The 229605-nt window shown below is 52.8% G+C and carries 206 protein-coding genes, 7 tRNA genes, 1 other RNA gene and 2 pseudogenes (2 of these 216 running past the window's edge); 124 read left to right on the top strand and 92 right to left on the bottom strand.

Features of this window, described 5'->3' with window-relative positions:
• Window positions 1-147 carry the 5' end (the start) of a TlpA family protein disulfide reductase gene (locus ACT3RU_RS04050; protein WP_192526430.1) on the bottom strand. It extends 942 nt beyond the left edge of the window, so 147 of the gene's 1089 nt are visible here — the first part of the coding sequence; its start codon is at window positions 145-147; its stop codon lies off the left edge, out of view.
• A 163-nt stretch (window positions 148-310) separates the two neighbouring features.
• Between ACT3RU_RS04050 and pdxR the strand changes: the two genes are divergently transcribed.
• The 3 genes from pdxR to map all read left to right on the top strand — a co-directional run bounded on the left by pdxR (window position 311) and on the right by map (window position 2803).
• The gene (pdxR, locus tag ACT3RU_RS04045; RefSeq protein WP_192526431.1) at window positions 311-1714 is read left to right on the top strand and encodes a MocR-like pyridoxine biosynthesis transcription factor PdxR; all 1404 of its coding nucleotides are present in this window, start codon (window positions 311-313) and stop codon (window positions 1712-1714) included.
• Window positions 1715-1830: 116 nt separating this feature from the next.
• Window positions 1831-2037, top strand: a complete 207-nt coding sequence (locus ACT3RU_RS04040; RefSeq protein WP_172116454.1) for a ParD-like family protein — start codon at window positions 1831-1833, stop codon at window positions 2035-2037.
• Window positions 2030-2803, top strand: a complete 774-nt coding sequence (map, locus tag ACT3RU_RS04035; protein WP_172116455.1) for a type I methionyl aminopeptidase — start codon at window positions 2030-2032, stop codon at window positions 2801-2803. Before ACT3RU_RS04040 ends, map begins: the two co-directional genes overlap by 8 nt.
• Window positions 2804-2957: 154 nt before the next feature.
• On the opposite strand, the gene ACT3RU_RS04030 is transcribed toward map, so the two are convergent.
• From ACT3RU_RS04030 to ACT3RU_RS04015, 4 genes are all read right to left on the bottom strand, one after another.
• Window positions 2958-3719 carry an alpha/beta hydrolase gene (locus ACT3RU_RS04030; protein ID WP_192526432.1) on the bottom strand — a complete coding sequence of 254 codons (762 nt, stop codon included), beginning with the start codon at window positions 3717-3719 and terminating at the stop codon, window positions 2958-2960.
• 12 nt (window positions 3720-3731) lie between these two features.
• Window positions 3732-4961, bottom strand: a complete 1230-nt coding sequence (gene kynU / locus ACT3RU_RS04025; RefSeq protein ID WP_483392505.1) for a kynureninase — start codon at window positions 4959-4961, stop codon at window positions 3732-3734.
• Between the two features lie 69 nt (window positions 4962-5030).
• Window positions 5031-5867 carry a tryptophan 2,3-dioxygenase gene (gene kynA, locus ACT3RU_RS04020; RefSeq protein ID WP_192526434.1) on the bottom strand — a complete coding sequence of 279 codons (837 nt, stop codon included), beginning with the start codon at window positions 5865-5867 and terminating at the stop codon, window positions 5031-5033.
• Between the two features lie 3 nt (window positions 5868-5870).
• Window positions 5871-7304: a M20 family metallopeptidase gene (locus tag ACT3RU_RS04015; RefSeq protein ID WP_192526435.1), complete on the bottom strand. Its 1434-nt coding sequence runs from the start codon at window positions 7302-7304 to the stop codon at window positions 5871-5873.
• A 184-nt stretch (window positions 7305-7488) separates the two neighbouring features.
• On the opposite strand from ACT3RU_RS04015, the gene ACT3RU_RS04010 reads away from it, so the two are divergent.
• Window positions 7489-8391, top strand: coding sequence for a LysR family transcriptional regulator (locus tag ACT3RU_RS04010; RefSeq protein ID WP_483392504.1), 903 nt, complete (start codon window positions 7489-7491; stop codon window positions 8389-8391).
• Window positions 8392-8479: 88 nt separating this feature from the next.
• Here the strand turns inward: ACT3RU_RS04010 and ACT3RU_RS04005 are convergent, their stop codons facing one another.
• Window positions 8480-9913, bottom strand: coding sequence for a YfcC family protein (locus tag ACT3RU_RS04005; RefSeq protein WP_225733649.1), 1434 nt, complete (start codon window positions 9911-9913; stop codon window positions 8480-8482).
• A 648-nt stretch (window positions 9914-10561) separates the two neighbouring features.
• On the opposite strand from ACT3RU_RS04005, the gene ACT3RU_RS04000 reads away from it, so the two are divergent.
• From ACT3RU_RS04000 to ACT3RU_RS03950, 11 genes are all read left to right on the top strand, one after another.
• The gene (locus ACT3RU_RS04000; protein WP_172116461.1) at window positions 10562-10984 is read left to right on the top strand and encodes a GFA family protein; all 423 of its coding nucleotides are present in this window, start codon (window positions 10562-10564) and stop codon (window positions 10982-10984) included.
• Window positions 10985-11047: 63 nt separating this feature from the next.
• Window positions 11048-11461 (top strand): DUF2784 domain-containing protein, encoded by a 414-nt coding sequence (locus ACT3RU_RS03995; protein WP_192526437.1) that lies wholly within the window; start codon window positions 11048-11050, stop codon window positions 11459-11461.
• On the top strand, window positions 11454-12773 hold the full coding sequence (locus tag ACT3RU_RS03990; protein ID WP_192526438.1) for a S8 family serine peptidase: 1320 nt from the start codon (window positions 11454-11456) through the stop codon (window positions 12771-12773). Before ACT3RU_RS03995 ends, ACT3RU_RS03990 begins: the two co-directional genes overlap by 8 nt.
• A gap of 13 nt (window positions 12774-12786) precedes the next feature.
• A complete protein-coding gene (locus ACT3RU_RS03985) occupies window positions 12787-13026 on the top strand; it encodes a hypothetical protein (protein WP_192526439.1) in 240 nt (79 codons plus the stop codon).
• 103 nt (window positions 13027-13129) lie between these two features.
• Window positions 13130-13615 carry a VOC family protein gene (locus tag ACT3RU_RS03980; RefSeq protein ID WP_087105648.1) on the top strand — a complete coding sequence of 162 codons (486 nt, stop codon included), beginning with the start codon at window positions 13130-13132 and terminating at the stop codon, window positions 13613-13615.
• Window positions 13616-13665: 50 nt separating this feature from the next.
• Window positions 13666-14184: an MgtC/SapB family protein gene (locus tag ACT3RU_RS03975; RefSeq protein WP_087105647.1), complete on the top strand. Its 519-nt coding sequence runs from the start codon at window positions 13666-13668 to the stop codon at window positions 14182-14184.
• A 180-nt stretch (window positions 14185-14364) separates the two neighbouring features.
• Window positions 14365-15084, top strand: a complete 720-nt coding sequence (locus ACT3RU_RS03970; protein WP_192526440.1) for a ZIP family metal transporter — start codon at window positions 14365-14367, stop codon at window positions 15082-15084.
• A 173-nt stretch (window positions 15085-15257) separates the two neighbouring features.
• Window positions 15258-16568 carry a DUF945 family protein gene (locus ACT3RU_RS03965; protein ID WP_192526441.1) on the top strand — a complete coding sequence of 437 codons (1311 nt, stop codon included), beginning with the start codon at window positions 15258-15260 and terminating at the stop codon, window positions 16566-16568.
• Between the two features lie 376 nt (window positions 16569-16944).
• Window positions 16945-17538, top strand: a complete 594-nt coding sequence (locus ACT3RU_RS03960) for a LemA family protein (protein WP_192526442.1) — start codon at window positions 16945-16947, stop codon at window positions 17536-17538.
• Between the two features lie 31 nt (window positions 17539-17569).
• A complete protein-coding gene (locus tag ACT3RU_RS03955) occupies window positions 17570-19522 on the top strand; it encodes a M48 family metallopeptidase (protein ID WP_192526443.1) in 1953 nt (650 codons plus the stop codon).
• A gap of 439 nt (window positions 19523-19961) precedes the next feature.
• Complete coding sequence (locus ACT3RU_RS03950) at window positions 19962-20282, top strand: DUF1330 domain-containing protein (protein ID WP_087105642.1); 321 nt, start codon at window positions 19962-19964, stop codon at window positions 20280-20282.
• Window positions 20283-20336: 54 nt separating this feature from the next.
• Here ACT3RU_RS03950 and ACT3RU_RS03945 read toward each other — a convergent pair whose 3' ends face one another.
• The gene (locus ACT3RU_RS03945; protein WP_192526444.1) at window positions 20337-21041 is read right to left on the bottom strand and encodes an FMN-dependent NADH-azoreductase; all 705 of its coding nucleotides are present in this window, start codon (window positions 21039-21041) and stop codon (window positions 20337-20339) included.
• 117 nt (window positions 21042-21158) lie between these two features.
• Between ACT3RU_RS03945 and ACT3RU_RS03940 the strand changes: the two genes are divergently transcribed.
• Window positions 21159-22064 carry a LysR substrate-binding domain-containing protein gene (locus tag ACT3RU_RS03940; RefSeq protein WP_192526445.1) on the top strand — a complete coding sequence of 302 codons (906 nt, stop codon included), beginning with the start codon at window positions 21159-21161 and terminating at the stop codon, window positions 22062-22064.
• Window positions 22065-22191: 127 nt separating this feature from the next.
• On the opposite strand, the gene ACT3RU_RS03935 is transcribed toward ACT3RU_RS03940, so the two are convergent.
• Entirely contained in the window at window positions 22192-24108 is a 1917-nt protein-coding gene (locus tag ACT3RU_RS03935; RefSeq protein WP_483392503.1) for a DNA topoisomerase III, read from the bottom strand.
• An 84-nt stretch (window positions 24109-24192) separates the two neighbouring features.
• Between ACT3RU_RS03935 and ACT3RU_RS03930 the strand changes: the two genes are divergently transcribed.
• Window positions 24193-25440: an ABC1 kinase family protein gene (locus tag ACT3RU_RS03930; RefSeq protein WP_192526447.1), complete on the top strand. Its 1248-nt coding sequence runs from the start codon at window positions 24193-24195 to the stop codon at window positions 25438-25440.
• Window positions 25441-25511: 71 nt separating this feature from the next.
• Window positions 25512-27332 (top strand): SEC-C domain-containing protein, encoded by a 1821-nt coding sequence (locus ACT3RU_RS03925; RefSeq protein WP_192526448.1) that lies wholly within the window; start codon window positions 25512-25514, stop codon window positions 27330-27332.
• 41 nt (window positions 27333-27373) lie between these two features.
• Here the strand turns inward: ACT3RU_RS03925 and ACT3RU_RS03920 are convergent, their stop codons facing one another.
• Complete coding sequence (locus tag ACT3RU_RS03920; protein ID WP_192526449.1) at window positions 27374-28735, bottom strand: AmpG family muropeptide MFS transporter; 1362 nt, start codon at window positions 28733-28735, stop codon at window positions 27374-27376.
• Window positions 28736-28831: 96 nt separating this feature from the next.
• Here ACT3RU_RS03920 and ACT3RU_RS03915 point away from each other — a divergent pair, with 96 nt between their 5' ends.
• Window positions 28832-29350 (top strand): FKBP-type peptidyl-prolyl cis-trans isomerase, encoded by a 519-nt coding sequence (locus ACT3RU_RS03915; RefSeq protein WP_192526450.1) that lies wholly within the window; start codon window positions 28832-28834, stop codon window positions 29348-29350.
• A 470-nt stretch (window positions 29351-29820) separates the two neighbouring features.
• On the opposite strand, the gene ACT3RU_RS03910 is transcribed toward ACT3RU_RS03915, so the two are convergent.
• Window positions 29821-31557: a proline--tRNA ligase gene (locus ACT3RU_RS03910; RefSeq protein ID WP_441679339.1), complete on the bottom strand. Its 1737-nt coding sequence runs from the start codon at window positions 31555-31557 to the stop codon at window positions 29821-29823.
• Window positions 31558-31794: 237 nt separating this feature from the next.
• Here ACT3RU_RS03910 and ACT3RU_RS03905 point away from each other — a divergent pair, with 237 nt between their 5' ends.
• Window positions 31795-32229: a hypothetical protein gene (locus tag ACT3RU_RS03905; protein WP_192526452.1), complete on the top strand. Its 435-nt coding sequence runs from the start codon at window positions 31795-31797 to the stop codon at window positions 32227-32229.
• A gap of 114 nt (window positions 32230-32343) precedes the next feature.
• Here the strand turns inward: ACT3RU_RS03905 and ACT3RU_RS03900 are convergent, their stop codons facing one another.
• On the bottom strand, window positions 32344-33555 hold the full coding sequence (locus tag ACT3RU_RS03900; protein WP_192526453.1) for a benzoate/H(+) symporter BenE family transporter: 1212 nt from the start codon (window positions 33553-33555) through the stop codon (window positions 32344-32346).
• Window positions 33556-33875: 320 nt separating this feature from the next.
• Between ACT3RU_RS03900 and ACT3RU_RS03895 the strand changes: the two genes are divergently transcribed.
• Window positions 33876-34463, top strand: a complete 588-nt coding sequence (locus ACT3RU_RS03895; RefSeq protein WP_192526454.1) for a helix-turn-helix domain-containing protein — start codon at window positions 33876-33878, stop codon at window positions 34461-34463.
• Here the strand turns inward: ACT3RU_RS03895 and nfo are convergent.
• Both nfo and ACT3RU_RS03885 read right to left on the bottom strand, forming a co-directional pair.
• Window positions 34433-35293: a deoxyribonuclease IV gene (nfo, locus tag ACT3RU_RS03890; RefSeq protein ID WP_172116487.1), complete on the bottom strand. Its 861-nt coding sequence runs from the start codon at window positions 35291-35293 to the stop codon at window positions 34433-34435. The genes ACT3RU_RS03895 and nfo overlap by 31 nt on opposite strands.
• A gap of 38 nt (window positions 35294-35331) precedes the next feature.
• On the bottom strand, window positions 35332-36096 hold the full coding sequence (locus ACT3RU_RS03885) for a glycerophosphoryl diester phosphodiesterase (RefSeq protein WP_192526455.1): 765 nt from the start codon (window positions 36094-36096) through the stop codon (window positions 35332-35334).
• A 195-nt stretch (window positions 36097-36291) separates the two neighbouring features.
• On the opposite strand from ACT3RU_RS03885, the gene ACT3RU_RS03880 reads away from it, so the two are divergent.
• On the top strand, window positions 36292-37269 hold the full coding sequence (locus ACT3RU_RS03880) for an NADPH:quinone reductase (RefSeq protein ID WP_192526456.1): 978 nt from the start codon (window positions 36292-36294) through the stop codon (window positions 37267-37269).
• An 82-nt stretch (window positions 37270-37351) separates the two neighbouring features.
• Here ACT3RU_RS03880 and ACT3RU_RS03875 read toward each other — a convergent pair whose 3' ends face one another.
• Window positions 37352-37996, bottom strand: a complete 645-nt coding sequence (locus tag ACT3RU_RS03875; protein WP_087105627.1) for a TenA family protein — start codon at window positions 37994-37996, stop codon at window positions 37352-37354.
• Between the two features lie 280 nt (window positions 37997-38276).
• On the opposite strand from ACT3RU_RS03875, the gene ACT3RU_RS03870 reads away from it, so the two are divergent.
• The 4 genes from ACT3RU_RS03870 to ACT3RU_RS03855 all read left to right on the top strand — a co-directional run bounded on the left by ACT3RU_RS03870 (window position 38277) and on the right by ACT3RU_RS03855 (window position 43265).
• On the top strand, window positions 38277-40121 hold the full coding sequence (locus ACT3RU_RS03870; protein WP_192526457.1) for an SLC13 family permease: 1845 nt from the start codon (window positions 38277-38279) through the stop codon (window positions 40119-40121).
• 140 nt (window positions 40122-40261) lie between these two features.
• Window positions 40262-41020 carry a DeoR/GlpR family transcriptional regulator gene (locus ACT3RU_RS03865; RefSeq protein ID WP_087105625.1) on the top strand — a complete coding sequence of 253 codons (759 nt, stop codon included), beginning with the start codon at window positions 40262-40264 and terminating at the stop codon, window positions 41018-41020.
• Between the two features lie 109 nt (window positions 41021-41129).
• Window positions 41130-42617, top strand: a complete 1488-nt coding sequence (glpK, locus tag ACT3RU_RS03860) for a glycerol kinase GlpK (RefSeq protein ID WP_192526458.1) — start codon at window positions 41130-41132, stop codon at window positions 42615-42617.
• Window positions 42618-43040: 423 nt separating this feature from the next.
• On the top strand, window positions 43041-43265 hold the full coding sequence (locus ACT3RU_RS03855; RefSeq protein ID WP_087105623.1) for a hypothetical protein: 225 nt from the start codon (window positions 43041-43043) through the stop codon (window positions 43263-43265).
• A 169-nt stretch (window positions 43266-43434) separates the two neighbouring features.
• Here ACT3RU_RS03855 and ACT3RU_RS03850 read toward each other — a convergent pair whose 3' ends face one another.
• The 5 genes and pseudogenes from ACT3RU_RS03850 to betI form a co-directional block, all read right to left on the bottom strand.
• The gene (locus tag ACT3RU_RS03850; protein ID WP_192526459.1) at window positions 43435-45075 is read right to left on the bottom strand and encodes a glycerol-3-phosphate dehydrogenase/oxidase; all 1641 of its coding nucleotides are present in this window, start codon (window positions 45073-45075) and stop codon (window positions 43435-43437) included.
• 301 nt (window positions 45076-45376) lie between these two features.
• Window positions 45377-47689 (bottom strand): annotated as a pseudogene (locus ACT3RU_RS03845) (acyl-CoA dehydrogenase); the annotation flags it as partial.
• 349 nt (window positions 47690-48038) lie between these two features.
• The gene (gene betA / locus ACT3RU_RS03840; RefSeq protein ID WP_192526461.1) at window positions 48039-49712 is read right to left on the bottom strand and encodes a choline dehydrogenase; all 1674 of its coding nucleotides are present in this window, start codon (window positions 49710-49712) and stop codon (window positions 48039-48041) included.
• Between the two features lie 173 nt (window positions 49713-49885).
• A complete protein-coding gene (betB, locus tag ACT3RU_RS03835) occupies window positions 49886-51355 on the bottom strand; it encodes a betaine-aldehyde dehydrogenase (protein ID WP_192526462.1) in 1470 nt (489 codons plus the stop codon).
• A gap of 19 nt (window positions 51356-51374) precedes the next feature.
• The gene (gene betI, locus ACT3RU_RS03830) at window positions 51375-51989 is read right to left on the bottom strand and encodes a transcriptional regulator BetI (RefSeq protein ID WP_176372153.1); all 615 of its coding nucleotides are present in this window, start codon (window positions 51987-51989) and stop codon (window positions 51375-51377) included.
• A gap of 175 nt (window positions 51990-52164) precedes the next feature.
• Between betI and ACT3RU_RS03825 the strand changes: the two genes are divergently transcribed.
• The 4 genes from ACT3RU_RS03825 to ACT3RU_RS03810 all read left to right on the top strand — a co-directional run bounded on the left by ACT3RU_RS03825 (window position 52165) and on the right by ACT3RU_RS03810 (window position 53821).
• On the top strand, window positions 52165-53097 hold the full coding sequence (locus ACT3RU_RS03825; protein ID WP_192526463.1) for a choline ABC transporter substrate-binding protein: 933 nt from the start codon (window positions 52165-52167) through the stop codon (window positions 53095-53097).
• Between the two features lie 91 nt (window positions 53098-53188).
• A tRNA-Met gene (locus ACT3RU_RS03820) sits at window positions 53189-53265 on the top strand.
• A gap of 50 nt (window positions 53266-53315) precedes the next feature.
• An RNA gene (ffs, locus tag ACT3RU_RS03815) (signal recognition particle sRNA small type) lies at window positions 53316-53412 on the top strand.
• 79 nt (window positions 53413-53491) lie between these two features.
• A complete protein-coding gene (locus tag ACT3RU_RS03810; protein WP_192526464.1) occupies window positions 53492-53821 on the top strand; it encodes a hypothetical protein in 330 nt (109 codons plus the stop codon).
• A gap of 299 nt (window positions 53822-54120) precedes the next feature.
• Here the strand turns inward: ACT3RU_RS03810 and ACT3RU_RS03805 are convergent, their stop codons facing one another.
• From ACT3RU_RS03805 to ACT3RU_RS03795, 3 genes are all read right to left on the bottom strand, one after another.
• On the bottom strand, window positions 54121-55347 hold the full coding sequence (locus ACT3RU_RS03805) for an MFS transporter (protein WP_087105616.1): 1227 nt from the start codon (window positions 55345-55347) through the stop codon (window positions 54121-54123).
• 28 nt (window positions 55348-55375) lie between these two features.
• Complete coding sequence (locus ACT3RU_RS03800; RefSeq protein ID WP_483392502.1) at window positions 55376-57016, bottom strand: thiamine pyrophosphate-binding protein; 1641 nt, start codon at window positions 57014-57016, stop codon at window positions 55376-55378.
• Between the two features lie 62 nt (window positions 57017-57078).
• Window positions 57079-57861 carry an SDR family NAD(P)-dependent oxidoreductase gene (locus ACT3RU_RS03795; protein ID WP_192526466.1) on the bottom strand — a complete coding sequence of 261 codons (783 nt, stop codon included), beginning with the start codon at window positions 57859-57861 and terminating at the stop codon, window positions 57079-57081.
• Between the two features lie 272 nt (window positions 57862-58133).
• Between ACT3RU_RS03795 and ACT3RU_RS03790 the strand changes: the two genes are divergently transcribed.
• The 4 genes from ACT3RU_RS03790 (at window position 58134) to ACT3RU_RS03775 (ending at window position 62827) form a co-directional block, all read left to right on the top strand.
• Window positions 58134-59237, top strand: coding sequence for a tripartite tricarboxylate transporter substrate-binding protein (locus ACT3RU_RS03790; RefSeq protein ID WP_192526467.1), 1104 nt, complete (start codon window positions 58134-58136; stop codon window positions 59235-59237).
• A 174-nt stretch (window positions 59238-59411) separates the two neighbouring features.
• Window positions 59412-60824 carry a tripartite tricarboxylate transporter permease gene (locus ACT3RU_RS03785; RefSeq protein ID WP_225733668.1) on the top strand — a complete coding sequence of 471 codons (1413 nt, stop codon included), beginning with the start codon at window positions 59412-59414 and terminating at the stop codon, window positions 60822-60824.
• The gene (locus ACT3RU_RS03780; RefSeq protein WP_087105611.1) at window positions 60824-61321 is read left to right on the top strand and encodes a hypothetical protein; all 498 of its coding nucleotides are present in this window, start codon (window positions 60824-60826) and stop codon (window positions 61319-61321) included. Before ACT3RU_RS03785 ends, ACT3RU_RS03780 begins: the two co-directional genes overlap by 1 nt.
• Window positions 61322-61348: 27 nt before the next feature.
• Window positions 61349-62827, top strand: coding sequence for an aldehyde dehydrogenase (locus tag ACT3RU_RS03775; RefSeq protein WP_192526468.1), 1479 nt, complete (start codon window positions 61349-61351; stop codon window positions 62825-62827).
• Window position 62828: 1 nt separating this feature from the next.
• Here the strand turns inward: ACT3RU_RS03775 and ACT3RU_RS03770 are convergent, their stop codons facing one another.
• The gene (locus ACT3RU_RS03770; RefSeq protein ID WP_192526469.1) at window positions 62829-63518 is read right to left on the bottom strand and encodes a GntR family transcriptional regulator; all 690 of its coding nucleotides are present in this window, start codon (window positions 63516-63518) and stop codon (window positions 62829-62831) included.
• A gap of 158 nt (window positions 63519-63676) precedes the next feature.
• On the opposite strand from ACT3RU_RS03770, the gene tcuA reads away from it, so the two are divergent.
• The 10 genes from tcuA (at window position 63677) to ACT3RU_RS03720 (ending at window position 76728) form a co-directional block, all read left to right on the top strand.
• Window positions 63677-65101 carry an FAD-dependent tricarballylate dehydrogenase TcuA gene (gene tcuA / locus ACT3RU_RS03765; RefSeq protein WP_192526470.1) on the top strand — a complete coding sequence of 475 codons (1425 nt, stop codon included), beginning with the start codon at window positions 63677-63679 and terminating at the stop codon, window positions 65099-65101.
• On the top strand, window positions 65088-66194 hold the full coding sequence (gene tcuB, locus ACT3RU_RS03760; RefSeq protein ID WP_087105607.1) for a tricarballylate utilization 4Fe-4S protein TcuB: 1107 nt from the start codon (window positions 65088-65090) through the stop codon (window positions 66192-66194). The genes tcuA and tcuB overlap by 14 nt, the downstream gene beginning before the upstream one ends.
• 703 nt (window positions 66195-66897) lie before the next feature.
• A complete protein-coding gene (locus ACT3RU_RS03755) occupies window positions 66898-67551 on the top strand; it encodes a hydrolase (RefSeq protein WP_087105606.1) in 654 nt (217 codons plus the stop codon).
• Between the two features lie 58 nt (window positions 67552-67609).
• Window positions 67610-67801: a MoaF-related domain-containing protein gene (locus ACT3RU_RS03750; RefSeq protein WP_483392501.1), complete on the top strand. Its 192-nt coding sequence runs from the start codon at window positions 67610-67612 to the stop codon at window positions 67799-67801.
• Window positions 67798-69444 (top strand): acetolactate synthase large subunit, encoded by a 1647-nt coding sequence (locus tag ACT3RU_RS03745; protein WP_192526471.1) that lies wholly within the window; start codon window positions 67798-67800, stop codon window positions 69442-69444. Before ACT3RU_RS03750 ends, ACT3RU_RS03745 begins: the two co-directional genes overlap by 4 nt.
• 56 nt (window positions 69445-69500) lie before the next feature.
• Window positions 69501-70934, top strand: coding sequence for an aldehyde dehydrogenase family protein (locus tag ACT3RU_RS03740; RefSeq protein ID WP_192526472.1), 1434 nt, complete (start codon window positions 69501-69503; stop codon window positions 70932-70934).
• Window positions 70935-71443: 509 nt separating this feature from the next.
• Window positions 71444-72220 (top strand): alpha/beta hydrolase, encoded by a 777-nt coding sequence (locus ACT3RU_RS03735; protein ID WP_318779679.1) that lies wholly within the window; start codon window positions 71444-71446, stop codon window positions 72218-72220.
• A gap of 55 nt (window positions 72221-72275) precedes the next feature.
• Window positions 72276-75302, top strand: a complete 3027-nt coding sequence (locus ACT3RU_RS03730) for a sensor histidine kinase (RefSeq protein WP_192526474.1) — start codon at window positions 72276-72278, stop codon at window positions 75300-75302.
• A 4-nt stretch (window positions 75303-75306) separates the two neighbouring features.
• A complete protein-coding gene (locus tag ACT3RU_RS03725) occupies window positions 75307-75945 on the top strand; it encodes a response regulator transcription factor (protein WP_192526475.1) in 639 nt (212 codons plus the stop codon).
• Between the two features lie 141 nt (window positions 75946-76086).
• Window positions 76087-76728, top strand: a complete 642-nt coding sequence (locus tag ACT3RU_RS03720; RefSeq protein ID WP_087105600.1) for a helix-turn-helix domain-containing protein — start codon at window positions 76087-76089, stop codon at window positions 76726-76728.
• On the opposite strand, the gene ACT3RU_RS03715 is transcribed toward ACT3RU_RS03720, so the two are convergent.
• Together ACT3RU_RS03715 and ACT3RU_RS03710 are read right to left on the bottom strand one after the other, a co-directional pair.
• The gene (locus tag ACT3RU_RS03715) at window positions 76678-77262 is read right to left on the bottom strand and encodes an antibiotic biosynthesis monooxygenase (protein WP_087105599.1); all 585 of its coding nucleotides are present in this window, start codon (window positions 77260-77262) and stop codon (window positions 76678-76680) included. The two genes, ACT3RU_RS03720 and ACT3RU_RS03715, sit on opposite strands and share 51 nt — an antisense overlap.
• A gap of 148 nt (window positions 77263-77410) precedes the next feature.
• The gene (locus tag ACT3RU_RS03710) at window positions 77411-78601 is read right to left on the bottom strand and encodes a low temperature requirement protein A (protein WP_087105598.1); all 1191 of its coding nucleotides are present in this window, start codon (window positions 78599-78601) and stop codon (window positions 77411-77413) included.
• Between the two features lie 638 nt (window positions 78602-79239).
• Here ACT3RU_RS03710 and ACT3RU_RS03705 point away from each other — a divergent pair.
• On the top strand, window positions 79240-80127 hold the full coding sequence (locus ACT3RU_RS03705) for a helix-turn-helix domain-containing protein (protein WP_192526476.1): 888 nt from the start codon (window positions 79240-79242) through the stop codon (window positions 80125-80127).
• Window positions 80128-80155: 28 nt separating this feature from the next.
• Here the strand turns inward: ACT3RU_RS03705 and ACT3RU_RS03700 are convergent, their stop codons facing one another.
• Complete coding sequence (locus tag ACT3RU_RS03700; RefSeq protein WP_192526477.1) at window positions 80156-80896, bottom strand: SDR family NAD(P)-dependent oxidoreductase; 741 nt, start codon at window positions 80894-80896, stop codon at window positions 80156-80158.
• Window positions 80897-81015: 119 nt separating this feature from the next.
• The gene (locus tag ACT3RU_RS03695; RefSeq protein ID WP_192526478.1) at window positions 81016-82806 is read right to left on the bottom strand and encodes an amidohydrolase; all 1791 of its coding nucleotides are present in this window, start codon (window positions 82804-82806) and stop codon (window positions 81016-81018) included.
• 722 nt (window positions 82807-83528) lie between these two features.
• Between ACT3RU_RS03695 and ACT3RU_RS03690 the strand changes: the two genes are divergently transcribed.
• From ACT3RU_RS03690 to ACT3RU_RS03675, 4 genes are all read left to right on the top strand, one after another.
• Window positions 83529-84125, top strand: coding sequence for a nuclear transport factor 2 family protein (locus ACT3RU_RS03690; RefSeq protein ID WP_225733650.1), 597 nt, complete (start codon window positions 83529-83531; stop codon window positions 84123-84125).
• 212 nt (window positions 84126-84337) lie between these two features.
• A complete protein-coding gene (locus ACT3RU_RS03685; RefSeq protein WP_192526479.1) occupies window positions 84338-85024 on the top strand; it encodes a hydrolase in 687 nt (228 codons plus the stop codon).
• 298 nt (window positions 85025-85322) lie between these two features.
• Window positions 85323-85625, top strand: a complete 303-nt coding sequence (locus tag ACT3RU_RS03680; protein ID WP_087105594.1) for a GNAT family N-acetyltransferase — start codon at window positions 85323-85325, stop codon at window positions 85623-85625.
• Between the two features lie 44 nt (window positions 85626-85669).
• Entirely contained in the window at window positions 85670-86617 is a 948-nt protein-coding gene (locus tag ACT3RU_RS03675; RefSeq protein WP_087105593.1) for a pirin family protein, read from the top strand.
• A 530-nt stretch (window positions 86618-87147) separates the two neighbouring features.
• Here the strand turns inward: ACT3RU_RS03675 and ACT3RU_RS03670 are convergent.
• Window positions 87148-87878, bottom strand: a pseudogene (locus ACT3RU_RS03670) (Crp/Fnr family transcriptional regulator).
• A 152-nt stretch (window positions 87879-88030) separates the two neighbouring features.
• A complete protein-coding gene (locus ACT3RU_RS03665; RefSeq protein WP_087105591.1) occupies window positions 88031-88477 on the bottom strand; it encodes an Rrf2 family transcriptional regulator in 447 nt (148 codons plus the stop codon).
• A 233-nt stretch (window positions 88478-88710) separates the two neighbouring features.
• Between ACT3RU_RS03665 and ACT3RU_RS03660 the strand changes: the two genes are divergently transcribed.
• Window positions 88711-89142, top strand: a complete 432-nt coding sequence (locus ACT3RU_RS03660) for a DUF488 domain-containing protein (RefSeq protein ID WP_192526481.1) — start codon at window positions 88711-88713, stop codon at window positions 89140-89142.
• A 39-nt stretch (window positions 89143-89181) separates the two neighbouring features.
• Here ACT3RU_RS03660 and mntR read toward each other — a convergent pair whose 3' ends face one another.
• Window positions 89182-89673: a manganese-binding transcriptional regulator MntR gene (gene mntR, locus ACT3RU_RS03655; RefSeq protein WP_192526482.1), complete on the bottom strand. Its 492-nt coding sequence runs from the start codon at window positions 89671-89673 to the stop codon at window positions 89182-89184.
• A 160-nt stretch (window positions 89674-89833) separates the two neighbouring features.
• Between mntR and ACT3RU_RS03650 the strand changes: the two genes are divergently transcribed.
• The 4 genes from ACT3RU_RS03650 to ACT3RU_RS03635 all read left to right on the top strand — a co-directional run bounded on the left by ACT3RU_RS03650 (window position 89834) and on the right by ACT3RU_RS03635 (window position 94166).
• On the top strand, window positions 89834-90751 hold the full coding sequence (locus tag ACT3RU_RS03650; RefSeq protein WP_192526483.1) for a metal ABC transporter solute-binding protein, Zn/Mn family: 918 nt from the start codon (window positions 89834-89836) through the stop codon (window positions 90749-90751).
• A gap of 6 nt (window positions 90752-90757) precedes the next feature.
• The gene (locus tag ACT3RU_RS03645) at window positions 90758-91585 is read left to right on the top strand and encodes a metal ABC transporter ATP-binding protein (protein ID WP_192526484.1); all 828 of its coding nucleotides are present in this window, start codon (window positions 90758-90760) and stop codon (window positions 91583-91585) included.
• A 23-nt stretch (window positions 91586-91608) separates the two neighbouring features.
• Entirely contained in the window at window positions 91609-92526 is a 918-nt protein-coding gene (locus ACT3RU_RS03640) for a metal ABC transporter permease (RefSeq protein WP_192526535.1), read from the top strand.
• A 293-nt stretch (window positions 92527-92819) separates the two neighbouring features.
• Complete coding sequence (locus ACT3RU_RS03635; protein ID WP_192526485.1) at window positions 92820-94166, top strand: Na+/H+ antiporter family protein; 1347 nt, start codon at window positions 92820-92822, stop codon at window positions 94164-94166.
• 81 nt (window positions 94167-94247) lie between these two features.
• Here ACT3RU_RS03635 and ACT3RU_RS03630 read toward each other — a convergent pair whose 3' ends face one another.
• The 4 genes from ACT3RU_RS03630 to ACT3RU_RS03615 form a co-directional block, all read right to left on the bottom strand.
• On the bottom strand, window positions 94248-94985 hold the full coding sequence (locus tag ACT3RU_RS03630; RefSeq protein ID WP_192526486.1) for an RNA methyltransferase: 738 nt from the start codon (window positions 94983-94985) through the stop codon (window positions 94248-94250).
• A 161-nt stretch (window positions 94986-95146) separates the two neighbouring features.
• A complete protein-coding gene (gene groL, locus ACT3RU_RS03625; protein ID WP_192526487.1) occupies window positions 95147-96790 on the bottom strand; it encodes a chaperonin GroEL in 1644 nt (547 codons plus the stop codon).
• A gap of 58 nt (window positions 96791-96848) precedes the next feature.
• Window positions 96849-97142, bottom strand: a complete 294-nt coding sequence (locus ACT3RU_RS03620) for a co-chaperone GroES (RefSeq protein ID WP_087105570.1) — start codon at window positions 97140-97142, stop codon at window positions 96849-96851.
• A gap of 234 nt (window positions 97143-97376) precedes the next feature.
• Window positions 97377-97883, bottom strand: coding sequence for an FxsA family protein (locus tag ACT3RU_RS03615; RefSeq protein ID WP_087105569.1), 507 nt, complete (start codon window positions 97881-97883; stop codon window positions 97377-97379).
• Between the two features lie 281 nt (window positions 97884-98164).
• On the opposite strand from ACT3RU_RS03615, the gene ACT3RU_RS03610 reads away from it, so the two are divergent.
• Window positions 98165-98926 (top strand): SDR family oxidoreductase, encoded by a 762-nt coding sequence (locus tag ACT3RU_RS03610; protein WP_192526488.1) that lies wholly within the window; start codon window positions 98165-98167, stop codon window positions 98924-98926.
• A gap of 38 nt (window positions 98927-98964) precedes the next feature.
• Here ACT3RU_RS03610 and ACT3RU_RS03605 read toward each other — a convergent pair whose 3' ends face one another.
• A complete protein-coding gene (locus ACT3RU_RS03605; RefSeq protein WP_225733651.1) occupies window positions 98965-99675 on the bottom strand; it encodes a ComF family protein in 711 nt (236 codons plus the stop codon).
• 90 nt (window positions 99676-99765) lie between these two features.
• Here ACT3RU_RS03605 and ACT3RU_RS03600 point away from each other — a divergent pair.
• From ACT3RU_RS03600 to ACT3RU_RS03585, 4 genes are all read left to right on the top strand, one after another.
• Window positions 99766-99850: transfer RNA gene (locus ACT3RU_RS03600), tRNA-Leu, on the top strand.
• A gap of 310 nt (window positions 99851-100160) precedes the next feature.
• Window positions 100161-101135: a serine/threonine protein kinase gene (locus tag ACT3RU_RS03595; protein WP_192526489.1), complete on the top strand. Its 975-nt coding sequence runs from the start codon at window positions 100161-100163 to the stop codon at window positions 101133-101135.
• 256 nt (window positions 101136-101391) lie between these two features.
• On the top strand, window positions 101392-101943 hold the full coding sequence (gene folE, locus ACT3RU_RS03590) for a GTP cyclohydrolase I FolE (protein ID WP_087105567.1): 552 nt from the start codon (window positions 101392-101394) through the stop codon (window positions 101941-101943).
• A gap of 122 nt (window positions 101944-102065) precedes the next feature.
• Window positions 102066-103523 carry an NAD-dependent succinate-semialdehyde dehydrogenase gene (locus ACT3RU_RS03585; RefSeq protein ID WP_192526490.1) on the top strand — a complete coding sequence of 486 codons (1458 nt, stop codon included), beginning with the start codon at window positions 102066-102068 and terminating at the stop codon, window positions 103521-103523.
• 91 nt (window positions 103524-103614) lie between these two features.
• On the opposite strand, the gene purH is transcribed toward ACT3RU_RS03585, so the two are convergent.
• From purH to ppa, 8 genes are all read right to left on the bottom strand, one after another.
• Complete coding sequence (gene purH / locus ACT3RU_RS03580) at window positions 103615-105195, bottom strand: bifunctional phosphoribosylaminoimidazolecarboxamide formyltransferase/IMP cyclohydrolase (protein ID WP_192526491.1); 1581 nt, start codon at window positions 105193-105195, stop codon at window positions 103615-103617.
• A 50-nt stretch (window positions 105196-105245) separates the two neighbouring features.
• The gene (gene fis, locus ACT3RU_RS03575) at window positions 105246-105569 is read right to left on the bottom strand and encodes a DNA-binding transcriptional regulator Fis (protein WP_087105564.1); all 324 of its coding nucleotides are present in this window, start codon (window positions 105567-105569) and stop codon (window positions 105246-105248) included.
• Window positions 105566-106606 (bottom strand): tRNA dihydrouridine synthase DusB, encoded by a 1041-nt coding sequence (gene dusB, locus ACT3RU_RS03570; protein WP_192526492.1) that lies wholly within the window; start codon window positions 106604-106606, stop codon window positions 105566-105568. Before dusB ends, fis begins: the two co-directional genes overlap by 4 nt.
• Before the next feature lie 88 nt (window positions 106607-106694).
• Window positions 106695-107606: a 50S ribosomal protein L11 methyltransferase gene (prmA, locus tag ACT3RU_RS03565; protein ID WP_192526493.1), complete on the bottom strand. Its 912-nt coding sequence runs from the start codon at window positions 107604-107606 to the stop codon at window positions 106695-106697.
• 104 nt (window positions 107607-107710) lie between these two features.
• Window positions 107711-109051 carry an acetyl-CoA carboxylase biotin carboxylase subunit gene (gene accC / locus ACT3RU_RS03560; protein WP_192526494.1) on the bottom strand — a complete coding sequence of 447 codons (1341 nt, stop codon included), beginning with the start codon at window positions 109049-109051 and terminating at the stop codon, window positions 107711-107713.
• Between the two features lie 30 nt (window positions 109052-109081).
• Window positions 109082-109543 carry an acetyl-CoA carboxylase biotin carboxyl carrier protein gene (gene accB, locus ACT3RU_RS03555; protein WP_192526495.1) on the bottom strand — a complete coding sequence of 154 codons (462 nt, stop codon included), beginning with the start codon at window positions 109541-109543 and terminating at the stop codon, window positions 109082-109084.
• Window positions 109544-109877: 334 nt separating this feature from the next.
• Window positions 109878-111758: a protein-disulfide reductase DsbD gene (dsbD, locus tag ACT3RU_RS03550; protein ID WP_192526496.1), complete on the bottom strand. Its 1881-nt coding sequence runs from the start codon at window positions 111756-111758 to the stop codon at window positions 109878-109880.
• 186 nt (window positions 111759-111944) lie between these two features.
• Window positions 111945-112475, bottom strand: a complete 531-nt coding sequence (gene ppa, locus ACT3RU_RS03545; protein WP_087105558.1) for an inorganic diphosphatase — start codon at window positions 112473-112475, stop codon at window positions 111945-111947.
• Window positions 112476-112756: 281 nt separating this feature from the next.
• Between ppa and ACT3RU_RS03540 the strand changes: the two genes are divergently transcribed.
• A complete protein-coding gene (locus ACT3RU_RS03540) occupies window positions 112757-114475 on the top strand; it encodes a bifunctional protein-serine/threonine kinase/phosphatase (protein WP_087105556.1) in 1719 nt (572 codons plus the stop codon).
• A gap of 103 nt (window positions 114476-114578) precedes the next feature.
• On the opposite strand, the gene ACT3RU_RS03535 is transcribed toward ACT3RU_RS03540, so the two are convergent.
• Window positions 114579-115838, bottom strand: a complete 1260-nt coding sequence (locus tag ACT3RU_RS03535) for a 6-phosphofructokinase (protein ID WP_087105555.1) — start codon at window positions 115836-115838, stop codon at window positions 114579-114581.
• A gap of 128 nt (window positions 115839-115966) precedes the next feature.
• Complete coding sequence (rnt, locus tag ACT3RU_RS03530) at window positions 115967-116635, bottom strand: ribonuclease T (protein WP_087105554.1); 669 nt, start codon at window positions 116633-116635, stop codon at window positions 115967-115969.
• Window positions 116636-116874: 239 nt separating this feature from the next.
• On the opposite strand from rnt, the gene ACT3RU_RS03525 reads away from it, so the two are divergent.
• Both ACT3RU_RS03525 and ACT3RU_RS03520 read left to right on the top strand, forming a co-directional pair.
• A complete protein-coding gene (locus ACT3RU_RS03525) occupies window positions 116875-118095 on the top strand; it encodes an argininosuccinate synthase (RefSeq protein ID WP_087105553.1) in 1221 nt (406 codons plus the stop codon).
• 58 nt (window positions 118096-118153) lie between these two features.
• On the top strand, window positions 118154-118516 hold the full coding sequence (locus ACT3RU_RS03520; protein WP_087105552.1) for an HlyU family transcriptional regulator: 363 nt from the start codon (window positions 118154-118156) through the stop codon (window positions 118514-118516).
• Here ACT3RU_RS03520 and ACT3RU_RS03515 read toward each other — a convergent pair.
• The 4 genes from ACT3RU_RS03515 to ACT3RU_RS03500 are packed head-to-tail and all read right to left on the bottom strand — an operon-like array spanning window position 118513 to window position 123891.
• Window positions 118513-121260, bottom strand: a complete 2748-nt coding sequence (locus ACT3RU_RS03515) for a sensor histidine kinase (RefSeq protein WP_192526497.1) — start codon at window positions 121258-121260, stop codon at window positions 118513-118515. The genes ACT3RU_RS03520 and ACT3RU_RS03515 overlap by 4 nt on opposite strands.
• 2 nt (window positions 121261-121262) lie before the next feature.
• Window positions 121263-121466: a hypothetical protein gene (locus ACT3RU_RS03510; protein WP_087105550.1), complete on the bottom strand. Its 204-nt coding sequence runs from the start codon at window positions 121464-121466 to the stop codon at window positions 121263-121265.
• The gene (locus ACT3RU_RS03505; RefSeq protein WP_192526498.1) at window positions 121463-123520 is read right to left on the bottom strand and encodes a 3'-5' exonuclease; all 2058 of its coding nucleotides are present in this window, start codon (window positions 123518-123520) and stop codon (window positions 121463-121465) included. The genes ACT3RU_RS03510 and ACT3RU_RS03505 overlap by 4 nt, the downstream gene beginning before the upstream one ends.
• On the bottom strand, window positions 123517-123891 hold the full coding sequence (locus ACT3RU_RS03500; RefSeq protein ID WP_192526499.1) for a response regulator transcription factor: 375 nt from the start codon (window positions 123889-123891) through the stop codon (window positions 123517-123519). The genes ACT3RU_RS03505 and ACT3RU_RS03500 overlap by 4 nt, the downstream gene beginning before the upstream one ends.
• Window positions 123892-124152: 261 nt before the next feature.
• Between ACT3RU_RS03500 and ACT3RU_RS03495 the strand changes: the two genes are divergently transcribed.
• The 4 genes from ACT3RU_RS03495 to ACT3RU_RS03480 are packed head-to-tail and all read left to right on the top strand — an operon-like array spanning window position 124153 to window position 128304.
• Entirely contained in the window at window positions 124153-125829 is a 1677-nt protein-coding gene (locus tag ACT3RU_RS03495; protein ID WP_192526500.1) for a carbon starvation CstA family protein, read from the top strand.
• A 16-nt stretch (window positions 125830-125845) separates the two neighbouring features.
• Window positions 125846-126148 carry a cory-CC-star protein gene (locus tag ACT3RU_RS03490; RefSeq protein WP_192526501.1) on the top strand — a complete coding sequence of 101 codons (303 nt, stop codon included), beginning with the start codon at window positions 125846-125848 and terminating at the stop codon, window positions 126146-126148.
• A 31-nt stretch (window positions 126149-126179) separates the two neighbouring features.
• Window positions 126180-127187 carry an ArsA family ATPase gene (locus ACT3RU_RS03485; protein ID WP_192526502.1) on the top strand — a complete coding sequence of 336 codons (1008 nt, stop codon included), beginning with the start codon at window positions 126180-126182 and terminating at the stop codon, window positions 127185-127187.
• A 43-nt stretch (window positions 127188-127230) separates the two neighbouring features.
• Window positions 127231-128304 carry a tRNA-queuosine alpha-mannosyltransferase domain-containing protein gene (locus ACT3RU_RS03480; RefSeq protein ID WP_192526503.1) on the top strand — a complete coding sequence of 358 codons (1074 nt, stop codon included), beginning with the start codon at window positions 127231-127233 and terminating at the stop codon, window positions 128302-128304.
• Here ACT3RU_RS03480 and ACT3RU_RS03475 read toward each other — a convergent pair.
• The 13 genes from ACT3RU_RS03475 to ACT3RU_RS03415 form a co-directional block, all read right to left on the bottom strand.
• The gene (locus ACT3RU_RS03475; RefSeq protein ID WP_192526504.1) at window positions 128301-129371 is read right to left on the bottom strand and encodes a carboxysome shell carbonic anhydrase; all 1071 of its coding nucleotides are present in this window, start codon (window positions 129369-129371) and stop codon (window positions 128301-128303) included. The genes ACT3RU_RS03480 and ACT3RU_RS03475 overlap by 4 nt on opposite strands.
• A gap of 22 nt (window positions 129372-129393) precedes the next feature.
• Window positions 129394-130032, bottom strand: coding sequence for an endonuclease III (gene nth / locus ACT3RU_RS03470; protein ID WP_192526505.1), 639 nt, complete (start codon window positions 130030-130032; stop codon window positions 129394-129396).
• 15 nt (window positions 130033-130047) lie between these two features.
• A complete protein-coding gene (locus tag ACT3RU_RS03465) occupies window positions 130048-130749 on the bottom strand; it encodes an electron transport complex subunit E (protein ID WP_192526506.1) in 702 nt (233 codons plus the stop codon).
• Window positions 130746-131381 (bottom strand): electron transport complex subunit RsxG, encoded by a 636-nt coding sequence (gene rsxG / locus ACT3RU_RS03460; protein ID WP_192526507.1) that lies wholly within the window; start codon window positions 131379-131381, stop codon window positions 130746-130748. Before rsxG ends, ACT3RU_RS03465 begins: the two co-directional genes overlap by 4 nt.
• On the bottom strand, window positions 131378-132418 hold the full coding sequence (locus tag ACT3RU_RS03455) for an RnfABCDGE type electron transport complex subunit D (RefSeq protein WP_192526508.1): 1041 nt from the start codon (window positions 132416-132418) through the stop codon (window positions 131378-131380). The genes rsxG and ACT3RU_RS03455 overlap by 4 nt, the downstream gene beginning before the upstream one ends.
• Window positions 132415-134088, bottom strand: coding sequence for an electron transport complex subunit RsxC (gene rsxC / locus ACT3RU_RS03450; protein ID WP_192526509.1), 1674 nt, complete (start codon window positions 134086-134088; stop codon window positions 132415-132417). The genes ACT3RU_RS03455 and rsxC overlap by 4 nt, the downstream gene beginning before the upstream one ends.
• Complete coding sequence (rsxB, locus tag ACT3RU_RS03445; protein WP_192526510.1) at window positions 134072-134680, bottom strand: electron transport complex subunit RsxB; 609 nt, start codon at window positions 134678-134680, stop codon at window positions 134072-134074. The genes rsxC and rsxB overlap by 17 nt, the downstream gene beginning before the upstream one ends.
• A gap of 9 nt (window positions 134681-134689) precedes the next feature.
• The gene (rsxA, locus tag ACT3RU_RS03440; protein WP_087105536.1) at window positions 134690-135271 is read right to left on the bottom strand and encodes an electron transport complex subunit RsxA; all 582 of its coding nucleotides are present in this window, start codon (window positions 135269-135271) and stop codon (window positions 134690-134692) included.
• Window positions 135268-135474: a hypothetical protein gene (locus ACT3RU_RS03435; RefSeq protein ID WP_192526511.1), complete on the bottom strand. Its 207-nt coding sequence runs from the start codon at window positions 135472-135474 to the stop codon at window positions 135268-135270. The genes rsxA and ACT3RU_RS03435 overlap by 4 nt, the downstream gene beginning before the upstream one ends.
• A gap of 105 nt (window positions 135475-135579) precedes the next feature.
• Window positions 135580-137616 (bottom strand): methionine--tRNA ligase, encoded by a 2037-nt coding sequence (gene metG / locus ACT3RU_RS03430; protein WP_192526512.1) that lies wholly within the window; start codon window positions 137614-137616, stop codon window positions 135580-135582.
• A gap of 128 nt (window positions 137617-137744) precedes the next feature.
• Window positions 137745-138026 (bottom strand): hypothetical protein, encoded by a 282-nt coding sequence (locus ACT3RU_RS03425; protein ID WP_087105533.1) that lies wholly within the window; start codon window positions 138024-138026, stop codon window positions 137745-137747.
• 121 nt (window positions 138027-138147) lie between these two features.
• On the bottom strand, window positions 138148-139332 hold the full coding sequence (locus tag ACT3RU_RS03420; protein WP_192526513.1) for a 1-acyl-sn-glycerol-3-phosphate acyltransferase: 1185 nt from the start codon (window positions 139330-139332) through the stop codon (window positions 138148-138150).
• A 56-nt stretch (window positions 139333-139388) separates the two neighbouring features.
• Window positions 139389-140327 (bottom strand): recombination-associated protein RdgC, encoded by a 939-nt coding sequence (locus ACT3RU_RS03415; protein ID WP_483392500.1) that lies wholly within the window; start codon window positions 140325-140327, stop codon window positions 139389-139391.
• A gap of 159 nt (window positions 140328-140486) precedes the next feature.
• On the opposite strand from ACT3RU_RS03415, the gene ACT3RU_RS03410 reads away from it, so the two are divergent.
• From ACT3RU_RS03410 to ACT3RU_RS03370, 9 genes are all read left to right on the top strand, one after another.
• Entirely contained in the window at window positions 140487-140921 is a 435-nt protein-coding gene (locus ACT3RU_RS03410; protein WP_087105530.1) for an acyl-CoA thioesterase, read from the top strand.
• A gap of 145 nt (window positions 140922-141066) precedes the next feature.
• Window positions 141067-143772: a DNA gyrase subunit A gene (gene gyrA / locus ACT3RU_RS03405; protein ID WP_087105529.1), complete on the top strand. Its 2706-nt coding sequence runs from the start codon at window positions 141067-141069 to the stop codon at window positions 143770-143772.
• Window positions 143756-144859: a 3-phosphoserine/phosphohydroxythreonine transaminase gene (gene serC / locus ACT3RU_RS03400; protein ID WP_087105528.1), complete on the top strand. Its 1104-nt coding sequence runs from the start codon at window positions 143756-143758 to the stop codon at window positions 144857-144859. The genes gyrA and serC overlap by 17 nt, the downstream gene beginning before the upstream one ends.
• 5 nt (window positions 144860-144864) lie before the next feature.
• The gene (gene pheA / locus ACT3RU_RS03395) at window positions 144865-145956 is read left to right on the top strand and encodes a prephenate dehydratase (protein ID WP_192526515.1); all 1092 of its coding nucleotides are present in this window, start codon (window positions 144865-144867) and stop codon (window positions 145954-145956) included.
• 5 nt (window positions 145957-145961) lie between these two features.
• Window positions 145962-148241: a bifunctional prephenate dehydrogenase/3-phosphoshikimate 1-carboxyvinyltransferase gene (locus tag ACT3RU_RS03390; RefSeq protein ID WP_087105583.1), complete on the top strand. Its 2280-nt coding sequence runs from the start codon at window positions 145962-145964 to the stop codon at window positions 148239-148241.
• Window positions 148234-148923 carry a (d)CMP kinase gene (gene cmk / locus ACT3RU_RS03385; RefSeq protein ID WP_192526516.1) on the top strand — a complete coding sequence of 230 codons (690 nt, stop codon included), beginning with the start codon at window positions 148234-148236 and terminating at the stop codon, window positions 148921-148923. Before ACT3RU_RS03390 ends, cmk begins: the two co-directional genes overlap by 8 nt.
• A gap of 195 nt (window positions 148924-149118) precedes the next feature.
• Complete coding sequence (rpsA, locus tag ACT3RU_RS03380; protein ID WP_087105526.1) at window positions 149119-150795, top strand: 30S ribosomal protein S1; 1677 nt, start codon at window positions 149119-149121, stop codon at window positions 150793-150795.
• A gap of 292 nt (window positions 150796-151087) precedes the next feature.
• Window positions 151088-151465, top strand: a complete 378-nt coding sequence (locus ACT3RU_RS03375) for a histone-like nucleoid-structuring protein, MvaT/MvaU family (RefSeq protein ID WP_087105525.1) — start codon at window positions 151088-151090, stop codon at window positions 151463-151465.
• Window positions 151466-152470: 1005 nt separating this feature from the next.
• The gene (locus tag ACT3RU_RS03370) at window positions 152471-152809 is read left to right on the top strand and encodes a hypothetical protein (RefSeq protein WP_192526517.1); all 339 of its coding nucleotides are present in this window, start codon (window positions 152471-152473) and stop codon (window positions 152807-152809) included.
• Window positions 152810-152817: 8 nt separating this feature from the next.
• On the opposite strand, the gene ACT3RU_RS03365 is transcribed toward ACT3RU_RS03370, so the two are convergent.
• The 6 genes from ACT3RU_RS03365 to pilB all read right to left on the bottom strand — a co-directional run bounded on the left by ACT3RU_RS03365 (window position 152818) and on the right by pilB (window position 158513).
• The gene (locus ACT3RU_RS03365) at window positions 152818-153693 is read right to left on the bottom strand and encodes a DNA replication terminus site-binding protein (protein WP_087105523.1); all 876 of its coding nucleotides are present in this window, start codon (window positions 153691-153693) and stop codon (window positions 152818-152820) included.
• 33 nt (window positions 153694-153726) lie between these two features.
• A complete protein-coding gene (yacG, locus tag ACT3RU_RS03360; protein ID WP_087105522.1) occupies window positions 153727-153960 on the bottom strand; it encodes a DNA gyrase inhibitor YacG in 234 nt (77 codons plus the stop codon).
• Between the two features lie 31 nt (window positions 153961-153991).
• Window positions 153992-154582 carry a dephospho-CoA kinase gene (gene coaE / locus ACT3RU_RS03355; protein WP_192526518.1) on the bottom strand — a complete coding sequence of 197 codons (591 nt, stop codon included), beginning with the start codon at window positions 154580-154582 and terminating at the stop codon, window positions 153992-153994.
• Between the two features lie 131 nt (window positions 154583-154713).
• Window positions 154714-155565, bottom strand: a complete 852-nt coding sequence (locus ACT3RU_RS03350; protein ID WP_192526519.1) for a prepilin peptidase — start codon at window positions 155563-155565, stop codon at window positions 154714-154716.
• A gap of 17 nt (window positions 155566-155582) precedes the next feature.
• Window positions 155583-156815 carry a type II secretion system F family protein gene (locus tag ACT3RU_RS03345; protein ID WP_192526520.1) on the bottom strand — a complete coding sequence of 411 codons (1233 nt, stop codon included), beginning with the start codon at window positions 156813-156815 and terminating at the stop codon, window positions 155583-155585.
• Window positions 156816-156818: 3 nt separating this feature from the next.
• Window positions 156819-158513 (bottom strand): type IV-A pilus assembly ATPase PilB, encoded by a 1695-nt coding sequence (gene pilB / locus ACT3RU_RS03340; protein ID WP_192526521.1) that lies wholly within the window; start codon window positions 158511-158513, stop codon window positions 156819-156821.
• Window positions 158514-158738: 225 nt separating this feature from the next.
• Here pilB and ACT3RU_RS03335 point away from each other — a divergent pair, with 225 nt between their 5' ends.
• The 5 genes from ACT3RU_RS03335 to ACT3RU_RS03315 all read left to right on the top strand — a co-directional run bounded on the left by ACT3RU_RS03335 (window position 158739) and on the right by ACT3RU_RS03315 (window position 161934).
• Window positions 158739-159140, top strand: a complete 402-nt coding sequence (locus tag ACT3RU_RS03335; RefSeq protein ID WP_318779678.1) for a pilin — start codon at window positions 158739-158741, stop codon at window positions 159138-159140.
• Window positions 159141-159264: 124 nt separating this feature from the next.
• Window positions 159265-159717, top strand: a complete 453-nt coding sequence (locus ACT3RU_RS03330) for an anti-virulence regulator CigR family protein (protein ID WP_192526522.1) — start codon at window positions 159265-159267, stop codon at window positions 159715-159717.
• Window positions 159718-159811: 94 nt separating this feature from the next.
• The gene (locus tag ACT3RU_RS03325; protein WP_192526523.1) at window positions 159812-160621 is read left to right on the top strand and encodes an inositol monophosphatase family protein; all 810 of its coding nucleotides are present in this window, start codon (window positions 159812-159814) and stop codon (window positions 160619-160621) included.
• Window positions 160622-160716: 95 nt separating this feature from the next.
• Window positions 160717-160793, top strand: a tRNA-Pro gene (locus tag ACT3RU_RS03320).
• 538 nt (window positions 160794-161331) lie between these two features.
• Window positions 161332-161934 (top strand): hypothetical protein, encoded by a 603-nt coding sequence (locus tag ACT3RU_RS03315; protein WP_192526524.1) that lies wholly within the window; start codon window positions 161332-161334, stop codon window positions 161932-161934.
• A gap of 90 nt (window positions 161935-162024) precedes the next feature.
• Here the strand turns inward: ACT3RU_RS03315 and ACT3RU_RS03310 are convergent, their stop codons facing one another.
• From ACT3RU_RS03310 to ACT3RU_RS03300, 3 genes are all read right to left on the bottom strand, one after another.
• The gene (locus tag ACT3RU_RS03310; protein WP_192526525.1) at window positions 162025-163266 is read right to left on the bottom strand and encodes an ArsB/NhaD family transporter; all 1242 of its coding nucleotides are present in this window, start codon (window positions 163264-163266) and stop codon (window positions 162025-162027) included.
• Between the two features lie 64 nt (window positions 163267-163330).
• Window positions 163331-164683, bottom strand: a complete 1353-nt coding sequence (gene clcA / locus ACT3RU_RS03305; RefSeq protein ID WP_217883826.1) for a H(+)/Cl(-) exchange transporter ClcA — start codon at window positions 164681-164683, stop codon at window positions 163331-163333.
• 164 nt (window positions 164684-164847) lie between these two features.
• Window positions 164848-167112 (bottom strand): FdhF/YdeP family oxidoreductase, encoded by a 2265-nt coding sequence (locus tag ACT3RU_RS03300; protein ID WP_192526526.1) that lies wholly within the window; start codon window positions 167110-167112, stop codon window positions 164848-164850.
• Window positions 167113-167351: 239 nt separating this feature from the next.
• Between ACT3RU_RS03300 and ACT3RU_RS03295 the strand changes: the two genes are divergently transcribed.
• Complete coding sequence (locus ACT3RU_RS03295; protein ID WP_483392499.1) at window positions 167352-167654, top strand: hypothetical protein; 303 nt, start codon at window positions 167352-167354, stop codon at window positions 167652-167654.
• A 64-nt stretch (window positions 167655-167718) separates the two neighbouring features.
• Here ACT3RU_RS03295 and ACT3RU_RS03290 read toward each other — a convergent pair whose 3' ends face one another.
• From ACT3RU_RS03290 to ppnN, 4 genes are all read right to left on the bottom strand, one after another.
• Complete coding sequence (locus ACT3RU_RS03290) at window positions 167719-167922, bottom strand: hypothetical protein (RefSeq protein WP_087105510.1); 204 nt, start codon at window positions 167920-167922, stop codon at window positions 167719-167721.
• Between the two features lie 191 nt (window positions 167923-168113).
• The gene (locus ACT3RU_RS03285) at window positions 168114-168314 is read right to left on the bottom strand and encodes a hypothetical protein (RefSeq protein WP_087105509.1); all 201 of its coding nucleotides are present in this window, start codon (window positions 168312-168314) and stop codon (window positions 168114-168116) included.
• Window positions 168315-168417: 103 nt separating this feature from the next.
• Window positions 168418-169149: a TSUP family transporter gene (locus tag ACT3RU_RS03280; protein ID WP_444627206.1), complete on the bottom strand. Its 732-nt coding sequence runs from the start codon at window positions 169147-169149 to the stop codon at window positions 168418-168420.
• A gap of 87 nt (window positions 169150-169236) precedes the next feature.
• A complete protein-coding gene (gene ppnN, locus ACT3RU_RS03275; protein ID WP_225733734.1) occupies window positions 169237-170619 on the bottom strand; it encodes a nucleotide 5'-monophosphate nucleosidase PpnN in 1383 nt (460 codons plus the stop codon).
• 148 nt (window positions 170620-170767) lie between these two features.
• Here ppnN and ACT3RU_RS03270 point away from each other — a divergent pair, with 148 nt between their 5' ends.
• Entirely contained in the window at window positions 170768-171670 is a 903-nt protein-coding gene (locus tag ACT3RU_RS03270; protein WP_087105506.1) for a LysR family transcriptional regulator, read from the top strand.
• Window positions 171671-171730: 60 nt separating this feature from the next.
• Here the strand turns inward: ACT3RU_RS03270 and gcvP are convergent, their stop codons facing one another.
• Both gcvP and gcvH read right to left on the bottom strand, forming a co-directional pair.
• Window positions 171731-174625 carry an aminomethyl-transferring glycine dehydrogenase gene (gcvP, locus tag ACT3RU_RS03265; RefSeq protein ID WP_192526934.1) on the bottom strand — a complete coding sequence of 965 codons (2895 nt, stop codon included), beginning with the start codon at window positions 174623-174625 and terminating at the stop codon, window positions 171731-171733.
• Between the two features lie 80 nt (window positions 174626-174705).
• Window positions 174706-175095, bottom strand: a complete 390-nt coding sequence (gene gcvH / locus ACT3RU_RS03260) for a glycine cleavage system protein GcvH (protein WP_192526935.1) — start codon at window positions 175093-175095, stop codon at window positions 174706-174708.
• A 432-nt stretch (window positions 175096-175527) separates the two neighbouring features.
• Here gcvH and ACT3RU_RS03255 point away from each other — a divergent pair, with 432 nt between their 5' ends.
• Window positions 175528-176949 carry an alanine/glycine:cation symporter family protein gene (locus ACT3RU_RS03255; protein WP_087105503.1) on the top strand — a complete coding sequence of 474 codons (1422 nt, stop codon included), beginning with the start codon at window positions 175528-175530 and terminating at the stop codon, window positions 176947-176949.
• 83 nt (window positions 176950-177032) lie between these two features.
• Window positions 177033-178145 carry a glycine cleavage system aminomethyltransferase GcvT gene (gene gcvT, locus ACT3RU_RS03250; RefSeq protein ID WP_192526936.1) on the top strand — a complete coding sequence of 371 codons (1113 nt, stop codon included), beginning with the start codon at window positions 177033-177035 and terminating at the stop codon, window positions 178143-178145.
• An 88-nt stretch (window positions 178146-178233) separates the two neighbouring features.
• On the opposite strand, the gene ACT3RU_RS03245 is transcribed toward gcvT, so the two are convergent.
• Both ACT3RU_RS03245 and ACT3RU_RS03240 read right to left on the bottom strand, forming a co-directional pair.
• On the bottom strand, window positions 178234-179031 hold the full coding sequence (locus tag ACT3RU_RS03245) for a LysM peptidoglycan-binding domain-containing protein (protein WP_192527099.1): 798 nt from the start codon (window positions 179029-179031) through the stop codon (window positions 178234-178236).
• Window positions 179032-179153: 122 nt separating this feature from the next.
• Window positions 179154-180035 carry a 1-acylglycerol-3-phosphate O-acyltransferase, YihG family gene (locus tag ACT3RU_RS03240; protein WP_192526937.1) on the bottom strand — a complete coding sequence of 294 codons (882 nt, stop codon included), beginning with the start codon at window positions 180033-180035 and terminating at the stop codon, window positions 179154-179156.
• Window positions 180036-180325: 290 nt separating this feature from the next.
• Here ACT3RU_RS03240 and ACT3RU_RS03235 point away from each other — a divergent pair, with 290 nt between their 5' ends.
• Window positions 180326-181024, top strand: a complete 699-nt coding sequence (locus ACT3RU_RS03235) for a CoA transferase subunit A (RefSeq protein ID WP_192526938.1) — start codon at window positions 180326-180328, stop codon at window positions 181022-181024.
• Between the two features lie 59 nt (window positions 181025-181083).
• Window positions 181084-181749: a CoA transferase subunit B gene (locus tag ACT3RU_RS03230; protein WP_172116579.1), complete on the top strand. Its 666-nt coding sequence runs from the start codon at window positions 181084-181086 to the stop codon at window positions 181747-181749.
• A 48-nt stretch (window positions 181750-181797) separates the two neighbouring features.
• On the opposite strand, the gene ACT3RU_RS03225 is transcribed toward ACT3RU_RS03230, so the two are convergent.
• The 5 genes from ACT3RU_RS03225 to ACT3RU_RS03205 all read right to left on the bottom strand — a co-directional run bounded on the left by ACT3RU_RS03225 (window position 181798) and on the right by ACT3RU_RS03205 (window position 185460).
• On the bottom strand, window positions 181798-182565 hold the full coding sequence (locus ACT3RU_RS03225; protein ID WP_192526939.1) for a VOC family protein: 768 nt from the start codon (window positions 182563-182565) through the stop codon (window positions 181798-181800).
• 107 nt (window positions 182566-182672) lie between these two features.
• Entirely contained in the window at window positions 182673-182954 is a 282-nt protein-coding gene (locus ACT3RU_RS03220) for a GrxA family glutaredoxin (protein ID WP_192526940.1), read from the bottom strand.
• 198 nt (window positions 182955-183152) lie between these two features.
• Window positions 183153-183692 carry a response regulator transcription factor gene (locus ACT3RU_RS03215; RefSeq protein ID WP_192526941.1) on the bottom strand — a complete coding sequence of 180 codons (540 nt, stop codon included), beginning with the start codon at window positions 183690-183692 and terminating at the stop codon, window positions 183153-183155.
• Window positions 183693-183761: 69 nt separating this feature from the next.
• Window positions 183762-185033 (bottom strand): ATP-binding protein, encoded by a 1272-nt coding sequence (locus tag ACT3RU_RS03210; RefSeq protein ID WP_192526942.1) that lies wholly within the window; start codon window positions 185031-185033, stop codon window positions 183762-183764.
• A gap of 10 nt (window positions 185034-185043) precedes the next feature.
• A complete protein-coding gene (locus ACT3RU_RS03205) occupies window positions 185044-185460 on the bottom strand; it encodes a ferric reductase-like transmembrane domain-containing protein (protein ID WP_192526943.1) in 417 nt (138 codons plus the stop codon).
• A 142-nt stretch (window positions 185461-185602) separates the two neighbouring features.
• On the opposite strand from ACT3RU_RS03205, the gene pyrC reads away from it, so the two are divergent.
• Complete coding sequence (gene pyrC / locus ACT3RU_RS03200; RefSeq protein WP_483392498.1) at window positions 185603-186640, top strand: dihydroorotase; 1038 nt, start codon at window positions 185603-185605, stop codon at window positions 186638-186640.
• Window positions 186641-186720: 80 nt separating this feature from the next.
• Here pyrC and mtnN read toward each other — a convergent pair whose 3' ends face one another.
• Together mtnN and folD are read right to left on the bottom strand one after the other, a co-directional pair.
• Entirely contained in the window at window positions 186721-187428 is a 708-nt protein-coding gene (mtnN, locus tag ACT3RU_RS03195) for a 5'-methylthioadenosine/S-adenosylhomocysteine nucleosidase (RefSeq protein ID WP_087105492.1), read from the bottom strand.
• A 47-nt stretch (window positions 187429-187475) separates the two neighbouring features.
• Window positions 187476-188336, bottom strand: coding sequence for a bifunctional methylenetetrahydrofolate dehydrogenase/methenyltetrahydrofolate cyclohydrolase FolD (folD, locus tag ACT3RU_RS03190; protein ID WP_192526945.1), 861 nt, complete (start codon window positions 188334-188336; stop codon window positions 187476-187478).
• 206 nt (window positions 188337-188542) lie between these two features.
• Here folD and ACT3RU_RS03185 point away from each other — a divergent pair.
• From ACT3RU_RS03185 to ACT3RU_RS03145, 9 genes are all read left to right on the top strand, one after another.
• Window positions 188543-188619 (top strand) — tRNA-Pro (locus ACT3RU_RS03185).
• 91 nt (window positions 188620-188710) lie between these two features.
• A tRNA-Arg gene (locus tag ACT3RU_RS03180) sits at window positions 188711-188787 on the top strand.
• A 65-nt stretch (window positions 188788-188852) separates the two neighbouring features.
• Window positions 188853-188927: transfer RNA gene (locus tag ACT3RU_RS03175), tRNA-His, on the top strand.
• Between the two features lie 36 nt (window positions 188928-188963).
• Window positions 188964-189038, top strand: a tRNA-His gene (locus tag ACT3RU_RS03170).
• A gap of 132 nt (window positions 189039-189170) precedes the next feature.
• Window positions 189171-189440, top strand: a complete 270-nt coding sequence (locus ACT3RU_RS03165) for a hypothetical protein (RefSeq protein WP_192526946.1) — start codon at window positions 189171-189173, stop codon at window positions 189438-189440.
• On the top strand, window positions 189437-190678 hold the full coding sequence (locus tag ACT3RU_RS03160) for an NAD(P)/FAD-dependent oxidoreductase (protein WP_192526947.1): 1242 nt from the start codon (window positions 189437-189439) through the stop codon (window positions 190676-190678). The genes ACT3RU_RS03165 and ACT3RU_RS03160 overlap by 4 nt, the downstream gene beginning before the upstream one ends.
• A 75-nt stretch (window positions 190679-190753) precedes the next feature.
• Window positions 190754-190963 carry a putative motility protein gene (locus ACT3RU_RS03155; RefSeq protein ID WP_087105488.1) on the top strand — a complete coding sequence of 70 codons (210 nt, stop codon included), beginning with the start codon at window positions 190754-190756 and terminating at the stop codon, window positions 190961-190963.
• A gap of 287 nt (window positions 190964-191250) precedes the next feature.
• The gene (locus ACT3RU_RS03150; protein WP_087105482.1) at window positions 191251-192840 is read left to right on the top strand and encodes a peptide chain release factor 3; all 1590 of its coding nucleotides are present in this window, start codon (window positions 191251-191253) and stop codon (window positions 192838-192840) included.
• A 79-nt stretch (window positions 192841-192919) separates the two neighbouring features.
• Complete coding sequence (locus ACT3RU_RS03145) at window positions 192920-193699, top strand: TatD family hydrolase (RefSeq protein ID WP_192526948.1); 780 nt, start codon at window positions 192920-192922, stop codon at window positions 193697-193699.
• Window positions 193700-193733: 34 nt separating this feature from the next.
• Here ACT3RU_RS03145 and ygfZ read toward each other — a convergent pair whose 3' ends face one another.
• Window positions 193734-194714, bottom strand: coding sequence for a CAF17-like 4Fe-4S cluster assembly/insertion protein YgfZ (ygfZ, locus tag ACT3RU_RS03140; protein ID WP_192526949.1), 981 nt, complete (start codon window positions 194712-194714; stop codon window positions 193734-193736).
• Between the two features lie 156 nt (window positions 194715-194870).
• Here ygfZ and ACT3RU_RS03135 point away from each other — a divergent pair, with 156 nt between their 5' ends.
• From ACT3RU_RS03135 to ACT3RU_RS03105, 7 genes are all read left to right on the top strand, one after another.
• Window positions 194871-195068, top strand: a complete 198-nt coding sequence (locus ACT3RU_RS03135) for a hypothetical protein (RefSeq protein ID WP_087105479.1) — start codon at window positions 194871-194873, stop codon at window positions 195066-195068.
• Window positions 195068-195475, top strand: coding sequence for an OsmC family protein (locus tag ACT3RU_RS03130; RefSeq protein ID WP_192526950.1), 408 nt, complete (start codon window positions 195068-195070; stop codon window positions 195473-195475). Before ACT3RU_RS03135 ends, ACT3RU_RS03130 begins: the two co-directional genes overlap by 1 nt.
• 20 nt (window positions 195476-195495) lie before the next feature.
• Window positions 195496-197520 carry an excinuclease ABC subunit UvrB gene (gene uvrB, locus ACT3RU_RS03125; RefSeq protein WP_087105477.1) on the top strand — a complete coding sequence of 675 codons (2025 nt, stop codon included), beginning with the start codon at window positions 195496-195498 and terminating at the stop codon, window positions 197518-197520.
• Between the two features lie 4 nt (window positions 197521-197524).
• Entirely contained in the window at window positions 197525-198349 is an 825-nt protein-coding gene (nei, locus tag ACT3RU_RS03120; protein WP_192526951.1) for an endonuclease VIII, read from the top strand.
• A 187-nt stretch (window positions 198350-198536) separates the two neighbouring features.
• Entirely contained in the window at window positions 198537-200042 is a 1506-nt protein-coding gene (locus ACT3RU_RS03115) for a fumarate hydratase (protein ID WP_192526952.1), read from the top strand.
• A gap of 120 nt (window positions 200043-200162) precedes the next feature.
• On the top strand, window positions 200163-201581 hold the full coding sequence (gene cls / locus ACT3RU_RS03110; protein WP_087105474.1) for a cardiolipin synthase: 1419 nt from the start codon (window positions 200163-200165) through the stop codon (window positions 201579-201581).
• Window positions 201582-201605: 24 nt separating this feature from the next.
• Window positions 201606-202523 carry a LysR substrate-binding domain-containing protein gene (locus ACT3RU_RS03105; protein WP_087105473.1) on the top strand — a complete coding sequence of 306 codons (918 nt, stop codon included), beginning with the start codon at window positions 201606-201608 and terminating at the stop codon, window positions 202521-202523.
• A gap of 4 nt (window positions 202524-202527) precedes the next feature.
• On the opposite strand, the gene ACT3RU_RS03100 is transcribed toward ACT3RU_RS03105, so the two are convergent.
• Window positions 202528-203625: a bifunctional nicotinamide-nucleotide adenylyltransferase/Nudix hydroxylase gene (locus tag ACT3RU_RS03100; protein WP_087105472.1), complete on the bottom strand. Its 1098-nt coding sequence runs from the start codon at window positions 203623-203625 to the stop codon at window positions 202528-202530.
• Between the two features lie 155 nt (window positions 203626-203780).
• Between ACT3RU_RS03100 and ACT3RU_RS03095 the strand changes: the two genes are divergently transcribed.
• Both ACT3RU_RS03095 and ACT3RU_RS03090 read left to right on the top strand, forming a co-directional pair.
• Window positions 203781-204719, top strand: coding sequence for a YihY/virulence factor BrkB family protein (locus ACT3RU_RS03095; protein ID WP_192526953.1), 939 nt, complete (start codon window positions 203781-203783; stop codon window positions 204717-204719).
• The gene (locus ACT3RU_RS03090; RefSeq protein ID WP_192526954.1) at window positions 204719-204994 is read left to right on the top strand and encodes an acylphosphatase; all 276 of its coding nucleotides are present in this window, start codon (window positions 204719-204721) and stop codon (window positions 204992-204994) included. Before ACT3RU_RS03095 ends, ACT3RU_RS03090 begins: the two co-directional genes overlap by 1 nt.
• A 19-nt stretch (window positions 204995-205013) precedes the next feature.
• On the opposite strand, the gene ACT3RU_RS03085 is transcribed toward ACT3RU_RS03090, so the two are convergent.
• Window positions 205014-205955, bottom strand: a complete 942-nt coding sequence (locus tag ACT3RU_RS03085; RefSeq protein ID WP_192526955.1) for a D-2-hydroxyacid dehydrogenase — start codon at window positions 205953-205955, stop codon at window positions 205014-205016.
• A gap of 184 nt (window positions 205956-206139) precedes the next feature.
• On the opposite strand from ACT3RU_RS03085, the gene ACT3RU_RS03080 reads away from it, so the two are divergent.
• The 13 genes from ACT3RU_RS03080 to ACT3RU_RS03020 all read left to right on the top strand — a co-directional run bounded on the left by ACT3RU_RS03080 (window position 206140) and on the right by ACT3RU_RS03020 (window position 216934).
• On the top strand, window positions 206140-206418 hold the full coding sequence (locus ACT3RU_RS03080; protein ID WP_087105468.1) for an FmdB family zinc ribbon protein: 279 nt from the start codon (window positions 206140-206142) through the stop codon (window positions 206416-206418).
• 66 nt (window positions 206419-206484) lie between these two features.
• Window positions 206485-208266, top strand: coding sequence for an aspartate--tRNA ligase (gene aspS / locus ACT3RU_RS03075; RefSeq protein WP_192526956.1), 1782 nt, complete (start codon window positions 206485-206487; stop codon window positions 208264-208266).
• A 156-nt stretch (window positions 208267-208422) separates the two neighbouring features.
• Window positions 208423-208947: a crossover junction endodeoxyribonuclease RuvC gene (gene ruvC / locus ACT3RU_RS03070; RefSeq protein ID WP_412767825.1), complete on the top strand. Its 525-nt coding sequence runs from the start codon at window positions 208423-208425 to the stop codon at window positions 208945-208947.
• Between the two features lie 68 nt (window positions 208948-209015).
• A complete protein-coding gene (gene ruvA, locus ACT3RU_RS03065; protein WP_192526958.1) occupies window positions 209016-209621 on the top strand; it encodes a Holliday junction branch migration protein RuvA in 606 nt (201 codons plus the stop codon).
• A gap of 64 nt (window positions 209622-209685) precedes the next feature.
• Window positions 209686-210723 carry a Holliday junction branch migration DNA helicase RuvB gene (gene ruvB, locus ACT3RU_RS03060; RefSeq protein WP_087105464.1) on the top strand — a complete coding sequence of 346 codons (1038 nt, stop codon included), beginning with the start codon at window positions 209686-209688 and terminating at the stop codon, window positions 210721-210723.
• On the top strand, window positions 210720-211130 hold the full coding sequence (gene ybgC, locus ACT3RU_RS03055) for a tol-pal system-associated acyl-CoA thioesterase (protein WP_192526959.1): 411 nt from the start codon (window positions 210720-210722) through the stop codon (window positions 211128-211130). The genes ruvB and ybgC overlap by 4 nt, the downstream gene beginning before the upstream one ends.
• A 102-nt stretch (window positions 211131-211232) precedes the next feature.
• Window positions 211233-211928, top strand: a complete 696-nt coding sequence (gene tolQ, locus ACT3RU_RS03050) for a protein TolQ (RefSeq protein ID WP_087105462.1) — start codon at window positions 211233-211235, stop codon at window positions 211926-211928.
• An 11-nt stretch (window positions 211929-211939) separates the two neighbouring features.
• Window positions 211940-212374: a protein TolR gene (gene tolR / locus ACT3RU_RS03045; RefSeq protein WP_087105461.1), complete on the top strand. Its 435-nt coding sequence runs from the start codon at window positions 211940-211942 to the stop codon at window positions 212372-212374.
• Window positions 212367-213419 carry a cell envelope integrity protein TolA gene (gene tolA / locus ACT3RU_RS03040; RefSeq protein WP_483392497.1) on the top strand — a complete coding sequence of 351 codons (1053 nt, stop codon included), beginning with the start codon at window positions 212367-212369 and terminating at the stop codon, window positions 213417-213419. The genes tolR and tolA overlap by 8 nt, the downstream gene beginning before the upstream one ends.
• Window positions 213419-214711, top strand: a complete 1293-nt coding sequence (gene tolB, locus ACT3RU_RS03035; protein WP_087105459.1) for a Tol-Pal system beta propeller repeat protein TolB — start codon at window positions 213419-213421, stop codon at window positions 214709-214711. The genes tolA and tolB overlap by 1 nt, the downstream gene beginning before the upstream one ends.
• A 40-nt stretch (window positions 214712-214751) precedes the next feature.
• Window positions 214752-215297: a peptidoglycan-associated lipoprotein Pal gene (pal, locus tag ACT3RU_RS03030; protein WP_087105458.1), complete on the top strand. Its 546-nt coding sequence runs from the start codon at window positions 214752-214754 to the stop codon at window positions 215295-215297.
• Between the two features lie 47 nt (window positions 215298-215344).
• The gene (ybgF, locus tag ACT3RU_RS03025; RefSeq protein ID WP_192526961.1) at window positions 215345-216139 is read left to right on the top strand and encodes a tol-pal system protein YbgF; all 795 of its coding nucleotides are present in this window, start codon (window positions 215345-215347) and stop codon (window positions 216137-216139) included.
• Between the two features lie 33 nt (window positions 216140-216172).
• Complete coding sequence (locus ACT3RU_RS03020) at window positions 216173-216934, top strand: YciK family oxidoreductase (RefSeq protein ID WP_192526962.1); 762 nt, start codon at window positions 216173-216175, stop codon at window positions 216932-216934.
• 100 nt (window positions 216935-217034) lie between these two features.
• Here the strand turns inward: ACT3RU_RS03020 and ACT3RU_RS03015 are convergent, their stop codons facing one another.
• Entirely contained in the window at window positions 217035-217709 is a 675-nt protein-coding gene (locus ACT3RU_RS03015) for an HAD-IA family hydrolase (protein WP_192526963.1), read from the bottom strand.
• Window positions 217710-218453 carry a bifunctional 2-polyprenyl-6-hydroxyphenol methylase/3-demethylubiquinol 3-O-methyltransferase UbiG gene (gene ubiG / locus ACT3RU_RS03010; protein ID WP_192526964.1) on the bottom strand — a complete coding sequence of 248 codons (744 nt, stop codon included), beginning with the start codon at window positions 218451-218453 and terminating at the stop codon, window positions 217710-217712.
• Window positions 218454-218657: 204 nt separating this feature from the next.
• On the opposite strand from ubiG, the gene ACT3RU_RS03005 reads away from it, so the two are divergent.
• From ACT3RU_RS03005 to msrA, 5 genes are read left to right on the top strand one after another with little or no spacing between them, the layout of a single operon-like run.
• On the top strand, window positions 218658-219950 hold the full coding sequence (locus ACT3RU_RS03005) for a nucleotide sugar dehydrogenase (protein WP_192526965.1): 1293 nt from the start codon (window positions 218658-218660) through the stop codon (window positions 219948-219950).
• A 9-nt stretch (window positions 219951-219959) separates the two neighbouring features.
• Window positions 219960-220787 carry a hypothetical protein gene (locus tag ACT3RU_RS03000; RefSeq protein ID WP_192526966.1) on the top strand — a complete coding sequence of 276 codons (828 nt, stop codon included), beginning with the start codon at window positions 219960-219962 and terminating at the stop codon, window positions 220785-220787.
• A gap of 53 nt (window positions 220788-220840) precedes the next feature.
• Entirely contained in the window at window positions 220841-222694 is a 1854-nt protein-coding gene (gene tamA / locus ACT3RU_RS02995; protein ID WP_192526967.1) for an autotransporter assembly complex protein TamA, read from the top strand.
• 9 nt (window positions 222695-222703) lie between these two features.
• A complete protein-coding gene (gene tamB / locus ACT3RU_RS02990; RefSeq protein WP_225733736.1) occupies window positions 222704-227032 on the top strand; it encodes an autotransporter assembly complex protein TamB in 4329 nt (1442 codons plus the stop codon).
• A gap of 1 nt (window position 227033) precedes the next feature.
• Window positions 227034-227615 carry a peptide-methionine (S)-S-oxide reductase MsrA gene (gene msrA / locus ACT3RU_RS02985; protein WP_192526968.1) on the top strand — a complete coding sequence of 194 codons (582 nt, stop codon included), beginning with the start codon at window positions 227034-227036 and terminating at the stop codon, window positions 227613-227615.
• Window positions 227616-227673: 58 nt separating this feature from the next.
• Here msrA and can read toward each other — a convergent pair whose 3' ends face one another.
• Window positions 227674-228321 (bottom strand): carbonate dehydratase, encoded by a 648-nt coding sequence (gene can / locus ACT3RU_RS02980; protein WP_087105449.1) that lies wholly within the window; start codon window positions 228319-228321, stop codon window positions 227674-227676.
• A gap of 138 nt (window positions 228322-228459) precedes the next feature.
• Between can and gorA the strand changes: the two genes are divergently transcribed.
• Window positions 228460-229605, top strand: partial view of a glutathione-disulfide reductase gene (gene gorA / locus ACT3RU_RS02975; RefSeq protein WP_192526969.1) — the 5' portion only. 237 nt of this gene lie beyond the right edge of the window; 1146 of the gene's 1383 nt are visible here — the first part of the coding sequence; it begins with the start codon at window positions 228460-228462; its stop codon lies beyond the right edge, outside the window.

Below are 229605 nucleotides of genomic sequence, written 5' to 3'. Positions count from 1 at the left end.
GGCACGCTGTTCACCATCGGCATCTTGATCATAAGCTTGATCGGCGTCTTGTTGCTCAGTGGTCTCGGTGGCGTGTGCCGGACCGAAGCAGCCGACCAACATGGCGAGCAGTATCGCCGCTGAAAGTTTCGTGTTTGCTATACGCATTGATTTCATCCTTTTGGCAAATCGTTCTGAGATAACACAAAGAGCTGACTCAAGAACTAGCACAAAGATTTAGAACAATAAAGTAGGATAGGTAGTGATTGTGAAAGACTCTATGGTCTAAAAAAAGCACCAAGTCTGATAGATTTCTATGTACCATGGAGTGATGAGTAAACTTCGTTTTTCACTTAATCGCCAAGGCGAGCAATCTTTGTCAGAGCAGGTGCGCTCCAGCATTGCTGATGCCATTCGACAAGGGCATTTATATGAGGGCGCACGGCTGCCTTCATGGCGTGATCTTGCCACGCAACTGGGCGTTTCGCGAGGCACTATTAAAACGGCTTATGATCGGCTGAGCGATGATCATTTAGTCATCTCAAAAGGGGCCGCCGGCACCTTTGTTAGCTCCGTGCTACCCGCGGCACCAAAAGTGGTAGCTGAGGCCTCTCGGCTGCCACTGCCTGATCTCTATCAGGATCTGGAAAGCTCGCCCAAGCTTTTTCAAGTGGGGGTGCCTGCGCAAGATGGCTTTCCCTTTAAGCAGTGGTCGCGCATCATGCTGCGCGGTTCACGACAGGCGGTAGCCGAGTCATTGCGTTACCCTGACCCACGCGGAGAGCAGATACTACGCAAGGAAATTGCTGCCTATTTGGCCGTGGCTCGCGGGCTCCTTTGTTCTGCAGACCAGATCATCATCACCAATGGATATGCGGGTGCGCTGGGCTTGGCATTGCACTTGTTGCGCCCGGGTTCACAGCGGGTGTGGGTTGAAGACCCTTGTTATCCACTCAATAGGCACGCTTTGTCTCTGGCAGGCTTTACCTCGGTTCCTGTTCCGGTAGATGACCAGGGGATTTGTGTGGAGCAAGGGATAGCGCTTGCTGCGGATGCCCGGTTGGCGATTGTGACGCCAAGCCAACAAGCACCGTTGGGTATGCAGCTGTCGCTGGCTCGCCGCCAAGCGTTATTAGCATGGGCTCAAGAAAACGATAGCTGGGTCATCGAAGATGATTATTTAAGTGAGCTGCAGTTAAGCGGCCAGGCAGCGCCCGCACTGGCCTCGCTGGACCATGACGAAAGAGTGATTCACGTGGGTACTTTCAGTAAAACCATCAGCCCACGATTGCGGCTCGGTTTCATGGTGGTACCTGCGAGGTTGTCGGAGCGCGCGGGAGATACGGCAGCCGCATTGTCACCCGCGTCTGCACTGCCTAGCCAGCTAGCCGTTGCGGAGTTTTTGCGCGACGGGCATTACTTGCGCCATATTCGGCGTATGAAGCGTTTGTATATACAGCGCCGGAATGCGCTGCTTGCACTCATGGATAGCACGGTTTCAGTCAATCATATGGCGGGCTTGTCGCTGTTGCTCCCCTTGGCTGATGACACTGACGATGTCGGCATTGCCGAAGCAGCGGCGGCCTTTAACCTTGCCCCGGCGCCGCTGTCTCCCTGGTATGCCACGCAAACCAATGCGCGAAAAGGATTGCTCTTGGGCGTCACTAATCTATCGAGCCCTGCGCTTGAAGAAGGCTATCCGCCGTTGGCCGCGCTTGTCGCTCGTCATCGCTAATAGTGTATCTGCAACTGAAAAATCACTCCTATAGAACGTCGGCTTAACCAGGTCGCTTGCTGGGTATTCTTATTCTAATATATGCTTTATATACGTTTCATATATCAAGGCATTCCATGGGTATCGTAAAAATCAACGACCAGCTACACGAAGATATTCGTAAAGCCAGCTCGGTCATGGTGCGTTCGATCAACGCACAGGCGGAGTATTGGATTAAGGTGGGTATGCTGGCAGAGGCTAATCCAGACATGACCTTCACCGACATTATGCGCGAGCAGATGCAACAGGCAGACATTGAAGTAAGGCAGGTGATCGGTGGATAACGTACCGCTGAAAAGTGCAGAAGAGTTGACGCTGATGCGCGAAGCAGGACGCTTGCTGGCTCAGGTGTTTGGTTATCTTGATACGTTAATCGAGCCGGGTGTCACCACCATGCAGATCAACGACTGGGCCGAGCGTTATATCGTAGATGAGCTAAAGGCTCGCCCGGCCAGCAAAGGGCAATACGATTATCAATATGTGCTGAATGCGTCTGTGAACCAGGTGGTGTGTCATGGCGTTCCCTCCGAGACACTCACGCTAAAATCAGGCGATATCGTTAACATTGATATCACGCTTGAGAAGAACGGCTATATTGCCGATTCAAGCAAGATGTACATGTTGGGTGAGGTAAAGCCTATTGCCAAGCGCCTGGTCGATAAAACCTATGAGGCGCTGTGGAAGGGCATCCACGCGGTTAAACCGGGGGCAACACTGGGTGATGTAGGCCATGCGATCCAGCGGCATGCGGAACAGAACGGCTATTCGGTGGTGCGTGAATATTGCGGCCACGGCATCGGCCAGGAAATGCATGAAGAGCCTGAAGTCGTGCACTACGGAAAGCCAGGGCACGGCGTGGTATTGAAAGAGGGCATGGTATTCACCATCGAACCCATGATTAACCAAGGCAAAGCCAAGGTAAAAATCAAAAAAGATGGCTGGACAGTCGTGACCAGCGACAAGTCCTTATCCGCGCAGTGGGAGCATACGGTGGCAGTGACGGCCGAGGGTGTTGAGGTGCTAACGCTGCGCGATGAAGAGCGTGTTTAATCTTTAACCAGTTAGGCGATGCAAGGTGACCTATGACAAGTCATCTGAAAACTAGCCGGGCGGACGTGAAACAGGCTTTTGAGAGACAGTGGTATTAAAATTCCATGCCGTCGCTAGAAAGTAACGGCGTGGTTATTGTGAGCTCGGCTAGCGCTTACAAATACTCCAGCACATCAAAGTGATCGCACCCCGGCAGCTCAATTAGCTCTGCTTGAACGTTGGCTGCGCGTAGCAGCGCTATAAAATTGTGTCCCTGCTGATGAAACGCGGGTGGGTCGTTTTCGGCAATCACAACCTGGCAGGCGGGGAGTGCGGTCAGCTCGCCAAACTGAGGGCTAAGTGCCCGTGCCTGTGCTTTGGTCAGTTTTAGGGGGGCGTTAACGTAGGTTTCTACCAGCGGCGTAAGGTCATAAACACCGCTGACCAGCACCAGCTTATCAATAGGAACCCTGCCGCTAACGGCTACCCAGTAAGCCAGTTGGGCGCCCGCACTATGGCCTCCCAGTGTGATGGACCACACACCGCCGCTTTCTTCCAGCGCGTGGTAGGCCGCTTCTAGCCCCTGAATGCACTGAGTCATCATGTTTTCAATGGTGTGGGTTGGGGCTAAGCCATAGCCAATTGAGGCGAAGGCCATTCCCCGTGCCAGATAGCGCTCGGCCAGAAAATCCGTGGCAGTGTGGTCAAGCTCCTGCCAGTAGCCACCGTGAATGAATACCATCAAAGGCCACGGGCCTTCTCCCTGCGGAATAAACAGGTTAAGGCACGCCGCCGGGTGGTCGCCATAGGCGACCGTTATCGGTGGGTGGCGGCCCCTTAGCGTGCGTCCGGCATCTGCCTGACGTGTAAGAGTGGATTCAAACTCTGACGCAAAATGGCTCGGTGAGTAGGCCAGATCCGGCGTTAGCTCTGTCATGCGTGCTCTCTATCAGGTAACGGCGCTAAGCACGTGAAATTCAGGATTTTGATACTCACCGCTTTCGACCACCTCGCGGAAGTGCTGCGCGGCCTGCCACACATCTTCGTAGCTTAAATAGAGTGGGGTGAAGCCGAAGCGCATTAAGCCCGGCTCCCGATAATCACCAATTACACCACGCGCAATCAGCGCTTGCACAATGGCATAGCCGTTCTGGGCATCTATCAACGATACCTGGCTGCCACGCTGGTCGACTGCCGGAGTAATATCTTCGATGCCGTGGGACTCAAAAATATCTGCCAGGCACTCGCGGAACAGATTGCTCATGGCCAGGCTTTTATCGCGCACGACCTGCATATCGACCTCAGCCCAGATGGCTAAAGACGCTTCAAGGGCTGCGTAAATAATCGCTGAGTGTGTGCCGGTACGAAAACGCGAGATGTCATCGGCGGGTGCGTAGTCGGCCTGAAAGGCGAAAGGTGAGGTATGGCCATGCCAGCCAGAGAGCGGTTGCCACGTGCTGTCCAGGTGGTCGCGGTGCACGTAAAGAAAAGCGGGCGCACCAGGGCCGCCATTCAGGTATTTATAGGTACAACCTACGGCATAGCGTGCGCCCACACCGTTAAGTTCGACAGGCAATGCGCCAGCAGAGTGGGCTAAATCCCAAATGACCTCGGCACCATGTTCATGAACCAGTTGAGTAGTGGCTGCCATGTCGCGCAGTTTGCCCGTGCGATAGTTGACCTGACTAAGCACCACCACGGCCACGCCTTCCAGGTGCGCGGCCAGGTCGTCACCTTCGGGCATAAAGCGATGTTCACAGCCGCTAACCCGGCAGTAGCCTTGGGCAATGTAGCCGTCAGTGGGGAAGTTGCCGCCTTCACTGAGTACCGTGCGGCAATCATCCTGGCGCTTGTCGAGGATATAGCCCAACAGTTTGAAAATATTGAGCGTGATGTTGTCCGTGACCACCACTTCACCGTGCTGAGCACCAATCACCGGGGCGAGCAGGTTTCCCAGGCGTTCGGGCGCATCAAACCAGCCCTGGTTCCAGCCTTTTATCAGCTGGGTACGCCACTGCTCCATAGAGTCATCAACCGCTTGCTTGGCCGCGACCGGTTGCGCACCAAGCGAGTTGCCATCCAGGTAGAGAACACCTTCTGGCAGGGAAAAGTGGCGTTTGAAATCTGCCAGTGGGTCTTGGCGGTCCAGTTCACGAACGGTATCCAGGCTCACGCGCATATCGGTACTCCAGCAAAAAATGTCGTCACACAGGTGAAAAGTGGGGTAAGGCTTATTGGGCGCTTGCCGTTAAATAGATGTCCTTACGCTCCAAAGTTCCGGGAAGAACTGCAGGTCGAGTGCCTTGACCAGGTAGCTCACGCCCGATGAACCTCCGGTGCCACGTCGGTAGCCAATAATGCGCTCCACTGTTTTCATGTGGTTAAAGCGCCAGCGCTGGAAGTTAAACTCGACATCCACCAGCTTTTCGGCCAGTTCGTATAGATCCCAGTACTTTTCGCTGTTGCGATAGATCTCCATCCACACCGCTTCGACGTCGCTACTCGCGGTGTAGGGAATGCTCCAGTCACGATGGGTGATGTTTTCTGGAATATCAAAACCCCGGCGGGCCAGTAGCTGCAGCGAGACATCGTAAAGGCTGGGCGAATTAAGCGCATGCTGGAGTTTTTGGTAGTGCTTGGGCTTTGAGCGGTGTGCTTCAATCAATTTGGCGTTCTTGTTGCCCAGCAAAAACTCAATTTCCCGGTATTGATAGGACTGAAAGCCCGAGCTTTGCCCAAGGCTGTCACGAAAGCTCAAGTAATCGGCTGGCGTCATCGTTACCAGCACTTCCCAGGCGTTGATGAGCTGTTCCTGGATGCGAGAGACGCGTGAGAGCATTTTGAACGCAGGGCTTAGGTTGTCATCGGCAATATGCCTAGCCGCTGAGTGGGCTTCGTGCAAGCAGAGCTTAATCCATAGCTCCGACACCTGATGAATCATGATAAAGAGTAGTTCATCGTGCTCGTCAGAGGCCGGGTTCTGGCAAGCCAGCAAGGGCTCAAGGTCAAGGTATTGGCCGTAGCTGATATCCTGGTCCCAGTGGATGGCTTCGTTATCAACGCTGTTCTTTTTTGGAGTTTCCATCACTTAATATGCCTCTGCCGCGTCATGAGTGGTTAGCGCTTGTGCTTGAGGTTCGCCTAAATCCCAGAAGATCCCGGCGGCTAGTTTTAGCCCTTGCTCGACAATGGTTTCCAGCAAGTGTTCATCGGGGGCGTGCTGATTGCATGACGGATAGGAGTGGGGCAGCCAAACGGTGGGTAGATTAAGCACGTCTGAAAAGCAGTGATTGGGAATCGTGCCGCCCAGGTTGGGTAAAATATAGGTCGCTTCGTCCAGGCTGTTCTCGGTCGACTGAGCAACAAAATTCACCCAAGGGTGATTGGGGTCCAACCGAGTAGCCGCGTAGCCGCCTAGAAACGTCAGTTGGATATCGTTAAAGCCGTGGGTGTCCAGGTGCTGGCGCAGGTTACTCTCCACCGCTTGCCAGTCGGTGCCTTTTACAAAACGCAGCTGTAATACCGCTTCCGCGTGCTCTGGAATCGCGCCTACGGGTTTGTCGGTTCTACCCGCACTCAACCCAAGAATTTCAAACGTGTTGGCCCCGTATAAACGCTCGCCATCCGCTAGGGTTTCTTCGCCCCACGCTGGGTTAATCGTGGGGTCGGAGGCACCGCCGCCTACCGGCAAGTCGCGCACTAACCGGGAGACGTCTTCTGTCATCGTCGGTGCCTTGAGAAAGTCGGCCAGAATTTTGCCGCTCGGGGAAAGTAGCGTGGCGAGCGCATTACACAGCACCACCGCCGGGTTGGTAATAACACCTCCCCAGTTGCCGGAATGGCGGCCACCATTGCCGGTGTTAAGCGACAACTTGAGTTGAACAACGCCGCGAGAGCCCAGGAAAAGGGTGGGCATGTCGTGGCGGATTCTGGGGCCATCAGAGGCCAGAAAAAGGTCGGATTGAAGCGCTTTCTGATAGGCAGTGCAGGTCTCTTCCAATCCCGGTGAGCCTATCTCCTCGCTCATTTCAAACAGCATTTTTACGTTGTAGCCTAACCGACCCTTACGAGCGTTAATCACAGCTTCCAGCGCGGTTAAATTGACGCTGTGCTGGCCCTTGTTGTCGGCGGTGCCGCGGCCATAAACTCGGCCTTCTTTAAAGGTTAGCGCCCAGGGGGCAATACCGTTCGCCCATTGGTCTTCCTGGCCATCGGTAACGTCACCATGGCCATAAAGCAGCAGCGTAGAGTAGGCGGAGTCTTCAATGCGCTCCCCAATCAGCAGGGGAGGAAAGCCGGGTTTCGGGTTCTCGATAATCTGGCAGGTGAAGCCCAGCCTTGAAAGCAGCGGGCCAATCTCTTGTTCAAGGTATGTGTTTAGCGTATCGGCACAGGCGGGGTCCTGGCTGACCGTGCGCATGGCAATACGTCTTGCCAGCGCCTTATAAAAGTTTCCGTTTGAAAGCTCATCACTCGCTAGCTGAATCGCCTGTTCTCGTTTTGAACGCTGCGGTGTTGTCATGGTGTGCCTTTTTATCATTGGGCTTTTAGTGGTCGTTGAGGTGAGCCTAGCCCTTGCTCTTGTTTGCAACAATCATTAAGATTTCAAAGTACCTTTCTAACTATTAGAAATCATCGGTAGATGTTTGAATCGCTGCCGATAGCGCTATTCACCTGCTAACAGGCAGGTCATCAATGAGGCCGTTATGCAGGAACTCCACTTGCGCTACTTTCAAAGCGTTGCGAAAACGGGCTCGCTATCCGCTGCCGCTGAAGAGCTGCACGTCGCTGTTTCAGCGGTTAGCCGCCAAATCACCAACCTTGAGCAGCGCCTGGATATCAAGCTGTTCAACCGCCAGCCGCGAGGTATGCAGTTAACCGAAGCAGGCAAACTGCTGAACGCCTATGCACTGCGTAACCAGTTAGAAGTTAATAGCGTTATCGATGAGATGCAGGATGTAATGACGCGCCAACGCCAAACCATTGTGGTGGCTTGCCCTGATGGCATGGCATGGCACTTTCTTCCCAGCGTTATTTCGCGCTTTATTACTCAGCATCCTGATATTCGGTTTGATCTTCAGATGGTCGATTCAGCGCGTGCTTCTGAGCTGGTAAAAGAAGGAAGTGCCGATATCGCCTTAACCTTTAGCCTCTCGCCGGATATTGGCGTAAAGGTGGTTTCAAGCCATAACGCCGCGATTAGTGCCCTTATGTCGAGTGAGCACCCATTGGCGGTTAATGACGTTTTGTATGTAAAGGATTTATGCGACTACCCGCTTACCATGTCGCTTAACGGCTCGACAATGCGCTATCTGTTTGATGTCGCCTGTAGCTTGTCCGGTGTTAAGGTATTCCCAAGTTTCTCCTGCGATTCACTTGGTGCTACCTATACCATGGTCAGCGAGCATCCCAATATGATCGGGTTGTGTAGTGCCGTGGCGGTAAGCGGTAAAATGCACAAGGATAGGCTGGTTTTAAAGCCGCTACACGAGCCCCAGCTTTCTCAGCGAAGCCTTCAGGTACAGGTGATGGCTGAACGCTACCTGCCTGCTCATATCGAGGCGTTTTTAGTTGTTCTGGAAGAGAAGCTGACGGCCGTTGTCTGTTGAACGCATGCCTGTTAGACGTTAAGCCACCCATTATAGGTGGCTTGGAAGCGAACGTTAAAAAGCTTAAACAATCCTATTAAAACCCTGCTTAAAACGGACCGTAGTTAATCGCGACGGCAACCCCGACAAACGCGCCGCCGATGACAATCCAAATCAATACCAGTGGTAGCACGAATTTGAACCACTCCACGTAAGAAACGCGGGCGATCGCCAGGCACGCCATCAAGGTGCCAGAAAGCGGAGTAATAATATTGGTAACTGCATCGCCCAGCTTGAAGGTGATGAAGGTCGCTTGGCGGGTGACTTCTAGCATATCGCCAATGGGAACCATAATTGGCATCACGATAGCGGCCTGGCCGGTACCCGAAGTAATCAATCCGTTAAATACCAGGTTAAAGACGTATAAAAGCTCCATGGCGACAATTTTTCCATGGCCATCCAAAGAGCTTGCGACGCTATGCACGAGGGTGTCGATGAGCTGTGCTTGTCTAAGCAGTACGATGACAGCAGCGGCTACACCCACCACTAATGCACCGTACATGACTTCGCTAGCGCCATTCATCAGGCGTTTTACAAAATCATTGGGGGACATTCTGCCGATCAGCGCCGTGGCGATTCCCACCATTAAAAACGTGGCAGAGAGTTCAGTGATTCCCCATCCGAAGTTAAAACCGCCGTACAGGAAAAACACAAAAGAAGCGGCAAATATCAGCAGTACCAACTTATGGGCGAAGGTAAATGGCGGCAGGGCGCCTGGCTCGTGTGTGGCTTCGGTGTTATCAAAGGCGTCTGCACCCATCACGCTATGGGCCGGGTTCTGCTTGATACGTTTGGCATAGCGGCAGATGTACGCCGTGGTTACGGCCAAAAAGACAATAAAAATAACGCCCCGGTAAATAAACCCGGAAAACAGCGGTAGCTCGGCAATGGTTTGCCCGGCAACGGTAACGGTAGGGTCAAAAACGCCTGCACCGAAGCCAGCATAGGAGCCTAAAAAGATAATGGCTACGCCTACAATGGGGTCAAGCTTCATTGAGCGGGCAAGAAACAGTCCGATAGGTATAAAGGCAATGGCCAGGTTGGCACCTACCCCAACCGATGCAAGCGTTGAGAACGTAGCGCAAAAGATAAAAATAAGGACGTTTCGACGGCCATTGGCCTTACTGATGAGTTGGTGAATGCCTGCGCTGATGGCCCCTGTTGACTCAATCACCTTAAGCACGCCGCCGACCATCATGATTAAAAAGATCAGCGGAGCCGCCGCCACGAGGCCTTTTTGAATAGCGGTGAACAGGTCCATAACGTTCAGGGGCGCTGCAGTAATGTACTGAAAGCTATCGGTGGCGACCTGCGTCAGGCCATTGTTGGTGGTTCTTTCGTAGCTTCCTGCGGGGATTATATAAGAGGCGAGCAGTACCAGTACCATAAAGCTAAACAGGATGATGAACACATCCGGCATAGGGCGTTTTTTCTTCATTGTTTGTGCCTTTTCTGGCGCGCCTTTACTCAGCTTCGTTGTCATATTCGTCTTCGCGGTCAGAGTGTTATCGTTTTATTGGTGGCGCTGCTCTAGGCAGTATGTGCGACTCAAACGCTCAACGACAAGCGATACGGGTAGTTATCACTGTCGTATTTTTTAAACCGTGTACATGGCCGAGGGGGTAGGTGGGCCGAAGCGGTTTAGTGTGAGGCGTAGCATCAGGTGGTGGTGTTTTTTCTCACCTTGACGCGTGAGCCCTACGTACTTCCAGGTAATGGCTTAGAAGGTCCATAGTGCTTGGCTCGCACGTGGTGAAAGGGCCACCTTTAGTGTTGTTTAAAATCAACCTACCAAGGAAGCCCATGGCTAACAATTGTGAATTTATCAAATGTGTTTTCTATTTTAGGCAAGCACTCTTGGCAGCCAGAAGGAAGTATCCGAGCAACCCAATAAAGCCGCTAAATGGTCGGTTCAAAATGCCCGCTCAACGATGTTTTATACTGCCGTAGATAACAGGTCTGCAGGGCATATCGCGCAATTTTACGCGTTAACAGCGCATTAACAGCGCATAGCCAAGCGGCCTGCTACTGTCTATATAGAACCTGCTACTGTCTATATAGAAAAGGTGGGGTTTAGAGTTCGCTCTATTAAGCATGTATAGACGGCGTTACGCATCTAACGGAGGATCATATGCAATCCAACATTGAGCATCGGGGTAGCTGTCTCTGCGGTGAAGTGCAGCTTTTAACTCATTTAGACAGTCACCATGTAGCGGTTTGCCACTGTAGTCTCTGCAGAAAGTGGGGTGGAGGGCCGCTGTTTGCGGTTGAGTCCAAAAACGAGGTGGATTTCCAGGGGACTGAGCATATTGCTATCTTCAGTTCCTCAGAGTGGGCCGAGCGCGGTTTTTGCAAGCAGTGTGGGACGCATCTGTTTTATCGGTTAAAAGAGGGCGGGCACTATGCTATCCCAGTGGGGCTTCTGGAGGATAACGACCAGTGGCAGCTTGAGGAGCAGATATTTATTGAGCAAAAACCAGCGTTTTACTCGTTTTCTCAAGCTACCAGAGATTTAACCGGCGAGGAGGTTTTTGCTCAGCATACTGGCAATTAAGAGGTTTCGTGGCCACCGCAAACACTGGCTACCTCCTCTGCCTATGCTTCACTTGGGAGAGATATGGCTCCTTCACTACTTCTGCTCATGGCTGATGCGATATTAGTCGCTCATGTGCTGTTTGTTGTCTTTGTCGTCTTCGGGTTGCTGGCTATTTATGCCGGTTATTTTTTAAGGTGGCGATGGGTGCGAAATAAGAGATTTCGTATTTTGCATTTGTCCGCTATTGGGTATGTAGTGGTGCAGTCCTGGTTGGGCGCGGTTTGCCCGCTTACTACGTGGGAAATGGCCTTGAGAGCAGAGGCTGGTACAGCAACCTATACGGGGTCCTTCATTCAGTACTGGTTGCAAAGCCTGCTTTACTACACGGCGCCGGAGTGGGTATTTGTGCTGCTTTATACGGTTTTTGGTAGCCTGGTGTTGTGCAGTTGGTTTTTAGTGCGGCCAAACAAACAGAAAGGAAGCGATGATGGCTAATAAATCTAAAAGCAACGGAAGCGAAAGCAATCCCTCTGGCAAGAGTGAATCATTAGCCACAATTTCGTGCGGGGCTGAACAGCTGCTTGTGGCTGCTCTCGAACGAGGCGTTAATTGTCTTGAAACCGGGCGTTTTCTTATCAGTTATCGTGAAGGGCGAATGGAAGAGGGCATTAAGTCTCTCAAGGCTCAAAAGTTTCGAGTGGCCGACGCGCGTGACTTTGCTGACCAAGCCGTCAGTTTGGAAGACGCTGGCGATGCGGAGGTTGTGGTGTTCCCAGAGCTTGGGGTTGCGCTTGTTGGCAGTGACGCTTTACAGCTACATGGGATGAGCCTCAATGACCCTATTTCAGCCGATAGCCCAATAGAAATTATTGAGCCTGAGTATTTTGCCTTTTCCGAAAATTCAGAGTATCTGCGAGGTTTTTTGCGGGCCGCGAGTACGATTGCTCGCGATCTTGGCGCTGATGTTGATCTGGATGAAGCCCAAGACAAGCTTGAACCAGGCAAGCCAGAAACGACCTGGGGATTGATTCAATGCAACGTTTTGCAAAGCCGGTGGAGTGGGGCTGGCATTAAAGTGGCCGTGCTGGATACCGGGATGGACCTTGGCCATCCTGACTTTGTAGGTAGAGAGTTTATTACCCGCTCATTCGTAGGAGAGCCGGTTCAAGATATCAATGGCCACGGAACGCACTGTATCGGCACGGCCTGCGGCCCCAGGGTGCCTTTCGAGAACGCTCCGCGCTACGGTATTGCATCCGATTCACAGGTGTTCGTTGGAAAGGTGCTCACCAACTCGGGTAGCAGTACAGGGGCGGGAGTGCTTGCGGGCATGAATTGGGCGATCGCTAATCGATGTGACGTCATTTCGATGTCGCTGGGCAGTCAAAGTCCTGTGCAAGCCGCCTACACCCACGCGGGTGCCGCGGCTCTGCGTAAAGGGTGTCTGATTATTGCTGCCGCAGGAAACTCTTCTGCTCATACGGGAGCGCCTGCCAACTCACCTACTATCATGTCGGTTGCATCTATTGATGCCAACTTAAAGCCTTCGAGCTTTTCTAACGCAGGCAAAATCGAAATTGCTGCGCCTGGCGGCGACATTTTTTCGTCCTGGCCCCGGCCGGTACACCATAAAACGATTAGCGGAACCAGTATGGCGACGCCCCACGTTGCAGGCTGCGCCGCCCTTTGGGCTGAGTCAGATGCCTCGCTGCGCGGTATGAAGCTTTGGGAACGCCTGCTGGATTCTGCAAAGCCTTTACCATCCTCCGGTTCCCGTGTTGGGGCCGGGTTGGTACAGGCACCTTAGATGAGGATGGTCGATGCCGACAATAGCGCTTTGGATAATCACGATTTCTGAAGATCAATCGATCAATGAAATAGCTTCGCGCCTTAGTGATGAAGGACTCACGATCAGAGATGTATTTGAGGAGATTGGGTGCATCACCGGGGCGGCAGATGACGTTACCGTTGAGCGGCTTAAAAAGGTCAACGGAGTGGTGGATATTGCCCCTGATATGCAGCTCGATATAGGCCCGCCAGGTGTTGATAAGACTTGGTGATTCCTCAGCAACCACCTTGGAAGGAGCTGTTAAAGGAGACTGGGTGCGCCGCATTAAAATGTCATACCATTATTGGCTGTTTCGTTTTCACTGGAGAAGTGTCATGGCAACACCCGCAAAGAATACGGTTTGTCTTTGGTTCGATGGTAGCGCAGAAGAAGCCGCGCGCTTTTATGCAGATACCTTTCCTGATTCGTTTGTTAGTGCCGTTCACCGTGCGCCGGGAGACTTTCCATCCGGTAAGGAAGGGGATGTGTTGACCGTTGAGTTTACCGTGCTGGGCATTCCATGCCTGGGGCTTAACGTTGGGCCTGAGTTTACGCATAGCGAAGCGTTTTCTTTTCAGGTCTCAACCAGTGATCAGGCCGAAACGGATCGCTATTGGAACGCGATAGTGGGTAATGGCGGGCAAGAAAGCGCATGTGGTTGGTGTAAAGATAAATGGGGCGTGTCTTGGCAGGTAACGCCTGTGGTGCTGATTGAAGCGATCACTGCCTCGGACCCTGCTGCTGCTAAGCGCGCGTTTGCAGCGATGATGCAGATGAAAAAAATCGATATCGCCACCATTGAGGCAGCACGTAACGGTTGAATTAGATAAAAGATGTTTACCCATCGCGCGTTAACGACAGGGCTGAGGCAATGGAGTCAGTTAGCACTATTATTATTTCTGAATTTTCTGATTTTAATGACTTAAGTGAATTTATCATTGTAGTGACTCGATTGCTGATGGCTGCTTTTCTCGGCGGCCTCTTGGGGCTTGAGCGTGAACAGAGCGGTAAGCCAGCTGGAATACGTACCCACATGCTTGTGTGCATGGGGGCGGCGTTATTTATATTAATTCCGCAGCAAGCAGGCATTTCAGATGCAGAGATGAGCCGAGTCATTCAAGGTGTTATTAGCGGCATTGGTTTTTTATGTGCTGGAAGTATTATCACCCGTAAGAATGATCTATTTGCTACCGGGCTTACCACGGCGGCTGGCATTTGGTTTACAGCGGCTATAGGTGTCGCCGTTGGTCTTGGGCGTGAGCAAACGGCCGTTTTGTGTACCGTGCTGGCCTGGACAGTGCTGTATGTGGTGCCTTTCTTCTCACGCGCAAGAACCAAGAAAAAGCCTGTATGCTCAGGATCGAAAGAAGATGACTCTGGTAATAAATAAGCGTGAGACGTTACCCGTTAATTTGCGGCATTCATGGCTTTATGGGCCTTCATAAGCTGAACAAACGCAGGGGGCGAAAAGACACGGCTCGGTCCTCTGAAAACGCTTAGGAGGCAGCGAGAAATGCCGGACAAACCGGTGAACCAACGATGGTTGAAAAAGAGGCTAATCTGACATTTTATGGCTGAAATTATCACTATCCTTCTTTTATCATTAATGGCAGGTGCCGCAATGCCCATCGGGGCATTATTAGCTAAGTTTGACTTGGTTCATCCCTCCCTGTTAGGGGATTCCTGGCGACATTTCATTATTGCTTTTGGCGGTGGAGCGCTAATGTCAGCGGTCGCTCTGGTACTGGTACCTGAAGGTGCTAGTAAGTTACCGCTTGTACCGGCCGCCTTGTGTTTTGCTGCTGGTGGGGTATGTTTTTACTTCCTTGATGCCTACTTAAAAAAACTCAATAGCTCGGTAGGCCAACTGGTGGCAATGTTATCTGATTTTATCCCTGAAGCGATTGCCTTGGGTGCCGCCTTTGCAGTAGGCGAAGGCACAGGGTTGCTGCTTGCACTATTAATGATTTTACAAAATCTGCCCGAGGGGTTTAATGCTTACGAAGAGCTGAGCAGTAATGCTCAACTATCTTCCAAGAAAATCATACTGGCATTTAGCGGTTTGGCATTAGTGGGGCCTATTTCAGCAGCAACCGGCTATTACGTATTGGCACAGTACGATGTGTTAATGGGAGCATTAATGCTATTTGCTAGTGCAGGAATTTTGTATCTTGTTTTTCAGGATATTGCCCCCGGGTCCAAACTCGAACACCAGGGAATGCCGGCGATCGGTGCTGTCGCTGGGTTTCTGCTTGGGTTGATGGGTAACATGGTGCTTCTTGCCTCCTGATGGCAAATAACTGCAAGCAGCGCAATGTTATGACCATGCGGTTTAATGACGAAGAATATGAGTCTACGCCTCGCTTTTTCTTTCTTTAATATCTAGCCATGAACTGAATTAGGAGTGGGTTTTTGTTTTTAAATACAGGATAATTAATAATCATTTTTATTAAGGATAGTGATATGCCCGCAACTTCCAAGACGTTAATTTTGACTGCTGCTGGCGTTGTAGTGCTCGGGGCAGGGGGATATATAGGCGCCCAAGCGGTGGTGGGTAATGAGGTGGAAAAAGCGCTAGCCCAAACCTTTGCGCAGTTGGATGATTCTGTTTCCTGGTACGCAAGCGACGTAACGATTGATAAATCGTTGTTCAATACAACGGCGACGGCAACGATCGGTGTGGAAGGTGTTGAAAACGCCAATGCCCAGGTGAATCTGCTGGTGGATCACGGCATTATCAATAGCCCAATTACCGGCACGATTCATCCCAACGAGCAGTTTCTACGCGGGGATATCGACGTTGATCTGGTTGCTACTCGCAGCGCCGTCACGGGGCAGCTGACGGCCGGTTCGTTAAGCGGCGTTGAGTTTGACGGCACTCTGCACGACCTGGTAGTGGATCTTGACCTGGAAGATGAAGACATTTGGAAGGTAGACGGCCAGGCCCGTGAAATTGTTGTCAATAACGAGAACGACTCGTTTCGGATTGTCTCGCCACGCTTTGAAAATAGCTCCCAGGAAGCGTCTAGCCTGATCCATCAACGCCTGGAAATACCCAAAATTGAGTTTTTGGCGCAGGGCGTCAATGTTTACATGGATGGCATTGAGCTTGAAGCCGAGTCTGAATCCGTGGGTGATAGCCAGATCGTCAATTCAGGCGGCCGTTTTAAGATGGCCGATATCGGCGCCGACGGCACCTCAATGGGCAGCCTGTCACTTGATATGGATGCCAAAAGCTGGGATATGCCAGCATTTCAGGCGCTTCAGGAAGCCTATGCACCGCTGGAAGCCATGCGTGCAGAGTATGAAGAGACCGGCGTAAGCGGTGATGAGCAGGAAGAGCGTGAACTACTGATCCAGTCTATCGAACGTGGCTATGATGTCCTGATTGCGAGCCCCTCGATCGCGTTCCAACCATTGGAAGCACACGTCACGCTGCCCATGCTGGGTATCGATTTTAATCCCCGCATTACGGCGGATATCCGCTTTAACGGTGACGAACTTTCCAAGGAGGCGTTATACAGCGCTTTATGGGATAACCGTTTGCCGTTACCCGAGCAGCTTCAGGCATCGCAAGACAGGATGAGCACACCGGAGGCGCAAGAGTACCTCCAAAACCGCTTGAGCCTGGATATTGGCGTAACGACACCTCCCCAGATGGTACTTTCACTCATTCCCATGCCTTATGCTCTGTTAATCGATCCGGACTTTGAAGAGCAGACGCTGACCTGGCAAGACGGCGTCCTGACGGTTAACGGTGAAGAAGTGATGTAAGCAAGGCTTGTGTTTTAACACTACGCCATAGGGGCTGGCGTAGTGTTAAATCAAGGATGCTAAATCAATGGTATAAAGATCACTGCACTAAACAAATTTGTACCGTATTGAAACTTTCGGTCAATGGAAAACATCCTTATCAGGCGATAACGCAGTGGTTGAATCCCGCTACCATGCAAGTACATGTGTTTAAAAGCCAGAACATCTGGTTTGATCCCTCGCCTTATATTAATACGGATACGATTGCTGTCTTTATCGAGCAGAATGATCCCCAGAAATATCACATGGATATAGAGTTTTTGCCTAAACCCGCCAAGTAAAGCCGTCAGGCCGTGATACGTAATAGTTTTTTTATTAACCACAGGAAGGATCAATTATGGTTTTAACTATCATTATCGTAGCGATAATAGCGGTTATCGCGTTCTACCTTATCGGTGTGTACAACCGACTTGTCTCACTGCGTAATCGTTTTCAAAACGCCTTTGCTCAAATTGAAGTGCAGCTAAAGCGCCGTCACGACTTGATACCTAACCTGGTTGAAACCGCCAAAGGGTATCTCAGCCACGAACGGGAAACGCTTCAGTCGGTGATTGAGGCGCGCAATTCAGCAGCGGCGGGGCTCAAAGCCGCGGCTGCCAACCCAGGGAGTGCCAAAGCGATGGCGGAACTGGGTGGGGCAGAAGGTGCGTTAAGCCAGGCGATGGGCCGGCTTAATGTGGTGATGGAAGCTTACCCGGACCTCAAGGCCTCTGAAAACATGCAGCAGCTCTCTGAGGAGCTTACCAGTACTGAGAACAAGGTCGCTTTCGCCCGCCAAGCGTTCAACGATGCCGTCATGCAATATAACACTTACCGCCAGAGCTTCCCTCCGGTGGCCGTAGCTGGCCTGTTGGGGCATGGCGAGGACGCTTCCTTCCTGGAGTTCGAGGACAGCGCCCAGATTCAGTCAGTGCCTAAAATATCGTTTTGAGGCGTTCTTGAACCCACAAGGATAGGTGTGTATGGATTTCTTTACGGCTCAGGACAACGCCCGGCGTAAAACCGGGCAGCTGGTTGTTTTATTGGTAGCGGCGGTAATAGCCCTGATAGCGGTCACCACTGTCGTGGTCGCAATCGTCGTGCGTTTCATGGGAGATGACCGAGGCAGCGTGACAGCGAATAACCTGTTGGCTGCGCTATCCCCAGAACTGGTAGCCGTGGTTGCGCTTGGCGTGGTGGCGTTAGTGGGGCTCGGCGGGCTTTTCAAGCGCTCTCAGTTGCGTCGCGGCGGCGGTAAAGTAGTGGCCGAGGCGCTGGGCGGACGAGAAATCAGCCCCAGCACCGAAAACGCTAACGAGCGCCGTATTCTCAACGTGGTGGAAGAAATGGCAATTGCCTCGGGCACGCCAGTTCCACCGGTTTACCTGCTTCAGGAAGCGGGTATTAACGCTTTCGCCGCCGGGTATGATACCAGCGATGCCGTGATCGGGATCACCCAAGGGGCGATCGATCACCTCAACCGCGAGGAGCTGCAAGGCGTGGTTGCCCATGAATTTAGCCACATCCTGCATGGCGATATGCGCTTGAATATGCGTTTGATCAGCGTACTTCACGGTGTGCTTTTGATCGGTCTTTTAGGCTATATTCTGCTGCGCAGTACGGCGACGCGTGGTCGAGCTGTGCGGCGCAACAATTCAAATGGCAAAGGCGCTGTCGTCGTACTTGCCCTGGGTGTTGCCCTGGCCGTCATTGGTTATGCGGGCACGTTTTTTGGCAACTGGATCAAGGCGGCAGTGAGCCGTCAGCGAGAATACCTGGCCGACGCCTCCGCCGTTCAATATACGCGTAACCCCAATGGCATCGGTCAAGCGTTAATCAAGATAGGCTCCCTTACGCAGGGGGCCAGAATAGAAGCCTCCCAAGCGAGCGAATATAGCCACCTGTTTTTCGGCCAGGGCATGAAGCTTGGCTTCACTCGCTTATTGGCGACCCACCCGCCGATACGCCAGCGCATCAAACGCGTTATGCCAAGCTGGAACGGTGAATTTAACGCGCCGCTCAGTGCGCCTTTTGACGGTGACATGGAAAAAGCGGGAGGTGGGTCAGTGGTTGGCTTTGCAGACACCCCCTCCGCCCACGCTTACTCCAGCGCAGCAACCATGAACGGCACCTCGGCCCGCATGGCGATTGCCTCAATGGGGCAACCCGGCCCACGCCATTTGGCCCAAGCGCGTACCATGCTCAATGCATTGCCTACGCGGCTCGTCGATGCCGCCCACGATCCTTATGCAGTGCGCGCATTAATGTACGCACTGCTGCTGAGCCAGAATATTGAGGTGCGTAAGCAGCAGCTGGCATCACTTCAGCAGACAGCCTTGCCCGATGTGTATCGTGAAGTCATGAATCATGCCGGGGACGTATTAATGCTTAGAGACCAGCTTCGTCTGCCGCTGATGGAATTGGCGTTGCCTGCATTAAAAAACCTATCGGTGGGTCAGGCGACGCATTTTCGACACTGCATGGTAGAGCTGATCAATGCGGATAGTCAGGTCAACCTGTTTGAATGGACGCTGTATCACTGGCTGGTTCATCACTTGGGCCTGGGCAAGAAAGATAGTGGCCCTGCTGTTCGTAAGCTGAGCGATCTACAGCAGGAGTGCCAGCTACTGCTCAACGTGCTGGCCAGGGCAGGGCAGAGTGATCCTGACAAGGTAAACGCCGCGTTGGATGCTGCTGAAAAAGAGCTGCCGTTTGCACTGAACGTAAAAAGAGAGGCCCCTGATATCAAAGCGCTGGGCCCCGCAGTCAGCCGCTTGGGTCGTTTACGACCGCAACAAAAGCCTGCTGTTCTGCAGGCAATGGCCCGCTGTATTGAGCATAGCGGGCAAATAAAGCCCGCAGAGGCCGAGCTGTTTCGCGTCATCGCCGATATGCTGGAATGCCCTATGCCGCCGCTGTTGATAGAGAGTGATTGAGCGTCGCCATTCTCAAGGCGGGGAGTATCCATAGTATGAATGAGGCAGAGTCCTTGAGCCGAGCGATTAACGAGAAGATAGTACTCTGCTCATACAGTACTGATTGGCCAACTCTGTTTGAAGAGGAACGGGCTCGGCTGCTACATCTTTTCAACTTCCATGGAATATAACGCCTCTACTGATCGATAGGCGTTGGGCGGCGAAATATAGGTTGGATAGAGAAGCGTATACAGCAGCAAAAAGGGACTTTATTTGCGAAACCCTGAATGGTGGCCTCTAACCAATACAGCAATGAAGCGCCATTGGTTTAATCAAAATTAAATTTATGGAGAGTTATTGTCAGTTAAATTGATATAGTGATAAGTGGGTTCGTTATTTAAAGTGTTTGTTCTAGGCTTTCGTTGTTTAGAAAATTATTTCGTCTAATCAAGGGGGGATGATGCCTGCCTACGCTGTTGCTCTCATTCGAGAAACTCGATTCGATCCTGAGGTTAAACAATATTTAGAGCGTATCGACGCAACGCTCGCTCCTTTTTCAGGTAAATACCTTGTTCATGGTGGGCCATACACGCCACTTGAGGGCGCGTGGGCTGGCGATCTGGTCGTCATAGAGTTTCCTACTATGGAACAAGCTCAAGGGTGGTATGACTCCGATGCTTATAAGGCGATTCGCCCATTTCGTACCCAGCATACCGAGGGCGATGTGCTGTTGGTTCAGGGCGTGCCAGAGGGGCACAAAGGTGCGGATATCCTGGGTTAGTGATACCCGCACCTCACGCGCCGACCTTGATAGTAAGAATGCTGCTTCCTGCTTTTAAGCCGGTTCAGATATTTGTGTGTCTCGCCATGTCATCACCTGCAACTCATCAACAAGCCGTTCGACTTTACTTATTGCGTCAGCAACTGACTTCGCCAATACCTCCCCGCCCACTTCCTGCCCCTCAATGGCGATATAGTGAATTTGAGTGATGCCAATAAACGCCAGTGCAGTGGCTAAATTGGGCTCCAGGTGGTTGATGTGCGCCATCTTTCCACCTAAATCAAAGCCTATCCCGCCTCTGGCGGTAAGAACAACCGCATGCCTTGGCCGGTCAGAAAGCTTTGGAACGTAAGGATCAGTCGGGTTACTCTCATCGATATCCACCGTTCGACCGGGGCGTACTACTTGGTCGATCCACGCTTTGAGGGCGGCAGGCATGCCGAAGTTGTAGAACGGCGTGCCGATCACTACGACATCCGCGGCGATTAACTCATCAACCAGCTGGTCGCTTTCTGCTAGTGCATCCTTCATCCAAGGTGCCCGCTGTTCTCCGGGCGTGAAAGCCGACGCGATCCAGTCGTGGTTGAGAAAGGATGGCGGGTGTTGGCCTATATCGCGATAGGTGATCATGTCTTGCGGGCGGCGTAATTGCCATTGTTTGGCAAACTGATCGGTCAGGTGACGGCTGTGAGAGCCATGATTGTCTGTTCCTGCAATCCCCGGGCGAGCGCTGGCGTCTATATGTAGGATATGCGGCATGGATAGCCTCCTTTTGAGTTGAACTCATCTATGCTTAACAACGGCTTCAGCTTAAGGCGACGTATGTAGCGCAACAAACGATCATTTCTTGCATATATAGATGAGTAAAATTCATTCATGAGTTCACGACGATTACCCTCGCTTTCGGCACTTCGCGCTTTTGAAGCCGCTGCTCGCCATGAAAGTGCCAAACAGGCGGCGCTGGAACTTTCAGTTACCGCCACGGCCATTAGTCACCAGATTCGTGGGCTTGAAGAGGCGCTAGGCATTGCGCTGTTTGTACGCAGGCCCAGGCAACTGGAATTGACGCCGCAAGGCCGCGAGCTGCAGCAGGTGCTGGAATCTTCATTCGACAATATCAGCAACACCATTGAGCGCCTGAGTACCATGCCCGAGCGGAGGGGTATTACGCTGACGACTACTCCGGTGGTGGCTGTGCGTTGGTTGTTGCCCTGGGTTTGCATACTTCGCGAATCTCATCCAGACATTGACCTGCGGATCCATGCGTCCCACGAGCCCGTTGCGTTAGATGGGGTAACCGCCGACCTTGCCATTCGGCATGGCGATGGACGCTGGCCAGGGTTAGTAGCCGAGAAGCTGTTTGATACCACGTTGATTCCGGCGTGTAGCCCACAGCTTGTTCAGCATGCAGGGGAGGATCTATCGAAGTATCCGTTGATTCACTTTCGACCCCAGGGAGTAATTATATCGCCCATGGATTGGCCGGGTTACCAGAAAACCGCCCAGATTCCAGGGTTGAATGTCGGCGCCGGGCTGGCTTTTTCTGACGAAAGCCACGCTATTTCAGCGGCTGTGGGTGGCCAAGGTGTCATGCTGATGAGCCGTCAGCTGATTGAAGATGAGTTGGCCGAAGGGCGCCTGGTACAACCTTTTGGCCCTGAACTTGAAGACCGCGCCTTCTTTTTGGCCTACCCCGAAAGCCGCCGAAACGATCCAACGATGTTGGCGCTTCGCGACTGGGTGATGGCAGTGCCTGGCAGGCTATCAACGTCTTCGGCTTGATAACATTCTGTATTTATACCGTTATCTTGATGAGGTTTTTAGAGCGAAGCCACAGCAGTGCCTACTTATACATATCAAGCTAGATAGAAGCGAGCTGGATAGAGTGCCCCCCCTTGCTTATTTTAACTTAGCTTTTTGTTTGCTTTCCGGCGGCACTTTTTCTTTTTGTATAACGCTTTTTTGGCTTACTCGTGCGCTTCGCCGGGCCGCCGGTTGCACCTTGGGCCGTTTGCAAACTCTGCCTGAGCTTTCCCGCATCGCTTTGATGAAGCAGGGCGCGAAGGTCTTCCAGCAGGGCCTGCTGAAAAGCGCCTGCATCATCCTGTTGTTCGGAAATGGCCCGCAAGCGCTGCTCCCAAAGGGCGGTGCGTTCCGGCGTGCTGACGGCGCTGGGTAGGGCGGTGATTAACGCGCTCCCCAGTTTGGTGGCACGTAGGGCTTTTTGTTGGCGCACCAGGTAGCCGCGTTGCACCAAGGTTTCGATGATACCGGCGCGGGTGGCTTCGGTACCCAGGCCATCGGTGTCCCGTAAGGTCTTGCGAACGTTCGGGTCATCCACGTAGCGGCCGATGTTCATCATCGCCTTGATTAGGCTGGCATCGGTAAACGGCTCGGGTGGACGGGTTTCTTTTTCCTCTACGCCTGCACCCAGTGCTTTGCAGTGCTCATTTTGGGTAAGCGGTGGCAGCGGCGGCGCTTCTTCTTTTGTGGTGAAAAGCGGTTTCCAGCCAGGGTCGAGAATGCTTTGACCGCGGGCACGGAACGCCTCGTTTAACAGCGTGAACTCGGCTTTCACTTCAAAGGTGCGCAAAGGGCGATAGAACTGGGCCATGACGTTGCGCACCACCAACCGAAACACGTGGCCTTCGGTGGCCGAGAGCTGACTGAAATCAGCAGGCTTTCCAGTAGGCGCCAAGGCATGGTGGGCACCCACTTGCTTGTCGTTCCACGCCTTTGAGCGCAGCGAGAAATCGGCACCATTCAGCCACTGGCTGAGCGTGTCATCATTTTGGCAGGCGCCGGTTAAGCTGCGCTGGGCAAGGGCCAAGTGCTCTTCGGGAAGATAGCGACAGTCGGAGCGCGGGTAGGTGATCAGCTTGTGCTGCTCGTAAAGGCGCTGGCAAATATCCAGTACCATTTGTGCGGAAAGCCCAAAGCGTCGGGCGGCATCTACCTGAAGTGCGGAAAGCGAGTAGGGCAGCGGCGGTGCTTGGCGTTTTTCCTGCTGGTCGAGCTTGGTGAGCTGGCCGGTAGCACCCGGCAATTGGGCGGCCAGCGCATCGGCAGGCGTGCGGTCAATCAAGCGGCCTTGATCGTCCAGCGGCTGGTTTTCCTGGGGCGCCCACCAGGCGCGTAGCTGGCCTTTTTCAACCTGTAAGTCCACCCAGAGCGGGTAGAACGGGTGCGGCCTGAAATCTCGAATGGCGTTATCGCGGCGCGCAATCAGCCCGAGTACCGGTGTTTGCACACGGCCAACGGAAAGTACACCATCGTGGCCCGCCTGGCGGCCGGTGAGTGTCCAGGCACGGGTCAAGTTGATGCCATACAGCCAGTCAGCGCGTGAACGCGCTTGCGCTGCCTGAAAGAGCGGCTGGAACTCCTGATTGGAGCGCAGTTTGGCGAGGGCGCGACTGACCGCTGGGCGGTTCAAATCGCTGATTAATAGGCGTTGAACCGGGCCACGGTACTTCAGGTGCTCGATCACTTCCTGCACCAGTAGTTGGCCTTCGCGGTCCGGATCGCCAGCATGAACAACATCAGTGGCCTGCTTGATTAACTTGCGAATCACCGCTAGCTGCCCACGCGCTTTATAACGCGGTGCCAACTTCCAGATGCCGGGCACGATGGGCAAACGGTCCAGACGCCACTGTTTATCGGCGGGGTCGTAGGCCTCGGGTGGGGACTGCTCAAGCAGGTGACCCAAACACCAGGTCACGGTGGTATCACCGCACACAATAGCGCCTTCCTGGCGTTTGGGACTTCCCGGCAGCGCTTCAGCAATAGCCCGGGCAAGGCTGGGTTTTTCGGCAATAATCAAGCGCATGCGAAGCGTGGCCTTAACGTCTGTTCGAGAAGCGCCTATGGTAACAGTAGCGGTGACTTATAGGGCAGGGCAGTGGGGATTGATATGCGCGAACGCGGTAGAACACGCAGGCTGATGGGCCTGGGTGCACGCACGGGTGGTGCGCTGCTTAAAACGCGCTTGGGCGGCCAAGCGGATTGGCGTGCGTTAGGTGAGGCGCTGTTCGAAGGGCTTTCCGAGCTTAAAGGCCCGGCAATGAAGCTTGCCCAAATGATGTCGCAGTGGGACGACCTGCTGCCGCCAGATTTAGCCGATGAGCTGGCGCGCTTGCAGCGCCAGGCAGAGCCAATGCCTTGGCCGCGTATCCATGAAGCCTTGGTGCTTCAGTACGGCGATATCCATAAGTATTTTACCGAGATTGAGGAGCGGCCTTTTGCCAGCGCTTCCATGGGTCAGGTGCACAAGGCGGTCACCCTTGAGGGCGAAACGGTGGTGCTGAAAGTGCAGTACCCCGGTTTGGCGGACGTGCTGGAAAGTGATTTAAAACAGGTGCGCCGCATTATCGGGTTGGGGCGTTGGTTCAAGGTGTCTCAGGCGCGCCTGGATGCGCTGTTCGAGGAGCTGGCGGCGGGGCTTCGCGATGAGCTGGATTATCAGGCTGAAGCAAATGCCCTGGCGCGGTACCGAGAGCGTTACCAGAGCGATTCGCGAATCATCATACCCAAGCCGCTGTTTGAGCTTTCGGGCCAGCATGTTCTGGCCATGTCTTACGTGCCAGGTACGCCGCTACGTGAGCTGGAAGGCGCCGATGATACAGTGCGCCAGAAGGTAGCCACCACGCTTGCCGACTGGATTACCCAGGAGCTGTTTACCCACGGTGAACTGCATGCTGACCCGCATGCAGGTAATTTTGCGGCAGATGAGCAAAGTCGGCTGATTATTTACGATTTTGGTGCTGTGATTGCGGTGCCCGAAGCACGTATTGAGGCGATGATGCATTTGCTCAGCGCCACGCTTGATCATGACCCCATGGCCATGGATGACGCACTCGTCAATTTGGGCGGCCGCCAAGGCCAAGGCGCACCGTTGGCGCTTTACCGCGAGACTGCTGAAAGTGTCTCTCCACTGTTTGAGCCGGGTGAGCAGGATTTCAGCGATGTGCGTGTGCACCGCCGCCTGCGTGAACTGTCGCCCAAAGTGTGGGCGGCGATGGACCGTTTGCAGCCCCCTGCGGATACGCTGCTACTCTCCCGAGCGCTGAATGGCCACTACTGGAATCTGGTGCGTTTAAAAGCGCGGCTGGATATGCACGCACGGACCGCGCCGCTGTTTGAGTGCGTAGCCCGACGATAAAGAGTTTACCGCTGCGGCCATGTGCACCTTCATGGTAAGCTATTGCGCTTTTAAACACAGTGGAGACGGCAATGCTAGCGGTATGGGTCGATCAGCTGCTGGGATTTGCCTCCAGGGCACTCTCGGCAATCAGGCAGCAAGAACACTATCCCGATTTTATGACCTGGGCACGCGATGAGGGCGCCAAGTCATTTAACGGTGATGTCGCCACCGCCCAGGCGCTGGCCCCTATTTTATGGTCACAAACGCCGTTGGCCAGGCTGGATTTTGCCAGTGAACCGCTGGCGACGCCAGGGCGTAACGAAGCTTGCTGGTGCGACTCTGGGCGCAAGTATAAGCAGTGCTGTTATCGCGTTGATTTCCCCACCGACATTCCAGAGCAGATGATGTGGATGTTGTCGCTGCGTGAATGGAAGGGCGCCACGCTGAAGTCTGCATTGGAGAGCCGTCAGGCGCCGCCGCAGGCACTGCTGGAAGCCGGGCTGATTGCCGCAGAAAGCGGCCAAACTGGCCGGGCGATGCAGATTCTAGAGTCACTGTTTGATGGCAGTGACTGGTCGCGGCTGCCAGAGCAGGCCGAGCCCGCCTTTGAAATCCTGCTGGATATCTATCAGGAGCGTGGCTTTACCCGCAAACGGGCAGACCTACTAGATGAAGTGATGGAGCGCGGGCCGCTGTTTTTACGCGGTGTTGCCCTTGAGCGGCTCTGTTTAATGCATTTGGATAATGATGATTTGGACAGCGCCCGGGCAGCCTTTGTCAAAGCCCAGCAGGCCCTGCCTGATTCGCCCACGCTTGCTTATATTGAGGCAATGTTGCTGCTTCATGAAGGCCATGAAGAAGAAGCCAAAGAGCGGGCTAATTTCTGGTATCGGCGCCTGGTGCGCCAGGGTGATCTTGACGAAGAGCAGTTAGATTTTCTTGCGGCACTGGCTGATAACCCCGGGGCGACGCTTGCGGATCAGCTGTTAAGCGCTGAAGAGGACCTGGCCACGCCGCTGGTATCCCTGCAAACACTGCTTGCTGTCCTTCCTACAGCGCCCAAGCTTGATATTAACACCGACTCGGAAAGCGGGCATTTGCATTATGTGACCACCGCCCGTGAAGCGACCCTGTTCGCCGCTTGGCATGAGCAGTTCCAGGTAATGGTCGATGAAGATGTGGCGCTGGGCTTTCGCGACGACCCGTGGGGCAATGCAGAGGAGTGGATGTCAGCGCTCTGCGCGCACCCTGAGTGGTTAGACGCGCCTCAGGTCGTTCAGGATGTCACTCTCGCGCTTACCAGCCGTTTTGGAAGCCTTCCGTGGATGGCGCCAAGCCTGCTGGAGCCGCTGGCGGTGCGTCTTTCACGTTGGCTGGAACAAGCCCGAGCCGCAGGTAACGGCAGCCTGTGCTGGGATGATGCTGATAATGCCATGCTGCTGCGTACAGGGTTGGCGCTAGTGGTCGGCATGGAGCGCGGCGCACGCCAGCATTCGCGGGAGCTGGCTGAAGAGTTGTTAGCCATCGACCAGGAAGATAGCCTGGGCCTTAAAGAGTTGGTGCTTGACCAGCTACTGCGCGATGACCGCAACCAGGAAGCGCTGGCACTCACTGAGGAGTCGGAAGACGATGATGGCTCACTGGTGCTTGGGTTACTAATGGGACGCACGTTGGCGCTTTATCGCTTAAACGAGCATGAGGCGGCCGAGGAGGCGCTTGGCGACGTCACCGCTCATAATCGTCACGCGCTTGAGATGATCTGTGCGGAAAAACCGCGCCCAGCGACACCTTATGCCGATGGCCAGGTGGACCCAGGTTCACGTGCTGAGGCGTGGCAGTACCGTACTCTGATGCGTGATCAGTGGCGTACCACGCCAGGTGCGCTTGAGTGGCTGGATAGCCACCGCTAACCCTCTACTTATGTACGAAAGCTTACTCTTCCCACAGCCGCTCAACGCGGCTGTGGGGTGGGCACCAGCTGCTTGTCGCGGCTAATCCAGATAGCCAGCAGAATGGCGGGTAACCCCAGCAGCGTAGCCACTATAAAGAACGTGACATACCCTTGGGCGCTAACCACTAGCCCGCCAAAGCCGCTTAAAAACTTCCCCGGTAGCGTCATCAATGATGAAAACAACGCGTACTGCGTTGCCGTATATGCACGTGACGTGAGCGTGGAGAGAAACGCAATAAACACGGCGCTTGCCAATCCATTGGCCAGGTTATCGCCGATGATGGTGACCACCAGCATGGGGACCTGATTGCCGATCAATGCAAGTACCGAGAACAGCAAATTGGTGAAGGTGGCGGCAACGGCCCCCAGTATCAGCACCGGCCCAATACCGTAACGTGCGACCAATAACCCGCCCAGAAGGCCGCCGCCAATACTCATGGCAATACCGAAGATATTGGTCACATTGGCAATCGTTGCCAGTGAAAAGCCAAGGTCGATATAGAGCGGGTTAGCCATCGATGCCATGGCAAGATCGCTTATTCTAAACACTGCAATGAACACCAGAATGCCCAGCGCTTTTACCCCATAACGACGAAAGAAATCGGTAAAGGGGCATACGATGGCGCCGATAAACCAGGCGCCCATGCGGCGTAGCACTTTAGGTTGGCCACGGCTAGCGCGAATAAACGCACGTACTTTGGGTTCATGAATTAACTGCACCGAGAGCGACGCTCGCTTGGGCTCGGGGCGAATCAGCACGGTGAGGACACCCACGCCGACGAGCGCCGCCATGGTTAAGTAGGCCACGTCCCAGGAAATGGCTGACGCTACATAGAGCGCCCCGGCGCCTGCGGCCAGCAGGCCACCCCGGTAGCCGATAATGTAGGTAGATGCCATGGCAGCCTGGACGTCGTCATCGGCGGACTCAATGCGGTAGGCATCAATCGCAATATCCTGGGTGGCTGAGCCAAACGCCACCAGCAGCGCAAACGCGGCTACCACGCCAAGATTGCCTTGGGGATTAACGCCTGCAATACCCACAAGCCCCGCTGCAATCATTGCTTGAGCCAGCAGCATCCAGCCTCGTCGCTGCCCGAACATGCGTGTGAGGACCGGCAGGGCGAGCCTGTCTACCACGGGCGCCCAGAAAAACTTGATCGAGTAGAGCATTCCTATCCACGCGAAAAAGCCGATGGCGGCGACGTCAATCCCGTCGCTACGTAGCCAGGCAGACAGCGTAGAAAAAACCAGTAAGAACGGTAAGCCAGCGGAAAACCCCAGAAACAGCATGGTAATAACAGGCGCCCTAAAGTAAATCGCCAGCGCGGCTAGCCAGCTACGCCGGGGTAAAGGGGTGGGCATATCGTTCAACTCCAGAAAAGACGTTGGCTTGAGCCAAGTGATAAACTGCATCAATGTTTATGACAATGTTGATAGCTTACCGGAGAGGAGTTTTCCATGTCGATCACGGCACATCAGGTCGTTACGTTGCACTATGTGCTTAGCGATGTTTTAAGCGATAAAAGTGAGCAGGTATTGGATGATTCACGGGCCCGCAATAAGCCCCTTGAGTATCTGCATGGCCACGACAATATCGTGCCTGGGCTTGAGCGCGCATTAGCTGGCCTAAAGGCCGGTGATGAAGTAACGGTGATGCTTTTACCTGAAGAGGCCTATGGCCTGCGCAATGAAGGCCTGGTACAAGAAGTTAGCCGTGGCTCGTTTGGTAACGCCGACTTAACGCCGGGCAGCCGCTTTCAAACCGAAGGTGAGGCCGGGCCGCAAATTGTAACGGTAGTGAGCGTGGCAGGAGACCGAGTTACCGTAGATACCAATCATCCGCTGGCAGGGCGTACGCTGAGCTACCAGGTAAAAATTCTGGAGCAGCGTGAAGCAACGCGGGCGGAACTGGCAAAAGGGCATCCGCTTCCACCGGGAACCGAGCATGCCAAGGTAGAGGATCGTAAAGTGCTTTAAGTTGAGCTGCGTTAAGCGCGTCTCAGCGTGGGTGTTTAAGGGCTGTATTAAAATGATTTAAAAAGGTTCGTGGCACCTTCTTAAAATTTGACCCAGGTCAGAGACTGATATACTGCGGCTCGATAAGATGATGACCAGTTAGCGCACAGAAGCCGCTTTAGGCTGGGGAGTTACAAGCGGTGTGTCAGTGACAAAAATGCGAGTGTTGGCACTCATTTTCTTGGTTAGTAGGCGCGTGGCGACGCCCGTTGTTGATGCAACGTGCCACGAAAGCAAATGCCTGCTAAGCCTTGCGTCAGGGGAGGGGGTTTACTTTAAGAAGTAAACTTCCTTTTTACCGGCCCACTGGGCCGGTTTTTTTTGTCTGCGACATAACGGTGAGTGCGTACAAGCGTTGTTAAGCCTAAGCGGTTGTTAAGTCGCGAGGATCACCGCCGCGTTGAGACACGGCGGTGGGACGAGATGCTGCTTTACTGAGCTGTGGGGTGCGCGCTGGCTTTTTCGAGCAGGAAATCGACAATATCATCTGCTGGAATCATGGTCGCTTCACTGTCACGGCGGCCCTTGTATTCAAGCTCGCCGTTATCCAGGCTACGGTCACCAATTACCAAGCGGTGAGGAACGCCCATCAGTTCCAAATCAGCAAACTTAACGCCTGGGCGTGTATCGCGGTCATCAAGCAGTACGTCCAGGCCTGCGGCTGTTAACGCTTGGTAAAGATGCTCTGACTCTTCGCGAACGCGCTGGGATTTATGCGCATTCATGGGCACCAGCGCGACCTGGAAAGGAGCAATTGCGTTAGGCCAAATAATACCGGACTCGTCGTGGTTTTGTTCAATCGCTGCTGCCACCACACGAGTAATGCCAATGCCGTAGCAGCCCATCCACGGATGGCTGGTTTTGCCGTTGTCGCCCAGCACGCTCGCGTTCATGGCTTCAGAGTATTTTTGACCTAGCTGGAACACGTGGCCGACTTCAATGCCGCGCTTGATCGACAGCGTGCCTTCACCATCCGGTGACGGGTCGCCTTCAACCACTTTACGTAAATCGGCGACCTGGGGCAGGGCAACGTCGCGCTCCCAGTTAATGCCAAAGTAGTGCTTGCCATCAATATTCGCGCCCGCGCCAAAGTCACTCATCAAGGCAACGCTGCGGTCAATGATGACCGGCATTTTAAGGCCGATAGGGCCTAGTGAGCCAGGTCCCGCGCCTACAGCAGCACGAATTTCTTCTTCGTTTGCCATGGTGAGCGGCGTCGCTACCTGAGGAAGGTTTTCTGCCTTGACTTCATTAAGCTCGTGGTCGCCGCGCACCAACAGCGTAATCAATCCGCCTTCAGCAGCATGAACCATCAATGTTTTTACGGTTTTTTCGATAGGGAGCTTAAACTGCTCAACCAGTGCTGCGATGGTTTTGGCGTTTGGCGTCTCTACAACGCGCATTTCTTCACTGGGCGCTGCGCGCTGTACATCGCTACCTAACGGTGCCGGTAAGGCTTCGGCTTTTTCCATGTTGGCGGCGTAGTCAGACGCATTTGAGAACACGATATCGTCTTCGCCGGAGCTTGCTAGTACATGGAATTCGTGAGAGCCGGTGCCGCCGATAGAGCCGTTATCCGCAATCACCGGGCGGAAGTCCAGCCCCAAACGGGTAAAAATTCGCGTGTAGGCGTCGTACATGGCCTGGTATGTCTCTTTCAGCGATGCTTCATCCAAATGGAAGGAGTAGGCATCTTTCATGATGAACTCGCGCGAACGCATCACTCCAAAGCGTGGACGGATCTCATCACGGAATTTGGTTTGGATTTGGTAGAAGTTAACCGGCAGCTGCTTATAGCTTGCTATCTCTTTGCGCACCAGGTCCGTAATGACTTCTTCATGGGTCGGGCCTACGCAGTAGTCACGATCATGGCGGTCTTTTACGCGTAGTAACTCAGGGCCGTACTGCTCCCAGCGACCAGACTCCTGCCATAGTTCTGCCGGCTGAACGGCGGGCATCAGTACTTCCTGACCACCGGCACGGTTCATTTCTTCGCGAACAATCGCTTCTACTTTACGCAGTGTACGCAGACCCAGCGGAAGCCAAGTGTACAGGCCAGAGGTCAGGCGGCGAATCATCCCGGCACGCAACATTAACTGATGGCTAATGACTTCGGCGTCGGCTGGGGTTTCTTTTAACGTAGCGATTAATAATTGGCTGGCGCGCATGGGAGATAACATTCCTTAATAGTATAAAAGCCGCTGGTTTAGCGTTGAATGAGGCTATTGTACGGCTTAGCGGTTAGCGCGGCAAAATAGTGCCGCCAGCATGCCCGTTATCCAGGGGGCTGTTTGTGTTAATATGAACGCGTTTTCACATGTGCTCGCGGGCAGTTTTCCTGTAAAGCTATCTTTTAAAGGTATCTTTTTGCCTGCGCGCTTTTTTGAATTTTTGAGAGAATCTTGATGAAGCAAACTGTACGCCGTTGGTTATCGGGAGCCGTTGTGGGCGCCTCCATTATTGCATTGACTGGTTGCGGTACCCTGTTTCATCCAGAGCGGAAAGGCCAATTAAGCGGCCAAATTGACCCGGTAGTGGCCATTGCCAACGGTGTGGGTCTTCTGTTTTTCATTGTTCCCGGTGTTATTGCTTACGCGGTCGACTTTTCAAATGGCACGATCTATCTGCCCAGCAATAACAGCGCTTCTGTCGATGTTCTACACCTTGATCGTGACTTAAATCTGGCATCACTGGAAAAGTTGTTGTCCGACAAGGCGGGCCAGCCGGTTAGACTGGAAAGCGAGCTGGTGATGATTGAAGAAATGAGCAACCTTGAAGAAGCGCTGGCAATGGTGCGGATGTCGGGTGTGATGGATGAAGAGCGTCTGGCGACGATGTAACGTTTAAAGCCCTGCATCAACAAACCTTCATTGAAAAAACGAGATCCCATGGGCTGTACTGTAAGCCTGCTTGGGGATCTCGTTTTTTATTGGTTGTTGGTTATTAATTATTAGTTATTGGTTGGGTGCTGTCAGCTTTAAGGTGATTAAACCTGCGACTAACCCCCAAAATGGCCCAGCAATACCCAGTAGCGTAATGCCTGAACCGGTCAACAAGAAAGTGACGATGGCGGCATCACGATGTCGGCTATCGGCAAAGGCACTGGCTAGCCCGCCTGCCAGTGTGCCAAGCAGTGCGATACCCGCCAGGGCAATCACCAGTGCGCTGGGTAGGGCGTTAAACACGCCGGTCACCGTCGCGCCAAAAATCCCCATAATGGTATAAAAAATGCCAGCGGCCATGCCTGCCGTGTAGCGGCGACGTGGATCAGCGTGGGCATCAGGGCCTATGCAGACAGCGGCACTGATCGCTGCCATATTGAGCGCAAAGCCACCAAATGGCGCAAGCAGCAAGCTTGTGCCGCCTGTCCAACTGATAAGCGGTGAGCTGTTTGGCTGATAGCCTGCCGCGCGTAATACCGCCACGCCCGGTAGGTTTTGGGTCGCCATGGTAATAATAAAAAGTGGAATACCCACGCCAATCAGGGTCGTTAAGGAGAATGCAGGCGCAGTAAAAACGGGCATGGCCGGGGTGAGTGGAATATCGTTTAAATTGATTTGCCCTTGCACAAATGCAAGCCCCAGCCCGGTGACGAGCACGCCGGGTACCGCAAGGGTGGGCCATAAGCGACGGCCTGCTATCCAGGCGGCCAGCATAACGAGTGGGATTAGCCACTGTGTCTCGATAACGTTAAACAGCCCCAGCCCAAAGCGCAGCAGAATGCCAGCCAACATGGCGGCCGCTATCGCGCCTGGTATATAGCGCATTAAGCGATCAAACAGCCCCGTTACGCCGCATAGCGTAATAAGCAGCGCTGAGAATAGAAAAGCGCCAATGGCTTCATCAAGCGGAATACCCGGCAAGCTAGTGGCCAGAAAGGCGGCGCCTGGCGTCGACCAGGCGGTTAGCATCGGCATGCGGTAACGCAGCGAAAGCCCGAAGGAGGTAACACCCATGCCAATTCCCAGCGCCCAGAGCCAGGAACTGATTTGCGCTGCGGATGCGCCGCTAGCCTCTGCGGCCTGAAAAATAATCGCTGCTGAACTGGTATAGCCAATGACGACGGCAACAAACCCAGCCGTCACCGTTGATAGGCTAACGTCCCGCCAGGCCGAGTAGTGTGGCCTTGGCGAGGTGGCATGCTCTTCGCTGGATGGCGCCTCCATGGTATCTCCTCGCTAACGCTTATTATTGAATGTGCGTTATAGCGCACAGTTGTGTAGGCTACCACCGTGCGCTATAGCGCACAACGCCATTAAGAAGGCCTTACCCTAAAGAGATATGCGCCGTTTAAGGAACTCTTGTTCATGAGCTTGAGCGGCGATACGTGGCTAAAAAAAGCAACAGAACATACCGGCCCGAAGGGCTGGCGAAGTGAAAGTAATTATCAGCACGGACAGACAGTCATCGCGGTGCCGATTAAATGCGTGTGTCGCTTTGACGAGTGAGTCAGTAAACTTCTTTTATGGCGTTAAAGGGGAGCCCCATGGCGAATGAAGTTCACACCATTGCTGAACATATAGCCAGCACGGTTAAGCAGTTACGTAATAAACAGGGCTGGAGCCTGGACCGTACAGCGGCTGAAACAGGTGTAAGCAAAGCCATGTTAGGGCAAATTGAGCGCGGCGAGTCGAGCCCGACCGTATCAACGCTGTGGAAAATCGCCAGTGGCTTTCGAGTGTCATTTTCTACCCTATTCGACAGCCAAAAACCGGTTCAGGGCGAGCTACGCCGGGATAGCGGTGAGTCGGTATGGGGAGATGACAGTGCAGGCATGCAGGCACGGCTGATTTTCCCTTATGATCCATTGTTGGGCTTTGAAATGTTCATGATTGAGCTGGCGCCCGGCGCGATCAGCGAGTCAGCGCCGCATGCTGAGGGCGTGGTAGAACATATTGTGGTGGTTGAAGGGGAGATGGAGCTGCGCATTGATGACCGTTGGCAAACGCTAAAGGTAGGCGAGGGGCTGCGCTTTTTTGCTGACCGCCCCCACGCAATGCGCAATGCCACGGCCGCGCGCTTACGCTTTCACGATGTGATTCACTATTTGCCGGGGGCGGCTTCTTCTGCTTGAGTGCGCAGCCAACTGATCTCTTCAGGCCAGATGTCAGGCTCTACGGTTTCTAAAATCATGGGGATTCCATCAATACGGGCATCCTGCATGATGGTGGTAAAGGCAGGCAGGCCAATATTGCCTTTTCCCAAACTGTGGTGGCGGTCAACCCGGCTGGCAAACGCACTTTTTGCATCGTTTAAATGCATGCCGCGCAAATACTCAAAGCCTACGATGCTGCCAAGCTCATTTAAGGTTGCCTGTGTCGCTTCGGCGGTTCGTAAATCATACCCCGCCGCAAACGCATGGCAGGTGTCGATACATACGCCAACGCGTGACTTGTCATCAACATGGCGAATGATTTCCGCCAAGTGCTCGAAGTGCCAGCCAAGGTTAGTGCCTTGCCCGGCAGTATTCTCGATAACGGCCGTCACGCCTTGGGTATGTACCAGCGCTTCGTTAACCGATTCCGCAATACGTTTTAAGCAATCCGCCTCGCTGATTTTGTTTAGATGGCTGCCGGGGTGAAAGTTAAGTAGCGTCAGGCCTAGTTGTTCGCAGCGCTGCATTTCATCCAAAAAAGCCGCACGGGATTTCTCAAGCCCCTCGGCTTCCGGGTGCCCCAGGTTAATCAGGTAGCTATCGTGGGGAAGAATTTGCTCTGGGCCAAAGCCATGCTGGCGACAGGCGGCTTTAAAGGCCTCTATTGCCTTATCGGTTAACGGCTTGCCTTTCCACTGGCGCTGGTTTTTAGTGAATAGCGCAAAGGCATTAGCGCCTATTTCCACCGCACGTTGCACGGCCTGGTCGGCTCCGCCCGCTGCGCTAACGTGTGCACCTATGTATTTCATGAACCCCCCTTGTATTTCATGACATCCCCCTGATGACTCTATTTTGAATGCTGGTTATCCAAAAAACGTTTAAAAATAGCAGGTTCGTCGGTAATCACGCTAGCAATACCCCATTCCCAGCGGTTATTAAAAGCGCTTGGGTCATTCGCGGTGTAACACAAAAGTTGATAGCCCGCCTGGTGCATGGCATCGGCCTGGTCGCGCTTTAAACGTGGCCAGTGGGGGTGAATGCTGAACGCATCAACCGCCTCGCAGAGGGCGCGCCACTCCCTGGGCGTGTTGCCAAACAAGACTCCCAGCGCGAGTTCTTCTTTTGGTGCCAATGTGCGGCAGTGTTTAAGTGCATCTACATCAAACGAAGATACAATCAGGCGTTCTGGCGATAGAGCATCGAGCATTTCTGGTAGTACGCGATTAACCAGTTCGATTGGGTCGCGGCCTTTATTGACTTTTATTTCCATATTGACGCCCATCTCCAGCTCATTAAGCAGCGCCAGCATAGCCTCCAGGCTTGCCATTTTTTCATCCGCAAAGGAATCGCCAAACCAACTGCCTACATCCAGAACTTTGGCCTGTGGCCAGGTGAGCGTGTTGAGGTTCCCCCGCCCATCAGAGCAACGGTCCACTTCCGCGTCATGCCAAATCACGGGGGTGCCGTCGCCAAGTAATTGAACATCCAGCTCAACCCAGCGGGCACCTGCCTCATGCGCGGCTCGTACGGCGGCTAGCGTGTTTTCAGGGGCGGCGGCGGAATAGCCGCGGTGAGCAATTAGGGTAGGGAGGGTAATAGCAGGGTGGGTCATCGCACATCCATAAGGCGTCACAGATTGGGTAAAATCAGTCTAGCATGTGCAAATGACATCAGCGTGTCAGGTCAATCGCAGCGAATGCAGCTTGCTTGGGACTAACGGCTTGATTTATGACGCCTAAAGCGTTTGGATAGCCGTTAGCTCGTTTACAAAATGTCTGTTTATCAAAATAGAGTACAAGGAGTTTATATGTCTCAGCGTATCGAATTTGCCCGTACCGGCGGTTCCGAGGTGCTTGAATTAGCGACGGTTACTCCGGCAGCGCCGAAGTCGGGTGAAGTGCGAGTTGCCAATAAAGCCGTTGGCCTCAACTTTATTGATATTTATTTTCGTACCGGCCTTTACCCAGCACCGTCGCTACCTGCGGGCTTGGGTACCGAAGGCGCGGGTATTGTCGATGCGGTTGGCGAAGGGGTTACTCATCTAAGTGTTGGGGACCGTGTTGCCTATGCGCAAGGCCCGTTAGGCGCTTATGCGGCGCATCATACGCTGCCGGCTGAAAAAGTCGTTAAACTGCCTGACTTTATCGATTTTGAAACCGCCGCGGCGAGCATGCTTAAAGGCTTAACCGTGCAGTATCTGTTACGTCAAACGCATGAACTCAAAGGCGGCGAGACCATCTTGTTCCATGCCGCGGCGGGTGGTGTAGGCTCGATTGCCTGCCAGTGGGCCAAGGCGTTAGGTGTGAAGTTGATTGGTACGGTTAGCTCTAAAGAGAAATCCGACTTGGCTCTGGCAAATGGCGCATGGGCGACCATTAATTACACCGAAGAAGATGTCGTTGAACGCGTCCGTGAGCTTACTAACGGCGAAATGTGCGATGTGGTTTATGATTCTGTGGGCAAGGACACGTGGGAAATGTCGTTAAACTGCCTGAAGCCTCGCGCGTTAATGGTCAGCTTCGGTAATGCCTCCGGCCCGGTTGATGGCGTTAATATTGGAATTTTGAATCAGAAAGGGTCGCTATTTGTTACCCGCCCCAGCCTGAACGGTTATGCCGACACGCGCGAGCGTCTGGAAATGATGTGCAAAGATTTCTTTAGCATGATCGAGAGTGGCAAAATCAAAATTGATGTTGCCAACCGCTATCCGCTGGCCGATGCGGGTAAAGCCCAGGATGCACTTCAGAACCGTAAAACAACCGGTTCAACCGTACTGCTGCCCTGATCGGTAGTGAGTAACAAAAGCCGCAAATGCGGCTTTTGTTGTTTCAGGCTTTTGACGATTTAATCCTTAAACGTTTTATCGCTTAAACAACGGTCTCAAATGCCATATCAAAAAACCGTTGCTCAATTTGGCTGGCTTCTATAAATGGCTGACTAAGCTCAGCAAAATCGCGCGTGGCGCCCACCCGATTAAGCTCATTGCATAAAAAGCCAACCCAGCGAACAAAGTCGGGCTCGTTGTGTAATACGATCCAGTCGCGATGTTCTGCTCGTGTAGGAAGTGGGTCATAAGCGCGCTGAGCCCATTCAAGATAAAGCCACTCTGCCACGACCAGCACGACCAAAATGTAGGCGTAGTCCTGCGACATGCAGGCTTTTTCCATCAAGCTGATAAACGCCTGTGTCGGTTCAGTCAGCTCCGGGGTTTTCCACTGGTATTCGGGAATGTTTAAGGCATTAAACGAATCAATAAAATAGCGGTATTCGCTTCCCGCCAGTACCGATAGCTGACGTGCGTGGGTCAGGCGTGCTTCCGGGTCGTCGGCGACGCAAACGGCAGCACCCAATAAGCGCACAAAGCTATCGCAGAAGCGAAAATCCTGGACCAGATAGCGGGCGAACACAGCATCCTCGACTTCTCCGGCCAGTAACTGGTCAACAAAGCGATGATTAACCGAGGCGTTCCAGTGAGGCTGGGCAGCTTCGCGTAAGCGATGACATAAATCCATAGGATCTCCAGTAGGTTAAAGCCAAACTTCAAAGAAGCATCTTAGCGACTCGCGCAGCCAAGTTCAGCCTTCGCGTCGCACACAAGTAAGCGGCCAGCGATGAGGTAGCACCTTGTCACGTTAAGGCGTTTGCGTACCCTATACGGTTGTATAGATACCGTCTAATGTAGGAAGGTTACCCGACTGTTTACATGGGTTAAGGTTCGGAGAAACAAGTCGGTAGGTAGGGTAGTGAGTTCCCCTTGCTCTGATCCAAAAGCGTTACAATGAGGTAGGTGGCATGGCGATGGAAGCAATCGGCTTAGCACCCAGTACACTGATATTCATCGTGCTGGGATTAACGTTGGTAGCGTTCGTATGGGGACGTTTCCGCTATGATTTAGTGGCATTAACGGCGCTTTTTGCATCAGTTATGCTAGGGCTTGTTCCGGCTGATTCAGCGTTTGCCGGGTTTGGTCATCCCGCCGTCATTACGGTGGCTGCCGTGCTGGTGTTAAGCCGTGGCTTTGAGCGTTCTGGCGTAGTGGATATTATCTCCAACCAAGTGCTCAAGGTGGGTGACCGGCTGGTACTCCAGCTTTTAGCGCTAGTAGGAACCGTGGTGGTGTTGTCCGGCATTATGAATAATGTGGGGGCGTTAGCGCTATTGCTACCCGTTGCCATGCGGCTTGCCCGCGAACATAACACGTCTCCTTCACTACTTTTAATGCCGCTCGCGTTTGGTTCGTTGCTGGGGGGCTTAACCACCCTGATTGGTACACCGCCCAATATTATTATCTCCAGCTACCGTGGCAGTGTGACCGGAGAAAATTTTGGCATGTTCAGCTTTTCCCCTGTCGGAGTTGCGGTAGCTGTTGTAGGTCTTGCGTTTATCGTGTTAATTGGCTGGCGCTTAACGCCTAAACGCAATGCGAAGTCGTCAGCTGAAGAGATGTTTGATACCGCCAATTATCTGGTAGAGCTTAACGTTACCAAGGACTCTAAAGCCAACGGCTTAACGCTGCCGCAGTTACGCGATGAACTTGAGGAAACCATTCCTGTATTGGCCGTAGTGCGCGATGATAATCGCCGGGCGGGCTACTCCTTTCACGGAATCTTGCAAGAGGGCGATATTTTACTGCTTGAGGCGGGCCCTGATGATCTAAAGCTGCTTGAAGATAAAGTAGGGTTGAGTGCGGTTGCGGAGCCTGAGGAGAAGGATGAAGATGCCTCAAAAGAGGATGAGGGCGAAGCAGAGAGCAGTGAGGGCCGGCAGCCGGTGGATACCGAAGGGCTGCAACTGATCGAAGCGGTCGTGCGTAATGATTCGATGATGAATAATCGCAGTGTCCGACAGCTGCGATTAAATCAACAGTTTGGTCTACATCTGGTGGCGGTTGCTCGTGATGGTAGTCGTTTGAAACAGCGCTTGCGAGATATTCGTTTTCAAACCGGCGATGTACTACTGCTTCAGGGCAGCGAGAACGAAATTAGCGATAGCCTTTCTACCTTAGGCTGTTTGCCGTTGGCTAACCGGGAGCTGCAGTTAGGCCAGCCGCGTAAGTTGGTTATCTCAATCGGGATTTTTGCGCTGGCCATTGTCGCGATGTTGTTGGATCTTCTGCCCGCAGCGGTCGCAATGGGCTGTGCCGCGCTTATTTCGCTATTAATTGGGGTATTACCGCTGCGGGATGGCTATCAGGCCATTGATGGCCCTGTGATTGTACTGTTAGCCGCCATGATACCCGTAGGGGAGGCCTTGGAAACCAGCGGTGGGGCTACGATTGTGGCGAACATCTTGCTGGACTTTGGCGCGCAGTGGCCCATCTTTATTTCCTTAATCGGCCTTTTCGTGCTCACCATGCTACTTTCAAATGTGGTCAATAATGCTGCCGCCGCATTGTTAATGGCGCCGATTTCCGCCAGTTTAGCTCAAGGCTTTAATGTCTCCCTTGATCCGTTTTTAATGGTGGTCGCGGTGAGTGCTTCATGCGCGTTTTTAACCCCCATCGGCCATCAGTCCAATACACTGGTGCTGGGGCCAGGCGGCTATCGGTTTGGTGATTATTGGAAACTAGGCTTGCCGCTTTCGATCGTTGTGCTGGTGGTTGCCCTGCCGGTTATTTTGTGGGTATGGCCGCTGTAAGTAACGACAGCAAAAGATAGTGCTCGGTGGCCCCTCCGTGGGCCACCGAGCTTTGTTGAGCTTCGTCGTGTGGATCAGGGCTATCAGATTTTGTTACCCTATTACGCTTGGCGATAAATAAAAGTGAACAGGCTAAGCCTATGAATCAACAATACCGTCAGGATGCGATTGTCGAGCTGGTTCGTCAGCACGGTTATATGAGCATTGAGCAACTGACTGATCATTTCGCAGTAACGCCTCAAACGATTCGGCGCGATCTCAACACGTTGGCGAATGAGGGCCGAGTGAGGCGGGTGCATGGTGGCGTGGGAATTGAGTCAAGCACCGTTAATACGGCCTACAGCACACGTAAAACACTCCATCTTGAAGAGAAAGAGCGTATTGCTCATTGTCTGGCGCAGCATATTCCTAATCACTCATCGCTGTTTATCAATATTGGTACCAGCAATGAAATCATTGCCCAGGCATTGCTGGAGCATCAAGGGTTGGAAGTGATCACCAACAACCTGAACGTTGCCGCTATTTTGCAGCATAAAGAAGACTTTAACGTCATCATTGCGGGCGGCCAAGTGCGCTCTCGGGATGGCGGCATCATCGGTGAAGCCACCATCGACTTTATTAATCAGTTTAAGGTCGACTACGGCATTATTGGTATCAGCGGTATTGATGAAGATGGCTCTTTGTTGGAGTTCGATTACCAGGAAGTACGTGTGGCCCAAGCGATCATTGCTAATTCGCGACGCGTGTATCTAGCCGCGGATTACTCCAAGTTCCATCGCAACCCTGTGGTACGCCAAGGGAATCTTTCCCAGCTGGATGCGTTGTTCACTGACCGTAAGCCTCCCGAGTCTATCCAGCAGTTGCTAACCCAATATGATGTGGCGCTCTATATCGCCTAAACGGGCCAAGGCTGCTTTGTAGGGGTATTTTCGTACTTGAGCATCAATAAGGCTTAGCGTAGCCTTATTCATAATAAAGCGAAAATATTCACCTCAAAGCGAACATCTAATGTCCCGTTATCTACTTTCTATTGATCAAGGTACCACCAGCTCCCGTGCCATCTTGTTTAACCGACAAGGGGAAATTGCGGCCGTTGCCCAGCAAGAGTTTACCCAGCACTTTCCCCGTGATGGCTGGATTGAGCATGATCCTGAAGATATTTGGGAATCAGTAGTTGCGACCTGCAAAGAAGTGCTGGTGAAGGCCAGTATTTCTGCAGGTGAAGTGGCGGGTGTGGGTATTACCAATCAGCGTGAAACCACGCTGTTGTGGGACCGCACAACAGGTAAGCCACTTTATAACGCGATTGTATGGCAGGATCGGCGAACGTCTGATACCTGCCAAACGCTGCGTGAAGCCGGGCATACCGATAGCGTTCAAGCAAAAACCGGTTTGTTAATTGATCCCTACTTTTCGGCGACGAAACTGGCATGGTTGCTTGAGAACGTGGAGGGTGCCCGTGAACGCGCTGAGCGTGGCGAGCTGGCATTTGGCACCGTAGATAGCTTTCTGATTTGGCGGCTGACAAACGGTAAGCAGCATGTCACCGATGCCACCAATGCCTCACGTACAGCGCTCTTTAACATACACACCCAGCAATGGGATGAGGATTTGCTGGCGCTGTTCAACATACCTGCCAACCTGCTGCCCAGTGTGAAAGACTCCAGCGATGATTTTGGCATGATGGAGGCAGAGTGGTTAGGGGCTGAGCTACCGATTGCTGGTGTGGCGGGCGATCAGCAAGCAGCGCTAGTAGGGCAGGCATGCTTTACGCCGGGTATGGGAAAAAGCACCTACGGCACCGGCTGCTTTATGATTGTAAACACCGGTGACACACCTGCGCTTTCGCGTAATCGCTTGTTGACCACCATCGGCTATCGGCTTAACGGTAAGCCCACCTATGCGCTGGAAGGCAGCATTTTTGTTGCAGGTGCGACCGTACAGTGGCTGCGGGATGGCTTGAACCTGTTTGCGGATGCGGCTGAAACCGAGGCGCTTGCCAAGGAGACCCGACTGGGCCATAGCGTCTATTTGGTACCTGCATTTACGGGGCTTGGGGCGCCGCACTGGGACCCTAAAGCGCGGGGAGCAATCTTTGGCCTGACACGGGACACCGGTATTGCAGAAATCGTTGCGGCAGGCTTGCAGGCAGTCTGTTACCAAACCCGCGATTTACAGCACTGTATGAACGACGATATGGACGCCACACCAAGCAAACTGCGTGTGGATGGCGGCATGGTTAAAAACAGCTGGCTGATGCAGTTTTTGTCCGACATGCTGGATGTTGAGGTGGATCGTCCCACTATTTTAGAAACCACTGCACTGGGAGCAGCGTACCTGGCAGGCTTACGTTTAGGCTGGTATGACTCTTTGGAAGAAATTGAACAGCTCTGGAACTGTGAAAAGAGCTTTATGCCGACCATGGAGGATGCGCCTCGCGAGCAGCTGTACCAAGGCTGGCTGGATGCCGTGTCGCGCGTACGTTCCGGCGAATAAGACCATCACGTTGCCATCGCAAGGTGGCTGCGTGCGCTTTTTGATTCTCTTCTTGTTGTAAGCTTTTAACACGTTTAACCATGGGCGGCAGCCGATGTCGTCAAGCTACAACGGGGCGTGCGTCCAATGATGCATTGTTGGTTAATCGTTCATGAACCATAGTCAGGGCATGGGATGGAGTGATGCCTCGTTACCCCGACACATCGCGCTATGCCTTGCCATATAACCTTTGTGCGTGCATACAGCAGGCGCTAAAGAAGCGAAGATCTTATCTGTTTTTTTGACCGTTCGCAGTCACCGAACCAGGTGCTTATCCGACCTGGCATGAGTAGCAATGTCACCATACGTATAGGGCGGCTGCCTTTATCAGCGAAAGCCCTTTGTGAGACCGGCAGCGGATGACCATACCATGAGGTACTGAATATGAACTGTATTGAACTAAGCCAGCAAGCTGACCAGATTGCCAGTACATTTAGCAAGCAGGACCTGGCTAAGCTGGTACTTGCTCTTAAAGATAGCCCTAGGTCGCTTCAATGTGCCGTGGAAGTGATCGATACGCTCGATAGTCGGTCTGGCTGTACGCTAGATGAAGCTTGGGATGAAGTGTTGGCAGGCGACTCGCAGCTGCAGGTTGCCAACGAGGAGTAAGGCGTTAAACGCTTATATTGACGCACACAAAGCCCTCTTAAACATTTTTTAAGAGGGCTTTTTTATCACGGTGGTCTGGCTATGAACGTAGGCTAACTACGTTTGGATAAGTACTTCTGACTATGTGTTTTTTGATGACGTACTTGTGATTACATGCTTTGAGCAAGCACTAAGCATCTGCCATTGCTTGTTGAATCGCCTCGCCAGAATTATTTTCGAAGTAGGCATTAAATCGTTCATCGGCCTGGTCACCGAAAAGCATCCGGCAAGCCTCTTTAAGCCCTTCCGAGTGGCGTAGCTGATCATGATGCACCACTAGCGATATTTTGGCCCGGCGCCGCAGGAAGTCTTCCAGTTCAGTGATCATTTCATAATCGCGGGCGTGTTCAAGCTCAACGCGAATATATTCGGTACCTTCAATAAGCAAGGCGGCCTGATCATGGTCTGCTTCGATTTTTTCAAGCATCGCAAACGCTTTATCCGCGTAGCGGCGCCACAGGCGTTTTGTCAGTAGCTCTGAAGAGGTGCTGGGCGTCATCGCATCAAGGCCGATACGCTCGGCCTGAGCCATAAATTGCTGCTTAACAGAATCAGCAGGTTCGCCGTACCACTGGAACTTGGGTTTGGTTAACGTCACGCCTAGCTGGGTTACCGCATCCGCAATTTCATCGCCCACGTTTAAACAGTCGGTGAGCTTGCCACCAAAGATACTGATATGTGCCGTATCGTCATGTGTATCAATAATGTGTTTGCGTGAAAGCTGCAGGAAGTCTCGGTCACTGCCCTGGTTGGCCTCAATGGCCAAGGGGCGCACACCACAGCGTGTTGAAATAATATCGCTAGGCGTCAGGGGCTTCTCAAGCGTTAAGCGCTTGTTGATGTTCTCCAGCACGAAGCTTACGTCTTCATCGGTCACCACCGCATTAGGGTGGTCCATGTGGGTATCGGTGGTGCCGATACAGGTACGATTACCCATGGGGATAACAAAGAAAAGCCGTCCATCATCGGCAAAAAACGCCAGTACACGCTTTGATTGTGTTAACTGCGGCACGATTAAATGGATGCCCTTTGAGTAAAGGTGCTGGTGCGATGTCTGCTGGTTGGTCAGTTTGTTGTGATGATCAACCCATGGGCCTGCCGCGTTAATCAATACCTTGGCACGTATCTCAAAGGTGCTGCCATCCATTGTATTGCGGGCTTTCGTTACCCAGACGCCGTCTTTGCGCTCAGCGCCCAGAGACTCCACATAGTTGGCGGCTGTCGCGCCGAAATCGAGTGCGTGGCGGATAAAATTAAACACAAACCGGGCATCATTGTCGTGCAGGTAGGCATCCGAATACTCAAAGCCGCCCACCGATGTATCGACATTAATGATCGACTCTTCTTGCTTGATGTTTTTTGGCGAAAGCAGGCGGGGTTTTTTGGTAAATCCATTACCCATTAACCAATAAAGCCAAGTGCCTGCCCAAAGATAGCGAGGGGAGTGGCGAAAGCCTTTGGTAATCGTGGTGAGAAAGCGTATTTCCTCAACCGTGGAAGGGTAACTCTTGATCAGATGGTTGCGGCTCTTACAGAGTTTACGCACCAAGCCAAAGTCATTGCTTTCCATATATTTGATGCCTCCCCACACCAGGTTGGAGGATTGCATGCTGGTGCTGCCCGCAAAGTCGCCACGGTCAATCAAGGCAACCTTGGCGCCTTTGCCTGCCAGCGCAGCCGCGCTGGCCGCGCCATTAATACCGCCACCAATCACCAGCGCGTCAAAGGTGGTACTTGTCAATTGACTAACGTTTTGTTCACGCAGGGTCATGATAGCCTCATTAATGGGGAATTAGGTTTGATAACCAAAGCAAAGCACAGTTATTTTCATTTATGAAGAATATGTGATCGTTTGCGATCTTTCAAGTTTGAAAACGAACATTGGGCGGCTATAAAAAAACCGACTCCATCGTGGAGCCGGTTTATGGCACTCATGTTTCTATAATGTGTTACTCAACGCGGGCTTCCTCAGGATTAATCGGTGCTGCCTGCGTAGCATTATGGTTAATGAGCGTGTCTTTATCCTTTGCAAACGCATCGTAGGCAAAGTCATCGACCGTTAGCATTTCCAGTACGTTTTTTTCGAATTCGCGCATAAAGACCGTTTCTTCTTCACTAATCAGGCCTTTCTCAAATGCTACCTCCACCCTGGCTTCAGGGTGGAGGGCCGTTTGAGGCAGCTCACCTTTGGCGTAGGCTTTGTTAACCGTGCGATAAATGACTTCAGCACGGTCATAATCAACCAGCAGTGCGTTGTAGCGCGCCAGCGGGTTGGGCTGTTCGCCGTCGTCGGTATCCCAGGTGTTGGAAAGCAGCTTGGTACGCAACGCACTGTGGGTGGAAACCCGTTTAGCAATGTCGCGTGCCAGGTCATCATGGGGCTTATCCCAACGGCGTCCGGTTGGCATCACGACGGCGTTAAGCACGCGGCCTATTGCCCGATTAGGCAAGTTGTCGAAAATCTCCACAAAGGCTTGTTCTGCGCGATGCAACAGGAAGCGGCAGCTGTAATGAAGCAGGGCGTCTTCGCCTTCCACTTTTTCGCCTGCTTGCCACTGTTTGAGTACCATGGATGCGAGATACAGATTAGAGAGTACATCACCCAAACGGGCGGAGAGCATTTCGCGTTTTTTCAGCGCGGAACCCAGGCTTGCCATGGCGGCATCCGCACATAGCCCAAAGCCTGCAGAGAGGCGGGCAATATCTTGCGCATAAGCCGCAGCTGGCCCGTCAAACGGAACGCTCTCTTTACCAACCCCTAATCCCATGGTGAACGCACGTGCGGCATTACCAAAAATCAGGCCTGCATGGCTGAAGAAGGCTTTATCAAACGCATTGATGTCGTTGGCATCTTTAGCGGCTAGCTCTTCCAGTACATAGGGATGACAGCGGATCGCCCCTTGACCAAAGATCATCAGGTTCCGCGTCATGATGTTGGCGCCTTCAACGGTAATCGCTACCGGGTTGGCGCTATAGCCAATGCCTAAATAGTTACGCGGGCCCAATGTGACCGCTTTACCACCATGCACATCCATCGCATCGCTTAAGAGCACGCGTTGGAATTCGGTTAGTTGGCTCTTCAGAATGGCCGAGGGAACCGCTGGTTTCTCACCATGGTCAATCAGGTTAGCCGTTTGATAAACGGTTGCCTGGGAGATGTAAGCCATCGCTGCCATACGTGCCAACGGCTCTTGAACGCCTTCCATTTCGGCCACAGGCACGTTGAACTGACGACGAACACGCGTAAAGCCACCGCTCCAGCCCAGCGCGTAGCGGGCGGTGCCGGTCGCGCCTGAGGGCAGTGTGATACAACGACCAATCGATAGGCACTCAACCAGCATGCGCCAGCCTTGGCCAATCATCTCCTGCCCGCCGATGATGGTATCCAGCGGCACAAAGACATCCACACCTTTAATCGGGCCGTTCATAAACGGGCTGCCGATGGGGTGATGGCGACGGCCAATGTCCATACCTTGCGTGTCGCGCGGTATGAGCGCCAGGGTAATGCCTCGGTCTTCTTCGTCGCCCAACAGCTTTTCAGGGTCGAATAAACGGAAGGCTAAACCCACAACGGTGGCAATGGGTGCCAGCGTGATCCAGCGTTTTTCAAACGTTAGGCGCAGGCCTAGCGTCTCTTTTCCATCAATAATTTCTTTACATACTATGCCGGTATCAGGCAGTGACGTTGCGTCAGAGCCGGCCCGCGGGCCTGTTAAGCCGAAGCAGGGAATTTCGCGACCATCGGCCAAGCGGGGCAGGTAGTGGTCTTTTTGTTCCTCAGTACCATATTTAAGCAGAAGCTCGCCCGGGCCGAGGGAATTGGGTACTCCAACGGTCACCATTAACGTTTCGTTGGCGGAAAGTTTTTGCAATGCCATTGATTGGGCTTTTGCTGAGAAACCCAGGCCACCGTACTCCTTGGGAATAATCATCCCAAAGAAGCCTTCTTTTTTCAGATAGTCCCATAACTGCTGGGGCAGGTCGGCACGCTCTTGAGCAATATCCCAGGCGTTACACATGCCAGCTGCTTTAGCGCACTGATTATCGAGAAAGGCCTGTTCATCTTCGCGCAGGCCTTCATCCTTGTAGGCCAGTAGCTTGTTCCACTGTGGCTTGCCGGAGAAAAGCTCCCCGTCCCAGGAAACGCTACCGGCTTCTAGTGCCGTGCGCTCGGTGGCGGAGACCTTTGGCGCGACCTTTTTGAAAATTTTAAAAATCCGCGGTGTCAGCCACTGTTTGCGCAATGTCTCAAGGCCCGTCACAGCAACAACCGCAGCAGCGATTAGCAGCAATACCCCTATAACGGCGGCGTCAAAGAGTAGGCCAACAAGCCCTAATATACCTAACAGTGTCAGGGCTGCTGGGGCGCCTGCTTCGCGGCGCATAATAATCAGCAGGCCAACCACAGCCAGGATAATCAGTAGTAGGGTGAGCATAGAACGTCTCCATGTATTATTAGGCGCTGTCCGGTTCTGGTCTGCATTGCCCTTGGCTCAGAACGTTGATTTCTGATCAATCAATGCAGCCTTGCTTTCGTGTGTAACGCTTGAAGTGATGATTAGAACGCAAGCCATAGGCATTCGAACAGATGTTTGAATATTGGCAGACGTACGCTATCCCGCGCAAGTCGTTACGTCTTTTTATCCTGCTTATTAATAGTAGCCTAGTAAAAAAAAGCCACGGCAGTTAGCCGTGGCACCTGGATGAACGGGGATTCATATGTGAAGACGTCATTCACCCATGTTGGGCAGGCACGCCGTTGGCTACATAATAGGTAACCTGCGCACGAGGCAGCGGTGCACGTCCACGGATGTGGTCGGCAATCTTTTCGGCCAACATGATGGTTGGCGCATTCAGGTTGCCGGTAGGAATTAGGGGAAACAGTGAGGCGTCAACCACCCTTAAACCGTCTACGCCATGAACGCGGCCCTGGCCATCTGTCACGGCCAGCGTATCGTCTCCCATACGGCAACTGCCACAGGGGTGATATGCCGTTTCCGCGTTTGCCTTAATAAACTGATCCAGCGCTTCATCGCTTTGCACATCAGGGCCCGGAGAAATTTCATGGCTTCGGTACTTATCGAATGCGGGTTGTTCGATAATGTTACGCGTTAAGCGAATTGCATCACGGAACTCTTCCCAGTCTTTCTCATGCGACATGTAGTTGAACAAAATACTGGGTGCCGCGTGCGGGTCTTTTGAGGTTAGCCGAATGCGGCCTCGGCTTTTGGAGCGCATCGAGCCCACGTGAGCTTGGAAGCCATGCGCTTGAACCGCGCTTTTGCCATTATAGCTAATCGCGATGGGTAAAAAGTGATACTGCAGGTTGGGCCACTCTTCCTCATCACGGCTGCGAATAAACGCACACGCTTCAAACTGATTGCTGGCGCCAATGCCCGTACCCTTGAGTAGCCACTCAGCGCCTATCATGGGCTGGTTGTACCATTTCAGGGCGGGGTAGAGCGAGATAGGTTCTTTACATGCGTATTGAATGTACATCTCTAAATGGTCTTGCAGGTTTTCGCCGACACCCGGCAGGGCATGAACGGTCTTGATACCTAGCGGCTCGAGCACTTCAGGATGGCCGATGCCCGAGCGCTGCAAAATTTGTGGTGACGCAATAGCACCACCGCACAGCAGCACTTCCCGCTTGGCGCGGGCGGTCTGCTGTTGCCCTTTGCGCTCGTAGCGCACACCCACGGCGCGCTTGCCGTCAAACTCAATGATGTCGGTAACGGCGTGGGTTTCTATGGTCAGGTTGTTGCGCTGTTTGGCGGTGTCCAGGTAACCCCGGGCGGTAGAGGCGCGTCGCCCCTTGGGCGTAACGAACCGGTCCATGGGGCCAAAGCCTTCCTGCTGATAGCCGTTAACATCGTCTGTTTCGGAGTAACCTGCCTGTTTGCCTGCTTCAATAAAGATGCGATACAGCGGGTTGTTACCGTTTTTAGGAGTAGTGACACTGACCGGGCCGCTGCCACCGTGGTAGTCATTGGCCCCGGTGTCGCGGGTTTCTGACTTTTTAAAGTAGGGCAGGCAGCTTAAGTAATCCCAATCTTCCAGGCCTGGCTGTTGAGCCCAGTTATCGTAATCCAGTGCATTGCCGCGGATATAGCACATGCCGTTAATCAACGAAGAGCCGCCCAACCCTTTCCCGCGCCCGCACTCCATGCGGCGGCCATCCATATGAGGTTCCGGGTCCGTTTCAAATGCCCAGTTGTAACGCTTTCCCTGGAGTGGAAAGGCGAGGGCTGCTGGCATTTGGGTACGAAAATCTAGCCGGTAGTCCGGCCCACCGGCCTCTAACAAGAGAACGCGGACGTCGCTGTCTTCCGTTAAACGCATAGCCAGCACGCTTCCCGCTGAGCCCGCGCCGATAATAATGTAATCAAATTCTCGTGGTTGAGACATGGCAAATTACCGAGCCTGAAAGTGGCATAGGTTGATGGAGAAGGTTGATGGAGTAGAGCGATGAGGTGGTAGCGGGGCGTCACTTTGTGAAAATGGTGTAAACCTTCCCGGTAATGGTAGAAGCACTTGCTTCAGGTACTACAAATGCTCCTACCAAAGGGCGGTTTGTCTTGTTAAAAGACGGATTCAAAAGGTCCCATCTCAATCTGCACCGACTTGGTTTGGGTATAGTGGTTAAGCGTCTCGATACCGTTTTCACGGCCAATGCCGGACTCTTTATAGCCACCAACCGGCATTTCAGAAGGCGATTCACCCCACGTATTAATCCAGCAAATACCCGCTTCCAACTGATGAATAACGCGATGCGCCCGGTTTAAACTTTCGCTAAATACGCCAGCTGCCAAGCCATACCGCGTGTCGTTGGCGCGACGAATGACGTCAACTTCATCATCAAAGGCCAGCACCGACATCACCGGGCCGAAAATTTCTTCCTGCACAATGCGCATGTCGTCTGTGCAATCGGTAAATACGGTAGGCGCTGCCCAAGCGCCGTTGGCCCAGTCGCCGCTTTTCCACTCATCACCACCAATCAGCAGGCGGGCGCCTTGCTGTTTACCCAGCGCAATGTAGGAAAGCACCTTCGCTTGATGCTCAAAACTGACTAACGGGCCGAAGTTCACGCTGGGATCCATTGGATCACCGGCTTTGATGCGCTTAACACGCTCTACCAGCTTGGCTTCAAATGTGTCTTTGACACTGCGTTCGATAAATACTCGTGTACCGTTGGTACAAATTTGGCCGCTAGAGTAGAAATTGGCCATCATGGCCGCATCGGCGGCGCGTTCCAGGTCGGCATCGGCAAAGATGATCAGCGGTGATTTTCCACCCAGTTCCATCGTGACGTCTTTAAGCGATGAGCTAGCGGCTGCGGCCATCACTTTTTTGCCGGTGCCTGCTTCACCGGTAAACGACACTTTGGCGATGCCTGGGTGTTCGGTCAGCATCGCGCCTACGTCGCCATTGCCTTGCACCACGTTGAAAACACCGTCTGGCAGGCCAGCTTCAGTAAAAATCTCAGCCAGTTTAATTGCGCTCAGCGGTGTCACTTCACTGGGTTTAAAGACAACGGCATTACCTGCCGCCAGCGCTGGCGCGGCTTTCCAGCAGGCGATTTGAAGGGGGTAGTTCCACGCGCCGATGGCACCAATAACGCCCAGCGGCTCGCGGCGGGTATACACAAAGGAGTTTTCGCGTAGTGGAATTTGGCTGCCTTCAATAGCGGGGGCCAGGCCTGCGTAGTACTCAATCGCATCAGCGCCGGTCACGATGTCGACACTTGCTGTTTCGCTAATCGGCTTACCGGTGTTGCGGGTCTCAAGCGCTGCCAGCGCGTCATTGCGCTCACGCAGCAACGCAACCGCACGCTGCATAATACGGGAGCGCTCCATGCCGGTCATGGCAGCCCATTCGCGCTGGCCGCGCTGGGCCGCTTTAACGGCTGTGTCAACGTCCTGTTGGCTTGCTTGGCCAATTGTCGCAAGCAGGCTGCCATCAAACGGGTTGGTAACGGTAAAGGTAGTACCTGAAGTGGCAGCGGCCGGGCGACCATCAATATAGAGAGGCTGTACGTCTTGAGCGGCCATGTTGGGCTCCTTTATAAGCTTAATGAGCGGGTGCTGAGTGTTGATATTCGTGATGGGCTAAGAGCTGATCAAGATAGTGGAGCGCTAGATGGCGGGCTTTTTCGGCATCAAGGCCTTCGGGCGTTAATGCACCGCGTAGCCATAAACCGTCAATCATGGCGGCCAGGCCGCGGGCCGCATTGCGTGCCTCAATTTGGGGGAGCACGCGTCGAAACTGATAGCATAAATTGGCGTAAAGGCGTCTATCGTTCACATTCTGTAGGCGCTGAAGCATCGGCTTGTGCATGCTGCTGGCCCAAAAGGCAAGCCATGTTTTAGCAGCGGGGCCGGTTACTTGAGTACGGTCGAAGTTGCCTTCGATAATCGCGCTGATGTGCGCTTTAGGCGAGTCCTCGTTCAACGCCCTGCGTCGCGCCGAAATAGCGTCACTAAGGTCGGTCAATATCTGGCGCATAGTGGCTTCAAGAAGGCCATCTTTCCCGCCAAAGTAGTGACTGATGATACCTGCTGAGACGCCCGCGTGACGGGCAATCCGCATAATGGTTGCTTCTGCCAATCCCACTTCGTCAATGGCCGCCATTGTGGCGTTAATTAACTGCTGGCGGCGTATCGGTTCCATTCCCACCTTCGGCACAGCTATCTCCTGATGACGTTGAATGCCTACCTTGAAACATACGGTTAGTCATGATTACCTGTATATCTTAGTAGTTGTTTATTGAACGTTCAATCAATAAACGTTGGTGCATGTTGCTGCGCTTGGCGTTAAAGGAATAAACATGCCCATTGACGTAAATAGAAGGGGAGTCGTAATGAAACGTGTCCAGGTGGTGGGATTAAGCGCATTTATGTTGGGGGCTGCTATGCCCATGATGGCTCAAGCCGATGAGTGTTCGCGTGTGCGTTTTGCCGAAGTAGGCTGGACCGATATTACCGCGACAACGGCGTTGGCCAGCGAAGTGTTGGAGGCGCTAGGCTATGAGCCAACCGTCGATACGGTATCAGTACCGATTGCCTATGCGGGTATGCGTAACAATGATTTTGATGTTTTTTTAGGTAACTGGATGCCCTCTATGGCGTCCATCAGCGACCCGTACATTGAGAGTGGCGATGTTGAGCGGTTAGTTGTCAATTTGGAAGGTGCCAAATACACGCTGGCCGTACCGCAATACGTGTACGATGCAGGTGTTACCTCTGTGAATGATTTAGCGGCCCACGCTGATCAATTTAACCATCGCGTGCATGGCATCGAGGCGGGTAACGATGGCAATGAGCTTATCCAACAAATGATTGATGATAATGCCTACGACCTGGGCGATTGGCAGGTGGTGGATTCCAGTGAAGCAGGCATGCTGTCAGAGCTTACAACACGCGTCCCCAATGAAGAGTGGATGGTCTTTCTGGGGTGGGAGCCGCACCCCATGAATACCAACTTTGATATGGCCTATTTATCCGATGCGGATGATTACTTTGGCCCTGACTTGGGTGGCGCCACGGTGCATACCAATACACGCGCCGGGTTTGTTGAAGCGTGCCCGAACGTGGGTACGTTACTTGGCAATATGACGTTTACGCTGGAAATGGAAAACCAGTTAATGGGCGCTATTATGAATGATGGTGTCGATCCTCGCGTTGCCGCTAACCGCTATTTAAAAGAACATGGTGATTTATTAGAGACGTGGCTTGAAGGCGTGACTACCCTGGATGGTGAGCCCGCTCTGCCAGCCGTCCAGGCCGCGCTATAAGCGGGTCATCAGCCGATTCAAAAGCAAGCCTGTTTTCGGCTTGCCTTTTGTATCGAGAATAGGCATAATCTGCACCCGCTGATGTCGGAAAGGCTACGTAGCTCAGCTGGTTAGAGCACATCACTCATAATGATGGGGTCCCCTGTTCAAATCAGGGCGTAGCCACCAAAATCAGCGCCGCAGTACATGGATATTCAAGTGTATTGCTATGGTGGCCCCTTAGGTCCTCCCGCAACGCTAAACTGCAAACCCCGCCAGGCCCGGAAGGGAGCAACGGTAGTGGTGGCTGCGTGTGCCGGGATGTGGCTTTTGGGGCCGCCTCCATTTCTGTCGTTTTCATCTAAACTTGGTATAGACTATTTCTTAGTAACATTACTACGAAAATGGTGATGCCATGTATCGCCGCAAGCTCCGTCACTCCCGAGTCAAAAACCTCTACAAATTTGCCAGCGCAAAAAATCATAGCGTACTAACCGTTGAGTCGTCGCTGGAATTTGATGCATGCTTTCAGTTTGAATACTCGGATGATGTTTTATTATATGCAGCTCAGCCCGAAGGCTTTTCTTATTGCTATGAAGCCAAGACTCTTCCTTACACACCTGATTTTCGCTTAGTTAATACGTTGGGTATTGCTACGCTTGTCGAGATTAAACCTGTCAGTATTTTTCAAAAATATGACGCTAAACAACGGCCTATAGCTGTTGGGTCCCTCATGATTAATTAAACGCTGCTCCTGAATAAAGTAAGCAATGAGGTCACGTGCTGCCAACAGAGGATAGCTCCTATGGCTTAATCTATCATCCGGCATTTTACGGCAAAGAGGCTGACAGATAGCTGCCCCGTATTTGCGGCAGTAAAGTGCTCGTAGTGCGTAGTGCGTAGTGCGTAGTGCTGAATGCTTTATTTAAGGCAGTGAAGCTGTGGATGCGTCTTGATTGAGCACAAGCTAACTTAATGGCTTAAAAATTTTTATGCTTATATATCATGGGTTTGTAATGAGTTAGCTGGACTGTTGGCGCTAGTCTAAAAGTGCTGTTGAGCGTTGGCCGCTTCAGCTTGGTCAAAGCGCGGTCTGAGGCGAACCACAATGACGAGCATCGCCAGCAGTAAGGTTCCGGTAAGCAGAAAGGTTAGCGTGAAGCCGGCCAGCTCGGCGATTATGCCCAACAGCAAAGGCGCCAGTACCTGGGCTCCACGGTTGCCCATGAGTCTCATACCAAGTGCGCTGGAGCGTTGGTCGGGATGTACGTGTTCGGCAAGGATAACCATCGACAGTGGCTGAGAAATTCCTGATCCTAGACCCACCATAATGGCAAGCACTGCCAGCGCCAAAACACTGCCGGTCATTCCCGTCCACATTAGCCCCATGGACACCGCCGCCACCGACGCAATCATTGTTCTGGCGCGCCCGCCAAGTGCCTGGATAATCTGTGGCATGACGGGTCTTATTAGCATCGCTGTTAGTGCTCGCAGACTCACCAGTACCCCGATCAATGTGGCTGAGAAAGTTAACTCCTCAAGATAGACCGGTAAGAAAGCACCATGTGCGCCCAATGCAAATAGCACTGCGATAGTGACGGTTAGCGACATCTGCACACCGACATTTTCGCGCAGCAACGAAGCTTGGGCGCGGTAACCAAGTAGTGAACGCGGTGTTGCATGGCCACTACGAGCATTGCCCACAAAGAAGCAGGAGCTCACTAGACCTATCGCCGGGACCACGCTGATGACTACAAAAACCCAGTTTGTCGATAGCGTATCAATCAGATATCCAGCTAACAGTGGGCCAATTAACTGGCCGCCTGAAAGGCACATGGTGTACCAGCCAAAATAACGCTCTAAGGTTCGTCCTCGGCCTAATCCGGCGACCACTGATTGGGCGGCGATGACCATCACCACATGCGTAAGGCCGATGGTTACCTGGGTTGCCAGCAGCCCGAGGAAGGTTGGGGACAAGAGACTTAGCAAGGGACCAAGGATCATGCCAGTGGCGCCAATAAAGAACATTTTCTGTGGACCAATCCGGGAGACCACACCCCCCAGCGGAATCGCGAAAACTAGCGGTAGTAAATAGGGTGCAGAGAGGATAAAGCCCACTAGCGATGGATTGGCACCAAGCTCAAGAGCGCGCAAGGGGACTGAAATCAGCAGCATCGTCTGTGAGACGAATACACTCGTTAGTCCTATACAGACCATTACTAGGTTGCGTATAGCGCTTTTATCGGGAGTTGAGCTTGGGCTGTCGTCCATTACGTTCCTTGGTAGTGGGTGGTGACGCTCAGGCTTTAAAAAGCACCGGAGCGAGATTGAGCTTGTCGATCATTACGTCGACTACCGCGGGGCCATCCGCTGCAAAGGCGCGTTGCATAGCGGCCTCTAGGTCGCCGGGTCGAGTGACCTTCTCCCCGTGAGCGCCGAAGGCACGGGCCAAAACACCGAAGTCGGGGTTCTGATAGTCGACAGCGAAGTGCTTACCATCGTAGTAGGCGTCTTGAAAGGCTCGTTCATTGCCAAGGCCCTGATCGTTGATGACGACAGCCACCAATTTGATCTTCTCGCGCACGGCGGTTTCCAGTTCGCCGATATTGCACATAAACCCCATATCGCCTTGTACTGCCAGTACCGGCACATCAGGTCGGGCTAATGCCGCCCCCAGCGCTGTGGGGAAACCGGCGCCGACGGCCGCCCAGTTATCGATGAATATATAGGTATCGGGGGCATGACTGACAAAGTGCTGGCGGACGTGCTTACCAGCATTGCCAGCGTCGACCACCATTATGCCGCCCTTGGGCAAAGTGCGCCTGAGCACATCGGCGACGAAAGGGGGTTGAATCGGCTCGGCACTGGGGTCGATTAGTGCCTGACGCTCCTCTTCCCAGAGCGCTACCTCGGCAGTCACATCGACCCAGTCCCAGCGTTGTCCGTCAAGGCGGGTCGCCAGTCCGGCTAGGAAGCTCTGCGTGCTTCCCACCGCAGCGACGTCCACCGGAAATACCGTGCCGATCGGATCGACGCTGGCTGCTTGGTGGATAAGGATAACGTCATCGTGAATCAACCCGTGCTTGAAGGTAGTCGAGAACAGATCCATGCGTGCGCCCACGGCGATGACTACATCTGCCTGCTTGACTACCCGGTTGGCACTATTCCACCCATTGCGCCCTAGCGGCCCAAGGGCCAGCTGATGCGAAGTGGGGAAAGCATCGGGGCTGAACTGTAGCGGCGCGACCGGGATATTGTGCTGTTCGGCGAAGGCGATCAGCTCGGCGCTGGCGCGTTCGCGTAATACGCCGCTGCCCGCCAAGATGACCGGGCATTCTGCCTTAGCCAGCAATGCTGCGGCCTGGTCGAGACACTGCCCGGCAACTTCGGGAAGCACGCTGGCGCGATATTGCTGAGGCAACTGTGTCTCTGCCTCAACTTCAGCGCGGTAAATAGCGGTAGAAGCTTCAATGTGAACCGGCCCCGGTGGCTCAGCCAATGCGGTGCGAAACGCCTTGCGCAGCGCCTCCTGAGCTTTATTTGGGCCGGTGATTGAATAGGCCCACTTGGTGATCGGCTTGAAGAAAGTGATTTGATCCATCTCCTGGCTGGCATCCTTCTCGCGCAGCCACTCCTCTTGTAGGCCGTTGATGCCTATCAGCGGTACGTTGCCACGATAGGCAGCACCAAACGGCGTGGCCATGTTGGTCACGCCGGGCCCCTCTGTGGCGGTGACCACCGCCGGACGCTGGCCGGCGCGGGCATAGCCGTAAGCCATGAAGGCTGCCCCCTGCTCGTGACGGGTAAGGATGAAGCGCATCTCCGGGGTCTCGCGAATGACGTCGAGCAGCGCCAGGTTCTGGGTGCCGGGAATGCCGAATACATGGGTGACGCCTTCGCGACGCAGGCCGTCGATTAGGGTCTGGGCAACGCTTGGCATGGCGGGCCTCCTATACAATTGTTATTGGGGTTGGCTGTTGAGTGGTGGCGAATTGCGTTGATTCAGACAGTGGCGCTGCGCCCGCCGTCGACGTTGAGACTGGCGCCGGTCACGTAACCTGCGCGGGATGAGACTAAGAACACAATGGCATTGGCCACGTCTTTAGCATCGCCCAGTCGACCGAGAGGAATGCCTTGGCCCTGGCGCGCCGAGTAGTCCTCCCAGCTGAGCTCAGGTGCTTCACGCTGCCAGCGCCGCTCGACCTGAGCCGAACGGACCCTACCCAGGCAAACGGTATTGACGCGAATACCTTGTGCGCCGAGCTCATTGGCTAGTGATTTGGTCAGAGCAATACCGGCGGCGCGGGTTGCCGAAGTAGGTAAGGTCTTGGCCGGAGGTGCTTTGCCCGACACTGTAGTGACATTGACGATCGCCGCCGCTGACGAGTCTGCAAGGTAAGGTAGAGCGGCACGAATTCCACGTATTGCGCCCATCAGCTTGAGTTCAATATCGGCCTGCCACACGGCGTCATCGGCCTCCAGAAAAGGTCCAGAGGCGCTGCTTCCGGCATTGTTGATCAGGATATCCAGGCCGCCGTAGGCCTCAATAGTACGCTCCACTGCCGCAACGGGGCCGTCGGCACTGGCAATGTCGGCAACGATGGTTATCGGACGCTGGCCGGTCAGTGAGTTGATGCGCTCGGCAGCTAGCTGCAGTGGTTTTTTACGTCGGGCGACCAGTACTACCTTGGCGCCTTCTTCGGCGAGCAGTAGTGCTGTTTCGAAGCCGATACCCTGGCTGGCGCCAGTCACTAACGCCACTTTATCGGTGAGGGCCATGTCCATTCGATTGCTCCTGATTTTAGATACCTTGGACGATATAAGGCATGTCGACGCATTGTATGCAAGAGTCTACATTGTAATACAGGATGACTGTATTTGGTGAATTACTCACTAAGACTAAAGCAATGTAGGCAGTAGAATTTACTTTCCTTATTATTGAATATCGTTGAGTTCATTTGCATACTCAAGTACACAACAACAACTAGCAGCATCGGCGGTACCGTTTTTTTGCCAAGCGTGCACCAGCCGTAAATCCAGAAAGGAGTTCTCAAGAAATGAATAAAACTACACGCAATGCCTCATGTTTTACCCGCCGTGCACTGACACTTGCAGTTGCAGCAGGACTGAGTTCCGGGGTGGTAGCCAATAGCCACGCCGAACTTACCGGTTTTTACGACGGCGAGACGTTAGAGATACTGACACCCTGGACACCTGGCGGAGGGGCAGATACCTGGGGGCGCTATGTATCTGCAACTATCGGCCCTTATTTGGGAGAAGACGCTAGTGTGCAGGTTATCAATCGGCCAGGGGCTGGCGGTGTACAGGGCTCCAACGAGTTCCAGTTGAGAACTGCCAGCGATGGCATGACGGTATTGCTGCAAAGTGCCGGTCAGGTTTTTCCTTTCATGTATGGTTCTGATGCGGTGCGCTATGACTTCCGTGACTACGAACCAATTGTTGCCATGGCTCAAAGCGGCGTGGTCTATGCTAGCGCTGATTTGGGAATAGAAGATCCACTTGAGTTGTGGGAAGTAGACGAGCTGATTTACGGAGAAGTATCGCCCCAGGCAATTGGCTCGATGGCACTAGCTGCCTTCGCACTTCTTGACCTACCGCATGACGCTATTTTCGGCTATCAGAGCCGTGGGCCGACCCGGCTGGCGCTGGAACAAGGTGAAACCAATCTCGATTTCCAGACCACTAGCGCCTACACCTCCAACGTCGAGCCGCTGGTCGAGGAGGGCACTGCGGTTCCGCTATTCAGCTTAGGTGTTATCGACACTGACGGTGAGTTGGTGCGTGATCCGGCCTTCCCTGATATGCCAACTGTCGCTGAGGTATACGAGGAGCGTCACGGCGAAGCGCCGTCCGGGGTTGCCTGGGATGCCTATCGGGCGGTGCTCTCTGCAGGCAGTATCAAGATGCTGTGGGCCAAGGCCGACGCTCCAAAGGATTCAATTAATGATCTGCGCTACGCCTTCGAGCAAGCACGTGAAGATGAAGACTTTATGGCTGACTCTGTAGAAGCCAATGGCCCCTACGAGTGGTTGGTCGGTGATGATGCTTACACTGCTATGAGCGCAACCTTGGATGTTTCTGAGGAGGCTCTCAACTACCTACGCGAGACCTTCAAGGAACGCTACGACGCTGACCTTTGAGATAACTTACAACGCTAGAGAACTACTAGATTCTCACTTGAAGTGCTCGGGTGCGCTGTTGATTTATTAGCAGGGTACCCTCCTTTACCAAAAGCAGGATAGGAGCTCGTAGCCGTGTTAGCCGCTTCGTTTGATGCACTGTCGTTGATCCTGGATCCATCCCGTTTGGTATTCATGCTTTTGGGTATCAGTGTGGGGTTGGTTGTGGGTATTCTCCCCGGGTTAGGGGGGGTTGTGGGCATGTCGCTGTTGTTGCCGTTCATCTATGGTATGGATCCCCATGCTGCTACAGCGATGCTTATCGGTATGGCCGCTGTGATTGCAACCGCCGACACCTTTCCGAGTATCCTGATTGGGGTGCCTGGCTCGGCGGGCTCTCAGGCAACCATCCTCGATGGTTATCCTATGGCGCAGCAGGGCAAAGCTGGCCGTGCACTTAGTGCGGCCTTCAGCGCCTCCCTGATCGGCGGCCTGATCGGTGCGTTAGTGTTGTTCGCTATCTTGCCCATCGCTCGTCCGGTAGTGCTGGCTTTTAAGTCGCCCCATCTTTTTATGCTCACTGTGCTGGGCCTATGCGTGGTTGGCCTGCTAGCAGGTAAGTACCCGTTCCGCGGTATTCTCGCCACCCTTATTGGCATCATGATCGCTATGCTTGGTTCAGCACCCTCATCGGTTACTTTCCGTTTCGTCGGTGACAGCGTTTATCTGATGGATGGGATACCTCTGTCGATACTGGCTATGGGTCTGTTCGCGGTGCCTGAGATCATTGATCTTTTGGCTGATAACCGAGCTGTCTCCAAAGTTAAAGAAATCTCCAGCGGCTGGAAGGACGGTGTGCGCGATACCATCCGCAATCGATGGCTAGTACTCCGCTCTGCAGCCCTGGGCGTGGCTGTTGGGGCGATCCCTGGTCTTGGTGGCTCGGTGGTCGATTGGCTCTCTTACGGCCAGGCGGTGCAGAGCTCTAAAGACAAGAGTGGCTTCGGGAAGGGTGATGTCCGCGGTGTTATTGCTCCTGAGAGCTCCAACAATGCCAAGGAGGGGGGCGCGCTAATCCCAACTATGCTGTTTGGCATTCCTGGCAGTGGTACCACGGCGGTACTGCTTGGAGGCTTGATCCTGCTCGGAATACAGCCCGGCCCTTCGATGCTGACTACGGATTTGTCGATTACCCTAACCATCGTCTGGACATTGGCGTTGGCCAATGTAGTGGGTGCCTTCGCTTGCTTTCTGCTATCGAGGCCTATTGCCCGCCTTAGTACTATTCCAGCCGCAAAGTTCGCGCCTTTCCTGCTCATCATAATGCTGGTCGGTGCCTTCCAAAACACCAATCAGTGGGGTGACTTGGTCGCCTTCATTGTCATTGGCATGTTTGGCTGGCTGCTCAAGTCCTATGACTGGCCTCGGGCGCCGATCCTGATCGGCTTCGTGCTGGCGCCGAGCATCGAGCGGTATCTGACCATCTCGGCATCCCGCTACGGCTGGTCCTGGCTCAGTGATCCAATCGTCATCGTTATCGGAGTTCTAGCGGTGGCTGTGGTAGCAGCAGGGGTGTGCGCTAAACGCAAGGGCTTGGGAGAAACTTGATGATACAGCGACTGCGTGAAGAACTACTATTTATCGTGGTGCTGATAGGGCTTATGGGGATGGCCCTGTTCATGGCCGCTGGCTATCCATTCAACGCGCGGCTTATGCCCCAGGTGGTATCGAGCGCGGTGATGTTTCTACTCATTGTAGAGGGAGTGCTGACCATACGACGCTTTCGTGCACCGCACTCTGTCGATGACACTAAAGTGAATGGTGAGCATGTTGGCAATGCTGGCATTGAGCCAATCTGGGGCGCCAAGTTCCGCCGTACTGCCCCCTATCTGGCCTGGCTAGCGGCGCTTTACCTTGGGATTTATCTGATTGGTCTTATTGCCTCTGCAGCGATTTTTACCGTCGCATTCTGTCGCCTAGTCGGCAAGATGCGCTGGTTTGCGACTCTGATCGGTACAGTACTGCTGATGGCTGCACTGTTTGGCCTTGCAGAAGCATTCAATATGCATTGGCCGGTGGGCTATTTCTTCGATCCATTCCGCTGATTGCCTCTACCCTTGGAGAAATACCACATGACAACTTGCTATCAACTTTACATTGGTGGTGCCTGGCGCGATGCCACGGGTGGTGCCACATTTCCTGCCATCAATCCGGTTAATCAGCAGGCTTGGGCTGATCTTCCACAAGCCAGCGCAGAGGATGTAGATGCTGCAGTAAGCGCGGCACGAGAGGCCTTCGATGGTGGCTGGAAAGACACTAATGGCTTGACTAGGGCAACATTGATGCAACGACTCGCCGAGCTGCTGGAGTCTGATGCTGAGCGCATGGCTCAGCTTGAGACCACCGACAACGGCAAGGTAATCCGCGAGACTCGCGTTCAGATGCGCTTTGCTGCGCGTAATTATCGCTATTTTGCTGGCTGGGCCGACAAGCTTCAGGGCGATAGCATCCCGCTGGATCGCGCCGAACTCGTAGACTTCACCACCCGCGAGCCCCGAGGCGTAGCGGCCCTGATTACTTCTTGGAATTCGCCCATGGCTATCCTGGCTAATAAGCTGGCGCCAGCGCTGGCGGCGGGTTGCACCGTTGTAATTAAGCCCTCGGAGATGGCCAGCGTGACTACCCTGGCTTTCGCCGAGCTGTGCGAAAGAGCCGGCTTCCCCCCCGGTGTGATTAATGTGGTGACTGGCGATGGCAGCGTCGGTGCGGCACTCACAGGGCACCCGGGTGTTGACTTGATCAGTTTCACCGGCGGTACCGCTACAGGTAAGGCGATTTCTCGGGTCGCCGCCGAGCATCTGACACCGGTGACCCTTGAACTAGGTGGTAAATCGGCCAACATTGTGTTCGCCGACGCTGACCTTAAGCAGGCTGTGACCGGAGCGGTGGCGGGAATCTTTGCCGCCGCTGGTCAGACCTGCATCGCCGGCTCTCGGCTGTTGGTGCAGCGCGACATCTACGATCAAGTGGTGGCGCAGGTGTGTGAACGCGCACGAGCAATTCGGGTTGGCGACCCCCGCGATGAGTCCACCGAGATGGGCCCGGTAGCGACCAAGGCCCAGCATCGACGAGTGCTCGACTTCATTGATCGTGCCCGCACTCAGGGTGCCACACTGGTAGCGGGTGGCGGGGAGCCGCAGGGCGACGTATATACTCGCGGTTATTTCGTCGAGCCCACAGTATTCACCGATGTGGAGCCGGACTCTGAACTGGCTCAAGAAGAAGTGTTTGGGCCAGTGTTAGCGATTATTCCCTTCGAGACGGAGGAGCAGGCCATCGCCATCGCTAACGGCACCGCTTACGGGTTGGTCGCCGGGCTATGGACGCAGAATTTGGCAAGGGCTCATCGCGTTGCCAGACAACTGCAGGTTGGCGGGGTATGGGTCAATACCTATCGCACAAATGCTGCACAAGCACCATTCGGCGGGGTTAAGGCCAGTGGTAGTGGCCGCGAGCGCGGACTGCACGCTTTAGATGAGTACCTTGAGATTAAAAACTTAATGATCGACTTGTCTAACGAAGCCCGCGATCCTTTTGCGATTCGTACCTGATTTAGTCGTCATAACTCTCAAAAAAAGCCTCTAGACGGATCTTGTAGGCTTCGCGGATATGGGTCCGCGCCAGTTTTTCGGCGGCTTCTGGATCGCGTGCTTCGAGCGCGTTAATGATTGCCTGATGTTCACCGCGCGCTGTTTCGGAACGGCCTGGTTTGGCTAGGGTGCTACGCCCGAGCAACATCATTGATTCTTGCAGCGAGTGCAGCATTTTAAGCAGGTAGCGGTTGTGCGCGCAGCGGTACAGAGTGCTGTGAAATAGCTTGTTGTTCTTAACTAAATCGTGGGTCTCACTTAACAGTGCATCGCGTTCGCTAATTTCGCGTAAAAAAGCGATTTCGACCTCTGAGGCGTGTTGTGCGGCAAAGCCCGCAGCAGTGCCTTCTAGCATCTCGCGCATGGCATACAGCTCGCTAATCATGCCGTGGTCGAGTTCAGTGATGATGGTGCCACGGATCGGATCATTGGCCACCAATCCTTCAAGCTGTAAACGATTAAGAGCCTCGCGGATTGGAGTGCGACTTAAACCTATACGTTCAGATAGGTCTACTTCACGAATACGCGTACCCGGCGGCAGGCTGCCTTCCTTGATTGCGTCGATGATATATCGATATGCCTGTTCGCTTCGCGGCTCACCGCGGGGGTTGTCCGAAGAAGTGGCGCTCTTGCGTGTTGTGGGTTCTGACATAGCAGGGGCCTCAAATTGAGATAGTGGCATTTGGCTATGGTATGTCAAAGAACATCGCTTGTCATTTTGAACACTATTGGATACATTTGTATTTATTTAAATATGAACTCGGTTCTAACGTCGACATGTTTTCCCAATAGTAATAATGAGGAGTCTCAATGTTGTCATCGACTGGAGAACGGCTTGGTGAAGCCGATCTAATTGATCATGATGTATTAGTGATTGGCGGAGGCAATGCCGCGTTGTGTGCTGCGCTGTCGGCGCGTGAGCAAGGCGCAACCGTTTTATTGTTGGAGAGTGCTCCGCGTAAATGGCGTGGTGGTAATAGTATCCATACCCGCAACTTACGTTGCATGCATCGCGAACCTACCGACGTGCTCAGTGACGCCTACCTTGAGGATGAGTTCTTCGATGACGTTTGGCGTGTTACCGGCGGCATCACCAACGAAGTTTTGGCGAAGCATGTGATTCGAGCCTCAGAAACCTGCACCGAGTGGATGAAAAGTTACGGTGTGCGCTTTCAACCATCGCTGGGTGGCACTCTGCACTTGGGGCGAACCAACGCCTTTTTCCTGGGAGGCGGTAAAGCGCTCGTCAATACCTACTACCAGGCAGCTGAGCGACTTGGGGTGACAATCCTCTACGAGGCTGAAGCCGAACAGTTGGTCTTTGATGACAACCGCTTTGACCATGCGTTGGTGACTTACAATGGCTCGCCACGCAAGGTGAGTGCTAAGTCAGTAGTGATTGCTTCTGGTGGCTTCGAGTCCAACCAAGCGTGGTTGGAAGAAGCATGGGGAGAGGTCTCCCGTAATTTCCTGATCCGTGGAACACGCTTCAACCAGGGCAAGATGCTGCGCAGCCTGATTGATAACAGCGCCATGGTGATTGGGGATCCGACGCAAGGACATGCGGTAGCTATTGATGCACGTGCGCCCAAGTACGATGGCGGTATCGTCACCCGTGTCGACTGTGTGTCCCTGGGTATTGTGGTTAACCGCGATGGCCAGCGCTTCTATGACGAGGGCGAGGACTTCTGGCCCAAGCGCTATGCCATCTGGGGTCGGCTGATCGCCAAGCAGCCGGGGCAGATGGGCTATTCAATTACCGACTCCAAGGCTCAGGGGCGCTTTATGCCTTCAGTTTTTCCACCCGAGCAAGCCGATACTCTGGAGGAGTTGGCACTTAAGCTCGATCTGCCGGTTGAAGCCGTGCTCAAAACTGTCGATGACTTCAATGCTGGCGTACAGCCTGGCAACTTCGATCACAGTGTGCTCGACGATTGCCATACACAGGGTGTTACGCCCGAAAAGACCCATTGGGCACAACGTATCGACGAGCCACCTTTTTATGGCTACCCACTTCGTACTGGTATTACTTTCACCTACCTGGGTGCCAAAGTCGATGAAAAGGCGCGTATGTACATGGCTAACGGCGAGTTGGCTGACAATGTTTTCCTGGCCGGTGAAATCATGGCCGGTAATATTCTAGGCCAGGGCTATGTCGCTGGCTTTGGTATGACTATCGGCACCGTATTTGGTCGTATCGCAGGCACAGAGGCAGGCAATTATGCAAAAGATTGATGCAATAATCGAAGAAACCCGCAATAACATGACGATTTGCAATGCCTGTCGGTACTGCGAAGGGTTCTGCCCGGTATTTCCGGCCATGGAGAGGCGTCGTACGTTCACTCCCGAGGATCTTAAGTATCTGGCTAACCTATGCCACAACTGTGGTGAGTGCTACTACGCTTGCCAGTACGCTCCGCCCCATGAGTTTGCCGTTAACGTACCGCAGTCAATGGCCAAGCTTCGTGTAGAGTCTTATCGGCAGTATGCTTGGCCACAACCGTTGGCAAGACTGTTTGACCGCAATGGCCTGCTTACCGCCTTGGCGTTGGCAGCAGGTTTGACGCTAATACTGTTGATTGCTATTGCACTCAACGGTGATCTGTCGGCTCTAGTCACCACACAGCATAGTGGAAACTTCTACGAGCTATTGCCACACAACACGCTGGTGGTGACCTTCGGCTCGGTATCGTTATTTGTACTACTAGCTTTAGTAATGGGAATGGTGCGCTTTTGGCGAGAAAGCGGCGAGGGCGTTGCTGGGCTACGCGATGCCGAAAGCTGGCGGCAGGCACTCAAAGAAACCTTTTCACTCAAGCATCTGCACGGTCAGGAGGAGGCTGGTTGCACTTACCCAGATGCCTATCATTCGCACTGGCGGCGACGCTTCCACCATTTTACCTTTTACGGGTTCATGCTTAGCTTCGCAGCGACCGTGACCGGCACCATCTATCACTATGTATTTGGGTGGCAGGCGCCCTACGATTTTATCAGTCTTCCCAAGCTGTTCGGTACCTTGGGCGGCATCGGCCTTTTGATAGGCCCGGCGGGGCTTTTGTACCTCAAGCTGGTGCGTGATCAAGACACTGCTGATGTGCGTCAGATGGGAATGGATGTGGCTTTCATAGTGCTGCTATGGCTGACCGGCTTAACAGGCCTGTCCCTAATGCTTCTACGTGAGACTTCAGCCATGGGAGTTATGCTGGTGATACATTTAGGCGTAGTAATGGCGCTCTTCATCACCATGCCCTATGGCAAATTCGTTCACGGTTTCTATCGCTTGCTGGCGATCTATCGTAACGCCCTAGAGCGCAATCGAAGCAGTTAATTGATACCACTTATGCCTCTTGTATCTGACAAGATTACCTTGAGAGATGGCTGAAAGACCGCATTGAGTGTTATGCATCAATATGTTTCGTAAGATATTTTTCCGTTTGCGAAACTATTGGGAATCTGTTGTCACAGAAGCCTTCTAAGCTCATGGTTATTGACTCTAACTTACTGCTTCCCCACCTCAAGACATGGGCCTGCGATTCCTCGCAGACCCATGTCTTGTATCTCCTAATCCTCCGGCTTCAACTCTGCCTGCTTGGGCTGCTTACCCTTACTTAGCTGAGATCCTCGTGGGAGAGGCCGCGGTACACGCGAACATCATGCCGAGACTCCCCAGAATACGCGTTGATGCCATGGGCCTGGGTCTGCGCTGCCGAAGAAGTGGCGAAATACCCCCCCGAAAAATAATCGAGGAGATAATTGGAATCCAATAGCATCCAAGGGATCAGCTTGTCCATCCGCTCCAGAAAGATTTCGCGGCGGGTCTTTCTCTTCTTGTATTGAGCAGGAGCCTTTGCCGATCACACAGTCATCCCAATTTCAGGCAGTCATCCAATAAAAAGCGGCGGTGCTTTGCGACAGTGTACGGGCATTCCACGAACCACCCGTCCACGGCGTAAGGTGAGGCGGCTCAGTCACTGGCACATATCTATCGAAGAGCCAGGTTCGTCTACAATGACACTAAAGAGGATAACCCCATGACTTTCCGTAACGGCCTTGCTTCGCTTCTTCGTCCCGAAGACTCGGTACTCGTACTCATCGACCACCAGCCGTTTCAGCTGGCGAACTTGAACAGCCACGAGCCACTGATGGTGATCAACAACTCAACGGGCCTCGCAAAGGCAGCCAAGGCGTTCAACGTGCCCACCATTCTGACGAGCGTGCTGGCTGCTCAGGGCGGCGTGATTTTCCCTCAGATCACCGACGTGTTCCCTGACCAGGAGGTAATCGATCGGACATTCATCAATACCTGGGAGGACCCGAAGGTGGTGGACGTGGTCAAGGCGACAGGCCGAAAGCAGCTGATCATCGCCGGGCTGTGGACCGAAATATGCGTCGCCATGCCAGCCATCCAAGCCGCTGGAGAAGGCTGGGACGTGACGGTAGTCACTGATGCGTCTGGCGCCGTCTCAGTCGAGGCCCATGAGGTTGCCATCCAGCGCATGATTGGGGCCGGCGTGAACGTGATGACCTGGTTGGCGGTGGCGGCCGAGTGGCAGCGTGATTGGGCCCGAACCGGCAGCCTTGAAGGGATGATCGATGTTATGAAGCAGCATAGCGGCGGTAGCGGTATCGCGTTCCTGTGGGAGCAACAGTTGCTCAACACACCGGTGCCCAACAACGCAGGATGATCTGAGCGAGGATGGCGAGGCTCTTCATTGGCACGTTGCGAGAAAGCCGAGTGGCGTATTGAGTGTCATCCAATTGAGGTTCGAGACCAAGGAAGGGGAGTTAGCCCGGACCGAGATCGTTGATATTCAGGTCGTGCCACTCGGCAACCGTCTTTTCGCGGTCAGCTGGCAGGAGAAGAACGGCGTGACAGTCACCAATGTTCAAGACTACGGTCGCAACCTGGGCGGCAGCAGGAGAGTTCTATCATGACCAAAGCATCCGATCTGTTTATCCAGTGCCTGGAAGAAGAAGAGGTGGAGTATATTTTCGGGGTCCCTGGCGAGGAGAATCTCGATATGCTCGACAGCCTCAGCCGCTCGACCAAGATTCAATTGATCCTTACTCGGCACGAACAAGGGGCAGGCTTCATGGCTGCAACTTATGGTCGACATACCGGCAAAACCGGGGTGTGCATGGCGACGCTAGGGCCAGGCGCGACGAATTTAGTCACCGCCGCCGCTTATGCACAGCTTGGCGGTATGCCGATCCTGATGGTCACCGGGCAAAAGCCGATCAAGAAGTCGAAGCAAGGCCGCTTCCAGATCCTCGATGTGGTCGACATGATGAAACCATTGACCAAGTTCACCCATCAACTCGCCAGCGCCGACAACATTCCCAGTCGGGTGCGTGAGGCGTTCCGGCTCGCCGAAGAGGAGAAACCCGGCGCGACGCATATCGAGTTTCCCGAGGATGTCGCCGACGAGAAGACCGAATCAGTGCCGCTCAAGCGCAGCCACGTACGGCGGCCCACTGCCGATGTGAAGTCGATCCGCGCTGCGCTGCATGCGCTGGAAAACGCTAAATCGCCGATCCTGGTGATCGGTGCTGGTGCTAACCGCACCATGACCTGTCGGATGCTGCTTCAGTTTATCGAGAAGACCGGCATTCCGTTCCTTACCACTCAGCTTGGGAAGGGCGTGATCGACGAACGTCACCCCAGTTTTGTCGGCTGCGCGGCCCTATCGGCAGGCGACTTTGTCCACCGTGCCGTCGAGGCCGCCGACTTGATCGTCAATATCGGCCATGACGTGATCGAAAAACCGCCGTTCTTCATGCAGCCGGGCGGCACACAGGTGATCCATATCTCGTCCAAGACCGCCGAGGTCGATCCGGTCTACTTCCCGCAGATCGAGGTTGTCGGAGATATTGCCAACACGATCTGGCAGATCAAGCAGGACATCGTCCCCAGTGGCGATTGGAGGTTCGACGCGATGCTGGCGGCGCGCAGGGGTGAGATCGCGCACACTGCGTCGATCTCGGACGATACACGCTTCCCCATCTCTCCGCCCTATCTGGTCGAACAGGTCCGTGCGACGATGCCCGAAGATGGCATCATCTGTCTCGACAACGGGGTGTACAAGATCTGGTTCGCACGCGGCTATACGGCTTACCGCCCCAATACTGTACTGCTCGACAATGCGCTCGCCACGATGGGCGCAGGCCTGCCCTCGGCCATGGCCTCGGCGATGGTCTATCCTGATCGTAAGGTGATGGCGATCTGCGGCGATGGCGGCTTCATGATGAACAGCCAGGAAATGGAGACCGCCGTTCGTTTGAAGCTCAACCTCACCGTGCTGATCGTCAACGACAACAGCTACGGTATGATCCGCTGGAAGCAGGCGGACATGGGCTTCAGGGACTGGGGGTTGACCTATGGCAACCCCGATTTCGTCAAGTACGCGGAAAGCTATGGTGCATTCGGCCATCGTGCCAAAAGCGCCGAGCATCTCACGCAACTGCTCGCGCATACCCGCGATACGCTGGGCGTCCATCTGATCGAGTGCCCGGTAGACTATTCGGAGAACGACCAGATCCTTAACGTCGACATCAAGACGCTGTCGAAGGAATTGTAATCGTTGTCCCGTTCCCCGGCTTCGCCGGAAAGCGGGATGCAGTTCGGGAGTTTCGAATGACCAAACTCAAGTCCGTCTATCCGCTCTATCTCAACAACGTGGCGCAGCAGCCGAACGCCGATCTCGCCGTGACCGACAAGTTCACCGGCGGGGTCGCGTTTCGCGTCGCGCGGGCCGATGCCGCGACGATCGATGCGGCGATCGCGGGGGCGGTCGAGGCGGCAGAACCAATGGCGCGTATGGCGAGCTATGAGCGCCAGGCGGTGCTTGCCCATTGCGTCGCTCGCTTCACCGAGCGGTTCGACGAGCTCGCGTACGCACTATGCGTCGAGGCAGGCAAGCCGATTAAGGACAGCGAGGGGGAGGTCAGCCGGCTGATCGATACCTTCCGTATCGCCGCCGAGGAGTCGGTGCGGATGACTGGCGAGGTCCAGTCACTCGATATCTCGCCGCGCGCTAAAGGCTATCAGGGCATCTGGAAACGGGTGCCCATCGGGCCCTGTTCGTTCATCTCGCCGTTCAACTTCCCACTCAACCTGGCCGCCCATAAGATCGCCCCAGCGCTCGCGGTGGGCTGTCCGTTCGTGATGAAACCGGCAAGCCGAACCCCTTTGGGCGCGATCATCATCGGTGAAGTGCTTGCCGAGACCGACCTGCCCAAAGGCGCATTCTCGATCCTGCCCGCCAGCCGCGACGGCGCCGATCTGTTCACCACCGACGACCGGCTCAAGCTGCTCTCCTTTACCGGATCGCCCGATGTCGGTTGGGACCTCAAGGCACGCTGCGGCAAGAAGAAGGTGGTGCTCGAGCTTGGCGGCAACGCCGCGGTGATCGTTGATGCGGATGCCAATCTCGACGATGCGCTCGAGCGTGTCATTTTCGGCGCCTTCTACCAGTCAGGGCAGAGCTGTATCGGGGTGCAGCGCATCATCATCCATGCCGATGTCTACGACCGTTTCCGCGATATGCTGGTCGCCAAGACAAAGACACTGGTGGCGGGCGACCCCAAGCAGCGCGACACGTTCATCGGCCCGATGATTCATGTCAAGGAAGCGACGCGGCTTGAAACCTGGGTCAATGAGGCCGTCGCCGCTGGTGGTACGCTGCTCTGCGGTGGCAACCGTGATGGTGCGATGCTCGATGCCACCCTGCTCGAAGCCGTGCCTGCCGATACCAAGATCGTCACTGAAGAGGCATTCGGCCCGGTCGCTGTGCTGTCACGCTTCACTGATTTCAATGCTGCACTCGCCGAGGTCAATGCCTCTAAATTCGGGCTGCAGGCGGGCGTCTTTACCCGCGACTTGTTCAAGATGTTCGATGCCTGGGATCATCTCGATGTTGGGGGCGTGGTAATCAACGACGTGCCTAGTTACCGCGTCGACAACATGCCCTATGGTGGCGTCAAGGATTCGGGCCTGGGCCGCGAAGGTGTGCGTTTCGCGATGGAAGACATGACCGAAATCCGCAACCTGGTGATTCGCCGACCATAAGGTGCGCCTTTAACAAGCCGGTATTGTTTATCCACGGTGACGATGATCAGATTGTCCCGATCGCCACTTCTGCTGAATTGGCTGCTGGGATCGTCAACGACGCCATTCTGAAAGTATACCCCGACGGTTCGCATAGGCTTGCCCAGATTAATGCCGATCAGTTCAACGCAGATTTGCTGGCTTTTATTCGTAGCTGAAACTTCTACGACGCTTGAGCAGTTAGTCGGGCGTCGATCATCACACTCTTGTCCCAATCTCAGGCAGTTATCCAAGAGTCAGCGGCGGGACTTTGCGACAGTGAACTGACGTTTCACGACACCCATCACATTTGTATAAGGTGAACCCAATGCAGAACGCTAGGCTTGAAGTCCTGATCCCCAGTAACTCCCAACTGATCCTTATCGACCAACAGCTGAAAATGGCTTTTGGTGTGCAGTCTATTGACCGATAAGCCCCGAAGAACGATGAAGCATCATTCAATGCACGTAGCAGGCCACTGATTGTCGATCGTGGGCTACCATATCTGTTTTATTCAAGGCGACTGGCTGATCCCGACGGTATGGGACAAGTTTCAGCGCCATTTCAAGGCTTGCGGCTACGCCTGCAGTGTCCTGTCGCTGCCAGCGCCCGGCGAGCAAGGCTGGTACCGAGTTCTGCATGGTAAAGATGTTAGGTCATCGTCCCTTGGGCGTCTCGTGGATTTTTACGCGAAGCAGGTTGCAGCCTTCCCGGTGCCGCCTATTCTGATTGGCCATGCGATGGGCGGGTTGATCGTTCAGCTTTTGCTGGACCGTGGTCTGGGGGTGGCTGGTATCGCAATCGCCCCGCGTCCACCCCAGTGCGTCTTCCCTGGTATTCGTTCGCTACTGCAGATACTTACGGCGAGAGCTGAGCGGCTCGAGGGCATGCGTTTTCTGCGCATGACGCCTGCGCAATTCTCTCGCCGCGTGGGGCATCCGGCATCCCGGCAGACAACCGACCCGTTATATGAAAAGTTTGTTGGTAGAGTCCCGCAAATACTGATGACCACGGTAGCATTAGGGGTGGGTAGCAGGTTGCTCTTCGACCAAGAGCGCGGGCCCTTATTACTGATTTCCGGTGGCGACGATCGTATGGTTGCCAGTTCTGTGGTTTTAGCTAATTATTGCTATCAGAGACAGTCGTTGGCGCCGACAGATTACATCTCGTTTCCCGGATATGGGCATCTGCTTATTACGCAGCTGGGTTGGGAGCGCGTCGCTGACCGAATCATTGAATGGCTTCAGCAACAATTGGGCTGGTTTTGATGCCGCCCACCGACTGTAGTACTCAATACAAAGACGCATGCTTTAGGTACATTCCTTGCGAACTTTCGTAATTTTGTTGCTGAATCTCGTGCTTGGCTACCTTGCGTGCTCAAGTGCAGCGGCGCGCATCTCGGACGAAATGGACCATCGTCGTTGGACTACCAGCGACCAGGGCCCCAGTTCTGTAGGAGCGCTTGCGCAAACCGCTGATGGGTACCTGTGGCTGGGAACTCATGATTCCTTGTATCGCTTCGATGGTTTTGACTTCGAGAAATTCGAGCCTGCTGACGGTGAGCCGCTGGGCGTGGTCTCGGCGCTTCTAAGCACTACCGACGGCCTGTGGGTGGGTTTTCGTGCCGGTGGAGCCCGTTTAATCAGCACGAACGGTGTGATTCAACCGGTTGACCCAGGCCTTCCGGGCGGGGTGGTGTACGACATGGCCGAGGACCCGCAAGGGCATGTATGGGCCGCGACGGGTGGTGGGCTTGTCCGACATGATGGCACGGGTTGGCATTTGGCTGGCAAGGAATCGGGCTTTCTCGACCGTCATGCCCGAGCGGTGCACGTGGATGCAGATGGTTATGTTTGGGCTGCGAGTGAAGAGGCAATATATATGCTTCCCCCTGGGGCATCGGCGTTCACGGAGATTGGCATCAAGAGCCAATCGATCAGTGAAATAGTATCTTCCTCTGCAGGTGATATATGGATAACGGATCGTGCCAGAAAACACCTATTGCGTCTGAAAAAAACAGGCCATGCCGGCATTAAAGTGGAAGAGATACCGGCATCACGCTCGGTGAGTATCGTTCTGGACGAGCAGGGCGACGCTTGGCTGGGCACCCTGGGATCTGGCGTGCATTACCTGGCTGCCGGGCAGCGGCCCAGCTCTGCCGAGGATCAGGGTACAATTAACTCATACACCACTCGCGATGGACTCAGCTCCGATAATATATTGGCGCAGCTTATCGACCGTGATGGCACCCTTTGGGTGGGTACTGATGCGGGCCTGGATCGACTCAAGCGTACAACAATGCCTCCCCTTGCTCTGCCTGTCGAGGCGGGCAGCCACGCATTGGCAGTGAGCGGTGATGGTTCATTATGGATCGGCTCCGGCAACGGCCAACTGATGGGTCTCCGGGGCGACAGCCGTTCCACTTTTGAGTTGGACATGCCGATCACCACATTGGTAAACAGTCAGCAACACGGTTTGTTGATTGGCGGGGACCGGGGGATTTTCTCGCTTTCAGATGACGGACCGATGCGCATCGCACCATTACCTGTTGAATCCGCCAGCGAGGCTGCCGTAAGGGCGATGACGGTAGGGAAGGATGGCGATATATGGGTCTCCGTCAACCGAGTGGGGCTTTTCGTCTGGGCTGATCAACAATGGCGATACATTGAGTCAGTCAGTGATTCTGAACGGCAGGTGATGCCTGTCAGCGCCTCCCGAGACTTGGCGGGCAAGCTGTGGTTCGGCTACCGGGATAATCTTCTAGTGTCCTTCGATGATCAGGAAATCGAACGCTGGGGTGATGAGGAAGGGCTGAATATCGGACATGTGACCGCCATGCTGCATTTGCCTGGGCGCACTTGGGTAGGTGGCCAGCACGGCTTGGCGTATCTCAAGGATGGACGCTTTCATCGGCTGGATCTGCCAGCTGCTGGGCCATTTCAGAGTATCTACGGGTTAGTCGCTGTACCGGCTGAGAAAAATGCCAGCGAATCCGGGATGGATATCTGGGTACACAGTCGCGGAGGTATCTTCAAACTGCCAGCAGAAGAGATCGAGCGGGTAATAGCCGATGGCGACACGCTCTTGTACAGCTCGCATGATCACATTGGTCAGCTACCCATGGATCCATACAAGGTATTACCATTGCCCACTGCGGCCTACACGCCCGAAGGTTTGCTATGGTTCGCTACCGAAAGCGGGGTCGTCCGTGTTGATCCTTACCAACTAAGGGGTATGGCACAATCACCCGTCGTCATGATCAAGTCGCTGACAGCCGATGGAGCCGAACTTGATATCTCCGCCGCCACCGTTCGGTTATCAGCTGTTCCGAAAAAGCTGATTATTACCTATTCAGCATTGAACCTCGCCGCACCAGAGACGATGCGCTTTCAATACCGGCTTAATGGTCATGATGCTGAATGGGTCGACGCTGGGCGCTCCAGGCAAGCGGTGTTTCCACGCCTGCGCCCGGGTAATTACGAATTTCAGGTTCGTGCGCTTGGCGAGAATGAGAGTTTCATTCTTCCTGATGCGGCTTTAGCGGTCGTCATTCCTCAGGTTTTCTATCTGCGCCCAGGATTCCTGCTGGTCTTTTCAGGAACGTTGCTGGCGCTCGCGCTCTGGATGTCCCGCCTTTATACGCGACGTGAAAAGGCAGCCCTCCGGACACGCCTGGAAGAGCGCTTTCAGGAGCGCGAGCGCATCGCGCGCGAGCTGCATGACACGTTGCTGCAAAGCGTGCAGGGGATGATGCTCAGCTTTCAGGCGGTCGCCGACAGTCTGCCTAGAGAATCTCGTGCTCATCAATCGATGGAGCGGGCGCTGGACCGGGCCGAACAGGTGATTGCTGAGGGCCGCGACAGGATCACAGGCCTACGCGGCCAGATGGCACCCACGGAAGATCTGGCCGTTGCATTTCAAGCGTTACCGCTGGATGTAGGCCCTCCGTCTTCAGTTGCCTACAGCGCTAGCAATATGGGTGAACCGGTGCCGCTGCGGAATGACGTTCGCGATGCTTTCTATCAGGTGGGCAGAGAAGCGGTTTTAAATGCACTTCGTCATGCCCAGGCGAGTCAGGTTGCCGTTAGCTTCAAATACGCTGCGGGCACGTTTGAAATGTTGGTTGTTGATGACGGGATGGGTATTGAACCACTTTACCAGAGAATGCAGGGCCGGCCTGAACATGGCGGTCTGAGGGGCATGTATGAGCGCGCCGAGAGAATTGGCGCAACGCTTGCGATCATCAGCAATGCCAGAAACGGTACGCGGGTCAGCCTTTCACTACCTGGCTCCGTTGCCTATGAACATGCAGTCTATAGTAAACAAAACCGCTCCAGCAGTGCAGGATAAAGCTATGGTTGTTCACAAGAAACCCATCACCGTGTTGATCGTGGATGACCATGCGCTGATACGCGAGGGAATTTCGGCGGTAGTGGGCGGTTACGAGGACATCAGCGTGGTCGGCGAAGCCTCCAATGGGCTGGAGGCGATCCGGCTATACCGAGCTTCTCAGCCAGACGTTACGCTCATGGATGTTCAGATGCCTGAGCTCAACGGCCTTGGTGCCATTAGCGCTATCATGTCGGAGTTTCCGCAAGCATGTATCGCTGTACTCACCACCTACCGAGGCGATGTAAGGGCGTTACAAGCAATCAAGGCGGGGGCGAGAGGCTATCTTTTGAAAAGCACGCTACGCCATGAACTGATTGAAACCATACGCGATCTGGCCGCGGGCAAACAACGCTTTCCGCCGGAGATTGCGGCGGAGTTGGCGGCCCATATTGATCAGGACGGTCTCACTCGCCGTGAGGTTCAGGTGCTGCAACATGTCGCCGAAGGGTTGTCGAACAAGGAGACGGCTGTTGCATTAGCAATAGGTGAAGATACCGTCAAAGGGCATCTGAGAAATATCATGGATAAGCTGGGAGCCTATAATCGGACGCATGCGGTCACTATTGGCCTCCAGCGAGGGATCATCGAGCTTCCGCAATAAATAGTTCGCCCCACTTTAGTGTTGGTAAATGCTCCCCTGTTTAGGGCTGTGTCGGGCTCGGCCACACTGCTAACCTGGGTATCCCATGGTAGCGAGCTGAGCACGCCACCAAGTTCTGACCCCGGCCAAGGAGCGAGAGCTATGAACGGGAGTGTTAGCACAGGTTACTCATTGGACAACACCGCCTTCAGTGGTTCTGACCGCTTAAAACAGGCTAAGCAACTGTTGACGTTGCTGATGGAAACGGAGCGAGCCCTTCACCATAATTCCGACATCGCTTCGACGTATCTTAATGAGGCGATCGCTTTGCTGGCAATCGACAGTCAGGGTGGGCCTTCGCCGCATAGAAATAGAGGAGGATTGGCACGCTGGCAGATATCGCGTATTGACGAATTCATAAATGAACATCTCGACCAGTGCATACGGACGACCGAACTTGCTTTATTGCTGGGTTTGAGCGTAAGTCATTTTTCGCATGTGTTCAAACAGACGACCGGAATGACTCCGCTAATGTATGTGACCACCAAGCGTGTGGAGGCAGCGCGGCAATACATGCTATGTTCAATACATTCCTTGAGCGATATTGCGCTTAGCCACGGATTTTGCGACCAGTCCCACTTTTGCCGCGTGTTCAGGCGCGAAACCGGCTTGTCTCCGCAAACCTGGCGAAAGTTACATACTGAAAATCCCCCTGCGGATTATCTAGACCCGTCCTTGGGTTCGGCCAAAGCCCTAGCGGAACAGCCAGCCGGCCACGAGGCGAACTACCCTCGGCATGATTAAGTAGACGACGAGTGCAACGATGGTCGCGGCGGTAATTCCATGGCGAACACCCCACACGGATATCTCAGGAATTATGTTGAATAGCGGCTGATACAACGCTGGAACTATGATAGTTAGAGGCCATATCACAGCGGTCGTTATGAGCCATTGTTTCCATCTAGTCGGCTGCTTAGCTTTCGAGGCCGGGGGTGTGAACCAGAAATCAATTCCACTTTTGATTTCCAGTTGTTCATCAGAAGCGAGCGCGGAAACAATGGATGATAACAACTCCTTTCGGATGTTTGAGCTCAGCCATGCTTCTGCGGCGGAGTTGCTGGTAAATCGCACGGCAATTTCAAAGGTGTCATTCCCTTCCGAGGGGCGAAGTATGTGAACACCTGAATGACCCGGAAATTCAGCTGCTGCGGCAATTATTTGCTTTAACCAAGTCTCATAACGTTCTCTGAATTCCGGGCGGACGGTATGCTTAATAATGATCGATCTGCCGTCGTTGTAATGCACACTGGGTACAGATTCTGCTGCTTTATCATTCATGGTGGTTCTCCGTGATGCGTGCGATAGTCATGGGGGCAATTATTCTTACGTCCGTGAGGGCGTGGTCTGGTTGAGCTTCAGGCTTTGTGATGTGTGTCATTTATCCACCACGGTTAAGGCAGCTATGGTGGGTGCAAGAGTTCATTGCTCAAATTCCATGAGGGGTTTCTTGCTTGACGGATTTGCATGCGTATTGATTTCGAATTGCAACGCCAATAACCAGTAACGCAGCGATGCCCTCGATGGGTAGTATTAGAGGGGAGAAAAGAAGCACGATTGCTGTTAATAACAATATGTAGCGCCCAGCTCCTTCCAGTTCAAATCGTTCTCTTATCACCCAAAGTCCGAACAAATATCCACTGATAGCAACGGCTATGGTGTATAAACCCACTGATGTGGATAAACTTGAATAGCCGGTGACCACCTCTATCAGTACCGCGACACCCACACCAACGGCTGCCCCAGACATATAGATCAATAGATGGCCGTACCCCCATAGCAATGCTAGCGACAAACGTGGGTGTGCAACGTGCTCTTTTTGTGAGAAATAAACCCACCACAGTGCAAACACCAGGACCAAAGAAGAGATGGCAATGCCAATTAATTCCTTGCCCATGTTGTCGCTTGCAACTCGTTGAATGGCTAGGCTGCCAGCCAGAAGTGTTTCACCCAGCACAATAATATTTAGCAAGCCATACCTTTCAATGAGATGACGTCGATGCCAAGGAGTGGTGTTGTTGCTCTCCGCGTATGCCGGAACTATTAATTCGAACAAGGCACCGACAGCATAAAAACCTACCAATAGATTGACTGCTATCGGCTGGGCGAGCATCAATCCCACCCAATAAACCTGAACAATTGCGATGCCGACTGCATACCGGTAGGCCGTCAGTCGACGCTCCGGATCATGCCTTGCCGCCCTCAACCAAAAGCAAACCATTGCAAGGCGCATTACGACAAAACCTGCGACGATCATGTCTATGTTATTTGTCTGAAAGAATCTATCGATACCTGCGGCCATAATAAGCGAGCCTGCCATCGCCACTATTGTTAATACTCTATGCAGACTGTCATTGTTGTCATAAGCAGAGGCGTACCAAGTGAAGTTCATCCACGCCCACCAAATGGCAAAGAAAGACGCTGAGAACTTCAGCACGCCCTCCGTTATGTGGAAAGCTAAAATGGCATGATGAAGACCTGACGCAGCGGAGGCGACCGCAATGACCGAAACCAGATCAAATAGCAGCTCAAGCGGTGTTGCCCCTCGGTGAGGTTCCGCAGGATCTCTGGGAACAAGAGGTAAAATGCCAAGCCTGATGAGTATGGGGTTAATTTCCATTAGTACCAGTCACCGAATAAATGCGTGGATTAAGGCAGACGATGCAAAGGGAAGAAGCGATGTAGTCGTGCCAAATAATAGAATCGACCAGTGCATAAACGGAGCTGGGCTTCCTCGGTATGCTTGAAGAAAGTTATTGGCCCAACATTATTTTCATTTTTGCCAACGATATCCTTAGGACGGTTCTTTGAGCGTTCTCAGGGTATCAATCGAAGGGCGCGCATAAGGCTTTGGAGGCAAGATAAACAAACTGAACCGCGCTGGCTTGTACAAACGCCCGATAGATTGCACGCGAATCCGGTTGGAGGGCCACTGGGCGTTAGCGCGACACTGTAGTGTCCAATCCTTGTGTAAGGCGATTGGCCATGAAGCATTTCAGCGAAGAACAGATCAGGGTTTTCTGAGCGAAGCAGGAGCGTGACTGCCCATCAAGGAGCTATGCCGTCGGCACGGAATAGGGGCCTCTTCTGATGGATATGGGCAGCTTTGCAGTGTTCATTGCGTAATATAATATGCAGAAAAGTGGTCTACTATGGTAGCGCCGGGTACGGTTAATAGCGCTTGAGCGATATATGAGGTGCATGGCGGGTCGAAACCTCTTTGCGCGAGTCGGCGCGACCATTTCAAAGGACATTACGATGAATGTACCTGCCAATTCGTCTTTCTCCAAGTGGTACCGCGAGGGCCAAGAAGCGTCCTATGTACGTACAAGAAAATCCCCAGGCGGTATCCTTGATCTGCTTGAGGTGGCTCGCCCAGCCGGAGATATGTCTCGCCCAGCTCTACCGGAACTTGTCCTGTATCAGGATCTGCTTGGTGGCAGTCGTGTTAGCGGCGACTCGGGAGGCGGGTATTACAATGTCGCGAGTGAAAAGGGCTTTTTCTATCTCTCTGCGCCGAGCTTTGCTAATAAGGCGGTGGTCGACTCCAGTCATCAGCTTCGTAGCTTGTCCTTTCCTGTAGCTCACTGGCAGAAAGTGCTCGATGAAGCCACCGACGGGCGACTCTCCATGGAATGCCTGCAGCTCTACGGAGGGCCGTTTCACTCGCTGGCCATCCAGTCAGCGCTCCGGAGTCTGTGGCTTTTATGTGATGAGGAGGGCACGCCGTCGCGTCTGCTGGCTCAGGCTGCAGGCTGCGAAATCATGGCCGAGCTGTGCCGCAAGGGCGGGACTTCGTTCGAGTCGGCAAGCGGTGGTCTTGCCCCGTGGGCAGAGAAGCGTTGTCTGGAATTGATGCGGACGCGGCTTTCGGAAGATATCTGCCTCAACGAGTTGGCAACTGAGGCGAGGCTCTCACCTTTTCATTTCGCACGCATGTTCAAGCAGAGCGTCGGTGTTCCGCCACGTGCCTACCTGACGCGACTTAGAGTGGAGAAAGCCTGTGAACTCCTAGAGCTGACGGATCTTTCGGTTACTGAGATCGCCCAAGATGTCGGGTACTCGTCGAATCAGGTTCTCGCCCGGATTTTCATCAAGTATCGGCACATGAGCCCGACAGACTACCGTCGGGCCGTTCGACGGTAGACTCTGTCGAGGTTTTTGCCCGACCGACCTAGGCGTTCGCGCCTCCGTCCACGGTAAGGGTGCTACCTGTCACCATGTTTGCGGAAGGGCTTGCAAGAAACACGACCGCGTCCGCAATTTCTCGCGGCTCAGCATAGCGCCCGATCGAAGAAAGGCTTCGCTGGAAATCAGCACCTTCACCATCGGCCGGGTTCGCCTCGGTATTGGTCGATCCCGGTAGGACAAGATTTACCGTAATGCCTTGCGGGCCAAGTTCGCGCGACAGGCCGCGCGTAAAAGAGAGCAGCGCCGACTTCGACATCGCGTAAGCCGTTACACCTGGAAAAGGGACGCTTTGTGCCAAGGCCGACCCGATTGAGATGATGCGACCACCTTTGGACAAGTGCGGTATGGCGGCCTGTGCGGCAACAAACGGTCCGCGCACGTTCACGTCCATCATCATCTGGAATTCCGCAAGGTCGACTTGCGCGACCGGTCCGGCAAGTCCGACGGCTGCACTATTAACCAGAATGTCGAGGCCGCCAAGCGTTTCGACAGCTTCGCTGACGGCCCGTTTGATGGCTTCCGGATCGGCACTGTCGGCCTGAATGGAAAATCCACGGCGGCCCAGTTTCGTGATCGAAGTGACGACGCTGTCCGCGCGCTTGGTCGAGTTTTGATACGTGATCGCGACGTCCGCGCCGCTTTCGGCCAATGCCAGCGCTATCGCTGCACCGATGCCGCGGGATCCGCCAGTGACGAGCGCGCGCTTGCCCTTGAGATTAGGCATGCTTCATTCCTTTTTTTGAGATGAGTGTAGAAGGCCCGCATTCGGGCCCGGGAAAAACGGCTTTCAGATATCGGAGAGGAAGGCGGCCAAGGCGCCATCTGTTGGGCGTGGTGAGCAATTCACTTGGCCCCGTAGTAGCCCCCGTAATATTTTATGGGAGACCAGTCAGGCAGAATGTCGGGCAGGACCGGTGCGAGGGTACTGAAGTCTTCGGCTCCAAACACCACCCGGCCGTCCAAGACCGTCAGGACGGAGGTTACGTGCTTGACCTCATCTTCCGGCACGCTGAAGTAATCCCTGTCCAGCAGAGCGAAGTCAGCCAGGTTGCCTGGGGCAATCCTGCCCATTTCGGCCTCTGCGTCTGTAAACCACGCAGCGCCCCGAGTAAACAGGTTCAACGCCTCGACACGGGAAAGACGATTGTGTTCGGCAAGAACTTCAGTGCCGGAGACCGCTTTTCCCGAGACCACCCAACTGACAGCGACCCAAGGGTTGAATGAGCTGGCACGGAACCCGTCGGTCGTCATGGCCAGGGGGATCCCACTATCGACGAGCGCACGAAGACGTGGCGTTTCCAGAGCTTTCTCCCGGCTGTAGGTCTTGATGAAAGCATCGCCGTGCATCGCCATTTTGGGATCAAGGGTAATTCCGCCGCCAAGGTTTTTGACTCTTATAATATTCTCAGGGCTGATCGTTTCGGCGTGCTCGATGCTCCACTTCAGGCCATCCAGCGGTGTGGTTTCGTTCATCTTCTCCATGGCATCGAGGAACGGCGTGATGTTTTCGTTGTAGCTGATATGCATGCGGAACGGAATTCGCCGCTGAACCAGTTTGGCAATATCCTGCTCGACGTGCCGATGAATCCGTTCCGGATCGAGAAGGACTGCCGGGAGGTCGAAATTCTCGTGATCATGCACTTCCGTATCCAGTGCCTTGGCGCCTCGAAATACATGGCCGTGTGCCATGGATGGGTTCAGGTTTTGTCCGGGACTCATAGGTGAGATTGCCGTAATGGCATTAATTTCTGCATCGACCATGCTGGAACTGCCCCATTGCATGTCCACGAAGGACAGGCGCAGATTGAAACGATTTTCACGCATGAGCATTTCTGCTGTGACATGGGCGTCGGGATAGCCCCTGCTGCCACAATCAAACACCGAGGTGACGCCGAAGCGGTTCAAGCCGTGGACTGTATAGATCAACGAGCTCAGTTGTTCCTCGAACGTTGGCTGGGGCACCAGCGCTTCCAAGGCTACAAAGCCGAACGTGTCGCCATGCAAAACACCTGTGTAATTTCCCTTGTCGTCTTGCTCAAACTCAATGACCTGGAGGTCAGGGAAGCGATCAGTCCCCACGCCCAATGCCTCCATCGCTAATTCATTCATAAAGGCGTGGTTGTAGGCGTATTGCACTTGCAGAGGGCGGTTAGGCACCGCCTCGCGTAGCTCCTCCATGGTGGGGAAGCGATTTTCTTCGAACTGGTAGAGTGACCAGCCTCCAATCACCTTGACCCAATGCCCCTCTGGCGTTCGTTCTGCCTGCTCGCTCAGCATGGACAGCGCTCGGTTAAGCGTAGGCACCCCGTCCCACCTGACATTGTAGGTGTAGTTGGCTTCATTCAGGAGGTGCATATGGGCATCATTTATGCTCGGGATCAGTCTGCGACCGCCAGCGTCGATGATCTGGGTGCTGGCGTTTTTCAGCCCAAGAATGTCAGTATCGGCGCCGACTGAATAGATGCGCCCCTTCTTGACCGCGAACGCAGATGCTTCGGGCTGTGCGAGATTGCCGGTGAAGATCTCCGCATTGAATACGATCAGGTCTGCGCCGGAAGTCGCTTGCGTGGACGGTGTATCTCCGCTGGAAACGGAAGGAGTCGTCGGTGTTGCGACCGATAGTGTTTTGGTCATTTTCTGTACCCTCTCGAAAAAAGCGTTGCGCAGCGCAGCCAGATCGGCCTTGGTGCCACATGGTTTCAGCCTGATTAATCTAGCAAGCGTTTAAACGGAGTGCGGCGCGGAAGCTGCGGTTCAGTTGCCGATCTTGCGGTCAATAGCAGTGCGGTAGCGTCCTTTTGATCTCTTCGAAGATCTGATGGGTGCTGCCGCCGCCCCCCCCCCTCGCCGATCTATTACGAGGATGCCTACCGTCGTACTGACACTTCCCTGTTATCGGCCATTCAACCGGCGGGGAAGAGGTCGCTCGCTATGTCGCCTAGGCCGAGTTCGGCCGTGTAGCCAAGGCCGTGCTGATCGGCGCCGTTCCCCCGTGATGGTCAAGTCCGACACGAACCCAGATGGTATTCCGATGGAGGTTTTCGACGAATTTCGCGAGGCGCTGTCTCGGAACCGCGCGCAATTCTACAAAGGTATCCAGCACATGTTGTGCAGTTGCGGCTAACAGGACTTCCACGCATCAAATCGCAAGATCGGCACCGTCTCAGCAGAATCGGCGACGTAGAGCACGACAGCGCTCGCTAGAATTCTCATCACTGTCTAATGCTGTTCGGGCATCGCGGAACCCATTCACAGTTGATCTTCATCGACCAACAGCCGCACAGGACTTTCGGTGTGTAGTCTATTGATCAACCAACGCTGAAGAGCAATAACACCCCTAAATCCGGAGAAAACTCATGAACACGATTACTCAAGCTAAGTCGCTTGCTGCAATAATTGCGCTCACCGCTAGTATGACCGCCACGTCCATTTTAACTGTCACCCCTGCCGCAGCTCAGTCGGTTAGTGACGCGCAGTCTGAAGCCTCACTTTCGGTTGTCATGGAATTCCTGTCCAATACCGCGCCTGATAAAGTTGAAGCTGCTGCAGAGAGATTGGTCGCTCCAGACGCAACCTACATTTCTCTGAACGTTGACAATCCGGAACTCCAGAAAATCATACCTTGGACCGGCACAAACTATGGCCCGAGGGCCTTCAGCGGCTTATTCTTACAGCTCGCGGATTACTGGGAGACTGAAGACTTTACCATCACTGATCAAATTGCCTCCGGCGAGGACGTCGCGATTTTCGGTAGGTTCACTTATCGGTCCTTAGAGCTAGACCATGTGTTCACATCACCGTTTTCCATCCACGCTAAGGTCCGTGACGGAAAGATGACTTATTTCCAGTTCATGGAAGATACCTATGCTTCTGCCAGTTCGTTCCGGCAGTCTGGCTCGTGGACTGTGAAAACACCTGAGGAAACAGCCCCCTTCACCGTGGGTGCGGAGTAACGACTTAGGGATAGGCCGGTTGGTGTTTTGCCGAGATCGTTCAGCCCCTCGAATGTTGGGGGCATCGGCCACTCGCCGGATAGGATGCTGCAGGGCACACGTATCACACAATCATCCCAAGCCAAGATTGTCGTCCAATCATAAGCAGGGGTGGATTGCGATAGTTAATAGCCGTTTCACGACATCCATCCTATTTGTCAAAGGTGAACCTAATGCAGAACCCTAAGCTTGAAGTCCTTACGCCCAGCAATTCACAGTTGATCTTCATCGACCAACAGCCGCAGATGGCTTTTGGTGTGCAGTCGATTGACCGCCAAGCGCTGAAGAACAATGTCGTTGGCTTGGCCAAGGCCGCGAAAGTGTTCGGCATCCCGACGATCATTACAACCGTCGAGACCGAAAGCTTTTCGGGTCACACTTACCCCGAACTGCTGGAAGTGTTCCCTGATGCTCCCATCCTCGAACGTACGTCGATGAACTCCTGGGATGACCAAAAAGTACGCGATTCGCTCAAGCAAAACGGGCGAAACAAAGTCATCGTTTCGGGTCTTTGGACGGAAGTCTGCAATACCACGTTCGCCCTCTCGGCGATGCACGATGCCGGATACGAAATCTATATGGTGGCTGACGCTTCCGGTGGCACCAGCCAAGCGGCCCACGATTACTCGATGCAGCGGATGATCCAGGCAGGGGTAGTGCCGGTAACCTGGCAGCAGGTTTTGCTAGAGTGGCAGCGTGACTGGAAAAACAGGGATACCTACGACGAGGTGATGGCTGTGGTGCAAGAGTATTCCGGCGCTTATGGCATGGGTGTCGATTACGCCTACACCATGGTGCATAAGGCCGGTGAGCGGGTAAAGCACGGCCCTACACTGGCTCCTGTTCACGCTGAAATTTAGGCCGCTATGGGGCGGCTCTGGCCGCCCTCATGCGCGCGGCGGCTTGAACTACAACCTCGAACTGCGCTGGGACGGCGTACGCTCGCTGGTCGATCCACCAAGGGGAGGCCCGGTCGTGCGCCATTTCCTGACTTTTAATCATCCTAATGCAGGCAGAGCGTAGGGTCGTATTCAAAGGGCTAAGTACTTTAAAGGCATAAGTACTTCAAAGGCATAAGTACTAAGCTGAGTAATGCTCTTAAGTACTATAGAAACAAATGCTGAGCTGTTTAGCATGTAATAGAGAAAGGAGAAGGCAATGTCCGGTGCACCTGAAGCCTCATTTACCATTGAACATGAAACCAGCGATACCAAGGGCTACTATAGGGTCGAGCTCAATGGTGCTAAAGCAGAAATGACCTATTCGAAAGCAGGTGATGCGATGATTATCATTGATAGCACCGAAGTGCCTGATGTCATGCGCGGACAAAAAGTGGGTGCTGCGTTAGTGTCTCAAGCGGTGGGAGATGCCCGTTCTGCGGGTAAGAAAATCATGCCGTTATGCCCATTTGCGAAAGCACAGTTTGCACGCCACTCGGAGTGGCACGATGTGTTGTTCTAAGGTACGCGTCAAATTTTCTTGTCTCTCATTTCTGGAGAAAACCTATGAGTTGGATGCCTGATTTAGAGCCCAAATGCCCATCTGCCGGTAGTTTGAATGACATAGAAACACTGATTGTTCCCCGGGCTAGAGATCTGGGTGGTTTTGAGGTGCGCCGCGCACTGCCTGCCCCGAAACGGCAGATGGTGGGGCCGTTCATTTTTTTTGATCAGATGGGACCCGTTGAATTTCTTAAGGATGAAGGCATTGATGTTCGCCCACACCCCCATATTGGGCTAGCCACGGTGACTTATCTATATCAGGGTGAATTTCAGCACCGTGATAGCCTGGGCACTAACCAAATAATCCGTCCTGGCGCGGTTAATTGGATGGTGGCGGGCAATGGGGTCACCCATTCGGAGCGCACCAGGGCTATCACTCGTCAGAACAAGCACTCGGTGATGGGGATACAGACGTGGGTAGCGCTCCCTGAAGCTTATGAAGACAAGCCTGCCAGCTTTGAGCATCATGGCGAGGAGGCGCTACCGGTGTTGGAAGGCGAGGGCAAAGAAGTGCGCCTGATCCTGGGTACGGCCTGGGGAGAGCGAGCACCGGTACAAACCTTCTCTGAAATGTTTTATGCAGATGCGGTACTGCAGCCAGGTGCAAAGCTCCCATTGCCGGATGGCCATGAGGACCGTGGCATTTATGTCATGTCCGGCAGTGTCATTATTGCAGGGGAGTCATTTGATGCGGGCAGAATGATGGTGTTCCGTCCAGGCGACCCAATAACGGTTGTAGCGGGTGAAACCGGCACTCGACTGATGCTGCTCGGCGGTGAAACCCTGAATGGTCCCCGTTATATATCCTGGAACTTCGTTGCCTCTTCGCGAGAAAAACTAGAGGCCGCCAAACAGGCTTGGATAGAAGCGGATTTCGAAAATGGCCGCTTTCGCCTCCCCCCTGGAGACGATGCTGAGTTCATTCCTTTTCCTGGAGAGCCTGCTAAATAAGGCCCCAAAGAAGCTGGCTGCCACAGGCAGTCAGCTTACTTCAAATAACTATTAGCCAGATATTGAACCAAGCCGTCCGCTTTTGAAGTCGTCTATCGCCTCAATTATTTCCGGCTTATTGTTTATCACAAAAGAGCCATGAGGATTATCCATACTCATGAACATTGATGTCAGGTCTTATATCTTCTTCTCGTTAGGCCGCATCGCGTTGTTTACTGCATCTATATCCGCGATTAGTCGCAGTGCCTCCTGGTAATACGCCGTACCTTCCGCTCACAAAGATGCGCATTGCGAGTATTTGGTTCATTAGCGCTATATCCCTAATAACCCGGCCAATGAAACTACGTAATTTAGAAACGGCAGCATACGCTCATTTGAATTTATGCCAGATTGCTTGAGAATCAGGCTATAAGTGTCTGTTTTCGCATTGCGCTTATGTCAAGTTTTGTTGAGAACGACATTTCTAGCACTTTCCTTTCAACTTGTTTTTGCTTTGCCTTTGATCGGTCTTTTCTAAGCCATTGCCGCCGCTATGCGTTCCCATCGTTTTTAAGGTGAAGGTAGAGTGGATCGAACTCGCCAGCTTGCTGCAGCTTGTCCCAGTCAGGTATGGTCATCCGGCTTTTTTCGGTGATGATCAAGCCATCTGCGCGTAGTGCCTGAAAAACGCGGTTTACGTGGACGGGCGTCATCCCTGTCGCATCTGCTATTTCTGCTTGGGTCGTTGGCATATAGAACGTGCTCCCCTCAGTCAGGCCCACTGTCTTTAAGCGCACCATTAATTCACAAATAATATGCGCGATGCGGGAGTAGGCCTCGCGTTGTCCAATATTTAACAGCCATTCACGGAAAATAGAGGCATACACAAGTGTCTCGCGCCAGAAAGCAGCAACAAGCCTGGGATAGCGCTCGCAGAGTTGATGCAGATATTTATGCTGAATGAAGCCGAGCTTGCAGGGACTGATAGAGGCAATGTTAATATCTATTACGCTCAAGTGAAGGGTATGTCGCCAGGAACATGCAGGGCCATGATTTGGCGTTTGCCTTCAATGGATACTTTATTGACGCACGTAAAGCCCTCAATCATCAAGCAGCACTGGTTTGGCTGGTCTCCCACTTTAACGATGTCCTGATTGCTCTTAATTTCTTTTGTGTGAATCGGTAGCTCCATCAGCGCCTGCTTCTCTTCACCAGTAAGCACGAAAATATTTTCTAGTTTGCGGATCATGATTTGATTGGGCGAGAAGGGCGCGGTGGTCATGTTTGGCTCCGAGGTTTGTAGAAATAATGAAGCTGTATGCAACATTACCTGCGCTTGTTTGGTGATGTAGCACTGGCCTCAGCATGCTCCACGCTAGGGAAAATGGCTAGGCTACATGGTCAAGTTCTACTGACAGGGGGGCATGTAAAAAATTACATGTTGGTGGCAGGGATTTTCATTAGCGACGCTAGGCTGGTGTGCTGGCCTTGCAGCAAATCGGCCAGCGTATATTGATCCAGAACGCCCAAAAAGGCGTCTAGTGCATCGTTAAGGATAGGCTTTAAGCGGCATGCGGGTGTAATGATGCAGGCGTTATCGTCTCGAAAGCACTCGACGAGCGCCATTTCCTGCTCGGTATCTCTCACCAACGCCCCTAATCGGATGTGTTCGGGCGCCCGGTTTAGCCAAAGCCCGCCATGCTTGCCGCGGATGGCTTTGAGGTACTCTTTTTGATGTAGTTCCTGGACAATTTTCATCAAGTGATTGCGCGAGATCGAGAATGTCTCGGCAATTTCCGTGATTGTTGCGCGCTCTTCTCCCTTGGCTGCCAGGTAAATCAAAACGCGAATAGAGTAATCCGTGAAGCGGGTTAGGTGCATAGTTTGCCAAGTGAGGGCTAAACACCGCATTGTACGGTGTTTCAAAAGGATGGGGAATATCAGCTACGGGCCTCGTTAATAGAAGGAAGGCGTTTATTATAGAAAGGGAGCGCTATTAATCATTTTTGCTCATCGTTAATGTCGTTAACATGGGGCAGGGTAATTGCCTGGTAGCCTGTATAGCATGGGTGGGGTGAATGGGGTGTTGTTAAAAAACGGATCAGGGAGGTCATATGAACTACGAAATAGTGCTTAAGCGCGTCTATTCAGCGTTTGAAGACGACGAGGGAGCACGCGTCCTGGTTGACCGTTTATGGCCACGTGGAAAAGAGCGTGCTTCGCTGGCGCTAACGGAATGGTATCGCGATGCCGCGCCTTCATCATCTTTAAGGCGTGACTACCACCAGGACAAAATTAGTGAGGCTTCCTTTCAGACCCGCTACCGTTTGGAATTAAAGGAATCTGATGATGCATTACTACCGCTGATGCGTTATGCCAGGCAAGGTAAACTGACGTTATTAACCGCCTCACGCCAGCTGGACCATTCACATTTGCCAATTCTGCGTGAAGCGGTGCTGGGCGCGCTGGATCTAGAAGACCGAGCCGACCAAGAGCCAGCTTCCTCACCGTGCTTCTTAAACAGTAGCTCTAAGGGCAGTGAATAGCGAGGGGTGTTATTGCACCAGGCTGGCTATCGGGCGTAATTAACGCTTTGTTTGTTCGTCAATAAAACGCTGCATAATCGCCAGGGTTTCATTGCTGACATGGTGCTCCATGCCTTCAGCATCAATGCGCGCCGTATGATCATTAACGCCCAGCGCGCGCAAAAAATGCAGCACAATATCGTGCCGCGCCCGTGATGTTTCTGCCATTTTTTGGCCTTCCGCCGTTAGAAACAGGGAGCGGTAAGGCTTACTGGTCACTAGCCCCAGCTCATTTAAGCGGCGGATCATCTTGGATACGGTCGCTTGACTCACCCCCATGCGGCTAGCGATGTCGGCGGCGCGCGCTTCTCCCCGATGGCTAATCAGGTCGCCAATCAGCTCAACGTAATCTTCGATTAGCTCGGTTTCATGCGCGTTTCGCACGGTTTCATATTGCCGTGTGTGCTCTTCAATGGGCGGCAATGCGTCATTGCAGTAACTTTTTCTCAAGCTTTTGGCGGTAGGGGGAAGCGCCTTATCGTTATCACTCATTGGCAGACTATATCGAGGTGAATGGAAAACTCTAATGGATCATGGTAGCGCATATTGTAGAATGATTGTTAGCCAAGGCTAAACTATTTGCACAATGCTTTTTTGTTGAGCTAAAGTTGTCTTTATAGCAATCCTATTTGCAACATGACGGGGTGCGTCCATGAGTCAACGAAAGGCATGGTTGACGATAAGTTTTGTGCTTGCGACGGCGGGTAGCGTTACGACGGCCACCGCTCAGGCGCTATCGCCGCCCATTAATGTTGTGGCGACGTTTACGATATTGGGCGATTTAGTGGCGCGTGTGGCAGGAGACGACGCCAACGTATCAGTGCTGAGCCCTGTTAATGCAGAGGTGCATGAGTGGGAATTAACGCCCAATAATTTTGCCGCTTTGGAAGAAGCCGATATTGTGTTTTATAACGGCTATCAACTAGAGCAGTGGATGCGGCAAGTGGAAGCGACGACCCAAGACAACGTACCGCTAGTCGCCGTTGCCGAAGCCTCAGAGTACCCCACTCAGCATATTGTGATTGGCGATATGCAGGGCGATGTCGACCCACATATGTGGACAGACCCACGTGCGGCAATGGCTTATGTTCACGTGATAGCTAATGCGTTGGAAGACCTTCTGCCAGAGCAAGCAGAGGATATTCAGGCGCGTGCCGATAACGTAGTGGCAGAACTTCAAGGCCTTCACTTGGAGCTTCAGCAGACGCTAAGCGATATTCCGGAAGAGCGTCGTGTTTTGCTCTCAAGCGAAGCAGCATTTTTGTATTTCTCCGATGCTTATGGCTTTGAACATGACGGTATCTGGGGAAATAATGCCGAAACGGAAGGTTCGCCGCAGCAGTTAATGCGCATCATCGACTTGATTAACGCACGCCAGCCTGCAGCGCTTTTTTGGGAAAGCACAACGTCGGATCGTTACGTTAGTAGCCTTTCCAGAGATACGGGGATTCCCATAGCAGGCCCTTTATACGTGGATTCGTTAAGCGAGCCAGAGGGCGAGGCGGGAGACTATTTTGCCATGTTGAGGCATAACGCCGATTTGCTGCGCCAGTATTTAGCCGTTGAGTAGTACATCATGACAACCAGTTTACCGAGCACGATGGCAGCCATTGAAGTAGCTGGGCTGTACGTTGCTTATCAGCGCCAAACCGTGCTGGAAGATATACACCTCACATTTCCCGCTGGGAAATGGACGGCCATTGTCGGACCTAACGGTGCCGGAAAATCGACACTTTTTCATGTGTTGACCGGCAGCATGAAGCCGCTGCAAGGCAGTGTAAAAGCCTTTGACGAGCCCATAGCAAAGCATCGTCGGGCGGGGCGTATCGCGTATATGGCTCAGCGCGAGGCGATTGAGTGGGATTTTCCTGTCTCGGTATGGGACACCGTCATGGGCGGGCGCTACGGACACATGCGCAGCGATGCGTTATGGCGCCGGCTATTGCCAGCTCGCTGGCATCACGCTCGGCATAGCGAAGCGGTCCACGAGGCCTTGGTGGCAGTCAATATGCTCGACTTGGCTGACCGACCTATTGGCGCGCTTTCCGGTGGTCAAAAAAAACGTGTGTTGCTAGCACGCGCGCTAGCGCAGCAGGCCAGCATTTTGTTGTTAGATGAGCCACTGGCTGGCGTTGACCCGCCCAGCGAGAAGCTTATCTTGTCGGTACTTCGTCGCGAGCGTGAAGCGGGTAAAACCGTGATTATGGTCACACATGATATGCCCGGTGCTCGCCGCTATGTGGACCACGTCGTGCTGATTAATCGCTTTGTGCGGGGTACCGGTACGCCTGAAGAGATGCTAAGCGAAGCAAAACTGGCCGAACTTGCAGTGAGTTCAATTGAGCAAACGGTCAATGATCGCCAAATAATGCCAGTGGCTTCCAATAGTTCTGGGCAGGGGTAAGTTACGTGGTTGATAGCATATTAATGATTGAAGCGTTTAGCGATGCACTGGTAAATGGCTTAATCGCAGCGTTAATGGTGGTAGTTAACCTGCTACCTGGCAGCGTTTCTGACGCCTTTCAGTATGCATTTATGCAAAGAGCGCTACTCACCTCGGTGCTGGTAGGCGCTATTTGTGGGATGCTTTCCTGTTATGTCGTGCTAAAGCGCTGGTCGCTGCTGGGGGATGCGATCTCTCACGCTGTGCTGCCGGGGGTAGCCATTGCGTATTTGCTTGGCTGGCCCTTCTTTGTAGGGGCGTTTATTACCGGGGCGCTGACCTCGGTAGGCATCGGGGCGATTGAAAGGAACACACGAATTAAAGCAGATGCTGCGATGGGGCTGATGTTTACCGCCTCCTTCGCCCTTGGTGTGGTCATTATCAGTAAACTGGCTTCCAGTACCCATCTGATGCACATTCTGTTTGGCAATGTACTGGGTGTTAAACACTCAGCATTAATGCTGACCTTTGTTGCTAGCATCATTGCCATTTTAACGGTATGGCTCGCTTATCGGCCCTTGTTGCTCTATGCCTTCGACCCTCAGCAGGCACAAGCATTGGGCTTTAATACGCAGATTATTCACTATGGCCTCATTCTTTTGCTGACGCTGACGATTGTTGCAAGCCTTGAGACTGTCGGCATCATATTGGTCGTTGCCATGTTAATCACGCCAGGTGCGACAGCACATCTGCTGACAGACCGCTTCACGATCATGCTGTTGATTTCAGTATCTATTGGCATATTGTCTGCGGTTATCGGGCTTTGGCTTTCGGTAGTATTTAACGTGGCATCGGGTGGCTCAATCGTGCTGGTGGCTTTCGCTTTCTTTGTTTTGGCGCTGCTCTTTTCGCCCAAGCAGGGTATCGTGCCGCGCCAGTGTCGTCACTGGAAGATGGGGTAACGGCTCGTTTACGAACAGAGCACCCGAGTCCGCCATGAGTTGGCTAAAAAGCAGTACGGCCAGTGACGCCATTAGCGGGGCTAGCAAACGTACAGAGATTCCTCTATATGCCAAAACATTAGCAATAGCAGAGAAATAACTGATGGATGCTTTTTGTAAGCGCGCTATCTGCTAAAATTTGCACCCTGCGATATTAGGCTGTGTACGAAATGGTGGCTCTTGAGTGTGCCATCCGGCATTCGCTTGTTTTTCGTACACGTCCTAATCACCTTGTCATCGGTCTGGAAATCTTCATGAATGCAGTTATTCTTGCCGTGCTTGTCATGGTAGTGCTGTCTCTTGTGCGTGTCTCAGTTGTTTTTGCATTGGTTGTAGGTGCGCTGGTGGGTGGCCTGGTGGGTGGGCTTACGCTTGACCAAACGTTAGAGGCCTTCAACAACGGCGTTGGCGGGGGAGCGCAAGTAGCGCTGGCCTATGCAACGCTCGGTGCGTTTGCGGTTGCCATCTCGCGTTCTGGCTTGCCCGATATGCTGGCGAACCGATTGATTGCCATGCTGGGCAAGGAGGCAACGGCCGCGCGTCAGGCTCGTGTGAAAACGCTGCTGCTCACCGCCATATTGTTAGTGGCTATTGCATCGCAAAACGTGATTCCGGTGCATATTGCGTTTATTCCAGTGCTGATTCCTCCACTGCTTACCCTTATGAATCGTCTGAAGTTGGATCGTCGAGCGGTAGCCTGTGCATTAACGTTCGGCCTAACCGCGCCTTACATGTTATTGCCCGTTGGGTTCGGCGCAATTTTCTTGAACGATATTTTGTTGGCTAACTTAAACAGCGCCGGTACGCCATTTGGCTTGGAGATTACGCGTGGCATGGTGCCGATGGCGATGGCCATTCCTGTTGGGGGTATGGCCATTGGCTTATTAGTGGCGCTGTTCTTTAGCTACCGCGGTAATCGCGAATATGCGGATAAAGAGTTGGCGGCGGCTCCTTATCAGCAGGATTCTACACCGGCTGAGCCTCACCTCTTGGGGTTGGTAATGTCTGGTGTTGCCATTGTGGCAGCGCTTGGCTTGCAGCTTTATAGCGGGTCGATGATTTTGGGTGGCCTGGTCGGGATTGGCTTGCTCTCCTTGGGCGGCATTTTTAAGTGGCGTGAAGCTGACGACCTGTTTACCAGCGGCATGCGGATGATGGCGCTGATCGGTTTTATCATGATCTCTGCGTCAGGTTTTGCCGAAGTGATGAAATCCACAGGTGAGATCGATACGTTAGTGACGGGGGCTTTTGATATCTTTGGTGATAACCGAGGTGTCGCAGCGTTAGTGATGTTGCTGGTAGGGCTTTTTATTACCCTGGGCATTGGATCATCATTCTCGACGATTCCGATTATTGCCGCGATCTTTGTCCCCTTGGCGATACAGTTTGGCTTTTCCCCCATGGCAACGGTGGCGCTGGTGGGTACGGCGGCGGCATTGGGCGATGCCGGTTCACCAGCATCTGACTCGACGTTAGGGCCAACCTCAGGCCTAAACGTGGACGGGCAACACGACCACATTTGGGATAGCGTTGTACCGACATTTCTGCATTACAACCTGCCCTTAATCGCCTTTGGTTGGCTGGCGGCCATGACGCTTTAATAGTGTTATAGGGCAGCACTCAAAACGGTAGTAGCAGTCACAACAAGGGCAGCCAATGGCTGCCCTTGTTGGTTTTAGCGCTTATGGCTGCTTCGGGAAGTGAGCTTCAAAGGCGCTTAATAACCCGCGCAACAGAGAAAGCTCTTTTCGGCTTGGCTGGGCACGTGCAAAGAGCGCCTGAAGCTGCTCTTCGGTGCGCGCATGCGGCTGGGTAAGAAAACCACTTTGCTGCATCAAGCGGCCCAAGTGGTCCTGGAAATGCACAAACTGCTCGCGGCTGGGTGGGGTGGCGTCAAGAGGGCGCTGGTAAGTAAAGTCGTTACCGGCGCGTTTTCGCCAAGCGCGGTGGGTTTCGTAGGCGAGGATCTGTACGGCTTGAGAAAGGTTTAAAATACCGTATTCAGGGTTGGCCGGTATGCTGACTTGATGCGTGCAGCAGCGAATCTCGTCATTGGTTAAGCCCGAACGCTCACGGCCAAAAACGAGTGCGACTGGGGCATTGGCCGCGTTTAAAATAACCTGTTCGGCCATTTCATCCGGCTCATCAAAGTGGGGAAGTGGCAGGCTGCGTAATCTGGCGCTTGCACCAATCACTTGCACGCAATCCTGCACCGCTGCTTCAAGGCTAGTAACCACACGGGCGTTTTCCAGCACATCCGTCGCGCCCGCTGCCAATCGGGTGGCCTCTTCATCCGGGAAGCTTCGCGGATTAACCAATACCAGGTTGGTTAGTCCCATGGTTTTCATGGCGCGAGCGGCAGCGCCTATGTTGCCAGGGTGAAAGGTTTGCACGAGCACAATGCGAATATTGGAAAGCACGGTAATGATGACCTAAAAGCTGCCTAATAAAGGCGCTGATGGTACCACGCTTTAAAGCCGGGTACGCGTGGGCATTGCCCGGGGCGTTAAACGACAAGAACCCCGCACAAGGCGGGGTTCTTGATGACGCTAGGCGTCAGAGCGATAGGCTCAGGGGTGCATCACATCATGCCGCCCATGCCACCCATTCCGCCCATGCCACCCATATCCGGTGCAGCTTCTTTCTCTTCCGGATCGTCAGCGATCATGCACTCGGTGGTGATCATCAGGCCAGCCACGGAACCAGCAGACTGCAGCGCAGTACGGGTTACTTTTGCCGGGTCAAGAACACCCATTTCGAACAGGTCGCCGTACTCACCCGTTTGAGCGTTGTAGCCGAAGTTACCTTCGCCGTCTTTAACGCGGTTGATCACAACAGCGGCTTCTTCACCGGCGTTGGTAACGATCTGACGCAGCGGAGACTGCATAGCGCGCAGCGCCATGTTGATACCGTGGTTCTGATCTTCGTTATCGCCAGTCAAGCCCTGTACTTTGGCCATTACGCGAACCAGCGCAGTACCGCCGCCAGGTACAACACCTTCTTCTACAGCAGCGCGAGTAGAGTGCAGCGCGTCTTCAACGCGAGCTTTCTTCTCTTTCATCTCTACTTCGGTAGCAGCGCCAACGCGGATAACGGCAACACCGCCTGCCAGTTTGGCAACGCGCTCTTGCAGCTTCTCTTTGTCGTAATCAGAAGAGGTGTCTTCGATTTGCGCGCGGATCTGGTTAACGCGTGCTTCGATATCGTTCTCTGCACCAGCGCCATCGATGATGGTGGTGTTCTCTTTGGACATGGTCATGCGCTTGGCGGTACCCAGGTGATCCAGGGTCGCTTGCTCAAGTGTCAGGCCAACTTCTTCAGAGATAACGGTGCCGTTAGTCAGGATAGCGATATCCTGCAGCATGGCTTTACGACGGTCGCCGAAGCCAGGTGCCTTGGCCGCTGCTACTTTAACGATGCCGCGCATGTTGTTCACAACCAACGTTGCCAGCGCTTCGCCTTCGATGTCTTCAGCGATGATGGCAAGCGGTTTGCCTTGCTTGGCAACGGCTTCCAGTACCGGGAGCAGTTCGCGAATGTTGGAGATCTTCTTATCCACGAGCAGGATGTAAGGATCTTCAAGTTCAACCGCCATGGTGTCCTGGTTGGTAACGAAGTAGGGCGAGAGGTAGCCGCGGTCAAACTGCATACCTTCTACGACTTCCAGCTCGTCTTCGAAGCCACGGCCTTCATCGACAGTGATAACGCCTTCTTTACCGACTTTTTCCATCGCTTCAGCGATGATTTCGCCGATGCGCTTGTCGCCGTTGGCAGAGATAGTGCCTACCTGAGCAATCGACTTGGTGTCGGTGCAGGGTACAGACATTGCCTGAATTTCTTTAACCGCTGCAGTAACCGCTTGGTCGATGCCGCGCTTAAGGTCCATCGGGTTCATGCCAGCCGTTACGCCTTTCAGGCCTTCAGCAACAATAGCTTGAGCCAGTACGGTAGCTGTCGTAGTACCGTCGCCCGCGGCGTCAGAAGTTTTAGAAGCAACTTCTTTCACCATTTGTGCGCCCATGTTCTCGAACTTGTCTTTCAGTTCGATCTCTTTGGCAACCGATACACCGTCTTTAGTGACGGTCGGCGCACCAAAGGATTTGTCGAGCACAACGTTACGGCCTTTCGGGCCCAGAGTAACTTTTACCGCGTTGGCCAGAACGTCAATACCACGCGCCATACGCTTGCGTGCGTCATCAGAAAACTTAACTTGTTTAGCTGCCATGTTCGTTACTTCCTAGAATCGAATTATAAAAGGTGAAAGTAAGTAGTCGAGGCGATGATTAGCCTTCAACGACCGCCAGGATGTCGGCTTCGCTCATAATCAAGACTTCTTCGCCGTCAATTTTTTGCTTCTCAACGCCGAAACCATCTTTGAAAATTACGTTGTCGCCAACTTTAACGTCTAGCGGACGTACTTCGCCGTTATCGAGAATGCGACCATTGCCTACTGCAAGAACTTCGCCACGTGTGGGCTTTTCTTGTGCATTGCCTGGCAGAACGATGCCACCAGCAGTTTTCTGTTCTTCTTCCACGCGGCGAACTACGACGCGATCGTGCAAAGGACGGATTTTCATGCTCACGTTCTCCTGAGTATCGTCAAGGCCCGTATAGGGCAGATAGCTAAAACAAGGTTCTCGAGGAAATCCCATCGAGAAATGAAGGTTCGCGACCTTCGTTGTTAATGGTGGCAATGTAACCATCGCCACCGAATTTGTATGCTGGTTCAAAAGTGGGGGCTTCAGTAGCCCTTTCAAGGGGGTGGCAGTGAAAAAAGTGTCTTTTGTTGGATTTTTTCTTGCTAATGCAGGCTAGCGTCGCCGGGTAGTTTCATCACGGCTAATAAAATCGCCTTCCAGGGGAGCTTCTTTATGCGAGGTATTAGCATTGGAGTGGCTATTTTCATGATAAGCCGTGCCTTGATGACGATGCGTTTTGGTAGATTCGCCTTGCTCGCTATTCACACTGGTTTTTAAACCCAGCCACATTAATGCGTTGTACATAAGCTGTCGGGCAGTGGGGAGCAAGCAAGCGATGCCCAGCAGGTCGGAGAGAAAGCCGGGCGCCATCAGTAAAGCACCGCCGAATATAAGTGCCGCGCCTGTTAGAAGCTCACTGGAAGGTAGCTCCCCTGCTTGCATGCGCTGGCGGGCACGGGAAAAGGTAGCCACACCCTCTTTACGAATAAGATGAAGGCCGATAACACCGGTTGCCAACACGAGCAGTAGGGTGGTTAATAAGCCTATTTGACTGCCAATCGAAAATAGCAAAATAAAGTCGAGTAAGGTAAACAAGGAAATAAAGACAAGAATAGGCATGGCGGGCTCCGTAACAGGCGTAATCGCTCATTATTGTGTCAAATATGCAAAAAACAAGCGCCAGAGGATCTTTGCTGAAAAGCCCTTTGCTGATAAGGGTGCAAGCCTGGATAAACTCGAATTTTGAATGCGCGCTTACTATGCTGCAGTGCAGAATAGTGGGGTAGTGAAAGGTCTTCGCAGCAATGAGCAGGACTTGGAAGTAGAGCATGAACTCAAGACAGAAGGTTCGTCATCGAAAAATCAGTTATTGAACAACAGTGCTTCTGAAGGAGTAACGGATGCAGTTAACCGATAAAGTCATTGCAGTAACGGGCGGGGCGCGGGGATTAGGCTATGCCATCGCAGAGCGTTTGGGCCAGCAAGGTGCCGCGCTTGCACTGCTTGATAGGAGTGCTGAAGCGTTGGACCAAGCGGTCTCAACCCTTAAGTCACAAGGCATTTACGCCGAAGCGTTTGTCGTCAATGTTGCCGATGAGTCGTCAGTCATCACGGCGTTTGATGATATTGCGAAACGCATGGGTGCCATTAGCGGTTGCGTTAATAATGCGGGTATTACCGAAGATGCCTTGCTGGTAAAAGCACGTGATGGCCAGGTCGAAAAGCGCATGTCGCTAGAGAGTTGGCAGAAAGTCCTCAATGTTAATCTAACCGGCGTATTTCTATGCGGCCGTGAAGCGGCGACGCAGATAATCAAGGCCGGACATGAAGGGGTTATTGTCAATATTTCGAGTATTTCCCGGGCTGGCAATGCGGGGCAAAGCAACTATGCCGCCGCCAAGGCGGGCGTTCATGCGTTAACCGTCACTTGGGGTAAAGAGCTTGCGCGCTATGGTATCCGCACTGGCACCGTGGCACCTGGGTTTATTGCGACTGAAATGACGGCGTCCATGCGCCCTGATATGTTAGAGCGGATCTCTTCAAGCGTGCCGTTAAAGCACTTGGGGGAGCCTGATGATATTGCCAAAAGTGTCGCGTTTATATTTGATAACGACTATTTTAGTGCGCGTATTATTGAGTGCGATGGCGGCTTGCGGCTTTAGTATCACCTGAGCTATTACCTGGCCTTTTGCATCATCCTCTATTGCCTGCCCAGTGGCGTCCTGGCGACTGCCCAGCTATCGATGCGCGTGGCACCTGCTTGTTGGGCAGCGTTCGCTAATGCATTGATGGTCGCACCGGTAGTGATTACATCATCAACCAGCGTTATATGTGCTGGAAGTGGTGCTTTGATTGAGAAGGCTCCGTGCAAATTAGCCGCCCGCTCGTGTCGGTTTAAGCTACGCTGGGAAGCGACCAGCTTATTGCATTGAGCTTCCAGCACGACAAGGCCTGTGCGCTTTGCCAGTTGCTCCGCCAGCCATTGCGCTTGATTGAACCCACGCTCACGTGCTCGCTTGCGATGCATGGGGACTGCTACCAAGGCGGTGCCTGGGTCGTCGGGTATGCTCGCCAGCATAAGCTCTATCAGCAGCATCCCAGCACGAGGAGACGCCTTAAATTTAAAATCATGCAGCAGCTCTTTAATCGAAGCTTGAAAAAGCAGGCCGACGTGAGTGTGAGTAACCAGTGGCGGATCAAGAAAGCAGTGCCCACACAGTCGCTGTTCAGCGTGATCCAGGGGCTCGGCACATTGTTCGCAACCTGAAACGTTCCAGGGTAATTCAGCAAAACAAGCTTGGCACCACCCTAGGCCTTGATCGGCAGGCATTAGGCAGAAAGCACAGTAGCCCGGTAATGCCTTTTGTAACTCTTTATGGGCAGCCTGCTGCCATGTTGGCTTTAAGCGCATACAGCTCCTGCACGAATGCTTTGTGATAATTATAGTGCTTGTTGGCGTTGACTTTTGATCAGTATATATATAATATACGTCTCGTCTTCTGCGGATGTGGTGGAATTGGTAGACACGCTAGATTTAGGTTCTAGTGCCGTAAGGTGTGGGAGTTCGAGTCTCCCCATCCGCACCAATTACTTGTTATCTCATAGTTTTTGCTTAAATATCAATCGGCCAGCATCTGCTTGCCGATTTTTTTGTGTCTATTTTCCGCTGCCCTCTTTCCTGCCCCGCCTGGCTTTTGTTCGCTGTTGCGCTAACTTGGCATTTCATTATTGCTTTGAGATGGATCTCAATCATGGAAATGAATACGCACAAGTAGTTTCCGCTACTGCCAGTATTCTTACCCTGTTTGTTTGGGCTTTCTATGCCCAACTTCTTGCATCAGAACGCCGCGGTGCAATAGTTGATAAGATAGGCGCCCCGTTATGCAGGAGCGATCAATGTCACATCCTTTCAGTGCGCTTTCGCCCGACACGGTTATGTCGGCGGCCGAATCGGTTGATATTTGGCCCGCGGGCGAGCCTTTTGCGCTCAACAGTTATGAAAACCGTGTGTTGATGTTTCGTGATGATGATGCCCGTAACTGGGTAATCAAGTTTTACCGTCCCGAGCGCTGGTCGGATGCTGCGATTCAAGAGGAGCATGATTTTTTAAAGGAATTAAGCGAAGCCGGAGTGTCGGTTGTCGCACCCTGGCGTAATAGCGCAGGGCAGTCATTGCATCATTACGCAGCGTTTCGCTTTGCTCTTTTCCCCCAGTGTGCAGGCCAGGCGCCTGAGCTTGATAATCCTGAACACCTCTTTGCGCTGGGCGAAGTGTTAGGTCAGCTGCATAAAGTGTCGCAGCGCAAGGCATTTCAACACCGCCCGCGCTTGGAGCTGGAAAGCGGTATAGAAGAGGCACGACAGCGAGTTGTGGGCAGCCAATGGCTCGACAAGTTTCAGCTTCGGGCGTATGACGCGGTGATTCAAAAGCTGCAGCATCGGTTGGCGCCCAAGGCGTTGGACCCAGCATCGTTAATACGTTGCCACGGTGATTGTCATTTAGGGAACGTACTGGGCCGAGATGAGCATTTTTCCCTGGTCGATTTTGATGACTGTGCGATGGCGCCCGCCATACAGGATATATGGATGTTGCTGCCCACTGATGAGCCGGATAGCTGGCGGGCGCAGCTAAGTGAGATTAGTGAAGGCTATGAGGAGTCACTAGCGTTTCCTCATGAGCAGATGTCGCTCATTGAGCCGCTAAGGGCTTATCGCTTGATTCGGCATAGCGCCTGGTTGGTTTCGCGCTGGGACGATCCGGCGTTTCCGCGTGCTTTTCCCTGGATGGCAGATAGCGGCTACTGGGATCAGCATATCCGTCAGTTAGAACAGCAGTGTTTACAGCTTGAGCGTCCTGTTTGGCTGGCTTAATAGATCTTTTGTAGTGGCATAGTGAATTTGACCCCTCTGTTGTCGTAAAAATTATACGTTGAGCGCCTTAAAAGTCGTTGCGACGCTGCCACCGAGTGGTCAGGTACGTTAAAATAAGCGCATAAATCGCCTTTGGTACGTTTAGTGGTTTCTGTATGCTTGGGCATTGTTTTGTAAGGTTGTTTTGCTTGCGTGCTGGTTACTTGATAAAGCAATAACGAGCGAGTGAGCGGGCACCGCTTTAATGAGAATGACTATGACCGACGATATCGCCCAGCACTATCGCCAAATTATTACCGCCCTTGGCGAAAACCCGGACCGCGAAGGGCTACGGGATACACCAAAGCGTGCAGCAAAAGCTATGCAGTTTTTGAACGCAGGCTATCAACAGTCGCTGGAAGAAATTATCAACGGCGCGGTGTTTGAATCGAAGACCGATGAAATGGTGTTAGTAAAAAACATTGAGCTTTACTCAATGTGTGAGCATCACTTATTGCCGTTTATTGGGAAGTGTCATATTGCCTACTTACCCGATGGCAAGGTGCTAGGGCTTTCCAAATTTGCGCGTATCGTTGATATGTATGCGCGGCGTATGCAAATTCAGGAAAACCTGACCCGTGAAATTGCCGATGCCGTCCAGCAGGTAACCGGTGCGAAAGGAGTGGCGGTTGTCGTTGAGGCGCGCCATTTATGCATGATGATGCGCGGTGTTGAGAAGCAGAATTCGAGTATGTCTTCATCGGTAATGCTGGGTGGATTCCGGGACAACCCCGCGACGCGCCAGGAATTTCTAACACTTATTAACTAAACGAGTTTCTCCACGGGCAGGGTGACCATATTTGCCAAACACTTGGTTAAATACGTCGTTTCGTCTTAGCATGAAAGCGTAAATATGAGCCCACAGGGCCATCATTTGGCCAGGAGTCTGTCATGGAAGCGCTAAAAGAGACACAGCTGTATTGCCCCTTTGCCTATATCGACGGCAGTTGGGTAGCCGCTGAAAGTGGAGAACAAATTAACGTTATTAACCCCGCCACAGGTAAACCGGTGGGGGATATGCCGCGATTAGGTAAAGCTGAAACTGAGCGTGCCATTGACGCGGCCGATGCCGCTTTGCCTGCCTGGCGGTCATTGACCGCTCAAGAGCGGGCTGACATGTTGCTTAAATGGCATGATCTGATGCTTGAGCATCAGCACGACCTTGCCCTGCTGATGACCTATGAGCAGGGCAAGCCGGTTAAAGAGGCTGAGGGCGAAATTGCTTACGCCGCCAGCTTTCTGCGTTGGTTTGCCGAAGAGGCGCGGCGTGTATACGGCGAAACCATTCCTGCAGCAAAAGCCAACCAGCGTATTATTGTAACCAAGCAGCCAGTGGGCGTTGTAGGAGCGATTACTCCGTGGAATTTCCCCGCAGCGATGATTACGCGTAAAGCAGGTGCAGCGCTAGCAGCAGGTTGTACCATTATCGTTAAGCCCGCTAGCCAAACGCCTTTCTCGGCAACGGCGCTGGCGCTATTGGCTGAGCGAGCAGGAATACCCCGCGGCGTCTTTAATGTGGTGCCTGGCAGCGCCGCTGAAATTGCTGAAACGCTAACCCAGTCGCCCAAGGTGCGCAAAATTACCTTTACCGGCTCCACTGAAGTAGGTCGGACGCTGATGGAAAAAGCGGCGAAGCATGTGCAAAAAATATCGCTTGAGCTGGGCGGAAACGCGCCGTTTATCGTGTTTGAAGATGCTGACCTTGATGCCGCCGTTGAGGGCGCGATGGCAGCCAAGTTCCGCAATGCAGGCCAAACGTGCATTTGCACCAATCGGTTTTTAGTTCAGTCCAGTGTGATTAACGCGTTTTGCGAAAAGCTCGCGGTTGCCATGAACAGTGAGCTGCATGTTGGCGATGGTGCTCAGCCAGGCAACAATATTGGCCCGCTCATTGATGAAAATGGGGTCAAGAAAGTCAGCGAACACGTTCAGGACGCTATTGATAAAGGTGCTGAGTTGCTGCTGGGCGGTCATCCGCATCCGTTAGGCGGTAACTTCTTCACACCTACGTTAATCAGCTTTGCCGATGCCAGCATGAAGGTTGCTCAGGAAGAGACGTTTGGCCCGCTAGCGGCGGTATTTCCTTTCGACGACGAAGAGACCGCTATCGAAATGGCCAATGATACGCAGTATGGGCTGGCGTCCTATTTCTACTCCCGTGATCTCTCTCGTGTATGGCGTGTGGCTGATGCGCTTGAATACGGCATGGTGGGCATTAATACCGGGGCTATTTCCAATGCGTCGGCGCCGTTTGGCGGTGTCAAGGCATCAGGGCTTGGCCGTGAAGGTGGTCATCAGGGGCTGGAGGAGTATCTGGAAAGCAAGTATTTATGTATTGACCTTGGCTAGTGCCGGCTAAGGTATTCTGAGTGTTATGCTCATAAAAAACCTCGCAAGCAGTGCTTGCGAGGTTTTTATGGTTCTAGCGCTAAAGCACTGCTTAGTGACGGAAGTGACGCATTCCGGTGAAGACCATGGCAATGCCCGCTTCGTTGGCAGCATCAATCACTTCCTGGTCGCGCATGGAACCACCAGGCTGAATAACGGCGGTAATGCCCGCAGCGGCGGCGGCGTCAATGCCATCACGGAAGGGGAAGAAGGCATCAGACGCCATAACGGAACCGGGTACAGAAAGGTTTTCGTCGGCCGCCTTGATGCCCGCAATTTTAGCGGAGTACACGCGACTCATTTGGCCTGCGCCCACGCCAATCGTTTGACCTGATTTGGCATACACAATGGCGTTGGATTTAACGAATTTGGCGACGCGCCATGCGAACGCCAAATCGCGCAGCTCCTGTTCTGAAGGGGCACGCTCGCTGACCACAGTAAGCTCGTTGCGAGTCACCATGCCTTGGTCGCGCTCTTGTACCAGCAAACCTCCGTTAACCCGCTTGAAATCAAAGGCGGGCTGGGGTTTGCCTGGCCAATGAGCGCTGACATCCAGCAGGCGGACGTTTTTCTTTTCAGCGATAATCGCAACGGCCTCATCGCTTACCCCGGGTGCAATAATGACCTCAACAAACTGACGGTCAACAATTGCTCGCGCGGTATCGGCTTCAAGCGGCGTGTTGAAGGCAATAATACCGCCGAAAGCACTGGTAGGGTCGGTTGCAAACGCTTTGTCATAAGCCTCAAGCGCCGTAGCGCCGATGGCAACGCCACAGGGGTTAGCGTGTTTGACAATCACGCACGCCGTTTCATCAAACGCCTTGACGCACTCAAAAGCCGCATCGGTATCGGCAACATTGTTAAACGAAAGCGGTTTGCCTTGCAGCATAGTGGCTGTCGCAACACCGGGTTCAGACGCCGCAGGGTCAACGTAAAAGGCGGCCTGCTGATGCGGATTTTCGCCGTAGCGCATGTCCTGCTTTTTATGCAACTGAAGATTAAAGGTACGCGCGAAGGTGGCATCGCTCTCGCTGACTTTACGACCCAAGTACTCGGCAATAGCGCCGTCGTAGCTCGCGGTATGCTCAAACGCTTTAACCGCAAGGTCAAAGCGTGTAGCGGTGCTCACCTGGCCATTATTGGCGGCGAGTTCTTCAAGCACGCGAGTGTAGTCGTCGGCGTTAACCACGATGGTGGTGTACGCGTGGTTTTTAGCGCAGGCACGGACCATGGTGGGGCCACCGATATCGATATTTTCGATGGCGTCTTCCAGGCTGCAGTCCGGTTTGGCAACGGTGGCTGCAAACGGGTAGAGATTAACCACGACCATATCAATCGGGGTGATATCGTTGTCAGCCATTACCGCGTCATCCTGACCACGGCGCGCCAGGATGCCGCCGTGAATTTTAGGATGCAGCGTTTTCACTCGGCCATCCATAATCTCAGGGAAGCCCGTATGCTCGGATACTTCGGTGACCGGGATGGCGTTTTCCTGTAGCAAGCGGAAGGTGCCGCCCGTGGACAGTAGCTCAATGCCGCGCTCGGTAAGGCTGCGGGCAAACTCAACAATACCCGTTTTATCGGACACGCTTAACAGCGCGCGGCGAACAGGAGTAGCGGTACTATCAACCATGAATAAGCTCGTGTGCAGAGTGGAACAATAAAAACAACAACGCCCCATGGTTATGGGGCGTCACCTTCGATAAGACCGTAAATCTTGAGTTTCTTGCGCAGCGTACCGCGGTTTAATCCCAGTACATCAGCGGCGCGTGTCTGGTTGCCTTCGGTATGCTCCAACACGCAGGCCAGCAGCGGCGCTTCTACTTCGGCCATCACCATGGCGTACAGGTCGGTGGCCTGACTGCCATCGAGATGCTCGAAGTAGCGGCGCATGGCAGACTCCACGGCCTCTCTTAACGGCTGCGGCGGGGCGCTTGCCGCTGGGTCAGCGAGCGTACCCGCTAGTCGCGAGGGTAACTCGCTAGAAAGAAGATCGCGTTCGTTCATGCAGCATGGGTTCCTTTGGCTAATAGACGCTTGTCTGCGTCAAACGCCATGGCGTCGTTAATCCAATCAAATTGTGTTTCAGGTGATGCCAGTGCATTGAATTGCTGTTTTAGCTCGCGGCGCTTTGCATCGCAAAAGCGCAGATCACTTTCGAGATACCAACCAATATGCTTGCGCGCAATGCGTACACCCATCGTGTCGCCATAAAAGGCGTGCAGCGCCGCTACATGCCCGGCCAGCACGTGAAGGCGCTCCTCCAGACTTGGCAAAGCCAGCTGCTCGCCATGCTGTAGATAATGGGTTATTTGCTTGAAAATCCAAGGATTACCCTGGGCGCCACGTCCAATCATTACCGCATTCGCGCCGGTATAGCGTAGGACGTCGGCTGCTTTTTCAGGACTTGTAATATCACCATTGGCAATCACTGGGATGGACAGACACGATTTGATATTGGCGATCGTGTCGTACTCCGCCCAACCAGTATAGCGCTGTTCGCGATGTCGGCCATGAACGGCCAGTGCCTGAATGCCTGCATCTTCTGCCAACCGAGCAATTCTCACGCCATTGTTGGATTCGGCGCACCAGCCGGTACGGATTTTCAAGGTAACCGGCACATCCACCGCCTTGACCACCGCATCTAAAATATCGGCTACCAAGGCCTCATCGCGCAGTAGCGCTGAGCCAGCCGCCTTGTTGCAGACCTTTTTTGCCGGGCAGCCCATGTTGATATCGATAATCTGGGCGCCCAGTTCGACGTTAAGCCGTGCTGCCTGAGCAAGCATCTGGGCGTCGCCACCGGCAATTTGCACGACCCGTGGGTCGGGCTCACCCGTATGGTCCATCCGTAGTTGGGACTTTCGGGTATGCCACAGGCTGGGGTCTGAGGTGACCATTTCGCCTACTACCCAGCCAGCACCCAGCCGCCGGCAAAGCTGGCGAAAAGGGCGGTCGGTCACGCCTGCCATCGGCGCCAGTATGACCTGATTGGGCAAGCTGTAAGGGCCGATAGATGTCGATTGTTGCGTGGCTAATGTCATGGAGTTTGCGCTGCTGGATAAGCGAGTAGGCGTTCAGGGGGGCGTATGATACGCCTACTCGGAAGCGGAATGAAGGCTGTTTTGAAGATTAACCGGGTCGATGGCCTGTTAGTCTCACCCAGCCTTCACGAATGACAGGTTCATCCATCATTATGCCTTCTGCTTCGTAGGCCTTAAGCACGTCCTGGGCCTGGTTGGCAAGAATACCTGACAGCGCAAGAAGCCCCTTCGGTGCGACATGTCCCGCAATCGTCGGCGCCAACTCCACCAGGGGGCCGGCTAAAATATTCGCAGTGACAATCGGGTAAGGGCCGCCTGTTAACTGCTCCGGATAATAGAGCGCGAGATTTTGCTCTGCAATATGATTGCGCTCGGCGTTATCGCGGCTAGCCTGCAGCGCCTGAGGGTCAATATCCGTGCCATCGGCGTGCTGAGCACCCAGCTTAAGCGCTGCAATGGCGAGAATGCCCGAGCCGCAGCCAATATCCAGCACGTTCTTGTCGCCAAGCGTGCCATCAACCGCTAACTGATCAAGCCATTCAAGGCACAGCGCAGTCGTCGGATGAGTGCCAGTGCCGAAGGCTAAGCCTGGGTCTAAAATCAGATTGACCGCGTCTGCTTCAGGCGGCGTATGCCAGCTAGGAACAATCCATAAGCGCTGGCCCATCTGGAGCGGTTTGAAGTCATCCATCCACTCGCGTTCCCAGTCGCGGTCGGCCAGCAGCTCATACTCAATGGTGGGGCAGGGTTCATCGGGCAGTTGTTGTGCCCAGGCGCTTTCGATGCGGGCCAGCATACCTTCCACGCCCTCTAAATCGTCGTACAGGCCGGTCAGAATGGTGTCCTGCCAAAGCGGCGTGGTGCCGCGTTCTGGCTCAAAAACGGGGTCATCATGGGCATCCTGAAGCCCAATGGCGGTAGCTCCCTCTTCAAGCAGCAGCTCTTCCAGAAGTTCAGCCTGTTCAGGCGCTACGTGGGCTTTGAGTTGAAGCCAAGGCATGGGGAGTCTCCGCGGTAGGCATAATCGATAACGGGGTGGGCTTGGCCACCCCGTTGGGTATTACTCGGCAACACTATTAGACGCTTGCTTGGCACATGGAGTGCTTAACCGGCAAGTTTCTTTTCTAGATAGTGAATGTTGACACCGCCCTGGCGGAATTGGCTATCGCGCACCAGGTCTTTCTGTAGGTCAATGTTGGTTTTGATACCTTCGACCAGCAGTTCATCCAGTGCATTACGCATGCGCGTTAACGCGATCTCACGATCCGCGCCCCAAGTGATCAGCTTGCCAATCAGTGAGTCGTAGTGTGGCGGAACGGTATAGCCTGTATACAGGTGAGAATCCATGCGCACGCCCAAGCCGCCTGGGGAGTGATACAGCGTCACTTTGCCTGGTGATGGCATAAACGTGCGTGAGTCTTCCGCATTGATCCGACATTCAAACGCGTGGCCGTTAAGCTTAACGTCTTCCTGGCGAATCGACAGTGGCAAGCCTGACGCAATACGCAGCTGTTCTTTGACGATATCCACGCCGGTGACCATTTCCGTTACCGGATGCTCCACCTGAACACGTGTGTTCATCTCGATAAAGAAGAACTTGCCATCTTCGTACAGGAACTCGAACGTACCGGCGCCGCGGTAGTTAATTTCAATACAGGCCTGGCGGCAGGCTTCCAGTACGTCTGCACGTGCTTTCGGGTCGAGGCCGGGGGCAGGTGCTTCTTCCAGTACTTTTTGATGGCGGCGTTGCAAAGAGCAGTCGCGGTCATATAGATGAATCGCATTGCCCTGACCATCGGCAAGTACCTGTACTTCCACATGGCGCGGTTTCTCAAGGAATTTTTCCATGTAAACCGTGCCATCGCCAAACGCTGCCTGGGCTTCGTTTTGGGTAATGCTAATTGCTTCAAGCAATTGGTCTTCTGAATGCACGACCCGCATGCCACGACCACCGCCACCAGCCGCTGCCTTGATAATGACGGGATAGCCTACACGCACGCCAGCCGCCAGGCTTGCGGCTTCATCATCGCCCAAGGGGCCATCAGAGCCAGGTACGGTGGGTACGCCCGCCTTCTTCATGGCTTCAATGGCGCTCACTTTGTCGCCCATTAAGCGAATGGTTTCAGCGCGCGGACCAATAAAGGTAAAGCCGGAGCGCTCAACCTGCTCGGCAAAATTGGCATTTTCAGACAAAAAGCCATAGCCGGGATGAATGGCGCTTGAATCGGTTACTTCGGCAGCGCTAATCAGCGCGGGAATATTCAAATATGACTGGGCCGAAGAGGCCGGGCCAATGCACACCGCCTCATCCGCTAGGCGCACATGCATCAGTTCGCGGTCGGCCTTGGAGTGTACGGCGACGGTTTTGATACCCAGCTCTTTACAGGCCCGTAGAATACGTAGGGCTATCTCGCCGCGGTTCGCGATAAGTACCTTGTCCAGCATGGGAGAGTCCACCCGTGTTGATGTGAAAGATTAAGCGAGGACGATCATGGGTTGATCAAATTCCACCGGCTCACCATCTTCCACCAGGATGGCTTCAACCACACCGTCGCGATCAGCTTCAATCTGGTTCATCATTTTCATCGCTTCAACGATACATACAGTGTCGCCTTGCTTAACGATGTCGCCTACTTCAACAAACGATTTTGCACCTGGTGCCGGGCTGCGGTAGAAGGTGCCCACCATCGGAGAGTTAACGGCTTCACCGCGGAAGCTTGCACCAGCAGGCTCTACGTCAACACCAGGCGCTGCAGGTGCGGCAGCAGCAGGCGGCGCATAAGGCTGGGCATATTGAGGCATTGGCTGGGGCTGCCAGGTAGCACCGTTAGGATGACGGCTAATGCGCACTGACTCTTCGCCTTCCTGAATTTCAATTTCGCTAATGTTGGATTCTTCGAGCAGTTCGATCAGTTTTTTTACTTTGCGAATATCCATATTGGGCCCCGTAGATAGGTGAAGGTTGCTGTCTAACACGCTAGTGATAACGCTGTAATATCGCAATATTTAGCGCGCAGTAAACCAAGTTAAAAAAAGAAGAGAACGCTGCATGATGGCGAACGTTACCCCTCTAACAGCTTAATAAGTGAGCATTTAACTAATATGGGGGCGGAGTTTGCCGAAAAAACAGGAACATGTCCAGCGCTAGTCCAGTGCAGGGCCTAGGCATAAAACGCGGTATGCCTTGATGGCTATCTTTACCGTTTAGCGAAGAGCACGCTGTTATCGGTACTCAACAATTGCCCCCAGGGTGCAAATAAGGTTCAGGCTTTTAGCTTAATAGCCACTGTTTTAAGGATGAAAGATGCGCTGCAAGCGCGTTGGCTGTGACTTCCCCTTGGATCCGCGCTGGGCGTATTTCTGCGCCTTGATCAAAGAACAGCAGGCTGGGCGGCCCAAAAAGCTGGTACTGGTTAAGTAGCTGCCTACTTTCAGGGGTCGTATCGGTTACATCGACGGCAATTAGCGTGAAGCCTTCCAACGCCTCAATAACACGTGGGTCTGGATAAACTTCACGCTCCATCACTTTGCATGAAATACACCAGTCAGCGGTGAAATGGACAAAGGCGGGTTGGTGGGCACTGTCTGCCTGAGCAAGAGCTGAGCGTAGTTCATCCAGGCTATTCACGGTTGCAAAATCAAGCGCCGTTTCTTGAGTGGGTGTAGCACTATGGGAAAAGTGTAGTGGTTGAAGCGGGTTATTATTGCCTTGAGCTGCGCCCAAAACGAGGGCGACCCCCCAGGCAAGCAGCATCAACCCCAGCGTTTGTCGCGCACGCGACCAACCTGACGGTGGGTTCAGACGTAACGCGCCCAGCACCAGCGCGCTGCCTATCGCCAGTGCTGCCCAGAGCAAGAGTCCTACAGACCCGGCTACAAGACGCTCAATCATCCAAATGGCCACACCCAGCAGCAATAAACCAAAGCCGGTCTTAACGCCGTTCATCCAGGCGCCTGTTCGCGGTAGCAGGGTAACGCCCAGCGTGCCTACCAGTAGCAGCGGCAACCCCATGCCAAGACCCAGCGCAAAAAGAACCGCGCCCCCGATAGCAGCGTCGCCGGTAGAGGAAATAAAGACCAATGCGCCGGCAAGCGGTGCGGTAACGCAGGGCGATACCACCAGTACCGAAAGCGCGCCTGCCAGGGCGAGCCCGCCCGGGCCACTGCGTTGTGCCCGAGCTTGCCACGCCTCGATGCGGTTGGTCATGCGTGACGAGAAACGTAACTCGAATGCGCCAAACATGGCGAGCGCAAACAGCGTGAAAAGTAATCCAAATGCTATTAATACAGGCGCCGACTGAAGGCGGGCCTGCAAGTTTAGGCCTGCCCCAAAGAGTCCCATTAAGACACCGACAACGGCGTAGGTCGTTGCCATGCCCAATACGTAGCTTGCCGAAAGAACAAACGCACGCGGTTTAGTCGGATTCTGACCAACGATGATGGAGGAAAGAATGGGAATCATGGGTAAAACGCAGGGCGTAAATGTTAAACCCAGCCCGGCAATAAAGAAAAGCCCCAAGGCCAGCGGCAGGCTTGCCTCGCTTAGTAAGGCGCTAAAGCGGCTGTCGGCACTTTGCGGTGTGTTCAGCGCTTGACGAGAAGTGTTGAGGTTTTCGGGCTCAGCGCTGCTCGCCGCTTGGGCAGGCGTGGCAATGTCGGTTGATGGGGGGCTGTTTTCGGCTAACCATTGGGCATATTGGGCAGGCGGCTGTGACTCAGCGGCCTGTAGCGGTACCTGTTCAGGTGGGTAGCAAAGCCCGGCATCGGCGCAGCCTTGAAAGGTAAGCTCAATGTCAATGGGGCCTGAATAAACATGCTCAAGCGGTGTTTCAAACACCAGCATGTCGCGAAAGGTGTAGACATCGCCCATAAATTCGTCATTGGTAAAGGTGCCTTCCGGTAGAACAGGGCTACCCAATGTCACAGAAGGCGTTTGGCTTTTAACGTCAAACTGATGTCGGTAAAGGTAATAGCCTTCGGCACTTTGAATGCCGATATAAAGTGTTTCGCCATCGTGCCAAGCGGTAGGCTGAAATGCCTCCATTACGGGCAGAAACTGATCGTTGCTGCTGGATGAAAACCATTGTGCGTGGGCCAATAACGGTAGCCAGCAGAGTAGCCAGAATAAACCTAATCGTTTGACGGATAACACGATACATCCTTAACGGCGATATGGCTGAAAAGCACCCGCATTAACATGGCGCATAATATGGAGCGAGCGCTTGGTAGCACTTGTGAAAGATCCATGCGCAGTGATAAAAAATGGCTAGTGGGCGTAATAAGAAGGCCGCCTATTGGCGGCCTTATTAATAGAGACAAAACAGCGCGTTTAGTTCACTTACGCCTTTTGGTAAGCTGCCGCTGATTTTTCAATAGCTTTACGCGCTGCTTCAACGCCTTCCCAAGACTCAACTTTTACCCACTTGCCTTTTTCAAGATCTTTGTAGTTTTCAAAGAAGTGGGCGATTTGCTGACGCAGAAGCTCGGGCAGGTCGGTAACTTCCTGTACGTCATCATAAAGCGTGCTGAGTTTGGGGTGCGGTACGCATACCAGCTTGGCATCTTCACCTGCTTCATCGGTCATGTTCAGGATGCCGATGGGGCGCGCGCGAATAATGCTGCCAGGCGCTACCGGGTGCGGTGTTACTACTAAGGCGTCGAGTGCATCGCCATCATCAGCCAGCGTATGGGGAATAAAGCCGTAGTTGGCGGGGTAGAACATCGGGGTCGCCATAAAACGATCAACCAATAGTGCGCCCATATCCTTATCAATTTCGTATTTGATAGGCGAGTGGTTCGCAGGAATCTCGATCGCCACGTAAATATCGTTCGGCAAATCCTTTCCAGCTGGGATGTTATCGAAGTTCATCGTTGAGTCCTTAGAAGTTCTTGGGTGTTGCAGTGGCTAAGCAATTGATGCGTTGCACGAATAGTCGGGAATTATACGAAGATGGCAGGGCGATTGCCAATGCAACATGGGCGCAGCGCCGACGCTATCGCTTAATGGTAGTGGCAATTTGCTTTTATCGCAGTGGTCGCGACGTTTGGTGGGCATCGCATTAAAGCCGTTGCGTGTATTATAGCGGCCATGAAGTTCTGTCATGAAATTCTGTCATGAAGTTATGTTGAGCGGTTCGCCAAGGAGGATGAGTGGGGCATGCCCAGTTGCTGATCAGTTATGGTCAAGCGTTTGTTGCGCCTGACCGACGTTTGCATCGCAGCTCCATGTCGGTGCGTTTTCCTGATGCACCGCTATTAAAGGTCAAAGGGGGCTGCGCCGTTATCAGCGACTCTGTGTCGCGCAATACGCTGGCCAAACAGGCGGGTGATTTAAGTGTGCGTGGCTTTTTAGCGGATTACTTTTCTACGCCTGACCATTGGGACACTAAAACGTCAGCAACACGCGTGCTTCGTGCGCTCAATAGCTGGTGTTACAGCCAAAGCCAGCATGTAAAAGAGGGTGGCTTTGTCTCTTCCATGTCGGTGGTTGTCTTTCGTAAGCGCGAAGCGCACCTGTTTCATATGGGAGATACGCTGGTGTTTCGCTTGCGAGGCGCTGAGTTTGAACAGCTGACGCGAGACCATGTGACCGATATTGGCGGTTACCACTATCCTTCCCGGGCGCTGGGGATGGATGGCAGTGTGGACATCGACTATACCCATCTGGGCCTTAAACAGGGCGATATTTTTCTGTTCACCACGCGTGGCGTGCGCGGCACGCTGTTGCCTTCCGACTACGTACGCTTGATTCGCCAGGATGCCAGTGACCTGGATGCCGCCTGCGAACGCCTGGCCAGTGAAGCCAAGCAGCGCGCCCAAGAGCGGGGTTATGGAGGTGATCAATTTTGCTTTCAGTTGGTGCGTATTGATGAGTTACCGGAAGAGTCGCCGGACGACCCGGGGCTGATTTACGGTGATTTGCCGATTCCGCCTGAACTTGCGCCAGGCGAACGGCTTGATGGGTTGGAAGTTATAGAAGTGCTGTCGCGTAATGCACAGTCTCGTGTCTATCGGGTAAGAGACGTGCATACCGAGCGTGAAATGGCAATGAAGGCGCCAAGCCCTGAGCTATCGCTTCGTAATGCCTATTTGGAGCATTTCCTGCTTCAGCAGTGGATCGTCGAGCGGGTTAATTCACCTTTTATCGTTAAGGTCGTAAAGCCCTCAAGGCCACGCCGCTATCTTTACTACTTGATGCAGCATGTTGAAGGGGAAACGTTGCGCCAGTGGGCCGAGCGGCATCCTCAAGCCAGCCTTGTCCAGCGCTTGGATATCGCAAACCAGTTGGGTAAGGCCGTGCAGGCGCTGCATCACCGCGACATTATTCATCAGCAGATCATGCCGGATAATATTTTAATTGATAGCCACGGTAAGCTGATGCTCAACGATTTTAGCGCGTGCCATATGCGTGAGGTGGACGGTCACCGGCATTCAGGTGAGTTGTTGCGCCAAATTGGTTTTAACGAACACACCGCGCCTGAGTATGCATTGGAAGATAGTATTGGCCGCCGCAGCGATCAGTACTCCCTCGCTTCAACTGTCTACTGGCTGTTAACCGGAGAGCTACCTTACCAACTTACCCCGAACAAGTTGCGCAGTCATACGGATTTAGAAGAACTTAGCTATCGCAGCTCGCGAACTCATAACCCGGAAATTACCCAAGAGCTGGATGATGCCTTACGGCGTGCATTGGACCCACAGCGTGCGCTGCGCTTTAGGCGTCAGTCAGAGTTTCTGCATGCACTGCGTGTCCCGCTAGGCCGTTTGCCTGCCCAAGAGGGCACTCGCCAGGAGCCACGTCGTCATTTCTGGCAAGGCGTCGCCGGCGTGTTGCTGCTGCTATTGGTGCTTTCGTGGCTATTAAGATGATGTGCTAGCGCGTTAAGCAATGTATATCTGCTAAAAAACGGGCGATGAGATAATCATCGCCCGTTTTGGTTACCGCCGTAGGCAAGCCCGAAAGGGCGGCGCCTTATAGCGTAAACGTGGGGAGTTTTTGGTCCACTTTGGCAAGTTTTAGCTTAGCCACTTTGGGCAAGCCGTTCTCAAAGGGCGGGAAGTCTTCGCCTTGAATCAACGGTGAGAGGTAATCACGGCACGCTTGGGTAATCGCAAAGCCGCTTTCGCTGATAAAGTCACGCGGCATGAACTTTTCCTGGTTGGCAATCTGGGCCAACGGCGCGGAAATGACATCCCACTGATAGGGTGATTGAGAGATACGGCGAATTGCGGGCATCATCGAGTTCTTGCCTGCCAGCGCGAGCGTCACGGCTTCGCGGCCAACCGCATAGGCTTGTTCAACGTCTGTTTTCGAGGCCAAGTGGCGAGCTGCACGCTGTAAGTAGTCAGCGACGGCCCAGTGATACTTGTAGCCCAGGTCTTGCTTGATCATGCCTGCAAGCGTAGGCGCAACACCACCCAACTGGCGATGGCCAAAAGCATCGGTATTGCCCGCATCGGCCAGGAAGGTGCCGTCTTCATAGCGTGCGCCTTCTGATACCACGATGACGCAGTAGCCGTTCTGTTTCACGCTTTCCTCAACCCGCGCCATGACGGCTTTACGGTTGAAGGCGATCTCGGGGAAAATAATCAAGTGAGGCGGTTCACCTTCGCCTTCACCGGCTAATCCGCCAGCCGCTGCAATCCAGCCGGCATGGCGCCCCATCACTTCAAGCACGAAGACTTTGGTAGATGTTGCGCACATGGAGGCGATATCGAGAGAGGCTTCACGGGTAGAGGTGGCAATATATTTGGCAACGCTACCAAAACCTGGGCTGTTATCGGTAATCGGTAGGTCATTATCCACGGTTTTAGGCACGTGAATAGCGGTTAGCGGGTAGCCCAGCTTTTCTGAAAGTTGAGAGATCTTCAGGCAAGTGTCGGCACTGTCGCCACCACCGTTATAGAAGAAGTAGCGAATATTGTGTGCCTTAAATACCTCAATTAAACGCTCGTACTGAGTGCGATGGGTATCGATATCTTTTAGCTTATAGCGGCAAGAACCGAATGCACCGCCGGGCGTATAGCGTAATGCGGCAATCGCTTCGTCGCTTTCCTGAGTAACATCAATGAGGTCTTCGGTTAATGCGCCAATAATGCCGTTATGGCCCGCGTATACCTTGCCAATTTGTTCGGGAGCTTGTCGGCATGCTTCGATAACGCCGCAGGCGCTGGCGTTAATAACGGCGGTAACGCCGCCTGACTGGGCGTAAAAGGCATTATACTGAGCCATTGAAACGTCTCATCTTTTGAAAAGCGAAAAAGTAAAGCACACAGAAAGCGTTGAACGCCTTCATCAACAGTGCATGTAAAGTGGCGAAGTTTAGCGTAAAGCCCACGTCACTGCATCCAGCCAACGGGTTATTCACCGTCGTCCATGTCCTGCTCTCGTTGGGCCAAGCGCCATCCACCCAGATCTTTATAACGGTTAACCATGGCGCAGAATAACTCCGCCGTGCGTTCGGTATCGTAGCGTGCTGAGTGTGCTGCTTTATTGTCAAATTCGATACCGGCCGCACGGCAGGCTCGGGCCAGTACGGTCTGGCCGTAAACAAGGCCTGCCAGTGTCGCGGTGTCAAAACTTGAGAAAGGGTGGAACGGGTTGCGTTTAACGTTGCAACGATTAGCGGCAGCGTTAAGAAAACCCTGATCAAACGCAGCATTATGGCCGACTAAAATGGCGCGCGAACATCCGTGGGCTTTTATAGATTTGCGTATAGGGCGGAAAATTTCACCCAGCGCTTCTGTTTCGCTGAGCGCTACCTGGCGGCGTAGCGGGTCATCCAGATTGATACCGGTAAAGTCCAGCGCTGACTGTTCAACATTGGCCCCTTCAAAGGGTTGAATGTGATAAGCGTAGGTCGCATCAGGCAGCAGATTTCCTTCTGGGTCCATGGTGAGCGTGACGGCTGCAATTTCAAGCACGGCATCACTTTGGGCATTGAAGCCACCCGTTTCTAAATCAATGACAACCGGCAGATAACTGCGAAAACGTTGGGCCATTAATTCGCGGGCAATTGCCTCGCTCATGCAGCTCTCCTTAAGTACAGCGAGTAATCGTCAAAAATGGGCGGTAGGCCGCCTCCTGGATGGTGTGATTCTAGCAGCTTTCTGTATAAGGCGTCGCTGACGGTATTCGCTAGCCATAGAGAACGCTATACTTGGCGTTTACTTTGATATGTTGTGCGCTTAAAGGCGCCGTATTCGCTGGTGAGCGTAGTTTCATACACGTGGTTTTTATAAACGGTTTTATATACAAGGAGCAAAGAATGTCCGATGTCAAAAAGGTTGTGCTGGCATATTCAGGCGGCCTGGACACCTCTGTAATCGTTAAGTGGTTGCAAGAAACTTACAACTGCGAGGTAGTGACCTTTACTGCCGACATCGGTCAAGGCGAAGAAGTCGAGCCGGCTCGCGCGAAGGCACAGGCACTAGGTGTTAAAGAAATTTACATTGAAGATTTGCGCGAAGAGTTTGTACGCGACTATGTCTTCCCCATGTTCCGTGCCAATACCGTTTATGAAGGCGAGTATTTGCTGGGCACCTCAATTGCACGCCCGCTAATCGCCAAGAGGTTGATCGAAATCGCCAATGAAACCGGCGCCGATGCTATCTCTCACGGTGCAACCGGTAAAGGTAACGACCAGGTGCGCTTTGAGCTGGGCGGTTACGCACTGAAACCTGGCGTTAAAGTGATTGCGCCGTGGCGCGAGTGGGATCTGACGTCTCGTGAAAAGCTGATGGCTTACTGCGAAGAGCACAATATCCCGGTCGACTTCTCCAGCAAGAAGAAGAAATCGCCGTACTCCATGGACGCCAACCTGCTGCATATCTCGTACGAAGGCGGCATTTTGGAAGATCCGTGGGCCGAAGCTGAGGACGATATGTGGCGTTGGAGCGTATCGCCTGAAGCCGCCCCGGATCAGCCTACGTATGTTGAGTTGACGTTCGAGAAAGGCGATATCGTTGCCATCGACGGCGAAGCGCACAAGCCTCACGAAGTGCTTGAGAAACTCAATAAAGTAGGTGGCGATAACGGCATTGGCCGTCTGGATATTGTTGAGAACCGCTACGTGGGCATGAAGTCGCGTGGCTGCTACGAAACACCTGGCGGCACCATCATGCTGCGTGCCCACCGTGCCATTGAATCGCTGACGCTTGATCGTGAAGAAGCCCACCTCAAAGATCAGCTAATGCCGAAATACGCAGAAGTGATCTACAACGGCTACTGGTGGAGTCCTGAGCGCCGCATGCTGCAAGCCGCTATCGATGAGACGCAGAAAAACGTCTCGGGCGTTGTGCGCATGAAGCTCTATAAAGGTAACGCCACCGTAGTAGGACGTAAGTCCGAGCAGTCATTGTTCGACGAGTCCATCGCAACGTTTGAAGATGACGCCGGTGCTTACAACCAGAAAGACGCGGAAGGCTTTATCAAGCTGAATGCATTGCGCTTACGGATCGCCGCTGGCAAAGGTCGTCAGCAGAGCTAATTCCGATCAAAAGCGGCAGGTTTTCCTGCCGCTTTTTTTTCTAACGCCAGGAGCCCGTATGTTTAAAAAGCTCTTTTCAGGACTGTTGGGTGGCGAAAGTAAGTCGGCCACTAAGGCGGTCACCAATGCCTCGGAACCGGTGGAATACAAAGGCTATTCGATCGTTTCTCAGCCCGATCAACAAAGCGGTCAATACCGCGTCAGCGGTTGGATTAGCAAGGCTGACAGCAATGGTGAACCGCGTGAACTTCGCTTTGAGCGTTCCGATATGCTCCCTGGCCGCGATGCCTGCGACGCGATGATGGTGACCAAGGCACAGCGTTTTATTGATGAAGTGGGCGATGAAATGTTTAAGCCCGACCCTCGTCATGCGGGCAGTGAGCCAACAATGACGGATAACCAGCAAACGCCAAGCGCCTAAGGTGCAGGATTGCCTTTGTTAGGTTCTGCTTCTGGTAGTGCCAACACAAAGCAGGCGCCCTTGAGCACTTGGGCATCTTCTACCCAAAGCCTGCCACCCAAGTGAACAGCAATTGCCCGGCTGATAGGCAAGCCTAAACCACTGCCTTTAGGGCGACCACCGGTGGACGTATCACCCGGCTGTAGCTGGTGGAATTTCTCGAATACATGTTCACGTGCGCTTGGCTCAATGCCTGCGCCATTATCTTCGACGCATAAATAAACATGTTGATTCTGTTTATACAAGCGCAGCAAGACGTGTGGATCTGCCGGGTCGGCAAATTTGCTCGCGTTATCCAGCAGATTGATAATAATTTGCTCCAGCCGGTCCGGGTCGCCAATAACGTTGGCGGGTCGTTCTAAAATAGTGACCTCAAGGTGGACATTACGTTGCTCTTGTAGTCGCGCAATCGCTTCAAGGCTATGGTCGGTAAGCGCTGCTAGATCCAGCGTTTTTGCATCAAACGTCATACGGCCACTCTCCAGACGGGCAAGATCAAGAATTTCATTGATCAGCCGTGAAAGACGCTGGCTCTCTAGTACCATGACGTGCAAAAAGTGCTGTCGCTTTTCCTCGGGGACGGCCTGAGAACCTGACAGGATTTCTGCAAACGCGCGAATGGAGGTGAGCGGGGTGCGCAACTCATGACTCACCATCGCTACAAACTCATCCTTTAAACGGTCCAGTTCACGGAGTCGATCATTGGCGCTTTGTAAGTCCTTGCCGATTCGCGTCAGCTCATCCGATTTCTGTTTTAAACGACGGTTGTACTCCAGCGTTTGCGTGGTGATGTCCAGCATGCTGAGCAATGACTCAATATCGAGTGCCTCACCGCGAACCACCGAGTTGATCAATACGCGCGCTGACGCATTACCTAGTGAGCCTGCCAAGGCCTGTTCTGCGCGCATGATAAGCTCATCGGCGGCCGGTTGATCTTTTTGAAAAGTGCTAAGGGTTTGGGTGCGCGTTGAGAAAACCTGCTGTGCCGCTTTTAGCCCTAAGTAGCGCGCTAATAGCTCATGCAGCGCACCCTGAGTCGTTTGGCCACGTTGATGCGAAGTGGTAGGCAAGTTGGGGTGCAGCGCCTCGGTAAACAGGGCCGCCTGGGTTTGTTCAAGCAGAGTGGGGCGTGTAAACAGTGAAATGCCTACCAACAAGCCCACATTGATGAACATGCTCAAGAGAAGGGAATGAGTATAAATATCCCACCCCTCCAACCCAAAAAGCGCATAAGGCGTTAGCCAGCCAATACCCCATGGGCCTTCGATGAGTAGTGCGCTATCCAGCCATCCAGACTGAGCAAAACCTGGTAGAAGCAGGGTGTAACTCCACATGAAAAATCCGCCGATTAATCCATACACTGCCCCCAGCCGGGTAGCGCCACGCCAATAAAGGCCAATTAGCAGGGCCGGTGCGAACTGCGCCGCTCCGACGAAAGATACCAGGCCGATAGTGACTAAACTGTAGGAGTCGCCGATGAGCGCGTGGTAGAGATAGCCGAGTAACAAGATAAGTACGATGGCGACCCGGCGTATTCTTAAAAGCCACCGGGCAAGCCCACCTTTACTGTCTGTATGCAGCGCCCTAAAACGTAACAAGAGCGGCATGATCAGTTGGTTGCTGACCATAGTGGAGAGCGCAATGGTTTCAACAATGACCATGCCCGTTGCCGCAGAAAGCCCGCCAATAAAGACCAGCAGGGGAAGCCCTTCAAGCCCCGCGGAAAGCGGCAAGGTCAGCACAAAGCTGTCTGGGTCTCCTGCATCGAGTAGTAAACCGGCCAGTGCAATGGGGATCACAAATAGATTGATCAGGAGTAAATACAGGGGAAATAACCAACTGGCCCTAGCCAGATGGCGCTCATCGATATTTTCAACCACCAGCACCTGGAACTGACGTGGTAGGGTTAGAAACGCCAGAAAGGCAAGGATCAACATTCCTACCCAGCCGGTTGCTCCACCCGGAACGCTTTCCAAGTGCATTAATTGGCTTAAGGCAGGCGTTTGGGCAACCTGAGTAAACAGCGCACCTGGCCCCTCAAACAGGATAAAGACAACAAAAAGCCCCACCGCTAGAAAAGCCACTAGTTTGACAATAGACTCCAGCGCAATAGCCGCTACCATGCCTTCATGACGCTCGCTGGCATCCAGGTGGCGTGTGCCGAATAAAATAATAAAAACGGCCAGTACCAAAGCAACCCACAAGGACCGGTCCATCCAGAAACGCTCGTTATAGAGAATTGACTCAGCGCTTTGTGGATAGCTAATGAGTACCGCATGGCTCACCGTAATGGCCTTTAGCTGTAGGGCTATATACGGCGTAATGGTAATCAGCGATATGAGCGCCACCAGCGCGCCAAGACCGGCGCTTTTGCCATAGCGGGCGCTAATAAAGTCAGCAATGGAGGTGAGCCGCTGGCGTGCGGCAATGCGCACCATTTTGCGGATGATAAAAGGCGATAGCATCATCGCAAGCGTGGGCCCTAAATAGATAAGTAAAAAACTTGGGCCAAACTGCGCCGCGCGCCCGACGCTGCCGTAGAACGTCCATGCCGTACAGTAAACGGCAATAGAAAGCGCATACACCGTTGGCGAGTTAATAATGGAGCGGCCTTGCGCCGCCCGACGATCGCCCCAGGCCGCTACTAGAAAAAGCAGGCCTAAATAGCCGAACACCGCACTTAGTATCAGCGCATCCGTTCGCATGATTATCGCCTTTTAGTAGGTTCCATCAGCCACGCGGTCAGGCCAATGATGAACGCCCAGCTGCAGAAAAGATAAAGGGGTAGCCAACCCATACTCACCGAGGGCAGGCGATCAATCACTAGAAGCAGTGGCGGACAGAAAAGCATCAGCGCCAGGGTGACCAGCCCAAGTAAGCGTTCTCGGTAGCGTGAATTTGAAGGCATCATGAGGCGCTGGCATCCTCTTTATCAAACGCACTGGCTTGTAAGGCGAGTAGCTGCTCAAGTGTGGTAATTCCGCGTGCTTCCAAACGAGGTAATAATGCAAGCCAGAGTTCGCCGGTTACGCGAGCATCGCCCAGCGCCGTGTGGCGAAGACCAGGTGGAAGGGTCAAGCCATACCGCTTCACCAAGCTGTCCAGGTCGTGGCCATCCAGTCCTTCATCAAGTGCGCGGGAGATTAATAACGTATCCAGTACGGGCATATCGAATAGCACACCTTTCTGGCTAATCGCGAGCATATCAAACGAAGCGTTGTGGGCGAGCAGGACAGCTTCTCCAATATAATCACGAAAGTGCGTTAACACCTGTTCCAGGCGCGGGGCTTCGTTAACGTCGCTATCGGTGATGCCATGAATCGCGGTGCTGGCGGCAGGAATCGGCTTGTGTGGGTTAACGTAGTGATCAAACACATCGCTGGCTAATAAGCGCCCATTCACAATACGACAGGCGCCGAGGCTAATCACCGTATCGCCTCTGCGCAGCTCAAGCCCGGTTGTTTCAGTATCAAAAATTACTAGCTCCAGGCTACGCAAAGGGCAGCTGGCGAGCGTGGTATCGGGAGAGGGTAGGTCTGCGATACCAAAATCATGAAATTCTGGCCGAGGTGGCGCAGAGCGGGGAGCCGCATTTTGCGCCACGCCAAGAAGCGGTAGCCGCAAGCGTGCGTGCTGGCCGTCGGTGTCTTGCGTGCTCCAGGCATCGCTGGAATGCTGGCGTAATACATCCGCCGCACTTGGACTCAAGGGGAGCGTGTTCAGGGGGTGCATCAGCCACTTGGTAAGCTCGCTCTCGGGTATCGGTTTGCCCTTCCATACAAGGTCGAGGTAGGTGTGTTTAGGGCTAAGCGACACTTCGCCTTCAAATACACTACCCGTAATGTAATCACTCAGGTGTTTAACCAGCGATCCAAAAAGAGCCATCAACGCAGGGGCATCGCCTTTAAACCAGACCGGCATTCCAATGGGGGTGATCAGGCGGTGGGCAGGGTCCAGATAATCATCCAGCATCTGCCAAAAGTCATTGGACCATATTGAGGTAAGCCGCTCACCCTGTTGCTGCATGGCTTCAACAAGTTCACTGACGTTGGTGACTGTTTCACCAAGGGCGCTACTCTCTTCACGCACTACTTGCTCCAGCCGCTGAGCAAGCGAGCCACTTTCATGCGCTGATTGACGCAGTTGGCTTAGTGCATCCGTCGCTGTTACCAGGCTTGCAGTATGTTGGCGCAGAGGTGTGAGCATACGTGCAAGATCGGCCCGTTCACCCCGTTCACTGGCCCAGGCCGCCGTGGCATCGCTGCAGGTTATCAGTGTTTCACCTTGGCTTTCAGGCACCCGACGGATAATGACTTTTAACCAGCGTTGATCACACGGCACCAAAAGCTCACGCGGAGTGCCATTAGCGGGCAGTTGCTCAAGGAGTTGTTGCAAGCTTGCAAGCGGCAATAGGGCTTCCAGACGCTTACCCAAGCCCAGGCCTTGCGTATTCACAAAAAAGCGCTCAGCCGCTTGGTTAAACAGCATTAAACGGCGGTGCTTATCGTAAAGCAGAAGCGGCGTTTCCAGTACCTGCAGCAGCGCCTCAAGCGCTTTACGGATACGGGTTGCGCTTTGGGCGCCCTCAGCACGGGCCTTATGCAATGAATGACGGTCCGAGTGCCAGTTCTCTTGTACCCGGCGTAGATCAGGTGCCAGGCCCTTCAGCCAGCCTTGCGGGGGCCAGGTGTCTTCGATATCAGGATTGGCGGCCAGTCGGGCAAGCTGTGCTTGCAGGCTGCGTAGCGGCGTAAAAAGCAGACGTTCAAGCAGCAAGCCCACTAAGAAAAGTGTGATGCCGCCTGAAAAGCAACCTGCCCAGAGGATAAGCCGGTAGCCACTATGCACGTTCAACTGGCTTTCCAGCCAAGCAGCAAATAAAGCCCCTCCCAAGAGGCTCAAGCCGCTAAGCAGTAGCCAGGCACCCACCAAACGCTGCCGTTTAGGCAGTGCCTTTGGTGTCATGAGGTTTCCTCACCCAGCAGGGTTTGCACTTTCTCAACCAGCGCCTGTGTTGAAAATGGCTTGGTAATATAGGCGTTTGCGCCCAGCGCAAAGCCCTTTTCACGCTCCGCTTCACGGCCATGGGCGGTGAGCATAATTACCGGCAGCTGTACCGTCGCGGTATGGCTGCGTAGTGCTTCCAATACATCAAACCCGCTCATCCCGGGAAGGCTAATATCCAGTAACACAACATCTGGTTCGTTGGCCGCCACACACTCAAGGGCTTGTTCGCCATCCAGCGCGCTGATGACGTCAAACCCTGCCTGCTCCATTAAAAATTCAATCGACAGGACGATGTTCGGTTCATCATCGACCACTAGCACTTTTGTCATGGAGCCCACCGACTGGTTGTTATTTAAAAACGGTTATCTCACTCACTACGAGTGTAGGTAGCGATGCAAGGCAGGCCAAGACGACCTTGGCCGAATAGAAAGCGAGTGCCAGTTTACAACTTTAGGGTGAATAATCGGTGTCAAAGAGATTTAGACATAGACGTAATCAAGAAGCCGTACCAACATATAAACAGAAACACCTAACCTATACGTGCCTTGGTTTTAATAATAAAGAACAATCTTGCCAAAGGAGCCGCGCATATGAGTGCTGTTATCTTGCTGTTAATCGGACTTGGGGCAATGGCGTTAGGATACGTGTTGTATTCTAAATTTATTGCTCAAAAGATCTATCAGTTAGACCCTGATTTCAAAACCCCTGCCCACGAGTTTGAGGATGGCATCGACTATGTGCCGACCAACCGTTTTGTGCTCTGGGGGCATCATTTTACTTCAGTAGCGGGAGCGGCACCCATAGTAGGCCCTGCCATTGCGGTGATATGGGGCTGGGCACCCGCTTTTTTATGGGTGGTGTTCGGTACCATCTTTTTTGCCGGTGTACACGATTTTGGCGCTATATGGGCCAGCGTACGCAATAAGGCTAAATCGGTAGGCGCCTTAACGGGCGATGTAGTCGGCAAGCGGGCACGCAGCATTTTTATGATCGTTATTTTCCTTGTGCTGCTCATGGTTAATGCCGTGTTTGCCGTGGTGATTGCCGGCTTAATGATGAACTTTCCTAGTGCGGTGGTACCGGTTTGGGGAGCGATTTTTGTGGCACTGATCATTGGCCAACTGATCTACCGGCGGATAATGAGTCTAACCGTGGTATCGGTATTAGGCGTTATTGCTCTTTATGCGCTTATTGGTATTGGCCCGATGGTGCCTGTTCAAATGCCTGCTGAAGTCGCTGGGCTGTCGGGTAACGCTATCTGGATTGTGATTCTGTTTGGCTATGCAGCCATTGCTTCGCTATTGCCCGTATGGATGCTGCTGCAGCCACGAGACTATATCAATGGTTTGCAGCTATTTATCGGCCTGCTGATTCTTTATGGAGCGCTGGTGCTGCTGAACCCAACGCTGGTCGCGCCAGCCTTTAACAGCAATGTGCCTGCCGGTACACCTTCGATGATTCCGCTGCTTTTTGTAACGATTGCCTGTGGGGCAATATCGGGTTTCCACGGGCTGGTATCTTCAGGTACTACGTCCAAACAGCTTAATAAAGAAACCGATGCGCGGTTCGTGGGCTACTTTGGGGCGGTAGGCGAGGGGATGCTAGCGCTAGCGGCTATTTTGGCCGCGACGGCAGGGTTTGCGACATTTGGCGATTGGCAGACAATGTACAGCGCCTTTGGCCAGGGCGGCGTTAACGCCTTTGTGGAAGGGGGCGCATTTATTATTCATAACGGTATTGGACTGCCTGAGGCTACTGCCGCGACGCTGTTAACGGTAATGGCCGCGCTTTTTGCAGGTACCACCATGGATACTGGCTTACGCTTGCAGCGCTATATTTTCCAGGAGTGGGGGGATATTTATAACCAGCCGTGGATGAAAAAACCGGCACTTGCGACAGGGCTGGCGGTGGGAACCTGCTTGTTGTTGGCATTCGGGGCTGGCGGCGCGGATGGTTCTGGCGGTTTGATTATCTGGCCGCTTTTTGGCACCACCAACCAGTTGCTTGCCGGGTTAACGCTGTTGATTATTACCGTCATGCTGGTACGTCTGCGGCGGCCCATGTGGTACACCCTGGCGCCCCTGTGCTTTTTGCTGGTAATGACCATATTGGCATTACTCATTCAGCTTCGCACTTTCTGGGACCAAGGCAACATGTTCCTGCTGGTGATGGATATTGTGGTGCTAATGGCAGCCGTTCTAGTCGCGATGGAGTGTGCCGCGGCGCTTAAACGCTCGCGTGCCGAAATGGCAGCCCAAGGTGACTAAATAAGAGGGCATCTTAATGCGCGATGACTCGACTAAAAAGCTGTTATCCAAGCGCGATACGTTGCGGGCCTGGCTAGGCCAGGCCCGCTTTTTTACCGAAGAGGTCTATAGCGCGCGCTATCGTGGGGCGATTGCGCGGGCGCGCCGTGATGAAGATGACCTGTTCATGCTGCTGGTTTTTTCAGAAATGATGGGGGTACCCAACCCCGCCGCCTACTACACACTGGAATTGCAGCCGCTGCTGCTTGAACGTTTTCATGACTGGCATACGCGAATGGGCATGGAGCATTCGCCGCTGGACCATTTTCGCTGTTGCTAGCCCCCTAAACAAGCCCATGGACAGGTAGCCTATGCAATCAGTTCTCAACCGCCGCCTGCTGTGGGTAGGTGGTAAAGGCGGCGTAGGTAAAACAACCGTCGCGGCCTCTTTGGCAATTCTTGCGGCCAGGCGTAACAAGCGCGTGCTGGTGGTTTCAACTGACCCCGCCCATAGCCTGGGCGATGTGTTCGATAGAACGTTAGGCGATACGCCGCGTCGCTTGCTGCCTAATCTGGATGCCATGGAGATTGATCCTGATAGTGAGGTTGAAGCGCATTTAAATAGAGTCACCCAGCAAATGCGCCGCTTCGCCGCGCCTGAAATGATGCAGGAGCTAGAGCGGCAAATGCGCCTGACGCGTCAATCCCCTGGCACTCAGGAAGCGGCCCTACTTGAGCGGCTGGCGCGGCTGATTCTGGATGACGATGCACCTTATGACTTGGTGATTATCGATACGGCGCCCACTGGACATACGCTGCGCCTATTAACCCTGCCCGAAGCCATGGCGGCCTGGACGGATGGACTGTTGGCACATAATCGGAAATCGGCTGAATTGAGCGGTGTGCTTAAGCATCTCACTCCATCACGTGGGCAGGATGTGGCCACTCCCTTTGATAACCCCACAGAAGATGCGCTTTCCGGTCTGGATGAGCGTACCCGCGAGGTGGCGGAAACGCTGATCAACCGTCGGCGGCTGTTTCACCAAGCACGGCGTCGTATAGAGGATGCCAAGGCGTGCAGCTTTTTATTCGTCATGACGCCGGAGCGACTGCCTATCCTTGAGACACAGCGAGCTGTCAGCGCCTTGGAAGAGGTTAATATCAACGTGGCGGGCGTACTGGTTAACCGGGTGATACCTAAAGAAGCGGACGGTGCCTTTTTGCAGGCACGACGCGCGCAAGAGGCCACTTATCTTGAACGCATTGATACGCTGTTTAAACACCTTTCCCGGCCCACGCTGCCGTGGTTAGCGACCGATGTACAAGGGATCGACGTGTTAGAATCGCTGGCTGATAAGCTGGAGCACCAGGGTTTTTAATGCCAGGGTTTTTAATACCAGAGCTTTTAAAACAAGGGTTTTAATGCGCGTTCTACTACTTTCGGCGTACGAAGCGGTGAGCCACCGTTACTGGGCAGACAGTTTAATGGCCAACCTCCCTGAGATAACATGGCAAACATTAAATTTACCGCCGCGTCACTTTGCTTGGCGAATTCGCGGAAACCCGCTTAGCTGGTGGCTAAAAGAGCATGACACACTTAGCCAATCCTATGATGTCGTGTTGGCAACGTCGATGGTGGATCTGGCGACGCTTCTGGGGCTTTTCCCTCATTTGGGCCAGGCCAGGAAAATTGTCTATTTTCACGAAAACCAGTTTGCCTATCCGGAATCGAGCGACCAGATGCCTCAGGTAGAGGCAAAAATGGTGAATCTCTATGCAGCGCTTGCCGCCGATACCGTTGTTTTTAACACTGCCTATAACCGCGACTCGTTTTTTACCGGCGTGCGGGCATTCTTAAAGAAAATGCCCGAAAACCTGCCCGCGGCCAAGCCGCTTGAGGCATTAAGCTCACGTGCTCTCGTACTGCCCGTACCGATTTCACCACTGGCCGAAACGCATACGGATGGCCGGGTTTCACGGCGTATAGTGTGGAACCATCGCTGGGAGTATGACAAAAACCCGGATGACTTTTTCAATACGTTAATAGCGCTAAGCGAGCAGGGCATTGATTTTGAGTTAGCCGTATTGGGTCAGCGTTTTCGGCAAACACCGCCTATTTTTGATATCGCCCAGGAGAAACTAGCCGCGCATAGTGTGGCCTGGGGCCCGCAGCCGGAACCGCAATACCGCGAGCTGTTAGCGACCGCCGGGATTGTAGTCTCGACGACCTGGCATGAGTTTCAGGGCTTGGCCATTATGGAAGCTGCCCAGCGCGGAGCCTTGCCGCTAGTGCCCGATAGGCTCTGTTTTCCTGAGCTATATCCGGATGCTTACCATTATGATGGTACGCCAGACGGCCTTTATGAGCGTTTGCATGCGTGGCTTAGCACGCCCGATTCGCGGCCAGGGGAGATAAACACGCAGGCCTGGGAATGGCCCGCCTGGCGCGATGCGTACCGCGCACTATTACAGCCAGGCTTATCGCTACCGCGTTAGTCCAGGGAATCCAGCCGTCGGGTTGGCCAGTGAACGACAGCCGTATGGCGGCGCATTTTTTGGGCAAGGTGCGGATGCTCCCGCCGAATGACCTGCTCGGCGAACTCGGATAAAAAACGCGACTTCAGCATCGCCCGGGCACGATCCACACCGCTATGCTGATACGGCGTTGAGGCAAGCAGCATAAAACCATCATCGGGGATCTTGCCGGCCTGCATATTGGCTTCAATAATCGTGGCGGCCGTACCAATCGGTTCAGCCAGGTCGGGCCCGTAAGGCCCAATAATCAGTGCGGTATTAGGCAAGTGCAAAAAGTCGAACCCACGGCCAATACAGATCGCCCACTCGCGATGCTCGATATCCAGTTCGCGTTCAACGCCCTGAAGGTCATTGACATGCGCTAGGTTACCTTTCAATAAAGGCAGTAAATCCCGGCGTATGTCCGCAGGCATATCAGGGAAAATAGCCTGTAGATGCGCGGTGAGTGCTTCTGTGGGCTGCCCAACCCATTCGCGTACATCCAATACTGCGTTGTCCTGACCGTGAAGGATGAGGGCGTCGCTATCCGTTTCAAAGCCACACACCAACGGGTATACCTGCTGATGATCTTCCCCAAATAGCTGACCGGCTTGGCGGGCAATCGCATACGCGTGCGCTTTGGCGGCTTGGGTGTCGCAATCGAACCCAGCGCATCCACGCGCCGGGTTGCCCTCGGAAAAGTGGTAGGTAATCAATAAAAGCGTGGCTCGCCCAGCGTTCGCGGCTTCAATAACGGTATCGGTGAGTAGCTCACCCAAATATGGCCAACCCAAATCGAAAATCCCGCCAAGGTTACGAAACGGGGTAATGATGCCGAGCGGTGTGCGGGTAGCATGTGGGATATGGATACGCCCATCCATACATTTCATGACCACAATCGACGTAGGGTGTTGCGCCAGGTAGCGTTGGCGTGAAAGCCAGGCACCTGCACTGCCAAAGTGGTCCGCGTGCTGACGGGAGAGCGCAAATAGCGCGTCAATACGCTGCTCAATGGGTTGGTCATGTAGCAAAGTGGCAGGCATCGGCATAGGAGTCTCCTGTTAACGTAAGCTAGGCGAGTTCGATTTTGTCGGGGTACTCACACAGGTCTTCGATAATACAGCTTCCGCAACGCGGTTTGCGCGCAATGCAGGTATATCGACCGTGGAGAATCAACCAGTGGTGAGCATCCTGTTTAAACTCCCTGGGCACATGGCGTATTAACTTCTGCTCGACTTCAACTACATTTTTGCCTTTGGCGATGCCGGTACGGTTCGATACACGAAAGATATGCGTATCTACGGCAATAGTGGGCTGCCCGAACGCTGTATTCAAAATCACATTGGCGGTTTTACGCCCAACCCCCGGCAGTGCTTCTAACGCACTGCGCGTGTCGGGCACGACGCCGCCGTGCTGGTTGACCAGAATATGGCAGGTCTTCATCAAGTTCTCTGCTTTGGTGTTATACAGGCCGATGGTCTTGATATGCGCTTTAAGCTGATCAATCCCCAAGTCAATAATAGCCTGAGGCGTATTGGCAACGGGGTAGAGCCGTGCGGTGGCTTTATTGACGCCGACATCGGTGGCTTGTGCGGAAAGTAAAACCGCCGCAAGTAGCTCAAAAGGGGTAGTCCAGTTGAGCTCTGTTGTCGGGTGCGGGTCTGCTGCCTGAAGGCGAGCAAAAATTTCATGACGCTTTTGGGCATTCATAGCGTGTCTCTACGGTTACTTGATGATGCCGGTGACCCGGACGCGGCGCTCTGTTCGTGGGGTGGCCGCTGAAGGCAAGGCGCGTGCGGCGCGTCGTTGGTCTATCACGTTTTTTAGCGCGATCAGCATCCCGGCCACAAAAAATGCGCCAGGTGGCAGCACGAAAAACAGAAATTGATAGTCGTCTACCAGGGTAAGTTGCCAATTGGCCGCGATAGGACCAAGCAGCAACGCCATATCACTAAATAGCGTGCCTTGGCCCAATAGCTCACGCAGCCCGCCAAGCAGCACTAAAACGCTACCGAAACCAACGCCCATCATCAGGCCATCAAGCGCTGCAAGCCCGACCGGTTGGCGGGAGGCAAACGCATCGGCACGCCCTAAAATGGCGCAGTTGGTGACGATTAGCGGAATAAAAATACCCAGCAGTTGATAGAGCGGATAGGCATAGGCGGCCATCAATAGTTCAGCACAGGTAACAAACGCCGCGATGATCATGACAAAGGCCGGTAGCCGAACGGCATTCGGCACTTGGTGACGTACCAGCGATACGGCGGTATTGGCGCCTACCATGACAAACAGCGTGGCGATGGCTAACCCTAGCGAGTTAACCACGGTTGTGCTGACGGCCAGCAGTGGACACAGCCCCAGCAACTGGACTAATGCCGGATTATTGCTCCAAAGCCCGTCACGGGTCAGCGCTTGCCATTGGCTCATCGAATCGGCTCCTCAATGTTACCCGGTAGCGGTGTATTGGCGGCGTACTCTAAAGCGTTATGAACGGCCTCAATAACGGCGCGAGGTGTAATGGTTGCGCCGGTAAAACCATCAAACTGGCCGCCCTCTTTTTTAACGGCCCAGGCATTTGGTGGCAGTTCATCAAGGCTTAATCCGTTAAAGCGGGTAATCCAGTCGCTGCGCTGGCGCTCAATCTTATCACCGAGGCCAGGGGTTTCCTGATGGTAGGTCACGCGTACACCGCTAATACGCTGCTGCTCATCTATCCCTAGCAGTAAACCAATTTCTCCGCTGTAACCCTTGCGTGTAATCACTGGCAGAATAGTAACGCGGTGATCCCCACGGGTGATTTTCCAACCTGTCACTGGCGTTCGGTGTCCCAGGGCGGCGGCATTGGGCAAGTTAAAGGCGCTGTCCAGCACTTGATCCGTCGGTGTATTGGCTAATGCTTGGGGCAGTACCTCTTGCAGCTGGCGGAGCTGGTAAGCCTGCTGATGCTCAGTAATACGATCAGCCGTTAAAGCACGGGTTACCGCGACGCTGCCTGCCGTCACGAGCGCGAAGATACCCAGCGTTAAAGCGCCACGCCGCATGGCGATAATGGGCGTCATCGTAATGCTCCTGGCGCGCCTTTTGAGTGGCCTGCAGGACGTGGCACGGTGTACAGATCAATCAATGGGACGCACAGATTCATCAACAAAACGGCAAAGGCCACCGCATCTGGGTAGCCCCCTAGATTACGAATCACAATTATCAGCACCCCAATGCCCATGCCATACAGCAATTTGCCGCGCTGGCTGGTCGCCGCGGATACCGGATCGGTGGCAATAAAGAAAGCCCCAAACAGCGCCGCACCGGTTAGCAGGTGAAAAAGAGGCGATGCAAAACGGTTAGAGTCAATCAGATGAAACAGCGCTGCCAGCGCTAACAAGCTACCTAACAGGGCGATGGGGATGTGCCAACTAATAATCCGTTTAAACAGCAGCAGCACCCCGCCTACAAGCCAGGCCAGGCTGATGCTGTACCAGGCAGTGAGCGTTTGATCGGGTAGCGGAGCGCTTAACCAGAACTGCTGGGCAGAGAGCCCTTCGGCTTTATGTTTGAACGCATCCAATGGCGTTGCACCGCTAAGCGCATCAAGCTGTGAAGTAGGCAGTGTTCCGAGAATTTGGGTCCAAAGCGTATCGCTAATGAGTGGCTGAGGTGGCGCCCATAGCGTCATGTACGTAGGGAATGAGACCAGCAATAGCGCATAGCCTGCCATGGCCGGATTAAATGGATTATGCCCCAAGCCACCATACAGCTGCTTGGCAATCACCACCGCGGCTATCATACCGACCCCAATTAGCCACCACGGGCTTGCCGGGGGGAGCGAGGCACCCAGCAGTACGCCGGTAAGTAGAGCGCTGGTATCCGTTAAGGCTGGTGCGATGGGGCGGTTGCGAAGACGCAGCATGCCCGCCTCCAGAAGAGCTCCCATAATGGCCGCCAGGGTGATATTGCTGAGCACGCCCAAGCCAAAGTAATACGTCATGGCCAACACGCCAGGCAGCGTGGCAATCACCACCCAGCGCATTAATAACGCCGTTGCTGGTATTGTTGACTTGGCAGAGGAGGCGCTTACTTGTGATGCGTGAAACATACTCATGGGGTGTCCTCCGCGGTCGGTGCTTTAGCACTTTCACGCGCTTGCGCCAGCTGCAAATCGGCGGCCTTAAGATTTTCCTGGGCGGTCGCCAGCAGCGTTTCCAGGTCTTCATGAGATTGCTGTGGCTCTTGCTGCGCTGCCCGCGCGAGCACTTTTTCGGCTTTTCTAACCGCTGCCTTGGCCGCCGTCTGGGCAATACGCAGGCTGCGCAAGTCGGCTGGAGGCGCGCTGGTGCTTTCGTTACTGGCGTTGCCGTCGGTGGGCTTGTTGTGCGCTAGCCGAGCCTGGCGGCGCGCCTGTTTTTCTGCCTCTTCTCGGGCCAGGCGTGCCTGGCGAAACTCGAAGCGATGCTTGGCATGTTCGGCCTTGGCTGCTTCAATTTGTTGGTAGCGAAGGCGACGTTTGGCGTCGCGGTAATCATCGACCAGCGGAATATGGCTGGGGCAAACATAGCTACAGGCGCCACATTCGATGCAGTCAAAAAGGTGATGGCTCGTTAGCTTATCGTCGTCCTGGGCGCGGGCGTACCAGTGCAGCTGCTGAGGAAGAAGCTGGGCGGGGCATACACTTTCACACGCCCCGCAGCGAATACAGGGTGATTCCATCGGCGCAGGCGGCAGTTCGTCAGGCGTTGCCGCAATCAGGCAGTTGGTGGTCTTTGTGACGGGCGTATTAAGCGTTTCAAGTGAGGTGCCCATCATCGGTCCACCCAGGATTACGCGGCTGAGCCGGGTGCTATCAAGCCTTGCATGGGATAAAAGCGTCTCAATAGACGTCCCCAAACGCACCCAGTAGTTACCCGGTTGAGTAATGGCTTCCCCGGTTAGCGTCACCATCCGCTCAACCAGCGGTTGGCCATCACGCACCGCGTAAAGTGCTGCCAGTAGCGTGCCGGGGTTGTGGCAAAGCACCCCAACATCTGCCGGTAGGCCTTGGCTGGGTACCGTTCGGTTCAATAGCTTTTTAATTAACTGTCGCTCGCTGCCACTTGGGTAACGAGTAGGGATAACGGTCAGCGTCACGCGGGCTGGCTGGCTGTCTGGAAGGGCATGCTCCAAGGCGGCAATGGCCTCGGGCTTATTATCTTCAATGCCGATGATGATCTGCTGGGCACCGCATAAGGCAGCGATGAGCTGTGCGCCTTCCAGCACGTCGTTTGGATAATTCCGTAATGTGAGGTCATCGGCCGTAATGTAAGGCTCGCATTCGGCGGCGTTAATCACCAGCGTGTCGATAGCATGCCGCTCAATCACGCGAGCCTTGATATGGGTCGGGAACCCGGCACCACCTAACCCGACCACACCGCTGTCATCCAGCCGCGTAAGCAGCGTAGGTGCATCCGTCTTGCGCCAATCAAGCGGGGGTAGATATTGCCAGGTATCCTGGCCATCGCTGTCTATGTGAATAGCAGCGCTATCAACATGACCAACCGTGCCACTCACTGTCGCGTGAACATCTGCGGATATCAAACCATCGCGCTTGGCGATCAGGCTGCCAACGCGAACATGATCGCCCCGGGCCACGCAGGGGGTGGCGGGGCGGCCGCTATGCTGGCACAGAGGAAGGATGACCTGCGACGGTAACGGGGCACGTCGCAACGGTGATAGCGTTGAACGGTCCTTTCGCTCCGGTGGGTAGATGCCGCCTGGGAAATCAAATGGGTGTAACATCTGGCCCCCTTGTTGCTGGTGTACGGTCGCTTGCAATGACGCCAGTGGGTAAAACAACGGGCTGCCACTGGCCAAGCGGCGTGCTCCGGGGCAGCATGTCGATACAGTCTACCGGGCATGGGTCAACGCATAAGTCACAGCCTGTGCACTCATCCTCAATCACGGTGTGCATCTGCTTGGCCGCGCCAATAATGGCATCCACTGGACACGCCTGAATGCACTTGGTGCAGCCAATGCACTCGGCCTCGCGGATATATGCCACATTGGCTTCGCTGGGCACCTCGCCATCAAGTGGCTCAGGCTCACGGCCTAGTAGATCTGCCAAGGCATGAATGGTTGCCTCGCCACCGGGCGGGCACTTGTTGAGTGCGTCACCCTTATTAACCGCTTCGGCGTAAGGGCGGCAGCCTGGGTAACCGCATTGGCCGCACTGAGTTTGGGGCAGCAGCGCATCAATCTGATCGACAAGCGGGTGCTCATCGCCCTTGAAGCGCTCGCTAACAGCCCCTAAAAGGGCGCCGAAGCCGACCCCCAGGCCAGTGAGTATGCCAATGGCGCTGACAATACCCCAGAGAGAAAACGTATCGCTCATGGTATTGAATTACCCTTGGGTTAAACCGGAAAAACCGAGAAAGGCGAGTGACATCAAGCTGGCAGTGATCATGGCAATAGCCGCACCCTTGAACGGTTTGGGAATATCCGCCCCGGCCAAACGCTCACGCATGGCGGCAAACAGCACCAGAATCAATGAAAAACCGAGTGCCGCCCCAAGCCCATAAAGCGTAGTATGGAAAAAGCTTAACTCGCGGTTGAGCGAGAGCAGGGCAACACCCAACACCGCACAGTTGGTCGTGATCAAGGGCAGAAAGATGCCCAGCACTTGATGCAGCAGCGGGCTTAAATGGCGCACCATAATCTCGGTGAACTGGACAACCGCAGCAATCACTACAATAAAGCTGATGGTGCGCAAATAGGTTACATCCAGCGGCACCAACAAGCCGTAATAGACAACGTAGCTGGCAGCAGAGGCGAGTGTTAACACGAAGGTGGTTGCCAGCGACATGCCCATGGCAGATTCCAGCTTATTGGAAACCCCCATAAACGGACAGAGCCCCAAAAACTGCACCAAGACAAAATTATTGACCAGCGCGGTGCTGATCAAAATGATGAATAACTCACTCATAGCGACGTATCGTGGCTGACAACAGAAAAATCAGCGTTAGGCAGTGTGAATATCTTGACCTGATGATGTCCTGCCGTTTTGGCATTAGAAAGCACTTGATCGGCGATGCTCATCATGACTAACGAGCATAGTGCGAGCAAGAGCACACCACTCAACGCTACTAACAATTGAAAACGCAGTGATTGAGAGAAGTGCCGACGCATAATCAGGCCTAAACGGAGAGTCTTTTAAAAGGTTTATTAAGCAATACACGTAAGAAGGGGGTAGAGCTTGGTCGTCTCTACCCCCCGGAAGTGCTTGAAGGTCGGCTACATTACACGTTGGCCGGGTTCGGCACCAGCGTCAGGTGAAAGCAGATAAATGCCGTCTTTATTGGCAGAGGCGAGCACCATGCCTTCGGAAAGACCAAAACGCATTTTACGCGGCGCAAGGTTGGCTGCCATGACGGTAAGACGCCCCTCAAGCGCCTCAGGCGCATAGGCGCTGCGAATGCCGGAGAAAACATTGCGGGTTTCACCGCCTAAATCCAGCGTTAATTGCAGCAGCTTGTCCGCGCCCTCTACGTACTGTGCCTTCGTAATCCGGGCAATGCGCAGATCTACCTTGGCAAAGTCGTCAAAGCTAATTTCGGCGGCAATGGGGTCGTCTGCTAGAGGCCCTTTGGGAGCTTCTTTAAGCTTTTGCTCTTCCACCAGATCCTCCTTGGAGGCTTCAATCATGGCGTCAATTTTGTCACGCTCTACGCGGGTCATAAGAGGTTTGAATTTCTCCACCTCATGATTAACCAGCACATTATGACGGCTTTCCCAGTTAAGCGAATCAAGCTTCAAGAAGACTTGTGCCTGAGCGGCCATGGTGGGTACCACGGGGGCTAAGTACACCATCAGCTGGCGGAAGAGGTTGATGCCGACGGAACAAATCTCAAGCACTTCTTGGTCACGGCCATCTTGCTTAGCGAGCGCCCAAGGCTCTTTCTCAGCAATATAGGTATTGGCTTCATCCGCCAGCTCCATGATTTTACGCATGGCGCGGCTAAATTCGCGTGCTTCAAAATCTTCAGCGATCTCATCGCCCGCGGCAATAAACCGAGCGACCATCTGCGGTTCGGCGCAGTGCGCTGAAAGGGTGCCGCCACCTAACTTTTTAACGAACCCGGCGCAGCGGCTGGCAATGTTAACCACTTTGCCCACGAGGTCTGAGTTAACCCGTGCGGCAAAATCATCCAGGTTGAGGTCCAGGTCATCCACTTTGGACGTCAGCTTTGCAGCGAAGTAATAGCGCAAGTACTCGGGATTCAAGTAATCGGCATAGGTCGCAGCTTTGATAAAGGTGCCGCGCGACTTCGACATTTTGGCGCCATCTACGGTCAAAAAGCCGTGGCAATTTACCGCGGAGGGCGTGCGTAAATCAGCGCCATGCAGCATGGCTGGCCAGAAAAGCGCGTGGAAATAGACAATGTCTTTCCCAATAAAGTGGTAGATCTCGGCGTTGGAGTCTTTATTCCAGTAGCTATCGAAATCAATGCCGTCACGATCACACAAATTCTTGAAGCTGGCTAAGTAACCGATAGGGGCATCAAGCCATACATAAAAGTATTTGCCCGGCGCATCGGGGATTTCAAACCCGAAATAGGGCGCATCACGGGAGATATCCCATTCGTTAAAGCCTGATTCAAACCACTCCATCAGCTTGTTACGAATCTGTGGCTGCACGTGGCCATCGTTGATCCAACGCTGCAGGAACTCGGCAAAGTCCGGCAATTTAAAGAAGTAATGGGTTGAAGAGCGTACTTCCGGAGTTGCGCCGGAAATGGCGGATACCGGATTGATCAAATCAGCGGGGGTGTAAGTGGCACCACACTTTTCGCAATTATCACCGTACTGGTCGTCAGTGCCACATTTCGGACAGGTGCCTTTGATGAAGCGGTCCGCCAGGAACAGGCCTTTTTGCGGGTCGTACATCTGCTCTATATCGCGGGTGGCGATATGGCCTTTATCACGCAGACGCTTATAGATAACCTCACTGAGGTGCCGGTTCTCTTCCGAATGCGTGGAATGGTAGTTATCAAAGTCAACGTTGAAGCGAGCGAAGTCTTCCTGGTGATCGCGTGAGACGCGGTCAATCAAGGCTTCAGGCGTAATGCCTTCCTGCTCGGCACGCAGCATGATGGCCGTACCATGAGCGTCGTCGGCGCAAACGTAGTAGCACTGCTGGCCACGGCTTTTCTGAAAACGTACCCAGATATCGGTTTGGATATATTCAAGTAAGTGACCGAGGTGGATCGCTCCGTTAGCGTAGGGGAGCGCGCTGGTCACCAGAATATTGCGCGTGGCAGAGTTAGACATGGTGAATGATAATTCCGGTTAGGCGATAACAATAAAACGGCGAAGTTAGCCGGCAGATGGCCGGTAACAAGGTACGATGCAGGCGTTTAAATTGACGTTAAAGCGCGTGCAGTCTTGATGTCGGGTTGTTAGTAAAGTGCTTGCTCTTCTTGAACGACCTCTTTTAAAAGCTCTAAAAACAGTTTGTCAGCCTCTGAGTGCTCGGCAGGATCTTCCGGAATATGGACACTGGTAGTGCCAGATATCTCATTGGCGATTCGCGCCATTACTGCCGGGCTGCTGCCTTCGCTTAATTGCTGGCGCGCGATTACCAGCGACTGACCAAGAATGTCAGGATCTTGAAGCAGTTTGCGTATGAAACCGCGCAGTTCATTAATAATACGTGTTTTTTGAATTTCTGATGCAGACATAAGAGTCTCCTTAACGCGGCGCTTGAGCTGATTATCAAGCGAAGCCAGTCCATGCATTGACCATAGCATTTTTAGTGCAGCGAGTATGGCTTGTCTACGTTTAGGCCAGTGATTTAGCCTACTACGTTAACGTTAAACGCCCTGCTTTGTGTTTTACCGGATTGGCATACTGAGCCAGCCAGTAAGGACGCAAATTCTCTGGCACCGCTGCCATTCGCGCCTGGAAACGTTCGCGGTCCTGGCGAGTGATGGTTTTACGGGCAACCAGCTCCGGCGCCTCACCGAGTGCTTCCAGGGCTAAATAGTGGCTTGGGAAGAGGCGGTAGCCACCGATAACCTGACGATCAATCTCTGCGGCTACTTCATCGGGAGTCGCCATGTCGGCGCCTACCGGGGAGCCAAAACGCAGCTGTACTCTGCCTTTATCACCGGTAATGCCAGCAACGATAGAGCGAATATCTTCAAATTCACTTTTAGCATAGCTACCTTCTGTTGCCACGTCGTGTAGCTCCTGCGCTTTTTGCACGTCGCAAGGGTCATATTCATAGCTAATCGAGACAGGCACCAGCTTGAGTTCGGCTACCGCTTCACCAAACACCATATCTCGCTCGGCATTACGCTTGGCCATGGTCAGCATCTTGATAATAGCGGGGTCGGTGCGGTCAATGCCGTTTTTGGCGCGGCCTTCACGCTGAGCCATCCAGATGGAGTGCTGGTCATCGGTAATTGAGTAACGAATATAAGCAGAAAGCTGTTGGTACGCTGCCAGCATGGCACGCTTTCCGCGCGCACTTCTGGGGACGATAAAGCTTTTATTGAGCCGCATTAGATCAGTGACATACGGCTTTTTAAGTAGGTTGTCGCCAATGGCAATGCGCACCGTATCGCGGCCCGCCTGGTAGAGTGCATAGTTAACGAACGCGGGGTCGAGTGAAATATCCCGGTGATTGCCAATAAAGAGATAAGCACTATTTGGATCGAGCTTATCCAGGCCTGCAACTTCAAACGCATCGGTGGTGGTGCGGATCATGCGATCCATGTAGCTTGCGATGCGCATTTGAAAATCACGTACCGTTGCTACGCCTTTTACTTCACGCTGTATCGCGTGGCTTGCAAGCTTTCGGGCAAGCGGCGGAACCCAGCGCGCCATGCGGGGAAGGCGAAAGCGAGTAAGCGCATCAAGAAGCTCGCTATCGCGGGCCAGGCGCGCGAGAACATCGGCTACTTCGTTGTCCGTATAAGGGCGTATATCCGCCCATGGGTCAGCGGCGTTCAGTGCGTTGGGTGCGTCGTTGTGATGAGTCATGCGATCCGTAGGATGATAGACAATAAAGAACAATTCATAGCAGCGCGATCAACCCTTTAGTTACCTAACGGGGCAGCAGGTTCCTGCTTGTTTTCACCACCCAGCCACTCTATCAGACGAACAACGTCATTGGATAACGCTTGGGCCATCAAAATAAAGTCGGTTTCAAGCCGGGCCAGAGCGTCATCGCCGTCGTCAGCATGGTCAGCCCCTTCAATCAAGGCATCACCAAAACGCAACGATTTCAGAGCCAGGTCATCATGCAGAACGAAGCTCAATCGGCCTTCAAGACTCATGGCGAGCTTACTGGCTTGACGTCCGCTCTCTAGTAGTTGTTGGATCTCATCGCTATCCAGGTCGACCTGGCGAGCGCGGAGAACGCCATCGTCGCCTTTGGCTTTAAGTTCCACCTGGTCACCCAGCTGTAAATCTGCTGGGCGGCTAGCGGGGTCGCCAAGCCATGTCGTCATCGCACGAATAGGCAGTGTTTGGGATGACAAGGGCGTTGCCTTGAGGCTGCCTAAGGTTTCTCGCAATAGGTCTAGCAAGTCTTCAGCACGGGTACGAGAGCTGGCATTGATACCGATCAAGTGGCGTCGTGTGTCCCACCAAAGGTCAATTTTTTGGCTGCGTACAAAGGCACGAGGCAGAAGCGCTTCCGTCACCTGCTCTTTAAGCGCGGTTTTCTCTTTGCGCGTCACCTTGCGACCTTCGCGCGCCTCTATATCAGCGACCTGGTCGTCGACTTCCTCTTTGACAACAGAGGCAGGTAGCAGACGTTCTTGACGCAGCACGGATAATAGCCGGTGGCCCTGAATTTCATGTAGCAGTTGACCGCCGCCAAGGCGGCCTGCTGGTGCTGTCCAGCCTAGTCGGCGAGCATCCGCATTGCCGAGCGGTTTGGCCGCATGCGCTTGTAATGCGTCGGCAAGCGTTGAACTGTCGAGTTCAGGGGCGCCATGTAGGCGATATAAATGCAGGTGCTTAAACCACATGTCACCAGTCCTATCCAAAAGGTGGCACATTATGTCGAAAGCGGGGCGTTCCTGCCAGCACCTTGCCGCTTAGGTATAAGTTGTATGTGTTTTAAACCTGTGTTTGATTGAGGTGGTGGCTAATGGGCCTGTTATCTTGAGCTTGGAAAAGGAGTTGTTATGACGGTATCACCTTCTCGCGCTCAGCTGCGTGTACGTGGCTACCACTTGGACGGCTATGGGCATGTCAATAATGCCCGCTATCTAGAGTTTATGGAGGAAGGGCGCTGGGCGTTTTTTGATGAGTACCCAGCGATGATTGGCGAACTCCATCAGGCGGGGCGGGCGTTTGTGGTGGTAAATCTTAACATTGACTACCGCGCCGCCGCCGTTCAGGGCGATGACCTGACTATTTTGACGGGTATTGTAGAGGTAGGTGAGCGCCGTGCGCTGTGTCATCACCGCATCTATCGAAGCGATGGTGTATTAGTAGCGCAGGCCGATCTTACGTTTGTTCTTCTCGATATGCGGGCGAATAAAGCCTCGGTGATTGAAAATGAGCTTGCCGAGCGGCTGAATGCATTACTACTTACCAAAGAGCAGTTTACGCCTTAATAATCAAGGGGAGTGTCCTGGCTGCCCTTGGTGCGGATGCAGTGGTATGATGTAGCAGTATCTGCGCATCGTCTTTTTTTAAAGGCGGTACTTTTAGCGCTTTCAACTCTCGCAGTGCCAATGCAGTGCAAAGGATCTGACTTTCATGGGTGACATCGCCAGAGAAATCTTGCCCGTCAATATTGAAGACGAGCTCAAGCAGTCGTATCTCGACTATGCGATGAGTGTCATTATCGGCCGCGCGCTACCCGATGTGCGTGACGGTTTGAAACCTGTTCATAGGCGTGTGCTCTTCGCCATGCATGAACTGGGTAATGACTGGAATAAACCGTACAAGAAATCGGCGCGTGTTGTCGGCGATGTCATCGGTAAATATCACCCGCATGGTGATAGTGCGGTTTACGACACTATCGTACGTATGGCGCAGCACTTCTCAATGCGCCACGTTCTGGTCGATGGCCAGGGTAACTTCGGTTCTATCGATGGTGATAACGCTGCTGCCATGCGTTATACCGAAGTGCGCATGTCGCGTCTGTCGCATGAGCTGCTTGCCGATCTTGAGAAAGATACCGTCGATTGGGTCGATAACTACGACGGCACCGAACGCATTCCTGCCGTTTTGCCTACTAAAGTCCCCAACCTGCTGATTAACGGCTCGTCGGGCATTGCCGTGGGCATGGCAACCAATATTCCGCCGCATAATATGCGTGAAGTGATTGACGGCTGTTTAGCGCTGATTGATGACTACACGCTGTCGATTGATGACTTGATGGCGTACATCCCTGGCCCTGATTTCCCCACAGCGGGGATTATCAACGGCCGTGCTGGCATTTTAGATGCGTATCGCACCGGGCGTGGCCGCATCCACGTGCGCGCTAGCCATACGATTGAGCATCATGATAAAACCGGCCGTGACCACATCATCATTACCGAGCTGCCTTATCAGGTGAACAAAGCACGCTTGATTGAAAAAATCGCCGAACTAGTCAAAGAGAAGAAAATAGAAGGTATTGCTGAGCTACGCGACGAGTCGGACAAGGACGGCTTGCGCGTGGTCATTGAGATTAAGCGTGGCGAATCGGGTGAAGTCGTCGTTAATAATCTCTTTGCTCAGACACAGCTTCAGAACGTATTTGGTATCAACATGGTGGCGCTGGAGAATGGCCAGCCACGCACGTTGAACCTAAAAGAGATGCTGGAGGCGTTTATCCGTCACCGCCGTGAGGTAGTGACGCGCCGGACACTCTTTGAACTTAAAAAAGCCCGTGAGCGTGGTCATCTTCTTGAAGGTCTGGCGGTGGCTATCTCGAACATTGACGACATCATCGAGATGATCAAAGCCTCGCCCAGCGCAGCCGAGGCGAAAGAGAAGCTACTGGCGAAAACATGGCAGCCGGGGCAGGTCACCGGCATGCTTGAGCGGGCGGGTGCTACCTCGTGCAAGCCGGAAGAGCTGGATGAAAGCTTTGGTCTTAACCCTTCCGCGACCGAATATCGCCTGTCGCCTGCTCAAGCGCAGGCCATCCTTGAGCTGCGCCTACATCGTCTGACCGGTCTTGAGACCGAGAAGCTGCTCAATGAGTACCTCTCTATTCTTGAGAAAATTGCAGAACTCACCGAAATTCTTGCCTCGGCCGACCGGCTAATGGAAGTGATTCGTGAAGAGCTGCATGCCGTGCGCGACCAGTATGGTAATGATCGTCGTACAGAAATTCAGGCAAGCCATCTGGATCTCTCGATCGAAGATTTGATCGCCGAAGAAGACATGGTGGTCACCGTGTCGCGTTCGGGCTATGCCAAAACTCAGCCGCTTTCGGATTACCAAGCGCAGCGGCGTGGTGGGCGCGGTAAGTCGGCAACATCAATGAAAGATGAGGATGTGATTGAGCATCTACTCGTTGCTTCGACCCATGACACCGTTCTGCTGTTCTCCAACCGCGGTAAAGTGTATTGGCTGAAAGTGTACGAGATGCCATCCGCCAGTCGCGGTTCGCGGGGTAAACCGCTGGTCAATATGCTGCCGCTTGAAGAGGGTGAATCGGTTAACGCCATCTTGCCGGTGCGTGACTACGACCCCGAGCACTATATTTTCTTTGCGACCGCCAATGGTACGGTGAAACGTACCAGCCTGGAGCAGTTCTCGCGTCCGCGCAGCGTTGGTTTGATCGCCATTGATCTTGAAGAGGGCGACCGCCTGGTGGGTGCTGTTATTACGTCAGGCTCTGATCACGCCATGATGCTCTCTTCTAACGGTAAAGCGATCCGTTTTGAAGAGGGTAATGTTCGCGCAATGGGCCGCACCGCTCGCGGCGTGCGTGGCATGCGCTTGGCAGAGGGTGCTGAGGTTATCAGCCTAATCATTCCCAAGAGCCAGCAGATTGATGCTGAGGCGGATACGGATGTTGATGGTGCAGACGAAACGGTTGCCGAAAGCACACAAGCAGAAGGCCAGATTTACATTCTAACGGCCAGCGAAAATGGTTATGGCAAGCGCACACGCCTGGAAGAGTTCCCGCTACGCGGTCGTGGTGGTCAGGGTGTTATTGCCATGCAGACCAGCGAGCGTAACGGCTCCCTTGTGGCGGCCATGCAGGTTTATGACAGCGATGAGATGATGCTGATTACGGACCGTGGAACGCTGGTACGTACGCGTGTGGAAGAGGTGTCTACCACCTCACGCAACACCCAGGGCGTTATGCTAATCCGTCTGGGTAAAGAAGAAAAACTGGTTAAAACTGTTCGTGTTGATGAACCTGGTGACAGTGAGCTGGAAGCACTGGATGAAGAGGGTGAGCAAGACAACGCGGGCGACAGCGCACAGGACACGGCGACTGATGACACGTCACTATAACTTTTGTGCAGGGCCAGCGGCCCTGCCTGTTGCGGTGCTCGAAAGGGCCCGCAACGAGCTGGTAGATTACCAAGGGCGTGGCTTATCCGTTATGGAGATGAGCCATCGCAGCGATGAGTTTATAGCCATTGCAGAGCAGGCGGAAGCCGATTTCCGCCAACTGCTAAGTGTGCCCGACAACTATAAAGTGCTGTTCCTGCAGGGGGGCGCCAGCATGCAGTTTGCTATGCTGCCGATGAACCTGCTGGGCCAAGGCGGTAGTGCCAACTTTATCCAAACGGGCATTTGGGGCAAAAAAGCCATTAGTGAAGTCAAGCGACTTGGCTATGCGTGCCACTTGGCTGGAAACAGTGAGGCTGGTGGGTATGTGGCTGTACCTTCCCAGGATTCGTTGACGCTAAGTGCGGATGCGGCCTATCTGCACTACACCTCCAATGAGACGATTGGCGGGTTGGAATTTGACTATACGCCGCAAGTTGTGCGCGAAGATGGCCAGCATGTGCCGTTGGTCTGCGATATGTCATCCAATATTATGTCCAAGCCCATTAATGTCGCAGACTTTGGCGTTATCTTTGCTGGGGCACAAAAAAATATTGGGCCGGCAGGTTTAACCCTTGCCGTAGTGCGTGATGATTTGCTCGGCCGGGCGGTCCCCAATACTCCTTCGCTGTTTGATTACCAAATGCTCGCAGACGCTGGGTCGATGGTGAATACGCCGCCAACCTATGCGTGGTACCTGGCAGGGCTTGTATTCCAGTGGTTACGTGATGATGTCGGTGGCTTGGTGGCTATGGATGCCATTAATCAGCGTAAAGCGGAAAAGCTTTATAGCGCCATTGATGCCAGCGATTTCTATAGCAACCCCATTGCAGTGGCTAATCGCTCGCGTATGAACGTGCCGTTTGTGCTGGCTGATTCGGCTCTTGATAAAGCGTTCTTACAAGAGGCCGACCAAGCGGGACTACTGAATCTAAAGGGGCACCGTAGCGTGGGCGGCATGCGTGCTAGCTTGTATAACGCAGTGCCCGAAGAAGCCGTTGATGCGCTGGTTGCTTTTATGGCTGATTTTGAACAGCGAAGAGGCTAATGATCATGTCCGACTCGTCGATCAATCTGGACGACCTGCGCCAACGTATCGATCAACTTGATGGCGATATACTACGCCTGATTAGTGAGCGTGCTGACTGTGCTCAAAAAGTGGCGCATGTAAAGCTGGCTCACGATAAGGATGCGGTGTTTTACCGGCCTGAGCGTGAAGCGCAAGTGCTGCGGCGTATTATGTCGCTTAACAAGGGGCCGCTGGATTCCGAAGAAATGGCGCGGCTGTTTCGAGAAATCATGTCGGCTTGTTTGGCGCTTGAGCAGCCGATCAAAGTAGCTTATCTGGGGCCTGAAGGGACGTTTACTCAGCAGGCGGCGCTGAAGCACTTTGGTGAAAGCGCCATTAGCCTACCCATGGCAGCTATCGATGAAGTATTTCGTGAAGTAGAAGCGGGTGCCGTTAACTATGGCGTAGTGCCTGTTGAAAATTCAACAGAAGGCGTTGTGAATCATACCCTCGATACGTTTATGGATTCGTCTATCCATATTTGTGGCGAGGTGGTGCTACGCATTCACCATCACCTGCTGATTAGTGATACGACGCGTCGCGATAAAATCTCCCGCATTTATTCGCATCCCCAGTCGTTTGGCCAATGCCGGAAGTGGCTGGATGCGCATTACCCGCACGCCGAACGGGTTCCTGTTTCCTCGAATGCTGAGGCTGCCAAGTTGGTCAAAACTGAATGGCACAGTGCGGCCATTGCAGGTGATATGGCGGCCAAACTGTATGGGCTTGAGCGCGTAGCTGACAAGATTGAAGACCGCCCGGATAACTCGACCCGGTTTTTGATTATTGGTAGTGAGCGTGTGCCAATGGCGGGAGATGATAAAACCTCAATTGTCGTGGCCATGCGTAACCAACCTGGCGCACTGCACGACCTGCTTGAGCCTTTCCATCGGCATCATATTGATTTAACGCGCATCGAGACGCGCCCATCACGTACGGGCGTATGGAACTATGTATTCTTTATCGATTTTAAGGGCCACGCTGACGATCCGCGCGTTGCTGCCGTGTTGGAAGAGGTAAGGTTACGCGCCTCGGAGCTTCGCGTTTTAGGTTCCTATCCGCAGGGCGTGCTGTGACCGCTATGGCATCATCGGTCGTTGAAACACCTTCCTGTAATGAACAGCGGCTATTGATCGTTGGTCTCGGCTTGATTGGCGGGTCACTCGCAGCAGCGCTGCGCGCCTCAGGGTTTAATGGCGTGATTGTGGCTTGCGATCCAAGCGAAGATGAAATCGCTCGCGGTGTCGAGATGGGGTTAATCGATACGGGGGGCGTCACTCTCGCTGACCAAGTGGCAGGCGCTACCATGATCGTCCTCGCGGTGCCCGTGCTTGCCATGGAGTCGGTGATGGCATCGTTGGCAGGCGTACTTTCGCAAGCGGCAGCCAATGTGGTGCTAACCGATGTGGGAAGTACCAAAGCCACCATTCGCGACTGCGCAGAGCGTGTGTTTGGTGCTGTGCCGGCCAACATGGTGCTAGGTCATCCTATTGCGGGGTCAGAAAAGAGCGGTGTGGCGGCGGCTAATCCACGGCTTTTTGCTGATCACAACGTTATTTTGACGCCTGAACCAGGGGTCGATCCTGATGCGGTGGCGCGCGTGCGTGCGTTGTGGCAGGCCTGCGGCGCCAATGTGTTAGAGATGGACGTTGAACGCCATGATCAGGTCCTTGCGCGCACTAGTCATTTACCCCACTTACTGGCTTTTTCTCTGGTGGATACGCTAGCTCGTCAGGATGAGCGGCTTGAGATTTTCCGTTATGCCGCCGGTGGTTTTCGCGACTTTACGCGTATCGCGGGCAGCGACCCGGTCATGTGGCGGGATATTTTTACGGCTAACCGTGAGGCGGTTCTGGCATCTTTAGATGATTTTGAAGAAGGCCTGGCTCAGTTACGTCACGCGATTGAGCGAGGCGATAGCGATGCCCTTATTGCGACCTTTGATCGTGCCAGCCACGCACGCCATTACTTTGATACGTTATTGAATAAAACCAGCTACCAAGCGGAATACAATATGCAACCACAAGGCAAGGTAACCTACCGAGTTCGGCCCGGCGGCCAGGCGAAAGGCCATTTGCGCGTACCGGGTGACAAGTCGATGTCACACCGCTCTATTATGCTAGGAGCGCTGGCTCAAGGCGTCACCGAGGTCAAAGGGTTTCTTGAAGGTGAAGATAGCCTGGCGACACTACAAGCGTTTCGTGAGATGGGTGTTGCGATTGAGGGGCCTCACCAGGGGCGTGTCACTATCCATGGCGTGGGAATGAAGGGGCTTAAGGCTCCGGCCGGGCCGCTCTATGTGGGCAACTCAGGAACGGCGATGCGCCTGTTCTCGGGGCTTTTAGCCGGGCAGGCATTTGATAGCGAGCTTACCGGCGATGAGTCGCTAACCAAACGCCCCATGGGACGCGTGGCGGACCCGTTGCGGTTGATGGGTGCCTCCATTGAGACGGCTGAAGGTGGTCGGCCGCCGCTTAAAATTAAAGGTGGCGCGGCGCTCAAAGGCATTTTCTACGATATGCCTATGGCAAGTGCTCAAGTGAAATCATGCCTGCTGTTGGCGGGGCTTTATGCTGAAGGCGAGACGCGGGTGCGTGAGCCGGCACCAACGCGTGACCATACCGAGCGTATGCTTAATGGTTTTGGTTATTCTGTGTCACGCGAAGGGGATACCTGTTGGTTGCAAGGTGGCGGCGCCTTGAGCGCTGGTCCAATTGACGTTCCTTCTGATATTTCATCGGCAACGTTCTTTATGGTGGCGGCTGCAATAACGCCAGGTGCTGATATCACCTTGGAGCATGTCGGTATAAACCCGACTCGCATTGGTGTTATTAATATTCTTACGTTAATGGGCGCCAACCTTGAGCTTCTTAACGAAGCTGAAGTGGGTGGCGAGCCGGTTGCTGATATTCGTATCCGCTATGCACCCTTGAAAGGTATTGATATCCCGGTTGATCAAGTGCCCTTGGCGATTGACGAGTTCCCTGCGCTGTTTATCGCGGCGGCAAACGCTGCTGGCACCACGCGTCTTCGTGGTGCAGAAGAGCTACGTGTCAAAGAGTCCGACCGTATTCAGGCCATGGCTGACGGGTTGGCAATTTTGGGCGTTGAACATACCGTGGTTGACGATGGAATCGATATTGTCGGTAACGCCAATGCCGAAGTTGCAAGCTACGGTGGTGGGCGCGTTGATAGTTTAGGCGACCATCGTATCGCTATGGCCTTTGCCATTGCCGCACTACGCGCAAGTGATGACATTATTATTGATGACTGCGCCAATGTTGCTACGTCGTTCCCCACCTTCGTTGAGCTTGCCAATAAAATTGGCATGGGGGTTAACGTGGAGGGTGAGAATGACTAAGCCAATCCCTGTTCTGACCATTGACGGGCCAGGTGGGGCAGGTAAGGGAACCATCAGCAGTTTGGTTGCCGAGCGTTTAGGCTGGCATTTACTCGACAGCGGAGCGCTATACAGGCTAACCGCCACCGCGGCGGTTAAGCATGGTATTGCGCTTGATGACGAAGCGGCTGTTGCTGCATTGGCTGAATCGCTGGATGTGGCATTTCCCATCGAAAATGGTAAGCCCCGCACGCTGCTTGAAGGTGATGAGGTAAGCCAGGCAATCCGGACTGAGCAAACTGGAGAGTTGGCTTCTCAAGTGGCAGCGCTTCCCGCTGTGCGCGCGGCTCTGCTTCAGCGGCAAAGAGATTTTCAGAAGGCGCCAGGCCTTGTCGCAGATGGCCGTGATATGGGTACCGTCGTATTTGTAGACGCGCCGCTAAAGATATTTCTAACTGCTAGTGCTGAGGAACGAGCGCGTCGCCGCCATCTTCAGTTGCAGGAAGCGGGCATGAATGCTAGTCTTTCGAGTCTTTTAAAGGAAATTCAGGCACGCGATGCACGCGACACGCAGCGCAGCGTGGCACCTCTCAAGCCGGCAGATGATGCCATTACGCTTGATACCACGCGTCTGAGCATACCGGAAGTGGTTGAACGGTTGGCGGAATTACTTGCCCAGAAAGGGTTAGCATCCGGCACCTGATTCTCCCTTGCGGCGTTTTTGGAAAGGTGTCACGACGTGGCAGGGCGGCAGTTCATATGATCGTTCATATCAGAGAGCCCGGTCAGGTCTAACCAGCGTTAACACCTCCAAAGGCAGAGTGACATTAGGCCCGTACTCGCTGGTGGTACGGAGAAGGCATTTATGCCTCAACAACGTTGATCACGTAGGAAAACCATGAGCGAAAGCTTTGCTGAACTGTTTGAACAGTCCCTTAACGACATTAACATGGAGCCAGGCGCTATCGTCGCGGCTCAAGTTGTCGACATCGATGGCGACTGGGTTACTGTCAATGCTGGTCTGAAATCTGAAGGCCAGATCCCAGCGGCACAATTCCGCGATGAAAATGGCGAGTTAAACATCGCTATCGGTGACGACGTTCACGTTGCACTGGAAGCCGTAGAAGATGGCTTCGGTGAAACGCGTCTGTCCCGTGAAAAAGCCAAGCGCGCAGAAGCTTGGAAGATTCTGGAAGCCGCCTTCGAGAAAGACGAAATCATCAAAGGCGTGATCAACGGTAAAGTCAAAGGCGGCTTCACTGTCGACGTCGACTCTATCCGTGCCTTCCTGCCGGGTTCTTTGGTCGACGTACGTCCGGTTCGCGATACTGCGCATTTGGAAAATAAAGAGCTGGACTTTAAAGTCATCAAGCTTGATCCGAAGCGTAATAACGTTGTTGTTTCTCGTCGTGCTGTCCTTGAAGCTGAAAACAGTGCCGAGCGCGAAGCGCTGCTGGCAACGCTACAAGAAGGCCAGCAGATCAAAGGTATCGTTAAGAACCTGACAGACTACGGCGCGTTCGTAGATCTGGGTGGTGTTGACGGCCTGCTGCATATCACCGATATGGCGTGGAAACGCATCAAGCATCCGTCTGAAATCGTTGCTGTTGGTGACGAGATCAACGTTAAAGTGCTTAAGTTTGACCGTGAGCGCAACCGCGTTTCACTGGGTCTGAAGCAATTGGGCGAAGATCCGTGGGTCAACATTAAACAGCGTTACCCGGAAGGCACCAAAGTACATGCTGTGGTCACTAACCTGACCGATTATGGCTGCTTTGCTGAGCTGGAAGAGGGCGTTGAAGGTCTGGTTCACGTTTCTGAAATGGATTGGACCAACAAAAACATCCATCCGTCTAAAGTTGTCCAAGTGGGCGACGATGTTGACGTCATGGTATTGGATATCGACGAAGAGCGCCGTCGTATTTCTCTGGGTATCAAGCAGTGTACTGCTAACCCATGGGAAACGTTCAACGCTGAATACAACAAGGGCGACCGTGTTTCAGGTACCATCAAGTCAATCACTGACTTCGGTATCTTCATCGGCCTTGAAGGCGGTATCGATGGTCTGGTTCACCTGTCTGACATTTCCTGGACAGAGACTGGCGAAGAAGCGGTTCGTAACTTCAAGAAAGGTGATGAAGCCGAAGCCGTTATTCTGTCTATCGATCCTGAGCGTGAGCGCATCTCTTTAGGTGTCAAGCAAATGGATTCCGATCCTGTTGCTGAATACCTGTCTGTTAACGATAAGGGCAGCATTGTGACTGGCCGTATTGTTGAAGTAGACGCTAAAGAAGCACACGTTGAGCTGGCAACTGATGTTATTGCCATCCTCAAAGCCTCTGAAATCAGTGCTGACCGTGTTGAAGACGCGCGCAATGTACTGAATGAAGGCGACAGCGTTGAAGCGCGTATCATCAATGTCGATCGCAAGAGCCGTCAGATCAATCTGTCGATCAAAGCGAAAGAGCAGGACGATACTCGTCAGAACCTCAAGAAAATGCGTGATCAAGAACCCGAAGCTGGTGGTCCGACCACCATCGGTGACCTGATCAAGCAGCAGATGGGCCAAGACTAAGCTATTTAGTCGCTGGTTCTAAGAAGCGTCGCCCTATGGGCGGCGCTTTTTTGCTTATTAATAGACTGTTTTCTAAGCAAGTTAGTTGTATTAAATTAGATTTACCAACCTGCTTAAAACATTTTAAATGTACGCTATTCGCTTAAAAAACTCTTAGTAATTGAATGAAAGTACACTAGGCTATTGTCAATTAGTGGTTTTGAAGTAATAATGAGCGCGCATTCTGAACTAATGGATATGATGAGTGTCAATTCAATATCCAGAAGATAAATCTGAAGTATAAGGACTCCCCATGTCACTTCTAAACGAATATATCCAAAAAGAGCAGCAACTTAAGCAGTTGCAAGAAGACTTGCAGCGTCTTGAAGGAGACCAGCGTTTAAAAAGCGAGTTGGAATTCAAAGCTAAGCTTGAAGCGCTAATGAATGAATTTGGTAAGCGCCCTGCAGATGTTATCGCCCTGTTGGATCCGACAAACGATCAACGTGGCACCAAAGCATCTACCAGTAATAATCCTAATCGACGTAAGCGTCGTCTAAAAACTTACAGAAACCCCAAGACGGGCGAAATTATCGAAACCCGTGGTGGTAACCATAAAGGTTTGCGTAGTTGGAAGGATGAATACGGTGACGAAACTGTTGAGTCCTGGCTGGAAAGCATGGAAGATTAATTAGCAATTACCGGCACTTCTTTTAAGAAATGCCGGTTTTGCTTTAACAGGGGGCAGGTTTCCGGTGCGCGGCTCAGAATAGGCCCGATAGCTATTCAATATTAAAAAAACACCTCCCGTTAGCTTAGCGCCGCAAAAGTTAGTGCTGCATTCTTTGCCAGCTTGAAATTTATTTAGTGTGTTGGGTAATCGTGTCGTTGCTGTGGATGGTTTCGCTATAGGCATGCATGACGCTTGGCGAGGCTATAAGTGCCTTCATGGGCTATCTGATGCAGCATGCGGTAGAGGTGCCATTGCTATTTCCGGGTATACGCCCAATACTGGCTATCCGTTGAGCCCATCGCTTCGCCTTTCTGGCAATACGGTTTTTAAGAACATGTTAAGTAGTCTGTAGTCGTTCCTTGTCTAGCTCAGTGGCATATTCAACTGCTTCTATCAGCTCGGCAGTAGACTGATCTCGCTGCTGTTTTGTGCTGGGAAGAGCAAAGGGGTGGAGAGTATTCCGTTTGTACACTACGCTCTTTTATGGTTTATTAAAAATAGGCTTGGCCTGATTTGATATCACTATTGAAAGGCTGGCGCTGTCCGGGAATATTGAGTTACTGTCTGGCATACATGGGTCGCTTGTGCATATAGCTTGCCCCATCGTATCGTGTTGACTATTGTTTGATTTTTTTGTGTACGATTCTGTGGCTGCTCGTCTTGCCTTTAAAACGCTATTGGATAGCTGTGCGTTTTAATAGCGTTTCCGGGGATGTGAGTTAGTCGACGTATTGGCTTTGTCGTTTACGTCCTATACGTTTTTAGTGAATGATACGTTGAACCTTTTCTCGTAAGGCTATTGGCATTGGCCGATAACCTGTTGTTATCGCTTGGTGGTAATTCCACTGCACCGTGATGCACGGCAGGCTTCCAGGCTGGCTGTGCGGCATTGGGTATCTCTTGTGGAAATATCTGTTGTGGCGGTACTTCGACCATTTCAAGTAAGGTATGAATGAAACATCGATGAAATATCACAAAACTCCAAAACAGTCGGATGAACGTGACAAGCTGCGTAAGTTTCGTGAGTTGGATGATGCATTTGCGCAAGCTTTGCGCCAGTTGGAAGGCCCTAATAGTGGCTTCGATATTCCAACTGGGCCGCCGGTACGCTCATTGGCAGCGTTAGAAGAAGATGACGCAGTAGAGTGCTCACAAGAACGAGCGCGCTTGTTTGAAGAGCGCCTGAAAGCGTTAATGGATGAGTACAACCAATCGGACCAGGAGCTGCACGAGCTCATTTCAACGCTGTTGTTTTATGAGCTCTGGCCACAACATCAAGCCCCTGAGCTCACTGGTGGCTAGGCCTTTGATCAGGATCGGTAGCGATAAATACGCAAGCTGGGTAAAAACGCTTCGTGCTCAAGTTTTTCATCACGTCTTCTTGCCCGTGTGCGTTCCGTAGGGGGGTGTAGCGGCGGCAAGTTGATATGGGGCAGGCGTTGGTCAGGGGCGGGCACAAACAGCGGCATGGCAATATTGAGCGCCCGCCGTGAGTGTCCGTCGAGTAAAGGCTCAGTAAAAAAAAGGTTTGCCCGCATCAAAGGCGCCTGCGCTTGTACTTGTGCCAACGCCTCGTCGCCAGGAAGGCCAGCCAGCTTGCGCAGCTGAATACGTATATGCGGCGCTTCGGTATCCAGTTGCATTAGTTTTTTCTCCGCTTCCTGCACGCTGAGACGCTTAATCGAGCGCCCGCTGCTGTACCAGGCAAGCCGTATACGCGAAACCGGCGCTTCCGCAATCGGTATTTGTCGCCAACACTGCTTCAGGTGGAGTTTGGCAAGCCCGGTACGGCGCAATACATTATCTACTTGAGGGTGGCGTTGTGGCAGGCGTTGCTTGATTTCTCCGAATGCTTTTGGAGAGAGCTCTTTTATCCTATGAATTAACTCGCTAATTGCTGTTTTAGCATGGTTAATAGTGCCAACTGCCTCAATAAGGGGGGCGTCAGCGGCAATCACTCCTATGTAATTACGCGTTTCACGACCGTCCTGGCCTTCCTGGTGCCACATATCCAGTAGTGCGTTTCGCAGCCAGTTTAATTCGACGGACGGCTGATGCATAACCCATGCCGCCGGGCGCTGCCTTTCGTAAAGCACCAGCGCCGCTTCAATAGCGCAAACCAGATTATCAAATCGATTATCAAGCTCATGCAATAAGTGATAAGCGGTTACATCGGGCTCTTGCATGACCAATATTTACCTCACCGTGAAAACCATTCGTTAAGAAAGAGGCGCATCTTTATCAGCTTGTGCCAGAAGGGTGTCCAGGTCAGCCTCGTCCATGGCTGGCTCGCCTGCGATACGGTGAGACTCTTCGGCCCATGCGCCAAAATCAATTAATTGACAGCGCTTACTGCAAAAAGGGCGGTAGGTGCTCTCTGGTGCCCAAGCCACTTTTTGGCCGCAGTGAGGGCAGTTAACTTCTATGGGAGTATCATTAGCAGGGTGAGTCATAATAATCCTGAAATATATAGATAAAATTGAATTAACGAGTGCGATAAATACTGTCCAGACGCTCAACCTGACGCATCATAAAGTCATAATCTCCGCTGTTATCTATCACATCGTCGGCGTTAGCCAAGCGCTCTTCACGAGACATTTGCGCTGCAAGAATGGCACGTACCTGTTTAGGGCTTACGCCATCACGAGCGAGTGTTCTTGAGAGCTGAACATCGGTGGGCACGTCAACCACAATTGTTCGAGCGACCAGCATGTTTTGTCCTGACTCAAAAAGTAACGGTGAAACGAGAAGTACATAGGGTGAATCGTGGGATAGAGAGGTTAAATGCGCGACTAACCGTTCTCTGATAATCGGATGAGTAAGTGACTCTAGCCATTCACGCTTGGATGAATCTTCAAAGATGAGTGAACGCAAGGCCGCTCTATCAAGCGTTCCATCTTGGTTGGCGACATCTGAACCAAAATAATCAATAATAGCGCTTAAGGCAGGCTCACCTGGTGCCACAATTTCACGGGCGACGATATCTGCATCTACCCAGCTGGCCCCTAGCGATTCAAACGCGCGCGCTACGGTTGATTTACCCGAACCAATGCCCCCGGTTAAGCCAATAATCATAGCGACCCTTTATTGCGTTCTTTAAAACGCTATTTTACGTGTTTTTACGTAGAAAGTCGGTACCTATAGCGCATTATGCCCATGTAGGCGCCGCTTTGGGCATGAGATGCAATATACCTTCTTGGTTTGTATTAAACCCCAGGAAAAAAGGACAAATAAAGGGCGATAAGGTCATGTCCAGCCAGGAGGCATGCCCAGCCTGCTAACGCGAGAAAAGGTCCGAAAGGAAGCGGCGCGCCTCGTAAGCGTGGAAAGCATGTCTGTGCCACAACGCCCACGACAGCACCCATCCCCGCTGAGAGCAGTAAGAGCAAGGGAAGGAAGCTCCAACCCAACCAAGCGCCAAGAGCGGCTAGAAGCTTAAAATCACCATACCCCATGCCCTCTTTTCCAGTGGTTAGTTTAAATAGCCAGTAAAAACTCCAAAGGATCAGGTAACCCAGCATCGCACCAACGACGGCATTGGTTAATAAGTAGGGCTGAAATAAGAGCTGATAGACAAGGCCAGCCCACAGCAAGGGAAGGGTAAGAACATCCGGTAACAAGTAGGTGCGAAAATCGATCACGGCCAGTACGAGAAGGGTTACGCAGGCTGCATAAATAAACAGGCTGGAGAGGTTTATGCCCTGCAGCAGAGCAACCGTTAGGGCCAGTACACCGCTGCTTAATTCTACAAGGGGATACTGCAAGCTAATGCGGGTGTGGCAGTTTGCACAGCGGCCGCGTCGTTTAACCCAGCCGATTAAGGGAATATTATCGTGCCAAGCGATGGGTTTCTCGCAACGCGGGCATTGTGAGCGGGGTGTTGCAATATTAAAGCGAGGTGCTTGTTCCATGGGCAGTTCAAGAGCCGCACGAGCCTCATGCCGCCAGTGACGCATGAGCATTTCAGGAAGACGAGTAATAACAACGTTTGCAAAGCTACCCAAGCAGAGGCCCAGCAAACAAACCACTAGGCCGGTGCTCAGTGTAAGAGAACTCATAATGCTCCTCAAAATACCTAGATAACGGTACCCAGGTTAAAAATAGGTAAATACATTGAAACAACAATTCCACCAACCAAGATGCCCAGTACAACGATAATGAGTGGCTCCATTAAAGACGTCAGCGCATCCACCTGATTATCGACGTCTTCTTCGTAGTAACTTGCTACACGGTGGAGCATCGTATCAAGGGCGCCGGCTTCTTCACCAATGCTTACCATCTGCACCGCTAAAGCAGGGAAGCGGTTGGTCATTCGCATTGAGAAATGCAGCTGCTGACCTGTTGCTACCTCCTTTTGTGTCTGGAGTGCCGCTTTTTCATACACTTTATTGCCCGTTGAGCCTGCCGCTGTTGCAAGCCCTTCTACCAAAGGGATGCCGGATGCATACGTCGTAGCCAAGGTGCGGGAAAATCGTGCAACAGCCGCTTTATCGATGATGTTGCCGATAACAGGAATACGTAGCAAAAGGCGATGAAGCAGGTAGACAAGCGCTGGTGAGCGGCGCGTCAGCCATCGCAGCAATAGAATTACTGTCGTGGCTGTTCCCAGCAAAGGTAGCCATAGTTGTTGGGCCAGCATCGATAAGTCGACGGTTAGCTGTGTCACCGCCGGTAGCTCAGCGTCAAAGCTTTGAAACATGCTTTCAAACTGAGGTACCACTTTAATAAGTAATAGCAGTGTAATCGCGATGCCCGTCAGCAAAACGGTCGTCGGATACCACAACGCCTTTTTGACACGCCCCTTTAGGGACTCTAGTTTTTCCTTATAAACCGCGTTCTGCTCTAACATTTTGTCAAGTGTGCCGGACTGTTCGCCTGCATCAACCAGATTAATAAACAAACGATCAAAATGTTGAGGGTGGCATCGTAAGGCGTCAGAAAAGCTGGTCCCTGATGCTACGTCATTGGTTAGCTGATGAACAAGCGCCACCATCGAAGGTTTTTTCAGACTTTCAGCCACTACCTGAAAAGCTTGTAATAGGGGGATGCCCGCTTGAATCATCGTTGCCAGCTGGCGTGAAAAAACCATGATATCGCGAGGTTTTATACGTCCTTGGCTATTCAGGTCGTTTTTTTTAGTGACACGTCGCACGTCAATATTTTGTTTACGTAGCTCGGCGGTAACGGCGACCTTACTATGGCCGATAATTTCACCATGTAGTAAACGTGTTTGGCCCACCGTCCCTGTCCATTTCCAGCGGTACAAGCGGGGTGACTTGGCTTTACGTTTAACGGCATATCGAGTCAAACGTTACTCCTTAATGACACGATTAATTTCCTCCAGGCTGGTAATGCCTTGGATAACGTAATAAAAGCCGCTTTGGCGAAGGCTGGCATGTCCTTCCTTTTTGATCTGCTCGTTAATCTCAAGTGCGGATGCGTTGTGCATAATGAGCTGCCGAATCGTTTCTGAAACGGGAACCACTTCATAGATGCCCACCCGGCCTTTATATCCATGCGTGCATCTTTTGCATCCTTCAGCACGGTAAAAGGTTGCTTGTTGAAGAGTATCTTCGTTGACAACTTCGCTGGATATGGCGTCTATGGGGATATTCGTAGGCTGTTTGCAATGACTGCATAATTTTCGAGCTAAGCGTTGTGCAATAATCAGACTCACCGAGCTTGCAATGTTAAATGACGATACTCCCATGTTGCATAAGCGAGTAAGGGTATCTGCCGCAGAATTGGTATGCACCGTTGAAAGTACAAGATGACCTGTTTGTGCTGCTTTTATTGCAATCTCCGCAGTTTCAAGATCGCGTATTTCACCTACCATCACTACGTCAGGATCCTGACGGAGAAAGGCACGCAGTGCATTGGCAAAATCCAGCCCAATATGAGGCAGCACGTTCACTTGATTAATACCCGCTACCTTGATTTCAACAGGATCTTCTGCAGTGCAGATATTCCGCTCTACTTGATTGAGTAGTGCGATGCCCGTATAGAGTGAGACCGTTTTACCACTGCCAGTAGGACCTGTGACTAAAATCATTCCCTGGGGCTGTTTGAGTGCCTTTTCATAGAGTCCCCTCTGGGTATCTGAAAAGCCCAATTGGTCAATGCCAAGCTGAAGAGAGGTAGGGTCAAGCAGGCGTAGTACGACCTTCTCACCGTAAACGGTCGGCAATGAATTGATACGCAGATCTAACGTTTGGTGGCGTTTTGCCGAGAATTTAATGGCTCCATCCTGAGGAAGGCGACGCTCCGAGATATCAAGGCGAGCCATGATCTTCAAGCGTGCTGCTATCTGATTTCGCATTGTCAGTGGTGGCTGGGCAACTTCAATAAGCACGCCGTCAATTCTAAATCGAATGCGGTAGTGTTGCTCATAGGGCTCGAAGTGAATGTCTGAAGCACCTCGATCGATAGCGTCCAACAGTACTTTATTAACGAATTCAACGACAGGCCCGTCTTCTATACTTTGGGCCATGTCCTCAAGCAGAAAATCCTCATCTTCAGAGGCCAATTTATAATCAGGCAGATGCTTGATGGAACCTAAAGAAGCATATTTATGATGGGTGAGGTAGCTATTTAATACGCTCTCAAGCTGATCGGGTGGCGCCAAAACCCCTTCAATACTAACGACATCTAGAGTAAATGTTAGCTCATCAAGTTGAGACAGGACTGATGGGCAGGAAATGGCGACTGTGAGATGACGCCCCCGTTGAGCCAGAGGCAGGACTTTTAATGATGTTAAAAGATGGGCAGGAAAGCTGGTAGCTGTGGGCAGCGCTTCTAACTGTAGAGCCTCTAAATCAATCACTGGAAAGCCATATTCCCAGGCAGCTGCAGAAGCGGCGGCGCTAGCGTCCACGAGTCTTTGTTCAGCTACATAGCGTAATAATGATACTCCCAAGGCGAGTGATGCTGTTTCTGCTTTTTCGGCCTGGTCGATGCTTAGCAGCTCACTATTAATTAAACGCTTGGCTAATCCTTGAAATTTCATCAATAATCTCGAAAAAGATGATCTTTTAAGTTTTTGATATTAAAGTATTAATTGTTTCTTGTGAAAGATTGCTAATAATAATTCGCCTTCGCTCATGAATTAAAACGCTATTCTTCGACTAATAAATTGATTAATTATGATTAGTATTGTATCTGTGATACTGCTGCAAGACTAGTTGGTAATTTCAATAAAAAATGTGCGTGATGTCGATAAACAGGGGGCAGTTTGGATAAGCATAGCGGCAAGATCAAAGGGGATGACGGTGGCTTCACGCTGATAGAGCTCATGATCGTCATTGCTATCGTAGGCGTTTTGATGGCAGTGGCAGTGCCCCAGTATGGGAATTACCTTGATAAAGCGTCTTTAACTGCATGCGAGGGAGAGCTAGCTTCCTATCGGAGTATGGCATTGGTAAATTATTCGCTGTCCAAAACAGCTCAATCAGACTCAGCTATTTCTGATGATTTCAGCTTTCAAGCCTGTGATAGCCAGACGGATAGCCGTAAACAAGATTTGCTTGAAGCATTTACGAGCAGTGACACAAGTAGGGATGCCATCGAAATTCAGTCAGCACGCGGGGGCGTTATTAATATTGAAGCAGGAAAAATCGTGGTCAAAGGCTCTTAGTATCAGATAGGGAGTGGATGTTAAAAGACCCCGTATGATCTTTATATTTCCATACTCTGTGCGTATTTCCTCACTACACTACAAGCAATCGTGTTAGCCAATATGTTTAGTGAGAGGTTTTCAAATGAAGCGAACGAGTCTAGCCGTGTTGGTAAGCTGTCTGGGAGGCTTGATAGGTGCCAACAACACGTTTGCACAGCCGCCTGCCCACGCACCAGCCCATGGCGCACGCGATAATGGGCAAGAGCAGCGGTATCAGCAAGGAAGCTCACGTTCGATGCGTGAAAGCCACAATAAGCAATATGTGGATTTGCCACGCGTCAATGAGCGCGAGCTACTGCGCTTGCTACGCCAGTTTAATGCCCCCGCTGCTGAATCACTGCCCCCCGGCATTCAACGACAAATTCAGCGTGGCAAACCGTTGCCACCCGGTATTGCAAAGCGCTTTGATGGCCCATTGGCCGGTCATTTGCCGCGCTATCCTGGCTACGAATGGGAACGAGTAGGCGCTGATGTAGTGCTGATTGAAGCGGCCACGCGGGTAGTAGTAGACATTTTGGTGGGTGCACTGCGTTAATTTTCCTGCTTTTATTGCATCATCGTGACTTAAAAAGTCATATTGTGTGACTATGCTCAAAGTCCTCGCAATGCGTAGAAGGAAAAGTAGAGCAATGCATACATTGAAAGAGCGCCTGGATGTAGCCGTTTCTATTGCCCATGAGGCAGGAGAGCTCATTCGTCAGGCACGCGCAGACCAGTCATTTTCACAACGGCTCAAAGCGGGTGATGAGTTAGTTACGGATGTTGACGTGGCCGTCGATCAGTTAATAAGAGAACGATTAAACACTTACTTCCCTGATGAAGCGCTCCTCAGTGAAGAACTATCTCCCGCGCATGCGTTAAATGCAGATGTCTCTAAACTTTGGGTGGTAGACCCCATTGATGGCACCGTCAATTTTGCGCAAGGGTTACGGCATGTTGCGGTGTCCATTGGGTGGATGGAAGAGGGGATAGCCAAGGTGGGTGTGGTCTATGCACCTTTCCTGGATGAAACCTTCAGTGCGGCAGAAGGACAGGGCGCTTATTGCAATCAGCAAGCTATCCAGGCCAGTAAGGTAACGAGGCTAGCTGAAACCCTGGTAGGTACAGGCTTTCCTTATCAAAAAGAGGCCCGCCAAAAACTACTAGCACGCTTGAATGAAGTACTAGCGCATTGTCGAGATGTACGACGCAATGGAGCAGCAGCGTTGGATTTATGTGATGTGGCCTGCGGACGCTTGGGTGCTTATTATGAAAGCGTTTCGCCTTGGGACTTTGTTGCTGGCTGGGTTATTGCCCGGGAAGCTGGGGCAAGCGTAGGGCACTTGGGTACCGTTCCAGAAGGCGTGCCTGCAGACCTGTATCCTAATGAACTGCTGGTGACTGCGCCCGGCGTGTATGAAGCGATGCATCGCCTGTTGCTGGATGCAGACCATGCCTAATGCCAAATACTTGAAAAGAAAGCGCAAAAAGAACTTTTCATTTGGCGCATAAAGCGATAGTATACGCACCGTCTTGAGGGAAATGAACAAGACATCGGAGTGTGGCGCAGCTTGGTAGCGCGTTGCAATGGGGTTGCAAAGGTCGCAGGTTCGAATCCTGTCACTCCGACCAAGAATACTGATAAAACGCCGCTTACGGGTCATGCCGAGCGGCGTTTTTTTGTGCTTGGTAATATTCTGGCAAAGTATCGTCAGTTTTCACCCCGCTTGTGTCATAAGAGAAAGTGGAATCACACTAGGCGAAGGGCTTGATTCAGATAATTTTATTACACTGTATTAAGTGGTGGTTCATAACTAACCACACATATTTCTCCATAGGCATCGAGTAGCCGGTGTACTCCCTTACAGAGACGTTCAAACGAGAGGCAAGGTACGGCGCTCGGCATATCCGCAACGAAAAACGTGGGGTAACGGTGTTTGGGGAGGGGGCAGCCCAGTCAGCAAGGGTTTTGTGTAACAAAGAGCTTCTCCTGGGATAATCGAACTGATACCGTCGGGAAGTGGTGTCGCAGCCTCAAGGTGTCGCAGCCTCAAAAGGCTTGTGGAATATATGCATGAAAACATCCATTGGCCGGACTCTGAAAGAAATTCAAAAAAGCAGGTTTTGATAACCTGCGTATGTTGATCCAGTTGCAGCATCGCGAGGTGACATGAACGAGTTGCCGCATGTTCCTTCCAGTGGAGAAATCTTTACGCATATCCGCATCATCGTGGGTATGGTGCTAGGGCTCAGCGTTAGTCGCCTGATTATCGGCCTCACGCGTTTCGTTCAACATCCGGGGCGGGAGAAAATTTATCTCCTACACTTAGGCTGGGTGCTATTCCTTCTACTGTTTATCATTCATTTCTGGTGGTTTGAATTCGCGCTCGCCCATCGCCCGAACTGGTCCTTCGCACTCTATTTCTTCCTGGTATTCTATGCCAGCCTATTTGCAGCCTTGTCGGCGGTTCTGTTTCCGGATCGCATGGACGAATATCAGGGGTTTGGTGATTACTTCCAAAAGCGCAGCCGGAGCTTTTATGTTTTGCTGCTAGTGCTCTTGGTCGTCGATGTTATCGATACCCTGATCAAGGGCGGTGACTATTATGCAGCGCACTATGGCTGGTATTACCCGGTTCGTCAGGCGGTGCTGATTGCCGGAACCATATTGGCGCTGGTCTGGCGCTCGGAACGCTATCAGGCGGGGTTCGTTGTATTCGCGCTCCTGTTTCAGGTGATCTGGATCGTCAGCCTGTTCGAGGTGATCGACTGACCATAATAGCGTGTGGTGATACCCATGCCTCGTATAAATTGCTCGGCAACGTGGGTGCTGCATCGGCTAGTAAAATACGAGCAGCCATGATCACGCGGTCAGTAGTGTTATCCAAGCGAGCGCCAGCACTATGCAAGCGGCGGCAACTGGAACGCCTGCACGGCAGAATTCTCGCATGCTAATGGTGATGCCGCGACTTGCTGCCTGCTCAACCACAATAATGCCTGCAAGACTTCCAAAAATGATGAGGTTACTGGAAAAGCCTGTACTCAATGCCAGCGCTGCACCAAGCGCATCCACATCCCCTGAATGCTGTAAAAATGGCGCCAGCAGCATCACTGCAGGATTATTCCCGATAACATTACTTAAGACTGAGCCGACAATGAAAAGTGTTGTTGGATCGGAAAAGTCGATACCTGCCGCCTGCATTTCGGTGATGATCTTTTGCGGCATCCCTGTCTGGGCGAGCGCGGCATTCACAACAAACAATCCCATCAATAAAAGCAGCAGATTCCCATCAACCGTGCCGAGCACTTCCTTGGAAGATACGCGGCGGTTCACCAGAATAATACCTGCTGCTGACAGAGCAATAAGTTCGCGAGGTAAGTCTGAAAATACAAAAGCAGAAATTACACCAATAGTCACAATCGCAGCTTTAAGGGTCTCTAGTCGGTCCATTGATGCTATAGGCGCTGGCGACTCACGTGGCACGCTCGAATTATGCGGCGCAAGCTTCCAGTTGCCTCGATAGAGCAGGGCTACAACGCCCCAAACAAGTGGTAAGGAAAGCAACGCAGGTACCAGTGCAACCTTCATAAATCCGGTAAACGATAAGCCCAGCGCTTGGGCTGCAATCATGTTTTGTGGGCTGCCAATAATAGTGGCTACCGAACCGGTGTTGGTCGCAAAACAAAAGGCCAACAAAAATGGCGTTGGATTAAGGCCACGAGAAAGGGTTATCGACACTAACAAAGGTGTCATGGCAACCACGACCACATCATTCGTTAGCACCGCCGATAGACCTGCCCCCGTTATTACCAACAGCGCAAGCAAGCGCGGAGGAGAGACGTCCATCGAGGCCACTTTACTGGCGAGCCATGCGTAAAACCCAGAAACGGAAAAAGCACCTGATACGATCATTAGCCCGAATAATAAGCCGATCGTTTCATAATCGATTGCATTCCAGGCCGCCTCATCGGTAATCCGCTGAAAGCCAATCATGGCGACAGCACCAACGACGGCAGCGCCAGTTCGATCAACACGAAAACCAGGGAGATGGCCGAGAGCCAATGCCAAGTAGACCAGCAGAAAGATGATGATGGTTATATCCACTTTATCCTCGTGTCAACGATTTTGGTGCCTACGTATAAAGACAGTAGTGCTAATGCCTAAAAGCTTATGCCAGGCCCGTTTTGTCGGCCCCCTTGGCTGCCGGGTTAATCTTGGCTTGCGCCAATGTTTTTTCGAGTAACTGGTCATAAATGGGGCGTCCGCCGATCCATTGAGCCACCATATTGGCAGTGACACACGTGGCTATCAGTGGCATAACCATTGTATAGGAACCTGTCAGTTCAAGGGTCAGGGCTACGCCGACCACGGGAGCGCGCACTGAGGCCGAGAATAGACCGCCCATCGCCGCTATACCGAATGCCAGTGGAACTATGTCGGCTGAGGGCGCTAAGGCATCAAGGGTGCCACCAAAAGCCAAGCCAACGCACATTGATAAAGCCAGCATAGGCGCGAAGATACCGCCTGGTGTGCCGGCAGAATAGCTGGTAACCATCGTGCAATATCGCATGATCGCCAATAGCAGAAGAAACATTAATCCTTGGCTGTGATCAGCAATAAACGTCAGAGCATATTCGCCACCTGTCACGGATAACGGCATAAGAATAAGCAGCGCCCCAACAGCAAAGCCGACAAGCGCGGGAAAGAGATAGGGGACGCGTGCATTGATGCTCGATGCGAGTACCGCCATGTGCATAAGGCCTGCATTCAACGCAACACCGAGAACGCCGAGGAGACAGCCAAGCGCCACAAATGCTGGCAGCAGCCAATTTTCAGGGGCTGCAATCAACATGGAAAAATCGGGCGCTGTACCACCGATGACTTGCGTCATCACGGTTGCCAGCAGCGCGGCAACGATAATGCCCATATACGTCCGGAACGTATAAGGAAACTGGCGGTGTGTCTCTTCTATGATGAAAAGAATGGCAGCAAGAGGAGCGTTGAAGGCGCAAGCCAAGCCAGCCGCTGCACCAGCGCCAAGCATGCCGCGCCGTTCAGTTTCGCTTACCTTAAAAAACTCGGTGATCGCCGCGGAAAACGAAGCACCGATATGAATGGTGGGGCCTTCACGTCCAAGGACCAGGCCGGAAGCAATAGCCACCACCCCCGTGAAGAACTTGATAGGAAGCACCCGGCGCCAGTGAACGGTCCTTAAGCCCAGCATGGCCCCCTCAATTTCCTGTACGCCACTTCCACGTGCCTCAGGGGCATAGCGGTTCACGAAATAGGCGGAAAGAACCGTAATGCACATCGTGATTAGTGCAGCCGAGATAATGAGCGCTGTACCGCTAATATGTTCAGCCAACAGGTGTGGCCAAACCTGGAGACGGTCGATCAAAAGGTGGAAAAACGAGCCGACCGTTCCTGTTAATATTCCCGTTATTCCGGCAAGTATGATATAGCGTATCTGGGCGTTACGATTTCCCGGTCTGTCTAGATTTTCGACAGGATCGTCCATCATTGAGTGTCTCAGTTTGGATAGTTCAGGGAGACATGCTTTGTCTCCCCGTTGGGTGCCCAGCACCTTGCTGAATATGCTTGAAGTAGTGAGCTTAAAAAATCACATTTCCGTTTGATTCAGTTCAGTAACCCCATCTGAGAGGTTTCGCCTCACCGCGTATGTTATCAGAGTGAAACCTCTGCTTTTGTGATGGTGACGGGAATGGATTTATAAGCAGGGACCTCGCTTTCTTGGTCCTTGTCATCCAGACCAACAAGGCAGTTGGCTTCCGGAAAATACGTTGCCAATGAACCACGCGAAATCGAATAATCAACCAGTGTCAGCCCTGCTAAAACTCGATCTCCTGATCGTACATCGACGACATCACCTTCTTCGAGCCCCAGGTCTGCTAGATCATCACGATTTGCGAACAGTACATCACGCCTGCCGTGGACGCCTCGATAACGGTCATTCAAGCCGTATATTGTTGTATTGTATTGATCATGGCTACGTATGGTGGTCAGTGTGAGTGCTGTATCATCGCGTCCGTCATCCTCGTCTGTACCCGACATGACAAGGAAATGCGCTTTGCCGTCAGGCGTATCCCATTCTCGCTGACTTGCACCAACTCTCAGACGAAAGCCGCCTGGTTGTTGAATGCGCTCATTGAAGTCAAAGAAATCCGGAAAAACAGCCTCAATTTTGTCACGGATTTGGTTATAGTCGGCAATCAGCGTCTTCCAGTCGACGGCCGTTTCGGGCAGTGTTGCCATGGCGAGGCCTGCAATAATGGCGGGCTCTGAGCGCAGTTCATCTGATGCGGGTTTTAGGCCACCCCTTGATGCATGGACCATCGACATTGAATCTTCGACAGTGATGCTTTGTGGGCCCGTTTCCTGGATATCATGCTCGGTTCGGCCTAAGCACGGTAGGATGATGGTTTCATGTGCTGTCAGCAGGCAGGTTCTGTTGAGTTTTGTGACAATCTGGATGTTGAGGTCAAGGCTGCGGAAGGCATCGTAGGCGATTTTGGGATCGCTCATGGCGACGGCAAAGTTACCGCCCAAACCGATGAATGTCTTTGATCGTCCATCACGCATTGCAGCCAGTGCGTTGACTGCATTATGACCATGGGCACGAGGGCTTTTAATACCGAATGCCTTATCTAGCCGCGACAGAAATGCCTCGTTTGGAATCTCTGTGATGCCGACCGTTCTATCACCTTGAACATTGGAGTGGCCCCGTAATGGGCAAATTCCAGCACCGGGACGTCCCATGTTTCCACGTAGTAGCAGCAGATTGGCCATTTGCTGGATGGCTTCGGTCCCGTGCCGGTGCTGCGTGATACCCATGCCATAGCAAAAGATAACGTTCTCAGCAGATGCATAGGTGTCTGTAAGCGCTTCAATTTGTTCACGCGGCAGGCCCGAACGGCGAATAATGGTATCCCAGTCTGTATTTTCAATATCCGACTTCAGCGCCTCGAAACCGACCGTGTGTTCGGCAATAAAAGAGCGATCAAGCAGGCCGCTCCCGCCTGCGGCCATGTCTTTCGCGTCAGCGTCAAACAACGATTTCATAATGCCTTTGAACACGGCTACGTCGCCGCCGACCTTCACTTGAAGGTAAGCGCGATCAATACCTGTTGCGCTATCAGTGAGCATTTCACCAGGCGATTGTGGGTCCTGAAACCGCTCCAGGCCTCGTTCACGTAATGGATTAATAACCACCACCGGCTTTCCGCGCTTCGAGACATCCGCAAGTGTTCTGAGCATACGTGGGTGGTTGGTTCCAGGATTGTGTCCTATACAGAAAACGGCATCAGCCTGTTCAAAATCATTAAGCGTCACTGTCCCTTTACCGATGCCAATCGATTTTGGTAGCCCGATACTGGTCGGCTCATGACACATGTTGGAACAGTCGGGAAAATTATTCGAGCCGAATTCACGTGCAAAAAGCTGATAGAGAAAAGCAGCTTCGTTGGACGCCCGCCCTGAGGTATAGAACTCCGCTTGCGTAGGATCGTCGAGATTATTCAGAGCTTCTGCAGCCCGGCTAAATGCTTCTTCCCAGCTTACTGGAACGAAACGATCGGTTTCGGCATCAAAACGTACGGGCTGGGTCAAGCGCCCTTGATTTTCCAGCTGGTGATCCGACCATTCCCAAAGCTCTGAAACAGTGTGTGTTTCAAAGAATTCTGACGTGACGCGCTTGGATGTCGCCTCCCAGGTGACGGCCTTGGCGCCATTTTCGCAAAATTCGAACGATGACGTGTGCTCGGGGTCCGGCCATGCACAGCCTGGGCAGTCAAAGCCATCGGGCTGATTCATTTGCAATAATGCGCGCGTATGGGTACTCAGCCCCATTTCTTCACGCACTGCTTCGGCGACAGCTTTGAGTGCTCCCCACCCGCCAGCCGGTTTATTATAAATCTTGATTCCTTTGGCCATCGCTGGATCGTCCCCCGGTTTGTTTTAAAGCATTTAATCAATCATTGGCAATATATATTAATTCTTAATGTTAGCTTAGCAAATGCTTTCGGCAAAACCGATATATTTTATATTTTGGGGAAACTGCCTGCCACAATAATGCATTATGTGTGGCTCGCTAATGATTTTGTCTATCGAGAACGCTTTAAAACGAAAAATGAAGTAAATGTGAGAAGGCTGCACAGGTTGGTGACACGGATATGTCACTTTTCACACCAAGAGATTTGTTGCCAAGGAAAGAGCGGGGCTTGCTCGTTACTCAAGTGCAAACTATTGGCATCAGTACACTGCTGAGCGTTATCCATTTCAAGGAGAGCCGTATGGACCGTATTTTTGCGTGGGATGATCATCATAACCGAGTGGTTTATCGCATACCCGGTTGTACTCATAAGGATGGACGTGAGGATAGCGATTTGTCGCCAGTATGGTTACCTGCAAAGGAGTCTGAGCTGCCGGAAAATGTGTGCCTTGAAGATCTTCGAAGAGTATCGGTGGAAGAGTAAGTGAAAAAAGCAAGAGAGTGCACTGGCGAGCTTAATCATATGCCCTGCCAGTGCCACTCCAATATTACGGTGTTAATATGTCAATGACTTTAACTTCATAATTGTCATCATGAATGGCGACTACCTTGATAAGAACGTCTCTCGACACCTGTTTGTATTTATCACGTTTATCAACTAGGCCAAAATGCTCTCGCTCCTCGCCGACAGTTAATGCGTCATTAAAATCCGTTTTTGGCAACATGAGTATATCGTCAATCATTATGGACATGGTATTTCTCCATCAGCCGTCGTTATTTCGTGCTACATCTTTTTTTAGGACTCCGTTAGAACGTTTTAGTTTGCTTGTGATCACACAATGGCTGCGTTAAAGGTGGCTTTAATGTTTGTTAATTTAGCGATAGAAAAGCCGCCGACAAATGGCGTGAGCGGCTTTTAGGGAAAGCATAACGAATGAGCAGGTTACTCGCCAGCCTCAAGATCGGCTAGGGCTGCCGCGACAGCTTCTTCCCATTGGCCTTCCGTTATTCCCCAGTGCTTCATTTCAGCCGAATCAGCCTTACCTTCGGCTGCTGCACGGAGTTTTTCAACTGAGCTACTTTCAAAGCAGTGTTTTGCAAAGGCTTTTGTCATTCCGTCATGTAGTTGATCAATCATCTGCATAGCTAGCTCCATCCCTTGGTTAGTGCCGGGCTTGATAAAGGTAAGACAGACTAGAGTGTAGATTGTTTCTTATTTTTTGCTTTAGGATCCTAATCTTAGAGCATCAAGTTTGGAGTAGCGTATCAATAATAATTTTAATGGCGATACCCGTTAGCAGCAGCATGATTAAATTATCAAACCAACGGTGTGGCATTCGATTCCCCAGGTAGGCGCCCAGCGGCATGGCCGTCAAAATGATGCCTAGAGCAATGACGCTATAAAGCGAACGCTGCATTGTCAGTATGTCAGTCTTTAAGAGCGCGGGAATTTGCACGCAGGTAATCGCCACAAAAAAGACGGAAATTGAGCCAATAAACACAGGCCTTTCCAGCTTCATCGCATTCAAAAATGTAATTGAAGCGGGAGCGGACATGCCCGCAGCGCCTTGTAATATACCGCCCAGTAAGCCAACCGGGATGACGATTCGTGAAGCCAGTGCATAGGAAAGCACCAAGCGCCGTCTTGTTAGTTTGATGATTAGATACAAGACAATCGCGCCAGCAACGCCTAACGAAAGCAGCTTTGGAGAGAGAACCACTAATCCCCAGGTGCCCAGAATAATACCCAACGCGCCCGCTATCGAAAAAGCAGCCAGAAACCGGATGGGCAGTAGGTAGCGCCGGTATTGCCACACCTGAAGTAGGTTACTAAGCAGGTTGGGAACAACCAGTACGGCAATCGCGAGCTTAACGTCATAAAGCATGGTAAATACCGGCACAACCAACACCGGTACACCCGAACCAATAGCACCTTTAATAATGCCAGCAGCTAACAGCGTCAATAGGGCGATGAGCAAGGTTTTCTTCCGGGCAAAAGTGAAGCAGCCGATTTCTCGGCTGCAGATATTGGCAATTGTGCTGCAAATAGCGCCTTGGAGCCGCGGTTATTTTAAAACATAACACGGCGTGTAGGGTTGGCCATCAAGCTTCATGCGTCCTTGGGCAACAAATGAGGTGAGTAACTCGTCCAGGCGCTGCATCAGGGCAGGTTCTGCGGTTAGCACAAAGGGACCGTGTGCTTTAATGGCTTTAATGCCTTGTTCCTTGACATTTCCAGCCACAATCCCAGAAAAGGCACGACGAAGATTGGCGGCAAGTTCATGCTTGGGCTGCTTGCGATGCAGAGCGAGTTCACGCATGGCTTCGTGTGTAGGTTCGAAGGTCGCTTGAAAATCTCGTGCAATGGTGAGGCGCCAATTATAGTAAAAGGCATCCTGCTGATTGCGCCGGAACTCTCTAATGGTATCAATCCCGGTACGCATCTTACGGGCGACCGCCACCGGGTCACCGATAATGATAGTGTAGTAGCGACGAATTTCTTCACCCAAGGTATAGACCAGAAATTCGTCTATTTTTTGGAAATACGCTGCCGAATCCGCAGGCCCTGTGAAAATGAGAGGAAAGGGCGTTTCACTGTTATTTGGATGCAGCAGTATGCCGAGTAGATACAAAATTTCTTCAGCCGTACCGACCCCGCCAGGGAAGACGATAATGCCATGGCCTAGACGTACAAACGCTTCCAAGCGCTTTTCAATGTCAGGCATGACGACGAGCTCATTAACAATGGGATTGGGGGCTTCTGCGGCAATAATGCCTGGCTCGGAAATCCCTAGATAACGGCTATCCTGACGCCGCTGTTTGGCATGAGCAACATTTGCGCCTTTCATCGGTCCTTTCATGGCGCCTGGCCCGCAGCCGGTGCAGATATCTAAATCGCGTAGCCCAAGATGGTAGCCAACATCTTTTGAATACTCGTACTCATCACGTGAAATTGAGTGCCCGCCCCAGCAAACGACTAAGCTTGGGTCACGCCCAGGTTTTAACGTGCCGGCTTTACGCAAAATATGAAAAACGGCGTTAGTGGTTCCTTCTGCCGTATTAAGGTCAAAGCGGTTGTGGTTCTGGATCTCATTATATACGTAGACAATATCGCGAATAATGGAGGAAAGGTGCTCACGAATGCCGCGTATCATCTGGCCATCGACAAAGGCTTCTGCTGGTGCATTGGTTAGCTTTAAGCGAATCCCTCTATCCTGTTGTAGCACCTCAATATCAAAATCTTTATACGCTTCAAGAATAGCCACACTGTCATCAGTGGGTCTTCCACAGTTCAAGACAGCCAGTGCACAGCGGCGCAGTAAATCATGTAAGCCGTTTTGTGAGGTGCTTTGTAGCCGATTAACCTCGTGCTGTGAAAGCACTTCAAGGCTTCCTTCGGGAGAAATAATACTAGAGATAGTGGCACGAGGCTGAATAATTGATGTCATTAGTGCGTCGATTCCTGGTCATTTTTTTAACTCATTGCATACTAGCACGCTATAGCGGTGGGTACAGCGCAACCAGCGACAAGCCCAACTGTGCTACTCTATGCGCAAAATACGCGTACACGGTGGCTATAGAAAATGGCGTTTTATTATGTTTAATGCCCAGTACTTTCGGACATTTATTACGTTGGTTGAGACCGGTAGTTTTACACGTACGGCACATCGCCTGGAGATGACCCAGCCCGGGGTTAGTCAGCATGTACGTAAATTGGAAAATTATCTTGATAAAACGCTAATTGAGCGTAAGGGGCGAAGCTTTACCTTAACGGAATCGGGTCGTCGTGCTTACGATTACGCGTTAAAACTCTTTGCTGAGCACGAACAATTTCGTCATGGCCTGGATGACGACTCCCTGGACAGTGGTGAGTGTCGTATTGCGTCGCCTGGAAGTGTTGGCCTTATGCTTTATCCGTTTATTTTAGGTCAGCAGCAAATGCATCCTAATTTAACCGTTAATTATAGCTTTGCGTTTAACCATGAAATTGTGAATGACTTGCTGGAAGGGCGCTACGATATAGGTATCGTTACGGAGGCGCTCAACCACCCTGATCTTACCTGCACGCTATGGCATAAAGAGCCGCTGTGCCTAGTGGTGCCCGCTGATTTTGCCGGAAGTACGCTGTCTGATTTAATGGGCATCGGCTTTCTTAACTACTACGATGGCATTAACCACGCGTATTCTCTGTTGAGAGCGAATTATCCAGGTGAGTTTCGCTCAATGACACATTTTCGCTACCAGGGTTTTACCAACGAAGTCGGTATGGTGCTAGATGCGGTTGCTCGTGGGCTTGGGTTTACGGTAGTTTCTTTATTGGTATTAGAAACGTCACCGTGGCAGCGTCAGGTGAAAGCGTTAACCTTACCCATTGCGGTGAATGAAGAGCTCTATCTGTTACGTCGGCGTGACTCCGTACTTCCTAAACGCTATGAAAAACTGTTGGATGGTTTTTGTAAACAGCGCATCCAGGAAAGAACGCCTCTGGTACCCGAATAAGGGCTCAAAGGCGTTCACTTGATGAAGTGTTGGCTTACGTATTAAGCGTCTAGCGTATTTTTACTTCCTGTATTCATCGATACCTGGGCAAGAACAAATAAGCTGGCGATCCCCAAACACATTATCCACCCGATTAACGGTTGGCCAGTATTTGGCTGCAGTGACCGCTTCAGTGGGAAAAGCCCCCAGCTGGCGGTCATAAGGCCGTTCCCACTGGCTGTCCATAATGTCGGCCTGCGTGTGGGGTGCGTTAACCAAGGGGTTGTTATCCAGCGTCCACTCGCCACTTTCAACGCGCTTGATCTCTTCGCGGATGGCAATCATGGCATCGCAGAATCGGTCAATTTCATAGAGGGACTCGGACTCGGTCGGCTCTATCATCAGCGTGCCTGGCACCGGAAATGACATGGTGGGCGCATGGAAGCCATAGTCCATCAACCGCTTGGCAATATCTTCCTCACTGATACCTGACGCTGCCTTTAGTGGGCGAATATCAATGATGCATTCGTGGGCAACCCTGCCGTTAGTTCCCCGATAGAGAATGGAGTAGGACTCTTCCAGGCGCTTGGCGATGTAGTTAGCGTTCAAAATGGCTAACTGTGTTGCCTCGCGAAGTCCTCGGGCGCCCATCATTTTAATATAAGCCCACGAGATAGGCAGGATCGAAGCACTACCAAACGCTGCCGCTGAGACGGCACCGCTCTCTGGGTTCACACCATTGATAGGTGTCACCACGTGGTTGGAGACATAAGGCGCCAAGTGAGCTTTTACGCCGATAGGCCCCATACCCGGGCCGCCTCCGCCGTGGGGGATGCAGAAAGTTTTATGTAGATTAAGGTGCGATACGTCGCCCCCGAAATCGCCAGGACGCGTTAGTCCCACTTGAGCATTCATATTGGCGCCATCGACATACACCTGGGCACCGTGCTGATGCACCACGTCACAGACCTTGCGCACATGGGACTCGAAAACACCATGGGTCGACGGGTAAGTAATCATGACCGCCGAGAGCTTGTCGCTATGCAGGGCGGCTTTGTCCATTAGGTCATTTATATCGATATTGCCGTTCTGATCACACTCTACAACGACCACCTCCATGCCCACCATGGCCGCTGTTGCCGGGTTGGTACCATGGGCAGAGCTTGGGATCAGGCACACATTGCGGTGTGCTTCGCCTTGAGCCGCCTGGTAACGGCGAATGGCCAGCAGCCCCGCGTACTCACCCTGCGCGCCCGAGTTAGGTTGCATGGAAATATGATCGTAACCGGTGATTTCTACGAGGAACGCGGCCAGTTCATCAATCATTTGATGATAGCCAGCGACCTGGTCGCGCGGCGCAAACGGGTGCAAGTCTGCAAACGCAGGCCAGGAAATAGGGATCATTTCGCTGGTAGCGTTAAGTTTCATGGTGCAAGAGCCTAAAGGGATCATCGCATGGGCAAGCGACAAGTCCTTATTCTCCAGGCGTTTTAGATAACGCAGCATTTCTGTTTCGCTGCGGTATCGGTTAAAGGTGGGGTGGCTCAAAAAATCACTTTCCCGCTGGCAGGCGGCGGGGATGCCCGTGATAGCACTGGTAATTACCTGCTCGTCCAGCGCGGCAACAGAAAGCCCGTGTTCATTACCCAGCAGCACATCAAATAGGGTGGCAACATCGTGCGCGGTGGTTGTTTCATCCAGGCTAATGCCTACATCGCCATTGGCGAAGTAGTGGAGATTGACATCGTGCGTCATGGCGCGGCCATGAATTTTACCTGCATCTACCTGGGTTAAGCGCAGCGTATCAAACCAGCTGTGATGCACCAGCGAAACGCCAGATTGCTGCAAGCCTTGCGCCAGCAATGTGGCGAGTCGATGGACACGCCCAGCAATTTTACGCAGCCCTTCAGCGCCGTGATAAGTTGCGTAGAACCCTGCAATGTTGGCTAAAAGAGCCTGCGCCGTGCAGATGTTGGAGGTGGCCTTTTCGCGACGGATATGCTGCTCGCGCGTCTGCATGGCCATCCGCAGGGCGGTGTTGCCTCGGCTATCTTTGGATACGCCGATAATACGCCCGGGAATAGAGCGCTTAAGCTTGTCTGATGTGGCAAAGAACGCCGCATGTGGGCCACCAAAGCCCATTGGCACCCCAAAGCGCTGCGAATTGCCAATCACGATATCCGCACCTAACGCGCCGGGCTCCTTAAGAAGCACCAGGCTCAGCAAGTCAGAGGCTACACAGGTCATGATATTATGGGCAGTGGCCGCCTTTAACAGAGGTGCCAAGTCACGTACTTCGCCGCTGGCGGAAGGGTACTGAAGCAACGCGCCAAACACATCGTGGTCGGCAAGCGTATCGGCAGGACCTGTAATGAGTTCAAAATCAAAAAAATCAGCGCGGGTTTTTACGACATCAAGGGTTTGCGGAAAAATATCGTCGGCAATAAAGAAAGCGTTGGATTTGCTCTTTTTATTACTCCGCTTACAGAGTGCCATGGCTTCTGCAGCCGCCGTGGCCTCATCCAGTAATGAAGCATTGGCAAGCTCCATTCCGGTCAGGTCCATAATAACCTGCTGAAAGTTTAATAATCCTTCCAACCGGCCTTGAGAAATTTCCGGCTGATAGGGCGTATAAGCGGTGTACCAACCCGGATTTTCGAGCACATTACGTTGAATAACCGCTGGCATATGCGTGCCGTAATAGCCTTGGCCAATATAGCTTTTAGCAACACGGTTCTGGCGAGCCAACTGGCCTAAGTACTCAAGCGCTTCAGCCTCACTACGTGGATCATCCAGGTTCAGTTCACGGCCAAGACGAATATCGCTGGGTATGGTTTGCTCAATCAGATCGTCCATGCGCTTGATATTGAGCACGTTTAACATGGTATCTACGTCGTCGGCATTCGGGCCGTTATGGCGTTTGATAAAAGCATCGTGGTCGGCCAGTTCGGACAAGCGGCGTGTTTCAAATGACATGGGAAGATTCCGAGCGAGAAAGAGAAGCGTGGTAGAGGCATAAAATACAAAGCCTGCCGTAAAGGGCAGGCTTTGCGGTATTAATCGTCAGTGCTTAATGTGGCCTGATAAGCATCAGCATCCAGTAAACCGTCCAGATTCTGGTCGGTCAGGCGTACCTTCATCAGCCAGCCGCCTTCATAGGGTGCGTCGTTCACCGATTCGGGTGAGTCTTCAAGCGCGTCATTAATTTCGATAACTTCCCCGCTTACCGGGGCGTAGAGATCGGAAGCCGCTTTTACTGATTCAATAACGCCGAACTCTTTGCCCTGGGTAAGCGTTTGGCCCACTTCGGGTAGTTCAACAAATACCACATCGCCAAGCGCTTCTTGGGCGTGGTCACTAATCCCTACGCTGACGGTGCCGTCTTGATGATCAAGTACCCATTCGTGGCTTTTCGCGTAACGCAGATTTGCAGGAAGGTTGCTCATGATGATTCCCTTTATGAAACAATTGACTGGACAGGCTAATACTAGCGCTTGTCGGAAGTCTTGGCGACTACCAGCGTGCCAGCCAATAAGCGAATTTTTAAGCATGTTAACGTGTTTCTGATCGGAAACAAGTTTCCTGTAAGCTAAAAAATGCTCGGCGAGGGAGATTTTATGACTCAGTGTGCCTATCGGGCGGGGAGGTACGAAGGCATTTACTATTTAGAAGGGCCTGAGCATAGAAGCGAACAGGGATAATGGTGTAAAACATACAGGTGGTTCACCTGAGCATGTTAATAATTGCCTCTATCATGCTATCAAAGATGGGGCGTGCCCATGACATCGCTATATTAGCTAAACAAAATAATCGTGAATGCCCGTTTTCTGACGGCCAGACATCTATAAAAATTGAACTAATAGGGTAAGGAGAAGCGTGTGGAAACGTTAAATAGCCTTTTTGGGGCGATCAATGGCGTCGTGTGGGGGCCGTTGATGTTGATTTTGCTACTGGGTGTGGGGATCTACCTACAAATTGGTTTGAAATTAATGCCCATCAGAAAGTTGGGCATGGGGTTCAAGCTACTTTGGCAGGGGCGTGAGCCTAAACCTGCCCACAAGGACTCCGTCGCTAAGGCTGGCGTCGACAAGTCCGATGAAGACGGCGAAATTTCCCCCTTTAATGCCCTGATGACGGCGCTTTCAGCCACCATCGGTACGGGCAATATTGCCGGTGTGGCCACCGCAATTGCATTAGGCGGCCCAGGTGCTGTGTTTTGGATGTGGATTACAGCGCTGGTCGGAATGGCAACAAAATTTGCCGAAGCGGTATTGGCTGTACGCTATCGTGAAACAGATAATACCGGCCACCACGTAGGCGGCCCCATGTTTTATATTAAAAACGGGCTGGGTAAAAAGTGGCTTTGGCTTGGCGCTCTGTTCTCGTTTTTTGGTGCTGTCGCAGCCTTTGGTATTGGTAATACGGTGCAGTCTAACTCGGTCGCAGATGCGATGGACGTCACCTTTGGCATACCGCATTGGCTAACCGGTGTTATCATCATGGTATTGGCTGGCGCGGTAATTCTAGGCGGCATCAAGCGGATTGCGAAAGTTGCTGGGAAGCTGGTACCGATCATGGGGATTGCTTATGTGATTGCCGGTGTGCTGGTGCTGATTGTTAACGCAGGGCAAATCGGCGAGGCCTTTGGTCTGATCTTCTACTACGCCTTTAATCCCATGGCGGCGGCGGGTGGTTTTGCGGGTGCCGCTGTGATGGCCGCTATTCGTTTCGGTGTGGCGCGGGGTATTTTCTCCAATGAGGCAGGTTTAGGTAGTGCGCCTATTGCTCATGCCGCGGCCAGAACTAAAAACCCGGTTCGCCAAGGGCTTATTGCCATGCTGGGCACCTTCATTGATACCATCATCGTTTGTACTATTACGGCGCTGGTGATCCTGACCTCTACGGTATGGCAAACGGGTGAAGAAGGCGCATCGCTTACCGCGCTCTCCTTTGACCAAGCACTGCCTGGATTCGGTAATCCCATTGTGGCTATCGCGCTGGCTATTTTTGCCTTCACGACTATTCTAGGCTGGTCGTTTTATGGCGAAAAATGTTTCCAGTTCCTGTTTGGAACGCGCTCCATCATGCTCTATCGCGTTCTGTTCGTATTAGCCATTCCACTTGGCGCTATTGCGCAACTCGGCTTTATCTGGCTCATGGCCGACACCTTTAATGCCATGATGGCCATTCCCAACCTGATTGCGCTGGCGCTGCTTTCCCCGGTGGTTTTCAAGCTGACCAAGGACTACTTTGCGGGCAAGGAAATTTTAGCCGGTGAAGAACTAGACCATGACAAGTAAGCGATATTTGCCGCTTAAGCAGTAATCGAATCGGGGAGCTATGACAATAGCTCCCCGTTGTTCGTTTTTACCAAGGAACTATCATGAACGATCTAAAGCATACGCCACTTCACGCACTGCACCTTGAGCTCGGGGCAAAAATGGTGCCCTTTGCTGGATATGATATGCCGGTGCAGTATCCACTGGGGGTAAAAAAAGAGCATGAGCATACCCGGCAACAGTGTGGCCTCTTTGACGTTTCTCATATGGGACAGATTCTTGTATCAGGGGAAGATACCGCCAAGGCTCTGGAAGCACTTATTCCAGCGGATTTAGTGGGGCTCCCAAAAGGTGAGCAGCGCTATGGTCTGTTTACCAATGCTGAAGGCGGAATTATTGATGACTTAATGGTCGTTAATGGTGGCGACCACTTCTATCTGGTGGTTAATGCTGCTTGTAAAGACCAGGATTTGGCGCATTTGCAGGCAAATTTGGGCGCCACCCACAAAATTGAGTTGTTAGACCGCGGCTTGCTTGCTCTGCAGGGCCCCCAGGCACATGCTGTTATGCAGCGCCTTTGCCCAGCGGCATGTGAACTGGTGTTCATGCAGCATCAACGTTTTACCATTGATGGGCATGAGGTATGGGTGAGCCGTAGTGGCTATACCGGCGAAGATGGGTTTGAAATTTCCGTGGCAGCCGATGCCAGTGAGGCGTTTGCCAAGCGTCTGCTGGCAGAGCCGGAAGTTGAGGCGATTGGGCTAGGCGCTCGCGATTCGTTGCGCCTGGAGGCTGGGCTATGTCTCTATGGACATGATATGGATGCCACTACAACGCCAGTGGAAGCCGGATTGATTTGGGCAATTGGCAAGCCCCGTCGTCATGGGGGGGAGCGTTCGGCAGGTTTTCCTGGGGCGGATGTCATTCTTCATCAAATCGATGCCAGGGATCATTTACGCAAGCGTGTAGGGTTGCGGGCAGAAGGTAGGGCACCTATTCGAGAAGGTGCTGTGTTGCGGGATGCGTCAGGCAACGAGGTTGGAGTCGTAACGTCAGGCACGTTTGGGCCAAGCGTTGGGCATCCTGTCGCCATAGGGTATGTCAGCCGTGATTGGGAAGCGCCAGCAAGCAACCTGTTTGCTGATGTGCGTGGGAAACAACTGCCGATGACCGTAACACCTATGCCCTTTGTTAAGCCCAGCTATTATCGCGGTTAAGTCAACAGTAAAGAGTCGTTATAGAAAACAAAGCCCCTTTTGATAAGGGGCTTTGTTCGTTTAGCAAACGTGTTAACTAAGCACTGTGTTAACGCAGTACCTTGCCGGGGTCGATCGGCTTGCCTCCCTGACGTAAATCAAACAACAGATCGTAGCGTTGAGTGGTATTACTTTGACCTACTTCACACAGCTCATCACCTGCTTTGACGTGCTGTCCGACCGAGACCAGCGTGCGTTCACACAGTGCATATACCGTTTGCAGATTATCAGCGTGGTGCACAATCACGACTTCACCTAGCTGGCGCATACCGTTTGCAAAGCGTACCTCGCCGGGGGCTACGGCCTGAGCACGCGCACCGGCTTGGGTCGCAAGCAGCATGGGTTGCAATGCTCCTCGGCTGTCTGCGCCAAAACGTCTAACAATGCGGTAGTCTTCCAGTGGCCAAGGCCAGCGGCGCGCGGATGCGGGTAATGAAGTAGGAGCGGTAGGCGCCGCAGCCGGGGTGCTGCTAGAGGGCGATGGCCGATTGCTGGGCGAGGCGTTGCTGGTGGGCGCTGGGCTACGCGTACCGCTGCTGCTTAAAGGAACGCTTATGATTTGGCCTATCCTTAACGCGGTGGGCGAAGTGCCGGGGTTGGCGCTCTGAATACGTCCACTGGTCGTGCCAAAGTGTCGTGCTATGTTGGAGTACGTATCGCCAGGCCGGATTTGATAACGGTAAGGGCCGCCGGAGGGAGCACGCTCTTGTTGAGTAGGTATCATCAAGCGCTGGCCGACCGCGAGACGACGCGCATTGACGCCTGGGTTAAAACGCTCCAGACGTTCAAGAGGTACGTTAGCGCGGTTAGCCAGTTTCCCCAGCGTATCTCCACGTTGAACGGCCACCCAGTTGCCACTGATTTGGCTCGCACTATGGGTGGGTACGGCATCGCGTTGGGAGGAAGAGGCCGACGAACCCGCACAACCTGTTAATAAGCTAATTAGCAAGCAGGCACCAAGCCAGACAGTTAGGCGTGATCGGATTGGCTGTCCAACAAGGCATCTTTTTCCTGCCAGAGTGAATTGGTCCATGCGTGGAAGCGTTCCTTATGCTGCTTTTCTTCGTGGTAGTCGGATTCGTGCATCCACTGGGGAATGGGCAATGTTCGTGCCTGTAGTGTAATAGGCGCTTCCTGACCGCATAAAAACCCCCAAAACGTTGGTGACGGGTTAGCGTAACTGATCGTTACATCAAGAATACCATCCAATTGATCGCCAAGCAGGCTAAGTACCTGCGAAATCCCCCCCGCTTTTGGCCTTAACAAATGCTGATATGGGCTTTTCTGTGCATCGCGCTTCGCTATGGTAAACCGCGTGCCTTCAATGAAATTAAATATGGCGATGGGGGCGCTCCGCGCCCGGTGGCACATGGACGCTGTGGATTGGCGGTCTATCGTGGCAAGAGTAGGATTCTTGGCGATCTGTTCACGGCTGAAGCGGCGCATAAACGGAAATTCAAGTGCCCAAAAGGCAAGGCCTACAATCGGAATCCAGATCAATTGTCGTTTTAGAAAAAAACGCGGCATAGGGATACGGCGGTGCAAGGCCATGAAAAGAATAAAAATATCGGTCCAGCTACGGTGGTTGGATATGACCAGCCACCATTGGTGTGGGCTCAACGATTCAGGAATCGAAAAAGTGACATTTGGCCTCAGCCAGCGCTTCATCCACCAAAGGTTAGCGCCGACCCAGTTAAGGGCCACGGCGCATAAGCCGTCAAGTACCCATGTTCTAAAGCGTTTCACTGGGATAACGACTTTTAGAAAAGTGAGCGCAATAAGGGGAATTCCCCAAAAAAGCGTGGTGAGCGTGAACAGCACAATGCTGACTAAGCCCTTGAAAATAGCCATATCCGTCCTTCAATGAAACGTATAACGATGCGTTTAATGCTAATGGATCAACGCTATGCTGCCCAGTACAATGGTAAAAAAGCACGTATTTTATCGTTGTTATCTTCTCGCGTTCCAAGAAGTAATTTTCCATCCGGCGACACTTCCGGCTCTTTAATGGCTAAGCTTAAGGCAGCCCGTGATAGGCATCACTTTTTGGGCTTGGGTAATCAAATATAGTAATAGAGACAACACTGACAGTACCGATAAGCGCATTTTACGTACCACCGACAACTAGGCGAGGCATAATAATGGCAGGATTTGATAAGCGTGTTGCTTCCTATGCCGAAGCGATGGAAGGTATCGAAGACGGAATGACCGTACTGGCTGGCGGCTTTGGCCTATGCGGAATTCCAGAAAACCTGATAGCAGAAATAAAGCGTCGAGGTGTTAAGAACCTGACGATTGCTTCTAATAATTGCGGCGTTGATGGTTTTGGTTTGGGTGTTCTGCTTGAAGATCGTCAAATCCGCAAAATATTTGCCTCTTATGTCGGCGAAAACGCGCTCTTTGAGCAGCAGATGCTCAACGATGAAATTGAGGTTGTGCTTACCCCTCAAGGCACGCTGGCTGAAAAAATGCGGGCGGGTGGCGCAGGCATTCCAGCATTCTATACCGCGACAGGCTACGGTACCCCCATTGGTGAAGGTAAGGAGGTGCGCGAATTTAACGGGCGCCACTACATCATGGAAGAAGCCATCGTCGGTGACTTCGCAATAGTAAAAGGCTGGAAAGCGGATCGTTATGGCAATGTTGTGTACCGCCATACAGCGCAAAACTTTAATCCCTTGGTGGCGACCGCTGGAAAAATCACAGTGGTGGAAGTTGAAGAAATTGTAGAGCCAGGTGAGCTTGAACCCAGCCAGATCCATACCCCGGGTATTTATGTGGATCGGATTATTCAGGGTTCGTTTGAGAAACGCATCGAAAAACGCACGGTGCATGGCTAAATCGTTGACCGCTAACGGCTAAACAACTTTTTTAATCGCTGAATAATGAGGTTGCCACCATGGCTTTAACACGTGAACAGATGGCGCAGCGTGTTGCGCGTGAACTGGAAGATGGCTTTTACGTAAACTTGGGTATTGGTATCCCCACTCTGGTTGCCAACTACATTCCTGAAGGCATTGATGTGATGCTTCAGTCAGAAAATGGTTTATTGGGCATGGGGCGTTTCCCTACGGAGGAAGAGCTTGATGCTGACATGATTAATGCTGGTAAAGAGACGGTGACCGCTCGGCCTGGTGCTGCTATTTTTTCATCGGCAGAATCTTTTGCCATGATCCGCGGTGGGCATGTGGATCTCACCGTTTTAGGTGCGTTTGAAGTCGATCAGAATGGCAATATTGCGTCATGGATGGTGCCAGGCAAGTTGATTAAAGGAATGGGGGGAGCCATGGACCTGGTGGCTGGCGCTGAAAATATTATTTGCACGATGACCCACGCCTCCAAGCATGGCGAGTCGAAGCTGCTTGAGCAGTGTACTTTACCGCTGACGGGCGCTGGCTGTATTAACCGCGTTCTGACTGACTTGGCCTACCTGGAAATTAAAGACGGCGCCTTTGTGCTTAAAGAGCGCGCGCCCGGGGTCAGCATCGATGAAATTATCGAAAAAACGGCGGGTAAGCTGGTAGTGCCTGACCATGTACCCGAAATGACGTTTGTGGAAGCGTAAACGCAAATGTAAGTGCGTTACTTGTTATAAGCAGCCTTGGTGGGCTGCTTAGACAATCTCACAGCGGGCATGGGCAGGAATGAGTATTTCGGCGATGCGTTCATGACCCGCATCAATATGTTTTTGAGTAAGCGCCAAGCCGCCCAGGCAGAGGCGATGCTCATCGCCATCACTAAAGATGATGCGTTGCGGCATGGCAGGATAAAAATGATGCTCAATAAGCGTCGAAAGGGAAAATACGCCGTTTTGAGGCTCTTTTTCCCCGGGCATGCCTGTTTTTTCTAGCTGGTCATTAAGCGCTGTTAGCGTATCGCCGAGCTCGGCACAATCAAAGCCTGCATGGTGTAGGCGCGGGCCCATAACCGCCAGCCAGGCAGCAAGTGGGTGTGCCTTTAGAAGCTGCTGATACAGCGACCAGGAGGGCATGGGCCACGGACGCCCGCGACACAGCAAGTTGTGGCCCTTGCAGTCCTGAGGGTGTGATTGATTCACCAGCGCAGCCAGCGCCTCACGAGGCAGTTTTGACAGCGTCCCCAACTGTAGCTCAGCTAATACTAGCCAACTTCCTTGGTCATCAGGTGCGAGAAGGCGAATGAGAAGGCCCTTGTCAGCCATCGCATAATGGGCAACCTGACGATACCCCATGTGCGCTAATCGGTTATTCAAAACGGAAGCAGAAAAAGGGCCATGGTTCAGCGTTACGAGCGTTAAGTATTCCGCCGTAGAGGAGAGAGGCCAAAGACGCAAACCGCCGATGTCGGGGTGCGAATGAATATAGTCAAGCCAAAGCTGCTGTACGAATTCATCACGTTGCACGATGCTATCCTCGCCGCCTAAACAAGCGATGTTAGAAAGAGGGACTTGTTTAAAACCCAGTATAGGCAGGCGAGAAAAAGCGTGTTCAACGACTATAAACGGCAAATTTAACGTAACGAATCTTCATGGGGAGCTAATAACTGCTTCTCACGTACAAACCTGTCGAATTCGGTAAAGCCGCCTATGTGCGTTTGGTCGACAAATACTTGCGGAACCGTATGAATAGGCTTGCCTGCCGTTTTAGCGATATCCTCTTTAGTAACGCCTTCAGAGGGCATATCGACATAGCGATAACCCTCGATCTTACCGATTGTTTCCAAGTGCTCAGCAAGTTGCTTGGCACGGACACAGAAAGGGCAGGTCATTCTGCCAAAAATAACCACAAACATGCGAAAACTCCTAACGTCAAAATGATGGATGGCTCAAGGGTGCCTATTGTGGCGTAGCAGTCCTTGTTTCGCCAATAGGGTAAGGCAATGACGCCGATGGTATCGGCGTCTGCGGTGGCCGGTTTGGGAGTTAATGCGGTAGGCAAGCTCAGCGCGGCGAGTACTGGCTCTGCTGCGGAGCAGGCCGCTGGTGCAGGGCTAACGCTTAACGGGGCGTTTTTGCAGCTTCCGCTGCAGTGTCCGGCGATGCATGCCGAGCGCGCGAGCTGTCGCGGAAATATTGCCGTCGTGTTCATGAAGCACTTTTTGAATATGCTCCCACGTGATTCGATTAATGGACGGTGGGTTATCAGCAAGCTCTATATTGGGGTCGCCTTCCTGGTGTTCAAAGGATGCGATAATATCGTCAGCGTCGGCTGGTTTGCACAGGTAGTTGACGGCTCCGAGCTTCATGGCCTCCACGGCCGTGGCAATGCTTGAGTAACCGGTAAGCACTACAATGCGGCAGCTTGGGACGGCGACCAACATCTCAGGGAGCAGCTTTAGTCCTGAGCTGTTTTCAAGCTTGAGGTCGAGCGTGGCCATGGTGGGTTGAAACTGAACCGCCACCGCAAGCGCCTGGTCTGCATCATGCGCTGTCATTACCTCATAACCGCGGCGGGTGAACGCTCGGCTGAGCACGTGACAGAACATTTCATCGTCATCAATAATTAGCAGGCGCTGATCTGTCGTTTGCATGATGTCCTCAACGTTAGTGCTTGAAACACACTAAAACGCGTTTCAATTAGGCTGTGCCGTTAGTTTGGCTTAAAGGGGGGCGGAGCTACGCGGAAGTGTTACTTCTGTCAGCGTGCCACCTTCGGGATGATTATACAGACTCACACCTCCCCCAAAGCGATTGATCGTGGCATGGGTTAAAAACAGGCCAATACCCATTCCCTTGCTCTTGGTAGAAATAAACGTATCACCGAGCTGGTCAGCAATAGACATGGCAATGCCCGGGCCGTGATCACGAATATCAATGATAACGCTCTCTTCCTGCCAATCAAGACGAATAGAAACCTGTTCGGGATTGGCATCAGCGGCATTGTTTAGCAGGTTCATTAGTGCCTGGTCCAGCGTTGTGTCAACGGCAAGCCAGGGTTTGCCGCGCCTTTCAACGATTTCCAATTGGTGGCTAACATCTGGTCGCAACACTAACCAGCGCTGCACAACGCCGGTTAGCCAGGTCTGGGCATCCAGTATTTCGGGTTCTGCCATGCGTCGCCGATCGGCGCTAGTGACCAAATGCTGAAGGCGAGATTTACAAATGTCGACTTGCTGGCGCAGTAAGCGAATATCCTGCTGTAACGTTCCCCCTTCGGGGGCCTCATCCTGCATCTCTTTTAACAGTACGGCCATGGTCGAGAGCGGGGTGCCTAGTTCGTGTGCTGTGCCCGCCGCCTGAGTGGCTACCGCCAGCACCTGTTCGTTACGCAGCGCCGCTTCGCGAGTAAGAGAAAGTGCTTTATCTCGATTACGCAGTGCATGGGCCATTTTATAGATAAAAAACGTGACCAGACCTGCTGAAAGGCCAAAGTTAAGCCACATGCCCAGGACATGCAGGTTGAGCATTTCATCGCTATTAATATGCGCCAGTTGGGGGACATGGTGGTAAAAGAACATTAGAAAGCTGTAGCCTGCCATGGCGCAGATCGCACATATCCAGGCATGGCGCCACGGTAGGGTTGCCGCAGCAATCGTCACAGGCACCAGATAGTAGGTAATAAACGGATTGGTTGAGCCTCCCGAAAAATAAAATACCAGGGTCAGGCCCGCAATGTCGGCCAATAAATGCAGCAGATACTCAATATGTTCCACCGCTCGCGGGCGCCCCAATCGCCACCAAGTTGCGATATTCAATAAGCCCATCGCGATAACGACACTGACGACCGCGGTGACGGGTAATTCAAAGGCCAGTAGCTCAACGCCGACCACAATGGCGATCAGAAACCCTGTCCAGGTGATTCCCCGAACAATAGTGAGGCGAACAAGGTTGCGGTTCGGGGTCGAGAGGGGGAGCGGCAAAGCCGTTTGCATGGGCTACTACCTATTTACGTGAAGTTTTGATGCTGTGAATGACAACCTTAATGAGTAGCGTCATGACATAGGTCAGCCAGCCAGCGGATGCCATTAGATTGAATAACAGTATTTTTGGTGGCAGCCAGGTACTGCCAAAAGTCGCTTCCACCATGATATGAAAGAACATCGCGAGCAGAAGGGGTAATGCCAGAATATGAATCCACATATCCGTGCGCCGCTTACGGATATGGTAGCGGCGCAGTAGATAGCGCATTGGTCGGTGTGCCCAGCTAAATAGCACCAGTGCACCCACGATAAAAAGTGCTGCCAGCGTCGGCTCGGTATTGCCGGTATGTACGGAAATGGAAATCGACCAAGCGAGACCTAGCCATACCAGCCCCTCTATGCTGGCAATAATATCCGCATAGCGTCGCACATTTTGCATAAACAATTGGACCTTGAACCTCTAAAAGTGCCGTTATAATACGATACTTGTTAGGGTGTGTGACATTGATAAGCAGATTTCTCCGCCAAGTGGATCACGTATACTGTATTGGCTTTTTTCTTTAACCAGCTTAGGACTTACCGTGGACGCTATTACCCTGACCCGCCCCGATGACTGGCACCTTCATTTACGTGATGGCGAGGCGCTGAAAGCCGTGGTAGGCCATACCGCCGCCCAAATGGGGCGTGCGATTATTATGCCTAACTTAACGCCTCCGGTAACGACCACGGCTCAGGCGCTTGAATACCGTGAGCGTATTTTGGCGGCCTTGCCTGAAGGCAGCACGTTCGAGCCTCTGATGACGCTCTATTTAACCGATACGACGCCGCCTGAGGAAATTGAGCGCGCAGCGCAAAGCGGCGTGATCAAAGCGGTTAAGCTTTACCCTGCTGGGGCAACCACTAACTCGGATTCGGGTGTCACCGATCTTGTGCACTGCGATGACACCATTGCCATGCTTGCCAAGGTGGGAATGCCGCTGCTTGTTCATGGTGAAGTAACCACTGCTGATATCGATATTTTTGATCGTGAAGCGGTATTTATCGAAACGGTAATGAAGCCTCTGCTGGCGCGCCATCCCGCGTTAAAGGTTGTTTTTGAGCATATTACGACCCAGCAAGCGGCAGAGTTTGTGGCAAACGCACCGGATAATATTGCGGCCACTATTACGGTTCATCACTTGCTGTTTAACCGCAACAAAATGCTGGTGGGGGGGATTCGTCCGCACTACTACTGCCTGCCTATCTTAAAGCGCGAACAGCACCGCCAGGCATTACTGAAAGCAGCCACCAGTGGCAGTCCCAAGTTCTTTTTAGGTACGGATAGTGCGCCTCACGCCAAGGGCGATAAGGAATCCAGTTGTGGCTGCGCTGGCGCTTACACGGCACCGGCGGCGATTGAATTATATGCAAGGGCCTTTGATAAAGTGGGCGCGCTCGATAAGCTGGAGGCGTTTGCCAGCCTGAATGGTCCGCGTTTTTATGGCTTGGCGCCTAATGCCGACAAAATCACGTTAGAGCGTAAATCCTGGCAGTTGCCGGAAAACTATCCTTACGCGGGGGGCAAAACGATTGTTCCATTGCTGGCGGGAGAGTCGCTTGAGTGGTCCATTAAAGCGTAACTGTTGATGAAGTAAGAAACGAAAACGGAGCCATTCGGCTCCGTTTTCGTTAGTGGTAAACACCGGCTGTTGGTAAGACCTTAGCGCTGGCCAAGTGTTTGTAGCATGTGGTCCACCATGCGCGATGAGTGGGCGGCGGCTACGTCCAGGAACTGTTCAAAAGAAAGGTGGTTATCATCGTTACCCGGAATATCGGATAACGCACGAATCACCACGAACGGGCATTGATACAGGTGACAGGTTTGCGCAATCGCCGCAGCCTCCATCTCAACCGCCAGCATGGAGGGGAACTGGGCCTGTGTCGCAGCCACACGTGCAGGATCAGACATAAACGCATCGCCCGTCGCAATGAGACCCTCTCGGACGTTAACCTCGCCAACCTCTTTGATTGCCTGGCGGGCAATGGCGCGTAGCTGAACATCTGCCAGGTAAGCCGCGGGCATGCCGGGTACCTGACCTATTTCATAGCCGAACACCACTGCATCGACATCATGATGGCGTACTTCATCTGAAATGATGACGTCGCCAATGTTGAGATCGCTTGCAAATCCGCCCGCTGAACCCGTATTGATGATAGCGTCAGGGTGGTGGCGTTCCAGCAGAATGGCGGTACCCACCGCCGCATTCACTTTGCCAATGCCGGACTGTAGTATCACTACCTCAAGCCCATGTCGCATACCCGTATGAAATACAAACCCTGCATGCTCATAGCGCTCAGCATTGTCGAGCTGTCCGACCAGAATGCCGACTTCTTGCGCCATTGCGCCAATAATGCCAATACGCTTCATCGAATAGGCTCCTTCATCAAACCCTAAAAATTAACAGTACAGTGAACCTACGCGTTGGCGTCGTGATGCTCAGCCGCTTCAAGCGTATTTTCAAGCAAAGTGGCAACGGTCATGGGGCCTACCCCCCCTGGGACGGGTGTGATAAAGCTGGCCCGCTCGGCTGCGGCTGCAAAATCGACATCTCCCACCAGCGAGCCATCTTCCTGACGGTTGATACCAACATCAATCACAATGGCACCTTCCTTAATCCATTCCCCTCTAACAATGCCAGGTTTGCCGACAGCCACGACCACCAGGTCGGCACGGTTAACATGGGCCTGCAAATCCTGGGTAAAGCGATGGCACACAGTGATGGTCGCGCCTGCCAGCATCAGTTCAAGCGCCATTGGGCGGCCCACGATGTTAGAAGCGCCAACGATAGTAGCGTTTAAGCCACGCACCGGCAGACCGCTTTCTGCCAACATGGTCATGACCCCTTTGGGTGTGCAGGGGCGTAGAGCCGGCAACCGTTGAGCAAGCCGCCCAAGATTGTAGGGGTGAAAGCCATCGACATCTTTGTCGGGCTTGATGCGCTCTAGAATGGGATTTGCATCAAGATGAGCAGGAAGCGGTAGCTGAACCAGGATGCCGTCTATGCTTGCATCATCATTAAGCTGGTCAACCAATGCTTCCAACGCTTGCTGTGTGGTAGCGGCGGGGAGGGCATGTTGAAACGATAGGATGCCTGCTTGTTCGCAGGCACGATGTTTATTACTAACATAGACGTGAGACGCCGGGTCTTCACCGACCACAACAACGGCTAGTCCTGGTGCACGAGCGCCTACCTGCTGACGTTTAGCTATCTTCTCGGCAACGCGTTGACGGACATGAGCAGCGATGGCTTTTCCATCGATAAGTTGGGCGGTCATTTACAAAGATCCCTATGGAGGTTGGAGCGCTGATGCAAAAGCACGCTTGCTTGAGCATTTACTATCGGAAGTAATTTTCGCATGCCCAAGCGGCTAGGCAAAGCATCTACACAATCATTCGCTTTAAGTGTTGACTTTAATTTTAAAAATAGTAATATATGCCTCGCTTGAGACGAGCAGCGCGGTAAGCGTCAAAGGTGATAAATCGGGATGTAGCGCAGTCTGGTAGCGCGCCTGCTTTGGGAGCAGGATGTCGGGGGTTCGAATCCCTCCATCCCGACCACACTTAACGCGAAAGGCGTTACTTTGCTTTTCCAAGTTTGGTTGTGGTCAAGTGCTCATTGGCGTTCAGTGTTTTTTGGGATGCTTTATGTGCGCCCATAGCTCAACCGGATAGAGCAACGGCCTTCTAAGCCGTAGGTTGCGGGTTCAAGTCCTGCTGGGCGTGCCATTAGTAATGCTGTTCGATGGTCATTTGCCGGTTAGGAAAGTTTAAGTGCGTTAGTGCTATCAATGGTGGGTGTAGCTCAGTGGTAGAGCCCCGGATTGTGACTCCGGTGGTCGTGGGTTCGAAACCCATCATCCACCCCATTCGATAGTAATATACGGCTACAGTTTTAGGTTGTGGTGGATGTAGCTCAGTGGTAGAGCCCCGGATTGTGACTCCGGTGGTCGTGGGTTCGAAACCCATCATCCACCCCATTCGTATTGCCTATTTAATATCTTCTCTTCATATCTGATACCACTTAATTGTGGTTTTTTGTTTTTGATTTCTGCGTTTTCCTTTCATATTCCTTTCTGCATGTTGTAATGTCTGTTTAAAGACAATTCGTCATGCTTCCCTTGTTGTGCTTACTCTCCATGCACCCTGTGTTTAATTGCTGCTTAAGCTTTTTTTGTGGCTTTGTCCGCTTGCAAAGCTTTAAAGCAGTGGAGTTGTCTGCGGGTGATATTTTTACAGCGTTAATTGCTGCAAAAAGTCTTGAAAAAAGCTTTTTAAGCTGTGCAAATGCCCTTTGTTTAGTGATATTTTTCAATCAGTTGCTGGCGTTGTTTTCGCCTGTATTAAACGTGGGTATTAGCGCTGAGGAGAATGCAAGATGACGCGACAAACGGTAGTGCTAGGGGCGGGCATGGTGGGTGTCAGTATTGCATGGCATTTACAGCGTCGCGGGCACCAGGTCACATTGGTGGACAGGCGCCAGCCTGGCCGGGAAACGTCGTTTGGTAATGCGGGCATCATTCAGCGAGAGGCGGTGCGTCCTTATGCATTCCCCCGTGATATGAAAACCATTTTAAGCGTGCTGCCTAATAAGCGCGTGGATATTCGCTATCGCCCGGCAGGCATGCTGAATGCCGCTTCACCCTTGTTAAGCTATTGGCATAACTCTTCGTCAGGGCGCTATAAAAAAATCGTTCCTGAGTGGGCTTCTCTCATCCAATTGTGCTTAAAAACGCACGGTCCGATGATTGAAGCTGCTGGCGCCGAGCACTTGGTGCGCCGTGAAGGGTGGTTAGAGATTTACCGCACGCAACCGCGCTTGGAAAAACGTATTAAAGAGGCTGAAGAAGCTCGTGAGCGTTATGGGGTGCAGTTTAACGTGCTGGATCGTGCAGGCGTTGAAAGCAAAGAGCCGAATTTAGGTAAGGATATTATTGGTGCTATTCATTGGCTGGACCCCTGGACGGTGGCCGATCCGGGGGCCTTGGTGGCTGCCTATGCGCAGGATTTTATGGGCAACGGAGGTAAGCTTCTTCAGGCAGATATCCAAAAGGTTGAGCAAGCAGGCGAGCGCTGGCGGGTTGTTACTGAAACGCAAACCCTTGACGCTGATGAAGTGGTGGTTGCCTTGGGGCCATGGTCTGGCGAATGGATGAAAGGGCTGGGCTATCATTTTCCTACCTTTGTTAAGCGTGGCTATCACATGCACTATGCTGCCCAAGCGCCAGCCAAGCTGAATTACTGGTTAATGGATGCTGAAGTTGGCTATTTGTTGGCGCCAATGAACGCAGGAGTGCGCCTAACGACCGGTGCTGAGCTTGATCGAATAGAGTCGCCCGCTGATGAGCATCAGTTGGAGGCGGCGGAAAAAGTGGCCAGGACTATTTTCCCGCTTGGAGAGCGCCGTGATGCGGCCGCCTGGAAGGGCGCGCGCCCCTGTTTGCCGGATATGAAGCCGATTATTGGTCCGGCACCACGTCATCCTGGGTTATGGTTAGCATTTGGGCACGGGCATCAGGGTTTTACCCTTGGGCCAGCAACAGGTCAGCTATTGGCTGACATGATCGATGGCAAGCCGACAGAAATTGATATGTCACCCTTTCGAGCTGAACGGTTCTAAATCGTCACGCCGCTTTGTAGGTTGTCCGGATATTTGCTAAGCTGATTTGACGTTTGACTTCTGAGGGCAGGCTTTATGGATGTATCTATAAGCAATACGGTGAGTACAGCGCTTTATATGAATCAAGCGCAAACTGCTGAACAGGCCCAAATGCAGATTTTCAAAGACGCATTGGATATTCAGGCTCAACAGGTCACGGAAATCATGGCGTCAGCGGATATGGGCGCTGAGTCCAACCTTGCTCAAGAAGGTAATGTGGGTACGCAGGTTAATACCTACGCTTAGGCGGGTGCAAGCGACCACAATTAGCTATTATCTTTAAAACGCCGACCTGTTCGGCGTTTTTTTATTGGGCTCAAAAGTGATTTTGCAGGCCTCGCTCGCGCGGACATATTGTAGCAGCCCTTAAAAATGTCCCAGCATCCATCATGTGTCTTCCCCTGAGGGTTTCAAGGCGTAGGTTTCAATGAACATGGCACCAAAACGGTCATAACGTTACAATCTCGCCCAATTCTGAATCACTCAGCCAGAGTCGCGTTACGTTGCTGAGTACTAATTTCTGTAGAGGCAAGATGAAAGACACTCAGTTAGCCCAGGAAGCGGATCTGCGCCGCACATTCGCTATCATTTCGCACCCGGATGCGGGCAAAACAACCATCACCGAAAAAATGCTTCTGTTTGGGAATGCTATTCAGCTGGCAGGCTCGGTGAAAAGTAAGCGTAATGACCGACACGCGACGTCTGACTGGATGAAGATGGAGCAGGAGCGGGGAATCTCGGTGACGACCTCCGTTATGCAGTTCCCCTATGGCGGTCGTATTGTGAACTTACTGGATACGCCAGGGCACGAAGACTTCTCGGAAGACACCTATCGAACCCTGACAGCCGTTGACTCCGCTTTGATGGTTATTGATGGGGCCAAGGGTGTTGAAGATCGGACCATCAAACTGATGGAGGTATGTCGTTTACGTGCCACACCCATCCTGACCTTTATTAACAAAATGGATCGTGATATCCGTGACCCTATTGAGGTGATGGACGAGGTCGAGACCGTTTTAAATATTCAGTGCGCGCCCATGACATGGCCTGTCGGTATGGGGCGTCATTTCAAGGGTGTCTACCACCTTTACAATGATGTTATCCATCTTTATACCCAAGGTCAGGGCAGCCATATTCCGGAAGACAAGCGCATCGAGGGCTTGGATAGCCCTGAAGTGGATGCTGTTCTGGGCGAAGAGCAGGCTGAAGAGCTACGTATGGAAGTTGAGCTGGTGCGGGGCGCTTCGCACACGTTTGACCTTGAGGCTTATCGGCGAGGTGAGCTTACGCCCGTCTACTTCGGTACTGCGATGGGGAACTTCGGTGTACGCGAGATGCTGGACGGCTTCGTGGAGTATGCGCCTGCCCCTCAGCCGCATAAAACCGACCTGCGTGAGGTAACCGCCCACGACGAGCGTTTCACCGGATTTGTATTTAAGATCCAGGCCAATATGGATCCCAATCATCGTGATCGCATCGCTTTTTTACGTGTTTGCTCTGGCAAATATGAGAAAAATATGAAGATGCGCCATGTGCGTATTGGCAAGGATGTCAAAATAGCCGATGCGTTGACGTTTATGGCATCTGATCGCTCCCATGTAGAAGAAGCTTGGCCGGGTGACATCATTGGCTTGCATAACCACGGCACGATCCAAATCGGCGATACCTTTACCGTCGGCGAGGATATGCGTTTTACCGGTATTCCTCACTTCGCGCCTGAGCTCTTCAAGCGAGTCCGCCTGAAAGACCCGCTGAAAATGAAGGCGCTTCAGAAGGGCTTGCAGCAGCTTTCTGAAGAGGGCGCTACTCAGGTCTTCATGCCTATGGATAACAACGATCTAATCCTGGGGGCGGTGGGCACCTTGCAGTTTGACGTGGTCGCCCATCGGCTAAAAGAAGAGTACAAAGTCGATTGTTTGTATGAGGGGGTCAACGTACAAACGGCACGTTGGATATATTGCGACGATGCCAAAATGCTCGAAGAGTTTAAGCGTAAAGCCAGCACGAATTTGGCTATTGATGGAGGCGGTTACTTAACCTACATCGCACCTACTCGGGTTAATTTACAAATGACTCAGGAGCGCTGGCCCGATATTCGCTTCCAGCCCACACGAGAGCATTAAGTTAGCTACTTTTAAGATAAGCAAAGGTTGGCAAGCCCAGGGAGGGGCTTGCGTGCTATATAAAAAGGGAGGTCCTACAGTGCTTATCGATGCCCATTGTCATCTGGACTTTAGCGCGTTTGACCAGGACCGCGATGCTGTTTTTGCTGCAGCACACGCGGCCGGCGTCTCTCATTTCATTGTGCCTGGTACTACTCGGCAACGCTGGCAACAGGTGCTGGCGCTAGGCGAGCGCAGTGATGTTAGCGTGTGCTTGGGCCTCCATCCCTATTTTATGGAACAGCACCAGCGAGATGAGGATATCCTTGCGCTGGAGCAGGCGCTGGGTTCAAATCCACGGGTCGCAGCGGTTGGGGAGTGCGGTATTGATGCACGCTTTAAAGATTCCTGGGAGCCGCAGTGGCGCCTTTTCGATGATCAACTGCACTTGGCCAAGCAGTACAAGCTCCCTGTCGTGGTTCATTGTGTGCAGGCCAATGACAAGGTCAGTAAACGGCTGCGCCAGTTAGCGCTTCCCCAAGCGGGGCTGATTCACGCCTTCTCAGGCTCTATAGAACAAGCCCAAAAATTTTTAGACGGAGGATTTGTGCTGGGGCTTGGGGGCGCTGTTACCTATGAGCGTGCTCAGCGGCTGCGGCGAACGGTAGCGGCACTGCCCAATGATGGCTTTGTGCTGGAAACAGATAGCCCTGATATGCCCCTTAGCGGCCATCAGGGTGAGCGTAACGAACCCCAATGTGTTGCTCACGTGTGTCGCGTCGTGGCAACGCTGCGCAACCAAACAGAAGAAGAGGTGGCGGCACATAGCAGTGCCAATGCCGCCCGATTGTTTAAGCTTAAGGCTTTTCAGAATTCTTAAACGCGTGAGCTTAGTCCTTGTAATCCTAGCCCTTTTAAACCTGGCCCTTTAACGTGGCCGCCAGTTGTTCAGGGTCAAGCCGTTCAATAGCGTAGGGTAGCGGCAGTAGGGTGAGTGCGTTGCCTTCCCAGTAAAGCGGCATCGCTTCTTCTGTCGCCTTGGTATTCATCACAGCCAGCAGCTCCACACTATCATTATCGCGTCTTACGCTTGCAACGATCTCGCCCATGGCTTTATCCAGCTCGGTTTTTATGCTGGCGCCTGTCTCGGGTAGCGTTGTCGATGTAAGTTCAGCGTGAACCAAGCGTTTTTTAACTTGTCCACGAAAGTGTGCTCGGGCTACCACCTCCTGTCCTGTGTAGCAGCCCTTTTTAAAGCTAATGCCCCCTAATGCTTCCCAGTTCAGCATTTGAGGCAGAAAGTGATCCTGCTGAGCCTCTGAGAGCCAAGCAATCCCGCTGCGAATGTCGGCAAGTTGCCAGGCAGCCTGCTGGACTTCGTCATCCACCACCTGCTGAGAAGATGCCTCTATCGTTGTCTCCGTCGTGCAAAACAGCCAGCGAGGCATTTCCCCAGCAACGCGTACAACGCTCGATGGGCCATTAACGCTTTGTGCGTATGGCTGCTCAGGAAGGGTTAATCCCAGTGACTCAGCTAAGGTGTCTGCTTCTTTGCTGGCGCCAATAAACGTGATGTTCGTATCATGAATTAATTCAGCTCGATAGAACGCGGCGAATTTTTTTAAATGGGCCGCTAATGAGTCGGTAAGAGACACACTAAGGATGAGTCTAAAGTGCTCAGCGTTAAGACGCAGCAGCTGTCCATTGGCGAGCATTCTTCCTTTGGGTGTGCAAAAACACGTAAGGGGGGCAAACTCGCCGTCAGCTAAACTTACCTGAGCGCTTGTTTGGCCCTGCAGAAATTTTTCAGCATCTGCCCCTATTACATCCAGCGCTGCCAAGTGATTAAGGCGCACATTGTCGGTGATCATAGTAGAGGGGATAACCATTGCCATATAGACTCCTGATGGGTCGCTGATCGCTGAAAGTGGGGTTAGGACACCGAGCTTCTCAACTTGTGGGCGAATGATACTAATTGCAAGGTGTAATAGCGTGCTAGAATCTTTCTGTTGTATCAGTTTTGCATAAGATTAAGTGAGGAAGACAGCGTAATGGCACAGCAATCGTTAACATTTCAAGGCGTAAAAAATGCTGATCAAGTCAACAAGATTACCACGGCATTGATGATGTTGGAGGGTGTTGATAGTGCAGAGGTAGGCCGCCACGGTGCAGATGTGGATGGCCGTGTTAAACGTGAGGCACTGATTAACGCCGTAGAGAAGCTCAAGCTGGGAGTGAAAGTATCTTGATGCATCCACCTATTACGGTAATCAGCCAGCGTAACCATGTATTTCGCCAGCGTATTGAGGTCGATAGCCTGGAGGCCCTGTATGCCGATGTTCCCACTTTGGTCGGAGGCGAAGGCAGTGCGCCTGACCCGCACGACTATTTCGATATTTCTCTGGGAACGTGTAAGGCCATTACGGTGCAGATGTACGCCAAGCGCAAGAAGTGGCCGCTTACGGCGATTACTGTCACGGTGCAGCGGGACGACAGTGAGGAAGCGCATGGAACTTATAAATTGAATGTAGCGTTAACACTGCATGGGATCAGCGACCCGGAACAGCGGGCGCGCCTGGAAGAGATCAGCCATCGCTGCCCCATCCAGCGCCTGATGACGCAGGCAACTGTTGATATCACTACGCACGTTATTTAACTTTCCATTCAGGAGCAATGATGAGCAAAGAGTTTCGGTTGCAGTCGAAATTTAAGCCTGCCGGTGACCAGCCAAATGCGATAAAAGGACTGGTAAGCGGCCTGGAGTCCGGACTTGCCCATCAAACGCTGCTTGGGGTAACCGGGTCGGGCAAAACATTCACCATGGCGAATGTGGTTGAGCAGCTTCAGCGCCCGACCATTGTGATGGCACCTAACAAAACCCTCGCGGCTCAGCTTTATGGAGAGTTTAAGTCCTTCTTTCCGGATAACGCTGTCGAGTACTTTGTTTCGTACTATGACTACTATCAGCCCGAAGCCTACGTGCCGTCGTCGGATACATTTATCGAAAAAGACGCAGCTATCAATGATCATATTGAGCAGATGCGTCTCTCGGCAACCAAGGCTTTGCTTGAACGTCGTGATGCGCTCATCGTTGTTTCCGTTTCGGCTATTTACGGGTTGGGTGACCCCGACCAGTATTTAAAAATGCGTCTGCACTTTACCCGCGGTGAGTTGATAGATCAGCGCGCCTTTTTGCGCCGTTTGGCGGAGCTTCAATACACCCGCAATGACATGGACTTTCGCCGAGGCACGTATCGCGTGCGCGGGGATGTCATTGATATCTTTCCTGCTGATTCTGATGAGAATGCGGTACGGGTTGAACTGTTTGATAACGAAATCGACTCTATTCGGATTTTTGATCCGCTAACAGGGGACATACGGGGCCAGGTGCCGCGTATGACGATTTACCCCAAGTCCCACTATGTAACACCGCGTGAAACCATTTTAGGCGCGATTGACTCGATAAAGGGTGAATTGAAAGAGCGTCTTGAATGGATGCGCAAGCATGAACGCCTGGTAGAAGCGCAGCGCCTTGAACAGCGTACGCTTTACGATATCGAGATGATGCTGGAGCTGGGTTACTGCAACGGTATTGAGAACTACTCACGCTACTTATCCGGGCGTGCGCCTGGCGAGCCGCCGCCCACGTTTTTTGACTACCTGCCTGACGACGCGCTGCTGTTTATTGATGAGTCTCACGTCAGCGTGCCTCAGGTGGGCGGTATGTATAAGGGCGACCGTTCACGTAAAGAGACGTTGGTAGAGTACGGCTTTCGCTTGCCTTCGGCGTTGGATAACCGTCCCATGAAATTCGAAGAGTGGGAGGCCATTGCTCCTCAGGCTATTTTTGTTTCGGCAACGCCGGGCAAATATGAAGCCGAGCATGCGGGCCAAGTGGTGGAACAGGTGGTGCGTCCTACGGGGCTGCTGGATCCTGAAATTGAAGTTCGCCCGGCCAGCACCCAGGTAGACGATCTGCTTTCCGAGATCGGCTTGCGTACTGCTGTCGGTGAGCGCGTACTGGTGACAACGCTTACCAAGCGTATGGCTGAAGATTTAACAGAATACTTTGATGAGCATGGGGTACGTGTTCGCTATTTGCACTCCGATATCGATACCGTCGAGCGGGTAGAAATTATTCGTGACCTGCGCTTGGGCAAGTTTGATGTACTGGTGGGTATTAACCTGCTTCGTGAAGGGCTGGATATTCCCGAGGTGTCGCTAGTCGCCATTCTTGATGCTGACAAGGAAGGATTCCTGCGTGCAGAGCGCTCTCTAATTCAGACGATTGGGCGTGCGGCACGTAATGCCCACGGTAAAGCTATTTTGTACGGTGATCGTATTACCGACTCCATGCGCAAAGCGATAGATGTGACGGAGAGTCGTCGGGCTAAGCAGCAAGCTCACAATGAAAAGCACGGCATTACGCCTACAACCGTGACGCGCTCCGTGGCAGATATTCTGGAAGCTGCGCAAGCACCCGGCAAAAAGAACAGCCGTAAGCGTGGGGCAGAGCGTAAGGTGGCAGAAGGTGCCGGTGATTACGATATCGCCAGTATGGGGGCACATGATTTGTTAGCCGCTATCAGCAAGCTTGAAGACGCGATGTTTGAGGCAGCGCAGAATCTGGAGTTTGAAGAAGCAGCGCGCCTGCGCGATCAACTGCATCAAATGAAAGAAAAACAGCTGGCGCTAGGATAAGGATATGCCAGAAGGCCCCGAAATCCGCCGGGCAGCCGATCGAATTGAAAGGCAAGTTGGCTGTCGGGTAATTGATGATGCCTGGTTTGCTTTCCCAGAGCTTGCTGCTCAAGCCGATTCACTGGTAGGTGTTGAGGTGACAGCGGTAGACACACGCGGTAAAGCCATGCTGATACGCTTTGCCAACCAAAAGGTGCTCTATTCTCATAATCAGCTGTATGGCGTCTGGAAGCTTCATCGGGTCGATCAACCACCTGTCACCAATCGCGCTCTACGTGTAAGGCTAGAAACCGAGGGAAGGGTAGCCAGCCTTTATAGTGCCTCGGATATTTCTCTTTGGGAGTCGAGCGAGCTTGAGAAGCATCCTTTTCTGGCTCGCTTGGGCCCTGATTTGTTAAGCCAGCAGGTAACGCCTGAGAAGGTGCTGGCGCGATTAACCATGAGGCAATTTTATCGGCGAAGCCTCGGGGCGCTGCTGCTTGATCAAGGTTTAGTCGCGGGGTTAGGCAACTATCTTCGCTCCGAAGTTCTGTTTTTCGCCCAATTACACCCCAAACAGCGCCCAGCCGATCTAAGTGATGTTCAGCAAATGCAGTTGGCAGCGCTCATTGTAGAAATTACGCGGCAGGCTTACCGGTTAGCGGGCGTAACGAATGCTCCTGCCTGGATTGAACAAGCAATAGCGGCAGGCGAATCTCGCCGCCAATGGCGATTTGCCGTGTTTGATCGGGCCGGGCTCTCTTGCCACCGCTGCGGCGACATTATCGAGCGAACGATGGTGGGCTCACGACGCTTGTATTGGTGCCCAGCCTGCCAGCCAGATGTGTAATTACTAGTTATACCGTTATCTTGTATGATTGCTAAAACGAATAATCCGCTTGCTTTTCGATAGTTAACAAATCGTAGAAGCTGCCGCTTGGGGATCAATACGGTATACTGCTTGCACGCTTAAACGGCTATTTCCACCTTCGTTAAAGTAGCCGTAGAGAAGACGAAAACCAAGGAGCTGTTACTCCATGACCGTGATTCGCCAGGACGACGTGATCCAAAGCGTTGCCGATGCTCTGCAGTATATCTCTTACTATCATCCTAAAGATTTTATTGATGCCATGGATGCAGCGTATAAACGGGAACAAAACCCGGCTGCAAAGGATGCTATCGCGCAGATTTTGATTAACTCAAGAATGTGTGCCACTGGCCATCGGCCTATCTGCCAGGACACGGGTATTGTTACCGTCTTCGTTCATGTAGGCATGAACGTTACCTGGGACGCGGATATGAGCCTGGACGACATGGTAAACGAAGGTGTTCGCCGCGCTTACCAGTTGCCCGATAACGTGCTGCGTGCCTCCGTGCTGGCAGACCCGGACGGCAAGCGCCAAAACACCAAAGATAATACGCCTGCTATTATCCACCACAAGTTGGTGCCTGGTGACAAGGTCGACATTCACGTTGCGGCAAAAGGCGGCGGCAGTGAGGCGAAATCCAAGTTCGCGATGCTCAACCCCTCTGACAGCGTTGTCGATTGGGTCATGGAGCAGCTTCCAAAAATGGGGGCAGGGTGGTGCCCACCAGGCATGTTGGGTATTGGGATTGGTGGCACGGCTGAAAAAGCGATGCAGATCGCAAAAGAGGCACTGCTTGACCCTATTGATATTCAGGACCTGCAAGCACGTGGCCCGAGTAACCGCGCTGAAGAACTGCGGTTAGAGCTTTTTGATAAGGTCAATAAAAGTGGTATTGGCGCTCAGGGTCTCGGCGGCCTTACCACCGTGTTGGATATAAAAGTAAAAGATTACCCGACCCACGCGGCGAATAAGCCGGTTGCGATCATTCCTAACTGTGCGGCAACTCGCCATGCGCATTTTACGCTGGATGGCTCAGGCCCTGCAGTGCTTGATCCGCCAAAACTGGAAGACTGGCCAGAAATTACCCGTGAAATGGGTGATAACGTGAAGCGCGTTAATCTCGATACCGTAACACCCGAAGAAGTTAAAACCTGGCAGCCAGGTGATACGCTGTTACTGAATGGTAAATTACTGACTGGTCGTGATGCTGCTCATAAGCGCATGGTGGATATGCTGGCGAAAGGCGAGCCACTGCCTGTTGATATGAAAGGCCGGTTTATCTATTACGTTGGCCCAGTTGACCCGGTACGTGATGAAGTGGTGGGGCCAGCAGGGCCCACAACGGCGACGCGGATGGATAAATTCACGCGCACCATGCTCGAAGAAACCGGACTTTTGGGTATGGTCGGTAAAGCAGAACGTGGCCAAGTGGCCATAGATGCAATCCGTGATAACCAGGCTGTCTACTTGATGGCAGTGGGTGGCTCGGCTTACCTGGTCGCTCAGGCGATTAAAAAATCTCGGGTCGTCGGTTTTGAGGACCTAGGGATGGAAGCCATCTATGAGTTTGAAGTAGAGGATATGCCGGTCACGGTAGCGGTTGATAGCCAAGGCACTTCGGTTCATCAAACCGGACCGGCCAAATGGAAGGAGATTATTGCTCAAACGGCGTAAGGCAGTCTGTGCTGTGATGAGTGATTAAATTAGAAGCCCCGTTCATACGGGGCTTCTGTGCATTGAGAACCATAGCGATACCCTGTTTGAAATATCCATACGTTTAATGGAGATGTAGGTATGGTCTCTTGGCTGCTAGGGACAGGCATTATGCTGATACACCTTTTAGGGGTGATGTCGGCGATCATGGCGCTAATGTCTAGCCGGACATCACAAGGCGCCATCGCATGGATTATCTCTCTTCTTACCTTTCCTTATGTCGCTTTACCGGCCTATTGGTTCTTTGGTCGACCGCGCTTTTACGGATACGTAATGGCCCGTGGGGAGCGTGATAACGTGTTAAGACGAGTGCTTGCTCGCTATCAAGAAAGCTCCTTACCTTATTTAGTCCCGTTTTCTAACTCTGATACACAAGCGGTAGAGCAGTTGGCCATGATGCCTCTCACTCGGGGCAATAGCGCTGAGTTGCTCATTGACGGTGACGCCACGTTCAATAGCTTGTTTGACGGTATTGATGAAGCAGAGCACTATTTACTGCTGCAGTTTTTTATTGTGCGTGATGATGCGCTGGGTCGCCGCCTTCAACAGCACTTGCTGGATGCCGTTCACCGCGGCGTACGCGTGTATTTTCTTTACGATGAAATTGGCAGTCGTAAACTCAATGAGCGCTATCTTCGGGAACTGGTCGCAGAAGGCGTAGAAGTCAGCCCGTTTCGCTCCTCAAGAGGCTTTAAACATCGTTTCCAGCTCAATTTTCGTAATCATCGCAAAGTAGCTGTTGTTGATGGCAAGCGGGGTTGGTTAGGGGGCTTTAATGTTGGGGTTGAATATCTGGGCCAGGACCCACGCCATGGGCCTTGGCGAGATACGCACCTGGTACTGGAAGGCCCCAGCGTATTGGGGCTACAAGAAGCTTTTTGGGAAGATTGGCACTGGGCTACGGGGGAGGTCGCCAGCTTGAATTGGAGGGCGGGAAGCCATCCTAAGATTGATCAGAATGTTGTTATTGTCCCTTCAGGCCCCGCGGACAAACAGGACACAGCCAGCCTGTTGATTCAGCAATTGATTCATAGTGCAACGCATCGGCTATGGGTCACCAGCCCCTATTTTGTACCCGACCAAGGCGTTCAGGATGCGCTACGCTTGGCTGCCATGCGGGGAATTGATGTACGAGTGATGATTCCTGAGCGGCCAGACCACCTGCTGGTATTTCTCTCAGCCTTTGCTTTTTTGGCCGATATGTTAAAAGCAGGCGTTAAAATATACCGTTACCAACCTGGGTTTCTGCACCAAAAAGTAATTCTGATTGATAATGATGCTGCCACCGTAGGTACGGTAAACTTGGATAACCGTTCATTTCGCTTAAATTTTGAAATTACAGCGTATATTCCTGACACCATATTTGCCGCCGAAGTGCACACGATGTTGGTGAAAGACTTTAATGATTGTCGGCGTATCACCATTGATGAAATTCAACAGCGTCCATTATGGAAAAAAGTAGTATCACGGGCGGCGTATTTAATGTCGCCTGTTCAATAGCAATAATCGGCAAAGGAGTGTTGGGTGAATCTTGAAACAAAATGGCTAGAAGATTTTGTCGCACTTGCGAATACACGCAGCTTTTCAGCGTCTGCCCGCCAGCGTCATGTTACTCAACCTGCTTTTAGCCGCCGCATTCGAGCACTGGAACAAGCCATTGGCGTAACCCTTGTTGACCGTTCAACAACTCCCGTAGGGCTTACGTCAGAAGGGCAGTTGTTTCTGGTGACTGCGCGAAACCTCGTTGAACAGCTTAACGAGTCATTAAGTCATTTGCGTGGCTTGTCGATTGCCAATGAAGCACTTGATATTGTGGCCGCCCACTCATTGGCATTAAGCTTTTTCCCCCCTTGGATTTCACGCCTTCAGAAAGGCCTTGGGGAGCTGCCAACGCGTTTGGTCGCCATGAATGTAGGCGAAGCGATCCACGTGCTGCGCGAAGGTAATTGCGATCTCATGCTGGCCTATTATGACCCCTTTGCCACTATGCAGTTGGATGCCGAGGTTTTTCCGTCCTTCTCGATAGGCAAGGTCAATATGCTGCCCGTCTCGCTACCCGACGAAACGGGGAAACCCTGTTTTTCGCTGCAGCAAGAGGCCTCAATTCCCTACCTAGCCTATACCCAGGGCGCTTTTTTAGGGCGCAGTGTGCGAATGCTCTTAAAGAATGACCCTCTGCGCATGAAATTACGTACGGTTTATGAAACCGCCATGGCAGAAGGATTAAAAGGCATGGTGCTTCAAGGTATTGGAGCGGCATGGATCCCTGATTTTTGTATTCGTGAAGAGCTCAAAAGTGGGCGCTTGGTCAGGGCTGGTGATGAAAGTTGGGACATTCCGCTCGAAATTCGCCTTTATCGCTGCTCTTTGGTGCATAAACCTGGCGTAGAGAAGCTTTGGCGACAGATGATGAAGCTACCACGTGATTTTTTACAAGCGTAATGGGTTAAGTTGACGTGCCGAAGTCAGCAGGCAGACCAAGAAAGTTTTGAATAATAAAAAAATGATCTTCGAATAGGCTGTCTGGCTCTAAATCAGCCAGTGCCACCCACCGCGCTTGGTCGCCACCTTTCACAGGTTTTAAACGCGGTAGCTGTTGGTCTGGGCGTAGCGCAAAGTAGAAGGCTTCCGCTAGTGTGCGTCCTCGCCAGCTTCGGTGCGGCTCATCAAAAAGGCGCTGCCCACGTAATGATCCTTTTAGAACGGGCTCTGGTACTTTCAAGCGCAGCCGTTCTCTGAGCTCACGTAGGCACGCATCCAACAGACGCTCATGGGGGTTAATAAACCCACCAGGCAGCGCAAGTAATCCTTTGCCGGGCGCTGCATTACGGCGCACCAGAAGTACATGCCCAGATTGCACAACCACCGCATTCACGGTAACAAAAATAGGCGGGTAGGGAGCATGTGACCAGGCTTGGTGGTACTGGTCCAGTAGTCGTTGCTCTTCCAGTAGTTGTTGATAGGCGCTTTCGTGACAAAATTCGCTAACGCGACTGACCACGCCGGGCGGCAGGTCATGATAAGCCCCCGTGCTCAAATAATCGTCTGAAGCGCTTGGCGATCGAAATAGTCGTTCACGAATCTGGCTGGCTGAAATGCCTTCAATCAGCGGAACGCTGACGGATTCCCACTGCGGAAACAGAGACAAGTAGTAGCTTGACTGGCCACGGCTTGCACCAATCAAACCAATGCGTGGTAAACGAATATTAGCCGGTGCGGCTAAGTCTCGTACCTTTCGCTGTACATCTCTTACCCAAACATCATCGTTATAAAGAGCATCCAGCAGTGGCGTGATTTCTAACCGCTGGTTATCAGCGTCATCAAACCCGGAACGAATCATTGCCTGGCGTTCATCAAAGCGCCATGGGTTTCTCAGCGAGCGCGCCTGCCATGCAGAGCCTGCCAGTACAATGACCTGACGTGCCTGGTTAAGCGCTTCACGGATAACGGCCAAGTGGCCTAAGTGAGGAGGCTGAAAACGCCCAATAAATACCAAACAATCAAAGGTGTAATCAGGCGTAGAGCATGTTGCATCAAGGGCCATGGTGCTTCCTTTAACATTTGGTCAAATAACAGCGTCATTATGAAGAGAGCGGTTCAGCGGCGCAATCTAGAGAAGACTACGTACTGCACCCGTATTGGGTATGCTGCTAAGCTATTGCACATAAAGGTATCCATCAATGACGCAAGGGACTGAATATGACTAAAGACACCCTCACTTTTTGGTGGAAGGTGGTTCAGGATGCAACGAAGCTATGGTTAGAGCGTCATGCGTTTAGCTTCGCGGGCTCATTAGCGTTTTATACGCTTTTTTCATTAGCCCCTACTGTCATTATTGCCGTTGCGGTTATCGGTATTGTCTTTGGTGAAAACGCTGCTCAGGGTCAAATTGTGGCCCAGTTGCAGGACTCACTGGGTACCGATGTGGCCTCCGCGATTGAAGAGGCCGTTATCCACTCTCGGTTCGAAGAGTCTGGTGTATTGCCTTCTGTGTTAGGCGTTTGTGCTTTGTTAGTCGGTGCGACAACCGTCTTTGCGCAAATGCAGCTTTCACTGAACACCATTTGGGGAGTGATCGCCAAGCCGGCCAGTAACAGCTTGTTTGTATTTATAAAAACGCGCTTTTTATCGTTAATGGTTGTCTTTCTCATTGGTATTATTCTATTAATTTCGTTGGTATTAAGTATTGCTTTGCGAAGCATCCTGCAAATGGCAGGTGATCTTGTCCCGCTCGCCGGTTATACCACGACACTATTGGACTCTCTTGTGTCACTTGGCGTCGTTACCTTGCTGTTTGCGGCTATTTTCAAAGTGTTGCCCGATGTAGTGCTGCGTTGGCAGGATGTCTTAACCGGGGCTGTTGTCACGGCCGTACTGTTTACTATCGGCCGCACCGTGATTGCGATTTATCTCACCTATACCGCGACGGCATCGACATACGGTGCTGCCGGGTCGGTGGTGATGGTATTGCTATGGGTGTATTACTCGTCGCTTATTTTATTGTTTGGTGCCGCCTTTACACGCTCGCTTTTACTACGTCGAGGCAGAAAGCTTATTCCGCGAAACAGTGCCGTTCAGGTTAGGCAGGAAGTCTTGGAACCAGAGGCGTTTACGCCCAGGATAGCAGGAGACGAATAGTGACAGCGTGTTGCATAAAAGCCTTGGTCACCGGAAAAGTGCAGGGCGTAGGGTATCGCCGTGCCGTTCAAAAGCAGGCGTTACCGGCGGGAGTAACCGGTCATGCCAAAAATCTGGCTGATGGTCGGGTTGAGGTGCTTATGTGTGGCGAGCGCCATCATGTAAATATGCTAGGTAAGTGGCTTTGGCAAGGCCCTGCTAATGCGCAGGTAACCCATATCGAATATGAGGCATTAGCCCAATGCCACGCTCCTGATGCTTTCACGACGCATTAGGCTAATATTTATTTTAGGCTTACTGGGCGTGCTTCCAATGAGCAATATTATCCGCCGTTAGAGCGATAATGTTTTGGCGCGCTTCTGGCGTTACCCATGCATTGTGCGGGGTGACAATCAAATTGAGCGGTTCATCCAGCGCTGCCAATAGTGGATGTCCCTCCCTCGGTGGCTCTACAGGAAGCACGTCTACCGCTAACCCGCCGATACGCCCTTGGCGTAATGCCTCAAGCGCCGCTACTTCATCAATAATGCCACCGCGAGCGCAATTTACGAGCAGAAGGGACGATTTAGCCTTGGCCAAGCGCTCTTGGTTAATAAGGTGCTGTGTCTCAGCATTAAGCGGGCAGTGTAGGCTGATAATATCGGCTTCAGGCAGCACGTCATCGAGAGAAGGGCGTGCGTCGTTAGCTTCATGACCGGGGCGTGCCGTAAAGGTCACCTGAAGGCCAAAGGCCTCCGCCAAGCGCGCCACTTCAGTTCCCAGTTCGCCCTGGCCCACCATCACCAGCCGCTTGCCCGCTAACTGTAGCGTTACGTGGTCCTGAAGACAGAAAAAGTCGCTTTGCTGCCAAGCACCTTTGGCGACTTCCTGTTGGTATAGAGGTAGCCGGTTTGCCAGGTTAAGTATCAGCATTAATGTGTGCTGAGACACGCTTGCCGTGCCGTATGCCGCAACATTCTTAACGCTGATATTAAGTGCTTTTGCTGCCTCAAGGTCGATATTATTTAGACCAGTAGCCATGACACAGATCAGGCGAAGCGAAGGCAGCTGTTTTAACGTTTCCCCATCCAGCACCACCTTGTTTACCAATGCGATGTCAGCATTTGCCAAGCGCTCTTTAGCTTGTTGCGTTGTACTTTGATCGAAGACATCCAGTTGAGTAACCGCACCGCGAATAGCGCTTAAATCTATTTGAGGCCCAAGACTTTTCGCATCCAACATGACCGCATGAGGCATTTTATTCTCTCCAGTTACTGCCAGGGCTCGTTTACCTTGCTCGGCAGGGGGCACAAAAGGGTATAATATTGTCGCTTTATCAACCGCAGCCTTGGATTTTATATCGGCAGGCCACATATTCGCAGCTGGCTGCGTTTATATTCGCCAATATTCTGCCGTCGTTGAGCTTTTAGGAATTATCAACATGCCTATCTATGAATATGAGTGCAAGGCCTGCGGCCATCGCATGGAAAAATTACAGAAAATCAGCGCAGATCCGTTAAAAGAGTGCCCTGCGTGCAATCGTAATGACTTGGCGCGGCTTGTATCCGCGGCTGGGTTCCGCCTGGCGGGCGGTGGTTGGTATGAAACCGATTTTAAAACGGGAAGTAAAAAGAACCTGGTCGCTGATGCAAAAAGCACAACGGGTAACACCAGTGCTAAAAGCGACACTACTTCCACGTCAAAAGACACTGCAGCTTGACTGTAGCGGTCGGGGCCTGGTTGGCCCGTGACACCTTATTTGCCACGAAACAGAACAGGATTTGACATGCGCAGCCATTATTGCGGCCAGCTAAACGAGACATTGGTAGATCAAACGGTCACCGTTTGCGGGTGGGTACACCGTCGTCGCGACCACGGCGGGGTAATTTTCCTCGATATGCGTGACCGCGATGGCATCGCTCAGTTTGTGGTAGACCCGGATACTGTTGATGCATTTGCCAATGCCGATCGTGCGCGCGGTGAGTATGTTCTGCGTATTACCGGCCGCGTTAGGCTACGCCCTGAAGGTACCCAAAACCCCAATATGCCCACCGGCATGATTGAGGTGCTGGCCAAAGACGTTGAAGTGCTGAACACTGCTGCCACGCCTCCCTTCCAGCTTGACGAACATGGCAAGGTGGGTGAAGAAGTTCGCCTGAAGCACCGCTATATTGATCTGCGTCGCCCGGACATGATCGAGAAACTGCGTCTGCGTTCGCGCATTTCGCATAACGTTCGTGCATTCCTGGAAAACCAGGGCTTTCTGGATATCGAAACGCCGATCCTAACGCGCGCAACGCCGGAAGGCGCCCGTGACTACCTAGTGCCTAGCCGTACTCATGCGGGCAGCTTCTTTGCACTGCCTCAGTCACCACAGCTATTTAAACAGTTGCTGATGGTGGCGGGCTTTGATCGTTACTATCAAATTGCCAAGTGCTTCCGTGACGAAGACCTGCGCGCCGACCGCCAGCCTGAGTTTACTCAGATTGATATCGAAGCGTCGTTTGTCGAAGAAAACGACATCATGGGCATCACTGAAAACATGATTCGTCAGCTCTTCCAGGAAGTACTGAGCGTTGAACTGCCAGAATTTCCGCGTATGACGTGGCAAGAAGCTATGGACCGTTTTGGTTCAGACAAGCCGGATCTCCGTATTCCGCTTGAGCTGACCGACGTTGACGACCTGATGAAACAGGTCGATTTTAAAGTTTTCTCTGGCCCCGCCAGTGCCGAAGATGGCCGTGTGGCCGCGCTTAAAGTGCCGGGTGGTGCCAAGCTCTCGCGTAAGGAAATCGACGAATATACCAAGTTCGTGGGTATCTACGGCGCGAAAGGGTTGGCCTGGATTAAAGTCAACGAGCGTGCCAAAGGGCTTGAAGGGCTTCAGTCGCCTATCGTCAAGTTCATGGAAAACATCGTTGAAGAGTTGCTTGACCGTCTTGGCGCAGAGGATGGCGATATCATCTTCTTCGGTGCTGACAAAACGCGCATCGTCAACGAAGCCATTGGCGCGCTACGCGTTAAGCTGGGTGCTGATCTGGATCTGTACACTCAAGTGTGGGCACCGCTGTGGGTGGTCGACTTCCCGATGTTCGAGGCGGATGACAATGGTCGCTTGAGCCCGTTGCACCACCCGTTCACCGCGCCTTCCTGCTCACCTGAGGAACTCAAGGCTGACCCTTCAAAAGCGCTTTCACGCGCCTATGATATGGTACTCAACGGCACCGAGCTGGGTGGCGGCTCTATCCGTATCCATAATCAAGACATGCAAAGCACGGTGTTTGAGATTCTGGGGATTGGCCAGGAAGAAGCCCAGGAGAAGTTTGGCTTCCTGCTGGACGCACTCCAGTACGGTGCGCCGCCCCATGGTGGTTTGGCCTTCGGTCTGGACCGCTTGGTGATGTTAATGGTCGGCGCAAAAACCATTCGTGAAGTTATCGCTTTCCCGAAAACGCAAAGCGCCGCTTGCTTAATGACGGATGCACCAGGTGAGGTTAGCCCTGACCAGCTAAAAGATCTTAATATACGCTTGCGTCAAAAAGCCAAGCCTGAAGCGGCCAGCGAGTAAGCCTGACGCCATTTGATGTAACGGCTATGAGTTGCACAATGGCTAAAAACACCGACGCCCCGGCGTCGGTGTTTTTGTATCAGTGCTTTTTGGCGTGTGGAATTTGTAACCTTGAACGGATAAACGTTAATGGATAAGGCAGGCGCTGCGTTACCCGTGCGCATATTAGGCATCGACCCTGGGTCCCGAATTACTGGCTATGGTGTTATCGACCTTATCGGTGTTAAACCCTGCTATGTTGCTAGCGGCTGTGTTCGCACCTCAGAAGGGCCACTGGAGCAGCGTTTGGCGCAAATATATGCAGGACTAAGCGAAGTAGTAGGTTTGTACAAACCCACAGATACTGCGATAGAGCGCGTTTTTATGGCTAAAAACGTCGATTCCGCGCTAAAGCTTGGTCAAGCGCGTGGTGCCGCGCTGGTATGTATGGCAAACCACGGGCTAAGCGTCGCCGAATATGCCGCACGGCGTATCAAGGAAGCGGTAACCGGGCAGGGAGGCGCAGATAAAGAACAGGTTCAGCACATGGTGACCGCGCTTTTAACGCTGTCTGCCACACCCCAAGCGGACGCGGCAGACGCCTTGGCCATCGCATTAACCCACGCTTATACCAACAATGCAGTTCCCAGTACGCCTCGTGGGCGCGGTCGGCGCACCTCAACAGGGCGCTGGCGACTCTAACGACTACTGGTCACCTGTACAGAGTAGCATTATAGTAACCGTCTGTTTTTACTATCGCGAGCGTATTTATGATCGGACGTCTAAGTGGCTATTTGCTGGAAAAACAACCGCCCTGGATCGTTATTGACGTTCATGGCGTGGGTTATGAGCTTGAGACTTCAATGAATACGCTTGTCTCGCTTCCTGCGTTAGGCGAAAGCACATCTCTGTATACTCATTTAACCATTCGTGATGATGCCCACCTGCTGTACGGGTTTGCGCGACAGCACGAGCGCGCCTTGTTTCGGGCGCTGATTAAAGTCAACGGTGTAGGCCCTAAGCTAGCGTTGGCGATCTTGTCAGGAATGGATGAAGACGCCTTCATGCGCTGTGTTCGTGATGATGACAGTAAGGCGTTAACCAAGCTGCCCGGTGTCGGCAAGAAAACCGCCGAACGGCTTATTATCGAAATGCGTGACCGTTTTCCCGAGTGGGAGCAGGGTGCCGACGCGCCGCTTGCCCTGGAAGCCACCAATGGGCAACCGAGCCGTAATAACCTGGCCGATGCTGAGTCCGGACTCGTTAGCCTGGGCTACAAGCCAACCGAAGCCAATAAAATGCTGTCGGACCTTGATCCGCATCAATCGGCAGAGGCCTTGATCAAGGCGGCGTTAACACGGCGAATGAACGGCTGATAGCGGTCACCGTTTTGCCGTCACCCAGTGCAAGCAGATCGCCAGATATTCAAAAAGAGCATCTATGTTAGAACATGATCGGTTGATAGCGGCTGAACCAGAGCAGGGAGAAGGGCGGGTTGATTATGCCATTCGCCCCAAACGGCTGGATGATTACATCGGCCAGCCACGGGTTCGCGAACAGCTTGAGATATTTATTGGCGCAGCCCGATTACGCGAAGAGAGCCTTGACCATACCCTTGTGTTTGGTCCACCAGGGTTGGGTAAAACCACCTTGGCCAACATCATTGCAACGGAAATGGGCGTAGGGCTTAAGTCAACGTCTGGCCCCGTTTTGGAGCGTGCTGGCGACTTGGCCGCCATGCTGACCAACCTTGAACCGGGCGATGTCTTGTTTATCGATGAGATCCATCGGTTATCGCCGGCAGTTGAAGAGGTCCTTTATCCCGCCATGGAGGACTTTCAGCTGGATATCATGATTGGCGAAGGGCCCGCTGCACGATCCATCAAGCTGGACTTGCCGCGCTTTACGCTGGTGGGGGCGACGACCCGCGCAGGTCTTTTAACGGCACCGCTACGTGATCGGTTCGGGATCGTTCAGCGGCTGGAGTTTTACAATCTCGAAGAACTCACTGAAATTGTTACCCGTTCAGCTCGCCTGTTAGGTGTAAAAACCAACCATGAAGGCGCGGTTGAGGTTGCCCGGCGCTCCCGAGGGACGCCACGTATTGCCAATCGCTTGCTACGCCGAGTACGTGACTACGCAGAAATTAAAGGAGATGGCACCGTAGACGTGGCATTGGCGGATGCGGCGCTTAATATGCTCAATGTGGATCACTATGGTCTGGACCACATGGACCGGCGGCTGCTGCTTGCGATGATCGATAAGTTCGAAGGTGGCCCTGTAGGCGTCGACTCTCTCTCGGCCGCCATTGGAGAGGAGCGCACAACGATAGAAGATGTAATTGAACCGTATCTTATTCAACAAGGGTTGATGATGCGCACGCCGCGCGGACGTACCGTTACGCGTCAGGCATGGCGGCACTTTAACCGCGTTCCCAACGAGCACTCGGTTGATATGGAGGGGGAGCGTCGCCCATGAGCACTTCGTTTTCAATGCCTCTACGTGTTTATATGGAAGATACTGACGCTGGCGGCATTGTCTACTACGTTAACTATTTGAAGTTTATGGAGCGAGCGCGCAGTGAGTGGCTGCGCGAGCAGGGGCTCAACCAGCAAACGTTACTAGACGAAGGCACGCAGCTAGTGGTATATCGCTTAGCCTGTCACTATGCGAAACCGGCTCGCTTGGACGAAGCGCTTGAGATAACCGCACGCGTCACGGATATAGGGCGATGCCGAGTAACGTTTGAGCAGTTTGTAATGCGCGGTGAGGAACTCCTTTGCAGCGCGACAGTCGAGATAGCGTGCTTGAGCGCTGAACGGATGCGGCCCAAAGCCTGGCCCGCTTCTTTTCAGTCCCAGCTGCAAACGTTAGTGATTCCTTAATGCTCGATTTTTAACAGTCGATTTCTTAACACTGCGGTTTCGTAATTTAGAGACCACCATTTGTCGGGCTTGACCGACAATCATTGATTGATGAGGGCACCTGTGAACGATAACACCATGTCCATCCCGCACCTGATTATGAATGCCAGCACGGTTGTACAGCTGGTAATGCTACTCCTGGTGGTGGGGTCAGTCCTCTCTTGGGTGGTGATTTTTCAGCGCAGTATTGCGCTGCGCCGCGCCAAGCAGGAATACGACCAATTCGAAGAGTCGTTTTGGTCAGGTGTCGACTTAAACGAACTTTACCGAGAAATACCAGCTGATGACCCGCGCCATGGCGCCGAACATATCTTTCAGTCTGGGTTTCGTGAATTCAACCGACTAATGCCAAAAACTCACAATGCCGACACCGTGCTTGAAGGTGTGCAGCGCAGCATGCGTGTCGCCTGGTCACGCGAAGAAGATCGCCTGACCCAACACCTGGTATTTTTGGCAACGGTTGCCTCTGCCAGCCCCTATATCGGCCTGTTTGGTACCGTCTGGGGCATCATGGGCTCTTTCCAGTCCCTTTCAATGACCCAACAAGCGACACTGGCAACCGTAGCACCCTGGATCGCCGAGGCGCTCATTGCGACCGCTATGGGGCTTTTCGCGGCTATTCCCGCTGTTATCTTCTATAACCGCTTATCTAACAGTGCGTCTCGCTTACTCGGTAAATATGAAGACTTCGCCGAAGAGTTTCACGCTATCTTGCACCGTAATTTGCAAGGCCGTGATGGCAAGCCTAGCGCCAGTTAAGGGAGTTAGCCATGCAAGGTCCATTTAATCGCAGCGGCAAAAGTAAGCCGATGGGGGAGATTAACGTTGTCCCCTTTATCGACGTTATGTTGGTACTGCTGGTCATTTTTATGATTACCGCTCCGATGCTAACGCAAGGCGTTCAGGTGGATTTGCCTCAGGTGTCATCCGAACCGATCGATACTCAGGACAGTGACCCGATCATTATTTCGGTGGATCGTGAAGGCGGATATTTTATTACGCTTGGTGAGGATTCAACCGCCGTTTCGCTTGAGCAAATATCAGAACGCGTTTCGGCCATATTGCAACGTCGCCCGGGCACGCCCGTCATGGTGCGTGGCGACCAAGGCGTACAGTATGGACAAATTGTTCTACTCATGAGCACGCTCCAGCGCTCGGGCGTTGAAAATGTAGGACTGCTTTCAGAGCCACCGCAAGATGGGTAAGGGCAAGCCGCAAGTAACCGTTGCTGCGCCGCATGACCCGCAAGACGTTGGCTACACGTTGCCAATCATCCTCGCGGTCGCTGTGCATTTGGCTATTATTGTTTTTAGCCTTATTAATTGGCCCAGTTCAACCCCGGAGCCTGACTCTTCATCCATTGTTCAGGCCACGTTTGTGAGTACCGAGACGTTCACAGATCAGGCCCAGCAGGTAACTGAACAGCAGGCGGCAATGAACAGCTCAACTGAACCTGTTCCTGAACCGGAAGTGAGTGAGCCGGATGTAGCTGAACCGGATAACCAAGAGGCCGAGCAGCAGGCTGCCGCTGAAGCTGAAGCGCAGGCACAAGCTTTGGAAGATGCCCAAGCCGCAGCAGAAGCCGAAGCGCAACGCCGCGCTGAGGAAGCCGAACGACTAGCGCAAGAACAGGCGGCGCAAGCTCAAGCCCGTGAGGCAGCGGCCGAAGCAGAAGCCCAGGCAGCAGCTGAAGCAGAAGCCCAGGCAGCAGCTGAAGCAGAAGCCCAGGCAGCAGCTGAAGCAGAAGCCCAGGCAGCAGCTGAAGCAGAAGCCCAGGCAGCAGCTGAAGCAGAAGCCCAGGCAGCAGCCGAAGCAGAAGCCCAACGTGAGCGTGAAGCTGAAGAGCAGCGTGCTCGTGAAGAAGCTGAACGCCAAGCTGCTGCCGCAGCGGAAGCCGCCATGCAGCGCCAGTTAGAAGGTGAGGCGGAAGCTGCAGCCAATGCACAGCAAGCGCAGCAGGCCGCCAATAGCTTTATCAATATTGTGCGTCGAGCGGTTGAACAGGCATGGTTGATTCCACCTGGAGCAAGCGATTCATTGAGTGCTACGCTACAAATACGTTTAGGCCCTTCGGGCGAGCTGCTTGCAACGTCAATTGCTACATCAAGTGGTGACAGTGCATTTGATCGGTCTGCCATGCAAGCAGTTGAACATGCTGCACCGTTTGGTGAATTAAGAGATTTACCTGCGGAACAGCAGCGGAACTTACGTCAATTTAATCTGCGATTTACCCCGGGGGATGTTCGCTGATGCAAAAACTAAGGAAAGTGTGGTTATTTTGCGTACTACTGCTAGTGAGTGGTTTCGCAGCTGCGAATGCAAACTTGACCATCGAAATTACACGGGGCAGCGACCAGGCATTACCCATTGGGGTGGTGCCTTTCGCAGGCAATCAGGGCATGTCGGAAGATGTTGCTCAAATCATTCAGGATGATCTTGAGCGTAGTGGTCTATTCTCACCGCTAGAGCGTAGTGCCATGTTTGACCAGCCAAGCCAAGCGGATGACGTTGAGTTTGGAACCTGGCGGTCATTGGACGTGCGTTATCTGGTCGTCGGGCGTGCCGAACAAACGGGCAACGGCTATCAGCTACAGTTTGACCTGATGGATGTCAGTGGCCAGCGCCGGATGATTGGTGAAACTGTCACAGCGAATGCCGATGATCTGCGTGGGGCAGCACACTATATCAGCGACCAGATATTTGAGGCGATTACTGATATACGTGGTGCTTTCTCAACCAGCATTGCTTACGTGACGGCCCAAGGGGTTGGCGATAATATGCAGTTCGGTCTCTACATAGCTGATGCTGACGGTCGCAATAGCCAGCAGGTATTAACGTCTGATCAACCGATCATGTCGCCCGCTTGGTCGCCGGACGGACGCAAGCTTGCTTATGTTTCCTTTGAAACGGAGCGTCCAGCGATTTATATCCAGGATGTCGCCACCGGTCAGCGTGTCATGGCAACATCATTTGACGGTATCAATGGTGCACCCACGTGGTCCCCCGATGGTCGCCGTATCGCCATGTCGTTATCCAAGGATGGGCAGCCTGAAATCTATATCATGGATATCGCTAACCGCTCGGTAGAACGCGTTACCAACAGTAATAGCATTGACACCGAGCCCGCTTGGTCGCCGGATGGTCGTAGCCTGCTGTTCACCTCTGATCGCAGCGGCGGCCCTCAGATTTACCAACTATCGTTAGGTAGCGGCGAGACAAATCGCGTGACGTTTACCGGCAATTATAATGCCCGTGCGCGTTACTCTCCGGACGGCGATCAGATCTTTTTAATCCACCGTTCCAGCCGTGGGTATCAAGTAGCACGCCAGGATTTGGATGGAGGACGGCTGGTCGTTATAAGCGATTCAATAAGAGATGAATCTCCTAGTGTTGCGCCGAACGGGACCATGGTAATCTTCGCTAACCAAGAGGGTAACAATGGGGTGCTAAGTGCCGTTTCTGCCGATGGGCGGTCGTCATTCCGGCTTCCTGCTGCTCAAGGCGAAGTGCGTGACCCCGCATGGTCACCGTTTTTAAACTAATGATCTATAGTGTTATTTTTTTCAGGCAAGGAGTCTGATTATGCAACTTAAGCCGTTGGCTCGCTCATTGGCCGTAGCGTTATCTATCGTAGCGATTGCTGGCTGCTCCAGCACCGGCGGAACCCAGGATGGGGATTCTTACGGAAGCCAGGATGGCAGCAGCATGGGCGCTGGCACCTCTGGTGCGGGTACCGGTGGTCAATATGGCTCTACTACCGGCTCTGGCACAGGCGCTGGTCAACAAGCGGACTCTCGCATTCCTGAGGTACGCACGATTTACTTCGATTATGACCGTGATACTATCAAGAGTGAGTATGAGTCTGCGGTAATGGCTCATGTACGCTACCTGCGCGCTAATCCGAGTGCCCAAGTTGTGTTACAGGGACATACCGATGAGCGTGGTACCCGGGAGTACAACATGGCACTGGGCGAGCGTCGCGCACGCGCTGTTCAGCGTTTCATGAATATCCAAGGCGTTTCTCCTTCACAAATGACTGTTGTAAGCTATGGCGAAGAGCGTCCGGCAGTAAGTGGTCATAACGAAAATGCTTATGGCCAAAACCGTCGCGTTGTATTTAATTACTGATATTGTCGGCGTGTAAACTGCACGCCGACTTTGTCTACGGAGTCGTCATGAATCACAGTCTCAAACGCTATTTTGAGAGGCTGTGCGGTGCGGGAGCCTTAGTGCTCCCGCTGTCCGTATTGCCCCTTGCAGCTATTGCCCAGCAGCCGCTGGTCCAGGATCTTTCTTCCGGTAATTCCAGCGGATTTTATCAGCACACTCAGCGTCAGGAAGCATCCGGTGGCAACCTTGTGCTGTTCAATCAGGTGGAAGAGCACACGCAGGAAATCCAACAGTTGCGTGGCCAAATTGAAGAGTTACGCCATCAGCTTGAACAATTGCGTCGCCAATCGCAGCAGCAGTATCTGGACATCGAAGACCGCCTAATGAGCAGTGGACCCTCGCCCATAGAGCAGTCTACGCCACAGGTTGAACCTGAGGCCGCTCAAGAAGTTATCAGCGCACCCTCGGCACGTAACGTGAGTGATGATGCCCAGGCGGACTATCAGGCTGCATTTGCCCATGTTCAGGCACGCCAGTTTGAAGAGGCGATTCAAGCGTTTGATGAATTCGTCACTGCTCATCCTGATACCAGCTTGACCTCTAACGGCTATTACTGGTTAGGTGAGCTATATGCCGCTGAAGGCCAGCTTGATAATGCCGATGCAGCCTTTAGCCGGGTTATTACCGACTTTGATAGCAGCAGTAAAGTGCCCGATGCCCTTTATAAACTTGGTTTGGTTAAAGCACGTCAAGGCGATGCAGAGCGCAGCCGCGAACTGTTAGAGCAAGTGCGTGACGACTATCCGCAAAGTAGTGCAGCTGGACTTGCCAATGATTTTCTCCGCCAGTCGGCTGGGTAATATCACGTTAAATGTTTGTTTTCAGGAAGTGTCATGAGTTGCAAAATCGACTATCAAGCATTGCCGCATTTGCTTGAAAACCGTGTCGTATTGGTCACTGGAGCCGGCGATGGGATTGGTCGTGCGGCAGCGTTGCAGTATGCGCAACACGGTGCGACCGTTATCTTACTAGGCCGTACTATCGAAAAGTTGGAGCGGGTCTACGACGAAATTGAGGCGTTAGGCGGGCCACAGCCCGCTATTTTTCCGCTTAATTTTGAAGGCGCAACGCTTAGTGACTTCGATGACATGGCAAAAACACTCGATAAAGAGTTTGGTCGTTTGGATGGGCTTTTGCATAACGCTGGATTGTTGGGCCGGATTACTCCCTTTGAGCAATACGATGCTGAGCTATGGGAGCAGGTCATGCAGGTGAATATCAATGGCCCAGTATGGATGACTCAAGCGTTATTACCGTTGCTTAAGCAATCAGACGACGCCTCAATTATTTTCACCTCATCCAGTGTGGGACGAAAAGGGCGCGCGTATTGGGGGGCCTACTCGGTTTCCAAATTTGCCACCGAAGGGTTTGTTGAAGTGCTGGCCGACGAGCTTGAGCATCAAACCAATATCCGGGTGAATACCCTTAACCCGGGAGCTACCCGTACTCAAATGCGCCGAAGCGCCTACCCTGGCGAAGACCCTGCCACACTTCGGACGCCCAATGACATTATGCCGACCTATTTATGGCTAATGGGTCCCGATAGTACCGGCGTTAGCGGCCAAAAGTTTGATGCGCAGCCGCCGCGTGTTTGATTCTTGATTCTACCGTTAGGGCTTGAATGCAGCGCCTTTAGAAAGAGCCTTAACGCAAGGCCCTAACGGTGGTTATTACGCCAGCTGTGGTGATAGCTCACTACGCCGCATCATTAAAAGCGTTTAATGCGTCAACCAGCATTGAGCACTCTTCAAACCACAGGTCGGCGGGCCACTGCTGATAATCATCCTCTTCACTGATATAACCATATCCTACCGCAACGGCTGTCATGCCAGCGGCTTTCGCTGCTTGCATATCGCGTACGTGGTCGCCGACATACCAGCACTGTTCCGGCGCGACGCCCAAACGACGGGCCGCTTCCCACAAAGGTTCCGGGTCGGGCTTCTTAACACTCAGGTCATCGGCACACAGCAACGCACCTGGCTCCAGCGCTAATGCGGCTAGTAAAGGCTCGGTATAGCGGCGCGGCTTATTGGTGACAATCCCCCAGGGCCGTTGATTTCCGTGCCACTCAATAAGCCATTGGTCAAGCGGGATAAATACTTGGCTATGCACCGCTACGGCTTGTTCATAGGCATCGAGCAGAAACTGGCGGGCAGTATCATGGCCTGGGGCTTTGTGATCAAGATCCAACGCTAGGGTGACTAGCGCGCTCCCCCCATTGGAAACCTGACGACGTATCTTCTCGTAGGCCAGGGGCGCCAGCCCGTGGTGGGCGCGTAGGGCATTTGTTGCTTGAGCAAGATCGGGCGCGGTATCCACCAGGGTTCCGTCAAGATCAAACAGAATGGCAAGCGGTGGCGTCGTTGGCATCTATTGACTCACTTTGCGGCAATACATCATGTAGTTTACAGAGACATCGTCAGCCACTAAGCGGTAGCGACGAGTAAGAGGGTTGTAGGTCAGCCCTGTTTGCTCACGTACTTCCAGGCCCACTTGGCGGGACCATGCCGCCATTTCAGACGGACGAATAAATTTGGCATAGTCGTGGGTGCCGCGGGGCAGTAGCCTAAGGACATATTCGGCGCCTAATATCGCAAATGCGTAGGATTTTGGCGTACGGTTGAGCGTTGAAAAAAACACATAGCCGCCAGGGCGCACCAGCGTACAGCAGGCCCGAATCACTGAGGCGGGGTCAGGTACGTGCTCCAGCATTTCCATGCAGGTAACGACATCAAAATGTCCCGGGGTTTGAGCAGCCAACGCTTCAACACTAATATTTTGGTAGTCAACGGACACGCCGCTCTCTTCTGCATGCAGCCTGGCAACGCCAAGCGGCGCTTCGCCAAGATCAATGCCCGTTACCTTGGCACCACGATGTGCCATGGACTCACTCAGGATACCGCCCCCGCAGCCCACATCCAGCACCTGTTTTCCGGCTAAACCGGCGCGTGCGTCAATAAAATTAAGGCGCAGGGGGTTAATCTCATGTAGCGGCTTGAATTCACTCTTTGGGTCCCACCAGCGGCTAGCAAGTGCTTCAAATTTAGCAACTTCCGCTGCATCGACGTTGCCTTGGTAGCGATCAGCAGTGCTATCCTGAGGTGTCGCTTGCATGTGTTGACTCCCATCGTCAGTCAGCAATGGATAGTGTTTTCCTATCCAGCCTGGTTGTTAGCATCAAGTGCGAGTGGCATCCACTCAATCATTCAGTATTATGGACATTCTAACCACTCCCAGGTCAGAACGCATGAAAAGGACCATTGTATGAATCTTATGGCTATATTTTCTCGCTTTTCCGCCGTACAAGGAGTTCGGTAAATGCGAGTATTTCTTTACGGCAGTGAACTAAGTGCGGTGACAGCAGCGTCCGCATTAGCCTGGGTAGGTCATCAAGTAGAGTGGTTACCCCATCAGAGTGCGCCCTGGGCGGTTCTTTCGCAGGTGGATTGGCTGCGCAGTGAGCCGGAGCTAATGCCGCATATCCAGCAGGGATTGGCCGATGGCACGTTAGTACTGATTGATGATGTAGCACAAGCGTCTTCGGCGGATGTTGTCTGGCTTGCACTTTCGCCAAGCCAGCGTAACGACGCCAGCATACTGCTTCAACAGTCGGAACTATGTCTGCAGCAAGGTGCCGTTTTAATTAATAACTCTACGTTTCCGGTCGGCGAAACGGAGCGCTTGGATGATTTAATGAGAGGCCAGCATAGCAGCGTGGCCTTGCCGGATACGCTTGAAGAAGGGCGTGCCTGGGCGTCGTTTACTCGCCCCTCGCGTTGGCTGCTTGGATGTGATGATGCCCACGGAGAGCACGTTGCGCGCGAGCTTTTACGTGCGTTCAACCGCCGACAAGAAGTTTTCCAGCCCATGCCGCGCCGGGCTGCAGAGCTTACCAAGCTTGCCATCAATGGCATGCTGGCCACACGAATTAGCTACATGAATGAAATTGCCGGTTTAGCCGATACACTAGGCGTGGATGTTGAGCATGTTCGCCAAGGTATGGGGGCCGACACACGTATCGGTTTTGAGTATTTGTATCCCGGCTGTGGTTTTGGTGGCCCCAACTTTTCGCGGGACTTAATGCGCCTGGCAGATGTTCAGTCAAAAAGCGGTCGTTACTCCGCGTTGCTTGAACAGGTCATGGACATTAATGAGCAGAAAAAAGAGACACTGTTCCGTAAACTTTGGGCCCATTTCGAAGGCGAGTTAGCGGGTAAAACGATCGCTATATGGGGGGCTGCGTTCAAGCCTGGCACAGCACGTATTGACCATGCGCCGGTATTGACGCTTTTAGACGCTTTGTGGGCACAAGGTGTAAAGGTAAAACTGCATGATCCCGCCGCTACCAGTGCATTACATCAGCTTGTTGGACAGCGCGATGACCTTCAAACATTTGATCAAGACCCATATCAGGCATGTGAAGGTGCCGATGCGCTAATGCTGGTTACGGAGTGGAAGCCATACTGGAACCCAGACTGGCATCGACTTGCAGGGCTACTCAGCGCTAAGCTGGTGTTAGATGGCCGAAATATTTACGACCCTACATTTGTTGCCAACTGCGGCTTAAAGTACCGTGGTATTGGTCGTCGTGCTGACCCTACGTCTTTTTGAGAAAATGCCATGCCTAATCCGACGCCTTCCCAACGTATTGTTCCCGATGTAGGCCAAAGCTTAACGGCCCAGCATCTGCGCCATCGAAAAGGACCACTTGTATGGCCCTTATGGCTTGGAATGCTCTTGCTCTGTGCGCTACTCGCAGGCGCCGCTGTCGCGCTGTGGTTTGAACGCGAGCGTTTATTAACCGAACTCCACCGCGTCAGTGGCGAGGTCTCTAACGTTCATGCTCGGCTGGACTCAGGTGATACTGACGTGCAGGATACAATTGCGCTTGTGCAGGCTCAGATGACAACGCTGTTCCAGGAGCAGGAGCAGCTGTCTGTTGCGTTAATCAATACGCGTGAAGAGCTCTATGGTGCGCTGACAGATGACGAAGAGCGCCCATCCAATGAGATGATGACGTCGTTTAATCAGCGCCTTTCCCAGTACCAAGAGCAGGCTGCCTTACGTGATCGCCGCTTGGCAGCGTTTAGCACCTCCCTGGATGCGCTGGAACAGGCGGGCATATCCGGTCGGCAGAACCTTGTTGAAGAGGTTAATCATTTGGAGCAAACCACCGCTCAGCAGCTCACGTCACTGGAAGAGCAGGTCAATCAGTTAAACCAAACAGTAACAGGGCAGTTGGAAGAGCAAATCGCTGCTTTGAGCGAGCGCTTTAATCAATTGGACACTCAGCTAAATACGCTACAGTTAGACTCATCCTCTCCAAGTGATGAAATTGCAGCATTTGAAGAGCAGTGGACTCAGCGTTTATCTACCCTTGAAAGTGATATACGGCAAATTCGCCAGGCCCAACTCGCTTTTAGCGCCCAAATAGAAATGCTTAGATAGTAGTGGAACAGGCTATAACCGCCAACAAAAGAGTTTGTTAGGGAGTTTATTGTATGGGAAGACAGTGGCGTTGGCTTTCAGCTACTCGGATGGCTTGTTTGATTGCGCTCCCTCTGAGTTTTGCCTATGTTCCATCAGTTTTGGCGTTAACGGCGACCATCAACGGGATTGGAGGCGACGTTGAAGATAATATCAGTGCCTATTTAGAGAGCATTGATGCTGAACAATATACCCAAACTCGTTTAGAAGGTGAGATACGCAGCCGAACAAGAGTAGCGATGCGTGTCTATGGCTATTATGAACCCACCGTTGAGGTTGAAATTGAACCCGCGATTGTACTCAACATTGATCCAGGTCCTCGGGTCGAAATCCAGGACCTGTCGATTAACGTTACTGGCGATGCTAAAGATGACCCTCCCTTTAAAGATGCTCTGGATAGTTTTCCCTTAAAAGTAGGCGACCCGTTAGTTCAGCCGCCCTGGGATCAATTGCGTTCGCAATTTTCGGGGTTAGCCATTGAACGTGGCTACTTTGATTGGGCTTTTACCAAACGGCGTATGGAAGTGCGCCCTTATTTACGAAGTGCGCGCCTCTATATGGATTTTGATAGTGGCCCACGCTTTCGGTTTGGCGAAACCAATATCACAGGGAGCCACATTGTTCTTGATCGCCTGCATAACATGCAGACGTATGAGAATAACGATCCCTATCTCGCGGAGTCGCTTGCTACTTATACGCAGCGCTTGGTTGAAACCGGTTGGTTTAGATCCGTTTCGATTCGACCTCGTTTGACAACGGCCCAAGAGCTGGTTGTTGCGCCTCCTGAGGGCGGTGCTTCGCCTTGGTGGGAGTCAGCCACGGCTTCCCAGCCGAAGCGTCCGCGGATAAGTAGTGCGGCCCTGGCGAGCGTACTGACTATCAATAAAAATGACGATATTCGTTTGCCCATTGATGTGAATGTTGATCCTGCGAACCGCCACCAGTTTGAGGTGGGTATCGGTTATGCGACAGATGTAGGACCCCGTTTACGCTTTAGCTGGCACCAGCCATGGATTAATAGTTTAGGTCACAGCCTGAATCATGACCTTTATCTTTCCACGCCTGAACAGCGCTTTACCGGTGTGTACAACGTTCCCCTTGAAGACCCGCTCCGCGATAGCTATCGATTGCAATACGGGGTTCGCAATATTGATGATAGCGATACCCGGTCGATGCAAGGCTCTGTTGAGCTTGCTCGACGTTGGCAATTTGACAACGACTGGGTCCAGTCGGTGTATTTTCGAACAACGTATGAAGACTTTACTCAAGGGGGAGAGGCAGACAAAGTCTGGCTCTTTTATCCAGGCATCCAGTGGTCTCGAACGCGGACACGGCCACAGCGATTCCCTCTTTGGGGCGACCGTCAGCAGCTCTCGATTGAGTACTCCGACACAGTGTGGGGATCAGACGCCCAGTTTTTGCGTTTAACCGGTGATACCGAATTTATCCGCACTATCAACAACGATAATCGCTTTTTAGCACGGCTAAGCATTGGCGCTATCGAAACAGATGATTTCTCCAAGATTCCACCGTCATTGCGTTTCTTTGCAGGGGGCGATCGCAGCGTGCGCGGTTACTCCTATGAAACTTTGTCGCCACGTAACGCAGAGGGTCGCTTGCAGGGCGGGCGTCAAATGATTACCTCGAGCCTTGAATATCAGCGTCGTGTCAGGGGCGACTGGTGGGCGGCGACGTTCGTGGATACCGGTGATGCCTTCGATAACTGGGGTCCACACGATTTAAAAACCGGCGCTGGGGTGGGTGTCCGCTGGGTATCGCCGGTAGGGCCAATTCGCTTTGATGTAGCGCACCCCTTCGATAACGACGATGCATATCGTGCGCATTTCTCCATTGGCCCGGAATTCTAGGAGCACGCTTTGTCCCAGGTTGAATCTTCTACTTCTACGACGCGCCAGCAGTACTCAACTCGACACCGTGCATGGCTATTGATCTGGAGTCTGATACGGCTGGCCATTGTTCTGCCACTCTGGCTATTTGGGGTCGTTGCACTGCTTTTGGGTACGGCATTATCGCCTTGGGGGACTGATTTTTTATTCTCACAAGGGGAGAAGCGAGGATACTTTTCTTACGAGCAACAAGAAGGCGCGTTACTGGAACAATTTTCCTTAAAGGGATTTCATCTTGATCTAGGCAATCTAGCGGTCAGCATTGATGACCTTGAGCTTGCCTGGGGCGGTGACTGTCTCCTCTCTGGGCGACTCTGTCTGGATACATTGCACGTCGATGGGCTAAATGTGCGCTTACGTGCAGATGAAATACCTGATGAGCCACAAGCGTCAGACGAGCCCTTCAGACTGCATCTGCCATTTCCTATCGAGCTGCGCTCGGTTGTTGTCAATAATAGTAATGTGCAGCTTGCGGATGGTACGCGTATTCAATGGGCATCGTTTGAATCATCTGCCAGTGCCGCGTGGAGCAACGTTGATTTAGCGCCAACTCATCTTGATCAGCTGGCCATTTATTTACCGCCCTCAGCGGGTGTTCAGCTTACGCAGGGTGCTCAAACCTCGCTAGCGGCTGAGGGCATTGACGGCGCCATTGCCGTGGCCACGCCTCAAGAGGATGCCTTACCTCCCCCGTCACCCGAGCAACGCTTGGCTGACAGGGCGCGTATCGAGCTGCCCGAGATCGCTTTACCTGTCGATATTAGCGTGAGCGACCTGACAGCAACCGATACTCAGTTGACAGGTGCTTTTGAATACGCTGTCGAACGCTTGCAGTTAGCGGGTAGCACGAAGGAAAGTAAGGTAGATATCACATCTTTTGATGTGGTGACCAAGGATGTTGAAGCCACCCTTGTAGGCAATGTGGACTTAACCGGTAGTTATCCGCTGGAAGCGCAGTTAAATGCCGAGCTGTTTTTACCCGAACTTTATCCAGAATTAAGGGGGGAAAAACTGGCCCTTACGCTGTCCGGTCCGCTAAACAATCTACAGGCTGAGCTTAGTGCCTCAGAAGTGGTAACTGCATCACTTGCAGTAAGCGTAGATGCCTTAGCACCCGACGTACCTTTCCATGCGCGGCTGCAAAGCGACCGGTTGCAATGGCCTTTGGTAGAGGAAACGCCGCCAGCAGGCGAGAGTGCTCTTGAGCCTTATGTAATTGAAGCCGTTGACCTTACGGTAGAGGGTAGTCTTGAGGCTTACCGCACCGAGGTTAGCCTACGCGCGCAGGGTCCTCAGTTACCACCTACTCAGGTAACGCTTACTGGCGATGGAGACGTTGGTCATTTTCAGTGGCAGCCTTTAGTTCTGCAATTGGGGGAAAACTCGCTGCGAAGTGAAGGGCATGTCGATTGGTCAACACCCGATTTATCCTTCCAGGCGCGTTTGCAAAGTGAACGACTGCAATGGCCCTTGGTAGACGAGCCTTCGGCCGACGGCGTGCACGCTACTCAGCCGTATGTGGCTGAGGCGGTCGACCTAACGGTGGAGGGCAGTATGGAGGCTTACCATGCGAAGGTTAGTCTTGAGGCATATGGCCCTGAGTTGCCACGCGCTAGCGTTACTCTTACTGGCGACGGCGATGCTAATCATTTCCGTTGGGAGCCGCTGGTTCTTCAGGTAGAAGAAAGCAGGCTGCGTAGCGAAGGGCGTATCCACTGGGTGGCGCCGCTAACGGTCGATGCACAGGTCTGGTTGGATCAATTTAATCCCGGCAATTTTGTTGACCAAATGGAGGGTAGCTTAACCGGCGATATTGATCTCAACGTACGCCAGCTAGACGATGTATGGTCGGTTAGCGTGGCAAATATCGATATTGAAGGCAAGCTTCGCGATTATCCCTTGACCTTGCAGGCGGCGCTGGATGCTAACAGCAATCTGGAGATCGATATTCACCAACTTCAGTTCGCTCAGGGCAACAACCGGCTTCACGCGTCAGGCCAGCTAAGCGAGCAGGCAATGTCATTGAAGGCTGATATTGATCTGCGTGAACTCAATACGCTCTCGCCTGAGTTGGGCGGTACATTAACGGGCAACCTGCAGGCCGGAGGTAGTTTTGAGCAACCTACTCTTGTTGCCGACTTGTCAGGCAGTGATCTGCGCTTCACCGACAGCCTTGTGCAGCAACTCTCGCTTAACGCTAATGTGCAGGGGCTTGAGGATCCAAGGCTTGATGTTCAGCTAGGCTTGAAAGAGATTTTTGCAGGGGGGCAGGATCTTGAGGCCATTGACCTGAACCTAACCGGCCGACTTTCTCAGCACCAGCTTGAAGCGACCGTGCAAGGTCAACCAGAGAGTCCATTAAGCCGTGCGGTGGTGGCGTTGAATGGTCGCTTTGATCAACAGCGCCAAGTCTACCAGGGCCGTTTGACACCGCTGGAAATTGACTCCGAGGCGGGCACTATTCGCCTGGCGGAACCCTTGGACCTAAGCTATAACCTCGCCAATGGTCAAGCGCGTCTATCCGCGTTTTGTTTGCGCCGTGAGGAAGGCGGGCTGGTGTGCTCTGAAGAGCCGATTAATGCCTCGGCTAACCAGGGCCGTGCGGTGGTAAGTGTACGCGAAGTACCTATGGAAATGCTCGAGCCTTTCCTGCCCGAAGAGTGGACGTTTGAGGGTGATACAACGGCCGATATGGTTGTTGACTGGCGTCAAGGCGGAGCGCGCTGGCAGGCTGATGTAGAGCTGCTAAGCAATCTCGCCATTACCGCTGTTAACGATTATGGACAGCCGGTTCAGCTTCCTGCTATTGACCTCAATGTTCAGGTGCAGGCGAGTCAAGCGCAAGCGGACGCTAACATCGTACTCTCGTTTTCTGAGGCGGGAGAGCTAACCCTGAACCTTACCCTCGATGATCCAATGGGCCGAGGCACGCTAGATGGCGATTTGCGCGCGAATAAACTGTTGCTTGAACCTTATCTACCCATGGCTATCGGTTTAGACCGTCTTGAAGGCGAGTTTGATGGGCGAGTACTCATTGGCGGAACCACAAGCCAGCCCGATTTACAAGGTGCGTTAGCGTTGCGCAACCTGCATGTCCATGGGCCAGGTATCCCTGTTGACGTCCGTGATGGAGAACTTACGCTTTTATTTGATGGAGAACAGGGGAATATCAATGGGTTTGTGGAAGCCGAGAAAGGTCGGCTTAACATTACCGGCGACAGCTATTGGCCAGCGTTGGATGATTGGCGTATCGGTGTCGATCTTGAAGCAGTTCAGGAGCCAATTCTGCTGGTGCTGCCCCAATTTGGTCGTATAGAAGTCGCCCCGGATATTCGGGTGCGTGTTACACCCGAGCATTTACAGGTGCGCGGTAATGTTGATTTACCGTGGTCCCGGCTTGTTATTGGTGCCAGATCCTCGTCCGCTATTGAGCCAAGCCCTGATGAGGTCATCATTACTGAGCGCGACGATCGCATGGCAGAAGAGGCCGCGCTCAGGGCCGCGGCAAATGGGGGGATTAGCAATTCGGAGGAGCTAGGCCAAACGGGCATGATGCTTGATGTATTGATTGACCTGACGCTAGGTCGCGATATGCATATTTCCGCTTATGGTCTGGAATCCGATTTGGGCGGGACACTTCAAGTTCGCCAGAATAGCGGTGGACTTCAGCTCTTTGGGGATGTAAACCTGGTTGACGGGCGTTTCCAGGCCTTTGGGCAAGATTTGCTGGTTCGCCGTGGCCGACTACTGTTTAGTGGTCCACCATCGCTTCCCGCACTGGACTTTGAAGCAATACGTAATCCTGATAGAACAGAAGATAACGTTATTGCTGGGGTCCGCGTGACTGGAAGTGCTGTCGAGCCTAACGTAAGGATTTTCTCAGAGCCTTCCATGAGTGAAACACAAGCGCTTTCCTACTTACTGCGCGGGCGTAGTCAGGATTCCGGGGGGGGGATGGACAGCGCACTGACAACCGCGTTGATCGGAATGTCGCTAGGCCGTGTAGGGGGGGCTGTCGGCTCTATTGGTCAATCGTTTGGCATTGATGACCTGGCGCTGGATACAACCGGCGCCGGGGATGAAAGTCAGGTTGCCCTTAGCGGTCAGCTGACCGAAGACATTAGAATTAGCTATGGTGTGGGAATTTTCTCGCCCATTGCAGAACTAACCGTTCGCTATACGCTATGGCGTAACTTATACGTGCAGGCTGTATCGGGTACTAATCAGGCGATCGATTTGATTTATACTTTTACTCGCCGAGGCAACCCAGTGATTCAGCACGAAACGAATAGAGAGTGATATGACACGATTAACCGAGAACTATGTTCATACTATTAGCGGACACTCCCTACAAGCGCAGTATCCTGAGGGTTATCAGGAAATCGTTCTGGGAATGGGGTGCTTTTGGGGTGTCGAGCGGCTCTTTTGGCAGCAACCAGGCGTATACGTGACTGCCGCAGGCTATGCGGGTGGTCAAACGCCTGACCCCGATTATGATGCAGTCTGCTCGGGGCGGACCGGGCACGCTGAAGTGGTTCGCGTGGTGTATGACCCCAGCAAGACCGATATTGACGCCTTGCTCCAGATATTTTGGGAGCAGCACGACCCGACCCAAGGCAATCGGCAGGGAAATGACATAGGCTCGCAGTATCGTTCTGCTATCTATACAACCACCGATGAACAGCAGCAGGCGGCTGAGCAGAGTGCCAAAGCGTACCAAAAGGCGTTAGAGGCGGCAGGTAAAGGTACTGTTACCACCGAGATAAAGCCGCTGGATACTTTCTATTTTGCAGAAGCGTACCATCAGCAATATCTGGACAAAAACCCTAACGGATACTGTGGCTTAAAAGGGACAGGGGTAACATGCCCCATTGGCGGGTAGGTAACGCGGTATTAGCAGGCAAAGGCGACTATTGCGTCGGGCAATAGTCGCCTAGGGCTTAATCGGTTGGCTGCACTCGATCAATGCGGTAAAGCGTTTCTACCTGATCCAGCCCAGTGACGGTGCATTTAAGGTCTTTAACACGACCATCGCTTAAGCCGTAGACCCAGCCATGTACGGAAATATTCTGGCCGCTTTGCCAGGCACGTTGCAAAATTTTAGTGCGACATAAGCTTTTAACCTGTGCTTTAACATTAAGCTCACACATACGGTCAATTTGCTCATCCAACGGAAGGTGATCAAGCGAGTGGCGATGGTGGTTGTATTGCTCACGGACGGAGTGCAGCCAGTAATCAACGACACCGCACTCACCCCCCGTCACTGCCGCTCTAATACCGCCACAGCCGTAGTGCCCCACAATCATGATGTGGCTCACGTTAAGGACATCGACCGCATACTGCACAACAGAGAGCGCATTCATGTCGGTGTGATGTAAAAGGTTGGCGACATTGCGGTGAACAAACACTTCTCCTGGTGGCAATGAAATAATCTGATTAGCGGGAACCCGGCTATCAGAACAGCCTATCCATAAATAATCAGGATTTTGCTGATTAGACAGGCGCTTAAAATACTCGGGATCCTCTTCGCACATGCGTTCAGCCCAGGCACGATTATTTTCGAGGAGCGTCGCAATAGGGTCAGACATTGAGTCTCCGTATCGTTACATCGTCAGGTTAAGGCGAAATCAAGCAAGCGATGAAGGTTTTAACCCTCATCGCGACTAAGGTCAATAAGCATGTGCCGTCGGTTTCTTAACGCGCATGCCAATTTTTAGGAGCAAATAATGGTAGCCGATTCTGAGTATCAATATGACTTATTAGTGATTGGCGCAGGTTCAGGGGGCGTTCGCGCTGCACGCATGGCTGCAGCAACGGGTGCCAACGTCGCTATTGTGGAAGACCGCTATCTCGGGGGGACTTGTGTCAACGTAGGCTGCGTACCCAAGAAACTTTATGCCTATGCCGCACATTTTCATGACAGTTTTGATGACGCTGCAGGTTTTGGCTGGCAGCTATCTGAACCGGCCACCTTTGACTGGGCCACATTGCGAGACAATAAAACAAGTGAAATTAAGCGTTTAAACAATATTTACCAACGCATGCTGGAAGGGGCAGACGTCACTCTGCTTAGCGCTCGCGGTCGACTGGTCGATGCGCATACGGTGGCGTTAGAAGATGAAAACGGCGTTACTCACGTGAGCGCAAAAAAAATACTGTTGGCCACAGGTGGCTGGCCATGGGTGCCTGATTTCCCGGGTAATGAGCATGCGCTGGACTCTAACCAGGTGTTTGATCTGGATACATTTCCCAAGCGTTTTATGGTCTTGGGCGGCGGGTACATCGCCGTTGAGTTTGCGAGTATTTTTAATGGCCTGGGTAGCGAAACGCATTTGATTTATCGTGGCGATCTATTTTTGAAAGCCTTTGATCATGAAGTGCGTGAATTCACTCGTAAGGAAATGGATAAAAAAGGTGTCAATCTCCATTTCAACGCCAATATAGAGCGTATTGAAGCCATTGAGACCGGCTACAATGTTCATTTGACGACCGGCGAGACGTTAGAGGTAGACGCTGTACTGGCAGCAACAGGGCGTAAAGCCAATATTCAGGGCTTGGGCCTTGAAGAGCTGGGTATTCAGTTGGATGGCAACGGTAAAATTCCGGTTAACTCACATTATGAAACGCTGCTCCCGTCTGTGTTAGCGCTTGGAGATCTAACGGCTGGTCCAGAGCTCACCCCAGTGGCGCTGGCTGAAGCCATGCAGTTGGTGGATTATCATTTCAAAGACACCACACCGACACGGCTTGATTACACTACGGTGCCTACCGCGGTTTTTTGTCAGCCCAATATTGGCACGGTTGGCTTAAGCGAGGAGGGCGCCCGCCAAAAGTTTACTAACATTCGGGTTTACTCCACGGAGTTCCGGGCG

It is taken from the genome of Halomonas sp. TP35 (genome assembly GCF_052375975.1).
Lineage (GTDB): Bacteria > Pseudomonadota > Gammaproteobacteria > Pseudomonadales > Halomonadaceae > Vreelandella > Vreelandella citrativorans.
Note: the sequence above shows the minus strand (reverse complement) of the source record. Positions and strands in the feature narration are given on the sequence as shown.

Excerpts from the sequence above, each read along its gene's own strand:
- tolB (WP_087105459.1), top strand. The coding sequence starts at position 213,419 with ATGCAAAAACTAAGGAAAGTGTGGTTATTTTGCGTACTACTGCTAGTG.
- ACT3RU_RS04005 (WP_225733649.1), bottom strand. The coding sequence starts at position 9,913 with ATGACAACGAAGCTGAGTAAAGGCGCGCCAGAAAAGGCACAAACAATG.
- ACT3RU_RS03080 (WP_087105468.1), top strand. The coding sequence starts at position 206,140 with ATGCCTATCTATGAATATGAGTGCAAGGCCTGCGGCCATCGCATGGAA.
- nei (WP_192526951.1), top strand. The coding sequence starts at position 197,525 with ATGCCAGAAGGCCCCGAAATCCGCCGGGCAGCCGATCGAATTGAAAGG.
- ACT3RU_RS04040 (WP_172116454.1), top strand. The coding sequence starts at position 1,831 with ATGGGTATCGTAAAAATCAACGACCAGCTACACGAAGATATTCGTAAA.
- serC (WP_087105528.1), top strand. The coding sequence starts at position 143,756 with ATGACACGTCACTATAACTTTTGTGCAGGGCCAGCGGCCCTGCCTGTT.
- ACT3RU_RS03865 (WP_087105625.1), top strand. The coding sequence starts at position 40,262 with ATGAATCAACAATACCGTCAGGATGCGATTGTCGAGCTGGTTCGTCAG.
- ACT3RU_RS03945 (WP_192526444.1), bottom strand. The coding sequence starts at position 21,041 with ATGCCGCATATCCTACATATAGACGCCAGCGCTCGCCCGGGGATTGCA.
- ACT3RU_RS03475 (WP_192526504.1), bottom strand. The coding sequence starts at position 129,371 with ATGCCGATGCCTGCCACTTTGCTACATGACCAACCCATTGAGCAGCGT.
- ACT3RU_RS03995 (WP_192526437.1), top strand. The coding sequence starts at position 11,048 with ATGGCTCCTTCACTACTTCTGCTCATGGCTGATGCGATATTAGTCGCT.
- msrA (WP_192526968.1), top strand. The coding sequence starts at position 227,034 with ATGACACGATTAACCGAGAACTATGTTCATACTATTAGCGGACACTCC.
- ACT3RU_RS03710 (WP_087105598.1), bottom strand. The coding sequence starts at position 78,601 with ATGGAAATTAACCCCATACTCATCAGGCTTGGCATTTTACCTCTTGTT.
- ACT3RU_RS03970 (WP_192526440.1), top strand. The coding sequence starts at position 14,365 with ATGGCTGAAATTATCACTATCCTTCTTTTATCATTAATGGCAGGTGCC.
- ACT3RU_RS03875 (WP_087105627.1), bottom strand. The coding sequence starts at position 37,996 with ATGGATTTATGTCATCGCTTACGCGAAGCTGCCCAGCCTCACTGGAAC.
- ACT3RU_RS03675 (WP_087105593.1), top strand. The coding sequence starts at position 85,670 with ATGAGTTGGATGCCTGATTTAGAGCCCAAATGCCCATCTGCCGGTAGT.
- cls (WP_087105474.1), top strand. The coding sequence starts at position 200,163 with ATGGTCTCTTGGCTGCTAGGGACAGGCATTATGCTGATACACCTTTTA.
- rnt (WP_087105554.1), bottom strand. The coding sequence starts at position 116,635 with ATGAGCGAGGCAATTGCCCGCGAATTAATGGCCCAACGTTTTCGCAGT.
- ACT3RU_RS03605 (WP_225733651.1), bottom strand. The coding sequence starts at position 99,675 with ATGCGCTTAAAGCCAACATGGCAGCAGGCTGCCCATAAAGAGTTACAA.
- prmA (WP_192526493.1), bottom strand. The coding sequence starts at position 107,606 with ATGCCTTGGCTTCAACTCAAAGCCCACGTAGCGCCTGAACAGGCTGAA.
- ACT3RU_RS04000 (WP_172116461.1), top strand. The coding sequence starts at position 10,562 with ATGCAATCCAACATTGAGCATCGGGGTAGCTGTCTCTGCGGTGAAGTG.
- ACT3RU_RS03990 (WP_192526438.1), top strand. The coding sequence starts at position 11,454 with ATGGCTAATAAATCTAAAAGCAACGGAAGCGAAAGCAATCCCTCTGGC.
- ACT3RU_RS03005 (WP_192526965.1), top strand. The coding sequence starts at position 218,658 with ATGCGAGTATTTCTTTACGGCAGTGAACTAAGTGCGGTGACAGCAGCG.
- ACT3RU_RS03220 (WP_192526940.1), bottom strand. The coding sequence starts at position 182,954 with ATGTTTGTGGTTATTTTTGGCAGAATGACCTGCCCTTTCTGTGTCCGT.
- rsxG (WP_192526507.1), bottom strand. The coding sequence starts at position 131,381 with ATGACGCCCATTATCGCCATGCGGCGTGGCGCTTTAACGCTGGGTATC.
- ACT3RU_RS03585 (WP_192526490.1), top strand. The coding sequence starts at position 102,066 with ATGGAAGCGCTAAAAGAGACACAGCTGTATTGCCCCTTTGCCTATATC.
- ACT3RU_RS03155 (WP_087105488.1), top strand. The coding sequence starts at position 190,754 with ATGGATGTATCTATAAGCAATACGGTGAGTACAGCGCTTTATATGAAT.
- ACT3RU_RS03325 (WP_192526523.1), top strand. The coding sequence starts at position 159,812 with ATGCATACATTGAAAGAGCGCCTGGATGTAGCCGTTTCTATTGCCCAT.
- ACT3RU_RS03950 (WP_087105642.1), top strand. The coding sequence starts at position 19,962 with ATGCCTGCCTACGCTGTTGCTCTCATTCGAGAAACTCGATTCGATCCT.
- mtnN (WP_087105492.1), bottom strand. The coding sequence starts at position 187,428 with ATGAAGCGTATTGGCATTATTGGCGCAATGGCGCAAGAAGTCGGCATT.
- clcA (WP_217883826.1), bottom strand. The coding sequence starts at position 164,683 with ATGATGGACGATCCTGTCGAAAATCTAGACAGACCGGGAAATCGTAAC.
- ACT3RU_RS03480 (WP_192526503.1), top strand. The coding sequence starts at position 127,231 with ATGCGCGTTCTACTACTTTCGGCGTACGAAGCGGTGAGCCACCGTTAC.
- ACT3RU_RS03700 (WP_192526477.1), bottom strand. The coding sequence starts at position 80,896 with ATGCCTAATCTCAAGGGCAAGCGCGCGCTCGTCACTGGCGGATCCCGC.
- kynA (WP_192526434.1), bottom strand. The coding sequence starts at position 5,867 with ATGGAAACTCCAAAAAAGAACAGCGTTGATAACGAAGCCATCCACTGG.
- cmk (WP_192526516.1), top strand. The coding sequence starts at position 148,234 with ATGACTAAGCCAATCCCTGTTCTGACCATTGACGGGCCAGGTGGGGCA.
- ACT3RU_RS03375 (WP_087105525.1), top strand. The coding sequence starts at position 151,088 with ATGTCACTTCTAAACGAATATATCCAAAAAGAGCAGCAACTTAAGCAG.
- folE (WP_087105567.1), top strand. The coding sequence starts at position 101,392 with ATGACCGACGATATCGCCCAGCACTATCGCCAAATTATTACCGCCCTT.
- ACT3RU_RS03515 (WP_192526497.1), bottom strand. The coding sequence starts at position 121,260 with ATGCGAACGGATGCGCTGATACTAAGTGCGGTGTTCGGCTATTTAGGC.
- ACT3RU_RS03790 (WP_192526467.1), top strand. The coding sequence starts at position 58,134 with ATGAATAAAACTACACGCAATGCCTCATGTTTTACCCGCCGTGCACTG.
- ppa (WP_087105558.1), bottom strand. The coding sequence starts at position 112,475 with ATGAACTTCGATAACATCCCAGCTGGAAAGGATTTGCCGAACGATATT.
- rsxB (WP_192526510.1), bottom strand. The coding sequence starts at position 134,680 with ATGAGCGATACGTTTTCTCTCTGGGGTATTGTCAGCGCCATTGGCATA.
- ACT3RU_RS03490 (WP_192526501.1), top strand. The coding sequence starts at position 125,846 with ATGCGCGATGACTCGACTAAAAAGCTGTTATCCAAGCGCGATACGTTG.
- ACT3RU_RS03525 (WP_087105553.1), top strand. The coding sequence starts at position 116,875 with ATGTCCGATGTCAAAAAGGTTGTGCTGGCATATTCAGGCGGCCTGGAC.
- uvrB (WP_087105477.1), top strand. The coding sequence starts at position 195,496 with ATGAGCAAAGAGTTTCGGTTGCAGTCGAAATTTAAGCCTGCCGGTGAC.
- ACT3RU_RS03720 (WP_087105600.1), top strand. The coding sequence starts at position 76,087 with ATGAACGGGAGTGTTAGCACAGGTTACTCATTGGACAACACCGCCTTC.
- ACT3RU_RS03910 (WP_441679339.1), bottom strand. The coding sequence starts at position 31,557 with ATGCGCGCCAGCCAATTATTAATCGCTACGTTAAAAGAAACCCCAGCC.
- ACT3RU_RS03270 (WP_087105506.1), top strand. The coding sequence starts at position 170,768 with ATGTTTAATGCCCAGTACTTTCGGACATTTATTACGTTGGTTGAGACC.
- tolA (WP_483392497.1), top strand. The coding sequence starts at position 212,367 with ATGGGTAAGGGCAAGCCGCAAGTAACCGTTGCTGCGCCGCATGACCCG.
- ACT3RU_RS03660 (WP_192526481.1), top strand. The coding sequence starts at position 88,711 with ATGAACTACGAAATAGTGCTTAAGCGCGTCTATTCAGCGTTTGAAGAC.
- ACT3RU_RS03020 (WP_192526962.1), top strand. The coding sequence starts at position 216,173 with ATGAGTTGCAAAATCGACTATCAAGCATTGCCGCATTTGCTTGAAAAC.
- tcuA (WP_192526470.1), top strand. The coding sequence starts at position 63,677 with ATGTTGTCATCGACTGGAGAACGGCTTGGTGAAGCCGATCTAATTGAT.
- ACT3RU_RS03095 (WP_192526953.1), top strand. The coding sequence starts at position 203,781 with ATGACTAAAGACACCCTCACTTTTTGGTGGAAGGTGGTTCAGGATGCA.
- ACT3RU_RS03230 (WP_172116579.1), top strand. The coding sequence starts at position 181,084 with ATGGCTTTAACACGTGAACAGATGGCGCAGCGTGTTGCGCGTGAACTG.
- ACT3RU_RS03685 (WP_192526479.1), top strand. The coding sequence starts at position 84,338 with ATGCAGAACCCTAAGCTTGAAGTCCTTACGCCCAGCAATTCACAGTTG.
- ACT3RU_RS03775 (WP_192526468.1), top strand. The coding sequence starts at position 61,349 with ATGACAACTTGCTATCAACTTTACATTGGTGGTGCCTGGCGCGATGCC.
- ACT3RU_RS03425 (WP_087105533.1), bottom strand. The coding sequence starts at position 138,026 with ATGTCTGCATCAGAAATTCAAAAAACACGTATTATTAATGAACTGCGC.
- ACT3RU_RS03150 (WP_087105482.1), top strand. The coding sequence starts at position 191,251 with ATGAAAGACACTCAGTTAGCCCAGGAAGCGGATCTGCGCCGCACATTC.
- ACT3RU_RS04010 (WP_483392504.1), top strand. The coding sequence starts at position 7,489 with ATGCAGGAACTCCACTTGCGCTACTTTCAAAGCGTTGCGAAAACGGGC.
- ACT3RU_RS03455 (WP_192526508.1), bottom strand. The coding sequence starts at position 132,418 with ATGAGTATGTTTCACGCATCACAAGTAAGCGCCTCCTCTGCCAAGTCA.
- ACT3RU_RS03800 (WP_483392502.1), bottom strand. The coding sequence starts at position 57,016 with ATGCCAAGCGTTGCCCAGACCCTAATCGACGGCCTGCGTCGCGAAGGC.
- ACT3RU_RS03100 (WP_087105472.1), bottom strand. The coding sequence starts at position 203,625 with ATGGCCCTTGATGCAACATGCTCTACGCCTGATTACACCTTTGATTGT.
- aspS (WP_192526956.1), top strand. The coding sequence starts at position 206,485 with ATGCGCAGCCATTATTGCGGCCAGCTAAACGAGACATTGGTAGATCAA.
- pdxR (WP_192526431.1), top strand. The coding sequence starts at position 311 with ATGAGTAAACTTCGTTTTTCACTTAATCGCCAAGGCGAGCAATCTTTG.
- ACT3RU_RS03985 (WP_192526439.1), top strand. The coding sequence starts at position 12,787 with ATGCCGACAATAGCGCTTTGGATAATCACGATTTCTGAAGATCAATCG.
- fis (WP_087105564.1), bottom strand. The coding sequence starts at position 105,569 with ATGAACGAACGCGATCTTCTTTCTAGCGAGTTACCCTCGCGACTAGCG.
- ACT3RU_RS03785 (WP_225733668.1), top strand. The coding sequence starts at position 59,412 with ATGCTTTTGGGTATCAGTGTGGGGTTGGTTGTGGGTATTCTCCCCGGG.
- pheA (WP_192526515.1), top strand. The coding sequence starts at position 144,865 with ATGTCCGACTCGTCGATCAATCTGGACGACCTGCGCCAACGTATCGAT.
- rpsA (WP_087105526.1), top strand. The coding sequence starts at position 149,119 with ATGAGCGAAAGCTTTGCTGAACTGTTTGAACAGTCCCTTAACGACATT.
- can (WP_087105449.1), bottom strand. The coding sequence starts at position 228,321 with ATGTCTGACCCTATTGCGACGCTCCTCGAAAATAATCGTGCCTGGGCT.
- kynU (WP_483392505.1), bottom strand. The coding sequence starts at position 4,961 with ATGCGCGTGAGCCTGGATACCGTTCGTGAACTGGACCGCCAAGACCCA.
- ACT3RU_RS03595 (WP_192526489.1), top strand. The coding sequence starts at position 100,161 with ATGTCACATCCTTTCAGTGCGCTTTCGCCCGACACGGTTATGTCGGCG.
- ACT3RU_RS03885 (WP_192526455.1), bottom strand. The coding sequence starts at position 36,096 with ATGACCCACCCTGCTATTACCCTCCCTACCCTAATTGCTCACCGCGGC.
- ACT3RU_RS03390 (WP_087105583.1), top strand. The coding sequence starts at position 145,962 with ATGGCATCATCGGTCGTTGAAACACCTTCCTGTAATGAACAGCGGCTA.
- ACT3RU_RS03500 (WP_192526499.1), bottom strand. The coding sequence starts at position 123,891 with ATGACAAAAGTGCTAGTGGTCGATGATGAACCGAACATCGTCCTGTCG.
- ACT3RU_RS03165 (WP_192526946.1), top strand. The coding sequence starts at position 189,171 with ATGCTTCCCTTGTTGTGCTTACTCTCCATGCACCCTGTGTTTAATTGC.
- ACT3RU_RS03435 (WP_192526511.1), bottom strand. The coding sequence starts at position 135,474 with ATGCGTCGGCACTTCTCTCAATCACTGCGTTTTCAATTGTTAGTAGCG.
- accB (WP_192526495.1), bottom strand. The coding sequence starts at position 109,543 with ATGGATATTCGCAAAGTAAAAAAACTGATCGAACTGCTCGAAGAATCC.
- ACT3RU_RS04030 (WP_192526432.1), bottom strand. The coding sequence starts at position 3,719 with ATGACAGAGCTAACGCCGGATCTGGCCTACTCACCGAGCCATTTTGCG.
- ACT3RU_RS03485 (WP_192526502.1), top strand. The coding sequence starts at position 126,180 with ATGCAATCAGTTCTCAACCGCCGCCTGCTGTGGGTAGGTGGTAAAGGC.
- ACT3RU_RS03955 (WP_192526443.1), top strand. The coding sequence starts at position 17,570 with ATGGATTTCTTTACGGCTCAGGACAACGCCCGGCGTAAAACCGGGCAG.
- ACT3RU_RS03980 (WP_087105648.1), top strand. The coding sequence starts at position 13,130 with ATGGCAACACCCGCAAAGAATACGGTTTGTCTTTGGTTCGATGGTAGC.
- ACT3RU_RS03855 (WP_087105623.1), top strand. The coding sequence starts at position 43,041 with ATGAACTGTATTGAACTAAGCCAGCAAGCTGACCAGATTGCCAGTACA.
- ygfZ (WP_192526949.1), bottom strand. The coding sequence starts at position 194,714 with ATGGCAATGGTTATCCCCTCTACTATGATCACCGACAATGTGCGCCTT.
- ACT3RU_RS03620 (WP_087105570.1), bottom strand. The coding sequence starts at position 97,142 with ATGAAAATCCGTCCTTTGCACGATCGCGTCGTAGTTCGCCGCGTGGAA.
- tolR (WP_087105461.1), top strand. The coding sequence starts at position 211,940 with ATGCAAGGTCCATTTAATCGCAGCGGCAAAAGTAAGCCGATGGGGGAG.
- ACT3RU_RS03715 (WP_087105599.1), bottom strand. The coding sequence starts at position 77,262 with ATGAATGATAAAGCAGCAGAATCTGTACCCAGTGTGCATTACAACGAC.
- ACT3RU_RS03940 (WP_192526445.1), top strand. The coding sequence starts at position 21,159 with ATGAGTTCACGACGATTACCCTCGCTTTCGGCACTTCGCGCTTTTGAA.
- ACT3RU_RS03410 (WP_087105530.1), top strand. The coding sequence starts at position 140,487 with ATGACGGTATCACCTTCTCGCGCTCAGCTGCGTGTACGTGGCTACCAC.
- ACT3RU_RS03160 (WP_192526947.1), top strand. The coding sequence starts at position 189,437 with ATGACGCGACAAACGGTAGTGCTAGGGGCGGGCATGGTGGGTGTCAGT.
- ACT3RU_RS03535 (WP_087105555.1), bottom strand. The coding sequence starts at position 115,838 with ATGGCTCAGTATAATGCCTTTTACGCCCAGTCAGGCGGCGTTACCGCC.
- ACT3RU_RS03365 (WP_087105523.1), bottom strand. The coding sequence starts at position 153,693 with ATGCAAGAGCCCGATGTAACCGCTTATCACTTATTGCATGAGCTTGAT.
- ACT3RU_RS03520 (WP_087105552.1), top strand. The coding sequence starts at position 118,154 with ATGTTTAAAAAGCTCTTTTCAGGACTGTTGGGTGGCGAAAGTAAGTCG.
- ACT3RU_RS03930 (WP_192526447.1), top strand. The coding sequence starts at position 24,193 with ATGCGCGAACGCGGTAGAACACGCAGGCTGATGGGCCTGGGTGCACGC.
- ACT3RU_RS03300 (WP_192526526.1), bottom strand. The coding sequence starts at position 167,112 with ATGGCCAAAGGAATCAAGATTTATAATAAACCGGCTGGCGGGTGGGGA.
- ACT3RU_RS03085 (WP_192526955.1), bottom strand. The coding sequence starts at position 205,955 with ATGCCTCATGCGGTCATGTTGGATGCGAAAAGTCTTGGGCCTCAAATA.
- ybgC (WP_192526959.1), top strand. The coding sequence starts at position 210,720 with ATGAGCACTTCGTTTTCAATGCCTCTACGTGTTTATATGGAAGATACT.
- ACT3RU_RS03900 (WP_192526453.1), bottom strand. The coding sequence starts at position 33,555 with ATGGAGGCGCCATCCAGCGAAGAGCATGCCACCTCGCCAAGGCCACAC.
- ACT3RU_RS03015 (WP_192526963.1), bottom strand. The coding sequence starts at position 217,709 with ATGCCAACGACGCCACCGCTTGCCATTCTGTTTGATCTTGACGGAACC.
- ACT3RU_RS03640 (WP_192526535.1), top strand. The coding sequence starts at position 91,609 with ATGATTGAAGCGTTTAGCGATGCACTGGTAAATGGCTTAATCGCAGCG.
- gcvH (WP_192526935.1), bottom strand. The coding sequence starts at position 175,095 with ATGAGCAACCTTCCTGCAAATCTGCGTTACGCGAAAAGCCACGAATGG.
- ACT3RU_RS03215 (WP_192526941.1), bottom strand. The coding sequence starts at position 183,692 with ATGCAAACGACAGATCAGCGCCTGCTAATTATTGATGACGATGAAATG.
- ACT3RU_RS03330 (WP_192526522.1), top strand. The coding sequence starts at position 159,265 with ATGAAGCGAACGAGTCTAGCCGTGTTGGTAAGCTGTCTGGGAGGCTTG.
- ACT3RU_RS03920 (WP_192526449.1), bottom strand. The coding sequence starts at position 28,735 with ATGCCCACCCCTTTACCCCGGCGTAGCTGGCTAGCCGCGCTGGCGATT.
- ppnN (WP_225733734.1), bottom strand. The coding sequence starts at position 170,619 with ATGACATCAATTATTCAGCCTCGTGCCACTATCTCTAGTATTATTTCT.
- ACT3RU_RS03680 (WP_087105594.1), top strand. The coding sequence starts at position 85,323 with ATGTCCGGTGCACCTGAAGCCTCATTTACCATTGAACATGAAACCAGC.
- gyrA (WP_087105529.1), top strand. The coding sequence starts at position 141,067 with ATGGGTGACATCGCCAGAGAAATCTTGCCCGTCAATATTGAAGACGAG.
- ACT3RU_RS03870 (WP_192526457.1), top strand. The coding sequence starts at position 38,277 with ATGGCGATGGAAGCAATCGGCTTAGCACCCAGTACACTGATATTCATC.
- ACT3RU_RS03880 (WP_192526456.1), top strand. The coding sequence starts at position 36,292 with ATGTCTCAGCGTATCGAATTTGCCCGTACCGGCGGTTCCGAGGTGCTT.
- glpK (WP_192526458.1), top strand. The coding sequence starts at position 41,130 with ATGTCCCGTTATCTACTTTCTATTGATCAAGGTACCACCAGCTCCCGT.
- ACT3RU_RS04015 (WP_192526435.1), bottom strand. The coding sequence starts at position 7,304 with ATGACAACACCGCAGCGTTCAAAACGAGAACAGGCGATTCAGCTAGCG.
- ACT3RU_RS03795 (WP_192526466.1), bottom strand. The coding sequence starts at position 57,861 with ATGGACATGGCCCTCACCGATAAAGTGGCGTTAGTGACTGGCGCCAGC.
- ACT3RU_RS03825 (WP_192526463.1), top strand. The coding sequence starts at position 52,165 with ATGAAACGTGTCCAGGTGGTGGGATTAAGCGCATTTATGTTGGGGGCT.
- ACT3RU_RS03740 (WP_192526472.1), top strand. The coding sequence starts at position 69,501 with ATGACCAAACTCAAGTCCGTCTATCCGCTCTATCTCAACAACGTGGCG.
- ACT3RU_RS03130 (WP_192526950.1), top strand. The coding sequence starts at position 195,068 with ATGCATCCACCTATTACGGTAATCAGCCAGCGTAACCATGTATTTCGC.
- ACT3RU_RS03205 (WP_192526943.1), bottom strand. The coding sequence starts at position 185,460 with ATGCAAAATGTGCGACGCTATGCGGATATTATTGCCAGCATAGAGGGG.
- ACT3RU_RS03295 (WP_483392499.1), top strand. The coding sequence starts at position 167,352 with ATGTCACTTTTCACACCAAGAGATTTGTTGCCAAGGAAAGAGCGGGGC.
- ACT3RU_RS03510 (WP_087105550.1), bottom strand. The coding sequence starts at position 121,466 with ATGATGCCTTCAAATTCACGCTACCGAGAACGCTTACTTGGGCTGGTC.
- folD (WP_192526945.1), bottom strand. The coding sequence starts at position 188,336 with ATGACCGCCCAACTTATCGATGGAAAAGCCATCGCTGCTCATGTCCGT.
- ACT3RU_RS03115 (WP_192526952.1), top strand. The coding sequence starts at position 198,537 with ATGACCGTGATTCGCCAGGACGACGTGATCCAAAGCGTTGCCGATGCT.
- coaE (WP_192526518.1), bottom strand. The coding sequence starts at position 154,582 with ATGATTATTGGCTTAACCGGGGGCATTGGTTCGGGTAAATCAACCGTA.
- ACT3RU_RS03650 (WP_192526483.1), top strand. The coding sequence starts at position 89,834 with ATGAGTCAACGAAAGGCATGGTTGACGATAAGTTTTGTGCTTGCGACG.
- groL (WP_192526487.1), bottom strand. The coding sequence starts at position 96,790 with ATGGCAGCTAAACAAGTTAAGTTTTCTGATGACGCACGCAAGCGTATG.
- ACT3RU_RS03420 (WP_192526513.1), bottom strand. The coding sequence starts at position 139,332 with ATGACTCATCACAACGACGCACCCAACGCACTGAACGCCGCTGACCCA.
- pilB (WP_192526521.1), bottom strand. The coding sequence starts at position 158,513 with ATGAAATTTCAAGGATTAGCCAAGCGTTTAATTAATAGTGAGCTGCTA.
- ACT3RU_RS03610 (WP_192526488.1), top strand. The coding sequence starts at position 98,165 with ATGCAGTTAACCGATAAAGTCATTGCAGTAACGGGCGGGGCGCGGGGA.
- purH (WP_192526491.1), bottom strand. The coding sequence starts at position 105,195 with ATGGTTGATAGTACCGCTACTCCTGTTCGCCGCGCGCTGTTAAGCGTG.
- ACT3RU_RS03850 (WP_192526459.1), bottom strand. The coding sequence starts at position 45,075 with ATGACCCTGCGTGAACAAAACGTTAGTCAATTGACAAGTACCACCTTT.
- ACT3RU_RS03290 (WP_087105510.1), bottom strand. The coding sequence starts at position 167,922 with ATGTCCATAATGATTGACGATATACTCATGTTGCCAAAAACGGATTTT.
- ACT3RU_RS03805 (WP_087105616.1), bottom strand. The coding sequence starts at position 55,347 with ATGGACGACAGCCCAAGCTCAACTCCCGATAAAAGCGCTATACGCAAC.
- ACT3RU_RS03725 (WP_192526475.1), top strand. The coding sequence starts at position 75,307 with ATGGTTGTTCACAAGAAACCCATCACCGTGTTGATCGTGGATGACCAT.
- ACT3RU_RS03935 (WP_483392503.1), bottom strand. The coding sequence starts at position 24,108 with ATGCGCTTGATTATTGCCGAAAAACCCAGCCTTGCCCGGGCTATTGCT.
- ACT3RU_RS03465 (WP_192526506.1), bottom strand. The coding sequence starts at position 130,749 with ATGAGCCAATGGCAAGCGCTGACCCGTGACGGGCTTTGGAGCAATAAT.
- ACT3RU_RS03285 (WP_087105509.1), bottom strand. The coding sequence starts at position 168,314 with ATGCAGATGATTGATCAACTACATGACGGAATGACAAAAGCCTTTGCA.
- ACT3RU_RS03925 (WP_192526448.1), top strand. The coding sequence starts at position 25,512 with ATGCTAGCGGTATGGGTCGATCAGCTGCTGGGATTTGCCTCCAGGGCA.
- ACT3RU_RS03635 (WP_192526485.1), top strand. The coding sequence starts at position 92,820 with ATGAATGCAGTTATTCTTGCCGTGCTTGTCATGGTAGTGCTGTCTCTT.
- gcvP (WP_192526934.1), bottom strand. The coding sequence starts at position 174,625 with ATGTCATTTGAAACACGCCGCTTGTCCGAACTGGCCGACCACGATGCT.
- ACT3RU_RS03350 (WP_192526519.1), bottom strand. The coding sequence starts at position 155,565 with ATGAGTTCTCTTACACTGAGCACCGGCCTAGTGGTTTGTTTGCTGGGC.
- ACT3RU_RS03810 (WP_192526464.1), top strand. The coding sequence starts at position 53,492 with ATGTATCGCCGCAAGCTCCGTCACTCCCGAGTCAAAAACCTCTACAAA.
- ACT3RU_RS03665 (WP_087105591.1), bottom strand. The coding sequence starts at position 88,477 with ATGCACCTAACCCGCTTCACGGATTACTCTATTCGCGTTTTGATTTAC.
- rsxC (WP_192526509.1), bottom strand. The coding sequence starts at position 134,088 with ATGTTACACCCATTTGATTTCCCAGGCGGCATCTACCCACCGGAGCGA.
- ACT3RU_RS03975 (WP_087105647.1), top strand. The coding sequence starts at position 13,666 with ATGGAGTCAGTTAGCACTATTATTATTTCTGAATTTTCTGATTTTAAT.
- tcuB (WP_087105607.1), top strand. The coding sequence starts at position 65,088 with ATGCAAAAGATTGATGCAATAATCGAAGAAACCCGCAATAACATGACG.
- gcvT (WP_192526936.1), top strand. The coding sequence starts at position 177,033 with ATGAACGATCTAAAGCATACGCCACTTCACGCACTGCACCTTGAGCTC.
- ACT3RU_RS03905 (WP_192526452.1), top strand. The coding sequence starts at position 31,795 with ATGAAGCAAACTGTACGCCGTTGGTTATCGGGAGCCGTTGTGGGCGCC.
- ACT3RU_RS03505 (WP_192526498.1), bottom strand. The coding sequence starts at position 123,520 with ATGACACCAAAGGCACTGCCTAAACGGCAGCGTTTGGTGGGTGCCTGG.
- ACT3RU_RS03705 (WP_192526476.1), top strand. The coding sequence starts at position 79,240 with ATGAATGTACCTGCCAATTCGTCTTTCTCCAAGTGGTACCGCGAGGGC.
- ACT3RU_RS03645 (WP_192526484.1), top strand. The coding sequence starts at position 90,758 with ATGACAACCAGTTTACCGAGCACGATGGCAGCCATTGAAGTAGCTGGG.
- ACT3RU_RS03495 (WP_192526500.1), top strand. The coding sequence starts at position 124,153 with ATGAGTGCTGTTATCTTGCTGTTAATCGGACTTGGGGCAATGGCGTTA.
- dusB (WP_192526492.1), bottom strand. The coding sequence starts at position 106,606 with ATGACATTAGCCACGCAACAATCGACATCTATCGGCCCTTACAGCTTG.
- ACT3RU_RS03780 (WP_087105611.1), top strand. The coding sequence starts at position 60,824 with ATGATACAGCGACTGCGTGAAGAACTACTATTTATCGTGGTGCTGATA.
- ACT3RU_RS03370 (WP_192526517.1), top strand. The coding sequence starts at position 152,471 with ATGAAATATCACAAAACTCCAAAACAGTCGGATGAACGTGACAAGCTG.
- ACT3RU_RS03690 (WP_225733650.1), top strand. The coding sequence starts at position 83,529 with ATGAACACGATTACTCAAGCTAAGTCGCTTGCTGCAATAATTGCGCTC.
- metG (WP_192526512.1), bottom strand. The coding sequence starts at position 137,616 with ATGTCTAACTCTGCCACGCGCAATATTCTGGTGACCAGCGCGCTCCCC.
- betB (WP_192526462.1), bottom strand. The coding sequence starts at position 51,355 with ATGGCCGCTCAAGACGTACAGCCTCTCTATATTGATGGTCGCCCGGCC.
- ybgF (WP_192526961.1), top strand. The coding sequence starts at position 215,345 with ATGAATCACAGTCTCAAACGCTATTTTGAGAGGCTGTGCGGTGCGGGA.
- ruvB (WP_087105464.1), top strand. The coding sequence starts at position 209,686 with ATGTTAGAACATGATCGGTTGATAGCGGCTGAACCAGAGCAGGGAGAA.
- betA (WP_192526461.1), bottom strand. The coding sequence starts at position 49,712 with ATGTCTCAACCACGAGAATTTGATTACATTATTATCGGCGCGGGCTCA.
- ACT3RU_RS03915 (WP_192526450.1), top strand. The coding sequence starts at position 28,832 with ATGTCGATCACGGCACATCAGGTCGTTACGTTGCACTATGTGCTTAGC.
- ACT3RU_RS03695 (WP_192526478.1), bottom strand. The coding sequence starts at position 82,806 with ATGACCAAAACACTATCGGTCGCAACACCGACGACTCCTTCCGTTTCC.
- ACT3RU_RS03210 (WP_192526942.1), bottom strand. The coding sequence starts at position 185,033 with ATGCAAACGGCTTTGCCGCTCCCCCTCTCGACCCCGAACCGCAACCTT.
- ACT3RU_RS03755 (WP_087105606.1), top strand. The coding sequence starts at position 66,898 with ATGACTTTCCGTAACGGCCTTGCTTCGCTTCTTCGTCCCGAAGACTCG.
- accC (WP_192526494.1), bottom strand. The coding sequence starts at position 109,051 with ATGCTGGACAAGGTACTTATCGCGAACCGCGGCGAGATAGCCCTACGT.
- tamA (WP_192526967.1), top strand. The coding sequence starts at position 220,841 with ATGGGAAGACAGTGGCGTTGGCTTTCAGCTACTCGGATGGCTTGTTTG.
- mntR (WP_192526482.1), bottom strand. The coding sequence starts at position 89,673 with ATGAGTGATAACGATAAGGCGCTTCCCCCTACCGCCAAAAGCTTGAGA.
- ruvA (WP_192526958.1), top strand. The coding sequence starts at position 209,016 with ATGATCGGACGTCTAAGTGGCTATTTGCTGGAAAAACAACCGCCCTGG.
- pal (WP_087105458.1), top strand. The coding sequence starts at position 214,752 with ATGCAACTTAAGCCGTTGGCTCGCTCATTGGCCGTAGCGTTATCTATC.
- ACT3RU_RS03240 (WP_192526937.1), bottom strand. The coding sequence starts at position 180,035 with ATGGCTATTTTCAAGGGCTTAGTCAGCATTGTGCTGTTCACGCTCACC.
- ACT3RU_RS03745 (WP_192526471.1), top strand. The coding sequence starts at position 67,798 with ATGACCAAAGCATCCGATCTGTTTATCCAGTGCCTGGAAGAAGAAGAG.
- ACT3RU_RS03315 (WP_192526524.1), top strand. The coding sequence starts at position 161,332 with ATGAACGAGTTGCCGCATGTTCCTTCCAGTGGAGAAATCTTTACGCAT.
- nth (WP_192526505.1), bottom strand. The coding sequence starts at position 130,032 with ATGAATGCCCAAAAGCGTCATGAAATTTTTGCTCGCCTTCAGGCAGCA.
- ubiG (WP_192526964.1), bottom strand. The coding sequence starts at position 218,453 with ATGCAAGCGACACCTCAGGATAGCACTGCTGATCGCTACCAAGGCAAC.
- ACT3RU_RS03415 (WP_483392500.1), bottom strand. The coding sequence starts at position 140,327 with ATGTGGTTTAAGCACCTGCATTTATATCGCCTACATGGCGCCCCTGAA.
- ACT3RU_RS03615 (WP_087105569.1), bottom strand. The coding sequence starts at position 97,883 with ATGCCTATTCTTGTCTTTATTTCCTTGTTTACCTTACTCGACTTTATT.
- ACT3RU_RS03965 (WP_192526441.1), top strand. The coding sequence starts at position 15,258 with ATGCCCGCAACTTCCAAGACGTTAATTTTGACTGCTGCTGGCGTTGTA.
- nfo (WP_172116487.1), bottom strand. The coding sequence starts at position 35,293 with ATGAAATACATAGGTGCACACGTTAGCGCAGCGGGCGGAGCCGACCAG.
- ACT3RU_RS03895 (WP_192526454.1), top strand. The coding sequence starts at position 33,876 with ATGGCGAATGAAGTTCACACCATTGCTGAACATATAGCCAGCACGGTT.
- ACT3RU_RS03235 (WP_192526938.1), top strand. The coding sequence starts at position 180,326 with ATGGCAGGATTTGATAAGCGTGTTGCTTCCTATGCCGAAGCGATGGAA.
- ACT3RU_RS03135 (WP_087105479.1), top strand. The coding sequence starts at position 194,871 with ATGGCACAGCAATCGTTAACATTTCAAGGCGTAAAAAATGCTGATCAA.
- rsxA (WP_087105536.1), bottom strand. The coding sequence starts at position 135,271 with ATGAGTGAGTTATTCATCATTTTGATCAGCACCGCGCTGGTCAATAAT.
- ACT3RU_RS03000 (WP_192526966.1), top strand. The coding sequence starts at position 219,960 with ATGCCTAATCCGACGCCTTCCCAACGTATTGTTCCCGATGTAGGCCAA.
- ACT3RU_RS03960 (WP_192526442.1), top strand. The coding sequence starts at position 16,945 with ATGGTTTTAACTATCATTATCGTAGCGATAATAGCGGTTATCGCGTTC.
- yacG (WP_087105522.1), bottom strand. The coding sequence starts at position 153,960 with ATGACTCACCCTGCTAATGATACTCCCATAGAAGTTAACTGCCCTCAC.
- ACT3RU_RS03770 (WP_192526469.1), bottom strand. The coding sequence starts at position 63,518 with ATGTCAGAACCCACAACACGCAAGAGCGCCACTTCTTCGGACAACCCC.